This window comes from Brevibacillus sp. HB1.3, from assembly GCF_013186635.1.
GTDB classification, from domain to species: Bacteria; Bacillota; Bacilli; order Brevibacillales; family Brevibacillaceae; genus Brevibacillus; species Brevibacillus brevis_D.
On the sequence record NZ_JABMIT010000006.1, the window covers coordinates 1 to 230,686 of the forward strand.

210 protein-coding genes, 3 pseudogenes and 1 riboswitch (1 of these 214 cut by a window edge) are annotated in these 230,686 nt (G+C 48.7%); of the genes and pseudogenes, 61 read left to right on the forward strand and 152 right to left on the reverse strand.

Features of this window, described 5'->3' with window-relative positions; translation table 11 throughout:
* Window positions 1-389: 389 nt before the first annotated feature.
* Window positions 390-671, forward strand: coding sequence for a hypothetical protein (locus tag HPY31_RS15180; protein WP_015892359.1), 282 nt, complete (start codon window positions 390-392; stop codon window positions 669-671).
* Window positions 672-738: 67 nt separating this feature from the next.
* Here HPY31_RS15180 and HPY31_RS15185 read toward each other — a convergent pair whose 3' ends face one another.
* From HPY31_RS15185 to HPY31_RS15195, 3 genes are read right to left on the reverse strand one after another with little or no spacing between them, the layout of a single operon-like run.
* The gene (locus HPY31_RS15185; RefSeq protein WP_015892360.1) at window positions 739-1,515 is read right to left on the reverse strand and encodes a fumarylacetoacetate hydrolase family protein; all 777 of its coding nucleotides are present in this window, start codon (window positions 1,513-1,515) and stop codon (window positions 739-741) included.
* 42 nt (window positions 1,516-1,557) lie between these two features.
* On the reverse strand, window positions 1,558-2,757 hold the full coding sequence (gene thiI, locus HPY31_RS15190; RefSeq protein ID WP_016742145.1) for a tRNA uracil 4-sulfurtransferase ThiI: 1,200 nt from the start codon (window positions 2,755-2,757) through the stop codon (window positions 1,558-1,560).
* Window positions 2,758-2,782: 25 nt separating this feature from the next.
* Window positions 2,783-3,952 carry a cysteine desulfurase family protein gene (locus tag HPY31_RS15195; RefSeq protein ID WP_172141408.1) on the reverse strand — a complete coding sequence of 390 codons (1,170 nt, stop codon included), beginning with the start codon at window positions 3,950-3,952 and terminating at the stop codon, window positions 2,783-2,785.
* Window positions 3,953-4,228: 276 nt separating this feature from the next.
* Between HPY31_RS15195 and HPY31_RS15200 the strand changes: the two genes are divergently transcribed.
* Window positions 4,229-4,375 carry a hypothetical protein gene (locus tag HPY31_RS15200; RefSeq protein WP_015892363.1) on the forward strand — a complete coding sequence of 49 codons (147 nt, stop codon included), beginning with the start codon at window positions 4,229-4,231 and terminating at the stop codon, window positions 4,373-4,375.
* Between the two features lie 112 nt (window positions 4,376-4,487).
* Here HPY31_RS15200 and dapF read toward each other — a convergent pair whose 3' ends face one another.
* Window positions 4,488-5,348: a diaminopimelate epimerase gene (gene dapF / locus HPY31_RS15205; protein WP_172141409.1), complete on the reverse strand. Its 861-nt coding sequence runs from the start codon at window positions 5,346-5,348 to the stop codon at window positions 4,488-4,490.
* Window positions 5,349-5,490: 142 nt separating this feature from the next.
* On the opposite strand from dapF, the gene HPY31_RS15210 reads away from it, so the two are divergent.
* Window positions 5,491-6,021, forward strand: a complete 531-nt coding sequence (locus tag HPY31_RS15210) for a DUF84 family protein (RefSeq protein ID WP_216675660.1) — start codon at window positions 5,491-5,493, stop codon at window positions 6,019-6,021.
* Window positions 6,022-6,085: 64 nt separating this feature from the next.
* On the opposite strand, the gene HPY31_RS15215 is transcribed toward HPY31_RS15210, so the two are convergent.
* Window positions 6,086-6,667 carry a DUF456 domain-containing protein gene (locus HPY31_RS15215; RefSeq protein ID WP_172141411.1) on the reverse strand — a complete coding sequence of 194 codons (582 nt, stop codon included), beginning with the start codon at window positions 6,665-6,667 and terminating at the stop codon, window positions 6,086-6,088.
* A 97-nt stretch (window positions 6,668-6,764) separates the two neighbouring features.
* Here HPY31_RS15215 and HPY31_RS15220 point away from each other — a divergent pair, with 97 nt between their 5' ends.
* Entirely contained in the window at window positions 6,765-7,355 is a 591-nt protein-coding gene (locus HPY31_RS15220) for a 5' nucleotidase, NT5C type (protein WP_016742140.1), read from the forward strand.
* A gap of 58 nt (window positions 7,356-7,413) precedes the next feature.
* On the opposite strand, the gene HPY31_RS15225 is transcribed toward HPY31_RS15220, so the two are convergent.
* A complete protein-coding gene (locus tag HPY31_RS15225; RefSeq protein WP_016742139.1) occupies window positions 7,414-7,638 on the reverse strand; it encodes a DUF1540 domain-containing protein in 225 nt (74 codons plus the stop codon).
* A 52-nt stretch (window positions 7,639-7,690) separates the two neighbouring features.
* Between HPY31_RS15225 and HPY31_RS15230 the strand changes: the two genes are divergently transcribed.
* Complete coding sequence (locus HPY31_RS15230) at window positions 7,691-8,521, forward strand: SDR family NAD(P)-dependent oxidoreductase (RefSeq protein ID WP_253901819.1); 831 nt, start codon at window positions 7,691-7,693, stop codon at window positions 8,519-8,521.
* On the opposite strand, the gene HPY31_RS15235 is transcribed toward HPY31_RS15230, so the two are convergent.
* The 16 genes from HPY31_RS15235 to HPY31_RS15310 form a co-directional block, all read right to left on the reverse strand.
* A complete protein-coding gene (locus HPY31_RS15235; protein WP_172141412.1) occupies window positions 8,498-9,754 on the reverse strand; it encodes an MFS transporter in 1,257 nt (418 codons plus the stop codon). The genes HPY31_RS15230 and HPY31_RS15235 overlap by 24 nt on opposite strands.
* Window positions 9,755-9,895: 141 nt before the next feature.
* Complete coding sequence (locus HPY31_RS15240) at window positions 9,896-11,113, reverse strand: MFS transporter (RefSeq protein ID WP_172141413.1); 1,218 nt, start codon at window positions 11,111-11,113, stop codon at window positions 9,896-9,898.
* 123 nt (window positions 11,114-11,236) lie between these two features.
* A complete protein-coding gene (locus HPY31_RS15245) occupies window positions 11,237-12,676 on the reverse strand; it encodes a serine hydrolase domain-containing protein (protein WP_172141414.1) in 1,440 nt (479 codons plus the stop codon).
* A gap of 32 nt (window positions 12,677-12,708) precedes the next feature.
* A complete protein-coding gene (gene menC, locus HPY31_RS15250) occupies window positions 12,709-13,821 on the reverse strand; it encodes an o-succinylbenzoate synthase (RefSeq protein ID WP_064202199.1) in 1,113 nt (370 codons plus the stop codon).
* On the reverse strand, window positions 13,802-14,809 hold the full coding sequence (locus HPY31_RS15255; protein ID WP_172141415.1) for an ABC transporter ATP-binding protein: 1,008 nt from the start codon (window positions 14,807-14,809) through the stop codon (window positions 13,802-13,804). Before HPY31_RS15255 ends, menC begins: the two co-directional genes overlap by 20 nt.
* Window positions 14,806-15,795, reverse strand: a complete 990-nt coding sequence (locus HPY31_RS15260) for an ABC transporter ATP-binding protein (RefSeq protein WP_064202197.1) — start codon at window positions 15,793-15,795, stop codon at window positions 14,806-14,808. The genes HPY31_RS15255 and HPY31_RS15260 overlap by 4 nt, the downstream gene beginning before the upstream one ends.
* Before the next feature lie 23 nt (window positions 15,796-15,818).
* Entirely contained in the window at window positions 15,819-16,673 is an 855-nt protein-coding gene (locus tag HPY31_RS15265) for an ABC transporter permease (RefSeq protein WP_016742129.1), read from the reverse strand.
* Window positions 16,674-16,688: 15 nt separating this feature from the next.
* Window positions 16,689-17,609, reverse strand: coding sequence for an ABC transporter permease (locus HPY31_RS15270; RefSeq protein ID WP_172141417.1), 921 nt, complete (start codon window positions 17,607-17,609; stop codon window positions 16,689-16,691).
* Window positions 17,610-17,626: 17 nt separating this feature from the next.
* Window positions 17,627-19,225, reverse strand: coding sequence for an ABC transporter substrate-binding protein (locus HPY31_RS15275; RefSeq protein ID WP_172141418.1), 1,599 nt, complete (start codon window positions 19,223-19,225; stop codon window positions 17,627-17,629).
* Between the two features lie 24 nt (window positions 19,226-19,249).
* Complete coding sequence (locus HPY31_RS15280) at window positions 19,250-20,128, reverse strand: MurR/RpiR family transcriptional regulator (protein ID WP_015892381.1); 879 nt, start codon at window positions 20,126-20,128, stop codon at window positions 19,250-19,252.
* The gene (locus HPY31_RS15285; RefSeq protein WP_172141419.1) at window positions 20,129-21,622 is read right to left on the reverse strand and encodes a M81 family metallopeptidase; all 1,494 of its coding nucleotides are present in this window, start codon (window positions 21,620-21,622) and stop codon (window positions 20,129-20,131) included.
* A 203-nt stretch (window positions 21,623-21,825) separates the two neighbouring features.
* A complete protein-coding gene (gene codY, locus HPY31_RS15290) occupies window positions 21,826-22,602 on the reverse strand; it encodes a GTP-sensing pleiotropic transcriptional regulator CodY (protein WP_016742124.1) in 777 nt (258 codons plus the stop codon).
* A gap of 195 nt (window positions 22,603-22,797) precedes the next feature.
* The gene (locus HPY31_RS15295) at window positions 22,798-23,574 is read right to left on the reverse strand and encodes a sporulation protein (protein ID WP_172141420.1); all 777 of its coding nucleotides are present in this window, start codon (window positions 23,572-23,574) and stop codon (window positions 22,798-22,800) included.
* A gap of 52 nt (window positions 23,575-23,626) precedes the next feature.
* Complete coding sequence (locus HPY31_RS15300) at window positions 23,627-24,172, reverse strand: sporulation membrane protein YtrI (protein WP_172141421.1); 546 nt, start codon at window positions 24,170-24,172, stop codon at window positions 23,627-23,629.
* Window positions 24,169-24,480: a YtrH family sporulation protein gene (locus tag HPY31_RS15305; RefSeq protein ID WP_007720892.1), complete on the reverse strand. Its 312-nt coding sequence runs from the start codon at window positions 24,478-24,480 to the stop codon at window positions 24,169-24,171. Before HPY31_RS15305 ends, HPY31_RS15300 begins: the two co-directional genes overlap by 4 nt.
* 132 nt (window positions 24,481-24,612) lie before the next feature.
* Window positions 24,613-24,837: a hypothetical protein gene (locus HPY31_RS15310; RefSeq protein WP_015892387.1), complete on the reverse strand. Its 225-nt coding sequence runs from the start codon at window positions 24,835-24,837 to the stop codon at window positions 24,613-24,615.
* Between the two features lie 325 nt (window positions 24,838-25,162).
* Here HPY31_RS15310 and HPY31_RS15320 point away from each other — a divergent pair, with 325 nt between their 5' ends.
* Both HPY31_RS15320 and HPY31_RS15325 read left to right on the forward strand, forming a co-directional pair.
* On the forward strand, window positions 25,163-26,410 hold the full coding sequence (locus HPY31_RS15320; RefSeq protein WP_172141422.1) for an MFS transporter: 1,248 nt from the start codon (window positions 25,163-25,165) through the stop codon (window positions 26,408-26,410).
* A gap of 97 nt (window positions 26,411-26,507) precedes the next feature.
* Window positions 26,508-26,645 carry a hypothetical protein gene (locus tag HPY31_RS15325; protein WP_015892390.1) on the forward strand — a complete coding sequence of 46 codons (138 nt, stop codon included), beginning with the start codon at window positions 26,508-26,510 and terminating at the stop codon, window positions 26,643-26,645.
* Between the two features lie 71 nt (window positions 26,646-26,716).
* On the opposite strand, the gene HPY31_RS15330 is transcribed toward HPY31_RS15325, so the two are convergent.
* On the reverse strand, window positions 26,717-27,232 hold the full coding sequence (locus tag HPY31_RS15330; RefSeq protein WP_016742119.1) for a hypothetical protein: 516 nt from the start codon (window positions 27,230-27,232) through the stop codon (window positions 26,717-26,719).
* A 39-nt stretch (window positions 27,233-27,271) separates the two neighbouring features.
* A complete protein-coding gene (locus tag HPY31_RS15335) occupies window positions 27,272-28,351 on the reverse strand; it encodes a M42 family metallopeptidase (RefSeq protein WP_172141423.1) in 1,080 nt (359 codons plus the stop codon).
* A 153-nt stretch (window positions 28,352-28,504) separates the two neighbouring features.
* Here HPY31_RS15335 and HPY31_RS15340 point away from each other — a divergent pair, with 153 nt between their 5' ends.
* Window positions 28,505-29,344, forward strand: a complete 840-nt coding sequence (locus HPY31_RS15340; RefSeq protein WP_172141424.1) for a GNAT family N-acetyltransferase — start codon at window positions 28,505-28,507, stop codon at window positions 29,342-29,344.
* 78 nt (window positions 29,345-29,422) lie between these two features.
* Entirely contained in the window at window positions 29,423-30,724 is a 1,302-nt protein-coding gene (locus HPY31_RS15345) for a BaiN/RdsA family NAD(P)/FAD-dependent oxidoreductase (RefSeq protein WP_172141425.1), read from the forward strand.
* Window positions 30,725-30,962: 238 nt separating this feature from the next.
* On the opposite strand, the gene HPY31_RS15350 is transcribed toward HPY31_RS15345, so the two are convergent.
* From HPY31_RS15350 to HPY31_RS15380, 7 genes are all read right to left on the reverse strand, one after another.
* A complete protein-coding gene (locus HPY31_RS15350) occupies window positions 30,963-31,163 on the reverse strand; it encodes a hypothetical protein (protein ID WP_016742115.1) in 201 nt (66 codons plus the stop codon).
* 5 nt (window positions 31,164-31,168) lie between these two features.
* Window positions 31,169-33,616, reverse strand: a complete 2,448-nt coding sequence (locus tag HPY31_RS15355) for a septation ring formation regulator EzrA (protein WP_172141426.1) — start codon at window positions 33,614-33,616, stop codon at window positions 31,169-31,171.
* A 47-nt stretch (window positions 33,617-33,663) separates the two neighbouring features.
* Window positions 33,664-34,266 carry a forespore capture DNA-binding protein RefZ gene (gene refZ, locus HPY31_RS15360; RefSeq protein WP_172141427.1) on the reverse strand — a complete coding sequence of 201 codons (603 nt, stop codon included), beginning with the start codon at window positions 34,264-34,266 and terminating at the stop codon, window positions 33,664-33,666.
* 256 nt (window positions 34,267-34,522) lie between these two features.
* A complete protein-coding gene (locus HPY31_RS15365) occupies window positions 34,523-35,431 on the reverse strand; it encodes a DUF6612 family protein (RefSeq protein ID WP_087346546.1) in 909 nt (302 codons plus the stop codon).
* Window positions 35,432-35,556: 125 nt separating this feature from the next.
* Window positions 35,557-36,555, reverse strand: a complete 999-nt coding sequence (locus HPY31_RS15370; RefSeq protein ID WP_172141428.1) for an MBL fold metallo-hydrolase — start codon at window positions 36,553-36,555, stop codon at window positions 35,557-35,559.
* Between the two features lie 66 nt (window positions 36,556-36,621).
* Window positions 36,622-38,862, reverse strand: a complete 2,241-nt coding sequence (locus HPY31_RS15375) for a sensor domain-containing diguanylate cyclase (protein WP_172141429.1) — start codon at window positions 38,860-38,862, stop codon at window positions 36,622-36,624.
* Window positions 38,863-38,900: 38 nt separating this feature from the next.
* Window positions 38,901-39,482, reverse strand: coding sequence for a histidine phosphatase family protein (locus tag HPY31_RS15380; RefSeq protein ID WP_172141430.1), 582 nt, complete (start codon window positions 39,480-39,482; stop codon window positions 38,901-38,903).
* A 229-nt stretch (window positions 39,483-39,711) separates the two neighbouring features.
* Here HPY31_RS15380 and HPY31_RS15385 point away from each other — a divergent pair, with 229 nt between their 5' ends.
* The 6 genes from HPY31_RS15385 to HPY31_RS15410 all read left to right on the forward strand — a co-directional run bounded on the left by HPY31_RS15385 (window position 39,712) and on the right by HPY31_RS15410 (window position 48,897).
* Window positions 39,712-42,000, forward strand: a complete 2,289-nt coding sequence (locus HPY31_RS15385) for a YcdB/YcdC domain-containing protein (RefSeq protein ID WP_172141431.1) — start codon at window positions 39,712-39,714, stop codon at window positions 41,998-42,000.
* A gap of 292 nt (window positions 42,001-42,292) precedes the next feature.
* Window positions 42,293-42,892 carry a 30S ribosomal protein S4 gene (gene rpsD / locus HPY31_RS15390; RefSeq protein ID WP_016742106.1) on the forward strand — a complete coding sequence of 200 codons (600 nt, stop codon included), beginning with the start codon at window positions 42,293-42,295 and terminating at the stop codon, window positions 42,890-42,892.
* A 327-nt stretch (window positions 42,893-43,219) separates the two neighbouring features.
* Window positions 43,220-46,360, forward strand: a complete 3,141-nt coding sequence (locus tag HPY31_RS15395) for a penicillin-binding protein 1A (protein WP_172141432.1) — start codon at window positions 43,220-43,222, stop codon at window positions 46,358-46,360.
* Window positions 46,361-46,431: 71 nt separating this feature from the next.
* A complete protein-coding gene (locus HPY31_RS15400; RefSeq protein WP_047071930.1) occupies window positions 46,432-47,064 on the forward strand; it encodes a hypothetical protein in 633 nt (210 codons plus the stop codon).
* A 34-nt stretch (window positions 47,065-47,098) separates the two neighbouring features.
* Window positions 47,099-47,743 carry a CBS and ACT domain-containing protein gene (locus HPY31_RS15405; RefSeq protein WP_172141433.1) on the forward strand — a complete coding sequence of 215 codons (645 nt, stop codon included), beginning with the start codon at window positions 47,099-47,101 and terminating at the stop codon, window positions 47,741-47,743.
* A complete protein-coding gene (locus HPY31_RS15410; RefSeq protein ID WP_172141434.1) occupies window positions 47,740-48,897 on the forward strand; it encodes an acetoin utilization protein AcuC in 1,158 nt (385 codons plus the stop codon). The genes HPY31_RS15405 and HPY31_RS15410 overlap by 4 nt, the downstream gene beginning before the upstream one ends.
* Before the next feature lie 77 nt (window positions 48,898-48,974).
* On the opposite strand, the gene HPY31_RS15415 is transcribed toward HPY31_RS15410, so the two are convergent.
* The 4 genes from HPY31_RS15415 to HPY31_RS15430 all read right to left on the reverse strand — a co-directional run bounded on the left by HPY31_RS15415 (window position 48,975) and on the right by HPY31_RS15430 (window position 52,612).
* Complete coding sequence (locus HPY31_RS15415; protein ID WP_172141435.1) at window positions 48,975-49,907, reverse strand: 5'-methylthioadenosine/adenosylhomocysteine nucleosidase; 933 nt, start codon at window positions 49,905-49,907, stop codon at window positions 48,975-48,977.
* Window positions 49,908-49,951: 44 nt separating this feature from the next.
* Window positions 49,952-50,962: a catabolite control protein A gene (ccpA, locus tag HPY31_RS15420; protein ID WP_015892411.1), complete on the reverse strand. Its 1,011-nt coding sequence runs from the start codon at window positions 50,960-50,962 to the stop codon at window positions 49,952-49,954.
* 117 nt (window positions 50,963-51,079) lie between these two features.
* Entirely contained in the window at window positions 51,080-51,388 is a 309-nt protein-coding gene (locus HPY31_RS15425; RefSeq protein WP_016742100.1) for a metal-sensitive transcriptional regulator, read from the reverse strand.
* A gap of 126 nt (window positions 51,389-51,514) precedes the next feature.
* Window positions 51,515-52,612: a bifunctional 3-deoxy-7-phosphoheptulonate synthase/chorismate mutase gene (locus tag HPY31_RS15430; protein WP_172141436.1), complete on the reverse strand. Its 1,098-nt coding sequence runs from the start codon at window positions 52,610-52,612 to the stop codon at window positions 51,515-51,517.
* 314 nt (window positions 52,613-52,926) lie between these two features.
* On the opposite strand from HPY31_RS15430, the gene HPY31_RS15435 reads away from it, so the two are divergent.
* Complete coding sequence (locus HPY31_RS15435) at window positions 52,927-55,083, forward strand: cell division protein FtsA (protein WP_172141437.1); 2,157 nt, start codon at window positions 52,927-52,929, stop codon at window positions 55,081-55,083.
* Between the two features lie 72 nt (window positions 55,084-55,155).
* Here the strand turns inward: HPY31_RS15435 and ytxJ are convergent, their stop codons facing one another.
* The 3 genes from ytxJ to HPY31_RS15450 form a co-directional block, all read right to left on the reverse strand.
* Window positions 55,156-55,482 (reverse strand): bacillithiol system redox-active protein YtxJ, encoded by a 327-nt coding sequence (gene ytxJ, locus HPY31_RS15440; RefSeq protein ID WP_172141438.1) that lies wholly within the window; start codon window positions 55,480-55,482, stop codon window positions 55,156-55,158.
* 122 nt (window positions 55,483-55,604) lie between these two features.
* On the reverse strand, window positions 55,605-56,003 hold the full coding sequence (locus HPY31_RS15445; RefSeq protein ID WP_016742097.1) for a hypothetical protein: 399 nt from the start codon (window positions 56,001-56,003) through the stop codon (window positions 55,605-55,607).
* Between the two features lie 442 nt (window positions 56,004-56,445).
* Complete coding sequence (locus HPY31_RS15450; RefSeq protein ID WP_015892416.1) at window positions 56,446-56,679, reverse strand: hypothetical protein; 234 nt, start codon at window positions 56,677-56,679, stop codon at window positions 56,446-56,448.
* Between the two features lie 186 nt (window positions 56,680-56,865).
* On the opposite strand from HPY31_RS15450, the gene HPY31_RS15455 reads away from it, so the two are divergent.
* On the forward strand, window positions 56,866-56,958 hold the full coding sequence (locus tag HPY31_RS15455) for a YjcZ family sporulation protein (protein WP_017250455.1): 93 nt from the start codon (window positions 56,866-56,868) through the stop codon (window positions 56,956-56,958).
* Between the two features lie 173 nt (window positions 56,959-57,131).
* A complete protein-coding gene (locus HPY31_RS15460) occupies window positions 57,132-58,244 on the forward strand; it encodes an aminopeptidase (RefSeq protein ID WP_172141439.1) in 1,113 nt (370 codons plus the stop codon).
* Window positions 58,245-58,298: 54 nt separating this feature from the next.
* Here the strand turns inward: HPY31_RS15460 and HPY31_RS15465 are convergent, their stop codons facing one another.
* Window positions 58,299-58,832 carry a PadR family transcriptional regulator gene (locus HPY31_RS15465; RefSeq protein WP_047071910.1) on the reverse strand — a complete coding sequence of 178 codons (534 nt, stop codon included), beginning with the start codon at window positions 58,830-58,832 and terminating at the stop codon, window positions 58,299-58,301.
* Window positions 58,833-59,282: 450 nt separating this feature from the next.
* Here HPY31_RS15465 and HPY31_RS28845 point away from each other — a divergent pair.
* Window positions 59,283-59,534 (forward strand): annotated as a pseudogene (locus HPY31_RS28845) (S1C family serine protease); the annotation flags it as partial.
* Between the two features lie 16 nt (window positions 59,535-59,550).
* Here HPY31_RS28845 and HPY31_RS15475 read toward each other — a convergent pair.
* The gene (locus HPY31_RS15475) at window positions 59,551-60,645 is read right to left on the reverse strand and encodes a YheC/YheD family endospore coat-associated protein (protein ID WP_172141440.1); all 1,095 of its coding nucleotides are present in this window, start codon (window positions 60,643-60,645) and stop codon (window positions 59,551-59,553) included.
* Window positions 60,646-60,846: 201 nt separating this feature from the next.
* Here HPY31_RS15475 and HPY31_RS15480 point away from each other — a divergent pair, with 201 nt between their 5' ends.
* The 3 genes from HPY31_RS15480 to HPY31_RS15490 all read left to right on the forward strand — a co-directional run bounded on the left by HPY31_RS15480 (window position 60,847) and on the right by HPY31_RS15490 (window position 63,028).
* On the forward strand, window positions 60,847-61,167 hold the full coding sequence (locus HPY31_RS15480) for a winged helix-turn-helix transcriptional regulator (protein WP_172141441.1): 321 nt from the start codon (window positions 60,847-60,849) through the stop codon (window positions 61,165-61,167).
* 111 nt (window positions 61,168-61,278) lie between these two features.
* Window positions 61,279-62,727 (forward strand): recombinase family protein, encoded by a 1,449-nt coding sequence (locus HPY31_RS15485; RefSeq protein WP_172141442.1) that lies wholly within the window; start codon window positions 61,279-61,281, stop codon window positions 62,725-62,727.
* Window positions 62,728-62,749: 22 nt separating this feature from the next.
* Window positions 62,750-63,028: a S1C family serine protease gene (locus HPY31_RS15490; protein ID WP_015892423.1), complete on the forward strand. Its 279-nt coding sequence runs from the start codon at window positions 62,750-62,752 to the stop codon at window positions 63,026-63,028.
* Between the two features lie 31 nt (window positions 63,029-63,059).
* On the opposite strand, the gene HPY31_RS15495 is transcribed toward HPY31_RS15490, so the two are convergent.
* Window positions 63,060-63,206: a hypothetical protein gene (locus HPY31_RS15495; RefSeq protein WP_015892424.1), complete on the reverse strand. Its 147-nt coding sequence runs from the start codon at window positions 63,204-63,206 to the stop codon at window positions 63,060-63,062.
* A gap of 63 nt (window positions 63,207-63,269) precedes the next feature.
* A complete protein-coding gene (locus HPY31_RS15500) occupies window positions 63,270-63,551 on the reverse strand; it encodes a DUF2325 domain-containing protein (protein WP_015892425.1) in 282 nt (93 codons plus the stop codon).
* 330 nt (window positions 63,552-63,881) lie between these two features.
* On the opposite strand from HPY31_RS15500, the gene HPY31_RS15505 reads away from it, so the two are divergent.
* The 3 genes from HPY31_RS15505 (at window position 63,882) to HPY31_RS15515 (ending at window position 66,328) form a co-directional block, all read left to right on the forward strand.
* Window positions 63,882-64,481, forward strand: a complete 600-nt coding sequence (locus tag HPY31_RS15505; RefSeq protein WP_016742089.1) for an IMEF encapsulin system ferritin-like cargo protein — start codon at window positions 63,882-63,884, stop codon at window positions 64,479-64,481.
* 37 nt (window positions 64,482-64,518) lie between these two features.
* Window positions 64,519-65,367 (forward strand): family 1 encapsulin nanocompartment shell protein, encoded by an 849-nt coding sequence (locus HPY31_RS15510; protein WP_007721249.1) that lies wholly within the window; start codon window positions 64,519-64,521, stop codon window positions 65,365-65,367.
* A 142-nt stretch (window positions 65,368-65,509) separates the two neighbouring features.
* The gene (locus HPY31_RS15515) at window positions 65,510-66,328 is read left to right on the forward strand and encodes an alpha/beta fold hydrolase (RefSeq protein ID WP_172141443.1); all 819 of its coding nucleotides are present in this window, start codon (window positions 65,510-65,512) and stop codon (window positions 66,326-66,328) included.
* A gap of 54 nt (window positions 66,329-66,382) precedes the next feature.
* On the opposite strand, the gene HPY31_RS15520 is transcribed toward HPY31_RS15515, so the two are convergent.
* The 5 genes from HPY31_RS15520 to moaC form a co-directional block, all read right to left on the reverse strand.
* Complete coding sequence (locus HPY31_RS15520; protein ID WP_172141444.1) at window positions 66,383-67,591, reverse strand: aminotransferase-like domain-containing protein; 1,209 nt, start codon at window positions 67,589-67,591, stop codon at window positions 66,383-66,385.
* Between the two features lie 195 nt (window positions 67,592-67,786).
* Window positions 67,787-68,257 (reverse strand): hypothetical protein, encoded by a 471-nt coding sequence (locus HPY31_RS15525; RefSeq protein ID WP_016742085.1) that lies wholly within the window; start codon window positions 68,255-68,257, stop codon window positions 67,787-67,789.
* 154 nt (window positions 68,258-68,411) lie between these two features.
* Window positions 68,412-69,593 (reverse strand): pyridoxal phosphate-dependent aminotransferase, encoded by a 1,182-nt coding sequence (locus tag HPY31_RS15530; RefSeq protein ID WP_172141445.1) that lies wholly within the window; start codon window positions 69,591-69,593, stop codon window positions 68,412-68,414.
* A gap of 82 nt (window positions 69,594-69,675) precedes the next feature.
* A riboswitch (SAM riboswitch) is annotated at window positions 69,676-69,790 on the reverse strand.
* A 60-nt stretch (window positions 69,791-69,850) separates the two neighbouring features.
* A complete protein-coding gene (locus tag HPY31_RS15535; RefSeq protein ID WP_172141446.1) occupies window positions 69,851-71,107 on the reverse strand; it encodes an MFS transporter in 1,257 nt (418 codons plus the stop codon).
* A 3-nt stretch (window positions 71,108-71,110) separates the two neighbouring features.
* Window positions 71,111-71,593 (reverse strand): cyclic pyranopterin monophosphate synthase MoaC, encoded by a 483-nt coding sequence (moaC, locus tag HPY31_RS15540; RefSeq protein WP_172141447.1) that lies wholly within the window; start codon window positions 71,591-71,593, stop codon window positions 71,111-71,113.
* Between the two features lie 172 nt (window positions 71,594-71,765).
* Here moaC and HPY31_RS15545 point away from each other — a divergent pair, with 172 nt between their 5' ends.
* The 5 genes from HPY31_RS15545 to HPY31_RS15565 all read left to right on the forward strand — a co-directional run bounded on the left by HPY31_RS15545 (window position 71,766) and on the right by HPY31_RS15565 (window position 75,683).
* Window positions 71,766-72,305 (forward strand): methylated-DNA--[protein]-cysteine S-methyltransferase, encoded by a 540-nt coding sequence (locus HPY31_RS15545; RefSeq protein WP_172141448.1) that lies wholly within the window; start codon window positions 71,766-71,768, stop codon window positions 72,303-72,305.
* A complete protein-coding gene (locus HPY31_RS15550) occupies window positions 72,298-73,011 on the forward strand; it encodes a 2OG-Fe(II) oxygenase (protein WP_172141449.1) in 714 nt (237 codons plus the stop codon). Before HPY31_RS15545 ends, HPY31_RS15550 begins: the two co-directional genes overlap by 8 nt.
* 12 nt (window positions 73,012-73,023) lie before the next feature.
* Window positions 73,024-73,842, forward strand: a complete 819-nt coding sequence (locus tag HPY31_RS15555; RefSeq protein ID WP_172141450.1) for an SPL family radical SAM protein — start codon at window positions 73,024-73,026, stop codon at window positions 73,840-73,842.
* A 103-nt stretch (window positions 73,843-73,945) separates the two neighbouring features.
* Window positions 73,946-74,653, forward strand: coding sequence for a molybdenum cofactor biosynthesis protein (locus tag HPY31_RS15560; RefSeq protein WP_172141451.1), 708 nt, complete (start codon window positions 73,946-73,948; stop codon window positions 74,651-74,653).
* Between the two features lie 4 nt (window positions 74,654-74,657).
* The gene (locus HPY31_RS15565; protein WP_172141452.1) at window positions 74,658-75,683 is read left to right on the forward strand and encodes a ThiF family adenylyltransferase; all 1,026 of its coding nucleotides are present in this window, start codon (window positions 74,658-74,660) and stop codon (window positions 75,681-75,683) included.
* Window positions 75,684-75,746: 63 nt separating this feature from the next.
* Here the strand turns inward: HPY31_RS15565 and HPY31_RS15570 are convergent, their stop codons facing one another.
* The 3 genes from HPY31_RS15570 to HPY31_RS15580 are packed head-to-tail and all read right to left on the reverse strand — an operon-like array spanning window position 75,747 to window position 79,243.
* Window positions 75,747-76,811 (reverse strand): sensor histidine kinase, encoded by a 1,065-nt coding sequence (locus HPY31_RS15570; protein ID WP_172141453.1) that lies wholly within the window; start codon window positions 76,809-76,811, stop codon window positions 75,747-75,749.
* On the reverse strand, window positions 76,808-77,470 hold the full coding sequence (locus HPY31_RS15575) for a response regulator transcription factor (RefSeq protein WP_208759454.1): 663 nt from the start codon (window positions 77,468-77,470) through the stop codon (window positions 76,808-76,810). The genes HPY31_RS15570 and HPY31_RS15575 overlap by 4 nt, the downstream gene beginning before the upstream one ends.
* A 15-nt stretch (window positions 77,471-77,485) precedes the next feature.
* Window positions 77,486-79,243 carry an ABC transporter ATP-binding protein gene (locus HPY31_RS15580; RefSeq protein ID WP_172141454.1) on the reverse strand — a complete coding sequence of 586 codons (1,758 nt, stop codon included), beginning with the start codon at window positions 79,241-79,243 and terminating at the stop codon, window positions 77,486-77,488.
* 287 nt (window positions 79,244-79,530) lie between these two features.
* Between HPY31_RS15580 and acnA the strand changes: the two genes are divergently transcribed.
* The 4 genes from acnA (at window position 79,531) to HPY31_RS15600 (ending at window position 85,760) form a co-directional block, all read left to right on the forward strand.
* The gene (gene acnA, locus HPY31_RS15585; protein WP_015892441.1) at window positions 79,531-82,260 is read left to right on the forward strand and encodes an aconitate hydratase AcnA; all 2,730 of its coding nucleotides are present in this window, start codon (window positions 79,531-79,533) and stop codon (window positions 82,258-82,260) included.
* 176 nt (window positions 82,261-82,436) lie between these two features.
* On the forward strand, window positions 82,437-83,618 hold the full coding sequence (alr, locus tag HPY31_RS15590) for an alanine racemase (protein WP_172141455.1): 1,182 nt from the start codon (window positions 82,437-82,439) through the stop codon (window positions 83,616-83,618).
* A gap of 78 nt (window positions 83,619-83,696) precedes the next feature.
* Complete coding sequence (locus HPY31_RS15595) at window positions 83,697-85,289, forward strand: alkaline phosphatase family protein (protein ID WP_172141456.1); 1,593 nt, start codon at window positions 83,697-83,699, stop codon at window positions 85,287-85,289.
* Between the two features lie 147 nt (window positions 85,290-85,436).
* Window positions 85,437-85,760, forward strand: a complete 324-nt coding sequence (locus HPY31_RS15600; RefSeq protein ID WP_172141457.1) for a DUF3892 domain-containing protein — start codon at window positions 85,437-85,439, stop codon at window positions 85,758-85,760.
* Between the two features lie 56 nt (window positions 85,761-85,816).
* Here HPY31_RS15600 and uvrA read toward each other — a convergent pair.
* Window positions 85,817-86,512: pseudogene (gene uvrA, locus HPY31_RS15605) on the reverse strand (ABC-ATPase UvrA); the annotation flags it as partial.
* Window positions 86,513-86,762: 250 nt separating this feature from the next.
* Here uvrA and HPY31_RS15610 point away from each other — a divergent pair.
* Both HPY31_RS15610 and HPY31_RS15615 read left to right on the forward strand, forming a co-directional pair.
* Window positions 86,763-88,013, forward strand: coding sequence for a chymotrypsin family serine protease (locus tag HPY31_RS15610; RefSeq protein ID WP_172141458.1), 1,251 nt, complete (start codon window positions 86,763-86,765; stop codon window positions 88,011-88,013).
* A 69-nt stretch (window positions 88,014-88,082) separates the two neighbouring features.
* Entirely contained in the window at window positions 88,083-88,391 is a 309-nt protein-coding gene (locus HPY31_RS15615; protein ID WP_172141459.1) for a hypothetical protein, read from the forward strand.
* 76 nt (window positions 88,392-88,467) lie between these two features.
* On the opposite strand, the pseudogene HPY31_RS15620 reads toward HPY31_RS15615, so the two are convergent.
* From HPY31_RS15620 to HPY31_RS15730, 23 genes and pseudogenes are all read right to left on the reverse strand, one after another.
* Window positions 88,468-88,764, reverse strand: a pseudogene (locus HPY31_RS15620) (IS30 family transposase); the annotation flags it as partial.
* 28 nt (window positions 88,765-88,792) lie between these two features.
* On the reverse strand, window positions 88,793-89,296 hold the full coding sequence (locus HPY31_RS15625; RefSeq protein ID WP_172141460.1) for a DUF4188 domain-containing protein: 504 nt from the start codon (window positions 89,294-89,296) through the stop codon (window positions 88,793-88,795).
* A gap of 9 nt (window positions 89,297-89,305) precedes the next feature.
* On the reverse strand, window positions 89,306-89,938 hold the full coding sequence (locus HPY31_RS15630) for a TetR/AcrR family transcriptional regulator (protein ID WP_172141461.1): 633 nt from the start codon (window positions 89,936-89,938) through the stop codon (window positions 89,306-89,308).
* A 121-nt stretch (window positions 89,939-90,059) separates the two neighbouring features.
* Complete coding sequence (locus HPY31_RS15635; RefSeq protein WP_015892448.1) at window positions 90,060-90,806, reverse strand: IclR family transcriptional regulator; 747 nt, start codon at window positions 90,804-90,806, stop codon at window positions 90,060-90,062.
* A gap of 186 nt (window positions 90,807-90,992) precedes the next feature.
* Entirely contained in the window at window positions 90,993-91,817 is an 825-nt protein-coding gene (locus tag HPY31_RS15640) for an aldo/keto reductase (protein WP_172141462.1), read from the reverse strand.
* A gap of 78 nt (window positions 91,818-91,895) precedes the next feature.
* On the reverse strand, window positions 91,896-93,533 hold the full coding sequence (locus HPY31_RS15645) for a hypothetical protein (RefSeq protein ID WP_172141463.1): 1,638 nt from the start codon (window positions 93,531-93,533) through the stop codon (window positions 91,896-91,898).
* A 36-nt stretch (window positions 93,534-93,569) separates the two neighbouring features.
* Window positions 93,570-95,669 (reverse strand): phage tail protein, encoded by a 2,100-nt coding sequence (locus HPY31_RS15650; protein WP_216675669.1) that lies wholly within the window; start codon window positions 95,667-95,669, stop codon window positions 93,570-93,572.
* A gap of 32 nt (window positions 95,670-95,701) precedes the next feature.
* Entirely contained in the window at window positions 95,702-97,945 is a 2,244-nt protein-coding gene (locus tag HPY31_RS15655) for a putative baseplate assembly protein (protein ID WP_172141465.1), read from the reverse strand.
* 17 nt (window positions 97,946-97,962) lie between these two features.
* A complete protein-coding gene (locus tag HPY31_RS15660) occupies window positions 97,963-101,037 on the reverse strand; it encodes a putative baseplate assembly protein (protein ID WP_172141466.1) in 3,075 nt (1,024 codons plus the stop codon).
* Between the two features lie 47 nt (window positions 101,038-101,084).
* Window positions 101,085-101,486 carry a GPW/gp25 family protein gene (locus tag HPY31_RS15665; RefSeq protein ID WP_172141467.1) on the reverse strand — a complete coding sequence of 134 codons (402 nt, stop codon included), beginning with the start codon at window positions 101,484-101,486 and terminating at the stop codon, window positions 101,085-101,087.
* An 18-nt stretch (window positions 101,487-101,504) separates the two neighbouring features.
* A complete protein-coding gene (locus tag HPY31_RS15670) occupies window positions 101,505-102,230 on the reverse strand; it encodes a phage baseplate assembly protein V (RefSeq protein WP_172141468.1) in 726 nt (241 codons plus the stop codon).
* On the reverse strand, window positions 102,227-103,342 hold the full coding sequence (locus HPY31_RS15675) for a phage late control D family protein (RefSeq protein ID WP_087346445.1): 1,116 nt from the start codon (window positions 103,340-103,342) through the stop codon (window positions 102,227-102,229). The genes HPY31_RS15670 and HPY31_RS15675 overlap by 4 nt, the downstream gene beginning before the upstream one ends.
* A gap of 7 nt (window positions 103,343-103,349) precedes the next feature.
* Window positions 103,350-104,042, reverse strand: a complete 693-nt coding sequence (locus tag HPY31_RS15680) for a CIS tube protein (RefSeq protein WP_371811717.1) — start codon at window positions 104,040-104,042, stop codon at window positions 103,350-103,352.
* On the reverse strand, window positions 104,043-107,990 hold the full coding sequence (locus tag HPY31_RS15685) for a hypothetical protein (protein ID WP_172141469.1): 3,948 nt from the start codon (window positions 107,988-107,990) through the stop codon (window positions 104,043-104,045).
* Window positions 107,991-108,023: 33 nt separating this feature from the next.
* The gene (locus tag HPY31_RS15690) at window positions 108,024-108,488 is read right to left on the reverse strand and encodes a phage tail protein (protein WP_016742059.1); all 465 of its coding nucleotides are present in this window, start codon (window positions 108,486-108,488) and stop codon (window positions 108,024-108,026) included.
* Window positions 108,489-108,493: 5 nt separating this feature from the next.
* Window positions 108,494-108,685, reverse strand: a complete 192-nt coding sequence (locus HPY31_RS15695) for a DUF6760 family protein (RefSeq protein ID WP_007721336.1) — start codon at window positions 108,683-108,685, stop codon at window positions 108,494-108,496.
* Window positions 108,682-109,059, reverse strand: a complete 378-nt coding sequence (locus tag HPY31_RS15700) for a hypothetical protein (protein ID WP_007721338.1) — start codon at window positions 109,057-109,059, stop codon at window positions 108,682-108,684. The genes HPY31_RS15695 and HPY31_RS15700 overlap by 4 nt, the downstream gene beginning before the upstream one ends.
* An 88-nt stretch (window positions 109,060-109,147) precedes the next feature.
* The gene (locus tag HPY31_RS15705; RefSeq protein ID WP_007721341.1) at window positions 109,148-109,579 is read right to left on the reverse strand and encodes a phage tail protein; all 432 of its coding nucleotides are present in this window, start codon (window positions 109,577-109,579) and stop codon (window positions 109,148-109,150) included.
* A gap of 37 nt (window positions 109,580-109,616) precedes the next feature.
* On the reverse strand, window positions 109,617-111,377 hold the full coding sequence (locus tag HPY31_RS15710) for a phage tail sheath subtilisin-like domain-containing protein (RefSeq protein WP_172141675.1): 1,761 nt from the start codon (window positions 111,375-111,377) through the stop codon (window positions 109,617-109,619).
* Window positions 111,378-111,557: 180 nt separating this feature from the next.
* A complete protein-coding gene (locus HPY31_RS15715; protein ID WP_172141470.1) occupies window positions 111,558-112,364 on the reverse strand; it encodes a hypothetical protein in 807 nt (268 codons plus the stop codon).
* On the reverse strand, window positions 112,364-112,936 hold the full coding sequence (locus HPY31_RS15720; RefSeq protein WP_047071825.1) for a Pvc16 family protein: 573 nt from the start codon (window positions 112,934-112,936) through the stop codon (window positions 112,364-112,366). The genes HPY31_RS15715 and HPY31_RS15720 overlap by 1 nt, the downstream gene beginning before the upstream one ends.
* 112 nt (window positions 112,937-113,048) lie before the next feature.
* On the reverse strand, window positions 113,049-115,205 hold the full coding sequence (locus HPY31_RS15725; RefSeq protein WP_172141471.1) for an ATP-binding protein: 2,157 nt from the start codon (window positions 115,203-115,205) through the stop codon (window positions 113,049-113,051).
* An 18-nt stretch (window positions 115,206-115,223) separates the two neighbouring features.
* Window positions 115,224-117,980, reverse strand: coding sequence for an adenylate/guanylate cyclase domain-containing protein (locus tag HPY31_RS15730; protein WP_172141472.1), 2,757 nt, complete (start codon window positions 117,978-117,980; stop codon window positions 115,224-115,226).
* A 170-nt stretch (window positions 117,981-118,150) separates the two neighbouring features.
* On the opposite strand from HPY31_RS15730, the gene HPY31_RS15735 reads away from it, so the two are divergent.
* Genes HPY31_RS15735 through HPY31_RS15745 form a run of 3 tightly spaced genes read left to right on the forward strand, consistent with a single transcriptional unit; the run spans window position 118,151 to window position 121,603 of the window.
* Complete coding sequence (locus HPY31_RS15735; RefSeq protein ID WP_015892467.1) at window positions 118,151-118,537, forward strand: DUF4280 domain-containing protein; 387 nt, start codon at window positions 118,151-118,153, stop codon at window positions 118,535-118,537.
* Window positions 118,538-118,556: 19 nt separating this feature from the next.
* A complete protein-coding gene (locus HPY31_RS15740) occupies window positions 118,557-120,167 on the forward strand; it encodes an MORN repeat-containing protein (protein WP_172141473.1) in 1,611 nt (536 codons plus the stop codon).
* Between the two features lie 2 nt (window positions 120,168-120,169).
* Window positions 120,170-121,603 (forward strand): eCIS core domain-containing protein, encoded by a 1,434-nt coding sequence (locus HPY31_RS15745; RefSeq protein WP_172141474.1) that lies wholly within the window; start codon window positions 120,170-120,172, stop codon window positions 121,601-121,603.
* A 53-nt stretch (window positions 121,604-121,656) separates the two neighbouring features.
* On the opposite strand, the gene HPY31_RS15750 is transcribed toward HPY31_RS15745, so the two are convergent.
* The 9 genes from HPY31_RS15750 to dpaL all read right to left on the reverse strand — a co-directional run bounded on the left by HPY31_RS15750 (window position 121,657) and on the right by dpaL (window position 133,403).
* The gene (locus HPY31_RS15750) at window positions 121,657-122,295 is read right to left on the reverse strand and encodes a pyridoxamine 5'-phosphate oxidase family protein (RefSeq protein ID WP_172141475.1); all 639 of its coding nucleotides are present in this window, start codon (window positions 122,293-122,295) and stop codon (window positions 121,657-121,659) included.
* A 73-nt stretch (window positions 122,296-122,368) separates the two neighbouring features.
* On the reverse strand, window positions 122,369-123,709 hold the full coding sequence (locus HPY31_RS15755; protein WP_172141476.1) for a YjiH family protein: 1,341 nt from the start codon (window positions 123,707-123,709) through the stop codon (window positions 122,369-122,371).
* A gap of 72 nt (window positions 123,710-123,781) precedes the next feature.
* The gene (gene hutI / locus HPY31_RS15760; protein ID WP_172141477.1) at window positions 123,782-125,056 is read right to left on the reverse strand and encodes an imidazolonepropionase; all 1,275 of its coding nucleotides are present in this window, start codon (window positions 125,054-125,056) and stop codon (window positions 123,782-123,784) included.
* Between the two features lie 5 nt (window positions 125,057-125,061).
* Window positions 125,062-126,732: a urocanate hydratase gene (gene hutU, locus HPY31_RS15765; RefSeq protein WP_064202135.1), complete on the reverse strand. Its 1,671-nt coding sequence runs from the start codon at window positions 126,730-126,732 to the stop codon at window positions 125,062-125,064.
* A gap of 163 nt (window positions 126,733-126,895) precedes the next feature.
* Window positions 126,896-128,392 (reverse strand): helix-turn-helix domain-containing protein, encoded by a 1,497-nt coding sequence (locus HPY31_RS15770; protein WP_172141478.1) that lies wholly within the window; start codon window positions 128,390-128,392, stop codon window positions 126,896-126,898.
* 98 nt (window positions 128,393-128,490) lie between these two features.
* Window positions 128,491-129,048: a signal peptidase I gene (gene lepB, locus HPY31_RS15775; RefSeq protein WP_172141479.1), complete on the reverse strand. Its 558-nt coding sequence runs from the start codon at window positions 129,046-129,048 to the stop codon at window positions 128,491-128,493.
* A gap of 98 nt (window positions 129,049-129,146) precedes the next feature.
* On the reverse strand, window positions 129,147-130,928 hold the full coding sequence (locus HPY31_RS15780) for a sigma-54-dependent Fis family transcriptional regulator (RefSeq protein WP_172141480.1): 1,782 nt from the start codon (window positions 130,926-130,928) through the stop codon (window positions 129,147-129,149).
* Between the two features lie 74 nt (window positions 130,929-131,002).
* Complete coding sequence (locus HPY31_RS15785) at window positions 131,003-132,163, reverse strand: ArgE/DapE family deacylase (RefSeq protein WP_172141481.1); 1,161 nt, start codon at window positions 132,161-132,163, stop codon at window positions 131,003-131,005.
* Between the two features lie 4 nt (window positions 132,164-132,167).
* Window positions 132,168-133,403: a diaminopropionate ammonia-lyase gene (dpaL, locus tag HPY31_RS15790; protein ID WP_172141482.1), complete on the reverse strand. Its 1,236-nt coding sequence runs from the start codon at window positions 133,401-133,403 to the stop codon at window positions 132,168-132,170.
* Window positions 133,404-134,142: 739 nt separating this feature from the next.
* Here dpaL and HPY31_RS15795 point away from each other — a divergent pair.
* The 4 genes from HPY31_RS15795 to HPY31_RS15805 all read left to right on the forward strand — a co-directional run bounded on the left by HPY31_RS15795 (window position 134,143) and on the right by HPY31_RS15805 (window position 138,243).
* Window positions 134,143-135,363, forward strand: a complete 1,221-nt coding sequence (locus HPY31_RS15795) for a hypothetical protein (RefSeq protein ID WP_172141483.1) — start codon at window positions 134,143-134,145, stop codon at window positions 135,361-135,363.
* Window positions 135,364-135,529: 166 nt separating this feature from the next.
* Window positions 135,530-135,595, forward strand: coding sequence for a hypothetical protein (locus tag HPY31_RS29300; protein WP_474199203.1), 66 nt, complete (start codon window positions 135,530-135,532; stop codon window positions 135,593-135,595).
* Window positions 135,568-135,951 (forward strand): BlaI/MecI/CopY family transcriptional regulator, encoded by a 384-nt coding sequence (locus HPY31_RS15800; RefSeq protein WP_483297064.1) that lies wholly within the window; start codon window positions 135,568-135,570, stop codon window positions 135,949-135,951. Before HPY31_RS29300 ends, HPY31_RS15800 begins: the two co-directional genes overlap by 28 nt.
* A 45-nt stretch (window positions 135,952-135,996) precedes the next feature.
* Entirely contained in the window at window positions 135,997-138,243 is a 2,247-nt protein-coding gene (locus HPY31_RS15805; protein WP_172141485.1) for a M56 family metallopeptidase, read from the forward strand.
* Window positions 138,244-138,533: 290 nt separating this feature from the next.
* On the opposite strand, the gene HPY31_RS15810 is transcribed toward HPY31_RS15805, so the two are convergent.
* The 20 genes from HPY31_RS15810 to HPY31_RS15905 form a co-directional block, all read right to left on the reverse strand.
* Complete coding sequence (locus tag HPY31_RS15810) at window positions 138,534-138,947, reverse strand: VOC family protein (RefSeq protein ID WP_172141486.1); 414 nt, start codon at window positions 138,945-138,947, stop codon at window positions 138,534-138,536.
* A gap of 78 nt (window positions 138,948-139,025) precedes the next feature.
* On the reverse strand, window positions 139,026-139,925 hold the full coding sequence (locus tag HPY31_RS15815) for a sigma-70 family RNA polymerase sigma factor (RefSeq protein ID WP_253901821.1): 900 nt from the start codon (window positions 139,923-139,925) through the stop codon (window positions 139,026-139,028).
* Complete coding sequence (locus HPY31_RS15820) at window positions 139,912-140,769, reverse strand: putative RNA methyltransferase (protein WP_253901822.1); 858 nt, start codon at window positions 140,767-140,769, stop codon at window positions 139,912-139,914. Before HPY31_RS15820 ends, HPY31_RS15815 begins: the two co-directional genes overlap by 14 nt.
* Before the next feature lie 327 nt (window positions 140,770-141,096).
* Window positions 141,097-142,056, reverse strand: coding sequence for an ATP-grasp domain-containing protein (locus tag HPY31_RS15825; RefSeq protein ID WP_172141487.1), 960 nt, complete (start codon window positions 142,054-142,056; stop codon window positions 141,097-141,099).
* Window positions 142,057-143,328: a type III PLP-dependent enzyme domain-containing protein gene (locus tag HPY31_RS15830; protein WP_172141488.1), complete on the reverse strand. Its 1,272-nt coding sequence runs from the start codon at window positions 143,326-143,328 to the stop codon at window positions 142,057-142,059.
* Window positions 143,321-144,493, reverse strand: a complete 1,173-nt coding sequence (locus tag HPY31_RS15835; RefSeq protein WP_172141489.1) for a DegT/DnrJ/EryC1/StrS family aminotransferase — start codon at window positions 144,491-144,493, stop codon at window positions 143,321-143,323. Before HPY31_RS15835 ends, HPY31_RS15830 begins: the two co-directional genes overlap by 8 nt.
* Window positions 144,493-145,521 (reverse strand): GNAT family N-acetyltransferase, encoded by a 1,029-nt coding sequence (locus HPY31_RS15840; protein ID WP_172141490.1) that lies wholly within the window; start codon window positions 145,519-145,521, stop codon window positions 144,493-144,495. The genes HPY31_RS15835 and HPY31_RS15840 overlap by 1 nt, the downstream gene beginning before the upstream one ends.
* Window positions 145,490-146,137, reverse strand: a complete 648-nt coding sequence (locus HPY31_RS15845; protein ID WP_172141491.1) for a sugar transferase — start codon at window positions 146,135-146,137, stop codon at window positions 145,490-145,492. The genes HPY31_RS15840 and HPY31_RS15845 overlap by 32 nt, the downstream gene beginning before the upstream one ends.
* Window positions 146,121-147,131: a polysaccharide deacetylase family protein gene (locus tag HPY31_RS15850; RefSeq protein WP_172141492.1), complete on the reverse strand. Its 1,011-nt coding sequence runs from the start codon at window positions 147,129-147,131 to the stop codon at window positions 146,121-146,123. Before HPY31_RS15850 ends, HPY31_RS15845 begins: the two co-directional genes overlap by 17 nt.
* The gene (locus HPY31_RS15855) at window positions 147,098-148,333 is read right to left on the reverse strand and encodes a glycosyltransferase family 4 protein (RefSeq protein ID WP_371811719.1); all 1,236 of its coding nucleotides are present in this window, start codon (window positions 148,331-148,333) and stop codon (window positions 147,098-147,100) included. Before HPY31_RS15855 ends, HPY31_RS15850 begins: the two co-directional genes overlap by 34 nt.
* Window positions 148,293-149,495, reverse strand: coding sequence for an O-antigen ligase family protein (locus HPY31_RS15860; protein WP_172141494.1), 1,203 nt, complete (start codon window positions 149,493-149,495; stop codon window positions 148,293-148,295). The genes HPY31_RS15855 and HPY31_RS15860 overlap by 41 nt, the downstream gene beginning before the upstream one ends.
* On the reverse strand, window positions 149,496-150,212 hold the full coding sequence (locus tag HPY31_RS15865) for a phosphocholine cytidylyltransferase family protein (RefSeq protein ID WP_172141495.1): 717 nt from the start codon (window positions 150,210-150,212) through the stop codon (window positions 149,496-149,498).
* Window positions 150,157-150,984 (reverse strand): CDP-alcohol phosphatidyltransferase family protein, encoded by an 828-nt coding sequence (locus tag HPY31_RS15870; RefSeq protein ID WP_172141496.1) that lies wholly within the window; start codon window positions 150,982-150,984, stop codon window positions 150,157-150,159. The genes HPY31_RS15865 and HPY31_RS15870 overlap by 56 nt, the downstream gene beginning before the upstream one ends.
* A 15-nt stretch (window positions 150,985-150,999) precedes the next feature.
* Window positions 151,000-152,397, reverse strand: coding sequence for a flippase (locus HPY31_RS15875; protein ID WP_172141497.1), 1,398 nt, complete (start codon window positions 152,395-152,397; stop codon window positions 151,000-151,002).
* Between the two features lie 23 nt (window positions 152,398-152,420).
* Window positions 152,421-153,116, reverse strand: a complete 696-nt coding sequence (locus HPY31_RS15880) for a CpsD/CapB family tyrosine-protein kinase (protein ID WP_016743002.1) — start codon at window positions 153,114-153,116, stop codon at window positions 152,421-152,423.
* Window positions 153,091-153,843: a YveK family protein gene (locus HPY31_RS15885; RefSeq protein WP_172141498.1), complete on the reverse strand. Its 753-nt coding sequence runs from the start codon at window positions 153,841-153,843 to the stop codon at window positions 153,091-153,093. Before HPY31_RS15885 ends, HPY31_RS15880 begins: the two co-directional genes overlap by 26 nt.
* On the reverse strand, window positions 153,836-154,924 hold the full coding sequence (locus HPY31_RS15890; protein WP_172141499.1) for an LCP family glycopolymer transferase: 1,089 nt from the start codon (window positions 154,922-154,924) through the stop codon (window positions 153,836-153,838). The genes HPY31_RS15885 and HPY31_RS15890 overlap by 8 nt, the downstream gene beginning before the upstream one ends.
* Window positions 154,921-156,816, reverse strand: coding sequence for a polysaccharide biosynthesis protein (locus HPY31_RS15895; RefSeq protein WP_172141678.1), 1,896 nt, complete (start codon window positions 156,814-156,816; stop codon window positions 154,921-154,923). The genes HPY31_RS15890 and HPY31_RS15895 overlap by 4 nt, the downstream gene beginning before the upstream one ends.
* A 40-nt stretch (window positions 156,817-156,856) precedes the next feature.
* Window positions 156,857-158,137 (reverse strand): nucleotide sugar dehydrogenase, encoded by a 1,281-nt coding sequence (locus HPY31_RS15900; RefSeq protein WP_253901823.1) that lies wholly within the window; start codon window positions 158,135-158,137, stop codon window positions 156,857-156,859.
* Complete coding sequence (locus HPY31_RS15905; protein ID WP_172141501.1) at window positions 158,130-159,113, reverse strand: NAD-dependent epimerase; 984 nt, start codon at window positions 159,111-159,113, stop codon at window positions 158,130-158,132. Before HPY31_RS15905 ends, HPY31_RS15900 begins: the two co-directional genes overlap by 8 nt.
* A gap of 192 nt (window positions 159,114-159,305) precedes the next feature.
* On the opposite strand from HPY31_RS15905, the gene HPY31_RS15910 reads away from it, so the two are divergent.
* Window positions 159,306-160,844, forward strand: a complete 1,539-nt coding sequence (locus tag HPY31_RS15910) for a glycosyl hydrolase family 28-related protein (RefSeq protein ID WP_015892504.1) — start codon at window positions 159,306-159,308, stop codon at window positions 160,842-160,844.
* Between the two features lie 56 nt (window positions 160,845-160,900).
* On the opposite strand, the gene HPY31_RS15915 is transcribed toward HPY31_RS15910, so the two are convergent.
* Both HPY31_RS15915 and HPY31_RS15920 read right to left on the reverse strand, forming a co-directional pair.
* Complete coding sequence (locus HPY31_RS15915; RefSeq protein WP_172141679.1) at window positions 160,901-161,296, reverse strand: hypothetical protein; 396 nt, start codon at window positions 161,294-161,296, stop codon at window positions 160,901-160,903.
* Window positions 161,297-161,407: 111 nt separating this feature from the next.
* Window positions 161,408-164,341, reverse strand: a complete 2,934-nt coding sequence (locus tag HPY31_RS15920; RefSeq protein ID WP_172141502.1) for a DNA translocase FtsK — start codon at window positions 164,339-164,341, stop codon at window positions 161,408-161,410.
* Window positions 164,342-164,511: 170 nt separating this feature from the next.
* Here HPY31_RS15920 and HPY31_RS15925 point away from each other — a divergent pair, with 170 nt between their 5' ends.
* Window positions 164,512-165,786, forward strand: coding sequence for a hypothetical protein (locus HPY31_RS15925; RefSeq protein WP_035985535.1), 1,275 nt, complete (start codon window positions 164,512-164,514; stop codon window positions 165,784-165,786).
* Between the two features lie 64 nt (window positions 165,787-165,850).
* On the opposite strand, the gene cysC is transcribed toward HPY31_RS15925, so the two are convergent.
* The 11 genes from cysC to HPY31_RS15980 form a co-directional block, all read right to left on the reverse strand.
* Window positions 165,851-166,456 carry an adenylyl-sulfate kinase gene (cysC, locus tag HPY31_RS15930; protein ID WP_172141503.1) on the reverse strand — a complete coding sequence of 202 codons (606 nt, stop codon included), beginning with the start codon at window positions 166,454-166,456 and terminating at the stop codon, window positions 165,851-165,853.
* A 37-nt stretch (window positions 166,457-166,493) separates the two neighbouring features.
* Window positions 166,494-167,633 (reverse strand): sulfate adenylyltransferase, encoded by a 1,140-nt coding sequence (sat, locus tag HPY31_RS15935; protein ID WP_172141504.1) that lies wholly within the window; start codon window positions 167,631-167,633, stop codon window positions 166,494-166,496.
* Window positions 167,634-167,672: 39 nt separating this feature from the next.
* Window positions 167,673-168,389, reverse strand: coding sequence for a phosphoadenylyl-sulfate reductase (locus HPY31_RS15940; RefSeq protein WP_253901825.1), 717 nt, complete (start codon window positions 168,387-168,389; stop codon window positions 167,673-167,675).
* 19 nt (window positions 168,390-168,408) lie between these two features.
* Complete coding sequence (gene cobA, locus HPY31_RS15945; RefSeq protein ID WP_253901826.1) at window positions 168,409-169,863, reverse strand: uroporphyrinogen-III C-methyltransferase; 1,455 nt, start codon at window positions 169,861-169,863, stop codon at window positions 168,409-168,411.
* A gap of 119 nt (window positions 169,864-169,982) precedes the next feature.
* A complete protein-coding gene (locus tag HPY31_RS15950; RefSeq protein ID WP_172141505.1) occupies window positions 169,983-170,795 on the reverse strand; it encodes a sirohydrochlorin chelatase in 813 nt (270 codons plus the stop codon).
* A gap of 422 nt (window positions 170,796-171,217) precedes the next feature.
* Window positions 171,218-171,985: a potassium channel family protein gene (locus HPY31_RS15955; protein ID WP_172141506.1), complete on the reverse strand. Its 768-nt coding sequence runs from the start codon at window positions 171,983-171,985 to the stop codon at window positions 171,218-171,220.
* 146 nt (window positions 171,986-172,131) lie between these two features.
* A complete protein-coding gene (locus HPY31_RS15960; RefSeq protein WP_015892514.1) occupies window positions 172,132-172,569 on the reverse strand; it encodes a DUF350 domain-containing protein in 438 nt (145 codons plus the stop codon).
* A 21-nt stretch (window positions 172,570-172,590) separates the two neighbouring features.
* Window positions 172,591-173,832 (reverse strand): glutathionylspermidine synthase family protein, encoded by a 1,242-nt coding sequence (locus HPY31_RS15965; RefSeq protein WP_172141507.1) that lies wholly within the window; start codon window positions 173,830-173,832, stop codon window positions 172,591-172,593.
* Window positions 173,833-173,842: 10 nt separating this feature from the next.
* Window positions 173,843-174,097, reverse strand: coding sequence for a hypothetical protein (locus HPY31_RS15970; RefSeq protein WP_172141508.1), 255 nt, complete (start codon window positions 174,095-174,097; stop codon window positions 173,843-173,845).
* Between the two features lie 10 nt (window positions 174,098-174,107).
* On the reverse strand, window positions 174,108-174,554 hold the full coding sequence (locus tag HPY31_RS15975) for a hypothetical protein (RefSeq protein WP_172141509.1): 447 nt from the start codon (window positions 174,552-174,554) through the stop codon (window positions 174,108-174,110).
* A gap of 109 nt (window positions 174,555-174,663) precedes the next feature.
* Window positions 174,664-175,440 carry an inositol monophosphatase family protein gene (locus HPY31_RS15980; protein ID WP_172141510.1) on the reverse strand — a complete coding sequence of 259 codons (777 nt, stop codon included), beginning with the start codon at window positions 175,438-175,440 and terminating at the stop codon, window positions 174,664-174,666.
* Between the two features lie 99 nt (window positions 175,441-175,539).
* Here HPY31_RS15980 and HPY31_RS15985 point away from each other — a divergent pair, with 99 nt between their 5' ends.
* Window positions 175,540-175,917, forward strand: coding sequence for a hypothetical protein (locus HPY31_RS15985; RefSeq protein WP_016743021.1), 378 nt, complete (start codon window positions 175,540-175,542; stop codon window positions 175,915-175,917).
* Window positions 175,918-175,964: 47 nt separating this feature from the next.
* On the opposite strand, the gene HPY31_RS15990 is transcribed toward HPY31_RS15985, so the two are convergent.
* Complete coding sequence (locus HPY31_RS15990; RefSeq protein ID WP_016743022.1) at window positions 175,965-176,453, reverse strand: PaaI family thioesterase; 489 nt, start codon at window positions 176,451-176,453, stop codon at window positions 175,965-175,967.
* A 220-nt stretch (window positions 176,454-176,673) separates the two neighbouring features.
* On the opposite strand from HPY31_RS15990, the gene ilvD reads away from it, so the two are divergent.
* The 3 genes from ilvD (at window position 176,674) to HPY31_RS16005 (ending at window position 180,469) form a co-directional block, all read left to right on the forward strand.
* On the forward strand, window positions 176,674-178,350 hold the full coding sequence (gene ilvD, locus HPY31_RS15995; protein ID WP_142497819.1) for a dihydroxy-acid dehydratase: 1,677 nt from the start codon (window positions 176,674-176,676) through the stop codon (window positions 178,348-178,350).
* 136 nt (window positions 178,351-178,486) lie between these two features.
* The gene (locus tag HPY31_RS16000) at window positions 178,487-179,089 is read left to right on the forward strand and encodes an ArsR/SmtB family transcription factor (RefSeq protein ID WP_172141511.1); all 603 of its coding nucleotides are present in this window, start codon (window positions 178,487-178,489) and stop codon (window positions 179,087-179,089) included.
* Between the two features lie 120 nt (window positions 179,090-179,209).
* Window positions 179,210-180,469: an MFS transporter gene (locus tag HPY31_RS16005; protein WP_172141512.1), complete on the forward strand. Its 1,260-nt coding sequence runs from the start codon at window positions 179,210-179,212 to the stop codon at window positions 180,467-180,469.
* Window positions 180,470-180,574: 105 nt separating this feature from the next.
* On the opposite strand, the gene HPY31_RS16010 is transcribed toward HPY31_RS16005, so the two are convergent.
* Window positions 180,575-181,075: a C40 family peptidase gene (locus tag HPY31_RS16010; RefSeq protein ID WP_172141513.1), complete on the reverse strand. Its 501-nt coding sequence runs from the start codon at window positions 181,073-181,075 to the stop codon at window positions 180,575-180,577.
* A 450-nt stretch (window positions 181,076-181,525) separates the two neighbouring features.
* On the opposite strand from HPY31_RS16010, the gene trmB reads away from it, so the two are divergent.
* On the forward strand, window positions 181,526-182,170 hold the full coding sequence (trmB, locus tag HPY31_RS16015; protein ID WP_172141514.1) for a tRNA (guanosine(46)-N7)-methyltransferase TrmB: 645 nt from the start codon (window positions 181,526-181,528) through the stop codon (window positions 182,168-182,170).
* 362 nt (window positions 182,171-182,532) lie between these two features.
* Here the strand turns inward: trmB and HPY31_RS16020 are convergent, their stop codons facing one another.
* From HPY31_RS16020 to HPY31_RS16055, 8 genes are all read right to left on the reverse strand, one after another.
* The gene (locus tag HPY31_RS16020; RefSeq protein ID WP_172141515.1) at window positions 182,533-183,231 is read right to left on the reverse strand and encodes a response regulator; all 699 of its coding nucleotides are present in this window, start codon (window positions 183,229-183,231) and stop codon (window positions 182,533-182,535) included.
* Entirely contained in the window at window positions 183,209-184,840 is a 1,632-nt protein-coding gene (locus HPY31_RS16025; protein ID WP_483297063.1) for an ATP-binding protein, read from the reverse strand. The genes HPY31_RS16020 and HPY31_RS16025 overlap by 23 nt, the downstream gene beginning before the upstream one ends.
* 99 nt (window positions 184,841-184,939) lie before the next feature.
* On the reverse strand, window positions 184,940-186,247 hold the full coding sequence (locus HPY31_RS16030) for a CitMHS family transporter (RefSeq protein WP_172141681.1): 1,308 nt from the start codon (window positions 186,245-186,247) through the stop codon (window positions 184,940-184,942).
* 207 nt (window positions 186,248-186,454) lie between these two features.
* Entirely contained in the window at window positions 186,455-187,321 is an 867-nt protein-coding gene (locus HPY31_RS16035) for an ABC transporter permease subunit (RefSeq protein ID WP_172141517.1), read from the reverse strand.
* On the reverse strand, window positions 187,293-188,255 hold the full coding sequence (locus HPY31_RS16040) for an ABC transporter ATP-binding protein (RefSeq protein ID WP_172141518.1): 963 nt from the start codon (window positions 188,253-188,255) through the stop codon (window positions 187,293-187,295). Before HPY31_RS16040 ends, HPY31_RS16035 begins: the two co-directional genes overlap by 29 nt.
* A gap of 88 nt (window positions 188,256-188,343) precedes the next feature.
* The gene (locus HPY31_RS16045; RefSeq protein ID WP_172141519.1) at window positions 188,344-189,519 is read right to left on the reverse strand and encodes an anti-sigma factor family protein; all 1,176 of its coding nucleotides are present in this window, start codon (window positions 189,517-189,519) and stop codon (window positions 188,344-188,346) included.
* Window positions 189,516-190,064: an RNA polymerase sigma factor SigX gene (locus tag HPY31_RS16050; RefSeq protein ID WP_172141520.1), complete on the reverse strand. Its 549-nt coding sequence runs from the start codon at window positions 190,062-190,064 to the stop codon at window positions 189,516-189,518. The genes HPY31_RS16045 and HPY31_RS16050 overlap by 4 nt, the downstream gene beginning before the upstream one ends.
* Window positions 190,065-190,165: 101 nt before the next feature.
* Entirely contained in the window at window positions 190,166-190,876 is a 711-nt protein-coding gene (locus HPY31_RS16055) for an AAA family ATPase (protein ID WP_172141521.1), read from the reverse strand.
* Between the two features lie 96 nt (window positions 190,877-190,972).
* On the opposite strand from HPY31_RS16055, the gene HPY31_RS16060 reads away from it, so the two are divergent.
* A complete protein-coding gene (locus tag HPY31_RS16060) occupies window positions 190,973-192,397 on the forward strand; it encodes a L,D-transpeptidase family protein (RefSeq protein ID WP_172141522.1) in 1,425 nt (474 codons plus the stop codon).
* Window positions 192,398-192,542: 145 nt separating this feature from the next.
* On the opposite strand, the gene HPY31_RS16065 is transcribed toward HPY31_RS16060, so the two are convergent.
* From HPY31_RS16065 to tkt, 4 genes are all read right to left on the reverse strand, one after another.
* Window positions 192,543-195,860 (reverse strand): collagenase, encoded by a 3,318-nt coding sequence (locus HPY31_RS16065; protein WP_172141523.1) that lies wholly within the window; start codon window positions 195,858-195,860, stop codon window positions 192,543-192,545.
* A gap of 243 nt (window positions 195,861-196,103) precedes the next feature.
* Window positions 196,104-196,454 (reverse strand): hypothetical protein, encoded by a 351-nt coding sequence (locus tag HPY31_RS16070; protein ID WP_015892537.1) that lies wholly within the window; start codon window positions 196,452-196,454, stop codon window positions 196,104-196,106.
* Window positions 196,455-196,555: 101 nt separating this feature from the next.
* Window positions 196,556-199,078, reverse strand: coding sequence for a PBP1A family penicillin-binding protein (locus HPY31_RS16075; RefSeq protein WP_172141524.1), 2,523 nt, complete (start codon window positions 199,076-199,078; stop codon window positions 196,556-196,558).
* Between the two features lie 166 nt (window positions 199,079-199,244).
* Complete coding sequence (gene tkt, locus HPY31_RS16080; protein ID WP_172141525.1) at window positions 199,245-201,251, reverse strand: transketolase; 2,007 nt, start codon at window positions 201,249-201,251, stop codon at window positions 199,245-199,247.
* Window positions 201,252-201,380: 129 nt separating this feature from the next.
* Here tkt and HPY31_RS16085 point away from each other — a divergent pair, with 129 nt between their 5' ends.
* Together HPY31_RS16085 and HPY31_RS16090 are read left to right on the forward strand one after the other, a co-directional pair.
* The gene (locus HPY31_RS16085; RefSeq protein ID WP_235442425.1) at window positions 201,381-201,536 is read left to right on the forward strand and encodes a hypothetical protein; all 156 of its coding nucleotides are present in this window, start codon (window positions 201,381-201,383) and stop codon (window positions 201,534-201,536) included.
* Between the two features lie 16 nt (window positions 201,537-201,552).
* On the forward strand, window positions 201,553-202,008 hold the full coding sequence (locus tag HPY31_RS16090) for an NUDIX hydrolase (RefSeq protein ID WP_172141526.1): 456 nt from the start codon (window positions 201,553-201,555) through the stop codon (window positions 202,006-202,008).
* A gap of 66 nt (window positions 202,009-202,074) precedes the next feature.
* On the opposite strand, the gene HPY31_RS16095 is transcribed toward HPY31_RS16090, so the two are convergent.
* From HPY31_RS16095 to HPY31_RS16140, 10 genes are all read right to left on the reverse strand, one after another.
* Window positions 202,075-203,595, reverse strand: coding sequence for an FGGY family carbohydrate kinase (locus HPY31_RS16095; RefSeq protein WP_172141527.1), 1,521 nt, complete (start codon window positions 203,593-203,595; stop codon window positions 202,075-202,077).
* 24 nt (window positions 203,596-203,619) lie between these two features.
* Window positions 203,620-205,089, reverse strand: a complete 1,470-nt coding sequence (locus HPY31_RS16100) for an amino acid permease (protein ID WP_172141528.1) — start codon at window positions 205,087-205,089, stop codon at window positions 203,620-203,622.
* Between the two features lie 24 nt (window positions 205,090-205,113).
* Window positions 205,114-205,884, reverse strand: coding sequence for a DeoR/GlpR family DNA-binding transcription regulator (locus HPY31_RS16105; protein ID WP_172141529.1), 771 nt, complete (start codon window positions 205,882-205,884; stop codon window positions 205,114-205,116).
* Window positions 205,885-205,903: 19 nt separating this feature from the next.
* The gene (locus tag HPY31_RS16110; protein ID WP_172141530.1) at window positions 205,904-206,368 is read right to left on the reverse strand and encodes an SRPBCC family protein; all 465 of its coding nucleotides are present in this window, start codon (window positions 206,366-206,368) and stop codon (window positions 205,904-205,906) included.
* Between the two features lie 27 nt (window positions 206,369-206,395).
* Window positions 206,396-207,235: an NAD(P)/FAD-dependent oxidoreductase gene (locus HPY31_RS16115; RefSeq protein WP_172141531.1), complete on the reverse strand. Its 840-nt coding sequence runs from the start codon at window positions 207,233-207,235 to the stop codon at window positions 206,396-206,398.
* On the reverse strand, window positions 207,232-208,647 hold the full coding sequence (locus tag HPY31_RS16120) for an NAD(P)/FAD-dependent oxidoreductase (RefSeq protein WP_172141532.1): 1,416 nt from the start codon (window positions 208,645-208,647) through the stop codon (window positions 207,232-207,234). The genes HPY31_RS16115 and HPY31_RS16120 overlap by 4 nt, the downstream gene beginning before the upstream one ends.
* Before the next feature lie 162 nt (window positions 208,648-208,809).
* Window positions 208,810-210,852, reverse strand: coding sequence for a methyl-accepting chemotaxis protein (locus HPY31_RS16125; protein WP_172141533.1), 2,043 nt, complete (start codon window positions 210,850-210,852; stop codon window positions 208,810-208,812).
* A 213-nt stretch (window positions 210,853-211,065) separates the two neighbouring features.
* Window positions 211,066-211,653, reverse strand: coding sequence for a DedA family protein (locus HPY31_RS16130; protein ID WP_172141534.1), 588 nt, complete (start codon window positions 211,651-211,653; stop codon window positions 211,066-211,068).
* 189 nt (window positions 211,654-211,842) lie between these two features.
* Window positions 211,843-212,049: a YqgQ family protein gene (locus tag HPY31_RS16135; protein ID WP_015892550.1), complete on the reverse strand. Its 207-nt coding sequence runs from the start codon at window positions 212,047-212,049 to the stop codon at window positions 211,843-211,845.
* Window positions 212,046-212,444, reverse strand: a complete 399-nt coding sequence (locus tag HPY31_RS16140; RefSeq protein ID WP_016743052.1) for a hypothetical protein — start codon at window positions 212,442-212,444, stop codon at window positions 212,046-212,048. The genes HPY31_RS16135 and HPY31_RS16140 overlap by 4 nt, the downstream gene beginning before the upstream one ends.
* Window positions 212,445-212,466: 22 nt before the next feature.
* Between HPY31_RS16140 and HPY31_RS16145 the strand changes: the two genes are divergently transcribed.
* Window positions 212,467-213,804, forward strand: coding sequence for an MFS transporter (locus HPY31_RS16145; RefSeq protein WP_371811725.1), 1,338 nt, complete (start codon window positions 212,467-212,469; stop codon window positions 213,802-213,804).
* A 63-nt stretch (window positions 213,805-213,867) separates the two neighbouring features.
* Here the strand turns inward: HPY31_RS16145 and abc-f are convergent, their stop codons facing one another.
* The 5 genes from abc-f to HPY31_RS16170 form a co-directional block, all read right to left on the reverse strand.
* Window positions 213,868-215,793 carry a ribosomal protection-like ABC-F family protein gene (gene abc-f / locus HPY31_RS16150; protein ID WP_172141535.1) on the reverse strand — a complete coding sequence of 642 codons (1,926 nt, stop codon included), beginning with the start codon at window positions 215,791-215,793 and terminating at the stop codon, window positions 213,868-213,870.
* Between the two features lie 455 nt (window positions 215,794-216,248).
* Entirely contained in the window at window positions 216,249-217,046 is a 798-nt protein-coding gene (locus HPY31_RS16155) for a stalk domain-containing protein (RefSeq protein ID WP_172141536.1), read from the reverse strand.
* A gap of 99 nt (window positions 217,047-217,145) precedes the next feature.
* Window positions 217,146-218,084, reverse strand: coding sequence for an AEC family transporter (locus HPY31_RS16160; protein WP_172141537.1), 939 nt, complete (start codon window positions 218,082-218,084; stop codon window positions 217,146-217,148).
* A gap of 13 nt (window positions 218,085-218,097) precedes the next feature.
* Window positions 218,098-218,499 (reverse strand): hypothetical protein, encoded by a 402-nt coding sequence (locus HPY31_RS16165; RefSeq protein WP_172141538.1) that lies wholly within the window; start codon window positions 218,497-218,499, stop codon window positions 218,098-218,100.
* A gap of 77 nt (window positions 218,500-218,576) precedes the next feature.
* Window positions 218,577-218,861: a hypothetical protein gene (locus HPY31_RS16170; protein ID WP_172141407.1), complete on the reverse strand. Its 285-nt coding sequence runs from the start codon at window positions 218,859-218,861 to the stop codon at window positions 218,577-218,579.
* Window positions 218,862-219,307: 446 nt separating this feature from the next.
* On the opposite strand from HPY31_RS16170, the gene HPY31_RS16175 reads away from it, so the two are divergent.
* The 5 genes from HPY31_RS16175 (at window position 219,308) to HPY31_RS16195 (ending at window position 223,393) form a co-directional block, all read left to right on the forward strand.
* Window positions 219,308-220,135, forward strand: coding sequence for an amino acid ABC transporter substrate-binding protein (locus HPY31_RS16175; RefSeq protein ID WP_172141539.1), 828 nt, complete (start codon window positions 219,308-219,310; stop codon window positions 220,133-220,135).
* 80 nt (window positions 220,136-220,215) lie between these two features.
* Window positions 220,216-221,049: an amino acid ABC transporter substrate-binding protein gene (locus HPY31_RS16180; protein WP_172141540.1), complete on the forward strand. Its 834-nt coding sequence runs from the start codon at window positions 220,216-220,218 to the stop codon at window positions 221,047-221,049.
* On the forward strand, window positions 221,036-221,731 hold the full coding sequence (locus HPY31_RS16185) for an amino acid ABC transporter permease (protein ID WP_172141541.1): 696 nt from the start codon (window positions 221,036-221,038) through the stop codon (window positions 221,729-221,731). The genes HPY31_RS16180 and HPY31_RS16185 overlap by 14 nt, the downstream gene beginning before the upstream one ends.
* A 17-nt stretch (window positions 221,732-221,748) precedes the next feature.
* The gene (locus tag HPY31_RS16190; protein ID WP_172141542.1) at window positions 221,749-222,483 is read left to right on the forward strand and encodes an amino acid ABC transporter ATP-binding protein; all 735 of its coding nucleotides are present in this window, start codon (window positions 221,749-221,751) and stop codon (window positions 222,481-222,483) included.
* Window positions 222,484-223,018: 535 nt separating this feature from the next.
* Window positions 223,019-223,393, forward strand: coding sequence for a YybH family protein (locus HPY31_RS16195; RefSeq protein ID WP_172141543.1), 375 nt, complete (start codon window positions 223,019-223,021; stop codon window positions 223,391-223,393).
* 86 nt (window positions 223,394-223,479) lie between these two features.
* Here HPY31_RS16195 and HPY31_RS16200 read toward each other — a convergent pair whose 3' ends face one another.
* Together HPY31_RS16200 and HPY31_RS16205 are read right to left on the reverse strand one after the other, a co-directional pair.
* The gene (locus HPY31_RS16200) at window positions 223,480-224,250 is read right to left on the reverse strand and encodes an ANT(4')-I family aminoglycoside nucleotidyltransferase (RefSeq protein ID WP_172141544.1); all 771 of its coding nucleotides are present in this window, start codon (window positions 224,248-224,250) and stop codon (window positions 223,480-223,482) included.
* A 169-nt stretch (window positions 224,251-224,419) separates the two neighbouring features.
* Window positions 224,420-225,343, reverse strand: a complete 924-nt coding sequence (locus HPY31_RS16205) for a LysR family transcriptional regulator (RefSeq protein ID WP_172141683.1) — start codon at window positions 225,341-225,343, stop codon at window positions 224,420-224,422.
* Between the two features lie 145 nt (window positions 225,344-225,488).
* Between HPY31_RS16205 and HPY31_RS16210 the strand changes: the two genes are divergently transcribed.
* Window positions 225,489-225,971 (forward strand): DinB family protein, encoded by a 483-nt coding sequence (locus tag HPY31_RS16210; RefSeq protein ID WP_172141545.1) that lies wholly within the window; start codon window positions 225,489-225,491, stop codon window positions 225,969-225,971.
* A 42-nt stretch (window positions 225,972-226,013) separates the two neighbouring features.
* On the opposite strand, the gene HPY31_RS16215 is transcribed toward HPY31_RS16210, so the two are convergent.
* Together HPY31_RS16215 and HPY31_RS16220 are read right to left on the reverse strand one after the other, a co-directional pair.
* Window positions 226,014-226,565, reverse strand: coding sequence for a nitroreductase family protein (locus HPY31_RS16215; RefSeq protein WP_016743066.1), 552 nt, complete (start codon window positions 226,563-226,565; stop codon window positions 226,014-226,016).
* A 160-nt stretch (window positions 226,566-226,725) separates the two neighbouring features.
* Window positions 226,726-227,508 carry a SagB/ThcOx family dehydrogenase gene (locus HPY31_RS16220; RefSeq protein ID WP_064201094.1) on the reverse strand — a complete coding sequence of 261 codons (783 nt, stop codon included), beginning with the start codon at window positions 227,506-227,508 and terminating at the stop codon, window positions 226,726-226,728.
* 125 nt (window positions 227,509-227,633) lie between these two features.
* Here HPY31_RS16220 and HPY31_RS16225 point away from each other — a divergent pair, with 125 nt between their 5' ends.
* The gene (locus HPY31_RS16225) at window positions 227,634-228,515 is read left to right on the forward strand and encodes a LysR family transcriptional regulator (RefSeq protein WP_172141546.1); all 882 of its coding nucleotides are present in this window, start codon (window positions 227,634-227,636) and stop codon (window positions 228,513-228,515) included.
* A gap of 22 nt (window positions 228,516-228,537) precedes the next feature.
* Here HPY31_RS16225 and HPY31_RS16230 read toward each other — a convergent pair whose 3' ends face one another.
* From HPY31_RS16230 to HPY31_RS16240, 3 genes are all read right to left on the reverse strand, one after another.
* The gene (locus tag HPY31_RS16230) at window positions 228,538-229,317 is read right to left on the reverse strand and encodes a GNAT family N-acetyltransferase (protein WP_172141547.1); all 780 of its coding nucleotides are present in this window, start codon (window positions 229,315-229,317) and stop codon (window positions 228,538-228,540) included.
* A gap of 111 nt (window positions 229,318-229,428) precedes the next feature.
* Window positions 229,429-229,812 carry a hypothetical protein gene (locus HPY31_RS16235; protein WP_172141548.1) on the reverse strand — a complete coding sequence of 128 codons (384 nt, stop codon included), beginning with the start codon at window positions 229,810-229,812 and terminating at the stop codon, window positions 229,429-229,431.
* A gap of 40 nt (window positions 229,813-229,852) precedes the next feature.
* Window positions 229,853-230,686 carry the 3' portion of a BtrH N-terminal domain-containing protein gene (locus HPY31_RS16240; protein ID WP_172141549.1) on the reverse strand. The gene runs 147 nt beyond the window's last position, so 834 of the gene's 981 nt are visible here — the last part of the coding sequence; its start codon lies beyond the right edge, outside the window; it ends in the stop codon at window positions 229,853-229,855.

Below are 230,686 nucleotides of genomic sequence, written 5' to 3' on the forward strand. Positions count from 1 at the left end.
GGCAAATCATTTAATGATAGACTCATTAACGCTTTCGCTGTTCAGTTTTCAAAGAGCATTCAGTGCAATTCGTCCGAAGACGACTTTTCTATCTTATCACATCGCAACTGTTTTTGCAATAGGTTTTTTAAACCATTTCGCTTCATTCAGCAGCGACAAGATCTAATATAACAAAACCACCAGGTATAAGTCAAGTGTTTATCTCACTTTTTTATTGATGATTTTTTATTTGTATTGATTGTTTCGAGCAGAATTTAAATATAAATGAAACTAATCACGAAGTCAACAGGAAAAACGAATAGCGATTCTCTTTTTATTTCACACTATAAACGCTTGGCGCTTTAGCTGCGTACCCGTGAAGTATCAAACAAATAAACGGCGGTGTTACTATGGATCCAAAACCAACCTATGAAGAATATGAAAACGATCATTACAGTGAATTATCTACTGTAGAGTCACAACGCAATGAAATCCTTCAGGAAGAATTCCCTGAGGGGCCATTTGGAGCTGCCACGAACGAAGCTCGCTTAGGGAAAGCAACAGGCTGGGAGCCCGGACAGCATTCCACCACCACTCGATTCACTTATGAAACAAGGCTAATGCATCAAGACCTTCCTAGACAAGACCCATCCGCGCACCCCATTCATGATGATCCGAACGAAGAAGAATAAAATAAAAAACCAAGCCCCCACTTCAAACAAGCAGGGGGCTTGGTCGATCTTATCAAAGAATGTATGACTACTCCTCAGCCACTACATGAGTCGTTAAGGTTCCGATTCCTTCAATGGTTACCGAAATTTCATCACCTGGAACAAGCTCACCCACACCAGATGGCGTCCCGGTTAAAATAACATCGCCGGGGCGAAGCGTCATGACCGCAGATACAGCCTCGATCAACTGCGGAATCGAAAAAATCAATTGGTCTGTGCAAGCATCCTGACGCACTTCCCCGTTTACTCGTGTCACGATACGCAAATGATGATAATCCAGTTTGGCTGCAATAGCAGGTCCAAGCGGACAAAATGTATCAAAGCCTTTTGCCCGAGTCCATTGCCCATCGCTCATCTGCAGATCGCGCGCGGTCACATCAATCGCACAAGTGAATCCCAAAATATAATCGTCTGCATCCGCAGCCTGGATCTTCTTGGCCTCTTTCTTAATCACCACGGCGAGTTCACCTTCATAATGAAGGTTCTGCGTCAGCTTTGGATAGACGATAGGCTCACCAGGGCCAATGACAGTTGTTGACGGCTTTAAAAACATCAACGGTTCTTTTGGCAGGTCAATCCCCATCTCAGCCGCATGGTCCCGGTAATTCAATCCGATGCATACAACCTTGCTTGGATCACTTGGCGCCTTTAATGTGACCTCATCCAGAGGTAGTTCAAGGCCCGTCATGATCGGTTTTGCCGTATGGATTTTGTAAATGTCCCCTTCGATCACGCGTACTTTGTGATCCTCTTCCACCATCCAGCCATGCTTCACCTTACCATTGCGCTCATAACGGATTATCATGATTCCTTCTCCCCCGTGCCGCGAGTTTCTCTATACCTATAGTTAGAACAGGTCGGTTGTCGTTTCTTTTGGCTTCGTTGTAATCTCTTCGATTTCAGTCCGTGCTACAGCGTCCTCCACTAACGCTTCTACATCCAGCGCTTCCTCAAATTTTGCAGCGAGGCGAGGCTTCGGTCGCGTTACAGGATTTTTCGGTGTAAACACCGTGCAGCAGTCTTCATACGGCAAAATAGAGAGCTCGTACGTATCGATTTGACGAGAAATGTCCACGATATCTACCTTGTCCATCGCGACAAGTGGTCGAAGGATCGGAATCGAAATCACCTTGTTGATCGTGTCCATGCTTTCCAAGGTTTGCGATGCAACTTGACCGAGGCTTTCTCCTGTTGCGAGTGCCTTGGCATTGGTATTTTCCGCAACACGCTCCGAAATGCGCATCATGAAGCGACGCATGATGGTGATCAAATAGTCTTCTGGACATTTTTCACGAATGGCGGTCTGAATCTCGGTAAACGGTACGACGTGGAGACGGACAGTTCCTCCCCATTTCGTCAGCTTATGAGCCAAGTCACGTACTTTTTGCAAAGCGCGCTCGCTCGTAAACGGATAGCTGTGGAAGTGGATCGCTTCAAGCGTCACACCACGCTTCAGCATCATCCAACCCGCTACAGGACTGTCGATACCCCCAGATAGAAGCAGCAGTACTTTTCCGCTCACCCCAACTGGCAAGCCACCTAGTCCCTTGATGGTTTCACAGCTAATGTAAGTACCTTCTGTACGAATTTCTACATTCACGATGGTATCTGGTTCGTGCAAGTCTACGCTGATAGCTGGCAGAGCACGCAGGATGTGCGTTGCCACCATTCGATTGACTTCCATCGATTGAATCGGATAGCGTTTATCCGCACGACGGGAAACCACACGGAACGTACGTGGCTGTGGATTCAATTGACGAACCAACTCCAGCGCTTTTTCCTTGATCGTTTCAATATCAGGATCTACCTGGATCGTCGGACTAAAGGAAGAAATCCCAAAAACGCGCTTCAAACGCTCCATAACCGCGTAAGCATCCTCGCCGTGCAGCTCCACATACATCCGGCCATAATTGCGTCGAACTTTTACTTTAAAAAACGAACGCAGTACGTTTCTCACGCTTTTTACAAGGGCCTCTTCGAATTGATCGCGGTTTTTCCCTTTAAGCGCCAACTCACCATAACGAATTAAAATAACATCGTAGTTCATGATTATCTCCTTTTAGTTGTCCACACTATTTTCTATGAGCGGGGGCAGGTTGTTGTTTGATATAAGTCCGAAGCACACTGACGCATTCCTCTAACGCCTTCAAAAACTGCTGAATGTCGTCCGCTGTATTTTCCCGGCCCAGACTGATCCGCAGAGATGACAACGCGCAATCCCGCTCGATGCCAATCGCAGTCAGAACTCTGCTCGGCTCATTGACTTTGGATGAACAGGCCGACTTGGTGGATATCAAAAAGCCTTTTTCCTCCAAAGCATGCAACAGAACTTCTGCTTTTACTCCTGGTACTGACAAGTTCATAATATGAGGAGCCGTATTCGATTCCGGGGTATTCACGACGCAACCTTCCATCGTTGCAATCCCCTCACGAAGCTGTTGATTCAATTTTTGCAGCCTGATCATCTCGACGCTGCCCAGTTCTTCTAGAATCCGGATTGCTTTTGCCATACCAGCGATGGCTGGGAGGTTTTCCGTTCCTGAGCGAACTCCCCCTTCTTGACCGCCACCCATCATCAACGGGTGAATAATCAAGCCTTCCCGTTTATACAAAATGCCAACTCCTCTGGGCCCGTAAAACTTGTGCGCAGAGACGCTCAGCAAATCGATCCCTGAATCCTTGATGCGCAAAGGAACTTTCCCAATTCCTTGGACAGCATCGACGTGAAACAGGACTTTCGGGAATTGCTTCAACCATTGTCCGATTTCTAGGATCGGTTGAACGGTTCCCAGCTCGTTGTTCACATGCATAACCGAAACGAGAATTGTATCTGGACGCATTGCTTTCTGAACAGCTTCTACCGATACGCGGCCTTCACGATCTACCGGCAGATATGTCACCGAAAATCCAAGACCTTCCAACTGTTTGCAAACATCGTAAACGGCCGGATGCTCTACCTGCGTTGTAATAATATGTTTTCCTCTGTTCTGATATTGAAAGGCTACGCCCTTGATCGCCGTATTATTGCTCTCCGTACCACCTGAAGTAAAAATAACTTCACTTTCTTTACAGCCCAAGTACTGAGCGGCAACCTTTCGCGCCTGCTTCAGTACATTTTCCGCCTCTACTCCTTTTTGATGCAAGGAAGACGGGTTTCCATAGTAGCTTTCCATCGCGCGTCTAACGGTTTCAATCACTTGAGGATGAGGCCGGGTAGTCGCACTGTTGTCTAAATAAATCACCAGTACACACCTTCCTAAGGGCAAGATGCCCGAATACTACGCTTCATCATAACATGACTTTTCGTAAAGAACATACAAAGTATTACACTTCTCGACCTTATTTTTCCCCGAGTGCCTTGCTCTCAAAAGGCCAAATCAGACAGTCTGAACAACCGTTCACAGACTATTCACGGATAAAGCGCTTACATCCAAATATAAGCTATTTACAATGGTTTGGCCTTTCGTTAGAATAGTCAATAAATTTAGATAAAAAACAACAACAAGGAGAGAACCACCATGACAGCACAAGCTATGCAAGAAGAAATCAAGAAGATGGAAGCCGAATTGAAAAGACTGCAAGCGGAACTGGCGAAGATGAACAAAAATATCCCTCAGTACGACCGCACGGATGTCGCATACCTAAATGAGGTGTACAACGCGTGACGCTCATTCGAATTCGATAGCGTGGTGACGGCATAAAGGTTTCGCCGTGACCACGCTATTTTTTGTGAAAAAACCGCTCCTGTCAGTTCGACGGAACGGTTTTGGCTTGCTTCTATTTAAACGGAATCTCCCCTACATACTCGCCAGAAAAAACTTCAGTAGCCGGACCCGTCATATAGACGCGATTATCCGCTTCCTTCCATTCAATAAAGAGATCGCCTCCTGCCAGGTGGACCGTCACTTTTCTTCCTGTCTTTCCACTCAAGTGGGCAGCTACTGCAGCAGCGCAAGCTCCCGTCCCACAGGCTAGCGTTACACCTGATCCCCTCTCCCATACACGGAAAAGAATTTCCTCGTGATTCAATATTTGGATAAATTCGACGTTGGTTCGCTCAGGAAACCACTCGTGATACTCGATCATTGGCCCGTAGTGACGAACATCTTCTTCCTTCACTTCATCCACGAAAAGGATGGCATGAGGATTCCCCATGGAAACAGCCGTCATCGTGAACGCCGTTCCACCGACTTCGATCCCCTCTTCCCGCACTTGCTCTTCTGGAATGCCTGTCATCGGAATTGCTGCTCGCTCAAAACGAGGCTCTCCCATATCGATTGTTACTTGATCGACCTTACCATCTGCTCCTAGCGATACGACAGGAGTGACGGTCCCTCCCAATGTCTCCACGGTAAACGTTGTTTGCTCTGTCAAACCGTGATCGTATACGTACTTACTCACACAGCGCAAGCCGTTTCCGCAATTTTTTGCTTCGCTGCCATCATTGTTAAAGACCCGCATGCGAAAATCTGCTCGCTCAGATGGCATAATGAGGATCAGTCCATCACCGCCGATCCCAAAATTCCGATCACTCACTCTTCGTGCCAATTCGGGTAAATCTACACGTGATAAGTCTTCCTCAAAACAGTTGACGTAAACGTAATCATTCCCCAAGCCATGCAGCTTTGTAAATTTCATCGTCCACTCCTCTTTCTCTTTCGTATGCTAGGTCTGACTCTTTTCTATGCCTTTTATCTTATCACACCCCAGAGAATCGCGGTCGAATCAAAAGGTGGTATACTACCACTAGCATCGATGATGGGAAGAGGTGGAACAAGCATTGGATTATCATATTTTCCGCTATGCACTCGGAACGAAAAATGAAGCGAAACGTCTCGCTGTACAAAAAGCAACCGGAACGGAACCTTTCTGCATATCTGTCCCCTCTGGCGTAGCGGCTCAGCCGATGAGTGAAGAAGAAACAATTACAGGAGCGATCAATCGAGCAAAAGCTGCACGTAGTCAAGCCCCGGAAGCAGACATCGGGCTAGGCTTGGAAGGCGGACTTATGTACGATGAGCGGTTTACCAAACAATGGTATTTGATTTCCATCTGCGCAGCCTGGAATGGAAGTGAGCTATTTATTGGAAAGGGATTGGCTTTTCCTATCCCGAATCAAGCTGTTCACCGAATCCAACAGGAACAAATTGAACTCAGTACCATCATTGATGAATGGGGGAAAACCGTCGGCAGTAATCATCGCGGCGGCGCCTATTCCCTTTTAACGGATAATCGCGTACGTCGTTCCGATGTGTTTTGTGACGCCATGATCGCAGCCATTACGCCTTTTGTTTCCTCTTTGTACAAATAGCTGTGGCCCACATAAAAAACCCTCTCCAGCTAAACGAACCGGAGAGGGTTTTGGTTTGATGCTTTTAGCGAGCCGTATAATACGGGTAGATGACTAATGCGCCCAAAATGGCAACAGCACCTACGATCATCGCCCAGACTCCCAGCGTCTTTGAGTTGCGTCGATACGCCAGATAGCCAAGCACCATACCAATTGGAGCCACCAAGTACGGCATGAAAAACAAGGACAGGATCGATAAGCCCAAGCCAGTCATCCCGATACCGCTGGCCCGATTTTCCCGGTTTCCCTCGTCTGTGTCGATCTCACTGGCAGCACGACTCGTCGGAAACGGCTCGGCGATTTCCGCCGCCGCCTCGATGTCGTCATCTCTGACTTTGGCAACCGGTGAACGGTTCTCTTTTGTCAAAACAACGCCATCTAAACGCTCCGAAAAGTCTTTTCGCTCCTCATCCAGCTCGCCTGTATAGCGCTCTGTCAAGGAGTGAGGGTCATAGTGAACCCTGCGCCTCGACCGATCTTCCTCTTCGTCAAAGACGGCCTGTGTCCAGGTATTCGCTGCAAACTCCCTGTCGTGCTGATCAACCGTCTCGGAAAAACCGGTGTCTTCCTTCCGCTTCGCATCATTACGTTCGTGTCGATCCAACATAGCATGCTCAGCCCCTTTTTTGGTAAAGGATTAATTAAGTGAAGGAAGTAGCCTTATTGTCTGCCTACGTTGTACAATTTAAACGGGAGGCGAGAGAATGAAACCAGACAAAATCCTAACCATTGGCATTGATATTGACGGTACAGTCACATCACCCAGCAGTATTGTTCCGTTGATGAATGAGAGCTTTGGAAGAGATTTACGATATGAAGATTGTGTGGAATACAATTTAGCCAACGTGTATCAAATCACGGACGCAGAGTTTGAAATGTGGCTGGATCAAAATGGGGAGCGCCTCTATGATGGTGCGCCTGTTCACGGAATAGCCGATCAGGTTTTGCGCGATTGGTTTACCTCCCACAAGCTGGTTTATATAAGTGCTCGTGAGGATCGTCACCGCGATGTGACGTTGCAATGGTTTGCTCGCTACAATATCCCTCATCATGAAGTGGATTTGATTGGGAGCCACGACAAGCTGTCAGCTGCCCGCAAGTGGGGCGTGGACCTATTTTTGGAGGATCGTCTGGAGAACGCTTTGCAATTGTCAGAGGCGCTGCAAATTCCCGTGTTCTTGTTTGACACTCCGTATAACCAAGCTGCCTTACCTCCGCTCGTCCATCGAGTCACTTCTTGGGAAGAGGTTGCCCAAAAAGTCAATGAGCTTTTTCCAGCTAAGACAAGCGTATAGGTTGAATAGCAAAAAGACGTATCACCTTAAAGGGATACGTCCTTTTTGCGCCGAAGCGTTATTTCTTTTCGGATGTCTTCGGCTTGAACGTCAGACAACAGGTCTCAGACGATGTCTTAGCCTTATCCTGATGCTGCGTGTTTTGACCGTACTCACCTGCGAATTCTTCTTTCAGGTTTACGGTGGCGTGTGCGTCAATTTCTACCATGATCTCTTCGGCGCTGCAAAGATTGCCCTGCGCCCAGTACTCACAGTTTGCTACAGAACATTTTACTGCTGGCATGTGCATTCACCCCCTAGAGGCTAGCCTTCACAACAACTCAGGGGCTTATACTTTGCCATTCACAGTGGAAATCAATACTCTACACAAGAAAGAAGTGGATGACATGTCGATTACCCGTATTGTCGTCATCACCGGAGCTTCTGGTGGCCTTGGTCTAGCTTTGACACGACTTCATTTAGAAAAAGGAGACCGTGTCATTGCCACTAGCCGGAAAACGATTACCCAGGAACTCGTTTCCTTACAAAAAGATTATCCGGATCGACTCCATCATTACCCATTAGACGTCAGTAGCAACGAAGACATTCGACAGTTCGCTGCATGGGTGCACATCCGCTTCGAACGTTGCGATTTTCTTTACAACAATGCCGGGATGGCCGTCTTTGAATCACTCATCGAAATGCGCGTGGAGGAGCTGGAAGAAACACTGCGAACGAATATTTCCGGTGTTCTCTACACCACCCGTGCCTTTTTGCCGATGATGCTTCAGCAAAAGCAAGGGCATATTATCACGGTTGCCTCACTTGCCGGACAGGTCGCTACAGCCAAAGCTGCGGTATACGCTGCCAGCAAAGCAGCCGTCATCCGTTTTAGTGAAGGATTGCGTCATGAGCTGCAAGGCACTGGAATTGCTGTGACGTGTGCGATGCCAGGCCCGATTGACACACCCTTTTTAGATAAAGCAGACAAAACAGGTAGCTATCGCAGCAAAGTAAGTCGGTATTTATTGACACCAGAACAAACGGCAAAAGCCATTTATCGAGCGGCGGAAGCAAAACGTCCGGAGGTTGCCATGCCATTTCGTCTACATGCGCTCTCCCGTATCTACTTTTTATTACCTCAGTGGCTAAAACACCTCGTCTCACCTCTCCTCAATCGGAAGTGATGAGGAATCCTCCAAGTTTTTCAATGCCCCGAATGCAAGAAGACCGAAAATGATACATACGGCTGCTCCGGCTCCAATGATCCCTTGAACGCCCAGGAAGGGTATGAGGACGCCAGAGACAGCCGCTCCCACCGGCATTCCCGTCCCCGTAATCGTTCGAACGCTGGTTAATACCCGCCCCAAGAGAGCATCGGGCACCTGTTTTTGCAGGTAGCTTCTGTACATGATGTTATAGGGAGCAAAGCAAAAGCCCGCCACAACCATCGAAGCCATTGCAATCTCCAACCGAGAGAATAAAGCGATTGGCAATGTGGTCAATCCCCACGCCACGATAATCCCTGCTAGCGTCGATCCCAACGGAAGTTTCCACGTAACCGTCGAGAAAAAAAGAGAGCCTAGTAATGCCCCGATTGCCAAAGCAGACCAAAGCATCCCTAACGCAACAGATCCTCCTGCCAAATCCTGATTCGCATACAGGGGTAATGCAATTTCAATGGGGCCATACGACATGTTAAACAAAAACGTAAAGAAAACAAGAATGATCAATTGCTTGCGTCCAAATAGGTAACGATACCCTGTTCGCATGTCACTCAAGAGAGAACGAAAGAACACTCCCATTTGACCTTTTACAATCGCTGTAGGATTCGCACTTTTCGTAAGCTCACGAGGCAGGCGGGAGAAGCAGAAGGCACATACAAAAAAGCTGGCCGCATCAATCAATAGAACATAAGCTTCCCCAATCAACCCGATTAAAACTCCCGCGAGCGCCGGTCCAAACATATACACAATTTGCCATTGCGTTTCCATCACGCCATTCGCTTTGACCAATTGATTTTTGTCCGAGACGATTCTCGGCAACAAAGTCTGCGCCCCCGCTGTGCTCAGCGGAGAAAGGATTCCTGCAATCACAATCAGCAGGTATATCACAAATAGTGGAACCTGATCGACCTGCAATAATGCGACCAACGCTATAAAAATAAGTCCTCGCGCGACATTGTCCAACATGATGAGCTTGCGTCGATCAAATCGATCCAGCAATACTCCCGCTACTAAGCCGGCAAAAACAGCAGGGAGCATATACGCAAGAACGACCCCACCCATCGCAGCAGGTGAGCCTGTTTTCTTCATGACAAACCACGTCAAGCCCATCCAGCCAAACTGATCCCCTAGACTAGACAAGAACATCCCCAGCCAATACCAGCGAAATGAACGCTGTTGCCATAATTCCTTCATGCTGCATCTTCCTTTTTCTCTATATTTCCATTCATTGTATAGTCAGATTCATACTTTTTCAATAATTATATTTATTAAATCTAAAAGTTGCGTTTTGTACAATAAAGAACCTCTGCTCCAAATAAGCAGAGGAATCTCTCCCTACATCATTACTGTACGACTGCGATCTTTTTGTAGCTTACGACGGCTCCAAAGCCACAGGAGTCCTGCTGCAACCCCAAAGAAGCCAAGCCACACGGAAACAGCGGCACTACCGACCTGCTCCGCACTGAATCCGAGAATCAAGCAGCTCGCAGAAAAGCTTCCCATGGTCGCCATTTCCCGTATGGAAAAAACGCGAGCCAGATAAGCAAGATCAGACAGTCTTTGCAGCTTCGTCACAGACAATATCGATGAACTAAACTGAGCCGTTGCTGCAAAGAGGATGGCGATTGCCAGCCCAAGTAGTGGTTTTACATGAAACACGGCGATAATCGAGCATCCCATCGCTACGAGTGCCCATCCTTGGACACGCCACGTTGCTTTCTCGCTCAGGCTGTCAGACAACTTATTCACGGCAATCCCAGCAATCACCCCTCCGAGTCCCAACGGAATATCGAGGAGTCCGAATACATACAAGCCCTCTCCCCGCTCCGTAAGAACATAGTACATCAGCATAATGTAATAGGCGCCACATACCCGTTCCGCCATCTGATAGCCGATTACACTGGCAATTTCCCGATGCTTGCCAATATAACGGAAGCCCTCTTTTAGCCTTTCCATAAAAGGTACAGCCGCTTTCGAATCAACAGAATTGGCGATATGCGGGAGTGGTAGCAAGATGAACAGCGACAACAAATAACAGGCGGCATCGAGCAAAAAGTTGTAACGGTAGGAGAACAAGTAAACCAGAACTGCTGCCACACCCTGACAAACAATAATGAGAAACGAGGTCGTCCCCTGCAAAAGAGAATTGGCAGCTAACCTGTCCTTTTCCTCTACGGATTGTACGATCGCGACTTGCATGGCTGGTTGAAAAAAAGCACTGCAAATATTGACCAGGATCAATAACAAAAAAGCCACCCATAAGTAGGTCGCAGATGTGATGAAGAAAAACAAGCTGACGAGAATGCCGCGAAGCAGATTGACGACAATCATGACCCGCCGTTTATCCCAACTCTCCACCAGTGTCCCCGCGAAAAAGCTGGCAAATACATAAGGGAGCATACGAAACACAGTCCCTGCCGCAAAGGAAAGACCCGATCCACTTAAATCATGTAAAAGTCCAACGACCGCAATAAATGTAAATTCATTTCCGATGATGTGTACAACGTGGGCCGTATACAAACGGCGAAAGACGGGATGTTGTAAGATCGCCACAGGAATGCACCCTCTCACCGTTTTCAATATTGTAGCATTTGTCGAAAAATAACGCCTCTCTTATTAAATAGAAAGAACGCGCACCACGCAAGCATGAGCGCTTGCAGGTACGCGTTTTGCTATTTATACGGTTTGTTCTTTTTCGGCAAGGACCTTTATCAGCTGACGAGCGCCAAAGCCCATCCGGGTAACTACCCCTTCCTCATTGCGGACGAAGTGGATAAACATATCCGTTTCTCCCCGCTTCATGACGAAGCTGTCTTCTCCTACTGAACGAAGTGGAAAATTCGCTCCATTACTCTTGGCTATCAGCTCGTTCTCTTCGATTTCTACTGATACCGTAGCCCCTTCGGACGAGTGGTACTCCCCTGTAAAAGCAGCAAGTGCATCTACAGAGATTTCATAATCCGGATATTGGAACGGCACTGTATTTGGTGAGCGTCCATTGGTTGCGTTTAAAATGCCATGCATCAAATCGGCCATTGGCCCGCCATCTGTGTTCATCAGTACGGCCCCTGTTAGGCCCCGCTCCGGTAAAACAAAAATTTGTGCCGCAACACCCTTGATCGCTCCACCATGCTCGATCAGTGTTCCATCATGGCAAGTGGCTACAAAAAATCCATAGCCGTACGCCTGAAACGGCGAAATCGAGACATGAGGCGTCGTCAAGTCTTGCACACTCTCGGGTGAGAGCAAACGATTCTCGCCCACCAATCCACCCGTTCTAAATATTTCCGTATAGCGCAATAGATCGTGAATGGTCGATTTCAGAAAACCAGCCGCACGCATCGATGGTGAATCCCACCATGAAGGGGAACGGTATACCTCACCGCCATCCTTTGGGCTTTTTCGCGTGAATAGCGTAGCGACCTCAGCTTCCTCAGGCAAATCTTCGATGAGAAAGGCACTGTTCTTCATCCCGGCAGGCTCCAAAATATGATCCTGCACAAACTGCTCGTAAGCGATCCCGCTCACTCGTTCAATAATCAGTCCGAGCATGGCATAACTGTCGTTGGAGTAGCTAAATTCCGTTCCAGGCGCACCTAAAAACTCGTAATTTAGCTTGCTAATATAGGCCATGAACTCTTCTTTTGTATTGATCTCTTCCACTTTCTCGAGATGATCAAAAGCAAGACCGGAGCTAGAGGACAGGTCATCCCCTCCCTCCACAATGCTTCTTTTCATTGCACCCGCTAATGTATCCAAAGGAGGAAAACCTGCGGTATGTGTCATCAGATGCTGGATCGTGATCTCCCGGGTATAAGCTTCATTAGGTGTGCGGAGCTCAGGGAGATACTTGATGACCGGATCATGAACGGATAGCTTTCCTGCGTCTTGAAGCTGCATGATGGCCACACATGTAAAGGACTTGGTCACAGAACCGATGCCAAACACCGTATCAGGGGTTAATGCTTTTGCATCTTCTGTGTCGTCTGCCAAACCGAAGCCATGGAAATACCTTAGCACTCCTTGCTCTGCCAATCCAACTGCTGTTCCTGTTACTTTTGCCTCTGCAAGCAGCTTTTGCGCGTATTCCTCAAACGACTGTACCCAATCCGCCATGTTCCTTCTCCCCTTTTTCGTTAAGCTTTGGTTTAAGGCCGGAAGTTTTCCGTGCGAATCACATAGTTGCCGATCGCCTTTTGGTTCAGGGTATAACCGATGCCCGGGCTATCTGGAACTGCCAATTGACCGGGAGCCATCAGCTCTACACCATTCTCTACGATGTCTTCCTCCCAGTAACGGCTGGAGGCGGCTGTATCACCTGGGATCGTAAAATTCGGCAAAGAAGTAATCGCAATGTTGTGTGCGCGGCCAACACCCGACTCAATCATGCCTCCGCACCAAACCGGAATGTCGTGTGCCTGACACAAGTCGTGAATGCGCTTGGACTCTGTTAATCCACCGACCCTCCCTACCTTGATATTAATAATGCCGCAGCTGCCTAGCTCTATCGCTTTTCTGGCATCATCCACATTGTGAATACTTTCATCGAGGCAGATCGGTGTGGACAGCTCCCTTTGCAGCTTGGCATGATCAATAATGTCGTCATGGGCGAGTGGCTGTTCGATCATCATCAGCCCATATTGATCCAGCTCCTTCATCACATCCAAATGCTCCATTGTGTAAGCGGAGTTCGCATCTGCCATCAACGGGACACCTTCGCCAAAGCGTTCGCGGATCGCTCGAATCACCTCGACGTCAAAGCCTGGCTTGATCTTTACCTTGATCTTCTTGTAGCCCTCACTGAGATGGCGCTCTACTTTTGCCAAAACTTGATCAACAGTCGGTTCAATACCGATGCTGATCCCTACATCGATGACAGCTTTCTCGCCTCCTAATGCTTTGGCGAGAGAGATTCCTTTCTGCTTGCTGTATAGATCCCAGATTGCGCCTTCTAAAGCCGCCTTCGCCATGTTGTTGCGGCGAATCGGGGCAAACAACCGATCCACATCCTCAGGTGTCTCGATCTCACTCGAAAACAGCTTCGGTATCATAAACTTTTCCATCATGTGCCATGCTGTCCCTGTCGTTTCTTCACTATAATAAGGAGCCGACATCGCCACACTTTCCGCGTGCCCTACCTCTCCCTCTCCATATACACTGACCAAGATGAGCTCCTTGATGGTCGTATATCCAAAGCTCGTTTCAAAACGGAAACGAAGTGGCATGTGTAGTTGCTGCAATTCAATTCGTTCGATTTTCAATGTACTTCATCCCTTCTATTCCATATAAATGACATGCGACATAATGTTGCGGCGAAGCTAATGTAGCGACAGGACGCACTGTACGGCAAATTTCCGTAGCATAGGAGCACCTGGTATGGAACGCACACCCAACGGGAACATTCGCCGGAGAGGGAACATCCCCGGAAAGAACGATTCGCTCCTTTTTCCGAAACGGATTGGCTTTGGGAACCGCTGACATGAGCGCTTCTGTATACGGGTGTAACGGGCGCAAAAACAAATCCTTTTTGCTGGCGATTTCGACAATTCGTCCAAGATACATCACCGCAATTCTGTCGCTGATGTGGCGAACGACACCTAGATCGTGCGAAATAAACAAATAGCTCAAGCCTAGACGCTGCTGCAAATCCTGCAAAAGATTCACGATCTGCGCCTGAATAGACACGTCAAGTGCTGAAACCGGCTCATCTGCCACGATTAATGAAGGTTGCACCGCCAATGCGCGAGCGATCCCGATCCGCTGCCGCTGCCCTCCGCTAAACTCATGGGGAAAGCGTGTGGCGTATTGAGCGTTTAGTCCCACCATTTGAAGCAGTTCTTTTACTTGATCGCGTCTTTCTTTCGCCGACATCTGCGGATCTCTGACGCCTAACGCTTCCTCCAAAGCCCCTTGCACGGTCATCCGTGGATTTAATGATGCATACGGGTCCTGAAACACGATTTGCATTCGCTTGCGGAGTGGACGAAAACGTGCAGCCGACATCTCCGAAATGTTTTGTCCTTCAAATTCAATCGTTCCACTCGTCGGCTCAATGAGTCGCATGATGCTGCGACCAGTCGTTGACTTGCCACAACCGCTCTCTCCTACCAGCCCAAGCGTTTCTCCTTTTTTCAACTGGAAGGAAACCCCATCGACTGCCTTAATCACTTCGTCGCGATTGCGAAATAATCCTTTGCTAATAGGAAAATACGTCTTTAAATCGTTTACTGATAACAAGATATCCCTCATACCGCCATCTCCTTGTTCTCGTACAGCCAGCATCGAACAGCCTGTGTTCCTGTGCCCGTTGCCATCAGCGGCGGTTTTTCTTTGTGACATCGCTCCTCGGCCTGTGAGCAGCGGAAGCGGAATGCACACCCTTGTGTCACTTCCCCCAGTAGCGGGACACTGCCTTCAATCGGATCGAGGCGAAGCTTCTCCTCCTCATCCAGATCGGGTATGCAGCGTAAAAGTCCAATCGTATACGGATGCTTTGGATGCGAAAACAGACTGGCAACGTCAGCTTCCTCTACGATCTCCCCGTAGTACATCACAAGTACACGATCAGCCATTTCAGCCACGACACCCAGGTCATGCGTAATGAGTAGCAGAGAGGTATGATCGTTCTCCTTCAAATCGTTCATCAGTTCCAAAATTTGCGCTTGAATGGTCACATCCAGTGCGGTCGTCGGCTCGTCTGCGATTAATAAATCCGGGTTGCAAGCCATCGCCATCGCAATCATGACACGCTGCTTCATCCCACCTGATAGCTGATGGGGATAGTCCCGCATGATGTCTTCTGCCCTCGGCACACCCACTTTTTTGAGCATCTCAATCGCTTTTGCTTGTCGTTCTTTTTTCGATAAATCGGTATGGAGTTGATACACTTCTTCTAACTGTCGGCCAATCGTATGGACCGGATTGAGCGACGTCATCGGCTCCTGAAAAATCATTGCGATATCTTTTCCGCGAATGTTGCGAAGTTCACCAGTACTCAACTGGTTCAATAGGATATCACGAAATCGAATGCTTCCCTCCATCTGTGCGTTCGCCCGGGACAAGAGTCCCATAATCGCCAAGGACGTCACGCTTTTTCCACAGCCAGACTCGCCTACCAACGCTACCGTCTCCCCTTTTTTCAGTTGAAAAGAAATGCCTTGTAGCGCTGGCAGCTCGCCCTTATCCGTCTTAAACTGCAAGCGTAAATCTTTTACTTCCAAAAGTACCTCTTTCACCAGCTCGTGCCCCCCTTCATCCATTACCTCGTTTTCGGGTCGAATGCATCCCGTAATCCGTCACCTAACAGATTGAAGCCAAGGACAACCAGCATGATGGCCAATCCAGGAAAAATGGACATCCACCAGGCTTGACTCAAGAATGCTTTGCCGACAAAAACCATGGCTCCCCACTCAGGCATCGGCGGTTGCGCACCCAGCCCGAGAAAGCTCAAGGCCGCTGCCGCCAAAATACTCACACCGAATTGAATAGTGGAAAGCACAATGATTGGGGAGAGAATATTGGGTAAAACATGTTTCAGCAAAATCTGCCAGTCCCTGATCCCCAGAGCGCGAACAGCCTCAATGTACTCTTTTTCCCTTATGGATAAGACCGCAGAGCGAACGACCCGCACATAGGACGGAATAACGGCAATGACTACCGCGATCATGGCATTCGTTAATCCAGGACCCAAGACCGCAATGACAGCGATCGCCAGAAGCAGTGCAGGAAGTGACATGAGAATATCCATGCCCTGCATGATAAACAGATCCACACGACGATAATAGCCAGCGATAATACCGAGCGTTACACCTATCAAGGTAGAAAGTACAACCGTTATCAAACCCATCAGCAAGGAAATTCGCCCCCCGTGCAACAGACGGGAAAAAATATCTCTGCCGAAATCATCCGTTCCAAGAAGATGAGTCAGACTTGGAGCGCTTAATCGGCTGTTAAAGTTCATTTGTTCGACAGGATGAGGGGCAACGACTGGAGCAAGAAGCGATCCCAGTGTAAAGACGATCAGGATGACTACACCCGCCATTGCTGTCTTATTGCGTTTCAGCCGTTTGCCCATCCCTCCCCAATACGACTCCGGACGATTACTGTTCACCATTCATCGGCTCCTTCCTTAGTCGAAATGGATTCGCGGATCAATCCGGCTGTAAATGAGATCCACGATCAAATTGGTTAAGGCAAAAATCAACGCCATGAAAAACACCATGCCTTGTATGGTCGGCATATCCCGTTTACTGATCGCCTCAATCGCCAGGCTGCCGATCCCTTGCAGAGAAAACACCGTTTCCACCACAACAGCTCCAGCCATGAGCGCACCGAACTGCAAGCCTAACATCGTGACAACAGGAATAATGGCATTCGGCAGGCCGTGGCTCAAAATGACTCGGAAAAGCGCCGCCCCCTTGGCCTCGGCTGTCCGCATGTAATCCTGCTTGATCACTTCCAGCATGCTGGAGCGGGTCATGCGGGCGATCATCCCCGCTTCCGCCATCCCCAAGGTGATCGCTGGCAGCAGCAAGGAGTGAATCCCCTCATAGCCGGAAATCGGAAACAAAGCCAGCTTGTAAGCAAAAATCCAGATGAGAAACAAGGCAATCCAGAAGCCGGGTGCCGAAATACCGAGTAATGAGGTAAGCACCACAAGCCGATCGATGATGGTGTTTTGCTTGACGGCAGCAATCGTGCCTAAAAAAATGCCGAATATTGCGGCAATGATTACACTAAGGATGGCAAGCTGCATGGTGATCGGGAAACGGTTCATGATCTGATCCCATACCTTTTCACCAGTGAATAACGATGTTCCCAAATCGCCAGTTAACAGGTTTCCGACAAACCGCATGTATTGCTGCCACAGTGGTTGATCAAGACCAAGCTTCGCTCTCATTTGACTGATGGCCTCTGGTGTTGCAAACTGTCCGAGTATTTGTGTTGCGGGATCGCCCGGAATGAGATGTACCATCAAGAAGATCAGGACGGATACGCCAAGCAGTGTACCCACCAGGGAAAGTAATCTTTTTATTACATATCGGCGCATGCCTTCACCTCCGCTGTCTATTTTTCAAGCGTGACATCATGCAACGTAATGTTTTGCGTGTACGGATTGACCGTAAAGCCTTTGACACCACGTGTCGCTATCACCGTCTCGCTCACCCATAACGGAACCCACGGCATGTCATTCACCAAAATCTCCTGTGCATCTTCGTAAATCTTGAGACGCGCCTGCTCATTCATTTCCAAACGTCCTTTGTTCAGTAAAACATCCAATTCAGGGCTGTTGTAATGAGTACGGCTTGTTGAATTGCTCTTTTCAAAGATGAGGTACAAGATATCCGCATCAAACCAGCCGTAGTACATCAAAGCCATATCATACGATTTTTTCGAAATGCGCTCTTTGATGGTTGTCATTTCTTGCACGCTAATTTTCATATCAATCCCTGCTTCTTTCAGCTGGCTCTGCAATATCTGCACCGCTCGCTGAAATGCTGGCTCTTGAGAGACGAGCATTTCTACCGACAACGGTTTTCCGTCCTTATCTACGATGCCATCCCCATTACTGTCCGTCCAGCCTGCTTCCGCTAGCAACTGCTTGGCTTTGCCTAAATCTCTCGTATATAACTGCTTCGCCTTGCTTTCAATCGCTTCACTGTAGCCATAAATCGTGGGTGCCAAAGGACCATAGACCGGCTTGCCGAAGCCGTTCAACGCTACCTGAACAAGTGGATCGCGATCTACGGAGAGGGCTACTGCTTTGCGCAGACGGACATCTGAAAACAACGGGTGCTTATTGTTTAATGCGATGTATTTGTTTCCAATGTCCATCACTTTCTCAATCTTGACTCCGGGCAGTGTCTCAAGCTCCGCAACCGAGTTCGGCGGCGCATCATACAACACATGGACCGTACCCTTTTTGAATTCCATCAGGCGCGTATCGTCGTCTTTCATAAACCGGAACATCATGCTGTCGAATTGCAGAGGACCTTTGTTGGCAGCGTACTCTGGTCCCCAGTTATAATCGGGATTTTTCTTGTAGGTAAGCGAAGCCCCCCGCTCTCGTTTGTCATAGATGATTGGCCCCGTTGCAGATGGGTTATCTGCGAAGCCATCCCCTAATTCTTTTGCCTTTTTGGCGTCAAGAGGCGAGACTAATCCACCGACAATGACGTTTACAAACGGGGCAAACGGTTGGCTAAAATGCACCTTGAGCGTATGTTCGTCTGTTGCTTCCACTTTTTCAATCGGACCTGCAAGCCCCTTCACAGGCGATATGGTGAGCAAACGGTCAAAGGAATCTTTTACCGATGCTGCCGTCATTGGATCGCCAGAGTGATAGCGGACATCTTTGCGGAGGATAAATGTCCAAACCTTGCCGTCCTGCGAAATTTCGTACTTCTCTGCCAAACGCGGATGAAGTTTGCCTGTTGCGTCACGGGTTAACAGAGGCTCGTATATTAGACTGTTTTCCATGCTCAGCCAGCTCGTTTTGTGCATATCAAGCGAGTCTGGGTCCGTCAAGGAAGCGATGACTAATGTGTTCCCTTTGGCCGACGTGTCATTCCCCGCTTGATTGGTCGGCTGTGAGGAACAGCCTGCAATCAACGCCGTTGCCACAAATACACTCAAGGCCCCTTGCTTCCACCTGTGAATCTTCATGTCCATCCCCCTTATCAATTGCCGCTACACTTCTGTCCCTTCCGCAAACGGGTATATTTGTCGACTTGTCTCTTCGTATTCTTTCAGTCTTTGTTGTACCTGTTCTCCATCAGCCTGAACCACACCACTGATCAAAATATTCAGCATGGAAAAGATCGCCGTCATTCCTTTTAAGGCAGTAGGAGCAGGTGCGCTGACTTTTAAAATTTGATCAGCTACTGGCCCAATCGGAGATAGCTCATCGTCTGTAATCCCGATGATTTTGGCGCCTCTCTCTTTGGCTGCTTTTGCAAACAGGATCGTTTCACTCGTATAGCGGGGGAAGGAGAGTGCGATCACGAGCCAATCTTGATTGATCTGGGTCAACAAATAGTTGACGTCATCAACTGGCCCATTGTACAGATGCGCGTTTCCTCTGACGACATTCAGTGTAAAGGCGAGCCAGTGGGCTGGAGCATAGGAGCTGCGAAACCCTACAACAAGAATATGTTTGGCTGCCATAATACTTGAAACCGCTTGCAAAAGATGGTTCTTTTGCAATTCCCCTAACGTTTGCCGAATATACGCAACATCCTGCTCCATGTTATAAGAAATCAGGTCTTGTTTTCCCTTCATCTCCACTGCCGCTGTACGAAAACTGTGGATGGCATCAGCTTTTGGGACTTTTTCCAATAAGGAGCTGCGAATCTCACTTTGCAGTTCGCTGTACCCGGAGTAGGCGAGAGCGTAAGATAGTCGGATGATTGTCGTTTCGCTTGTGCCGCTCAATGCCCCGACAACTTTGGCTGGTTGCAGTGCAACGGTCTTCGGCTCGGCGAGAATGTATTTGGCTGCGAGTTTTTGTTGGTTGGTCAATTCCGGATAATGCTTGCGGATGCGCTCCTGTACGGATTCCATGATCATCTACTTCCTTGTCAATTGATGTAGGTTCCACTCTGTGGCTGGGTCTAACGGATAAATCGGGCGAATGGCGCGCTCGTATTTGAAGAAGCGGAAGTTGAGCGTCGTCAATCCCGGCGAATCGACGGTAATGACGCGTGCGCTGATCGGTTCGAAGGATGCTCGGAAATGTGTGCTTGATTTCAAGGCCACGATCTTGTACTTGGTCACGTCCATTCCGTGCAACAGAAAAATTTGTTCATCCAGCACTTGCGATTTCACGGAACAAACCAGGACGTCAACCCCGTCGATTTGCAAGCGAACGGACTTGCCAAAATTCTCATGTCCCCCTTGCCCCATCGGCGTCGTCGCAATGAATTTTCCATCTGTCAGAGCTTTGACGTAGGCTGTTACTTCAAGGGGTTCTCCATGCAGGTAGTCTGTCTTTCCACCCAGTGATAGCTGTACCGTAGCGCCTACTCCAGCCTGATGGGCAATCTGGACCACTTCGGGATCGTAAATAAAACCAAAGCATGCATTTGTCAGTTTGGCTTCCAGCATCGCCCGCAGCAAATGCGTGCCGTCTCCGGGTGTGCCTCCGCCTGGATTATCCGAGGTCTCATTGATTACGATGGGCATGCCTTCCGTTTCCAGTGCCATCGCAATTCCCTCGGCAGGACTCGGCATGTTCAGCTCGAATTCATCCCGCTTTTCCCAAATCAGACAGGCGACATCCTCGCTCACTTTTTTTGCGAGCTCCTGATCGTTATTCGTCACGCTCAAAACGGAGACGCCCAGTTCAGGAATGTCCGTGTACGGAAAACCGTGGAAGAATGCACAGTCAATGACCCCTTCTTCCTTTTCCCACGCCCAGCAGGCTTCGTTTATTTCGCGTGCCGGGGAATGATGAGTAGCCGATGTCGGAATCAAAAGCGGCAGTCGAGTCAAATGCATGGTCGGCTTAATCCCTTCCGTAACCATCTTGTGCGCTAGATCGATTGCTTCTATTCCGCGCTCATAGCAATCCACATGCGGGTAAAGGTGAACACCCAGGAGCGCATCGGCCTCATCCACCATTTTTTGTGTCATGTTTGCATGGAGGTCGAGCGTAACAATTAAGGGAATGTCATAACCGACCAGCTGACGCACGGATGCCAGAATGTCGCCCTCCAGATCATCTATTCCTTCTACAACCCCCGCTCCGTGAAGCCCCAGACAAATGGCATCTGCACCTTCTGTTGCAGCAATCGTGTCAAGAAGCTCCTTTTTAATCCGGTCATACGCTTCTCGCAAAATCGTCCCCGCTGGATACGTAAAGGTGAGAAAGGTCGGCAAAAGCTCGATGCCCAGCTCTTCGGCGCGATCCACCATCCCTCCTGGAAAGTTGCGTACGCCCCGATTGCGATTCACAATCGTTTCATGATAATCCCACTCATAGCTTTGGAACATCTCAAGCGTCGTGGGCACATTGGAAAACGTGTTCGTCTCATGCGCAATCCCACCAATAATCACCTTCATTCTTAGACCCTCCATTCAATTTTGAAGTATGAACTTTATTTTTTGATTTTTTTGAAGTTTCAACCTTTGTGGACATTATAAAGGGAAGAAAATCATTTGTTCAATCGCTAAATTATGAACGTTTTATCGCTTCTGCTATACTTGTTGATTCATAAACAAAAGCCCTCCCGTACAGGGAGAGCTTTTTTCGTAGCTCGTGCAATTTATGAAGTTTTCCATTTCGCCAATTCAGATGGGAATTTGTCATTCAGCACTTTGATATAGGTACCCTTCATTCCTAACGAACGGGATTCCAGCACACCTGCGCTTGCCAGCTTGCGAAGAGCGTTCACGATGACAGAACGTGTCAGACCTGCTTGATCTGCCAGCTGGCTAGCTACTAGCAAGCCTTCGCGTGCATCCAATTGCTCCATAATTTTTTCAATCGCGATTTGTTCACTGTAGGACAACGAAGAGAGTGCGATTTTGGCAAAGGTTTTGTCACGCACTTCATTTTCAATTTGTTCTGTGCGCTGCCGAACGATTTTCATACCGATCACGGTAGCACCGATCTCGCCCAAAATCAGATCCTCTGTTTCAAACTGACCGTAAGCACGCAGCAGGACGAGTGTGCCAAGACGGCTTCCCCCTGCATTGATAGGAACAATCGTCGTCATCATTTGCGGGAAGATCGAATTCAACTCTTTTGGAACCAGGCTGTACGGGCTGGTAACCGGCTCGTTGGCCAAGGTTTGTGAAACTTCTAGCAGCTTCTGATGTACACCTTCCTGTAACTGCGTGGATGAACGACCTTCTTCTTGCAGGGAAATCTCCTGATTCATTCCACTTCCCAGGATCGAGCCATCTGCAGTAATGATGTAAACATTTGCAGAAATCACTTCAGATAATAGTCTTGCGAGATCTTGGAAGCCTACTCCGCTGCCACCCATTGTTTTTTGAAGCATCACATTAATTTTTCTCGTTTTTTCTAACAAATTCATAATAATATCCTCCTCTGGATTCTTCATGCTCACAGTATTGTCAGAAAAATCCAGCCCTATACATGCAAATCGAAAAATTAAAAAGAAAGTTATGTAAGGAATTTAGGTAGGTAGAAAAGCGAGAAAACCTCCATAAAGAAAAAAGGCTGACAGAGTGGTTCATTTCACCCCGTCAGGCCTTTTTGGTATCATTCTCTAGCGAAGCTGCTTCTTAATGAGCGCTTCAATCGCTTCGGCAATGACATGTGTATGTCTGTTCATGTCTGCATTCGTTAAGCGGAAACGGACATAGCGTTCATCAAGGTTAAACGCTTCTTCAAGTGCCCCCATAAAGCCGCGCGCACGTTTGTCCAGTTCCAATAAAACTTCCAATTCCCCATCGCGAAGGAAGAAGACTACTTCGAGCTCCTCCAATCGACTGCGGTATGGCCCTGTTGGACGGAATTCAAATTCCTGTACAAACGGATGTTTGCGACCAAGGTGGCGATTGTATTCGCAGTCTACCTTGTACAGCTGGAATCCGATCTGTTGAACAGCATCCAACACTTTGGACATTAACGGATGTGGGCGAACCTCGATAAAATCGGAATCCCCTGGGTCAATCGCATTTTTAATATCTAGGCCTGTCCGCAAGTAAACGGGTTGACGCCCCATTGTCAATGGCGTCTCATAAGGCAATTGAAAAGCGAATGGCAGAACGGCTTCCTCTTTTGGTTTCAATTGTACCCGCTCAGACAGACGATATTTGACAAGGGTGCATTCTTCCTTCGTCTTAGAATCATTGACTTCTCTTTCATAGTGTGTGACGACATACATGTAGATTTCGTCGATATCCTGGGCGACATCTCCTCCCTTGATATGGACCTCACCTCTGACCATATCTCCGGGAATGAGTGAATCCTGCTCAAGACGCGCATCTACTTGCGCAGAGCCAATACCTACACTAGCCAATAATTTTTTGAACATGGACATGTGTTCGCCTCTCCTTTATACCGACCCAGACATGATCTGGCTATCAGATATTCTATATTGAAATATACGGTGGAAGAAATAGAAAGTTTCGCGCAATCTTTTGCCAAACATCATCCGGTATAACGTCCGCTGTCACAAACACATGCAACGTTCTACTAATCACAACTGTTTTGATTCGTACCTCCACTGTCGTTCGATCAGACAAAATATATTCGCGGCGCCGCAGCATTTCATGCAAGACCTGGTGAACCTCCGCAACTTGCTCAACCTTCTTCCCTTTTAACGAAGCGAGATCCTTTTCCACGCGGTCAACTACTTGTACCACAATGGTGGCATGAAGCGGCTGCTTCTGATCTGCAGTGAGTACAGAGGCGCGTACGTCTTCGATGACAGTCTCTTGCTTTTTGCGATAGACCCGCTGATTTTGCTTCAGCTCCAGATTTTCCTCGTACAGTTTTTTGTTTTGCAGCTCCAAGCTTTTTTTGATCAGCATCATCTGCTCCATTTCACGTCCGTATGTAAATAAAATCACGGTTCCGCCCAACACGCACCCCATGAGCAAAAGAGCGAGGTAACGCTTCCAAAGAATCACTCTCATGAGCGCACCTGTACCAGCCAATGCACACAAATCGTTCCGATATGGGCGCCTAAGAAGGCGACGACGATCATCACGAGCTGTTTAAAGACAGGTGTTAAATTTCCCATCAGTATTTTTTCGATCTGCAAGAACGAATCAAACGTTCCGCCCAATGCCCCAACCAATCCCCATATTTTGAGCTGGTCAGCCAATTGGGCCATCGATAACAGCGGAGGCTTTTCTGTGAGAAAAGCGCCCACCCCACCTGAGAGAGCGCCGCCGACCACAATGCCATAAGCCACGAAAAACGTCAAAATGACTTGTGCCATGTTGTGCTTCATCCTTTCTTCGAACAAGCAGCATATGCTTATCCCTACGCTCGTCATCCTGGTTTTATAACAGAACTCGCCAGCGTTTCAAATAAAAAGCGGCATGCTAGATTGGGCAGCATGCCGGGTCGATCAGCGTTGGTTCCTTCTCCATTTCTTCAGTTTCTTTTCAATGCGCGGCGAGTTCATGATCATGAGATCCGTAAACAGGTTAACCATTTTCGGATTGCGCAGCATCTGGTTAAAAACCTCTGGATTTTGCTTGAACCATTGCTCATTGGCACGAATCCATTTCTTGAAAGCATCGTTTGTTTTGTAATAGTGATTCAATTGCCGAACCGGTCGATATCCACTCATCTTAATCTATCCCTTCGTCAAAAAATATAACGAGGAGAAAAACGATCACGATGATCCAGATGATCACTTCGAAACCTTCCTCGTTGAAGAAACCAAATCCTCTCACGTCAGATCCCCCCTTCATCCTGCCGCGCTCCTCGCACCATTCCATACGCCCATGGTACCTTTCCCTATAGGTATATGTGGTTCCACGCTTGTTGGATTGGACATTTGCCTGCCTTCCTATTGATTTTGTGTGCTGGCCTACTTTGTTGTGAAAAACGACGCATAGGGACACTCCTTTTCCACTCATACTAGAGAGGAATGAATCAAAGAGGAGACGAACATGACAGCCTCTACTGGATCTCTGTTACGCAACAAGCCTTACTTGCTGTTACTGCTAGTCGTCTTTTTCATGCACATGGCCTCTTACCTGGTCATTCCCGTCTTCCCCGTCTTTTTGCAAAAGGTACGGGTACTTTCACTCTCTCAAGTCGGCATCATTTTGGCAGCGGGAAGCATCACATACCAAATCGGAAGCTTAGCGGGCGGCTTGATGTCAGATCGTTGGGGCAAACGCACCATTCTAGCCTTGGGGGCATTCCTTCAAGGATGTGCCATGGCAGGCTATCACTTCAGCCATTCCTATGGTTTCTTCTTGTTATTCTCCTCAGTCAACGGCTTGGGTCTTGGTCTGCTCGCTCCTACCATTAAAGCCATGATCGCGGATGAAGTGGAGGAGGGCCAAAGAACGGCTGCCTTCTCATGGAGAGGGATACTCGCTCACAGCGGGATTATTGTCGCGGGCTTGATCATTACATGGATGACTGCGGGTGGGAAACAGCCGTTTCTCGTAGCTGCCTTTGTGTACGGGGCACTTGCTGTTTTTTCTCGCTTCATCCTTCCCGATGATCGCTGTGTAGGAACTGACTGTAAGCAAACGCCGCTCAAGGAGTATCGTCACATCTTGACTCATCGCAGCTTTCTGCTTTTTTCCGCGATCTCGCTCTTAATCTGGGCGATCTACGCTCAATTCGCCATGATCCTGCCGCTGCGGGGAGAGCATGTCCTGCATTCCGCTACGATGATTGGCCTCATTTGGACAATCAACTCACTCAGTGTCGTCGTCTTGCAAGGGCTGATCTCACGTTTTGTACTACAGCGCATCAATCCGTACTTGTCTGTCACAATGGGAACGATCTTGTTGGGTGCAGGGCTAACGCTCATGGGATGGGCAAACCACTTCCTCACACTGTCCGGGGCTGCGATTCTATTCATTTTGGGTGAGATGCTGTTTATGCCCATGTTGGACAGTCTCGTCACTCATTTCGCAAAAGAAGAATGGCTGGGGGCGTACTTTGGCTTTTCCAATTTCGTATCTGGTCTTGGGACGGCTCTTGGGACAGGATTGGGTGGAGCAATGGTTGAAAAGCTAGGGGGAGTCGGCAGCATCTATCCGTGGATTGGCTACGGAGTGATTACACTGTTTTTGGCGGCGATTCTTGGTCTGTTTGCCCTATACGCCATCCCTCGCCACAAAAATGCTGTACTTGACTCCCCCACAAAAACTCGCAAAGAGGAAGGGGCAACATGAACGCAGAAAAACACGCACAGCAACCACAAGAAAAGCAGATGGAAGTGCTTAGGCGAGTACGCCTTGGCAGCCATGACTCTGAGAAAGGGGTAGTTACATGACTAAGCAAAACAAGAATTCCTCACTACAGCAAAATCAACCAGACGAACGCAATCGCCAGCCCAAAAACGTTCAAAACGATGCGCCGGGCTATGGAGACAAAAAACTGGAGGGACCAAATCGTCCTTCCACCTAACCCTTAGGCAATCAATATAAAAAGTCATTTTGCGCCTTCATGCAAGGGCAAAATGACTTTTTTCATTTCCTTTACGAAATCGGTACGAGCTTGTACGGCAAGGAGAATTCTTCCAATCCGTCCAAAAATACTTGACGAGACTTTTCATCAGGCGCAATCAGTTGGAGATAGCGTGTGAAATAAAACACGATGCGATCTTCTTTGCCCTCTTGTAAGCGATAGTGTGACAGCTGTGCGATGTCCGTCAGGTTGTAGAAGTATTCATAGTGCTCCTGTGTAAAAGGCGCATGAAAGATCCGGCTGACTACTACACCATTGCTCAGATTTTCCCGCATGTTCTCTTTTGTTGCCCCGAGAAAACGAAGCAGTTCACCGGCACGCTTCGCCCCAACCTTTTCCACCAGGATGCTGTCGTTGTACTCCACTTCCAGATCGGTCAATTTGTTGGAAACGGCTGCAAGCATCGCCATCAACACCTTGCGCACTGCCAGATTCTCCGTAGCAAATTGATTGTCAAACACATTAAATTCAAACGATGTCGCTTCGCCCTGACGCCGTGTATACAATATGATCGCGTTCAAAAGCATTCCTCCGCTTTCTACTCACTCAACGATATTCCCTACCATTTATCTAGGCAAAATAGCTTCCCACGTCGCACGGTCCAGCTTGCGAATGACACTGAACAAGAGACGCTTGGCTGCCTCGTAATCCTCGCGGTCAATGATCGACGCATGGCTGTGAATGTAACGGGAAGGAATTCCAATAACGGCAGACGGCACTCCCTTGCCATGGTACTGAACAACACCTGCATCCGTCCCGCCTTTTGCCACATAAATCTGGTACGGAATGTTCTCCTCTTCGCACGTGGAGATAAGAAGCTCACGCAATCCTACCGGCATGACGTACATCGGATCGTAGATGCGCATCAACAGTCCACCGCCGAGCTTGCCGCCATCATCTTTTACACCTGGTATGTCTGTGGCTGGACTCGCATCCAATGCCAGGAACAAATCCGGATCAATGGACGCAGCGGCAGTTTTCGCACCACGCTGTCCGGACAATTCTTCCTGTACAGTAGCCCCGACGTAGACGACATTCGGATGATCAGGCTTTTCATGCAGCTCTTTTGCGAGCTCCACTGCCAAACTGCAACCATAGCGATTATCCCATGCTTTCGCCATGATGCGGCGCGGATTGGCCATGACCTGCAACGGGCAAACCGGTACGATTTGCTGGCCAGCCCGTATCCCTACCTTTTCTGCTTCCTCACGCGAATCCACGCCGATATCAATGTACATGTTGCGCACATCCATCGGGCGATTACGCTGATCGTCGCTCAAGACATGCGGTGGAATCGAGCTGATTACGCCTTCGACTGGTCCATTGTCCGTCATAATTTGTACACGTTGCGCGAGCAGAACCTGCCCCCACCAGCCTCCCAACGTCTGAAATGAAATAAATCCTTTATCAGAAATTCGGGTGACCATGAAGCCGACTTCGTCCATGTGACCCGCTACCATAATTTTCGGACCGTTCTCGTCACCACGCATAACACCAAAAATACTGCCCAAATTGTCGTACATGAGTTCACTCGTATAGCTGCTTATGTATTCCCGCATAATCTCGCGTACCGGACCTTCGAAGCCAGGCGCTCCTGGTGCCTGCGTCAAACGGTTCCACAGTTCAACTTGAAATTTATTTTCCATCGCCAAAAATCCTCCTCGACCCAAGTTTCTTGCCTGTTACCCTTCTCTATTATCCGCGAGAGAGAATGCAGACGCAACTATTCCCAAGCAGGAATGCAAGAGCTTGTCCCGAATGAAGAAAAATACACGAATGGATTGAGGAGGAAAAGGCAAATGGCAATCACGTTACGAAAGTTGTCCGAATTCAGTGAGATTGAACAATTAGAAGAAATGGAGGGGAAAATATGGGACCCTTCTAGTGCTATTCCCCACCATATGACACTCACCATGCAAAAGTTTGGCGGTTTGTTTTTAGGGGCATTCGATGAGGAGAAAATGATCGGCTTCTTGTACAGCTTCCCGGGCTTCACTAATGGAGAACCCCATCTTTGTTCGCACATGCTCGGCTTTTTGCCAGAGTATCGCAAGCAAGGGCTGGGCGTACAAATGAAATGGCTGCAAAAAGAAGAAGCGGCGGCGGCGGGCTATTCCAAAATCACATGGACCTACGATCCGCTTGAGACTGTAAACGGTGTTCTAAACATCGCCAAGCTGGGAGGTATTGTGCGAACGTATTTGCCAAACTGCTACGGACAGCTTGATGACGACTTCAATCGAGGACTGCCGACAGACCGTTTCCTCGTGGAATGGTTGATCGGAAGCGATCGTGTGGAATCGCGCCAGGCAGGGAACAATTCTACTCCCTCTCTTGAACATGCACCAGACCTGTTGCGTCTGGAAATCAAGGATGGCATTCCACATCCTCTCGAAATCGATTTGTCACGCGAAGAGCCTATTGTGCTACTGCCTGTCCCTGCCTTCTTCCAGGATGTTAAACGAGCGGATATGACCGTCGCTTCCATGTGGCGAGAGATGACGCGCGAATTGTTCACGGCCTATTTTGCCAAAGGATATGTCGTAACGAATATCCTCCGTGATCAATCCACTGTTCGTTACGTCTTAGAAAAGCAGCCGTTGACTGATATTTTAAGTGCCTCGTCCTCCCTATCCTAGCTAGATTGGCGCACCGGGTGGGTAGGTTGTGGTAAAATGGTGGTTGCCCAACCCTATACAACAAAGGACGAGAATGAAATGAATCGATCACAATACAAGTATGACGTTATCATCATAGGCGGCGGCCCCTCTGGGCTGATGTCTGCTATTGCTGCTTCTGGCCAGGGAGCAAGAGTTTGTCTCGTGGAAAAAGGATCAAAGCTCGGACGCAAGCTCATCATATCTGGCGGAGGTCGTTGCAATGTAACCAATGCCAAGGAACAAGATGAATTAATCAAACAAATGCCGGGAAATGGCCGCTTCATGTACAGTGCTCTCACCCAATTCGGCAACCGAGAGATTATCCAGTTTTTTGAGGAGCTGGGTGTCGCCTTAAAAGAAGAGGATCGGGGCCGTATGTTTCCCGTCACAGATAAAGCAGTGACAGTCGCCCAAGCGTTGATTGATTTGTTGAAGCAAAGAGGTGTCAGCATTCATTTAAACGCCGCTGTAAAGGAAGTTCTCTACTCGGAAGGCAGAGTCGGTGGCATCATGCTCCAGTCTGGCGAGAAAATTACCGCGCCTTGTGTGATTATTGCCGTCGGGGGTTGTTCTGTACCACAGACAGGCTCTACAGGCGATGGCTATGCATGGGCAAAAGCAGCCGGGCATACGATTACAGAGCTGTATCCTACTGAAGTACCGCTTACAGCCAATGACTCTTTTATTCGCGATAAATCGATCCAGGGTCTGTCGCTGCGTGACATCACGATGACGTTGTATGCGCCCAATGGGAAAAAGATCAATACACAGGAAGGCGATATGATCTTCACTCATTTCGGAATATCAGGTCCCGCCTCCCTGCGCATGGGACATTATGTCTCTGTGTCGCAACGAAAATACGGAGCGGTTCCTCTATCTCTGACAATCGATCTCATGCCTGACAAAACGGCCGAGGAAATCACGGCGGAAAGCTGGCAGCTGATTGAGGAGCAGCCAAAAAAGGCAGTAAAAAATGCAATCAAAGGCTTCCTCCCCGAACGGATTATCCCACTCTTGCTTTCCTTGGCAGGAATTTCGGATGAAACGACCTACAGCCATATAAAAAAACAAGAGTGGAGCAAGTTCACGAACTTGATCAAAGCTTTTCCACTCACCGTTACAGGGACGCTCTCTCTTGAGGAAGCGTTCATTACAGGAGGCGGTGTGAGTGTAAAAGAGATCGATCCACGCTCGATGAGATCCAAGCTCATGGATGGGTTGTATTTCGCTGGAGAGGTGATGGACGTCCACGCCCATACCGGTGGCTACAACATCACGATCGCCTTTTCGTCTGGCCATTCTGCGGGTACGCATAGTGCGCAGGAAGCATTTGAATTTTTTTACGAGAATGACGTTTAGATGATCAGGGAATGGGGAAACTATGAATCAGGTTCTCTTTTCATGAAAAGAGAAATCAGCACATTACTCCCCCCTAGTTGTAATGTGCTGGTTTAACAGACCTTACTCCCTTTATCTTCCTAGATGGGGCATCGCCTGCGTGAGCGATGCTTCTTTTTTTTGCCCAACAAAAAGCACCTGCTACCAAAGACGGTACATCCATCTTTTCATAGCAGGTGCTTTATCATTGATGATCGGTTTATCCAACAAGGCGGAACAAATACGCAAATCCAGCGAGCAAAAAGCCTAGACCCAACAGAAAAAACGTGTTGGCACGCTGCTTAACGCGCCTTTCGTCTCCCTGAAAATGAGCGTTCATCCGCGATTGCCAGCGTTTTGTCTGCGGCTGTACCATGACGAGAATCCCAACTGCCAGTAAGAAGAGAGGAAAGACCATCATCTGGCTCAACCCTTTTTCTTACGACGGAGAAGCCAACCGTTGTCATCTTCGGCTGGTGCGCCTTCGATTACCAGCCGTGCCTCCTCGGCAAGCTGATAGGCTTCTGCAAAAGCTAGTTGTCGAAATGATATCTCTGCCTTCGTCAACAACTCATTGACCTGACGATTTTGACGGCGATAACGGTTTGTATACTGAATGGCACCCTCTGCCATCTGGCAAGTTGTGATAATGCGTTCTGCCATCCGCTCTGTTTCGCCGACCAAATCACTCGCATCCTGGACCAGCATGGCGACCTCTTCCAGATCATAGCGGTACTGTTCCATGATCGTTTGCACGCGGCCCAACGTTAGCACGACTTCTTCAAACATGTATTTTAATTGATCCGGAATGCCCGGCAAGTAGCTACGCTTGATTTGCTGACGAAGGCGGACTAATGTGTTAGAAATACGTTCTAGTTCATCCAGCGCATCGTCTTCCGTTTCGATAACCAAATACGCTTGCTCTTCTTCTTCCGGAATCATCTCTTCCTGTTCAGGCTGATTCTTCGGCATGACCAACTCGTACTCTTCTTCTTCGTACACAGGTTCCTCAGCTTTGACTGCTAGAGCCGGCTTTTGTGCTTTTTTGTTGAAAAGCTGGGGAATTGCTTGCAACAACACGGAACGTTCAGCTTCACTCAGCTCTGAGGACTTTCCTCGCACCGCTCGCTCTTCTTCCACGTTCGGCTGCTGGACAAGAGTCGGCTTCACAGGATTTTCTTCGCTGGCAGAATGCTCGATCTCGCTAGCTAAAGTCGGCTCCGGAGTACGAAGCTCAGGCTCCACAGGCGCGGATGTCGCAGCTACTTGCTTCGGCGAATCATCCTGTTCCACCTCTCCTACTCTCTTTTCTTCCTGCACAAATTCTGTTTCATCTCTACCTTGATTCATTTCTGCTTGCGGTTCCAATTCAACTTCTGCATACACCGTCGCTGCAGCTTCATCACGTGCAAGAACGCCATCTTCTATTGCTTGATACGTCGCATCAATGAGCACTTCGAACGCTTTGACATGGGTCAACACCATTTCCAGGCTGCCCTCCTCCAAAGCGCTCTTCGCGGACATGACCAATTGCTTCGCCTGCAAGAGGGCATTGTCCAAGGAATCCTGTTTTAAATCAAAGCCGTCACGAACGGCCTGCTCAATTCCTTCTTCCAGATGCTTGAATTCTTCTGGCAATTCTTTTTTCACGCGTTGCACAAGCTTTGGAATAAGCTCCATTGCTTGTCCTACCTGCTCCAATACTTGCTGAGCTTTTTGTGTGGTTTCGTAGGCGGCAATGTCGTCCCCTGCTGCCCGCGCAGTTTTCACGAGTTTTCGCATCGTTTCTACTTCATCCAGCGATGCTTTCAATTCATGGAAAGACAATCCGTACTCCAGACGCAAATCGGACAAACGTCGTTCCATCTGCTCCACTTGCTTTCCGATCTCAGGAACAACAACCTTATTTTCTTGCTTGGTAACTGCCACTTTGGATGTGTCTGTTTTTAGCTCATCCAGCTCATCCTCAATTTTTGTAATGGCCTCTCTCGCCTCATTCAACATGCCAAGTGCCAACGTAAAACGGAAACGATCACAAGCCTCTTCCGCATCGAGAATCATCATTTCCACATCAGGGATGCGAATGCGCAACAGATTTTCTTTTTTGTCTGCCAAGTGGTGGTAACGTACTTCTGTCATGCCGCTGGAACGGCGAAGCGGTTTTTCCACCTCGATGACATTGATCTTCTCAACGAGCTCTTCCTTCCAATCCTCTACATCATCTACTTGGGCAAAAATAGCACGGCGTCTGATCATCGCGTAAATCAAGCCGATCGATAACCCGGCAAATACCGCCCCAACCAGATAAATCCACCACGGAATACCTCCGAGTGAACTACTGCTTTCGCTCTCAGGCGCCTTACTAGCGTCGGTCACGTTCGGTATTGCTGTTGCTTGCTTGCTTTCAATGCGGCTTAGCTCCCTGTTTACTTCCGCGATTACCGTTTGTATACCGGTCAAATACTGCTTTTGTGTGCGAAATGCATCATAAAAAGACGCGATCTTTTCATGCAGTAATGTCATCGTTGCACCTTTTTCCTGCAAAGAAGGACCGGCATAAATCCCCAGCTGCTCGGTGTTCATGTCAAGTACGATCATGAGTGCATCATCGGCCAAATTGTAATTGTCAAACAGCTTTTGCGCGTACATATCTGGAGAGTCAGCTTCTGGTGCGGTGCTTTCCACTATCACGACTTTGTAGCTGCCCGGTAGTCCGTTCAATGAATTGGCAAAGGCGGTTCTGTCTTCTTTTTTCAAATAGTTGTCAGCGTCCTGAACAACTTCATCTTTTTTATCTGGAAACGGTGTTGCATAAGCCGGATTCGTATATAACAACATGCCTGCCAAACAGAGCATGAATAGTTTTCGTTTCACTTGTCATACATCCCCTTACTAGAATCATTCATTGGGAGAGGCCACGCCTAAGCAGGCAGCAAAGAACCTCGCAGATAACACATAATCGAGGTTTGCAGCCATTGGACGAACTCCTCGGAAGATGGCTCCAGATCATAGACCTGGCGAACCATTTGTGGTTGCAAAAATGGATATATCATCTGACTCGTCATAGCCAGTACTGTACGATCAATAGAGACGGGCAAAAACTCACCCGAGACGACACCGCCCTCGATCACACTTGAGAGCCCGTGCTTCCATCGGCTCATATATAGCGTCATCACTTCACGAGCAAGCATGGATTCTACGCTCAGCTCACGGTGAATCAACCGCGTGATAGGCGCATGCTCACATTGAAATTGCAAATATAGCTGCACAACTTGTTCCAATCGTTGATAGGCAGGGATGTTTTCCTGCTCGTTTTCCAGTTCTTCCAAAAGGCGAAACAACGTCTCAAAGTAAGAAGCAATCAGCGTCTCCAGGACTCCTTGCTTCCCTTCAAAGTGATAGGAAATCAGCGCGGAATTTACTTGAGCAACAGAGGCAATTTGTCTTACGGAGGTTCCTTTGTAGCCATGAACATCAAAAAGCTTCGCTGCTGCGGATAAAATACGCATTTTCGTCTGATCCATCAGGCATCTTTCCCATTGTACAGATTATTCGACGAAAAAAGATAGTCTTGTTGTAAGTTCGACAATGTTTTCCATGATTCCTTCTCATCATGCTGATTCCATCGAAAAATACCGCTACCGCATAGATTTTCTTCCACATAAGAAGTACGTAAAAAGCATCCAGGACGTTACCTCATTTACTCAATTTTCCCTGACAAAAAAAAGACGCTCCTGTCTTTTTTGCAAGAGGAACGTCTCACTTGATTACTCTTACTCCCTATTTGCTTTTTTCCTCTGGAACTGTGATGGGGGCTACTGTTCCGTATTGCTGCAAATACGTTTCTACTTGCGTATGCTCTTTTACACGCTGATCGTTCAAATCGTACGCAGATCGAATGGACATCGTCATGTTCGTGGGGAGCATCGTTTTTTTGTTGTAGTGAATCGTGTACTCTGCCTCCACTTCCATCTGGTTCACGAGCTCATTTACGTCCACCTTTTTTTTGGACTGAATCGTGGGTCCAGAATGATGGGCAGGCGCCCCTCTCCAATTTCCTTCTGAGAGTGACATCGCTAGCTTTAGCTTCGGTATGTAGGGTTTCTCTCGCCCGGCTATCGATTGGACTTTTGCTCCCGACTTTGTTTGTTCTTGCATTTGAGCAACAAGCCAGCTTTTTAGTTTGGCAGAATCCAATACAACTCCAAGCGCTTCAAAATCGTCCTTTGGATTCTCATCAGGCAGCATCCGGACGTTTCGTTTCATATCGTCGATTTGCTGAAACGAAGCGACGGGGTTCCAGTTGTTCATTTCTTGATGCAGGGCCGGGCTGTCCCCTGCGACATGGTTCCAGCCTTCGTTTTGTCCATCCTTGGTATACAGCTTGTCTCCATGGCTGAGCAAGGATAAGTCGTCCACTCTGTTTTCCTCTGGTACAGAGAGCTTCACGTTCATGTAAACAGCCTCTCCGTCTTTTCTGCCCGAAAAGTTAACCATGTTCGCATTGGCACTGTTTGCCGTCAGCAGCTTGGTTTGCCCGTAGAACGCATACGATTTCTGCGCATCGAACTTGTCCCGAACCTGCTCAAACGTTGTATTCGCATCCTGCTTCACACGCATTTGATTACAGCCACCTACAACAACAGTACACACTAGAGCCATCACGCAAATGGGCCAATACTTCTGCATAGATGCTACCCTCCCTCGGCTACCCTGGTAGCCTTATGTAGGGGCCCAGGGTAATAGTCCCTTTTAGCGTTTCCGGGGAGGAATAGGCTTATTCTACTTGCAAGCCTCTCTTGCATAATCAGGTTTTACAGGTGGTAATACAAGACTCGATCCTGCTCTCTCACTTCAATCTGATGGAGAATCATCAACAAATCAATATGTCCCAATGTCTCGGATAACGTCAATGGCAATTCTTTTTGGTACAAGCCTGGAAATAAGAGAGCATTCAGTTCAAAAGCTGTCTTTTCGCCATCTGCAAGAAGCCTGCGGAGCGTGTCTGTTCTCTCCCAGTTCTTTTGCAACCGAGCGAGTATGAGCTCTCGATGGTTGTAAACCGGTTCACCGTGTCCACTCAAGACTTGTTTGATCTCCATGTCCGCACACATTTGCAGCGCTGTGCGGTATTGAATCAAAGTCAGTGGTCTTGTACTCGTGCGATTCCGGGGTGGCTCAATAAACGCATTGGATGAAATTCGCTTGATGATATGGTCTCCACCAATCATGACTTGATCCTTTGCCCGATACAATGACAGATGGCTTTGGCTGTGTCCCGGCGTGTACAGTACCTGCCAGTCCTCCAAGTATGGTATTTTTTGCTCATGCTTAAGATGAAAATCAATCTGGCTTGGCGCAGAAAACGTCTTCATCAGCTTGTGGAATTTCGAGATAATGACCATCTTTTTTTCTGGTACACCGCTCTGGATGTACAGCTCTTCGAAAAACTGATCATGAAAAGTCATAAACTGCTCATCCTGCTGTACATACGGCGTTGCCTGCGGATGGGCAAATGTCTTCGCTCCCGATAACTCCCGCACTTTTTCTAACTGCCCGCAATGATCCACATGATGATGCGTCAGTATGACTTGCTCGATATCCTGCACGCTCACCTCAATTGATTCTAAGCCGTTTGTTAAGGCCGCCCACGCATCATCTGTCGATGGACCCACATCAACTAAGGTCAAGCGCTCCCCTTTTAGCAAGTAAACGTTTACTGCCCCTACATCAAAAGGTGTAGGTATCTCCAGACAATAAATATCAGGTGCTACCAGCGTCGCGATCCTTTGCTTGCCATCGTTCATTGTCATTTTTTATCTACCTCTCAAGTTAATTGCCTTTTTTTCCGAAAAGAGAAAAGAGCCATTGTTTTGGCTCTAGGCGAGAACAACTTGATTTCTACCAGAATTTTTGGCTTCATACAGAGCAATATCTGCTTGATGGAACAACGCTTCTACACTCAGGTTTACATCCATCTCTCTGCTCCATTTCGCTAGTCCACACGAGATCGTGACCTGTGGAGACGTCTCCTGCTCGACGCATTCCCGTATGCGCTCTGCGACAGAATGCGCGGTGTTTTTGTCCACACGAGGCAAATAAACAGCGAGTTCCTCTCCGCCCCATCTTGCTGCGATATCACTGTCTCGAATGCTATGTCGAATCAGATTGGAGACCTGAATCAGCACCTCGTCCCCTACCTGATGGCCAAATGTATCATTCACGGTTTTAAAATAATCAATATCAATCAAGATCAACGAGCCATAGTTGTCTTTTTGTAAGGATCCTCTTACTCGTTCATTCAAATGTCTTCTCGTGTACAGACCTGTCAAATTATCCGTAATGACCATACGCTCCATTTCATTATGCAGGACGGCGTTGGTCATTGCCAAGCTCGCGTGCTGACCAAATATTTCGAGGAGTTTGTAGTCGTCAAAACTAAAAAAATGATAACGGGAATCTGCGACTAACAGGACTCCACTAATCTCACCCTCGACAACGAGCGGAACCCCCATGAAGGAACAGCACGAAAAGAGCGAAAAAGGGAGCGGTCCTGCCCCTGGCTGAGCCAGCAACAATGCCTGCTTGTTTTGCAAGATTTGCTGAAATGGCTTTTCTTTCGAATCGATAACCTTGCCATTGAACGCTGGTATGGAGGAAGAGAGCACATGGAAGCAATCTTCTCCCGGGGATTTTCGCAAAATGGCACAAAACTCCGCATCAAAGGTAGCCCGCATCATCGTCGTAACAAAATCGAGAATTTCCTTTAAATCAAGACTTCTGTTCAACTGGCGTGCCATCTCATTAATCAAACGCAATTCTCGAATTAAATTGCGCGATTGCTGATAGAGCTGTGCGTTTTCAAACGCAGTGCCAGCCGTATCCGCCAAGATCGAGATGTAGTTCTTTTCATGCTGATTCAAGGTAATTCGTTGATCGGACGTCACTTGCAAAACCCCGTAGATGCCTTGCTTGCCCAAGAGTGGCGCTGCGATCACCGTCACCTGCTGCTCCCCTTCTCCCACTTCTTCGGCAATGAGACGCCCTTCTAAATAGGCCTTGGTACTGGTAGACGGCTCTACTTCTTGAAAAGAAAGCTGTTTGACCGGGGTGGTTGCATTGGGTTCAACCGTCAGGAAAAGCTCTGCCGACAAGTACGGATAAAGGCTGGGAATGCTCGTCACGATTTCATGCAAGACATCGTTCACATCAATCGATGCCTGAATTTTTGACATCAACTGATACAATAAGTCTTTTTTGCTCGCTTCACGACGCAGGTCGTCCGACATGATCGAACGCCAAAGCGCACAGCTTGCCTTCGCGCCTATTTCCTGCAAAAAAGCCACATCCCGTTCGTCGTACACGCAATCCGTCTCTTCGGGTGGCAGATGCAAAAACAATGCGTAGAGCGGAGTTTGATTCAAGGAGACTGGAACGACGACAAGCCTGTGGTCATCTAAAATGGAAGGCATGATTTGCGTCGTACCGAATCTCGAAACCAGTTGGGCGATGTGGGTTTGTCCACCTTCGACCTCCTGCGTTGTTACGCTCTCCTGCGGAATCAACGTGGCGTTGTCCGCGAGCTTCACGGCGGAACAATAGCCTTTTTGGATAATGTCACTAATCTGACTCGTCAAGCTTTGCAGCAGCTCTTTGGTCGTATCATGCAACGTCAAATCCATGACAATCTGGCTTGTTACGTGTTGAATATAAGCATCATATCCCATGCGAATCAACGGCTCTAACCCGCGCATGTAGGATGGCAAATCGAAATGAATTTGGTCTTGGGGCACTAACATGCCTATGACAGCTCGAACCCTTCCATCTTCTTCACACAAAGGAAAGGCTCCACACACATTGTTCGTTTCACTGCTCGTTTTGACTACGATCTCTTTGGAGGAAAGTGCCTCTCCAATAAAATCAAAGACTTTGCCTATCGATACATCGTGTTGCAGGGTAAGCCCTTGAGAATTCCGGGATGGACCAACCTGCATTTCCATGAAGTTGATTACACGGCCCCCGGAATCTGTCAAGAAAAGGATGCCTGGGCGCTTTTCCGGCCAAGATTGTAAGATAAAATGGGCCGTGTAGGAAAAGACTGTCTCTAACTTCCCCAACATTTTACTTGACACGAGAAACTCCCTCTCTCAGCATTTTCTCAAGCTTTCAAATGGTCTGTATCATTAACGGTTAGAAGTTCCCACCTGCGATCTACATACCGAAATATGGTAATACCGGTATTATCGATCCGCGTAATCCCCGTTCCTTGTTCTCCTACCGTCACATAATGCAAGAAGCTATTAATGAGACCGCCATGCGAGACAACGACAATCGCCTCACCTGGATGGCTCCCTGCTATTTCTGTCATGGCAGCAACAGCTCGACGCTGCATGTCTTCGAATGTCTCAATTCCACAGGAGGCTTCATCCTGATTCTCAAATCGCTCACGTATTTCTTCATAGGTGAGCCCCTCCCACTCCCCATAGCAGCGCTCCCGCAAGGTTGTCCGCGTAGAAACAGAGGATTGGAAGTTACCAGCAATCTTGGCAGCCGTATCGCGCGCGCGACTAAGATCACTCGAATAAAAAGCGTGAATCTTCTCGCCTCGCAACCTGTCTGCTACTTGCTCGGCTTGGCGTACCCCGAGCTCGTTCAACGCGATGTCACTGTGGCCTTGTATACGACGAATCTGATTCCACTCCGTCTCTCCATGACGAATGAGATACATGATGGTTTCCAAAACGATTTATCTCCTTACCGTTCAGTATTCTTTGGATAGTATTTCTTATTATATAAGATGCATGTTCACAATTCTAGATTGATAAAAAAACATTTGGTACAAAATTCCTATATTTCATTCCTTTCTGCAAATACCCAGGACTATTTTTCGTGGGTTTGAACTGAAACGAACCTTCACTTCCCCTCGTCAGAGGTGATAAGAAGAATATGACATCGTTGGAGGGGTTCCTATGAAACCGTGGATCATTCGGTCTAGCTCATTTGTTCTATCTGCCAGTCTGTTGCTGCCTGTCACACAAGCGCATGCACAATCACCTCATGTGAGTACCAGTAAAATGGCGACTACTGTTTCAAAAGCAGACTCCGTGGCACAAGCCAAAGCAAAACTCTCCAAGGAAGCGGCCTTGACACTCGCTACAAAAATAGTGCCTACCGCCGGGATGACGGTTCAAAATGTATCATTCCGTTCAGCGGATAGCTGGCGCTCATTTCCAGAATGGTCGTTTAGTTGGGTGAAGAAAGATCCAGAAAACGGCAAAGTCCTTCTATCTTATAGCGTCAGTATCCACGCCAATACAGGTGAGCTGACTTCCTATTCGCGTCATGAGCAGGAAGCATCCTCGCTTCCCTATGCAAAGCGAATTTCCTATTCGGAGGCACAGGAGCAGGCGAAGCGCTTTTTGGAGAAAAACAATGCAGGAAAAGCAGCGGAAACAAGACTGTATACGCGCGACATGCCAGAGCCAAAAACTCCGCTAGACTCGGCAGTCTACTATAATTTCCGCTTTATTCGTGACGTGGACGGCATTCTCTTTCCCGACAACGGCGCGGAAATCACTGTAGATGCTTCCGGCAAAGTGACCAACTATTCCCTGTCCTGGAACGACGTGACTTTCGAGGATGCGGATACGAAAATCTCAGAAGAAGAAGCCGAGAAACTGTTTAAAGAACAAGCGAATCCAAAACCAGTTTACCTGCTGCCGTGGGAGCAGATGGAGACACAAAATAACAAGCCATCTCTCGGGTATATGAATCCCTTCACCTTCTACATTGATGCGGAGACTGGCAAAGCATTGACACAATCGTTGACCCCATATCAACCAACGAAAGATCCTGAGCCTGTAAGCAGCAAAGTCCTTCCTGCACGCCGCAGCGGACAACCACTCTCCCAAGAGGAAGCTGTACAATGGGCATCGAAAGCGTTGAAGCTATCCAACTACGAGCTTCGTTCTGCCAATTACAATGAAAAAGACTACCGTGGCAATCGTCCTGTCTGGGATCTCGAATTCGGCGAAAAAGGCAACAGCGAAGAAGGATTTGCGTATGTTTCTGTGGATGCTGTAACCGGGGACATCTACCGATTGAACAAAGACTTCCGCAGCCATAGAGAAAAAACAAACGCTTCTAAAAAACCAGACATGGAAAAATTCAAGGCAAAAGCAATGGAAACGATACGCGAATTGGCGCCAACCATGGCCCACCAGCTTTACTGGACAGAGCGTTTTGAAGAGGAAATCCAAAACCAACCCGTTGATTCCGAGCGGACGCAGATCCGATTTGAGCGTTTTATCAATGGAATAGCAGCAGCTAGCGGCTCTGCCTTCTTCACGTTTGACACAGAAACGGGGGAGCTAATGAGTTACAGTACTGAATTGGGCAGCGAGACATACCCGACACAAGTTCCCAAGCACCTGCCTGCTGCCGAAGCGAGCGAGAAGTGGTGGACCGAGACAAAAGCGGAGGCAGTATACGCCCTCATCCCTCTTACTCCTGAGGATGCCAAACGCGTAAAAGAGCAGCCATCCTACACACCGAAACGAACCGCCAAGATCGTTTATCGGGCGACAATGACGCCATTTGAGCAGCCGTATTACCTGGACGCTGTAACAGGCGAGTGGAGCTCCAGCGCTACTGGTAAAACACTTGTGCTGCATCGTCCCGCTCCTGCCGATTTGAAGGGGCATCCAGCAGAGAAGGAACTCTCGCTGATGTATGAGTACGACGCACTAACACTTGAAAACGGTAATATTATGCCGCAAAAACCGATCACACGTGGTGAAATGATTGAGATGCTCATGATCAGTCTCAACCAAGGCAGACACTATCCACAGTACTCTTTGGAACGAAAGGCCACCTACAGCGATGTGGCAAATGGTTCACGCTTCTTCTCAGCCGTAGAAGGTGCTGTTGATCGCGGACTTCTCGATAAAAATGCTTCCAAGCTGAACCCAAATGAGACGATTACGCGCGAAGAGCTCGCTGATATGATTGTTCGTGCACTCGGTTACAAAAAACTGACGGACTTCCCTGGCATGTTCCAGTCCGAGCTCTCAGACATTGCCACTTCCAAGTACCGCGGTTCAATCGTTATCGCGACTACCCTCGGTATTGTGCCGACCGATAAGCAGAAATTCCAGCCGCAAAGTCTCGTCCCTCGAGCCGATGCAGCCATTACCTTTACCCGTTTCCTCGAAAAACGGGATACGCAAGACGGTCCGGTTACTTTGTTGCGAAAATAAAACCCAAAAAGCGCCATCCATCCCACTTCTTGCGGCGGATGGCGCGCTTCTTTTCCCTTGACTTTACTGTATCGCGCCTAGTATTATTGAATGTATGTGTACAGGGTAGCATTGATTGTAGGTAAAAACGGAAGGATGTACCCTCTTAGTTCCCTCCCTTTACAGACTGCGGCTGACCATCTGTGAGGAGCACGATGCGGAAACGCTACCGTCCGAAGTTCGTGTAGATAAAGTAGGAACTAACCTGCCGGAAGTAAACACCTGCGAATCCATATTAAAGGAGAATGAAAACATGTCACGTTACACAGGACCTCGCCACAAACTGGCTCGCCGTCTGGGTATTTCCCTCGATGGTACAGGAAAAGACATCAAACGCAACTTCCCTCCAGGTCAACACGGTCACAACAACCGTCGTAAACTGAGCGAGTACGGAATCCAGTTGCAAGAAAAGCAAAAACTGCGCCACATGTTTGGCCTTAACGAAAAACAATTCCGCCGCACTTTCGACAATGCTAGCAAAATGGCTGGCGTAGTGGGCGAAAACTTCATGAAATTGCTGGAATCCCGCCTGGACAACCTGGTATACCGTATGGGCTTTGCTCCAACTCGCCCAGCTGCTCGTCAGTTGGTAAACCATGGTCACTTCCTGGTAAACGGCAAAAAAGTAAACATCCCATCCTACCGCGTACAACCGGGTGATGTAATCTCCATTCGTGAAAAGTCCCGTGGTCTGCAACTGATCAAGGACGCTCTGGAAAGCCGCACTTTCCTGCCGAACTACGTTACATTCAACGATGCTGCTGCTGAAGGTACCTTCACTCGTCTGCCAGACCGTGAAGAAATGCCAGCTGAAATCAACGAAGTTCTGATCGTTGAGTTCTACAGCCGTTAATCGTCTGAGGATAAAAAGAAAAAGAGTAGTGCCGCTTGTCGGCCTGCTCTTTTTTTATGTATTTGCTTGCCACGCTTTCGCCCGCGAATAATTTCGCAGGATAAGATTGTCATTCCACAAAGCTCCTTATGTTCATTTGTCTCCTCCTCTGAAATCTATTTTCTGATCCCACTCTGCAAGCTTAACAATGTCTGTAAAACGCAATCAATCACATGTCGTTGACAGCATTCAACGATTTTTGACACATTTTGCTATCTCCTACGCATTTTCTATCCTCTAGGTTCCTCGTATGGTATAATCAGGGGGTATGCTAGGGGGTCGTAGATTATGTCGAATAACCACACATCTTCCTCTGAACCGACGAAGAAAAAGCGACGCAGAAGCCGCGGTAAAACGTTCTGGATCATCTTCCAAATCGTCTTCGTGCTAGGGCTAATGGGTGCTGCAGTCGCGGGAGGAATCGTGACAGGTTATGTTGCCGCACTCGTGAAGGACGAGCCTGTGCGCAGCAAGGAGGAACTGGAGAATAAAATCTTCACCAACTATCTGACTGGATTCGCCTACTACAACGACGGCTCTCTGATCGGCCAATTGCGGGCGGAAGAAGGCGATCGACGTTTAGTGAAGAAAGCAGACGTTTCTCCCTATTTAATGAATGCCATCATCGCAACGGAAGACAAAACCTACTATCACCACTCCGGAGTTTCGCTTCAATCTACCATGCGCGGAGCCATTCAGGAAATTACCAACCAGCCTGTCGTAACAGGTGGTAGTACGATTACACAGCAGCTTGTAAAAAATACAATCCTTTCTGCTGAAGTTAGCCACACCCGTAAGGCACGTGAAATCTTTACCGCGATTCGAATCGAGCGGATGTTTTCCAAAGATCAGATTCTGGAAGCCTACATGAATGAAATTTACTTTGGAAAAAACGCCAACGGATCAAACGTATACGGTGTTCAGGCTGCCGCGAAAGGGATTTTTGGCAAAGATGTAAAAGAGCTCGGGCTTGCTGAGGGCTCCTATCTTGCGGGTATGATTCAAAACCCAGGTGCCTACTCTCCATTCCGTGCAGAAAGCTATCAGCGCGGGAAGGAACGCCAAAAAATGGTGCTGGATCGCATGCTGGAAAATGGCTACATCACACAAACTCAATACGATGGAGCTATCGCCGGTGATTTGAAGGCACAGCTAGCAAAGCCGACGCAGCAAGCTTATCGAGAAGTACCTTTCTTGATGATGGAAATTGAAGATCGTGCCGCACGTCAACTTGTGGATGCAGACCTCTTGGAAAAAGGACGCGACAAATCAACCATCGGCCGCAACGAATACCGACAGCTGGTTGAAGAGAAACGTCGCGACATACTGCGAAAAGGGTACAAGATACATACCACGATCGACAAGAGCGTATATGACATCATGCAGGCTGTTGCAACCGACCCGAAAAACTTCGGTAAGAATCGTACCTATACGATTCGTCGCTCTAACGGCAAAACAGAAAAAATCGAAAATGCTCTGGAAGAAGTCGGCGCAATGCTGATTCACAACAAAACAGGAGCCATCCTCGGCATGATCGGGGGACGGGACTTCACGGTGGAACAGACAAACCACGCCACTGTACCTCGTCAGCCAGGTTCTGCCATGAAGCCACTTGCCGCTTATGCTCCTGCTTTTGAACTGGGATTGCTCCAGCCAGCGTCTCCAATCGATGACGCTCCGGTGCTACTCGCTGACGGCCAGAACGGTTACCATTTACCAAAGAACTGGAACAACAAATGGCAAGGGATGATGAGTGCCCGCGAAGCGTTGCGGATGTCCTGGAACATTCCGGCGATCAAGACGTATTTGAAAGTTGGCATTCCAACGGCTCTCGAATACGTAAAGAAAATGGGAATTACTACATTGGTAGATGCAGACAACTATGCAGCAACTGGTGTAATTGGCGGTCTTACCTACGGAACAACTGTTGAGGAAATTACAAACGCCTATGGGACATTCGCAAATCATGGTTCTTTCGTGGATGCCTATCTGATTGACCGAATTGAAGATAGCACCGGAAAAGTAATTTACCGCCATGAGACTAAACCAGTGCAAGTGTACAGCGAGCAAACAGCATACTTGATCACTGATATGATGCGTTCCGTTGTCAATAACGGTACAGGTACACACATCCGTAAATACGTGCCGCGCAAAGTCGATGTGGCAGGTAAAACCGGAACAACGAACAACAGCAACGACCTCTATTTCGTCGGTTACACGCCAGAGCTGTCCATGGGGGTATGGGTTGGCTTTGACGAGCCATATCCAATGCCAGACGCAGACAAATATGTTCCGATGGTCGTATGGGGTAAGGTCATGAAGGACGTCATAGCAAAGCATCCGAACCTTTCACCTCCTGACTCCAGCTTTAAAAAGCCGGCGGGAATTGTCAGCGCGACTGTTGACTCGAAATCAGGTCTTTTGCCAAGTGAGCTATCAAAAGAAGCTGGCCATTTGATCACTGATATATTCAACAGCAAGTTCGTTCCGAAGAAGGTGGACGATACCCACCAAAAAGCACGCGTTATTACGTATAATGGCGAACGATATTTGGCGAAGGAAGGAACACCTGAGGATTTTGTTACCGAAGGCGTCTTCTATCGCTCACCTGATCCACTTCCTACCAAGGAGCAAATTCAAGCGAAAAACAGTAGGGTCTCCACCCAACCACCAGATTGGGAGCAGCGCCTTCCTGACAAAGAAGATCCTCGCACAGAGGCAGGAGGAGCGCCATCTTCGCCAAGTGGAGTAACAGCTACAGGCTCAGGCAAGCAAATCACGCTTTCCTGGCAATCAGCCAAAGAAGCTGACTTGGTCGGTTATCGCATCTACCGCGCTGATATGCAGAACGGCTTTGTCAAAGTAGCGACTGTGAAAGATCCATCGGAATTGACTTTTGCCGATACGACTGCCAATCATCGGGATTTAGGCTATTATGTCACTTCTGTAGATATCGCTGGCCATGAATCCCAGCCTTCCGCAATCGCTTCTGTCGGTTCAACGCAGACATGGCAATTGCCTGATCCAAATCAGGGTGCGGAAACAGGCATCCCGAATCCGATGGACAATAACGGGAATGGCCAAACAGATCCAGGCGGAACTGCGACGGACCCAACAGATGGATCAGGAGGCACGAATACAAACACAGATTCTGCTTCACCACCTGCTGCTCCGAAATCCTTGTCTATCAAAAATACGCCTAACGGTTGGCAGCTAAAGTGGAAAGGAAGCAGCTCGTCTGAGCAGATGTACAACGTGTATTTTAGCCCAGACTCAGCAAGCGGCTATTTGCTACTCGGTACAGTCTCTAGTACAAGCTTTACTCACGCAGCAGAAGTACCGAATGGCAGCAACTATTACATTACCGCAGTCAACAGTTACGGAGAATCGCCACATTCTAACATCGTAACTGCCAACACCTCAGAATAAACTGGAATGACAACTGACAGAGATGGTTAGACGCCATCTCTGTTTTTCTACAATCGTAAGGGGGGGAACTGATGGAGCACGTCAAACGCTATCATTCATTGAGCCTAATGGTGAACAACAAGGAGCTGCTCGTCGAAGGACCGATTACAGGAAGTTATCTGGCCTCATTACGTTTTGATGAGGGATTGAAAGCTTTTCGTATCCCTGAACAACAGCATGAAGCTCTCATCGAAATCGCTGATTTGCCAGAAGGGCGCATTATCATTGCACGCGAAGGAGACCTTGTCCTCGGCTACGTGACCTTTCTACACCCCGATCCACTGGAGCGGTGGTCACAAGCGCAACTGCCCGATTTGCTGGAGCTGGGCGCGATTGAAATCAGTCATAAAGTGAGAGCGGGTGGCGTAGGCAAAAAGCTGCTGGAAGTCGCCTTCCTGGATGACGCCATGGAAGACTACGTCATTATTACAACGGAGTATTATTGGCATTGGGACCTGAAAGGAACAGGACTCGATGTATGGCAATACAGAAAGGTCATGGAAAAGGTCATGGGCAGCGCAGGCCTGAGCTGGATGGCGACTGACGACCCGGAAATATGCTCACATCCCGCCAACTGTCTCATGGCCAAAATCGGCAAGCGTGTACCCCCAGAAACAGTCGTTGCTTTTGATGCTATGCGGTTTCAAAATCGTTTTCTTTACTAGTTTGGATGCCTTTTGATTCCAGGAGGTCACTCTTATGCGTATTGAAGAGATTATGCGAAAAAAAATGGTTACGATCCAGCCATCCACTACAATCGGAGAAGCGCTTCTTCTCCTCCGTGCAAACAGAATCAGGCATTTACCTGTCATTGAAAACGACTCACTCGTAGGCATTGTCTCAGACCGTGATCTGCGAGACGCTCTCCCCTCTCGTCTGCTGACACATGACGATGACGACACCGTCCTGCACAAGCCTGTAGCCAATATCATGAATCAACAAGTCATCACTGCCCACCCACTGGATTTCATCGAAGACGCAGCCCTCCAACTATACGAGCACAAAATCGGCTCCCTACCCATCGTCGAAGGAAATCGACTCGTAGGATTGATTACGGAATCGGATCTTTTCTCTAGCCTGATTGAACTGTTCGGCGTTAACAAACCTAGCTCCCATATCGAAGTAGAAGTAGACGACCGCGTCGGCATGCTGGCAGAAGTCAGTCAAGTCTTTCGCGATGCACAAGTAAATGTCACGAGCGTCGTAGTCTTTCCCGGGAAAAAGCCCGCGAAAAAGAACCTTGTTTTTCGGGTACAGACCATTGATCCGCGTATCGTGACGCAATTGCTCCTTGAAAAAGGCTTTTCCGTAATCGGCCCTACGGAAGGAGGGATACCCCAGTGAGCCGAAATGCTCGTCTGATCTACTCTCCAGACTACACGCAATATTATTTTCATGATGATCATCCGTTCAACCAGCGTCGTCTGCTCCTCACACACGATCTGATGAGCAGTTACGGAATACTGAAAGATGCAGACATCCTGGCACCCCGACCAGCAACAGATGAAGAACTCGCCCTGGTGCATGACCCACGCTATATCCAATTTGTTCGCGATCAGGGCCATAGTGAACACGAGCTTCCACAGGCAGCCAGTTATGGCTTGGGAACAGAGGACGTTCCCTGTTTTTCGAACATGCATGAAGCGTCCTCGCTGATCGTCGGAGGTACGTTACATGCAGTGGACGCGGTTATGAGTGGACAGGCCGAACACGCCTTCAATCCCGCCGGCGGACTGCACCATGCCTTTCGTGGACGTGCCTCTGGCTTTTGTATTTACAATGATTGCTCCGTCGCGATCGCTTATTTGCGAAAAAACTGGAATGCGCGCGTGCTGTATATCGACACAGATGCCCATCATGGAGATGGGGTACAGTGGGCGTTTTACGATGACCCTCATGTACTGACTGTATCTATTCACGAAACAGGAAAGTATCTCTTCCCTGGAACAGGCAATTTGTCTGAGCGTGGGGATGGAAGCGGATATGGTTATTCTGTCAACGTTCCGCTCGATGCCTTTACGGAAGACGATTCTTTTCTGGAAGTATATGACGAGCTGGTGTCAAGGCTAGCGGCTGGCTTCAAGCCTGATGTCATCCTGACCCAAAATGGTTGTGACGCTCATGCGTACGACCCCCTCACCCATTTGTCTTGCTCGATGAAAATTTATCAAGCGATTCCTCGTCTTGCTCACCGTCTCGCTCATGAATATTGTGACGGTCGCTGGATTGCAGTAGGCGGCGGGGGCTACGATATTTGGCGGGTGGTGCCGCGGGCGTGGACACTGGTATGGAGTGAGATGAGCGACCAGCCTCTTACGGACGGTTCTCTTCCCGAAGCCTGGCTCAAGCGCTGGCAACCTGAGACGGATTTACCCTTGCCACCTCGGCTTTTTGACGAACCATTCCCAACAATCCCACGACGAGCAGAGATCACGGAAAAAAATCGGCTTACGTTAGAACGTGCGATGCTGCACGCACCTACTGGATCAGAGAAGTAAGAAAACCTCTACTGAAAAAAAGCGTGCTGCCCTCGTACCTTTGGGTACTGGTCAGCACGCTTTTTCTATTCCTAACCCTATTTCACTAGCTCTTCCAGCTCAGACGGTGCAAAGCCTTTTACCGCTTTGTCGCCTACGACTGTTACAGGCACACCCATGAAGCCAAAGCGCTCTACTTCCTCTTGATAGGCACGACTCGTCATGACATCGCGCACTTCAAAGGAAACACCTTTTGCTGTCAACCAATTCTTAACCATGTCACAATCCACACAGTTTTTCGTCGAGTAGACAATCACTCCCGCAGCTGTCGCTGCTTGTGTAGCTGTCAGCATGTTACGGACAATCGCGTAGGAGCGCTGGGAAGCCAGCTTGGTAAATTCCACGAAGTTTACATGCGCGGAGCCGTCTGCTTTATCCGACATCGAGCGAACTACGACAAACGGCACGCCATTCATCGCACAGACTTGTCCTACAGATGCCCCTTCCATTTCGGTGCAGTGTGCTGCAAATTGCTCATACAGCCATTGAACCTTTTCCCGACTGGCAACAAACTGGTCGCCAGACAGGATACGCCCGCTCACTACTTGAACTCCAGCTTCCAGCTCCTTGCCCGCATCGATCGCTTGCTGCATCAGCCCAGCATCCGCTTGCCAGGTCCATTGCTCTGTAAACGGAATTTGTCCTGGCTCAAAACCAAGTGGTGTCACATCGATATCATGTTGAATGCAATCCGTCGAAACCACAATGTCACCAATATTTAATTCAGGGTGAACGGCTCCTGCCACACCTGTGAAAATGACACGTTCCACTTGGAAGGAATCAATGAGGATTTGTGTCGTCACGGCAGCATTCACCTTGCCGACACCTGATTTGCACAGCACGACATCCTTGCCTTCCATTTTACCTGTGTAATAGGTAATGCCTGCTTTGGTGGCAGTAGTCGTCTCTTGCATCGCTTCCAAGTAAAGCGCGATTTCTTCATCCATCGCGCCGATAATTCCGTAACGCATTTCCCATCCCCCTCTTGCTGTCAATTGCCAACGTTCCGTTTCGATCAAGCTTGCTCGGGTTTTGTGCTCTCCCGATACTCAATTCGATGCGGAAGCAGCACGACATGTTCTTCGACATTTTCGTTATTCATGTACTTGGTCAACAGGCGCATCGCCACCGCACCAATATCATACATGGGCTGTACGACAGAAGTCAGTCGCGGACGTACCATTTCAACCAGGCGAATATTATCGTGACCAATGACTTCGATATCACCTGGCACGTTCAAGCCAGAGTCTTGAATGGCGTGGATCGCGCCAATAGCCATCTCGTCATTCGCTGCGAAAATCGCCGTCGGCGGATTTTTAAGGGCTAGGAACCCTTTTGTAGTGGACAAGCCCGATTCATAAAAATAGTTGCCTGTGGCAATCAGCTCTTCATCCAGCTCGATACCCGCATCCTTCAACGCCTTTTTATAGCCTTCATAGCGCATTAACCCTGCCAATGGATCGTTTGCAGGACCCGCGATCATCGCAATGCGCTTGTGCCCACGTGCAACCAATGCCTCCGTTGCATCATAGGCGGCTTGGAAATGGTCAATGCTAACCGACGGGAGTACGTTGTCTGCATCGCGAGTCGCAGCGAGTACAGTCGGTACAGACGTGCTTGTTAATGCCTGCAAATGATCTTCTTTGATTTCTGCCCCCAGGAACAGAAGCCCGTCCACTTGCTTTTCGAGCAAAGTATTAATGAGCTGCAATTCCTTTTCCATCCGTTGGTCAGAGTTACACAGAATGATATTGTATTTGTACATGGTAGCGATATCTTCAATCCCCCGCGCTAATTCGGAGAAAAACAAACTGGAGATATCCGGGATGATGACACCAACTGTTGTCGTTTTTTTGCTGGCGAGTCCACGAGCAACCGCATTTGGTCGATATCCCAAGCGCTCAATCGCAGCCAATACCTTTTTTCGGGTCAAAGGCTTTACGTTGGGATTCCCGTTGACTACGCGGGAAACTGTCGCCATCGACACCCCCGCTTCTCTTGCTACGTCGTATATAGTAACCGGCATCATGCACCCTCACTTTTCCCTATTTTTTGGTTTTCATAAGCGTTTTCATAAATATATGCACCTATGATACGACAAGCCGTATGCCGTTGCAATCGTTTTTGACGGCTTGTGCACCCGTTACTTCATGAGTTTGTTCATCGTTTTCAATAGCTCATCAATCACTTCATGATCGCCTTGCTGAATGCGATCCATCACACAGCTTTTCATATGTCCTTCGAGGAGCATTTTCCCAACCGCATTCAGTGCAGACTGCACAGCTGCAATTTGATTGAGAATGTCGTCGCAGTAGACATCCTTTTCTACCATTCCACGAATTCCTCGAACTTGTCCCTCTACCCGATTCAGACGGGAGATGAGATTAGCCTTGATTTTATCCGGCCTTTCCGTGGACCGATCCGTCGAGCAGCATTGATGGTTGTCTTCCATATGGCCTATCCTCCTTCACCAATATCAGCACGTAATTCTAGCTTACTTGGTCGCCAATGGTTCGTCAAATAAGAAAGGTCCTCCCGCGCGCAGGAAGGACCCTCAAAACATACCCGAAAGGTATTCTTATACTCTCGTTGCCACATTCTCGTCTTTGTACAGGCCAGAAGCAAGCAGTTCATCAACGAACTCGTTGAACTGTGGAATGTTCAACTGTTGCTTCGCATCAGACAGTGCCACATCTGGATCTGGGTGAACCTCTACCATGATTCCGTCAGAACCGACTGCGAAACCTGCTTTCGCGCAAGGCAAGAGCAGATCACGACGACCTGTAGAGTGCGTCACGTCTACAAACACTGGCAAGTGCGTCTCTTGCTTGAGGAGTGGTACAGCAGAAATATCGAGCGTATTGCGTGTCGCTTTTTCATACGTGCGAATTCCACGCTCGCACAGCATGACTTGTGAGTTCCCCTCGGACAGGATGTACTCTGCCGCGTAGATGAACTCTTCAATCGTAGCAGAGAGGCCACGCTTCAAGAGGATCGGCTTGTTCACACGACCTGCCGCCTTCAGCAGCTCGAAGTTTTGCATATTGCGAGCACCGATTTGGATAACATCGATGTATTTTGTCGCCATCTCTAGATCTGCTGGCGTCACGATTTCACTGATCGTTACGAGGTTGAATTCATCCCCGATGCGTTTGAGAATTTGCAAGCCTTCTTCACCCAGACCTTGGAAGTCGTATGGCGAGGTACGAGGCTTGTACGCACCGCCGCGCAATGTGCGCAGTCCGCGTTTTACGTGGTTTTCTGCTACGGCTCTTACTTGCTCGTAGCTTTCCACGGAGCAAGGACCTGCGATCAGAATCGGATTTTTTCCTCCGAACTCTACGCCTTTTACCGTGATAACTGTATCCTCTGCCTTTTTCTTACGGCTAACGAGGAGTACTTTTTTCTTATCGTCGTCTTGCAGATCTAAGGAAACTTGGAATATTTGTTTGAACAAATGACGAATAGCATTGTCATTGAAAGGACCTTTATTGTTTTCCACGAGCAGATTGAGCATTTGGCGCTCACGTTCTGGGTCAAAACGGTTGCTGCCCTGTTTTTCTTTTTCTTTGCCGAGCTCTTGAACCAAGGTAGCTCGTTTGTTGATCAATTCAAGAATTTGCAGGTTGATCTCGTCTATCTGCTTGCGCATGGTTTCGATTTGATCGTGTGCCATCTCTCTCCACTCTCCTCTTTTTATATGGGGATTTATCGATAAATTAGGGTAATTATAATCGATTCAAAGACCCTTGTCAGCAGTTTAGCGCCAAAAAGCGCGAAAGTAAATTTTTTCTGTTTTTTTATCTTTTCCAATTATTCGTCAAAACGAAGAAGATTCCTTGATTCGACAGGATTCTTTCCCTTTCAAATCGAATAGTTTTGGATATATGTTCTAGCTAAATGCGATTGTTCCTTTCCGATACAGTCCAAAATTACCGATAAGTATTGTAAAGACTTCATGAACAACCTCTTACAAGGAGTGACCTACTTTTGTCTGACATCACAGCCCCTGAGCTTATTTTTTCATTAGATATAGGAACGCGCAGCGTCGTCGGCCTGATCGTGGAAACGACCGGCGAGCAATACCGCGTATTGGACTGCGCTATTCGAGAGCACGATGAACGCTCCATGCTCGATGGGCAAATTCACGATATTGTCGCCGTAGCTAAGGTGATTCAACAAATAAAAGAAGAGCTGGAGGGGAAATACGGCAAGCTGCATCAGGTAGCCGTCGCTGCTGCCGGTCGGTCATTGCGAACCCGCCGCGTGCGTGTGGATATGCCCTTAGCCAGACATGCCTTCATCTCGCGTGAAGATGTTGTCGCTTTGGAGTTTTCCGCTGTACAGGAGGCCCAAGCCGCATTAGCCCAGGAGCTAAAGGACCAAGACGTCACCCGCTACTATTGCGTGGGTTACAGCGTCGTTCATTACCATCTGGATGGAGAGTTGATCGGGAGCCTGATTGATCAGCGGGGTGACGTAGCAAGCGCAGATGTGATCGCCACTTTCCTTCCACGCGTGGTTGTCGACTCGCTGATCGCTGCTCTGAAACGATGCGATCTGGAAATGCAGGCATTGACGCTTGAGCCAATTGCGGCCATTAATGTCCTGATTCCTGTGACGATGCGCCGACTGAATATTGCTTTGGTGGACATTGGAGCAGGTACTTCTGACGTAGCGCTTACTGAGGAAGGGGCCATTACCGCTTACGGCATGGTTCCTATTGCAGGCGATGAAATCACGGATGCGCTCATGAACGCCTTTCTCATGGATTTTCCGATGGCAGAAGAAGTAAAGCGTCTCTTATCCACTGAGGAGTCCGTCACCTTCACCGACATTCTCGGAATGGAGCATACGATGAGCGCTGCCGAGGTAACCAGTGCGATTGAAACAGATATTCAACAACTCGCTGATAAAATTGCCTTCAAAATATTGGAACTCAACGGAAAAGCTCCGCAAGCGGTCATGCTGATCGGCGGAGGCAGCCTCACCCCTGGGCTTACTGGAAAAGTCGCTCAGGTCTTGAATATTCCTGCCGCCCGTGTTGCCGTTAGAGGCGGCGATGCGATTAAACAATACGTCGGAGACAATCCTGCGCTCAGTGGACCTGAGTTTGTAACGCCAGTCGGCATTGCTGTTGCTGCTCGACGTCATCCATTGCGCTATGTAACGGTTACAGTCAATGACACGCCTGTGCGCATATTCGACTTGCGAAAAATGACGTTGGGTGATGCGCTCATTGCATCCGGACTGGATATCCGCCGTCTGTATGGTCGCCCCGGATTGGCGATGACCGTCACCGTAAACGGACGGATGAAAATGATTCCAGGTGGTCATGGTACAGCGCCGGTGATTCAGCGCAACGGGGAGGGCGTCAGTCTCGACGCGCCAATCAATGACGGGGACCAAATCACCGTAGTCGCTGGTACAAATGGCGAGGATGCACGCGTGTTTGCCAAAGATTTATTCGATGAGCTGGACACGCTTGAAGTGATCTGCAATGATCGTCCCTACTCGCTCGGTCCAGTCGTACATGTTAATGGAGCGACTGCTACTCTCGATACGTTGATCACAGATCGTGCCGAGGTGGACATCCGCCTCCCACGCACTGTCTATGAAGTACTGGAGCTCGCCGAACTGAAAACGTCAGCGGAATCAGGCTTGCGCTTTTCTGTGAACGGACAAGATTATTCGATTCCGTCCCGTGTCGAGGTGATCGAGCTGAACGGAAGACCAGTAGCCTTGACAGATATCGTCCGGCAAGGTGATGTCCTCGTCTATCGACTGGATGAAATCCCCGCCCCTTCTATACAAGATGTCATCCCCTTGGAAGAATGGGTACAGGAGACAATGATTGTCCACTTCAATGGTGAACGGGTCGTATTGCCTGTCGCACAGGTCACGATTACGGTAGACGGAAAAGCGGCGAATGCCTCTGATCCTGTGAGCGAAGGTGCCGACATCACAGTAAAGTCCTCACCAGCGTCAACACCTGTATTTAGCGACGTCTTCCGTTTCGTCGATGTTTCCTTGGAAAAGCCCGACCGTGAGAGTATCTCTGGATTTGTGATGCTCGTCAACGGCGAACAAGCCAACTTCCAGACAGAATTGAAAAGTGGAGACAAGCTGGAGCTATTCTGGGAATAGTTTCTCCATTGCTCTTTTTTTCCATGCAAAAAGCCGGTTTCACCTCGCTTGTCGGGTGTCCCGGCTTTTTGATTACACGTTGAGCGCCTGGCCAATCGCGTCCTTTGTAATTTTCCAGTGAGACGTGTGCCACTTTACTTCTCCGTCTTCCAGCAAAAAGATTTGCGGAGATTCGTGCTTGATGGAAAAACGATCCGCAACGGCGTTGGAGACAGGGCGATCCTCCCGTACCAGAATGACTGCAGATTCCACTTGATTGTCCTGCAAATACGCTTGAAACTCTTCATAGGCAGACGTACTGATCGGGCAGATCGTGCTATGCTTAAACAAAAGCTTTTTCCCATTTTTCGCTACGAACTCATCCAGTTCTTCTATGGAGTGAAGCTGTTTCTGTGACATGTTCATCTCTCCTTATCTTATGTGCCTACCAGTATACATAAGTCCAAGCAGCAAAGTCTACATTTGCGGTGCCGTAGAGAAATGAAAAAAGAGATACCTATCTTCTAGGCATCTCTTTTTCCTCACACCATGATTTTCGTTAGACGTTCGCGTAGCTCCAGCATCCATTTTTCATCGCCAAGGGACTGCGCCAACAAAAACAGATCCAATAGCTCGTTGACTTTTTCACCAAGTAGTTCTCTTACGGTCGAATTCACCTTCTCATTAGCAATCAATACCAATAAGTTGGATAACTCTGACACTTCTTCGAATTCGATTGCCTGACGCTGCGGATGTTGGCCCAGTTCCTCCATGAGTGACTTCAAATCATCCTTAATCACATCTACCACTTGGGAATGGTCACAGTCTTCGTCTACGCAGACTTGTACAGGTACATTCATGATTTTAACTCGTTTCCGGTACACGACGTTGCGCAGCTCGATCTCCATTTCGTTCCCACAGCGGGTACATCTCTTTTGCACGGTGTTCACCCCTACCTATCTATATGTATGTCTCTCATACTATTCGAGGGTCCTCCTTTCAATCCTGCTAGAGAGCAGGTGGTACTTGGTGGATATAGAGCCAGATATAAACTAGAATCAACATAGTGGAGGAGAAGAAAAAGCACAGTTCTCTTCGACTCTGACACGCCCGCAAGGAGGATTGACTGTCCGTCTCCACTTCAAAAAGGGGACCGTCGATCCAAAACCACCTTACGGGCGGATGTTTCTCAGGGAAGAAGTGTTCGACAACCGGGTCCCCTTTTTGAAGTTCCGACTGGGTAGGCGTTGTCGAGGTCTACGAGCCCTGTGCTTTTTCTTCTCACCAGCTTTGTTGGCATATCGGTAGCTTACGAAAACTTGAAAGAAAAAAGACAATGCCAGCAAGCAGCATCGTCTTTCTTTTAACGATCAACCTTCAATCTTATGCGTAGATCGCGTTTACTTTTTCACAATGCGGACAAACAGCGACTTTCCCCGCTTTTCCGTCTTCATCTTCTACACGGTAGCCAGTAATTTGCTCGGAGAAACAGAAGAGACATTCTGTATTGAAGTCCATATCGTACTGCGCTTTCCACACAATGGATTTAAAGTCTTCTCCAACATTAATCGTAATTTGGACCAGATCATGCTGTAGGCTCGATAATGATCTTTGCATCACATAAACATCCTTTCATACTTGCAAAGTCTTTTGGTATCCTCTAGCTTTTCCTGCTTTTCAGAATAATAAACATCGAATTTCTCAAAAATGGGCGGATGCCCGGTTCGGTCCTATGCGATCACCCATATGTTGTAGATGTAAGCACAAGAGGCTTAACACACATATGAGGAGGATGTTTATTCGATGAGCGGCATCTTTAATGGAGAATTCGACGGCTTCACTCTGGTTTTGATTCTTTTCATCCTGCTGGTTATTATCGGGTGCAGCTGCGACTAATCTTTCTTCCCCGAAGATATAGCCATATTCAGCAGGCCGTTGCATATACATGAAGTACCGAATCCTTCAAGTGCGTTTCCTCCGCAAGCTACCCTCGACAGTGGGTAGCTTTTTTCTGTTTGAGTTGTGTACAATGGACAAGAATGATATGGAAAGTGAGGGATCCCCTTCCTATGAAAGATCCACGAATTGAAAAACTAGCTGACGTCCTCGTCAATTACTCAGTGACTGTCAAGCCTGGTGAAAACGTTTTAATTTACTCTATTGGCAACGTTACCGATCTGACAAAAGCCGTTATTGCCAAGGTATACGAAGCTGGAGGAAATCCGTTTGTCCAATTGATCGACCAATCCGTTCAGCGTGAGCTCTTGATGGGTGCCAACGAAACACAATTGGGTATCATGCGTGAAGCAGATGTGGCTTTCATGAAACAAATGGATTGCTACATTGGCATCCGCGGCGGCGACAACATTAGTGAGCTCTCTGATGTACCTGGAGACAAAATGCAGCTGCATTCCAAGCTGTTAGCGCGTCCTGTACTGGACATTCGCGTACCGCATACCAAATGGGTCGTGCTTCGCTATCCAAATGCATCCATGGCTCAGTTGGCTAATATGAGCACTGCTGCTTTCGAAGATTTCTATTTCAAAGTGTGCACGCTTGATTACGGCAAAATGGATAAAGCCATGGACAGCTTGGTCGAGCTGATGGAGAAAACCGACAAGGTACGTATCGTAGGGCCAGGCACAGATCTGACCTTCTCCATCAAAGATATTCCAGCAATCAAATGTGCTGGTGAAGCTAACATCCCTGACGGGGAAGTATTCACTGCCCCTGTCCGCGATTCCGTCAACGGTACGATCGCGTACAACACGCCATCTCCTTACCAAGGCTTTACATACGACAATATCAAGCTGACCTTCAAGGATGGCAAAATCGTCGAAGCAACTGCTAACGATACAGAGAAGATCAATGAAATCTTTGATACGGATGAAGGTGCCCGATTTGTAGGGGAGTTTGCGATTGGTGTGAATCCGTACATCCAAAACCCGATGAAAGACATCCTCTTCGACGAAAAAATCGACGGAAGCTTCCACTTCACGCCAGGACAGGCCTATGATGAAGCATTTAACGGAAACAAATCCTCCATTCACTGGGACTTGGTTATGATTCAACGTCCTGATTGGGGCGGTGGAGAAATCTGGTTTGACGATCGCCTGATCCGCAAAGACGGACGTTTTGTTGTACCAGAGCTCGAATGCCTCAATCCAGAAAATCTGAAATAAATAAAATAAGCGAAGGGCTCATTGTTCACAAGACATGAGCCCTTCGCTTTATTGCTAAACGGAATAAGCTGGTTGTTTCAACAAGGAAGTCATTTTTTGTTCCATAAAGGAAATCGTTGACTCCAGATGATGAATGGTATACTCCCAGCAAAAGCGTTGATATTCGTCAAAATTTACTTCCAGCTTTTTATAAGAGGCCTTACTTTGTTGGAGCAATTGACGTTGCGTATCTAAGCAGCCCTCTAGCAAATCCTTTTGTTCGTCGATCGTGCGGCTCTTGCCGAAGAAAATCTTAACCAGCATGTCTGAACGCAAGACTGGCGGCAAGATAGGCGTCTGGATTTCTTGACGGAACGATTGTTTTCCAGCTTCTGTGATTCGGTACAAAATCTTGTTCGGCTTGCCAGACTGAATGATTTCTTGCTTCGTTACGAAGCCTTCCTCCTCCAGTTTGCGCAATGCTGGATAAATAGCACCAAAGCTAGCGTCATAAAAGAATCCAATACTGTTTGTAAACGCTTGCTTAATATCGTAGCCACTCATTTCCCCATAGCTCAAGAAACCCAGTATGATCGTTTTAACATCCATCTCTTCGCATCCTCCGTTACCGTTCTTTTTCTCTCTCTAGCGGCTAGGACTTAGCCTTTATGTTCGAAATATTCTTTAACTACATGTTATTATAAATGCATTTAAATAATTATACCAATGCTATTTCTTTATCATATCAATCAAAATTAATGATATAACCATACACTCGACTAGAAATTGGGCGTCCCTTCCCTCTCCCCTCCCCATAAGATGATACATACCTATCTGCTGTAGGGGGAGAGATCGGTGAAAAGTAAAAAATGGTCCCAATATACGCGGGTAAAGTACCCTGTGAGCAGCAGCAGTCTGCACCCATTCAATTTCTTCGTTCCCATTGTCGAGCGAGTTCAAGAGGGAGTAGTCTCCATCGTAACCGAGGATGCTCCCCATTCCAAAGACGTGGATTCGTTAATTCGCAGCCTCATTGATCATGAAGATAATTCTCCACCCATGGAACGAAGCTTTGGCTCCGGATTTCTTTTTCATCCGAAAGGGTATATCTTGACGAGCGAGCATGTCATCGGCAAATCCAAAAACATTTTCGTGAAGCTATATAACGGTAGAGTGTTTGAAGCCAAACGCATTATAGCTGATCGAGTCCGGGATTACGCCGTCATCAAAATTGATGCAGACTGCAAGCTATACCCGCTGCCACTAGGCAACTCCTCTCATACAAAAGTAGGAGAATGGGTCATTAGCGTCGGTTCTCCATCTGTATTCAAAGAGACAAAAAACGAGCCTGGTTCCGGGCCAAATACAGCGCAAATTGAACAGGACGGGCTATCGCCTTTTTGTATAGGGCCATGTCACCCATTTGGCGAAAAACCTCTCTCCCCGGCTTGGGGTTCACTTCGATTAACCACGCACGTCCGTCCACATCTACCCCAATGTCCAGCCCGAATTCCATCATACGACCGAAATAGTCCTCTAGCGTGTTTGCTACATCAAAAGCAAGTTGATAACATTCCTGTTTGATCAGCTCTCCACGCTCCTCGCCAAATCGCCTGGACATTAACCATTCAAAAGGAATCGCTTTGCCTCCTCCATGCAAATTGGAAGTAGCACTGCCCTTCTCCCCCATGCGTATTGCACACCCTGTCACCGTCCACTCCCCACGCTCGTCCTTTTGGATCAATAACCGTACATCGACGACATGCTTGCGTAGCAGTCCCAGGTCCAAGCCTTGCTGCACCAGGAAATTGCCATCACGAATGCGCTGCTCCTCTACCCACGTTTTGACCCATTTTTCCACACCTTCCACCGTATCAATTCGAGCTACATGATGCTTATGCTTTTTGTCACGTCCAGAGAGGCTATAATCCTTGCCGCTGCTCTTCACTCTGAGAATGCTTCTTCCTCCGGTGCCATTGCCTGGTTTGACATAGACGAGCCCATGGCGTGCGAGCATGTTTCGGACCTTGCCTTTTTCGTAAACATGCGTCTCCGGAATCCAGCGTTTGACGCGGTCATCAGAAGCGAGCAGATTCGTCACTCTCCATTTTTTACTGAACGGACTGTTTGCAAAGAAAAACAGATCGCTATTTCGCAGCCGGATATACTCCTTTACCCTGCGTCGGTACCGATCAATGACAACTTCTGGCCAAGGAAACGATTTACTCATCCAGCCCCCGTTCGGTTTGGGGATGAAGCCTTTGATCTTTCTGGCGGACACATTGACGTCCTGATGCGAAAACAGGTAGATTTCTGCGCCCAGCTTTTGCCCTGTTTGAACCAGCTTTCGCAAATAGGCTGGTTCCTCAAAGCGTAACCCCTCCCGCCAGGTTAAAATACCGATTACCCGTTTTGGAAGCATCGCAACACCCTCTTCGCTTCTTTTCTTTCGCGATTAGTGTATGTGTGGACTCCTAATAGGGAAACATTTGTCCATGAAAACGGGCTTGACCACTCAGGCATTGATAAAGTGTCATTCCAGTTTTTCGTTACTTACTTTTTTCAAGCTAATCTGTTAGAATAAAGGGCAACAATAATGCTGCTAGATAGAGGTGACGCCGATATGAGTCAAGATTTTTCTGGCGAACACATGTGTCCAAAATATGAATGCGCAATGAACGTCCTTGGAAAACGCTGGACCGGCCTGATTATTCATGTGTTGCTACGCGGGACTGTACGATTCAAAGATATCCGGGAAATGGTTCCTCATATGAGCGATAAAATGCTCTCGGAAAGACTGAAGGAGCTGGAAGAGTTCGAGATTTTGGAGCGCAAAGTGTACCCAGAGATCCCAGTTCGCATTGAATACGAATTGACCGATAAAGGAAAAGATCTGCGTCCTGTCATTGATTCCATTCACGAATGGGGCCAAAAATGGATGTAGCATAACCCCACTTGTCCAAGACGGATAAGCGGGGTTTTTTATTGTGGTCAGGCATAAGCTCCTCCCTTTTGCTGTACACTCTAGCAACCCAAGGTGAAGGGAGGACGGGGAATGCGAACGGCCGTCTATATACGTGTCAGTACAGAGGATCAGGCACGTGAAGGATTTTCGATCCCCGCTCAAAGGGAAAAGCTGCTCTCGTATGTTCACTCCCAAGGCTGGGAAGTCCAAGCAATCTACGCAGATGAAGGCGTCAGCGCCAAAGATACGAAGCGCCCCGCACTCGGTCAGCTCCTGCAGGATATCCGAATGGGTGAAATCGATGTCGTCCTCGTCTATCGACTCGATCGGCTTACTCGCTCTGTCCTTGATCTGTATCAGCTCCTCCAGGAGTTTGATCGACATGCGGTACATTTTAAAAGCTGCACCGAGGTATACGATACGACTACGGCAATCGGGCGACTATTTATAACCTTAGTGGCTGCCCTCGCCCAATGGGAAAGGGAAAACTTAGCAGAGCGGGTCAAGCTGGGGATGAGCCAAATGGCAAGAGAACGAAAACGACCAGGAGGACCTCCACCATTTGGATACAATCTGGTGCAAGGAACGCTGGTCGTGAATCAAAGGGAAGCAGCTGGCGTACGCAGCATGTTCGAGCGCTATGATCGAGGCGAATCTCCGCGCCAAATCGCTGAATGGGCAAATCATTCCGGATTGCGCGGGAAAAATGGCGCTTCCTGGAGTGCAAGTGCCGTGCTTCGTCTGTTAAAAAATCCAGTCTATCATGGCGCCTTGCGTTGGAATTACACCGACGCCGATCAACAACGCAATGCCCCCGAGGAATGGATAATCGAAGAGGCAACTCACCCGGCCATCATCGATCAATCCTGTTTCTCCCGAGTGCAAGAGCGGATGAGTGCTCGCGGAACAAGCCACCCCCGCGTTCTCAGCTCTCGCTACCTCTTTTCCGGATTGCTATACTGCTCTCGTTGCGGCTCCTCAATGCGCGGGAAAACAACCACCATCACAGGAAAAGGGGAAAAACGCTACACGCACCGCTACTACTTATGTAAAAACAAGCTGGCTGGTACGTGTGATGCTCCAGCCATACGTGAGGATCGCTTGGAAAAAGCCATTGTGCACGAGCTAATGCAGCATACACCAGAGTCAATCGCTGCGTTGCAGGAAGTCGTTCAGACTTTGTTTCAGACGAATTCCTGTTCCGCGAAAGAAACCGGGCAAGAGCTGGAAATTCGGAGGCAACGCTGGGAACAAGCTTATGAAGAGGGGTTCCTTTCGTTAGCTGACTTACGAGAGAAAATCAATACATTGGAGCGGGCTGCTAAAGAACGAGAACGCACTTACTCTGTTTTTTCAAGTGTAGAGCGGTTTGATCTAGATGCTCTTTCCAATTGGAACCTTATTTGGTCGTATGCAAATGAAAAAGAACGGCGCTTACTCGTGTGCATGCTCATCCAACGTGTTGACGTGGAAGCAACAGACGCTGCCTCTGGTCAAAAAAATCGAGAGGTGTGCCTGCGTCTGTTGTCTTTCCACTAAAACTTCCTCTGATTTTGTTTGTATGCTTACAGGTGGTTCCCCACTTGGTTTGGAAAATTCTGTGACAGCGGGAATCATTAGTGCTAAAAACCGCCGATTACAGGTTGCGAAACGAATGTACGAAGAAATTTTTCAGACGGATGCTGCGATTAACCCAGGAAATAGCGGAGGTCCACTCATTAATTTGAATGGGGAAGTCGTTGGTCTCAATGCATTCATCATTCAATCCAGCCAATGCTTAGGCTTCGCTATCGGGATTGACGCCCTCAAAATGCAACTGGAGCAGTACGTATTCAAGTGAGAAGCACACGCTTCAAACAAAAAAACCCCGTCTAGGAGGACGGGGAATGCTTCTCTAATGCAATAAGATATACATTTGGACCTTCTGTGTTGATTTGTTCTTCTGCCTGTTTTAATTGTTGCAGCTGAGCGGCCGTAAGCTGTGCGATAGGCAGTTCACCCAAACGATTCTGTTCCATGCGACATTCCTCCGTTGGTGTCAGACTCACGATCGTAGTCTGCCCGATCTGGAGGGTATGTATTTACGCAGTGAGGTCAAAAGCTTTGGCAATCGCAGAACACGAACGCTTGCAGAAAACGATGGGCAGCTCGCGATCTTTGGCTTGGCTTTTCACAGTTTTGGCCAAGTTGTGATTGACGAAATCAGTCAACACCAAAATCATGTGGATACCAGCTGGAATTTTCACCCCGGTTTGCGAGCTTTTCCGTCCAGTTACGTGATGAATATCCTTGAAGCCTTGCCCTTGCAGTAATTCGATAATATTACCCAGGCGATCTCCGCCTATTACTAAAATCGATGACATAACTTGTTACCTCCTTAAATTTAGGTGAATGTAAGATTTATGTTTTCTTCTCTGAATACTAATTGATAATGAATATCACTCTTATTGATAAATATTATCATTCCCATTTGTCTTTGACAATACTCTCCATGATAACTTTTTTGTCAAAAAACAAAACTAGAGACTAAGCCTGTAGGCAAAACCACGGCGCTCTAGTGTTCCCGCGCTCTTTTCCAAATTACACCGCATCATATCCTTCGCAGTCATAAGAAAATGTACATAGGTGTTGCCCGGGTGTTTTTTCCAACGGTATAATGAAAAAATAGATTGTGAATGAGGAGGTGGCGTAGGGTGCAAGAAATTACACAGCTGCACGCCATTTTTGATCGCACCAGAGGTTACATCAACAGCTTCATGGGCGTTATCCAGCCGATTATCGATGCGGCAACGGACGAGCACACTCGTCTTTATTACCATCACATTTTGGAAGAAGAAGAACAGCGCATGGGTCGCTTGCAGGAATTGGTTCCCTACCTGGAGAAGCTGTCAGCAGGAAAAAGCCTGGATCAGCTAAGTGATCGGGACCTCTCGCAAATGCTGTCCGATGTGAATCTGGAACGTTTTGGACTGCACAATTTCCGCGAGCATCTGGAGCTCTCTTTGTATGAATTCAAGGATGACGAAACACGTCAGCTCCTGGATGGCATGCGTGAAAAGACGCATACAGACTATTTGACAGTCAAAGAGATCATGGCGAACATGAGCCAACGATTCTCTGATGCGGCTCATCCTGATCTCACTGATCACGATGAGGGGCACGACATTCACCAAGTAGATCATTTGAAAGCCTCTGCTTCCGCTCCTCACGGTGTTGCTTCCGTGATCAAGCATTCCGCCCCTGCCGTTTCCGGTAAAAAAGGACTGACAGTTGGCAGCTTGAAAGGAATGTAAAGAATCGGAAATCCTGAAATGACATGGAGGTTACACTATGGACAAGCTTCGTAAATACCCAGACTCTCCCTTGACGACGGAAGAATGGAATCAACTGGACGCAACTGTCGTTGACATGGCTCGCCGTCAGCTGGTAGGACGTCGTTTTATCGATATTTATGGACCATTGGGTGAAGGTATCCAAACCATTACCAACGATGTATATGAGGAATCCCGTTTTGGTGGTCTCTCCCTGCGCGGAGAATCACTGGAAATGACACAGCCTAGCCGCCGTGTCAGCATGACGATTCCGATCCTGTACAAGGATTTCATGCTCTACTGGCGCGACGTTGCCCAAGCACGCACACTGGGCATGCCTTTGGACATGAGCGCGGCTGCCAACGCAGCTGCTGGTGGTGCACTGATGGAAGACGATCTGATCTTCAACGGTGCTGCGGAATTCGACCTTCCTGGTCTGATGAACGTAAAAGGACGCCTCACTCATCTAAAGAGCGATTGGATGGAATCTGGCAATGCGTTTGCCGACATCGTGGAAGCACGCAACAAGCTGTTGAAAATGGGCCATAGCGGTCCGTATGCACTGGTTGTTTCTCCTGAGCTCTACTCTCTCTTGCATCGCGTGCACAAAGGCACTAACGTGCTTGAGATCGAGCACGTTCGCAATCTCGTTACAGATGGTGTCTTCCAATCCCCTACCATTAAAGGCCGTTCCGGCGTATTGGTAGCAACTGGCCGCCACAATCTCGACCTGGCGATTGCAGAAGACTTCGACTCCGCATTCCTCGGAGACGAACAAATGAACAGCCTGTTCCGTGTCTATGAGTGTGTTGTATTGCGCATCAAGCGCCCAAGCGCCATTTGCACCTTGGAAGAAACAGAAGAATAGAAAGCCCTTTGACACACCCAGTGACGATTCTTGTCGTGGGTGTGTTTTTTCATGCTTGAAATATGTAACAGATCACTTATAATAAGAACGTACGTTCCAAACTTTCCAAACAGTCTGACATAAATGTCGTGGGGGGTTTTTTATGAGATGCGAGGTTAATGGCGTCAACCTTTATTATGAAGAGATCGGAAGCGGTTTTCCTGTCGTGATGATTCACGGCTTTTCACTTGATCACCGCTGCATGACTGGTTGTCTGGAACCGATTTTTGAGAAACGGCCGGGGTATCGACGACTTTACATAGACCTTCCAGGAATGGGACAAACGGAAAAATACGAACATATCCACACCACGGACGATATTCTGGAGGTTGTACTCGCGTTCATCGATCAACTCATTCCAGGTGAACCCTTTTTCATTGCAGGTGAATCATACGGCGGATATCTCACACGAGCAGTTATTGAGAAGCGCCGCGAGCAAGTAAAGGGTGCCCTTTTCATCTGCCCAAATGTCATTCCTGACAAAGAAAAACGCACACTGCCGGATAAACCCGTCCTAGTAGAGGAGCCTTCCCTCTGGGAGCAGTTGAGTGAGACGGAACGAGTGGAGTTTGAGTCGATGGCGGTAGTCGCTACCGATTATACGTGGAATCGCTATAAAAAAGAGATTATCGACGGCTACATGCTTTCTGACCCTGCTTTTCTTATGAAAATTAGACAAGCCTATGGCGTCTCCTTCCCATTAGATACGGCCCCCTTCCCCCATCCGAGTCTATTTATTGTGGGGAAACAAGACCAGTCTGTCGGTTATCGCGATATTTGGGATATCATCGAAGCCTATCCCCGCTCTTCTTTTGCCGCTCTCGATTGTGCCGGTCACAATTTGCAGATCGAGCAGCCGCACCTGTTTACAGAGCTTGTAAATGAATGGCTGGATCGGGCACAAAGAGAGCTATCCCAGTAAACATGCATAAAAAAGACAACCAGCCCCTTGAGAATGGTTGTCTTTTTACTTCCATTAAACATTTGTCACCAATGATTCGCTGTAGGCGTGGAATGCCTTGCCCAATCGTGAAATCGCAAGCTCCGTGTCTTCCCGGTTCAACAGCGTATAGTTCAAGCGCATCGTATTGAGATGCGGCTCGGCTGCATAAAATGGCTTCCCTGGCACGAATGCCACGCCTTCCTTTACGGATTGGGCCAGCAGCTTCTCTGCATCGAAGTGCTCAGGCAGATTCACCCAGAGGAACATCCCGCCTCTTGGTTTTTCCCACTGTACGCCCTCCCAGTTTTGCGCAACCAAGAGCTCATGCATCCATTCCATGCGCGCCTTGTAGGACTCGCGGATTTTCTCAATGTGACGCTCCAGATCAAAGCGGGACAACAGCTCATACAGGGCGTACTGGTCGATTGTGCTCGACTGCAAATCAACTGCTTGCTTCGCCTTCACCATCATTTGAATTACGCGTGTATCTCCAATGGCCCATCCGGTACGCAAGCCTGGTGCGACAATCTTGGAGAAGGTACTGGTGTACACCACACAGCAATCGGTTGGATGCTCATCCAGTGAGAAAATGGAACGGTACGGAGCTTCCCCATCGAATTGGATCTCTCCATATGGATCGTCTTCCAGGATGAGGATGTTTTGCGCCTTGCATTGACGAAGCAAGCCGAGACGGCGCTCGAGGCTCCATACCTTTCCTGTCGGATTGGCAAAGGTAGGAATGACGTATACCATTTTCGGGCGATACTGGGCAATTTTTTTCGCCAGATCGTCCAAATCCATCCCGTTGGCATCACCGTCTACCGGAATCGCTTTGATTCCCCGGAATTGGAACAATTGAACCGCTGCCAAATAAGTAGGGTTTTCGACGAGAACGACATCGCCTTCGTCTAAATATACACGGCACAACAAGTCAACTGCTTGCTGAGAGCCCGTAGTGATGATCATATTATCTGCACCGACGTTCATCTGCTTTTGCTTCATGCGGGATGCAATCCACTCACGAAGCGGCAGGTATCCATCAGTCAATCCGTACTGAAGAGCTTTTGCTCCTTTTTCAAATGCGCGGTTAAACGCCTCGCGCATCTCTGCGATAGGAAAAGAATCCTCTGCTGGCAGTCCACCTGCGAGCGAGAGCACTTGATTGCCTTGGGTCAGCTTCAAGATTTCCCGGACTGCCGAGGAGGATAGTGCTTCGACAGATTTTGAAAATGAGTACTCCATGTTCCGTTCCCCCTTGATTTTGCTTATCCTTGTTTTATCACTGTCAACAGCGTAAGTCCAATCTTTGCTAGCTATGAGCAGATAGGTTTTGACTATGTCGAGCGGTTGTTCAACCATTAGTCTTCACACACTGCATGCAAAAAACCCCTCTTCGAATGAAACGAAAAGGGGTCCATATGTATGGGCTATATTTTCCTAAGCAATACGGAACACACGTGGTTTCTCTGTTTGTGGAAGGAAAGAGAGGTCGACATGATTGGACGCTTCTTCCATACCGATATCGCTTGCCAACAGCAATGCCTCTTCCTGGAAGGTCGGCGTACAGCTGCCTTCATTCAGTTCACAGAGTCGCTTCAATCGTTTCAGTCTCTCTGCTGACTTCTCTACTCTCATGCATTCGTTCGTCAGCTCACATACGTTGACGTGACGAGCATCAGCGATCATGCTGATATCGTTCACATGGACAATCAGCCTTTTGCCTTCTTCCGTAACAAATCCGATCGAGCAAAAATGCGCACCTGACATTTCCAAACGAGTGAGAACAGCATTGGCGTAAACTTCTCCCGTCCGCAAGCGAATCTGGCCTGCTTCAATGGCTCCGCCGATTTTTCGCTCGTTGGCGATCACCGTATACATATCCGTGTAACCGTTAATCTGATAGCGCATGGTACCCTCCCGCTCTCGCTGAGACTAATTATCATTAACAACAATGACATCGTATAATGAAAATCATTATCTGTCAATAATGAGAATGATTTTTATTCTAGAAGAAAAAAGCCACACTCCATCTATACGGTAGTGTGGCCAATTTGCCTCGCTTTTATTTTGTTTTCGTAAATAACCCTAACCGCTCAATCCGCTGGACCGCTTCCGCGAGACGCTCTTCATTGGATAACAAAGCCGCTCTCACATAACCCTCACCTGTCGGGCCAAAACCATTTCCTGGCGCTACGACGACATGCGCTTTTTCCAAAAGCAGGTCAGAGAACTCCACAGATGTGAAGCCGTTTGGAACAGGAAGCCAAGCAAAAAACGAACCTTGAGATGGCGGAGCCTGCCAGCCAATCCGATGCAGATTGGAGTACAGGGCATTGCGGCGGCTTTCGTAGACAGCGACGAGATCGCGGACGCACTGCTGCGAATCCGTCATCGCTTTGGCTGCCGCCATCTGTACTGCACCGAACAGACTGACGAAGTAATGGTCCTGAATGAGGTTAATCAGACGAACCAGCTCGCGATTACCTACCATGGCACCTACACGCCAGCCTGCCATGTTGTACGTTTTGGACAAGGTATAAAATTCTACGCCCACTTCTTTTGCACCCGGAACCTGCATGAAGCTGACTGGCTTTTTCCCGTCATAGCTGATTGCTCCGTAGGCGAAGTCGTGGCAGACGACGATTTCATGTTTTCGGGCAAAACGAATGGTTTCCTCATAAAACTCAAGTGGTGCGTTGACTGCTGTCGGATTGTTCGGATAGTTGAGAAACATCAGTTTCGCTCGATCCAAATCGGCTTGGGATAGCTGGCTGTAGTCTGGCAAGAAGTCATTTTCCGCCTTCAACGGCATCATAACCATCCGTCCGTCTACGACTGCAACCCCCGACCAATAATCCGGATAGCCTGGGTCTGGAACCAGTGCAACATCGCCTGCGCTCATGAGTACTTGGCAAATCTCTACGAGTCCGGTTTTACTGCCGAACAAAATCGCTACTTCTTCCTCCGGATCGAGGTCCACATCAAATTCTTGCTTATACCAATGAGCTACTGCCTGCTTCAGTTCCACGCGTCCCTGAAAAGGCGGATATTTGTGATGGAGTGGTTGTGCCGCTTGCGCCTGTAATTCTTCAATAATGTGCGGCGGTGTTGGCAAATCAGGATTGCCCTGCCCCAGGTTAATGACGTCATGGCCTTGCGCAATGACCTTGTTTACTTTTGCCACCAGGGTCGCAAAAAATTGGGTAGGGAGTCGATCAATCATATCGGCGGGTTGAATGCGCATCTTTCTTCCATTCCTTTCTTGGGCCAATACAGTAAAACCCCCTTTTTCCATACAGAAAAAGGGGGAGATCAGCTTGGTCACGTCCTTATCTGTCAGGAAAAAATCCTGCTGGAATTGGCACAGCATCTGTCCATCACATGGAACAGATCCGCTGCCGGGCTTCATAGGGCCAGTCCCTCCACCTCTCTGAATAAGTCAAACACACGGAATATACTGTTTTTTCGTCTATACCATACTACTTGAGCACGCAAATCGTGTCAAGATGCTTGATTCTGTACCGGCACGTGATGCCTTCTTTTGTGAAAAGAGGTGTGGAAGGCAAAGAATGCGACAGACAACAGACACAATCCTGCCATCACAAGCAATAGTCCCTGCGCGTGAATCGATTGGAAGATGAAGGCCCCGAGTAGTGGCCCGAGCATCCGCCCAGCTGATCCAGTCCCTGCAATCAGCCCTTGAATAAAGCCTTCTCGTCCCGCTGGCGTAAACTGTGCAGCTACTGCCGGCACCGCTGGCCACACGAGCATTTCGCCCAGCGTCATGATGAACATCCCCGCCACAAAACCTGCATAAACGGTTGACTGAGACAAAATCAACATCGACAAGGCAAAAATATAAGCGCCCAAGAGCATTTGTGATTTTAGCGTACGGGCAAAGCGTCGAATGACCCACGCAATCAATGGCTGACCAAACAGGATCAAGCCGCCGTTCAGCGTCCACAACAGACTGTATTGACGGAGGGAAATGCCCAAGGATTGCATATAGGTCGACAGCACCGTTGTCCATTGTACATAGACAATCCAGCTAATTAATAGCCCCCCGCATAATAGCAGCAAGGCCCCCCATACCACCTTTGGCTCTTGCTGTGGTTGTCGCAGCACATCCTCAGTTGCTTGCTCAGGCATGCTTTGTCCAGCCGTCGAGTTTTGGCGTTGTTGTTCCACCATTTTTAACTGACGCGGCAAAATGAGTAGGAACATGGCGAGGACGATTACTTGTGAGATGGCATTGCCGAAAAACGTCCAGGCAAATGACACACTGGCTAAAAAGCCGCCCAACGCAGAACCGGCAGCTACCCCCACATTGAGAGTGACATAAATCAGATTGATTCCTTTACGTCCTCCGTCCGGCCACAAAACGACGGCCAATGCATTCATCACAGGAGAAAGTAATCCATAAAACAATCCATTCAACAGAAGCAACACAACATAAATCGTAAAATCCTGCGTAGCACCTAATCCGAGCGAAATCAGGATAACACCGATGGAACCGACAATGATGGTGCGCATTTTGCCCCAGCGGTCAAACAGCATCCCGCCGACAATACTTCCGATCAAGAATGCGCCTTGATTTAAAAGCAACAAGAAGCCGGCTACAGTCAGCGGCTTTCCGAGATGGTTATGAATATAAATCGTGACCAGCGGCCAAATACATGCCATTCCGGTAGAAAAAATGACGGCAGCAATCGCCAATAAACGAATGCTGCTCGGATAAGATTCCCACTTTTGCCTCATGGCTTACTTCTCTCCCCGATGGAAATCGCCGCTTTTTCCGCCTGTTTTGGATTGCAGACTGGTCGGACCGATAATCATTTCTTTATCCATGGCTTTGCACATGTCATACACCGTCAAAGCCGCTACGCTTACAGCGGTCAAAGCCTCCATCTCGACGCCTGTTTTCCCTGTCGTCTTCACGGTTCCTGTAATCGCAAGCGTCGTTTCGTCTACAAAAGCAAACTGTATGTCGATGCCAGTCAATGGCAGCGGATGACACATCGGGATGATTTCCCACGTTTTTTTGGCAGCCATGACACCTGCTACCTGCGCAACTGCGAGTACATCGCCCTTTTCGATTCGACCTTCGCGGATTCGGGCGAGGGTTTCGGGTTTCATGATGATTTGGCTCTCAGCTACAGCCACCCGTTTTGTGACGTCCTTTTCGGACACGTCTACCATCCGCGCTCGATTTTGTTCATTAAAATGTGTTAATTGATCAGTCATACGAGTATCGTTCCTCCTCTATCTCCTCCTACCTTACTCCCGCCGCTGGATAAAAGCAATGGGAATGTAGAAGGCGTAGTTTCGTTATCTTGCTCATCCACTCCTAAAAATGTACGAAGAACAGATGCTGGAGGTATACTGTGCGTACACAGCTCAAAGGAGGCGCATGGATATGGAAACGAAGAGTGATCAAACGGTACGTTGGTCAATGCTAAGACATGGCGATTGGACCATTTATTTAGCTGCAACGGCTGCCGGGCTTTGTTATGTCGGCTCGGTCAACCAGCCTTTTGCTGAATTGGAAGCGTGGGTTGAAAAGCATCGCCCACACAATGCACTGGTGCAAGACGATCCATGGCTAAAGCCTTTTGCAACAGAACTAATGGAGTATTTGCAGGGGACGCGCGAGCATTTTTCCATGGATTGCGACCTGTCTGGAACGCCTTTTCAGCTCGCTGTCTGGGAGGCACTTCGCCAAATCCCGTACGGTCAAACCGCATCGTACACCGACATTGCAAACATCATTGAAAAGCCTGCTGCTGTTCGTGCCGTCGGTGCCGCAATCGGTGCCAATCCGGTTCTCATTACAATCCCCTGCCACCGCGTCGTCGGTAAAAACGGTTCACTGACTGGCTATCGCGGAGGACTGCCCATGAAGACAACTCTGCTCGATCTGGAGAAAAAGGCAAATCGGGGTGTGAAGCATGGCTAGTTCACTGACTGAGAAGATCGCTGCGCTTGACTGGCAATCCATGCAACAGGAGCTGGATGAACAAGGGTATGCTGCTTTTCCTTCCTTAATAAGCGCGGATGCGTGCGAAGAATTAATCGCTACATTTGAACAAGATAACCTTTTTCGCAATACGATCCAGATGGCGCGGTACCGTTTCGGTGAAGGAGAGTATCGCTATTATCAGGCTCCCCTTCCCCCGCTTTTGCAGGAGCTTCGCGAAGGCTTTTATCCGATGCTTGCGCAGACTGCAAATCGGTGGCTGGAAATGCTTGGTCGCGAAGCTATTTATCCTGCTACTCTCCCTGAATTTTTGGCCCACTGTCACGATCAGGGTCAGCTGCGCCCTACTCCATTGATTTTGAAATACGAGACAGGTGGCTATAATTGCTTGCATCAGGATATGTACGGAGAGGTGTTCTTCCCGTTTCAAGTGGTTTTTGCCTTGAATCAAAAGGAGAAGGACTACAGGGGCGGAGAATTTCTATTGATGGAGCAACGGCCGCGCGCGCAGAGCCGGGGACATGTGATAACCTTGGACCAAGGCGCTGGTCTGATTTTCCCGACATCCTACCGTCCTATGCAGGGAACGCGAGGCTACTATAAAAATACGCTACGCCACGGTGTCAGCACGATTACCTCCGGAAAGCGCTACAGCCTCGGAATTATTTTTCATGATGCAAAGTGAGGAACGCCCCATATGAAAAGCATCCTTTCCTATAAAGTGCCGAAAACCCTCCTTAATAAAGGAAGCGGATTTCTTGCGGATTACACCCATTCGCTCAATCCGTATACAGGCTGTTCTTTCGCCTGCTCCTATTGCTATGTTCGGCAAATGCCTGTCTCTTTGTTTCGCAACGAGCAATGGGGCACATGGGTAGATATCAAACAGCAAGCTGCCGATGTATTGGGCAAGGAGCTTTTGCGGGCTAAGAAAAAAGGAAAGGTGACCATCTTCATGTCTTCGAGTACAGACCCATACCAGCCCATCGAACAAACGGAAAAGGTAACGAGGTCTTTACTCGAAGTCATGGTAGAGAATCCACCCGATTTTTTGCTGGTGCAGACGAGAAGTCCCTTGGTTTGGCGGGATGCCGATTTGTTGCTCCTGCTAGGTGATCGCGTCCGCGTCAGCATGACCGTCGAGACCGATTTGGAGGAGATTCGCAGGCACTTTAGCCCACAAGCTCCCCCTATTCAAGCGCGACTCAAAACACTCCAGCGCTTGGCGGAAGCAGGCATCCCTACCCAAGCCACGATTGCCCCTGTTTTACCGAGCAGTGAGTCATTCCCGGAGATTTTGCGTCCCCTGGTCACCCGTGTCTGTGTCGACGATTTTTATATGGGAGATGGCAGCGGTGGTAAACGAACGAAAAGAAACGGCATTCCCGCTCTCTATGAACAGCTTGGACTGGAACAATGGTACGATCCTTCCGCCTATCGGATCGTCTATGATCGGCTATTACATGTTTTTCCCCCGGATCAGATTTATTTGAGTCAGGAAGGCTTCGCCCCTTAGCATCAACCCTTGATTGTAACACCCCATTCATTGGCAACTTTGATCGGTTTATGATATCGTCTAGCCTAGAGAGTAGTATCATCCAGGGAAATGAGGAATTGTCTTGACCATTACGATCTTGTTATTTGCTGGGCTCGCCGAACGTGCGAATGCCCGGGAAGTACAGTTGACCTTATTTGAAGGCGCGACCGTTAGCGATCTTCTGCAAGCAGTGGAAAAAGAATATCCTGCGCTCTCTGCGCTTTTGGGCAGTTGTTTTGTCTCCATCAACCATGAATATGCAGCGAAAAATCAGGTCATTTCAGCCGACGACGAGATTGCCCTCTTACCTCCAGTAAGCGGCGGAGAAGAAGACCCGCGCTTTGCCATTACCGAGGAGCCTATTTCTGCGGACAAGCTCGTTCGTTTGGTGAGCAACCCGCATGCTGGCGCGATCCTTACTTTTGTCGGAACTGTTCGGGAATTTACCCATGGTCAGCGCACCGTGTATTTGTCCTATGAAGCATATGCGCCTATGGCGGTTGAAAAAATGAAGCAGGTCGCAGCAGAGATCGAGGAACGCTGGCCGGGAGCACAAGTCGCGATGCACCATCGTATCGGTCATTTGACTGTGGAAGAGATTGCGGTTGTTTGTGCCGTTGCAACAGCACATCGCAATGAATCGTTTGAAGCAGGCCGTTATGCCATCGAACGACTCAAGCAGATTGTTCCGATTTGGAAAAAAGAAATGTGGGAAGATGGAAGCGAGTGGAAGGGACATCAACAAGGACCATGGAATCCGCTTGCGATGCCAGAAGGAAAGGTGGAGTAACGCCTTGGATACTCGCTATTCCCGTCAAATATTGTTTCATCCGATTGGGCGCAGTGGACAAGAAAAACTCGGTCAAAGCCGTGTAGCCATTGTCGGCATGGGAGCGCTCGGAACGGTTCTCTCCAATCATATGGTCCGTGCTGGAGTAGGTTTTGTCCGCATTATTGACCGCGACTTCGTCGAGCCGAGCAACCTACAGCGTCAAATGCTTTACGACGAATCCGATGCAGCCGAGCATTTGCCAAAGGCAATCGCCGCTCACGCCAAGCTGACGAAGATCAACTCCGCCGTTACCATCGAACCGATCGTCGCAGACCTCACCGCTTACAATGCGGAGGAATTGCTGGCAGATGTCGATCTCGTTTTGGATGCGACAGATAATTTTCAGGTGAGATACCTCGTGAACGATGTTTGCGTTAAACATCGTATCCCGTGGGTGTACGGTGGCGCTGTGAGTGCGACTGGAACCTTTACCGCGATTCGTCCGGGAATCACGCCTTGCTTGCGCTGTCTTTTCCCTGAAGCGCCAAACCCGGGTGAGATGCCTACCTGTGACACGGCTGGCGTCATCGGACCGATCATTCACATCGTCGCCTCCTATCAGGCAACGGAAGCATTCAAGCTGTTAGTAGGCGCAATAGATGAACTCAATCCCAATTTGGAGCACTTTGAGATTTGGCATAACCGCCATCAGCAAATCAAGGTGGTCAATGCCCGCCGAGACGACTGTCCGACATGTGGGCAGAAGCAATTTTCGTTTTTGCAGCCGGATACCCAAGATGGACAAGCCGTTTCGCTTTGCGGTCGAGACACCGTACAAATCTCACCCGCCGCTGCGATGACACTTGATCTGCATGCATTAGCTGATAGACTTTCCCCTTTGGGACAAGTCGAACAAAACAAGTTTTTGCTGCGTTTCCGTGTTGATACGTACACGCTCGTTATTTTCCCAGATGGTCGTGTCCTCGTGCAAGGCACAGATGACGTCACCCTTGCACGTTCGCTTCATGCCAAGTATATCGGCGCGTAACTCGTTTATCCGAAATAAAAATAAGCTGTCCCAGACCGTCACTCGGACGAAGGGGCAGCTTTTTTATGCCGTTTGAACAAAGGTAATCGTAAACGTGGTACCTTTTCCTTCTTCACTTTCAACGACGATCGTAGCATGATGCAAATCGATTATTTTTTTCACGATTGCCAGCCCCAGGCCGCTGCCCGAATTGGCTCTGTTTCGCGATAGGTCCGCCTTGAAAAATCTTTCGAAAATGCGCTCCTGATTTTCCTTGGATATCCCGATTCCCGTGTCGGTTATTTTCACGAGCACTTCACCGTTTACCGTCTTCAGCTTTACGCTGATTTTCCCGCCTGCTTCCGTGAATTTGATGCTGTTGCCAAGTAAGTTGGTCCAGACTTGACTCAGCATATCTTCGTCGGCGACGATTTCGACTTTTTCCAGGTCTATGTCCATTTCAATCTCTTTCGCCATCCATTGCGGCTCACTGGCGAGGATGAGTGCACGTAGCTGCGTGTCCAACCGATACCGCTTCCGTTCTAAATCATGCTGGATGCCCTCTAGCGCAGTGAGCTTAAGCAGGTTGTCGCTGATCTTGGACAGCCGCTTGCTTTCCGACTCGATAATCTCCAGGTAACGAATGCGCTCTTCTGGACGAAGTCTTTCATTATGCAGGGCGCGAGCAAACCCGCTGATGGACGTCAAAGGCGATTGAATTTCGTGGGAAACATTGGAGATGAACTCCTGCCGCAGCTTCTCCATTTCATTTAATTGTTCCGCCACATGGTTAATACCGTCCACCAGCTCCCCCCATTCATTTGCTAGCTTGATATCGAGATTTACCCGAAAATCCCCCATGGCAATTCGTCTGAGCGCATCAATCAATGGTTGAAACCTGCCCCGATGCCTTGACATGGTGAAGAAAGAAATAATTATCCCTACCCCAATAAACAATAGGCAGTTCAAAACAGAATGGATCAACACTTTTACAAGATCATTGGGATGATAGCCCATATAGCTATAAAAGAGAGTCGTAATCCCGTATGCACCTAGCCCGCACAAGGCAAAAACAGCACATATGCCCACAACTCCTACGATTTTTTTCAGCAAAATATAGGAATGTTCGTCTTGTCGCCTCTTTTTCATACGACAATCTCCAATCGATAACCAAGTCCCCGGACCGTCCGGATCAAAAAGCCGTACATCGCTTCCGGAAAACGCTCCCGCAATCGGTTGATATGCACGTCTACCGTCCGCTCATTTCCTTCAAAATCATAGCCCCATATTTGTTCGATCAGCTGCTCGCGGGAAATGGTCTGCCCGGGATAGCTGGCCAGTTTGAACAACAGCTCGAACTCCTTTAGTGGAATCGTCCATGTCTTCGTTCCACTGGCAACTGCAAACGTTTTACGATCTAGTAGGAGATTTCCTGCTTGAACCTGATGCGAAGCGGCAATCCGGTAGCGCTTGAGCAGCGCTTTTACCCGGACGACCAGCTCCTGCGGATCAAACGGCTTCACCAAATAATCGTCTGTCCCTAGCTCAAAGCCTTTGATTTTTTGCGAGGTCTCTCCCTTGGCAGTCAGCATGAGCAAAGGAAAATCATAATGCTCGCGAAGCTTTCGACACAGCTCCCAGCCGTCCATGTTCGGCATCATGATGTCAAGAATCACCAGTTGGGCGGCAACCGACTCCAGTTTGTCCAGTGCCTCCTGTCCGTCAACGGCTTCCACTATCGTAAAGCCTTCATTGCGCAAGAAGACGCTGACGAGCTCGCGAATATGCGGATCGTCGTCGACTACCATAATCGTGGTCACATTCTACACCCTCTCTTTTACGAGCAATTGCTGACTAGCCAATTCCCGGTACATCTCATGGGTTTGATAAAGCTCTTCATGTGTACCCATACCTGTGATTTTTCCCTTTTCCAAAAAGATGATTTGGTCTGCTTCCACCACAGTCGACAAGCGATGGGCAATCACGAGAGTGGTACGTCCCTTCATCAAATTTTGCAACGCCTTCTGGACAATCATCTCGGAATTACTGTCCAAACTAGAGGTAGCTTCATCCAGCATCAAGATTTGCGGGTCGCGAAGCAGTGCACGGGCAATACCGATTCGTTGGCGCTGTCCACCCGATAGCTTCATTCCTCGCTCCCCTACTTCTGTCTCATAGCCATTCGGCAATTCCTCAATAAATTGATCCGCATAAGCCATCTTTGCCGCTTCCTTTAGCTCCTCGTCGCTAATCGTCCGTGAAATCCCGTAGCAAATATTTTCTCGGATGGTTCCTGCGATCAATGGACTTTCCTGAGACACGTAGCCGATTTGACTTCTCCATGACTTCAAGGAAAAATCCGTGACGGGATCATTGCCCAGCCTGATTTCTCCACTGATTGGCTGGTAATACCTTTCAACCAAGGAAAACAACGTCGTCTTGCCGCTGCCGCTCGGTCCGACAATCGCATTTACTTTTCCGGCCCCAATCGTAAAGCTGACATCATCGAGAATCTTTTCCCCGTTCTCATACGCGAAGCTCACATGGCTCAAATGGATGGGCAGTCCTGCGTTTTCAAGCGTCCGTCCTGTGAGAAGATCTTCTTCTTCGGCGTCGAGAGTCGCAATGATTCTTTCGGTTGCCCCCATGGCTTTTTGTAACGATGTGAAAAACTGTGTGAATTGCCCCAGTGGGATGACGATTTGCACCAGATACAAAATAAACGCAACCAGTTCACCCGCTGTCAATGCTCCCATGGACACGCGCATGCCACCATAGCCGATTACAACCACGAGTAGCACCATCAGAATAAAGGACATTAGCGGTCCAATGACGGCTTGGACTTTTCCTTCTCTTAATCCAAATCGGAACAAATTCCCGATTGCCTTTGTCCCCATTCCCAGTTCGTGGGTTTCGGCATTCGAAGATTTGACGAGCCGCATCTCTTGGAGCACTTGATTCATAATGGTTGTAAAGCTGGCAGTCTCATTTTGCAGACCTTTCGAAATTTTGTACATCTGACTGCCAAGCGGCATGAGAATCCCGATGCACAGCGGCACAGCAACGAGCATGGTTAACGTCATTTGCCAATCGAGGTAGAGCAAGGTCACCACAGAACCAACAATTGTGATCAATCCTGTGAAAAAGCTCGAGAGGTGCTCCGTAATCAGGCTTTTCACAACGCCGGTATCGTTGGTCATTCGACTGATCGTATCACCTGTCCGGTTGTTATCATAATAAGAGATCGGCAGGACGAGCAATTTTTTCCATAGTCGTTCACGGAGTGAGGCCACCACACTCTCGCCGACATGATTTAATAAGTAGATGGATAACCCGCCTGCAATGGCTTGTGCGACAAAGGCAACGATCAATAGAATGATTTGTGGTGTGGTGATGGTAGACAGGGAAAAACCGTCCACCAAATCCTTCGTAAACAGTGGAATCACTAAGCTCACCAGTGTGGTGGCGATGCTCATGAACAACGCGACACCGATTTTTAGCTTGGATGGCTTTGTTCCCCTTATTAATCGAAAAAAAGGCCGCCAGTTTCCCCATTTCGCTACGCTATTGGTTTGTTCCATTCGTTCATTTCTCCCCTTTTTCCTCCTCATTTTCACTTACAAGTGATAAGATACTGCATGAATGTAAACGAAATATAAACGGGATAATATTGAAGTGCGTGCAATTATCTTCTTTCTAATAAGAAGACGTTTCTGATCCAATTTTCTTTACCTGTGATTTTTGTATATAAATGATGAATTTGGGGTAGAAGCCGGGAAACAAATCGTATATAATAGGTTCGTAATGAAGAAACGAAACAACGTTTCACCAGATGAAACTCCAAGATATTATAGGGAGGTTGTATACATTGGCTAACAAAGATGCTTACAAAGTAAAGTCATCCCTGCAAGTAGGCGACAAGTCTTTTGCTTACTATCGCCTGCAAGGGTTGGAAGAACAAGGATTGGGCGATGTTTCCAAACTGCCGTTCTCCATTAAAGTTCTGCTCGAGGCTGCTGTACGTCAGTTCGACGGCCGTGCGATCACCAAAGAACACGTACAACAATTGGCGACCTGGACAAAAGGCCGCGACGAAAACCAAGAAGTTCCTCTCATGCCAGCTCGTATCGTTCTGCAAGACTTCACCGGTGTACCGGCTGTAGTTGACTTGGCAGCGATGCGCATCGCGATGAAGCGCGCTGGTGGAGATCCAAAACGAATCAACCCATTGGTTCCAGTTGACCTCGTTATCGACCACTCCGTCATGGTTGACGATTTCGGTAACGCGTCCGCTCTGGACAACAACATGAAATTGGAATTCGAACGCAACCAAGAGCGCTACCGCTTCCTGCGTTGGGCACAAACTGCGTTTGACAACTTCCGTGCGGTTCCTCCAGCTACTGGTATCGTTCACCAAGTAAACTTGGAGTACCTCGCAACTGTAATCGCTACTCGTGAAGTAGATGGCGAATTGGTTGCTTTCCCTGACTCTCTCGTAGGTACTGACTCCCACACCACTATGATCAACGGTCTTGGTGTTCTTGGATGGGGTGTTGGTGGTATCGAGGCAGAAGCAGGAATGCTCGGCCAACCTCTGTATTTCGTAACGCCAGAAGTAGTTGGTTTCAAACTGACTGGCACACTGAATGCTGGTGCAACTGCAACTGACCTCGCTCTGACTGTTACGCAAATGCTGCGTAAAAAAGGCGTAGTAGGTAAATTCGTGGAGTTCTACGGACCAGGCCTGTCCAACATCTCGCTGGCTGACCGCGCTACCGTAGCAAACATGGCACCTGAGTACGGCGCTACAATGGGCTTCTTCCCAGTAGATGCTGAAACACTCAACTACATGCGTCAAACCGGTCGTGAAGAAGACCTCATCTCCTTGGTTGAAACTTACACCAAAGCACAAGGCCTCTTCCGTACTGACGAGACTGTTGACCCAGTATTCTCCGAAACATTGGAACTGGATCTGTCCACAGTCGTACCTAGCTTGGCTGGTCCAAAACGTCCTCAAGACCGCGTAGAACTGACTGCTATGAAGGAATCCTTCAATAACAGCCTCCGTACGCCGATCGAAAAAGGCGGATTTGGTCTCTCTGAAGAGAAAATCGCAGCTAGCGCACCAGTTGCTTATCCAAACGGTGAAAAAGCTACGCTGAAAACGGGTGCGGTTGTAATCGCAGCGATCACTTCCTGTACCAATACATCAAATCCTAGCGTAATGCTGGGTGCTGGTATCCTGGCGAAAAAAGCTGTGGAAAAAGGCCTGAAAAAGCCTGCTTTCGTAAAAAGCTCCCTGGCTCCAGGTTCCCGCGTAGTTACACAATACCTGACTGACGCTGGTCTGATCGACTCCTTGGATGCTATCGGATTCAACGTAGTAGGTTATGGTTGCACCACTTGCATCGGTAACTCCGGTCCATTGCCAGAGGAAACCAGCAAAGCTATTGCAGACGAAGATCTGACAGTTGCAGCGGTACTCTCCGGTAACCGTAACTTCGAAGGTCGTATCCATGCACAGGTAAAAGCGAACTACCTCGCTTCTCCTCCATTGGTTATCGCCTATGCACTGGCAGGTACTGTAGATATTGACCTGACTACAGAGCCAATCGGCACTGGCAAAGACGGTCAACCTGTATTCTTGAAAGACATCTGGCCATCTCCACAAGAGATCGCAGCTGCAATGGACAAAGCGATGAATCCTGCTCTGTTCCGCGCTGAGTACGGCCAAGTGTTCACGCAAAACGAAGCTTGGAACAAAATCGACGTTCCAACTGGCGACCTGTACGAGTGGGATGAAAAATCCACGTACATCCAAGAGCCGCCATTCTTCCAAAACCTGGCTGGAGAAATCGCTAAGATCGCAGACATCAAAGCAGCGAACACCATCGCACTCTTCGGTGATTCTGTGACAACTGACCATATCTCCCCAGCGGGTAACATCTCGCCAACTAGCCCAGCAGGTCTGTACCTGCAAGCAAACGGCGTAGAGCGCAAAGACTTCAACTCCTACGGTGCTCGTCGTGGTAGCCACGATGTAATGATGCGCGGTACATTTGCAAACATCCGTATCCGCAACCAAGTAGCTCCTGGAACTGAGGGCGGCGTAACCAAATACTTGCCAACTGACGAAGTAATGTCCATCTACGATGCTTCCATGAAGTATCAGGCAGACGGTACTCCACTCGTTGTACTGGCTGGTAAAGAGTACGGTACTGGTTCTTCCCGTGACTGGGCAGCAAAAGGTACATTCCTCTTGGGTATCAAAGCAGTTATCGCTGAGAGCTTCGAGCGTATCCACCGTGCTAACCTGGTTGGTATGGGCGTTCTACCTCTGCAATTTGCTGGTGACCAAAGCTGGAAGTCCCTCGGCATCGACGGTACTGAGTCCTTCAACATTGTGGGTCTCTCCGATGATGTTCAACCTGGTCAACGCGTAAAAGTAGAAGCAACGAAGAAAGACGGCAGCACTTTCGAATTCGAAGTAATCGTGCGCCTCGATTCCATGGTAGACGTAGACTACTACCGCAATGGTGGTATCCTGCAAACGGTTCTGCGTCAATTGCTGGATGAAGGCAAACCAGTAAACGCGTAAGCAAACGAATAACAAATAAGTTCGTATCAGCACCCACCCAACAAAAAGAGCAGACTCCGAGTATTCGGCAGTCTGCTCTTTTTACGTTTCCTCCCTGATAGGCCACGCTTAAGTGGAAGATGCGATGAATACGCATGAAAGAGGGATTGTTTCCCAGAAAAAGGGAGGGATTCGTGATGAATCAGTTGTTTCGCGAAACCTGGATTGAGGTAAATCTCGATGCCATCAAGAAAAACATTCAGGCGATACGCCGGCATATTCCTAAACAGACGAAAATCATGGCGGTTGTAAAAGCGAATGCCTATGGCCATGGCTCTGTCGGAGTAGCACGCCATGCCCTTGAGTACGGGGCTACTTCCCTCGCTGTCGCCATTCTGGAAGAAGGCATCGTCTTGCGAAGGGCGGGAATTGTAGCCCCTATCCTCGTGCTGGGATTCACGCCCCTTTCACGTGTCAAGGAAGCGATTGCCTGGAATATTGAGCTGTCTGCCTTCCAGGCCGATTGGATCAAAAAAGCCGATAAAATAATCAAATCAACAGCTTTCACTAATCGTCTAAACATCCATATTAACATCGATACAGGTATGGGACGTTTGGGCGTACGGACAAAATCTGCGTTGCTTTCAGTCGTGAAGGCATTAACCTCCAGCTCTTCGCTTACATGGACCGGAATCTTCACCCATTTTTCCACTGCGGATGAACCGGATCACACATTGACCAAAGCGCAGCACGAGTTGTTTGTTCAGTATCTTCGTTATCTGAAGGAACGTGGCTTCGAGCTTCCAACCGTCCACATGTGCAACACCGCTGCTACCATTGCTTTTCCCGAATACAGCGACGATATGATCCGCCTCGGAATCGGCATGTATGGGCTATACCCATCCGCTTATATCCGCCAACTCAATCGCGTCAAGCTCGTTCCGGCTCTCAGCTTGAAATCGCGCTTCTCCTATGTGAAGACAATGCAGACGCCACCGTTTACCATTAGTTATGGCGCAACCTACATAGCAAAACCCGGAGAGGTCATCGGGACGGTTCCAATCGGTTATGCCGATGGGTATTCACGCGCGCTCTCTAACCGGGGATTTGTTCTGTATCGAGGCAGAAGGTTGCCGATCGCAGGGCGAGTGACAATGGATCAGATGATGGTCAGCTTGGGAGATGGCAGTGGAAAGCAAGGCGATGAAGTCGTGATTTACGGCAAGCAAGGAAACCGCGAGATTCCTGTCGATGAGATTGCCGAAATGCTCGGAACGATCAATTATGAAGTCGTTGCCACCCTCAGTAATCGCATCCCTCGTTTATTTTTGGAAAAAGGGGTAGTTGTAGAGATCTCTCATTTGTTGCCGGAAGGGTAAATGAGGCAGGCTTGAGAATAATTTTTCCCCGAAAACGAAAAATAGAGAAAACCAAATTCGCAAAAAAGGAATGGAAACATGAAGCCCCGATTCACATACGCCATCCTTCTCCTGTTGGCGCTGAGTCTGACTGTGATCAGCTGCAAGCCAGACTCAGCTTCCCAAATCCGTCAGCATAGCCTTAAGGCTCAACCCTCTGCTGAGAAAAACGAATCACAAAAGCCTGTCCTGCTCATTCTCATTGATTCGTTAATGGACAAACCACTGCAAGAAGCAATCCGGCAAGGTCGCGCTCCAGCTTTGGGTTATTTGCTTGCAAACGGGCGCTATTACCCGCAAGTTGTGAGCTCATTTCCCACTATGTCGGTGGCGATCGACAGCACCCTTCTTACAGGAACGTATGCCAATCAGCATCATGTACCGGGATTATCCTGGTTCAGCAACAAGGAAAAGCGAATGATTTATTACGGGTATGGTCCCAAAGAAGGACTAAAGATCGATCAGCCGCAAGTGCTGCTAGATATCCTTCATCAATTAAACCTGGTCCAGCTCAACCCGCATACGAAAACCATCCATGAAGAATTAGCAGAAAAAGGAAAGGATAGCGCTTCCATCAATGCGATTCTATGGCGAGGTAAAACGCCGCACACCTTACAAATCCCCCGTCTCATTGATTTCGGCACACGTTTGCCGAGCGCGATAAATGTGACCGGACCCAAACTGATGTCGTATGCGGCATTTGCCCAGCTAAATCCGAATCAAAAGAGTGAAAAACGCATTTGGCGAAAATACGGGATGAATGATGAGTTTTCCGCGCATGAGGCTGCCTATCTCATCGCCAACAAGAAGCTTCCCCCTCTTACCATCACCTACTTGCCCGAGAATGATATGGAAGTACATAAGAAGGGACCCGCTACGATCGAAGGGATTGAAAAAGCGGATAAAGCGCTTCAGAACGTACTCGATGCATTTGGCTCGTGGGACAAGGCAATTAAAGAAGCGCGGTGGATCGTCATGGGAGACAGTGGACAGACCCCTGTTCTGGATGATCGCAAGACCGCTACCATTGACTTGCGCAGCATATTGACCGACTATCGTATAGCCAAAATCAGTCAGCCTGTCACCCATACTGACCAAGTCGTGATTTCGCCCAATGAACGGATGGCCTATATTTATGCCTTGGACTCGCGTATTCCGTTATCCGATATCGTAATTCGTTTGCAGCGTGAACCGAAGCTGGACATCATTGCGCGTAAGGAAAACCAAAAGATTATCGTATCAGCAGGTAAGATCAACCGACAGTTTTCCTACCAACCAAACGGTCCCTTTACCGATCCATATGGTCAAACATGGACCTTCAGCGGTGATCCGCGTCTGCTCGATTTGACCATTACCAAGAACCAGATCACGTATGGGAAATATCCGGACGCTTTGGCGAGGCTCTACGGCGCGATGAATTCGCATGAAGGCAGATATGTGGTCGTTACTGTTCAGCCTGGGCATGAGCTCATCACCGAAAGCTCTCCCACTCATATCGGCGGAGCGGCACACGGTTCCTTGCACGAGGTAGACTCACTCGTTCCCCTTCTGGTAACCGGGACAACGATGGGGCCCAAAACTTTGCGTATCGTTGACTTGAAAGACTGGCTGCTACGCCTGACAACCGAGTGAGGCAGATTTTAGAGAAAGGGCGGGTTTCGGAGCGGATAGCAGCGACCTTACTTCCTCTAAATGCACAGCGAGCATAGTCCCCGAAAACCAAAACGAATACATGTTCTCCCCCATTTTAGGCACCCTATTGATGAGGAGGGATGATACATGGATCAACGAAACTTTGAACAAATTTATGAATCGTACAAAAATGCCGGAGAACAACAGGCGGTCCAGGAAAATGAAGATAACAGTCCGCTGACGAATACCGGAAAAGAGCAAATCGTGGCCGTCAGGAAAAACGAAGATGGAGACTTGATCGCCTTTAAAACGGACACTGGCCGAGAGCTCGACTATATCACCGCACTCAACGATGCAAAGGCTGGCAAGCTGGCTCATGTAGACGTGTTTCACAAGTATGGGAGAGACATTCTACGGAGTGAGCCAGACGGCATCAAGGAAAACAATTTGGATAATTTGCCTGACTTTTGATGAAAAAAGGCCGCCCGCATGATCTGGGCGACCTTTTTTCATCGACGTGCATTGGATTAGTAGATAAACTTTCCGGTAATCGATTCTTTTGTAGCTGCCACCTCTTTTGGTGTGCCGCTCGCAACTACAGTCCCTCCGGAAGCTCCTCCTCCTGGTCCCATATCAATAACCCAGTCTGACGCAGCGATCAGTTCTGTGTTGTGCTCGACCATAATCACGGTATTTCCGGCGTCGACCAATTTACTCAAGAGTACATACAGCTTTTCGACATCAATCGGATGCAGACCTGTCGATGGCTCATCCAGTAGATACAGCGTATGGCCTGTTGAAGATGCACTCAGCTCCCTAGCCAGCTTCAAGCGTTGTCCTTCTTCACCGGACAAGGTCGTCACGGACTGCCCCCATTGCAAGTAGCCGAGTCCTACCTCACACAGTAGGGTCAGCAATTGCTTCATCTTTTTTGGCTCGCTGATCAAGGAGAGACACTTCTCAATACTTAGCATCAAAATATCCGAAATGGTGTAGCCTTGGTACGTTACTTCCAAGACCTCCGTACGAAATATTTTTCCGCGACAATCCGGGCAGACGACCTGCAAGTTGGATAGAAAATGCATGTCCACTTCCACTCAGCCCAGCCCCTCGCAGTGCTCACATCTTCCTTCGAGCGTATTGAATGAAAAGTACTTGGCATCCAAACCACGCTTTTTGGCTGCTGGCAAGGCATCGCATTTTTTACGCAAGGGTGTATACAAGCACTTCATACGTTTATCAATGCTCATGTTTGTGCAATTCCATACTTACTCCTCTTTAAGAGTCCTAAATGGTATGGTAAATTGTTGGTCAAAGTATTTGGTCAGAAACTCTTTATGTTTGAACTTTACAAGAAACAAAATTAATAAAAAAGGAAGTAGTCTTACGCACCGGAATATACATTATATATAATGTTTTACAATATATGTTATATTAAGTGTATTGTAAAAAACACTTATGGAGGCTTATAATATGAAGCTGAAAAATGTTGTACTGAATTTAATCGTGGTTGGTGCAATATCTATGCTGCCACTTTCTAGTGCGATCATTGCTGAAGGGAAAGAGAAGGAGAATAAAGTACGGTATGTTACTCCTATTGACGAAGATGTTTTCTGGGATAGGATGGAGACTCAGAAACGCATACCTGACCTAATCAAGTATTTAGAAAAAGAGTTTAATGATAACTACGCGGGTTTATATGTTGATCAAGAAAACGGAGGGGTAGTTCATATTGGCTTCCATTCTATACCTCAAAAAGAAGAGTTGAAAAAAGCTGAAGATATATTGGAGAAAGATGTAGAGGTCAAATATGACGAAGTAAAGTATTCCGTGGAAGACTTAGATAAAGTTGTTGAAGAGATTTCGTTAAGTATTGATAAATCCGAGGAAAACATAGCAAACATCTCCTCTAGTTTTAAAGATCAGTCTGTAATCGTAGGTTATACTGAAGATGAAAGTGAAGCAAAAGATAGTATAGAAAAAGCCTTAAGCAAAAACTCAATTAGAAAAATGGATCTAGAAGAGTCAATAATTAAATTTGAACAAACAGAAAAAATTGAGCCTAAGATAGATAGGGCACAAATAAAGGTTAGACCTGTTCCGGGTGCAGCTCAAATGAACTTTGCAGGAAGTGGTTTTTGCACGAATGGCTTCTCAGCAAAAGATTCAAAGAGTTCAACTTACTATTTAGTTTCGGCAGGACACTGCGCTGAGAGTACAGGACAGCAGGTTTTCCAAAGTTACGATAAAGACAATTTAATCGGCACAGTTGACACCAAAATATTTCACTGGGGTAGCTCAGTAGATGTATCCTTGGTTAAGGTCAAATCTGGTTTGACTACTCACAACATCTTAACTTCATCTGGAAATAAATATGATGCTGCAGGATACCAAATCATTGGTGAACAAATCAGCGATTGGGAAGGCATGGGAGTATGTACATCATTAGGACAATCTGATACTCAAATGTGTGGATTTGTACAAGGAACAAATGAAAGTGTATATGCATTTGGCGGTCATTTAAAAAACCAGAAAAAGGTTGGGCTTAAGGTTGTAAATGGAGACAGCGGATCACCAGTTGGAGCACCTGATTCTAAAAACACAAAAAAGTTATATTTGTATGGAATCGTTTCTGCTGCTAAATCAAATGAAAGCGTTGCATATTTAACTTATATTGGTAACATAAAAGCAGAAACAGGTATCAAAACAATAACGGGCAAATAGTTCTGAAATACTGCCACACGCCCATGTATGAGTCGCTTGTGGGCGTGTGGTAGTAAGGAGGTAAATCCTATGAAGAAAATAATAGAATACCTGATGATATACTTAATATCTGGGGCTTTTTTGTTTTTCGGAAAAGTATTGGTTTATATGCTAGGTGATGAACATGCATTTGGAGATTCTGCGCCATATTATTTTAGCTATTTCATATATTACATTGTTGCGCTCTATATCATTTATCTTGGTGTCAAAAGGTTGCGGTTAAATAATGCAAGTAAGACAAATAAAGCACTGGATATTTCAATTTTTATTATCTATGCTACTTTAGTATATTTGATTGCAAATTCATTTATCTCAAAATACGTTGTCTACTTTGTGTAGACAGAAACGCTTTTAATATATGACGGTTTGTCAAGCCAAGTGCAACAGAGCGTCCATGAATGATTCGTGAGCCATCACAAGCAAACTCTTTCCCGCGATCAACCGTGGCTGTTTGAAACGTACCTTTGGGAAACGAATGAGCGACCACTTCAAATGCTTTCTCGAAAGAAACTGAGGTGCGATCTGACATCTTAACTGCAAGGTAGAGGCGGGTCTTACGCTCAGCGAACGTAGCGACGTACATTTTACTTTTCCCCCGACTGGAAACAACCGTATCTAGGTCCCAGTGACCAAAGCTTTGGCGTTTTCTCTCTTCTTTTGGACGCTGCTGAATAGACTTGCCAATGATGAATCTGCCACGAGTTTCGATAGGACCCCGACTTCCACATCCATATTGCCTTTTATTGTATAGGAGTAGGAACTGCTGGCTCGTTCTCACCGCCCAAACGTCGGCGTGCCGTCTCCCTTTTTCCTACAGCCGGTAGATGCTCACCCGCCTTGGCCAATCCCCAGACAGGCATATTTCCGTATAGGCATTCATATTTTCCTGCATCGACCAAGTACGTCTCGTGAAAGATCCCAACCGTTCCATCCGTTCCTACCGCTTGATTGAACTTCCTCCACGCACTCAAATGATTGTGGTTTTTTCTCGCGTAATTTTCCAGATGCTCATAGGACCGCCAGTACTGGATCAGGGTGATTTCACGCAAATTAAAATGCGAAGTGTGCCCCAATAGTCCGAGCTCCGGGTGCTGATACAACTCTCGCATCATGCCTCCCATCGCATTGGCTACTGGCACCCACTTGTGAACCGCAAGCATACGATTGATTCGCATCCCGATGATAAATACGACGAAGGATCCTTCCATTTGTGCTGTAAAACGCCCTGGAACTACTTTTGCCATCCGACTCCCCTACCTTATCAATGATTTGAGATGCAGTTCGTAACAAGCCATATAATCAGACACATGAAACAAATGTGCCGTTAGATAGGCTCCGTAAAACATCGAGAATAGCAAAATAACGGCTTCCTCCTCCGACAGGTGAAGGGCAAGCTGACCATCCTCGGCTGCTTCTTGCACGCACTTTCGGAACAGTTGATGCAGATCAGTAGCTCTAATGGCTTCTCTCTCCTCATGTGCGGGGAAGCGCAAATGCAATTCGGCATCAGATAAAATCGGTACACACGGGTGCATTTTTTGCTCGGCTAAAAAGCTGATAAGGCTAAGCATGATCCCAGGCTGCTTCACACCATCGCTTGTAACCTTGGCAAAAATATGCCGCACCGCTTCCCAGCCTCTCTTGCCAGTACTCTGCAGCTCAATGAAACACTCAGCTTGCCAAATGCTCATGTAATAAACCAAGAGCTCTTCCTTTTGCGGGAAAAATTTAAAGAATGTGACCTTCGACACCTCTGCTCGTTCGCAAATGTCATCCACCAGTACATTTCGGAAGCTCCCGCCGCCTATAAGCTCTAAGGCAGCGTCCAGAAGGGCGAATTTGGTTTTGGCTTTCTTTTTCTCACGTAGGGATAATGCTTCTGCCATCTTGGACTCCTTTTTTCTTATTTCTATTTTCGTTTATCATAGTACATAAATTAACTTAAGTAAAGTTTTTTATTTGAGTAACAAAAACCAGCACCTCCGTGGCGGTGTGCTGGCTTCTTCGTTATTTCATCATTTTTCCCATTCGGTAGGCTGCTTCCATGATATAAGGTGCATATTGGCTCATTTTTTCAGGAGTCAGGCGGTTAGATGGACCAGACGCTGCAATAGACGCTACCAATTGTCCGTTGCGGTTGAATATCGGGACGGCTACGGCTGCTGTCCCCAGCTCCCGTTCCTCCACGCTAGTCGCGAAGCCTTGCTTCCTGATTTGATCCAATTGCTCAATGAAAGACTCCTTGTTCACAAAGTCAGGCCAATTCGGATCGCTGATCACTTCCTGCAAAATGAAAGGTTCTGCGTAAGCAACGAGTACCTTGCTCGATGCTCCCACCGCGAGTGGCATACGCGCTCCAATTGGCGCCACCCTGCGAATCGGCTGCTTGCTTTGGACTGCCTGTACGCGTATCCGCTCGTTTCCATCCCGCACATACAGACTGATCGTTTCCTCCACCAAATCCCGCAATCGCTCCATCTCCGGCAGCAGCAATGTCGCTGGATCATCGTTTTGCGACAAATTGGCGGATAACTCCCAAACTCGAAACCCAAGTCGATACTTCTCCGTCTGGACATCTCGTATCAGAAACCCTTTGTTCTCCAGCGTTGCCAGCAAACGATGCACGGTACTTTTATGCAAGGAGAGTCGACTCGCTATCTCGCTCAGGCCCAAATCCGTCGCGTCTGTAAAACAGAGCAGGATATCCAAAGCCCGATCGACTGCTCGAACGTTTGCTTTTTGTTCTTCTTCCATAAGTGTTTGACACCTGCTTCCTACTTTGTTCCGATCGTTTCATCTGATGAAACGAATATGCTACTTTTCAGTATACGAAAAAATAAAGCATAGTAAAGAGCGAATCCGATTGTCAGCTTACAGAATGGAAAGAAAAAAGGGCAGCCGACCTGTTACGGCTTCCCTTTTTTCTGTTATTTTTTCCCTTTAAAAATCAAAATGATCGGGGTCTGGCCCAAAACGCTTGTTGTCATTTAGGGCAGTGATTTTTTCTACATCCTCTGTACTGAGGGTGAAATCAAAAACATCCGCGTTCTGACGAATCCGCTCTGGTGTGATCGACTTCGGAATGGTCACCACTTGATTTTCCAAATCCCAGCGAAGCACAATTTGCGCAGGAGACTTGCCATATTTCTGTCCCAATTCTACCAAGAGAGGATGATCGAGATTTCCTTGCATCAATGGGCTCCATGCTTCTAGTTGAATGTGGTGCTCTCTGCAATACGCATGCAACTCTTTTTGGGTAAGCAAGGGATGATACTCGACTTGGTTGACAACCGGAATAATCTCGCTATGTTGGCGCAAATCCTCGAGGTGGTGGCTATGAAAATTACTGACGCCAATCGCACGTACATATCCATCGCGGTATAGCTTTTCCAAGGCTCTCCATGTATCTACATACTTGCCTTTTACGGGCCAGTGAATCAGGTATAAATCCAGCGTATCGGTACCCAACTTTTTCATACTTTCATCAAAAGCCTTCAGCGTTGACTCGTAGCCTTGATCCGCATTCCACACCTTGGTCGTGATGAACAATTGATCGCGATCAATCCCGGCTTGACGGATTCCTTCGCCTACGCCGGCTTCGTTGCCGTAGATAGCTGCCGTGTCAATACTGCGATAACCCGCCTCAATCGCGGAGCGGACGGCCAATGTTTCGTTTCCGTCTTTTGCCTTCCAGACACCCAGACCCAGCCAGGGCATCTTCACCCCGTTGTTCAAAACGGAATGATCTGTGATAGGTGTTGCCATTGGATCTCCTCCCGTCTAACGCTGATATGTACTTACATTAAGAAAGTGTAGCATAAATACAAAATGAAGCAAACCTTGCTACTCTTGCGAATCTTGAAACGCCACTTCCTCTGTCCCCTCTGCCAGCGGTTTGATCGCCCACCACCTGATCCTCGCCCGATCTGTCTGAACAGGTCCCTTCACCTGTACGCCAATCCGAAACGTTCCTTTCTGCGGATAAACGATGACCCCTACGGCAAAATGCGCTGCATCTGTCGCATACTCCGAATCATCAAAAACACCGGTATGCCCGTACATCACTTGCTCATGCTGGGAAAGCAACTCATCGATCACATCTGCATGAAAATCCTCGATTCCTGCACTGACATACACATTCCCTTTTCCGAGAGAATGCTTGAGCTCCTCAGAAAAATAACGATTGCCGATCTTGACTCCAAACGGCCAGTTGGAGGAGTATGGATCAATCGGTATTTCTACCACGCCCGTTGCTACGTATTCATTTGCCTTTCCTGGTCGGGGCAGACCCAGCTCAAACTGGTAGACAGACGCCAGATTATCGTAGCTCACATCGAACTGCGGCTTATCACCTGCCGCGATTTCTTTCACTCGCGTGGTCACCCGAATGGAATCCGCATGGGAGCCTTGCTCGACTGGCCTTCCCTTCTGTCCACGCAACGCAAGCTTTTGCAAAAGCGCTGGCGTATACACGTACTCCCCAAACGGAACAGGAACAACCTTCTCAATCACATAGGTCGCATTCATTTGCAGCAAGCATACTTTTGCCAAATATAGAAAAGGCTGTTCGTTCGCCTGTGTCACATGATCCAGCTTGCGATTGTAGTAATCGGATACGAGCCGCTCTACCAGATCGTCTGGCGTGATTTCGATTTTCCCTACAGAAACGAGATCGGTATACACCAAGCGATCGCCGAGTTGAACCTCTGCCTTGCCACCCAGCACCGCCAGTTCTACCGTACCGCGATCCCAGCCAGCCTTGATCGGAATGGAGACGACGTAATCGGTCTCTTTCCCGTCAACAGGCTCTAAGAAGGATACGCTACCGTCACTGCTTTCCATGACCGTCAGCCCAGGTGCATCCAGCTTGTATTCGAATTGCACGCGTGACGTTTGTACCGTCTTCTCAATGTGCAGCTGCAAGGAAAATACTTCACCCGGATTGACGTATCGCGGAGTTGCCTGCCAAATGCGCACCTGTGGATCTGCATAGAGCAGCACTCTTTGCTCTACCAGTTGTACCCCCTCGATGGATGCAGGATGTGGTGCCTCTTCTTTGATAAAAAGCCGATATCCTTCCGCGACCCGATTGTATTCAGCCATTTCCTGCTCGACGGTTTCGGAGACGGAGAAGACCTGTTCTTTCCCTTTTTCATCATAGGCCAAGCAGACGTACACATTTTTTGCGTAATCGTTGTTGCTAAAGCCTTCCATCATGGACAGCTTCAGCTTCACCGGTTCAGGAAGCACGATTTCCCTCCCGAGATAATCGAGAGCGACTCCAGCCTCGACGGAAATCTGCTTTTCGTCCACAGCGATCACCTGCAAACCGCATACCACTCCACCCCCGTGAAGCAGCCGATTGGTGAGTCGACGCTTGTCATTGAAATAGCGCTGTTCTGATTCGAAATCTCGGACGGTTAACAGCTTCCCTTTGAAATACACATTCCGTTCATGTGGAAAATAACGCAGATTCTTCATCTCGAACACCTCACTTTGCGTATAAATCTCGGCTTCTTACTCCAGCTCTGCATCCAGCCCAATCCTCGTGTCATAATCGATTCGTTTGCTGCGGTCCTTCCCACTTAGCACCGTGTTGTATGGTATAGACAAATTTTGATCAAGCGTAAGGAACGACGGCTCCGTCAAATAAGAATTAATCCCCACGTAGCTATGGAGGTCGGCGTAGATGCCCGGGCGCAGAACGATGAGCTTTGCCTCTGTAAAAGCAGGCTTTTGATCTTCCAAAATCTTTTGCAAAACCGACTGCTCCCGCTCTGTTGTCGCGCATTCCTGCGAAACGATCAGACAAAATTGATACGGATGATCCATGTACAAGGAGGAGATTAGCTCGTGCAGCTCCGGGATCGCCTTCATGTCCCTAATTTGGAAATACTCCACGATCATCGGGCGTTCCCCGGTATACAGCTGAACCATCTTTTCCAATCCCGCACGGGTGCCCCGCTCAGCGTATAGCTCCGGTGCGCGACGAATCAGCTCTCGTCGCTGTGCTTCTGTCCAATGCTCATCCCTGCCCATCCCCAACCAAGAAGCCAGCCAAGGGACGAACTCTCCCGGTGTCGTATCAGGATCGAACAAACGTGAGATGGTATCAATCTGTTCCTCCAGCTCCAAGTAAAACGTCCCGAAAAGGGAGAGGAAGCGCTCCAAAAAATCAGCACTGGCAGGCTCACTTTGATAAGTCGCTGGCAGATAACGCAAAAATGTGTCGCGCGGCGAGTAAATCCGTATTTGCCTGAGTAACGGGGAATGGCGGTCCGTTCCGAGCCATTCGATTTTGAGCCATAAATAGCGGCCTTTTGCGGAAGGAAACAGCGCATCTGAAGCGTTGATTACCGGCTCTGACCATAGATTGGCTGTCCTTTGCAGCTTGGTTCTCCAGTCCATGTCGGGTGCCAGCAAAACGTCATCCAGATTGCGGACGGCTCCATCAATCACATGCTCTTTTCGATCAGAAGAAAACGTCGAGATGAGTAACTGTGTTTCTTCCGGTATGTCTGCTTCCAGCGTGAATTTATGCCACACCGTTTCAAATTCTGTGCTATCCAATGCACGAGAGAAGTAGATGCCCATCGGTATTCCCGTGGCATCCAAATTGGACGTTCGGGAGACGAGTCTCATCATCGTCAGAACATTTTTCTGCGCGTCCCAAACATACAGCCGTTGCTGGTTATCAAAAACGAGCTTGTCTGCTCGGCCGTGGTAGTTGGTCAATGGCGCAAGTGCTTCTCCCGTTGGTTGAAAACGTAAAATGAATCGGGTATGATCGTGAGCCGAATCGATGGAACGCCGATCACCCACATAGAGAATGGGGCCTGGACCCACTGCAAATCCCGCGGGCTTGGTGCCTGACGGGATCGCCAGGGTGCACACATCGGAGCCTTCCGAAGAGAACCGAAACACTTGATTCGTCTGTGCCCAAAAGAGATAGGCCTTGCCAGCTTCGGCAACAGACAGGCGAAACAGCCTTCTTCGCCTGATCTCACGGAGTGTAGCTGTCTCTTTTACTCTCAATTCCTCATGCGCGTAAGTAGCGTCTATTTTGCCTGCCCGATTTAGCCGAAGGACGACGACTTGTGTACCCGCCGCGATTTCCTTCCGTTCGTTGTCTTGATCTACGAGCACAGGTGTCGTGATGTAAAGACGTCCTTCTTCATCCAGCGCTGCATCCAAAGGAAAAAGCCGCTGTTCCTCCCCCTCCTCCCAGCTCCAAATGCACTGGCCGTTGGCTATGGAATACGCACCGACTTTTCGCCTTGCTTCGGGGTCGAGGATATACACGTATTCATCGTCAGCGACGAGAAACGAGTCTTTGGAAAACAACCCCCGTCCAGCGCGAAACACAGTCTCCTTGAAGTTGTTGCCGTCATCATAATGCGTGATATGTCCGCTTTCATCCAACCAAAGCAATGAACCAACGCGTGCCATGGCAAAATCCAAGAGTCGAGAGTGATGTGTCGTCCCAGCCTGATGCACATGATCGATCACATACTCGGGCGATTTGTTCAGCGCGATCCCCTCGTTGGAGACGTGAAGGTTATACCAGATCCCCCGCTGCCAATCGGATGGATTGTTCAGGGAAAAGAAACGATTCATTGTATCCACGCCCACTCCTCCGTTTGTCCCGTCTATCTTTCTCTATCCAAAACGAGCTCTAAAACATGCTCTCCTGAGTACACCAGCCCCTGGCGCGGAATCTGAATATCGCCCCCTTCATCCCTGACGATGCCTGTGCCCTCTGCGGAAACCCACAAATCCGTCACGTACAGCACACCCTCGATCTGGTTTAACACCTCGTAGAGATCACTTTTATAAACAGGCCGACCAAATTCCCATCCCTTTCCTTGGTGAGTCGAAGGATTGTGTAGATCCAAAGGTGTCAAATATCGCTGCAATGCCTGTAGCACCATCTGCTTTTTGTCTACAAGCGCAGACTCCACCACGATTGTCGCAAAAACGGTCACTTTGATATAGGCTGGAGCAGCCACATGGACTTCTGTCGTCAGCAGCCTTCTCTGTTCCAATTGGTGGCGAACAGTCCGCAGGAAGCCTTCACTTGGCAGTGGTGTCGGCTGATCGCTAAAAGGGACGATGACGACAGTCGTTTGAGCGGCTGCGTTTTGCTCGGAAGCTCCCATTTCTCCTACTTTATACAGAGGGATTGCCTTCGCGCGGGCTACTCGCAATCCGGGTGTCGAGAGAGCGAGGGCCTCATAATCTTCTGCTGTAACGGCCCGCTGCGGTTTTTTCCCTTCCATTCTCATCCGGCGCTTGGCTTGATCAATCGTTTCGCGCTCGCTTCCCCCACTGGCTGGTCGTGGATTCGTCACCTGCGTGGTGGTTCGCTGCCGGGCGAGTGGAAGGAATCGGGAAATTTGGCCTCCTTGCACATTCCCCTTCGCCCCTTGTCCTGTCTGACACGATAGGATCCGAATACTCGCCATGCCTTCCAGTCTTTCGGGAATGGCTCCGTGCTCATTGTTACCAAACACAATTTCTGTCCCGTCCGCATCAGTCAGCATAAAATGGCGATCCTGTGGCCCTGATCGGTCAAAATCAGTGACCAGCGTCCAGTCTTCCCAGACGGGAAACGGACTGCTTTCGACCAGACGCGCCGCCTGAATAACAAACGTTTCTGGCAAGATCGATTGGACGTTCAACCGAAACACTTGATGTGGCAATCCACTGCTTTCTCCGATGGACCGTTGCCCTGCAAAGTCAATCCGATAAGCGATGACTCGAATATTTCTGCGACCTTCAGGCATTGCACCTCCAAATCCAATCATCGTGGTGCCCTGTGCTGGGTCACGCGAAACGCGAAACGAAAATACGCCTGTATCGCCTTGGTCTGGTTCATCTTGATCCCATCCACTTTGCCAATGTTGTCCCTTTTTGCATTGAACCTCCACAGTGCCTTCATACGATAGCGAACTGGAAAGGACGATCGTCTGATCTGCTTGCCCCGTTCCATCGAACTCCCACACTTGACTGAAGGTTTCGCGTTGGATGACACTCACGGAATTCAACTCGATTTTTTCCATGCGAGGAGCCAATTCGAATCGACCTGCACGCAATGTCGCACAGAGCCAGAATCGAGGTCGATCATTGGCGGGGTAAAGCATGAGCGGCTTCATTGTCCCTTCCAGCTCGATCAGGACACGTCCCGAAAAGGAGAGATTCATCGTTTCATCCGAGACTAGTGGTAACGGACTCCATCCCGGTTCTTGCGTGCGCTCGTTCTGTCCATAGTACTCCCACTCGAGACTAGCCGAAGGAACGAAAAGCGCCGTGGGCGTAAGCGGGGCGATTGGGACAGGATAGTCCTCAAACAGGCGCAATCCAATCGAGACTGCCTTCCCTATTGGCAGCGGCCGATCAAAGCCTAAGTAAATCTTGTTCCCTATCTTTGGTTCCTGGCCGAATGCGTAGTAGGAAACACCAGTATGCGCATTGGATGAACTCACATCCGCTGTCCCGCTTTCTGTATGAACCAGAACACGCTCCAGATTGGCTGGTACCAGAACAAGCGAATGTTCCGTCTCGAAAGGAAGATTCCCCGCGAACAATCTCGTTTTCTCCGGAAGGATCGCTTCTTCTGACACGTCGAAAAACGTTACATCCGTCGTCGCACATGACTGGTTCTTTGGGTGTACACCCATGAGCTGCAAAAATTTGCGTTCGTTCTTTTCCGTGATCTGGTTGAGATAATATTGCTGCATTTCCATCAACCACGCGAACATCTCCAAAAGCGTAATGCCAGGATCGTGATGACGGTGATCACCCCACTCTGGCTGCAGCTTGGGGATCGCGTTTTTTGCTTGTTCGACGATCTCCTCAAAGTAGCGATCATCCAGATTCTTGGATGGAAGCATAGCGTACACTTCCTTTTTCAATGTTTGGGTGGGTAGGCAGCCTGTCCTTCGTGAACGCGAACGCTGATTCGATGTGCTCCCTCTGTGACGATCCCATGTATGATCGATTCGTATTCAGAAGCGAGCATTTCCTTTCGTTGCCCATTTTCCGTTCGAAATACAGCCAAGGTCAGATGATCTACAAAGCGGACGCCCTTTACGGATTTCAACAGGGCAAACAAGAGCGAAGGGTGCACACGCTGGCCTATTTCCCAGCCCCCACCGTGCAAATTTCCCGATATCGGGTCAAGGAATCGCGAGAGCTTGCCGAGTGTCTCCAGCTCCACCTCCACGATTTCCTCCAAAGACCCCACTGCCAGCTCTGCTGTCACCGCAATTTCCAGGTAAATAGGCTCCCTGACATGAATCCGTTCAGGAGAGGCTATCGTCGCTGCCGCATGTGTCAGCAAGTAGTTCGTGACAGAACGCCGAAGCTCCAAAAATGGTGTGCCAAAGCATCCCGCTGCGGGCAATACGATCACAGTGACATGCCCCGCTTCTTTTTGCAGGCGGCTGTTCCGATTGGGCAAACACTTCACTTTGACGATCCCCGGATGCGCTTCACGGACGAGCCATTCGAAATCTTCTGCCGTCACCGCTCGATAGCGATGCTTGATTGTCTGTGGACCGCGCTGCAAAGCTTCCGTCAGCAATTCCCGATTACTTCCTCCACTCGCAGGCACCGGATTGCTGACAGCTTGGACAAACGGAATCGATTGTTCCAGTTGATTCAACTGCCCGGCTGGAAGATTTCCTGCTGTTCCCCCTCCGACCTTATACGTCACCCTCACGGAACCGAGTCCGGTTTGAGGAAGCTCCCTACCGTGTCGGCCATCGCCAAACAAAATTTTTCCGCTAGCACTCTCCAAACAGTAATGGCGATCATCCGGGCCTGAATCGTGCAGATGCTCTACTCGCTGCCACAGAACCCAGCATTTTTGCTCGTTCCCTTCAGAATCGTAGAGAATGTCCACCCGATTTTCTGGATGCTCCAGCCAGCTCTTACGTTCACTCGGCAAAAAGAAGCCTGTTTCATCTACCCATACCTCTTCGTCCATGACGGGATATCGAATCAGTCTGTACTCGGCTTGTGGGCCCTCTGCTATCCGCTCTGCCATTTCATTGCGAATCGTCTCCTGTTGAATGGCTCGTATCGTATTCGGATAAAAGCCGGTTAGCACGGGGTGTCGTGTATCCGAAGCGACTCCTCCCAGACGATTGTCTACGTTGACGGCACGAATCCAATAACGCTCCCGTTCAAACATTTTGCTTTTTTCCATATCAAAAGGACCAGCGAAACGCACGGTACCACTTTCCGTAAAACCAGCGGTCTGATCAATGGTTTGCAGCTTGGCCCAAGTCGTTGCTCCTGCTTCTCCCCGCTTGTACTCCCATTGCATTACCGGAGCAGCCCCTGGGGATTCTTCTATTGGTAGAAAAGAAAAGTAGAAAGAGAGCTGTCCTTGCAATGGCGGCTGCTCAAATCCAAAGTAGACGGCAGGATGCAGGCATTCGGATGGCAAAAACGGCTGGAAGCTAGCCTGATGATTGCTTGTACAGACAAGTTGCTGCCAATCCAAGTTGTTCTGTGTGAGAATCGCTTCCGGCTCATGCAGGGACTCTCGGTACGAGTAGGTCAGGCGCATGTCTTCCAGCCGCGGGGCCATGTATACAGGATTCGGACCATATAAGCCCTCCACCTGAAGAATTCTGACACGAATCCAATAACCAAACTGGGATTGCACAGTTGTCGGCTGCAAATCATCTGGACACGTAAAGGCAACCACAATCTCCTCATCCGAATCGGTGCCGGCAAACAGCTTCTCACGGTCGTCTCCTGACAGAAGCACCATCCATCCGCTGCCATTCCAGTACTCCCATACCACCTTGCTAACCGTGACGGGTGTCGTCGCAGGAGGGGCAAAGGAAGATTCCTTCATGATCCATTTCCATTTCGGTTCCGGTTGTGATAGATGCGTTGCAGGATAAGGAACTGTCTTCATCCGAAAACGCAGGGCAACCGTACTTCCCGGCTTCGTCAACGCCTCTTCACAGGACAAAAAAAACATGCCATAAGGTGCGAGCTGCTCGCCAAACGCAAGGCAACCACTCCCAGAAACCTCCACATCATTGGAGAAAAGCATGTCGGGTACAAGGCCCTCAGGATCATCTGTCGGCAAATAATCCGTTTTCATCTGGATTTTGGTCAGAGAGGTGCTCCCGCCATTTTTCATCCACTCATGAATCATGCCTGACTTCACTCTACAGCGGAGCCAACGGTTTTCGATTCCTTGCACGTGACTAGACTCCCATTTTTTCCGCTGCGTTTTTTCCAAGCGCAGCCGATTTTGATCCGCCTCGATCTTGTCGAACAAAACCCATTCGCCCTCTGACAGATACGTCCACTCGACCAGCTCTGGATTTGCTAGCTTCTCTGTCAGCAAGGATTCCAGGTAGCGTTCCTGATTAGAAACCATCGTAAGCTGGATCGAAGCACGATCTCCTAGACAAAACAAGTCCTCATGTCCCAAATACCAGCAATGCTCCTGGTGATTAGGCAAAGCCTTGCAGTCAAAGAGAGGGAGCGGTGCATTTGTTCCAAGCCAACTCGTTGCATCTGTTAAAAAGTCTCGACTGCCATTGGAAAACAACAGGTCTGTTGGGAGAGAGGGGGTAGCCAGCATAGGCTGATCGGTTTCAAAAACCACTTCATCGCCAAGGGCAGACTTCCCCGAAACTTTTGTGCCCGCTGGAATCCACACTGGCTTTTGCACGCCCGTACTCAATTCAAATGCCAAAAAGGTTTCTGCCGGTCTTGCCTGAGCCATCCCGACACCAAGCATATTGAGAAAAGCGATAAAATTCCGCTCCGGGACTTGATTCAAACGCTCACGATTATTCATCAGCATGTCTGCGAAAAGGAAAAATAAAGCCGTACCTGCATCAGGATCTTCTGGTGTAAAGCGCCACTCCGGTGTGTAGAAGGGCACCATTTCGCGCATTTTTCGGATAACTGCCTGCATATCCCGCGGATCGACCAAAGGTGGCTTCACATTACCCACCTCCCTTCCTTTTTTTTCACGCGACTGTGATTCTTGCGCTATCCATGTGGACCGAGACGGTGAACTGGATACAACAGCTGATGCCCTTTGTTTGTCGCACGTACCGTATAACTGATCGTAACGTTCACCGTTTCGGAATGAGTCTTGTCGACCTTGGCCTCCACCTGCACATCCCGCACACGCGGTTCCCAGATCATGATCGCTTCTGCGATGTCCGACTGGAGCAAAGCCAGGCTCGTTCCGTCCGTGCCATCAAACATGAACCCTTGCAATCCGCTCCCGAATTTCGGTCGCATCACACGCTCACCCTTTGCTGTGGAAAGAATGATGCGAATCGCTTCTGCAATGTCATCCTCGTAGTCGGACAAACGAATACGGCCTGTAGCCTGATCCACCTGAATAGGGAACTTCCATCCTTTTTCACCGAATGGCTGCTGCATGGAATCCCCCCCTACGAATTAATTCAATTTGATCACCGAACCGTTGATGGCAACAATGCCATCAGATTTGATGTTCAGGGACGCTCCTGCTTTAATCGACATGGCACCCTGCGCCTCCAGATTTAGCTGGGTGGACTTGATTGTTAGTGATGTGTCTGACTGAATGGTCACTTGCCCTTTTGCATTCAACGTAATCGTACTTGAGCCGCTCTTCACCGTAACTTCATTGGCGCTGCCGCCTTTGATGGAGATTTGGTTGTTTCCGCTGCTCTCCGTCAGCACAATACTCTCATCCTTGTCCGACAGCTCCACCTGTTGTCCTATTTTCGTGGCAATCGTGATCTTCCCGTCATTCGGATCATCGCCAAAAATCACTTCATGGCCTGCTCGAGTCGTGATTTTTCGGATGTTGTTTTTCTCCGCCATTTCCGGGCCTTTGTTTTCCTTATTCCATAACATCCCGATCACAAATGGCTCGCGTACATCTCCCCAGTGAAAAGCGACCAGCACCTCGTCGCCTACCTCCGGAATAAACAGGCTGCCGCGATCTTTTCCTGCAAAAAGCGTGGCAATTCGCACCCAATCTGTCTCCCGCTCGTTATCCACCAGTGGCAGCTTCAGCTTTACACGCGAGAGCTTTTCCGGGTCTTCGTTGTTCGTCACAATGCCGACAATGACACCGTGGATCCTTGCCCGTTCTTCTTCTGTGATTTCATCCTGGTAGAACCAATGATCAAAGCTCATATCGTATTTCCCTTCACTTGAAACGTTGTGACATAGCCAGATGCCACATCGATGGTGTGTGTGACAGATGTGATGTAATAAGGTTGACTCAGCTTTTTCCCCATGCCCTCTAGTGTGATATAACGGCCAGCACGGATTTCTGGCAGACCAATGGCCTCACAGTTGCCGTCGAGAAGGTTCATGGCGAGTTGATTCAGGCGTGCCTTGGCGACTGCTTTTATCTCCTCAGGTGAGTCCAGCTTTTTCGTAGACTCGTATTTATCAAAATAATCACCGATTGCTCGCAGCAGATCAGCGCTTGTCTTCGAATTCGTCCCGAGCTTCCCGATATCTGCGCTCGTTGCTTTCGCTTCCTGAAGCACCGTTGTTTTGTCCTTGTCTACCCATCGCACCGTATAGGAGGAGGCTTGAGAAGCAATGTTGACATCGACGGAAAAGCTGCGCAACGAAACTCCCCAAATCAAGGTAAGGACCGGCGTCATGTTGCTCAGTGGCTTACGGAAATACAAGTTCTTCCCGACGATAAAAAAGTCGTAATTACAAATTTTCGCAAGACGATTGATAAACTGAAAGTCAGTCTCTGACACCGTCTTGGTAATGGTCTCGATTGTCTGAACCGTATCATCCACATGCGTCGACAAGCCGTATTTTTGTCCCAACTCTTTCACGACATCGCTGTATTTCTTTTTATTCCAGGCGGTAGACTTGTTATCGACCATAAGCAGGAACGATTTGTCCATCCCTTTTACCGTTATGGTAGGCGTCTCCTCGCATGAAAACGAAACGGCTGTAATATGTCCGTAAAAGAGGCTGGATAGCTCGGTTCCATAGCCTAGCTGAATTTCAATTTCATTTCCAGGAACCAAATAGTCATCTACCCAGCGGAACTCCCACGCTGCCGTATCAAAAGCATTCGTTACCGAAAACGAGAACGTATCTGCTTTACCTTCCAGGCTAGAGTTAATCGTTGCTTTCGTAATGGCGACACCTACCTGGCTGATGAGCTTTTTCCCTCCAACGAGTATTTCCAAGGCTGGGGAATGAAAGTTGTTGTACGTTTGGCGCAGGTCATCAAAGGAATGGCGGTCTGTCGTCAATTTCAATTCGCTCATGCCTTCGTCACCTCACTAGTGGCACATGTAGGGTAGTAGCCGGTTTTAGAAGTCTGGGATTGTCGATCTGATTGGCGTTCGCAATGTTACGCCATTTCGACGCATCATTGTACGAGCGATACGCCATCAAGTGCAGCTGGTCTCCTTGGTTGACCGTTTGTTGTGCGACCTTTTCTCTTGCGGCCCCGATATCGTCCGCGGACTTTTTCACGCTCGTGCCTTTAAAGGTGACGCCTAACGTAGCTCGTACCGGTGTCCCTTGATCGAGAAACATCGTAAACCGCTGCGAAACCTTCTCGACAACACCGGTGAATTGAAAGCTGTCCCAGACGAATTTGCATAGGGGCGGCGTACTGATTTTCTTTTCTACGGCCATCAGTCCCAGCACTTGATTCGTGAATGCACGCACATCTACCCCAGCTTCGTAGGTATCAAAAAACAAGTCGACTGATAATGTCTCGATATCACCGCTCGTGAACATCCCGACTGGTACCGATTGCCCCAATATTTTTTGCCAAGAGTAGTTATTGGAAGCATCGACCTTGTATTCCGAAGGGTTAAAGAGAACGGAAATACTCTCTTTGAAGTCACCTTGCCCGTTGCGATCCACTAAAATTTTGGCCTTTTTCTCCTGACCCATCATTGGCTTTTGCCTCTCTTTATCGAAGAAATAGTCGTCTGTGAGTACGGCAAATCCCACTTATAGACCTCGTCGCTGCCGCTCTTGCGTGAGGCGCTTGTCCAGCTCCTTCATCATTTTATCCATCAATCGATCCACCTCTTGTGGGGATAACGGCGTCTGATTGGCAGTCCTCTCTTGCACCTGTAGATCGACTTGTCGCTGGAATGGAAGTGTTGTCGCCTGCTGCACTGCGGTTTCTTGAGGAGGGATGCTTTTGCGCAAATACTCCATGGACGGTGGCGACTGAACGGTAGCAACAGGGCTTGTGTGGCTGTCTTCTTTGCGTAACGCTCGGCGATGAATATGCGTTGCGTTTTCGGACAGGGAACGCTGCTCGGATTCTCCAGGTGTTCTTTGCGCTTGTTGCATTCGTTTCAGGAGTGAAGACTGCATCGTCATTGCTGTTGACTGTAGATTGAATATCTCTGGTCTTTGCAGCGACATGAGCCTAGCATCTCGAACCACGATCTCCTGTGTCTTATCACTCGTTAACCGATTGATCGTCTGTCTCTTCTGGTTGACCATCAGAGTCTGATCATGGTTGATTTGTTGGAAAAGTCTGCGGCGACTAAGTTGTCTGGCATGCAGTCTGTCCAAGACAAAATCAATCGATGTTTCTCTCGAGAATGGAGCCGAGCTGATTGGATGATGGTGAGATAATGGCTCCAAGCTGTTAAATCGATCTTTTTGTTGTAGTGGTTTTCTTGCACGACTGCTTCCACTCTCATGCATGAAACTGTCGGGCGCCAACTTGCTTTGATGCACAGGGATATGGGGTAATCCCCACTGTTTCTGAACAACCATTTGTGCATCGTGACGATTCAAAACAGTCAAGAATGAATGATGGTTCTGTACATATGCTTCTGTCCGGAAATCAGTCTGGATTGCTTTTCTGATTTGCTCCATGACTTGAAGATAAGGATGGACACGTAGGGCAAGGAAGCTTGTCCACAAGCTGGCTGTTTGCTGAAAGAAGCGAGAGTGACTGATTTCACGAGATTGACGGCTTTCTCGTAATGGATTGCTTTCGCCCATGCGAGACCTTGACTGATCATTCGATTGCTTTTCACTAATTGGTAGAGCTTTCCCACTTGTGCTTGAGGTGCCTAGCTTTGCAAACCCACTTGTTGATGCGAGCTTTACAAACTCGCTCATCGCTGCAAGCTTTGCACTTTTTTGCAAGAGGATCGTAAGTCCTAGTTCCGCACTCCATCCAGCAGCTATCCGTCGCAATGAGTTCCTGTCAAAGACGTCCTCTCTTATAAAAAACGGCTTCGCAGGCGTGTTGTACAATCGCTGATCATCTGCTCCTCCGGGTCCAATCCACTCTGTGGCACGAAGCATTGCAGGACCAAAGCGGTTCAACCTGAGGAAAAGTGCCTCCTGATCATGACGACGAGTATGCACGAGTGATCGGCTTGTGCTCCGCTGGTTATTTAAGAAGATGGTGTGCCGTATTGGACGATGCTCATGCTCGTTTACCATTGAGATCGTCGCTTTTCGTCCCGGTAGACTAAACTTTTCTTGATTCTTGGCGAAAGAGAAGGCGACATCTGTCTGCTTGTCCTTCCCAACCTGAACCGCCAGTAGCTGACGTACCATCTCGTATGACATCTGAAAAAGGTGCTTATTTTGCAGAAAATGAATAGCTGGCTGGAAAAATGGTTGGGAGATGCCTTCAGGTGTACTTGCAGCAGGATACAGAGATTGCTTCCCTGGCTCATATAAAAGGTTCCTTGGCGCATGAGATCTAGCAATATGGAGCTCCCTTGTTCTGAGCTGTTTTGCCGCCATCTGTTGAAGATGCACCCACTCCATCACAGACTTCCCGTTTGACTTGTGGTGGGTAGTACTGACGATACGATTCTGTAACGTTTGCCAGCGTTGGCGATTTGTATGGAAGATAGGCGCGAAGCGATTCACACGGAAGACAGGCACGAAGCGCTCCCATACAAACTGTGCAGTACTTGCTATACCAGCTGGCTCACGCTCAATTTCGTTATGAGTTGCAAGATTTTCCTTCATCAACGGCAGGTTCAACCATCCTCGTTTTTCAAAGAAAACAGGATCGATGCCAGACCAGAAGCTCTCAATCCAATAAGCAGTAATCGACTTCCTGACAATTGACTGCGAGAGAAGCGGAACTGTTTGGGAGCTATCGGTGATACGGGCTGGTTGCAATGGGAACGGTAGCCCCTGCATGGTGTGTAAAAGGTGTAAGGACAAACCCGTCCGCCATTCTTGCTGAAGCATGTCAGGCTGCCGATACGAAGTAGGGAACATGGCAGAGATGGTGCTCGTTTTGCCAAAATGAGTTTGCTCATGGCTTGATTCCAAGCGAATGGACTGCTCCCTAGCAATCTCGTTCAACCTGGATTCCTGTGATATTAGCTGTTGAAGCAACTCGTATGTCCGCTGATTCCTTTGATTCCTTGTCGCCATCGTTTCGAAAGGAAGCTGTTGCAACGTGTGTAATGTAATGCTAGGCGGTTTCTGCTCACCCCGAGACACCAACATGGTTGCTAGTTGCTCTTGGCCAAGGACAATCTGGCGCAACCCATGCAACAAAGTGCTCGACTGTTCTTCCCACCTGCTCCGTAGCTGTTTCAACCTCTGTCGAGAACCGAGCACGGTTAGCCCACGTTCACTTTCTGCCTTTGGAAACCGTTGAACCAAATGGAACAGCTGTTTAAACCGACCAGCATCCGCTCGATGAAGCATACGAGGCAATAAAAACGAGAACATCCTCGAAAACTCATGGCTCTGAAGTATCCTCTGTTCTAGCATCCACTCGCTTTTTGCTTGCGGATTCTGACGGCTTCTCGGGAAAACAATCGGCTGTAGAACACGTAGACGTGGATGCGCGATCATCGTCCTTGGTAACGATGTTTCTCGACTATGCTGCCAGTACAGACTCAGGTTTTTCCACCTGCGACCCCAAAGTTCAGTCTGCTGGGAAGCTACAGACCAAAATGCATTTTTACTTTCACGAACGATTCGTCTCGTGATATTTCTGCCATCAATTCCGGCTTGCACTGTCCACACCGAGCGATCCAAGAAAGAACTCGCAGCCCGTCCTTCTGCTCTTTTTAGCAAATGAGGAAAAGACCACGTCCCCATCTCTGGTTCCATTCTTTTGCGGATCAACTGCAAAAAGTAGCGGGCTCCAGATTGTTCGAATCGGACTTCGCCAAAACGCATTGCTCTATGACGTGGAATCGAAATCGCATCTACACTTGTTGCTGTCTCAAGCGGTATCCGTTCACGTTCATATTGCAAACTCCTGAGTTCACCAGAATCACCCTTACGTGCTGTGTGTACCCATAATTCCGGCGACACATAGCGAGTCTCAGGCGTCCAAAAACTTTCGCGTACGGTTTCCTTGCTGTCTGAAACCATTGCTTTCAAAAGAGGCAAGGCAAATTCGGCCGAGTGTATCTGCTCTTTAAACCGCCCAAGCGGAAGCCATTTCTCAAGTGAGCTTCCTCGCTGAACCGCAGATTGAACATAGCTAGACCAGCGATATCTATCTCTTCCGTTTGAGACAACCGTTATCTGCGGCAGGTAAACCTTCTCGATTATTTTGGACGACTCCCACTTCCGAAAAAGCTCCTGTATCAAAGTAGTGTGTTGTGCTTTTCGTCCTGATCCAGATGCTTGCGTTATCACCACGCGCTCTTTTGCCCCTGATAAGCCAGCCTGTCCGTTCGGCAACCTTTCTCGATTCAATCCGAGGTAGGAGTCCACTTGTACTTGCATGCGCACATGAATGAAGGTCTGATGAAAGTAGTTTTCCTGCTCTCCGATACTCGGCGAAAAATCACGATGGATCAAAGCGAGGTAGCCGGGATCGCGACCTTCCGCGTGCCGATACTTCTGCATGATGCTCTGTGCAAAGCCTTGACTGGATGCCCTTGGCTGCAGTGATGGACGACGCGAAAGTGGGAGCGCCTTGATCGTTATCATCGTTTCTTTTGCTCCTTGCAGACGGGATAAGGCTTAAAAATACGACTTTAAGCCGTGGTGCACGATTTCCAATGTCTCAACGGCTACTTCACCATGCGTGGCCCGAAACTCGGGTCCAACCCACTTGACCGGATAAGCCCCTTCAAACGCCCAAGCCCCCACATCATTTCCGTTTGCGTCCATAAGAATGATTGCCCCTTGCTTGCGCTTGCGCTTTTCTGGCGGGCCAAAGTGGAAGTCCTCATACCATCGCCACAGCTCATTTGATCTCACAAACCCTCGTTTGAAGACGAGATTGGGAAACTTGCTGCGTTTCGGCAGCTTGTGGACGAAATGGTTTACCCCGCCCTCTTGATACTCCTCCAGCTCTGTTTCGACGGCCAATCCGGACACTTCACTAAATCCTGCGACCCAGATGCCATCCATCTCCAATCCAAACGGAAGAAAGTCCACACGAAATCGGAGGTTGGTGTAATACGGATTCTCATTGGCGAACACCAGAATCACCTCCGCTTGAACACATCAAAAACATTTTCGGGTTCGTCATTTTGCTTGCGATTGATAGCGGATATCTCTTCACACCAGCGCCGCCGTTCCTTGTGTTCCATCGACATGATCTCGTCGTGAGGCCAGTGAAAATAGTAGGCGATGAAGGCGGCTTCTTCATAGATTTTGTCGACGGGATACCCACTCATACTCCCTCCAGCGCCCCTGAAAAAGCCATATCTACCTGAAATTCATGCTCGCATTTCGGACAAGATGTCTTGAACATCGAGCTGTCCAATTCATTAATTTGTCTGTACAGGTTTTGCAGGTACGCGAGATCCGCCGTAAACAGCCGCTCCACCACTCTTGTGTCAATTCCCCGTACATCTCCCAGCTTGGTAATCACTCTCGTCAGCAAAATAATCGTCAAGTAGCCGGGATTTTGCTGGACACGCGGATCACGCATCGGCAAAATCTCGTCGGCAGCCGTCGCCAAGCGCATGACGCCCCGCTTGTGCAGGTTTCCTTCTTCATCCACATAGCCGCGCGGGAGCTCAAATTCGTATTCCGTTTTAAATGCCATGGTGTCATCCTCCTCATCACCCGAGGCCAGCAAGAGTGACAAAGAAAAACCTCTTTTCCTTGCCACTCTTTGGCTTTCGGATCTTCTCTTATTTCGTGCGTGTCATTCCTTCATGGGCGATTTCCAACTGCTCAATTGCTACCTCTGAGGACGTACCGTTAAAATCAGGGGCCGTGTATTTGGTCGGCCATGCTTCGATGACCTTCCATGTAGCGACATCATCTCCGGCTTCGTTAATGGCAATGATCGTTACGGTTTTGCGTGCGACCTTGCCCTGGATGGTGTCCTGCATCCAGTTGTACAAATCCATCGAATCTGTTACGCCCCATTTCAGCGTGATGTTCCCGTACTTCGCCAAGCCGGGGAGCTTGCGCGGTGTAATCACCTCATTGCCTTCACGATACTCGACTACGTCCACAGACGCATCAAAGCCCGACACCTCACTAAATCCTGCCTGCTGAATACCGTCCATCTCTACCCGATACCGAAACTTGCGGTATGGATCCTTGCGATCTGCCATACTGTACCCCTTTCTTCACACTGTTTTTCCTCGTGAATTATTGCTGATCAGATGTTTTTTGCGTAATACGGAAGATGACGAACTCAGCTGGTTTGACAGGAGCTACACCAATCACGCAGATCAATCTGCCATTGTCGATATCATCCTGTGTCATCGTGCTTCTGCCGATTTGAATGTAAAAGGCTTCCTGCGGGCTTGAGCCCATCAATGCGCCATCTCGCCAAACTCGCGTCAGGAAAGAATCGATCGTGCGTTGGACCCGGGCCCACAACCGCTCGTCATTTGGCTCAAATACCACCCAGTTTGTCCCGTTTTTGATCGATTCTTCGAGGAAAATGAACAGACGGCGCACGTTTATGTACTTCCATAGCCCGTTGGATGACATCGTCCGCGCACCCCAGACGCGAATTCCTTGACCGGTAAACGCACGAATCAGGTTGACTCCCTTCGGATTCAAAATATCCTGCTCGCCCGTATTGTACTGGCAATCCAGTCCTGTGCAGCCGCGTACGACCTCGTTTGCCGGGGCCTTATGGACGCCGCGGGTGTTGTCCGAGCGCGCGTAAATGCCAGCCATGGAGCCTGATGGCGGAATGTAGATGTTACGCTTGTCCAGCGGATCGAACACTTGCAGCCAAGGGTTGTAGATGGCAGCGTATTGCGTATCGAAAATATTGCGATGCGTCAACACATCGCTTACTTTTTTCTTGTCGCGTGGGATATCGAGGATGGCAAAGCGGCTTTTCAGGTTTTCACAATGAGCCACAAGCGCGAGCTGCACATTCGGGTCTGTTACGCCAGGAATGGCCATAATGCTCACTTCGTCATTATCAATGAAGGCTTGGATTCCGGTACGTTTTCCCGGTCCATGATCCTCCCCCATGTATTCGCCCGCCGACAGATTGGCGACAGAACCGTCGCTGCCCCCTGCCAATGAGATTTGATACAGACCGAATTCCGTCTTTCCACCCTCAGATTGAGTTTCTTCCGCCATCCCTGAAATGACGGTAAAAGGCGGTATGACCTCTGAGCTCGCAGGGGCGGCACCCGCTTCGACCTCTACGATATTGCTTTTGGCCAGAAGCTTGCTGACATGATTGGCAGCAGAGATATTGAGCGAGCATTTGTCGAACTCTTCGGCCTCATCGTTGTAGAAGACTTGCACCGTGAATTCACATGTGGACAAAATTTTGACCGGTAGCAGATTGTTATCGATGACATCACCTGTAAGCACGGCTGACAGCTCGATCACATTGTCTTGGGATGAAACTACTTCGCTGTACTGCTTGGTCTCACCGTCATAGAAAGAAACGACATCACCCGGTTGAAAGCCTGCACTGTTTTTCACGCGGTATTTAGGGGCCTCACCAAGCTGCTCGTAAATCTGTGTTTTTGCCTTGCTCGACGGAATCAAATGAACGCGGATTTGATTTCCCCATGCACCCGGGTTTTTGGCCGTAATCCGAAGGACTGCCCCTTCGCTGTTGCCTTCATTGGAAGCCGGCTTCGCATCTGCTGGCGCTACCCGCATCACATAACAACGGGAGCCTCCATTCAGAAAGAAGTGATCCACCGCATAAGCGAGATAGCGGTATTCGCCAAACGCATTTTCAGACAAATAGGAACCGAACAACTTGCGGAAATCATTGACACCTGTAATCAGCTCAGGCAATCCTGCAACGGGTCCTTTTTGGGCCAGCCCGATAAAACCGGCCGTGCTCGTACTCGCTCCCTCCATGGGAACGGGGCCACTATCAAATTCCTCGACATACACCCCTGGTGATAAGTACTCTGGCATCGTAACCTGATTGGAGAGTTCCGCATGTATCAAAAGCAGAACCCTGCAATCAGTCCCTCCCTCCGATTATTTTCATCACTTGCTTTATCACTTACAAAAAAGCCATTTGATACGTGAGTCTTGCTCTATAATCAGGCAGCAGGATGTCATGGACCGACGCCAAACAACTGCCGGATCACCCTATTTGGGTCTGTTCATTTGGATGATACCTATGGATTGGGTCGTACTGGCTTGAATGGAAAGCTCGGCAAAACCAGCGGCTTCTTCCCGCCACACTTCAATTTTCATACGCGCATGAGTTTTTTCTAGAAATAACGGAAGGGCAACTACGAATTCTCCTCTGTCGTCGCAGTTCGTTTCGAGCAGTGGGAGTAAGACAGTGCCTCTTGGGTAGGCAAGAGAAAGAGGTTCGGTCAAGGGATAAACTCGATCTTTTGGGGGACTTGCAAAACGAATGATCGTCCCTTTGCATGTGGATGTTTCGAGAAGAAAAGCGTCAGCCAAATCGACTTGACCCTTTTTACTGGTTACGATTAGCTCCGTGGCCTCTTTGGCAGCGTCCTCGGCCAATTTCACCGGGGCATCTCGCTCATATGAGATGACAGCCTGCACACAGGCACCACCAGCTGGAGAACCATCCTCCAAGCAAGCTCTCCCTCGAACAAGGGAGTCTCCTGCCCGAAATGGATAGGCTGGACTCGGATGCAAGTAAATGATTCGTTCGGAGTAAGAGGCGCTCCCGGTGATCACGGAGAAAGTCACGGAGCGATCCATATACTCCCGGCTGCTTATATTGAGCGTGTATATCCCATCAGGCAAGTCAGAAAAAATATACCATCCGTCCCCTTTGCATACAGGCACTTGTCGATGATTCGCCAAGCGAACAGACAAGCTCGAGCGAAAAGGGGCTCCTCTTGTATACATGTCCACCAGACGGACGGCATACGAGAAAACGGAACGAATGCGCACCTGGAAATGCTGATCCATTAACCATGACCTTCCCCTCGTATGCGAATATCCCGTTCCAGTACGCGCTTCGTTGAACGAACTCGGGTGGAATCGATATGAACCGGCCCTACCGAGTAGCCGATGGATAGCTTGTACGGAACATGTGGAAAGAGTTGGATGAGTTTATCAACGGGAGGCTGCTCCACGACGACACGAAGCTCTGTATCCATGTTTGCAAGGGAGCCTTGAAGCTGATCGCCACGCAAAATGGCGTTGTCGTAGAGAACCTGCATGGCACGCCCGAGGATGCGGTGCTCGTCCAGCATGCGGGTATGCTGTTCTGCTGGGGAATGGGCAGTCAATATGTAGGATAGATTGACCGTCATTGGGGGATAACGCAACTGATCAGTACCTTCACTGATCATCATGTGCTGCCTCTCCTGACTTTCCCGGATTTCGTATAAAAACAAGGCTAACGCCAAATCTCCTGGCTGAGCAGGCGAGCTTAGACCAATCAACTCCGGTTGGCTAATCGGCTCAGGCGTCATCTCTTTTCGCAAAAGAGCGAGTAGCGTCTCTCCTACTTCGGCAATGGCGGTGTACTGGCTAATACCCGTTCACCTCGACATTATTTGACAGAATACCCTTATCATAACATCCAAATTAATGGTTTTACATGAATTTTTATCTAATTTTGTAAAATTACACACTTTCTTCGACAGGCTACCTGTTGGCATACTCCCCCAAATCCTCTTTCAATAGCAGCTTACCCGTCTTTTTTAACTCCTGCTTCGCAGCCCCAATCAAATGACGCATGGAAACGGGGATGCCCTCCGAGGCAGCCAAGAAAGAGGCAGCGAGAACCACATTTTTGATCCCGCCCCCCGCAATATGCAGCTTGGAAGCGAGAAACTCAAAATCGATGTCAGCATCTAGCGGTGTATCTGCCGGGAACATGCTGCGCCATATTTCTTCGCGATAGTGCGGTTCGGGAAAAGGAAACTTCACCACGTAGTTGATTCTGCGCATGAAGGCCTCGTCAAAATTTTGCAGGAGATTCGTCGCCAAAATGGAGACCCCCTCGTACTCCTCCATCTTTTGCAGCAAGTAGGCCGTTTCCACATTTGCGTATTTATCATGCGAATCTTTCACTTCTGAGCGCTTGCCAAAAAGGGCATCGGCTTCGTCAAAGAAGAGGATGGCATTGCCGATTCTCGCTTCCGAGAAGATGTGATGGAGGTTTTTTTCCGTCTCCCCAATGTACTTGCTGATCACCTGCGACAAGTCAATTTTAAAAAGCTCCAGACCCAGTTCCTTTGCCACGACTTCCGCGGACATCGTCTTGCCCGTACCCGGAGGACCTGCAAACAACATGCTGACGCCCGTGCCATAAGAGAGCTTTCTCCCAAAGCCCCACTCTCCCAAAACAACATTGCGATAGGTCACCTGATTGCAGGCGTTCCGCAACAAAGTCAGTTGCTCCTCAGGCAAAATCAGATCTTCCCAGCTGTATTTGGGTCTCAAGCGTGTGGCGTGCTTTTCTAGCGCATGTCTCATTTGCAGAAAGCAAGCTTCGTGGAGATGTGTTTTCGTAATGATCCCGTCTTTCGTCTGCATCGCCATCTCGTTTGCTCTTTGAAGCGCCTGGTTGATTTGCCCGGCATTTAGTTTGAATTTCCCTGCTAAAACGCCTACGTCAATCTCTTGAGAAAAGGTCATGCCTACACTGCCTGTCTCCCATAATCGCCTCCTTTCCGTTTCATCTGGACTTGGCACCTCCATATCCAGCCAAATCCGCTTCCCCAAAGCATTTTCTGGCTTCCATTGACTTTTCGCCACAATGGCAATGGGGCCTGAAAAGCTTTCGAGTTCATCCATCACCAGCTGCTTGCGTCCGACTGTTTGTACCTCTTCTGTCAGAAAAACCTCGAACTGATGCAAGCACAGCACACCCCGACGCAGCTGCACCTCCCGCAATACCTGCAGTAATCTGCGTGAAAAAGCTTCCTCCCGGATCAAGCGCTCTGCATCGACGAACAGCACTGGTCGCCTGACGCGATGAAACAGCTGCTTCACCCGATGCCTTTTACCAACGCCTGTCGGACCATGCAAATGCAAGAGAAGCCGCTCCGAATCTGCTCCTGCCGCTTCCCACAATGTGTCAAAGCGCTCCTGCAACTGAAACGCGCTCTCTCCTACCAACGGTTCCAGCCCTTCCTCCGGCAAGCTCCAGAATAGCCAAGGCGGCAGACTGGCATCACCTCCATCCTTCGTCGTCAAAAAGTGCAGCAGTCGTTCATCCAGCTTTAACGGCCGAGAAAGCCATGAGCCGCTGCCAGCCATGTCCCCCTCGCTAAAAAGCAGCAGTCGTCCCAGCTTGCTTTTTTGCGCAAACGCTGTCCAGACTTCTATCCTCTCGGTCGCTGTTCGGCAAAATAGCTGCATCGCCAATTCGGGAGTAGGTGACTTGCACGTAATATCATCGAGGAGGTAGCCAAACAGCTTTTCATACTTCCGATCCAGCTCGACTGACAGACAAAGAAATAAACAACCCAGCTCGAAGCGATTGAGTGAAAAAGCGTCTGCCACTGCCAAAATCGGTATGCTCCCCGCTTCTTGCATGTGCAGGGCATGAAGTCGTTCCTCGCATGCTGCCAACCGCTCTGCGAAGGCTTCCCATAGCTGCGTCGCTGGCGGAGCTGCTTCGAGCAATTGGACGACTTCTTCCTCTGTGACAATCACCCCCCTCATTTGATCCAGCGGATAATCTTCCCCCTGCTGTGCTCGCACGGCCAGCAAGCGCATCAGATGAATATCCAGCCATTGAAGCATCTCTTCGTAATAGTTCCACTGGTTGTGATTCGGTTCGAGATTCGTCATTTTGCTTTTTCACCGCTCCTACGATATTTTCAACTCGCCAGACCAATCTTGTTCGGCCCCTTTTTGCGCGTATTCGTCACATAAGTAGAAATACTGTCGCGCCGCCTGATCCCAGCGATTTTGCTTGATGACGGACAGAAAAGCGGATCGCGCATCGTGAAATCTCCCATTCTGATACATCACAATCGCTTGCTCAAACAATTCCTTCGTCTCATCCTTGTGCGCACGAATCTGGTCAGCGTCGCCCTCGTATACGTCGTACAAATGCATCGGCTGAGCCTCTCCCTCGATATGCACCCAGCCTAAATCACGATATCGATACGACGTACTCGCTCCCATCTCGGCAAACAGTGAATCGGACATTAGGATGCTGGCCCCGAGCGTTTCCGCCATCTTTTCCATTTTCTCCACCACGCGGACATGATCCGATATAATCGCAGCCTCCAGACGCGTCGCCTCGCCAATAATCCCCAGCATCAGCGGACCGTGATGCAGCGCAACCCGCAATTCAATCGGATCGTATCCTTTTTCCCCCCGTTGCTCGTTATAGTCTGCTAACGTACGTCGCATCTGTACCGCCGCATCCAACGCGTCTTTTGCCTCTCTTGGATAAACAGCAAGCACCCCGGGATCGAGATATTCGGTAATCATCCCTTGATTCTCGTTTACAATCGGAGCAAACCGCTTGAGAAACGCATTGATGACGCGGAAGGTCGTCTCTGGTCGCAGACGATGGGAGATGGCATGAAACGATTGCAGACTCATCCGCATAACGGCCATTTCCCGCTCCACCTGATCACCCAGCTCCACGTCGAGTATGCTTTCCTTCCCGAGAAAATGGATAAATTGCTGCGGCACAAAACGATTGTTCGCCTCGCTCATCCTCGTGATATTCGAAATGTACTGACGAATGCGCTTGGCCATTTGGTTGAAGCTTTCTGCCAGCTTTTGAATTTCATCCATAGAGCGAACCCTGGCCACCACACTGTAGTCGCCTTTTCCCATATGGGAGACGTTCGTTTGCAGATTGCGGATGTTTCGATATGTCAGCCACGAGAAAAGGAAGAATAGACTCGCACAAATCGACCAGACCAGCGCAGCGCCACGGCCTAGCTCACGGGTCATTTCGTTGTGCTGGATGCGGACCCCGTTCATTTCCCTGCCTAGCTCCAACACACCGGATAGCTTGCCTGAGGAGTTGTATATCGGGGCCATCGCGTACATCCAGTAGCCTGTCCGATCCTGAGCTTTTCCCGAGACGATCTCCCGTTTCATGACCACACTGCGGAACTCGTCATCAATGGACACATTCTCAAACACTTCTGCACTGTCATTGTCATCCATCATGAGAAACAATTCGCCATCTGTGTATTTGTAAATCGTTTTATACAGCCCCCTGTTCACATTCACATCATCGGGGACCTCCAGTTTTTTCAGGTTGGCCTGTACAGCTTGATAGTCCGCATTCATGTAATCAATCGCTCCATTGATTCCATCCAGCTTGTCCCCTTCAATCAGCGTGGAAATAACATAGGCTTGGAGACGAAGATCGGTTTGATTTTCCTGCTCCATAAACGAGAAGGTCAGCTTCGTTCCCTCCAGTTGAAGGAATACAGGGACAACAATGAGTGGGGCGATCACAATCGTTTGCTTGATAATCAACGGAATCCGGAAGAGGCGAAACAACAGAAACTGAATGACACAAAACAAGAGAATTGCCACACCCAATCCTATCCACCAGGTCCATTCCTTCAAGCGGTCTTTTTCGGATACAGACGGGGACGTGAGCTTGGTCATCACATTTCCTTGTTGATCCAGGAAGGCGAGTTGACTATCTGTGGCGACTACGATGTCATACTTAGGGGTTACAGCAAACGCCGTTAGGGCACTGCTATCGCTCGAGTTGATCTGCTCGAATGTTTTGGAAGGCACCATCAAGGCGATTTCATCTGGATGTGCGGGATCGAAGCGTTCAATGACATTTTGATCAGAATTGTAGAAAAGAAGACGACCTGCTGGACCCACTTTGACATGATCGGGGACGGTACGATTCGTTTCTGAGCGCTCGGAGTGAATGTAGAGCGGACCTTTCACTTGAGCTTCTCCGCTTCCTTGGAGAACATCGACCTGAAAAAACTCTCCACGCTTGGTAGTGACATAGGTATGACGCGGGTCTACTCCTGTGATTTCATTAACGTATACTTCATTAGGCAATTGGATTTGATAGAGTTGTGTGGGGGATGAATCAGAGGGTACAAATTGATAGGCAATCACTTCAGGATGTTGATAAACATAAAAATAAAGACGATCTTTCGCGACTTGCAGGGAGCGTATCTTGCCAATTCGCTTGTACGAGCTGTTCGCTCCATAGGAATCTTCATACACGACTTGTTCGATTTCTCCATCTGGCGACATTCGCACGATTCTCTCGGATACAGTCCGCAAGCCAAAGCTATCGAGCTTTGTGATCAGCACGTACGCATATCCTTCTTCGTCGATGGCTACCTCTGTGAAATTTTCCAAGCCCTCTTCTGGATTTTGCTCCAGGACTTGCTGGTACCGTAGCGTCCGATCGGGGTACAAGCTAGTCAGCTTTTGGTGTCCATCCGTTATGAGGACGACATCCTTTTGACTATTGGCCGCGATGCTGTTGATCCCTTGAAACGGTTCGTCCTGCTTTCCGCTCCTATCCATGTTCCAAGCGAGCAGCAAGCCGATCCCAACAAATACAATCAGCAGTCCGGTCAACCAGGAATACTTCTTGTTATTTCCCATCGTTTGCGGTTCTCCCATCTCTCGAAAACGTATTTTCGAAAATGATACCAAGCAACATTATACTAAAAATTACAAATTTCGCTATACATCTTCTCTATTTGACATTTATACTACTATACAGATTGATTTTCAATATCTTACCAGATGACTTATGAAAAGGAGTTGGCTTCATGGGACAACTCGTCTGCGGAGGAGCCATGCTACAGTGCAGCTTTGGTGCTGCTCCCAGTTCACTCATGGTGCTCCCGGTGAATCGCGTCACAACCAGTATGCCGATCGCAAACATTATGGACAATAAACCGATGGTAAATGTCCTTCCATTCGGGATGTGCAATACGATGTCCAACCCTCAGGTCGCAGCAGCCACAGCGGCGAAGCTGGGCGTTTTCACTCCGGTCCCCTGTGTTCCTGTCACAGCCGCCCCTTGGGTTCCTGGCTCCCCTACTGTTCTCGTGGCCAACATGCCTGCCCTCAATCAAACCTCCAAGCTCATGTGCAGCTGGGGTGGCGTCATTTCGATCACGAACCCCGGACAAGCGACGATTCAGGTTCCCTGACAAGTAGGGAGGTTACGATATGGACAAACAACTCCAAAAGCTAACGGAACAAACGATTGTCGACCCGCTCACCCATCCGCTCAAAAAATGGGGGCAGGATTGGATAAAAAAAGGAGCCGCCCTCCCCAAGCAAGTCCTCGATTGGATCAAGAACGGCATTGCCGGACTATTCACCCAAAAAGAAACTTCACTCAACGATTACGTGCATATCGGCCGTTTTTACATTGCCAAACGCTTTTTCATTTTGACAGGACTATTCCTCCTTGTCCTGGCCTACTTTCTTTTCATCAACCCTCCCGATGCTCTTAACCGCTTTTTGCAACGTCCCATCGTCATTCATTTAAAAACTCCCAATCAACAGATTTCCGACACGGGTCTGGCGATCATTTACAACCCGGAAGGCACGATGATCTATTCTGGCCAGCTCGTGGATGGTCTGTATGACGGAAAAGGCGAGCTCTATGACGACAATGGGAAGCTTCTATACAGCGGAGAATTTAAAAGCGGCACTCCGCAAGGCTTCGGCAAAGGATACCGGCAAGGCGTTCTCGTCTATCAAGGCGGGTTTGAAAATGGGGTATACGCTGGTCAAGGAGCGTTGTACAACGACAACCAGCAGGTTGTTTTTCAGGGAGATTTTAAAAATGGGAAGCTGGATGGAGTCGGTCAGGAATTGTACATAAATGGCGCAATCAAATACGAAGGCGCTTTTAAAAACGGGGTGTACAACGGAGCTGGCAGACTTTTCACGAAGGATGGAAAGCTGCTCTACGACGGAATGTTTGACAATGGATTCTACGGCGGCGAAGGAACTGATTACTACGAAAACGGGCTCGTGCAGTATAAAGGGCAATTTGTGGACGGCAGATACAATGGGGCCGGGAGTCTTTTTGATCGGGATGGCAAGCTCATGTATGAAGGTCATTTTCGAAACGGGCACTTCAATGGAGCCGGATCCAAATTCTCCACCAATGGCAGCATCGTCTATCAAGGTGATTTTTTGCTGGGTGTGTATCACGGACAGGGCAAGCTGAAAGAAGCAGGTGGCGTAACGCTGTATAAAGGCGGCTTTGCCGAAGGGCATTATCACGGAACGGGAGAGCTTCGTTCTGCTGAAGACGCTCTGTTGTATCAAGGGCAATTTCGGGCAGGTGCCTACGATGGCATCGGGGTACTCTACGACAAGGAAGGCTTGCCGTTGTACAAGGGGTACTTCCGCGAAGGGCGCATTGATTTGCCTGGATTCATTGGCATCTCTAGGAGCAAGCTGGAGGAAATCATGGGCAAGCCCGACGATGACACACCGATGGATACCACCTTATCGCCGCAAAAACTTGCGTATCGTGAAATGAACATGGCTTTTACACTTGAACCAGCACCCGGACACCCTAGCAAGCAGATTGTCACTGCTGTCCACGTCTATCACCCACAGGTTATCTCGATCGTCAAAGAAGATCGGAACGAGCTCGACAGCAAAGCGGCCATTTTGCCTAAGACATCCTCCACGTACGCTAACCGTACTGGCGCTATCACGAGCTATTTGGTCGACCCGTTTCTGTATCTCTATTTCTATCAAGCACAGCAAAAAGAACCCGTACAATTGGACGTGACAAAAGTAGAGGGGGTGTAATCATGCGACGCTATGAAACTAGCAAGCTGTCTATGGACGCGACCCATGAAAAACCGGGTGCACCTGTTTCCAGGCCCATGCTCCAAATGAATCAGGTCCAAAGAAAGGCGAGTCACTCTTCCCACATCCTTTCTCTGCAAAAGACTCTTGGCAATCAGGCTGTGCAGCGCATGTTAGCGAAGACTCCCTTGCAAAAATCGGAGAATCTCTCTTCTAGCAGCGGTCGCTCCCTCCCTGATTCCGTCCAAGCAAAAATGGAGAATGCTTTTCACACTGATTTTTCAGATGTACAGATTCATCCAGAATCGTCTGTCGCCTCCCAAATCGGGGCGGTTGCCTTTGCCCAAGGGAATAACATTCACTTTGCCCCGGGGACGTATCAGCCAGAGACGCAAAGCGGTCAGCAGCTACTCGGTCATGAGCTGACACACGTGGTTCAACAACGACAAGGACGGGTAAAAGCGAACGTTCCTGATTCCAGCTTGCCGATCAATGATGATCCGGCTCTCGAAGCGGAAGCTGATCGCTATGGGTCACTGGCGGCCACAGGCACCATGACGGATGCTACCGGTGCGGAGGATGCTAGTTCTGTATCATCCCCCATTATACAGGGCACTTGGGATGAAGCTTTAAAAGATGCACGAAGAATGTGGGGTAAGCATGTGGATAAAACCAATGACTTGCATGACGGCACAGTCAGTGAACTTTTTGATAATGTTGACTACTTAACCTTCAATGACAAAGTGCGCTTCAGCTATAGTCTGCATTCCAAAATTTCCGATATTTTTTCAGTTACAGGCGGGAACTATACAGAACTTGAAGAGGCACAGCGCCTTTTGGGAGAGGAAATCACGCCTTTTTTCGGTCAGGATAAGGACAATGATCCTGACATCGATTACAGCTATTGGGAGGAGCAAGAAAACGACAACGATGAGAGAGTCCACATGATGGACGAAGACGAGGAGAATTCAAATGTTTTACACGTGGAAAAACGCGTTGCGATGGAGATCAAGACGATCAGCTCCCATGATGATTTACAAATTAACGCACGTATTCACGAGGCGATCGGTCAATTGGATAAACGACGCGATACCGGTCAATATGATGAATACGTCATCGTCATTCAAAAGTATCATCCAGAAAATCCTTGGCCGTACACCAAAATGGAAAACCGAGCGGCTGCCGAACTAGGCGATCTCAAGCAAAGGGCTATTCAAAGATTGGGGAGCATGACCAATCTGCCCAACTATAACATCAAGGTTATATTTCGCGGCATCACCAAAGGTACACCCACCGGCGGAACAGGTGGCGTAAATCCTGCATTCATTATCCCGGAACACATCCGCTATTCGACTATGCAATCGTATTCGTTGGCGTGTTACTACTGGGGTGAAATCGGGGCAGGGTGGCTGGTAGACGATCCTGTTCGCGAATAACATGATAAAACGACAGCCACGCTAAATAAATGGCTGTCGTTTCACTTTTGACATTAGTACAATCGATTCGTATAGCTGTCTTGCAAGCCCTCTGCCACTTCTTTTGCCGTCACACCCGGAAGCTTCACATGATCCGCCAGCATTTGTGCGACATTAGGAGTCGTCCCCTCTGCTGGCCATGACTCCGGCTTCCATAGACCAGAGCGCATAAATGCCTTCGCACAGTGGACGAAGCACTCCTCTACCTTGACTCCGATTCCGAGCGTTGGCGCCTTCCCGTTTACCTCCATCTTCGCCAGTATTTCTTCATCGCGAATAATGCATGCCTTGCCATTCACGCGGAACGTCTCTTCCAGCGTAGGAATCAAAAAGATCAGCCCAATATGCGGGTTGACCAAAATATTCGTAATAGAGTCCATCCGCTTGTTTCCTGGGCGCTCGGGGATGACCAGATGGTGATCATCGATGACATGCACAAAGCCAGGCGCATCTCCACGTGGCGAAGCATCGCAATGGCCATCTTTGTCTGCTGTAGCAATGATGAGAAATGGCGCTTGGGCAATGTAATTGCGGCTATGGTCATCCAGCTGGGGTATCGCCTTGTTCTGTACGAGACGACTTGGCTCTCCGACCATTTCGCGCAGCTGCTGCTCTGACGTAATAACATCACGGAAAATTCCGAATCCTGACATGACTAGCCCCTCTTTCCTCTGCTTGTTCGAACCTGCCACCATCATACCATAATTGTCCGTTCGCTTTTTATCATTATGGCAGAAGCAGGAAAGCTAGCGGAGTAACAAACAGCAGTGTTAGGATCGTACGCTCTCCCCAAATCACCAGAAGCTTTGGAATACTAATCGGAATCTCGGTAGACAAAATGCAAGGAATCGTCGCGGAAAAGAACAGGATAGAAGAAACCGAAACAACGGCAATGACAAACTTGGTGACCAGAGGCGCTTTTACCACAAGTAGTGCGGGTAAAAACATTTCGGCAATTTCGATCGCTGACGCCTTTGCCGCCAGCATCGGCTCTGGAATTTGCAAGAGCCATGTTAGTGGATAGAACAAGTAGCCCAGCCAGTCAAACAAAGGGGTAAATTCGGCCAGCACCAACCCGAGCAAACCGACCGACATGATGGACGGAAGAATACTCATGGTCATGATGAAGCCATCCCGCAAGTTCTCCCAAATGTTCCGTGTAAGCGGCAGTGCTTTTCCCGCTGCATCCATTGCTTCCGTCCACGCCTGGCGCAGCCGTTTTTCCTTGATTACTTTTTCAGGATCGCCGTTGTCTTGGTAATACGCATCGCTCATGTTGGACAGCGGCCAAAGACGCACAGTCACTGCGGTTACGAGAAACGTCACCACGAGCGACACCCAGAAGTAAAGATTCCAGTAATTCATCAAATCCAATGTTTTCGCAATCACGATCATAAATGTCGCAGAAACGGTGGAAAAGCCGGTTGCAATAATGGCTGCTTCTTTTATCGTATATTTGCCTTCTTTGAATACCCGGTTCGTGATCAAAAGACCGATCGAATAGCTTCCCACAAAGGATGCCACCGCATCTACTGCAGAGCGGCCCGGTGTTTTCCAAATCGGACGCATGATCGGTTGTACCAGAACCCCAATAAACTCCAATAGGCCGTAGCCAACCAGCAGAGCCAAGAACACGGAGCCGATCGGAACCACCATGCCTACGGGAATCACCAGCTTTTCGAAGAGAAATGGCCCCATATTCTTGTCCAGCAGCCATGCAGGACCCGCCTGAAAATAAATCAACAGAGCGATAGGCACACCCAGTACTTTTAGCGCAGAAAAGATAAGGTTTACTTTGCTCTGCTTCCAACTCCCCGTCACAAACGGATAAATGGCCCCAAGCACAATCACAAGCAAAGCGTACACGGGTATTGCACCCGGCATGAATTGCCGAACCCATGTCACGATGTGATCGAGCATAATTGAGCTTGTGTCATTAACGGTAACAGGAATAAAAAAGACGAAGATACCAATGAGGCTACAAACAAAAAACTTCCAAGCATGTGTGGTGGATACGGCTTGCTGACTAGGATTCGGCGCCAGATTGCTGTTCGACATATTGCCCATACATGTCCCCCCATTTCAAAGACAAGCCGGTCTCCTCCACTTCTATCCGTTTTTCTTTTGCTCTCTTTCGTATTACGCCAGTCTGCCCTCGGCAACGACAATCGTTCCGTTTTTGACGACCGTGTTTACGTGGTTGATTCCATACCGATATTGCAAGGTCATGAAATCAGGAACATCAAAAATCGTGACATCCGCTTTTTTCCCCACCTCAAGGCTGCCGACCTCATGCGCGCTGCGGATTGCATGAGCAGCATTGATGGTAGCTGCTGTCAGCACCTCGGCTGGCGTCATCCCCATTTTTAGGCAACCCAGATTCATGATGAGTGGGACCGAAACTGTTGGAGACGAGCCCGGATTGCAATCCGTAGAAATCGCGACAGCCACGCCACGATCGATCATTTTCCGGCCATTTGCTGACTCTGCCATCAGGAAAAACGCCGTACCAGGCAGTAACACAGCGATGACACCCGCTTCTGCCATCTGTTCAATCCCCTTGTCCGAGGCACGAAGCAAATGATCAGCAGATACCGCTCCAACCGAAGCTGCCAGCTCTGCTCCTTCGTACGGTTCGATTTCGTCCGCATGAATCTTTGGCAATAGCCCATGACGGACCCCTGCTTCGAGAATGCGTCGGGATTGCTCCGGGGTGAACACACCTCTTTCGCAAAATACATCGTTAAAAACAGCCAGCTTGCGTCGAGCGACCTCCGGGATCATTTCCTCGATGACCAAGTCTACAAACGCATCCGGATTTTCCTTGTATTCACGTGGCACAGCATGTGCACCCATAAAGGTACTCACGAGGTCGATGGGATGTGCTTCGTTCAACTGCTTGGCGACCTCCAGCTGCTTCAGCTCATCCTCCAATGTCAGGCCATAGCCGCTTTTCGCCTCGACGGTTGTGACCCCATGCAACAGAAACTGGTCAAGACGCTGCTTGCTCTGGGCAAACAGCTCTTCATGGGTAGCTGTTCGGGTCGCTGCAGTAGTCGAGTGAATCCCGCCGCCATTATTCATAATCTCCATATAGGTCGCTCCATGTAGCCGCATGTTAAACTCGTTTTGCCGACTACCCGCGTGCACCAGATGTGTATGCGGATCGATCAGCCCTGGCGTGACCAGCTTGCCCGAAGCATCGATGATTTGCGCCTCATGCGCACGGTCTCGATAGTGAAGTGCCAGCTCTTCATCTGTTCCCACTCGCTGAATAACGCCGTCTTCCAGCCAGATGCTTCCGTCCTCGATGATCGACAATTCGTTCATTTGCGCTCCTACTACCGGGGAAGAGGAGCCGCCAGCCAGCGTGGCAAGCTGACTGGCGTGGCGAATCCATACAGGTTTTGTCATGGCTTTTACTCCTTCATCATCGGAATGTTAACGCCTTTTTCCTTGGCTGTTTGAATCGCGAGATCGTAGCCTGCATCCACATGTCGGACGATGCCCATGCCTGGATCGGTCGTGAGGACACGCTCCAGACGACGTGCTGCTTCTGGAGTACCATCTGCCACGATGACCATTCCTGCGTGGAGAGAGTATCCCATGCCAACACCGCCTCCATGGTGCACAGATACCCAACTCGCTCCGCCTACCGCATTGATCATGGCATTGAGAATCGGCCAGTCTGCAACCGCGTCGCTGCCGTCCTTCATCGCTTCCGTCTCTCGGTTTGGCGAAGCGACAGAACCGGAGTCCAGATGGTCACGCCCAATGACGATAGGGGCCGACAGCTCACCGCGTGCCACCATTTCATTAATGATTTGACCAAAACGCGCACGCTCTCCATAACCTAACCAGCAAATACGGGAAGGCAGTCCCTGGAACTGAATGCGCTCCTGTGCCATGCGAATCCAGTTGCACAGATGCGTGTTGTAGGAAAACTCGCGCAGGATGACTTCGTCTGTCTTGTAAATATCCTCAGGATCGCCAGACAGTGCTACCCAACGGAACGGCCCCTTGCCCTCGCAAAACTGCGGACGGATATAGGCTGGCACAAACCCTGGGAAACGGAACGCATCCTCCACACCCTCGTTTTTTGCCACCTGCCTGATGTTGTTGCCATAGTCGAAAGTGACGGCTCCTTTTTCCTGCATGGCGAGCATCGCGCGGACGTGCTCAGCGATGCTTGCTTTTGCGCGAGATTCGTACGCTTTCGGATCGCGTGTACGCAGCTCGGCTGCTTCCTCCAGTGACATGCCGATGGGAATGTAGCCATTGAGTGGATCATGCGAGGAGGTCTGGTCCGTCAGCACATCCGGGATAAAGTCGCGAGCCAGCATGGCATTCAGCACTTCGGGAGCATTCCCCAACAAACCGATGGAAATGCCTTTTTTGTCGCGTTTCGCTTCTTCCGCCAAACGGATCGCTTCATCCAGACTAGCTGTCATTACATCCAGGTATTTCGTGTCCAGTCTGCGTTGGATACGGGTCGGGTCCACCTCGATATTGATACTCACACCGCCATTGAGCGATACGGCCAACGGTTGCGCACCACCCATGCCGCCCAAGCCTGCTGTGACGGTAATCGTTCCAGTCAGCGTGCCTTCAAAATGCTGGCGTGCCAGCTCTGCAAACGTCTCATACGTTCCTTGTACGATGCCCTGGCTGCCAATGTAAATCCAGCTTCCCGCTGTCATTTGTCCGTACATCATCAAACCCTTTTTGTCCAGCTCGTGGAAATGCTCCCAATTCGCCCAGGCAGGCACCAGGTTCGAGTTTGCCAGCAGCACACGCGGTGCATCGGTATGCGATTTGAATACAGCAACTGGCTTCCCGGACTGGATGAGGAGTGTTTCATCGCTCTCTAACGTTTGCAATGTTTTGACAATCGCATCGAAGCATTCCCAGTTCCGTGCCGCTTTGCCAATTCCACCGTATACGACCAGATCCTCTGTACGCTCCGCTACATCGGGATTGAGGTTATTCAAAAGCATGCGCAGCGCAGCTTCCTGCACCCATCCTTTTGTATGTAATTGGGTACCTGAAAAGGCTTGGATCAATTGTTCAACGGATTGTGTCGTCGTCATCATTTCCACCTGCTTTTCTAAAAGGATGTACTTCTTAGCTCCATTGTAAAAAAGCACGGAAAGACAAAAAAGGCACCGCGCTTTCGATTTGGTGCCTCTAATTTCGATTCACTTGCAACCGCATTCATGGTTTGACGAAAAAATCTGTCTTTTCTTTCGATTTCTATCTTTTCTTCTGATTTCGTAACAAACGTGGGGTTGTCCCTGTCTTTTCCTTAAAAATTTTACTGAAATAATTCGCGTTAATGAATCCACATCGCTCTGCCACCTCTTGGACAGACAAGGATGTTTCGAGAAGCAATCGACGCGCTTCTTTTACCCGCAACGAAGTGAGAATCTGGCGAAAAGAGCTTCCTTGCTTTTGCGCGAGTAGCGTACTGAAATAGGAAGGGCTCCGGTCGATATAGCGTGCAACTTCCTCCAGGCGCAGTGCCGGATCAGTATAACGTCCTTCTATATAGCGAATCGCCTGTTCCACGACATCCACACGAGATTCGTCGATGGGATGGTGAGCGGCATCAAGAAGCTGATTGATGAACAGTAGCAGTTCCACTACGATCCGATACAAGATCGGCGAGTACAGAATCGTTTCGAAAGCCCGGTGATACTCTTCTTCCAATGGTGCGGAGTCAAGACCTCGTGATATCATGTACCGTCTGACTTGGGCCAAAATACTCGTCAGCCGAATACGCAGCAATCCCGGCTCTGGATAAGGCTCTTCCTTGTAAAAGAAGTGTGTATACAGCCACTGCTTCAACTCTTCCCGATTACCTTCATCCAGCATTTCTACCCACGTGCGCTGTTCGGCGGGCGTCAAAAATGGGTCTATCATCGTCCAATTTACGGGATTGTCCATAACCGTCACTTGCCGATATCCTTTGAAAAAGCGCACTTGCAGGGCTTGGCTCGCCTCCGCATAATTTTCGTTCAAGCTCTGCTCATGGTTACTTGCGTCATACATGACCAAAAAGAGTGGCGCATCATTGTTTGCTTCCCAGTCCATCAGCAAACGCTTGCCCATTTGATGGAGCGTAGAAGGCGAGACTGCTGTCTCCATTGGAAAAACCCCCACAATGCTCTCCCCTAATGGCAAAAGATCGGGTTTGTCGCGAAACGGATATTCTTCAAAAAAGCGCAGCAGCTCAGGATGCCGCTTCGGGTCCTCCAATTGAGCCAGCATGAGCGAATAGGACTTGGCTTGTACATGCCCGGGGAAAAACAGGTCAAGATACGAGACATCCCTGTCATTGTCCGCTCCTGTTCCCTTCTCTTCGTTCACTCCCTTCCGATCCAAGCGCTCCTGGCAGCATCTCGTCAGGATTCTCCTGATGTATTCCGGTGTCTGTGGCTTTAACCATAGATCCCGTGCAAAAAGTCCAATCCCCTGCATCGCGCGCTCAAATGTCGCCTCTGATGTGGTCACCACAACAGTCGGACGATATTGATCCACCAAAAGCTTCAGTCGGTCCCACTGGCCGCGCCCGATCATGTCCAGTTCAATACAGAGCACTTCCGGTGTATGCGCTTCCATCATTTCAAAAACGTCTTCCATGGTCCCGGCACTATGCACCTTGTCATACGGAATGGCATAGCTGTTGACGAGCCATCCGATCCCGATTCGTTCGTTCGGGTCTCGATCCGCTATCAAAATGCTGGGCATAAGCTGGCCTCCTTTTTAGAGCGATCAGAAAAGTGAGACATCTTTTCCTATGAAACAAAGGTTGCCCATAAATGGACAACCTTTTCTCCTTCACGTTCTTACTTCTTAAGAGGATTTTCGATCATGGTTCCCATCACATGATCCAGCGGGATAAAGCCAATATCGCGGGAATCTGTGCTGTGATTTCGGTTATCTCCCATGACAAAAATATGATCGGCTGGAACCGTAATCTTTCCGTCTGCTACATATTCCATCGTTTCTTTGATATATGGTTCGTTCATTGCCTCACCGTTTCGATACACCTTGTTGTCTTTGAACTCCAGTACGTCGCCTGGTCTTCCAATAACACGCTTGACATACATCGTGTGATCATCAGCTTGACCTGTGACCAGCGACACCAAGGGATGCCCCATGATATCGTCCATCAATGTACGGTTTCGTTCTACCCGGCTGTCGATCACGACAATATCGCCATAATCTGGCAAATAAGAAAACGTGTGTGATAGTTTAGACACATATATACGCTGTTCGTCTTGTAAGGTAGGGTCCATGGAATGCCCATCAACCTTGAACGGTTGGAATACAAAAATTCCGAGGACAAGAGCGAAAACGACAGCAAAGGTTATCGATCGAATCCATCCTAATACTTCTCTCATTTCTTTTGGCACTCCTTCCTTTTACCATTCTACTTCCGGTATCGAAACCATCATACCACATTATCCGCTCAATCCCAAAAAATCGGCCAGAAGTGGGATCAGGTAATACCGTACTCGCGCAGCTTCCGAAACAACGTTGCCCGGCTTATGCCTAATAGCGCAGCTGCTTCTTCTTTTCTTCCGTTTCTATCACGAATTTGTTGCATCGCGGTATCGATTGCCGCTCGTTCCAATTCTTTCAGCAGGAGTCCTTGCTTTTGCCAGTCAAATGGCCCCTGACTTTCTTCTACGGAATGTGGGGAAGATTCACGTAGCATTCCCCTTCGAATGGGCAAGCTCGCAGGCTGAACCCAAAAGGTTGTCTCCATATTGACCGCATATTCGATGACATTTTCCAGCTCTCGGACGTTTCCTCTCCAGTCGTGATGGAACAGGATGTCTTGCGTCTCCTTGGAAAAGCCGTGCAACCTCTTCCCCACCTGATTCGCTTGCGCCAAAAGGATATCGTTTGCCAAAGGCAGGATATCCTCTCTTCGTTCTCGTAGCGAGGGCAGGTGGATGGGAATCACATGCAACCGATAGTACAGGTCCAGCCGAAACAGCCCCGCGTCTACCCGCTTCTGCAAATCCAGATGGGTCGCTGCAATGATCCTTGCCGCTAAGCGTATGGGCTTGCCGTTCCCTCCTATTCGGTACAGTTCTTTTTCTTGCAAGACACGCAGCAGCTTGCTCTGTAAATGCATAGACATATCCCCGATTTCATCGAGGAACAGCGTGCCTTTCCCTGCGACCTCAAACAAACCCGGTTTTCCACCTTTTCGTGCTCCTGTAAATGAGCCTTCCTCGTAACCGAACAACTCGCTTTCCATCAAATGCTCAGGGATTGCGGCGCAATTAATCGAAAGGAACGGCTCGTCTCGGCGCGGGCTTGCCTGATGAATAGCTTTGGCAAAGAGCTCCTTCCCCGTTCCACTTTCACCTTGGAGCAGGACAGTCGAATCACTGTCCGCCACACGTCTTGCCACTTCCTTTGCCTGTACAATCGCAGGACTGTTACCACCAATCATCCGAAAAGGATCGGGCTCCGAATATCCACTCACCTGCCTTGCGATTTGCACGACTTCCTGCACATCATCAAGCGTAATCACCCATTCTTTGACCGTTCCGGCCAGTAGAATGGGCTTGATGGCAAACAAAAATGTCTTGTCTTTCTGCCCGACAGACAAAACGACCTGCTTTGGCGCTGACTGCGCGGTATCTGCAAGGCGGATGGCATCAATCCATTCTGCCGTTTGACTGTCGTCATGATCGAGCTGCAAATATTGACGGGCACGCTGGTTCGCCTGAATAATCCGATTGTCTTGATCGACGAGAAAGACGGCTTTGTCCATTTCATCCATGACGACACGCAGCTTTTCTACCGTATGCAACTGCTCGACGTACAAGTAGTGCTCTTTTAGCTTAATGGCGATCAGCTCGGCCATTTTTTGCAAATAGGTCAATATCGCATCCACATCTGCAAACAACCGCTCACGCTGCTCCTCATCGAAAGCGAGCAGGCCGATCACTCCAATATTTTCATTGTCTAATTGTATCGGGCAGCAAATCTCTCCCGTCTCCGTACAATTTCCATAATGCATACAGGGGCGACACCGCTCATCCTGCCCCGGATTCATGATCACAACAGGATGTCCGGCGAGCAACGACTCCCGGTATATATGATCCTCTCCTGCCATCGTCCGCAAAACACCAGCCTCATTCTTCCCCGTCCCTGCGATCCGCAAAAACTGACTGTCCGCAATCTCTACCTCTACGCGCAGAACGGATGCAACAGCCGAAGCAATCTGTTGCACACTTTCTTGTATATCTCGCAAGGGCATCTGGCTTCCCCTCCCGTCAATCTCTTGCCTCCATTATAACGTATCACAGGGGAAGCCAGCCCTCTATGCCGTTTTTACTGGCAAAAATCGCAAATCGTCTCCACCAAGATGGCACTCATGTCTACCAAGCTATCCACCTCTACATATTCGACTGCTGCATGCAAACCGGCTCCCACTGGTCCAAACAAAACAGTAGGGATTCCCGCTTCCTGCAACAATGCTGCATCCGTCCATCCCGAGAATCCGCATACTTCGGGAGTTTTACCCATCACGCTTTTACACGCTGCCTGAAGGGCTAAATAAACGGGTTCATCCAGCCCGACCTCAAATGGCTCTCGCAAAAATGACAGCTCGGCGCTTGCTTGAAACGTCTCATCTTCAGCGCGCAGCTTCTTTAGTACTGCTTCGATTTCATTGGCCACGTCTGCCTCTGTCTCGCCTGGTAGCGTCCTTCTCTCCCAATCGATGCGGCAATAGTCTGGGTAGGTCGACAGCTCCGTTCCACCCTGAATGAGTGAAGCATGAACAGATGCCGCACCGAGTATCGGATGAACTGGACCTTGAGCCAGCCTGTCTGAAAGACGCTCCAGCTCTTGCAGGACCCTGCCCGCCCGAACGATTGCATCAATCCCTTCTGCTGGACGACTTCCGTGAGCTGCCTTGCCCAGCACCTCGCATTTGACCCAGGCAAAACCTCTGTGTACGACGCCAATCGCTAGATCGGAAGGCTCACAGCATATCGCCGCATCTGCTTTGTACGCCTTTACCAGCTCCTCCGTGCCGATGCTTTTATATTCCTCGTCAGCGACAAAAGCCAAAATGACATCTCCTGCCAACGGAACCTTTGCTTGTGCGATCGCCTCTACTGCGGCAATCATGGCCCCCAGACTTCCCTTCATGTCCTGACTACCTCTGCCGAAAATTTTGTTGTCTACAAGTGTAGGCTCAAACGGCGGAATATCCATACGCTTGGCACTTACGGTGTCCATATGTCCGTTGAGCATCAAGGATTTGCCACCGCCTGTTCCACGCAAAATCCCGACGACATTGACCGCTGTATCGTTAATCGGCGTGACATGAACCTCCAGCCCTGCCGACTGTAAACGATCTCGAATAAAAGCAGCAATCTCCTTTTCGCCCGGCCCATCCTCATCGAGGTATGGATTTACGGAGTCGATACGGATTAAGTTCTGCACCAATGAAATCAGTTCGTCTCGATTGATCGTCACGTTCATTTTGTCATCTCCCCTCTTCCCGGCATGCGCCTTCCCAGATGATGCGTTTGTATATATCCTGATCCGTGTCCCCTTCCGTACTAAAGCACAGAACAACGGAATTTTCATGTAAGCCAAGCTGCTCACGCTGTTGATGATACATTGGCTTGCTCATCAAGGCAGCGAGTAGCCCTACGCCGACGGCACCACTTTCCCCGCTCACAATAGAAGGGTCGCCTCCAGTCGGTGCCGCAAGTATACGCATGCCGTTTGCCGCCACGTAATCGGCACAACTGACGAAGAAGTCTGCATGCTCCTGCAAGATTTCCCATGCTAGCGGATTCGGCTCGCCACATGCCAGACCTGCCATGATGGTTCCTAGCTCTCCTGTAGCTGCATGGGGTTGTCCGTCGTTCTCTTCCGCTGAGAGGACCATGCAATTGGCGCTATGCGGCTCGACGATCACGGTTGTTAGGTTTTTGTTTGCTTGTGCCGCTACGAAATGTCCCAAGACTGCGGCAGCCATGGAACCGACACCTGCCTGCAAGAATAGATGCGTCGGCTGTTTGGCGTCCGTGGTGGCTGAGAGTTGTTCCATCGCCTCTGCTGCCATCGTCGTATAGCCCTGCATGATCCACGTGGGAATTGTGGTGTAGCCTTCCCATGCCGTATCTTGAATCACTTGCCAACCATGTTCCTTGGCCATTTGTTCTGAGAGACGCACTGCTTCATCGTAGTTTCCATTGATGACGTGAGCTTGTGCGCCGGCCTCGCGTATCGCATCTACCCGTTGTTGGGCGGAGCCTTTGGGCAAGTATACAACGGCATGCTGTCCGAGCGCCTTGGCAGCCCATGCAACGGCCCTTCCGTGATTGCCATCTGTCGCCGTGACGAAAGTGACTTCTCCGATTCGCTCTTTCACTTCTTGGGAGCACAGTGCTTCAAAGGTCATCTCTGCTGTCGATTTCCCTAGTTTCTCGCACAAGAAACGCGCCATCGCGTAAGAAGCTCCCAGAACCTTGAAGGCATTGAGGCCGAATCGTTTGGACTCATCTTTTACAAGTATCTGTCCTACTCCCAGCTCACGTGCTAACGCAGGCAATGTAACGAGTGGAGTTGGCTCGTAGTTTGCGAGGGATTGATGAAAGGCTTTGGCAAAACGGGATTCTATTGTGGTTAAATAAGCAGGAATGCGAGCACTCTTGCTATTTTTTCTCTTATTTTTTACGACGTAGATGGGTGGTTGATTCCGTTTATTCATTTGATGTGTACCTCCTCGGTTGGTTTCATCCTATTTGATAGAGCAAGGATCGTGCCAACGGTATGAGGCCGTGGATGGCTTATTGTTTTGGTGATGATCGTATCAAAATGAGATTTTGTTGTATCAATTTGATACTCAGAGTCTTGATTTGATACTTGTTATTCCAGCTGCTGTGGTGGGAGGAAACAGGAGAAAACGCTCCAGCTTCTTGGGTCACCAGCTAAGGGGATTGACTGCACGGCTCCATGGAAAAAGCGAAACCGCGTCCAAAGTAGAGGTTCAGGGATGCTTCTCAGAGGTGGACGCTTAAAGGCGTGTTTCGCCTTTTCCATTGCGCCTCGGTGGGTGCCCCAAAGATCTTCGCTTATTTCTCCTGTTTCCTTGCGAGCTGTTCGGTTTTCAAGATTGAAAATCATTGAACAGCAACGTCAGAGAAGAATATTTCCAGTCTTAGCGACTTTCGAAGTCCAACCCAGCTTCGCAGTGATTTACGGGCAAAAGAAATGCAACGTGCCCAAACGACGCAGCCGCTACCACTTTTGCATTTCCCCGCAAATCGCTGCGGAGCGGACAGTCTACACTTCCTAGCAGGACGTAGCCCGGAGCGTAGACTGGAAATATTCTTCTCTCCACCGCAGCAACTGAAACTTTCTATGCTATATTTTTAGTAAGCCCAAAGGTATTGATATTAGTGATACATAGTGGATAAGTCAGGAGTTAAGAAGGAAGGATGAGTTAAATGCCAATTCATAAGCAAGTTCGTTCTCCTGCTGGTTCTATCATAGAGGATGGTCGTTATCCTATCGACCTGACTGGCCCTCACAGCCACACACTTGTTCTCAAGCCCGGCGTAGGCAGCCTCTCCATTGGACCGTCACAAGCGGGTAATAAAACAGACCTACACGTCGATCCTTATACGCCCATCAATTGGCACGTATTCGATTCTTTCGCCACGCCAGCTGGCTCGCCTTGGCCTCGAGTTCTATACTACGCAGGTAGCGACACGAGCTTCTTCGAGTGGGCCAAAGAACGCCCTATTGAAGAAATGGCATGGTTTCCGATCCTGCTGAAAGACATAGACGTCGACGCCAGCCAATCCAAATTGCACGGCTTGCATATCGAACTGGACCAGTTTGAAAGCCGTTTGCATCTGAAGCTCCCGAAACGCCAGGTCTCTGAATATTTCCGTCTGAGTGTAGCTGGTGATCTATCGCGTTTCTCCGTCGATGGCTACATGCCATCCTCTCTGACATTGAAGCCGCACACCAGTCGCCGCAAGAATCATGAGCCCTTTTTGCTTCCCGATCTGGGCGCACTACACCAGGTCACGAGCCTGACGCTTCGAAACGAACCGCTTGCTCAGCCTATCTCGCTTGCGTGTCTAGAGAAATTTCAAAATCTTACATCACTGAGTTTGTGGGGAAATTTCTGCGATTTGGAGTTGCTAGCTGGTCAGGCCCAGTTAACGAATTTGGAGCTGCGCTTTATGCCTGATCTGGGTGATTTACCGCCATTAAATGTGTGGCCGTTGCTTGACAGATTTATCGCCTATAACGTGGAAGAGATTACGGGTAAGCGACTGAGGCAGCAAATGAAAGCGCGAGCTAAGACCCGTCCGTGGACTGACTACGCTTCCGTGAGCCAATTACGGAAGCCCGAATGGTGGACGACCGAGTTTGGCCGCCCATTTTCGTCCTGGCCGAAACGTCTGGCCAAGCTGGCTAATGAAGCCTATGACGTTGCACAAGCGGCCTTGGCCCAAGCCCGCAGCCTTACTGATGCCGAGGCAGCCATTACCGCCTTCACCGTGCGCTTCAACACCATCAAAGGTATCGAAACCACTGAACGAGAAGACCTGGGTGAAGCTGTATGGCAACTAAGCCAGTCTGACCACCAAATTGGCCAGCCTATTACGGAGGAAATGGCTCAAAGCTGGTTCGACGCAGCACGCGATTACTAAAGGCCATCCTTTGCGGGATGGCCTTTTTTGCGTTCGCTGCTCTCGTGTGATCACTATCTGGTCTACATCCGGCGACATGGTTAAAAATGGAAATTCCTCTTGACACACTCCATTTACGTTTGTAATATTAACCCAACAGATTATATTTACATCTGTAAATCAAAACATGAATGAGGAGGTGAGTACATGCCCAATATCCCAAAAATTTCGGAAGCAGAGTGGGAAATCATGAAAATCATTTGGAAGAACAACCCTATAAACGCTGAAAATATCGCACTCCTCTTACCTGATGAAATCGAGTGGACCGATCAAACCGTTCGTACCTTCATCAACAGACTTTTAAAGAAAAAGGTGATCGGTTTTGAAAAAGCGGGAAGGGGCTATAAGTATTTTCCATTGATTTCCGAAAAAGAATGCATCCGGGCAGAGAGCCAGTCGTTTTTGAAAAGAGTCTTTAGTGGGGCGGCAGACATGATGATGACCAATTTTTTAGAAGACGTCAAACTGTCCCAGAAGGACATCGAGCATCTCCAAAAGATTCTGAATGAAAAGCAGAGAGACATAGGCAGCAAAGGCGATGACAGATGAGAAGAATGACAAAGCAGCAGATCTTACTGTAAAGAGGTAGAAGGCATGGATATGCTATGTGAAATTTTTTTATGGGTTTTTGATGCCACTATTGGAGCTAGCCTCGTCGCTTTCATGGTGATAGCCATCAAGAAAATCTTTCATCACCGAATAAGCGCCCGGCTTCACCACGCGCTTTGGCTGATTGTGTTAATACGGCTTCTGTTCCCTTTTCTCCCTAACAGTTCGGTAAGCATCTTCAATATCTGGCAACTAGGTGTAGACAGCATAAAAAATGCTGTTTCCCCCCACTCCCCTATTGCGAATGACGCGTCACAAAAAGAGAGAGAGCAAAACAGCAAACAAATAAACTCACCTCAAAATGATAAGACAAAACAGCCAGAAAATCAAAAACTTCTGGATCCCTCCATATCCCACCCAATCAAGATCGATCCAGACCCTGTCGAGGACACTCACACCCTTGGCGTAAAAATAGCAGCCATCGTCTGGCTAATCGGATGTATTTCCCTGCTTGGATTTATGTGTGCTTACCTGTTGCGGACCAGAAGCAGAATGAGCAGCCTCAAAATCGTGACCAACCCACAAGTCATTTCCATCATGGATGATTGCCGAAAAAGATTTGGCATCACAAAACCAATCCCTATCTATTCAGGAAGCTATAGAAAAAGCCCACATATCGCCGGGCTGATCCATCCATGGATTTACTTTCCCGAAGAGATATGTAAGGAATCGAACGCCTCTGCGCTTACCCACGTCTTCTCCCACGAGCTTGCCCACTACAAAAGAAAAGACATCGCGTGGAACCTACTGGGTCTACTTGCTCTGGCCATTCACTGGATGAACCCTTTTATTTGGATGTGTGTCAAACAGATGAAGGCCGACCGGGAGCTTGCGTGTGACGCTTATGTGTTGAACGTTCTGGGTGAGGCTGAGTCTGTGCCCTACGGGATGACGATTATTCAATTTTTGCAGCGTTTTTCTACCAACCGCCAGCAGCTTCACTTGCTCCCCTTTACCGAAGCAAATAACAAGAATCAAATGATAAGGAGAATTCAAATGATAAAAAGCTTTAAAGCAGGATCTTACAAGCTCTCGGTTGCTGCCGTTTTGTGCGTAGCTTTGATGAGTTCGGTGACCCTTACGAATGCCGCAGTGAAGGTAGAGAGTACCGTCAAGCCAGTCACTTCCGATCAGGCTAATACAGAGCAAGAGGCTAGACTTTTGTTTGATTCGGATGAGCGAACTTACGACCGTTTTTCAAAAGGAATACAGACAACTGGTTTTGCCTTTAAAGTTCCTGATGTGCTTGCTATGGACTATGAGTTTAGAGGAATGTATATCGATCAGAAAAAGTTGCGTACCAATAAAGAAACTCACGTTTATATTGAATTTCTCCAAAAAGGTCCTTCATCAAAAGATGTGCGTTTTTCTGCAAGTAGCGGACTAAATGGACTAGAGGCTGCTTACAAAATAATCGTGGATGAACAAACAAAGGGATATGGGGAACAAAAAATAGAGAAGCAAAATTTGAATGTCCAAGGGCTAGATGTAATGAAAGTGACTTTTATTGGCGAAGATAACGACATTAACTACGTTTACTATCTATGGCAAGAGAATGGAATACAGTATAGCCTTAGTAGTTTCGCTAGCGATCCTCAAGAAAACATTGTGAAAATGATCTCGAATGTGAAATACCCGGATCAAGCGATGAAAGAACGCTATATAGGCTATTACGGTTACGTCATGGGCTTATATGATACGGAAGATGTACAGCACGGCTCAAAAGCAATAGGGTTTACTCCTAAATTTCCTTTGGAGCTGCCGGGACAGTTCAAAGGTACAGCAGCAGATATAAGCTCAAAAATAAATTTCAGCATGCCGGCAAATGAGGAAGATTATAAGACCCTGTTCCTTGGGATTAACTACGATGTTGCTGAGAAAAACAAAAGATTGAAGGGGGAAAATAGAATCTCGTTTGATCAAATCAAAGACACGAAAATATACGAAGATATGAAAAAGAATGGGAATGTAGCATTTTATTACGCTATGGACGAAGCGTACAAAGTTAAGGTAAACATGCTAAAAATCGCTGGAAATGAAGTGTTCAAAACGGAGAAATACAAGCGTTACGGAGAGTCGAGCAAAGCAGAGGATCCAACTCTCATCTCCTATTTCTGGAGAGAAAATGACGTTTGTTTCAAAGTCACGTTTACGGACGAAGTATCCAATGAGGAAGAGATTGTTTCCTACCTGATGAGCCAAAAAGCGGTAGACTTTAAGAATTTGAAGTAGTAAAACGGGTCAATCAAAAACGCGAAAGGAGTTAGCAATGAGCAGCCCCTTCCGCGTTTTTTTGCACGCTTAAGAGCGTGTGTCGCTTTTACCATAGAGCCTCGGTGACTGGTCTTAGCCGCGTCAGAGAAGAATATTTCCAGTCCTAGCGACTTTCGAAGTCCAACCCAGCTTCGCAGTGATTTGTGGGCAAAAGAAATGCAACGTGCCCAAACAACGGAGCGGCTGCACCGTTGATAAGAAAACCACCTGCATAACTTTCACAGGTGGGTTTATCGAATCGGGTATCTCTATGCGTTTCTCTCTTCATCCTCAGCAGAAGGCCAGCCACCCCATAGGTGGTTCAAGTGCCCATCTGGATCACGAAATCGAAAGCTGTAGCCTCCGCCTCGTTTGTATGTCATTTCACTTACTTCGATTCCTTTACTTTTCAGCTCCTCATAAACCTCATGGATTTGGTCTACCTGCAAGGAGATGATTGGCTGGGCTTTTCCTGCCATATCGGTAAAGTCCAAACGGGGAACTTCTGGACAACGAATAAGCCCGAGACCTACTCCGCCTACGTTCAACCACGCTTCATTGTCTCCAGGTGTAAATTCAAAGGTAAACGGAATGCCGAGCACATCGCGATACCACTTTATGGATACCTCCAAGTTTTTGACGGGCAGCTGTACAACCGCAAAATTACGCACATGAATACTCATTTGTATACGCTCCTTTATTTCAAATATGTACTTTCACCCTGATAAACGAAAGAAAAGAACAAAAAGAAACGGGCACTTCTACCATTTCTGAAAAAAATGCAGCAAATGTCCATCCGGGTCACGAACAGCAAAGAAAAGGCGATCGCCTGCTATCGAAACCTTTTCCACACTCATGCCCTGTTCGGCGAGACGCAGGTACGTTTGACAAATCGCATAGGCATCCCCCGCACGAAAAGCAGCCAAAAATTGCTCAAACCCTTCTTTTGATACAAATCCGGACGAATCACGACGTCCAGCTTTGTCGATTTTCTTTTTGTTGGACGGGCTTTCATCCTGTCTGGATTGCTCTGCCAACACGAACAAGCGCTGACGTGCCCTCTTCACTCCTTCCTTCACTGCCCCTACGGTCGTGTGCAGCAATGTGGCTGTTTCCTGCGCCGTAAATGAAAAAATGTCCATCATGAGAATCAGCACCATTTGTCTGGCATTTAGACGATCAGCCAGTTGCTCGAACACCTCTCTTTGCACAAACGCATCGGATACGCTGGACTGGTGCAAATAGATTGCTTCATCAAAAAGGGTGGGATGCTCATTCGCCCTTCCCTTCCTGCAATGATCGATCCAAGCATTCGTAGCAATTTGCCTCAAAAATGCCTTGGTTAGTTCTCTGTCTGGGGCCTTCTGCAAGGAACGATACACCTTGGTCAATGTTTCTTGGAGGAGATCCTCCGCATCCCAGTCGTTTTTTGTAAGGGACAAGCAATGCTTTTGGATATCCGCTAGAAAAGGTTTTACGCGCAAAAAAGAAGCCTTATCCTGATCAGCCCCCATACGATCCCCCCGATATTTTTCCGAGTATTCATACTTATTTTCAAAAAAAGAAAGAACGCTGTCAACAAAGACCATGTAAAAATAGGAAAGCGACCGTCCAGAACGAATTTTCCCGCTCAGGACAGTCGCTGTTTTATTTCCTGCCAATCAACACAACCAAGTCTATCGTCATGTCCATTCCTGCCAAGTTTGACACACGTTCTAACTGCTCAGGTGTCGCCCCCCATGCCAACGGCGTCATCTGGAGCAGGGAAGCTAGACCCTTTTCATCCAGTCGGAACGGATACTGAACCCGTTCCTTACCGATTAGCTGGAAGCTGGTTTTGAAGTGGTCGATCGTACGATGATTTTCATATTGTGTTTTGGGTGTCTCTTGATACAAGACTTCCCGTAGCTCTCGCAAGTAGTTCGCCTCTGGTATGACTTTGATCATCCGTCCTTCATCAGCCAGAAGTCTATGAAACTCATCCGAATTGGATGGAGATAACAGATTGAGAATGTAAGGAAACTGTCTATCCACAAACGGTGCATTCGTCAAATCACCGACGCACCAAACTACTTCTGAATCATTCTTCGCCGCAAGCATCACTCCCTCTTTAGCGAGATCGACACCCACTCCGATCATTGGGACTTCGCTTGCTTGCATCACTCTCTGCCGAACCTGCGTCAAATGATAGCCTTCGCCGCATCCTGCATCCAGCATGTACATCTGGCTTTCCTCAGGTTCTGTCGTTTGCAGGATGACTTCGCTCAACACGTCATACAAGGGATCAAAAAAACCTTGCTCCATGATCGCCCTTCTTGCCAAAAACAATTGCTTGTCATACTTTGTTTTGTAGGTTCGCGTAGCCAAGTGAACGTAGCCGTGCTTGGATAAATCAAAGCAATGATGATTGTTGCATACCAAGCTGGTTGCAGGTACATTGCGCATAGCTGCTTGGCAAATTGGACAACGAAAAATCCCCACATGCTGGGAGATAGCTGTAGACATCAAAAAAGCACCCCATTCATTCGTATTTCGGTGAATGAAAAAAGGCACAGTCAAATAAACCCCAAGCATTTTCACAAAAATGCGGGATTACGTTGATCTGTACCTCACATTACCGTAAACGAATGAACTGGATGATCATGGTGTGTAACACTCCTGCTTTTTGATAAAGTAGGCATCGCGATAGACGCCCAAGTACGATTGTAGCACATTTCAGCAATAGACAGGCACTTCCATTACGGGAATGGAAGTCTCAGGGGGGCAGGTACGCAGTCTATGTTTTGTTTTTGCTTCCTCCCCATGCCCCGTTCCTGAAAAATACTTTTGCGTTCACTCCAACAGCATGACCTCATCGTATTTCATCAGAATGCTTCCTTCCTTGTACTCCCCCACTTTTGGCACATTCACCAGACCCTTTATGTTTTGAAGAAGCGCACGAACGATGTTCACTCCACTTTCGTGAGCATGCGGATATCCGCCACCAAAACGGGGATTGATCTCCGACACAACGTACTGATCTCCGACCAAAAAACAATCGATGTCAATGGGCCCACGCGGCTCTAGGACACGGATGAGTTCCTTCGCAAGTGATAGCAGACGCTGATCTTTTACCGCGAGGGAGCGATCCGTCTCCCCTGCCCGCATTCGCAGTTTTTTGCGGGTGAAAAGTGTCACCAGCTCCCCCGAGATCAGATCCACATAGCCATCCACTCCGTACTCCTCTGCCTGTAGGAACGGTTGAATGACGACATCCTCCATTTTTTCCATGAGCACGGACCACTCTTGGTCATTCTCCACATGTGTGATGCCCAAACTGGCACTTCCATACCGCGGCTTGACGATCAATGGATACGTAATCTGCCCAGCAAAAAGCGCTGCTTGTACCTCGGACATTTTGGTAAAGGTGGGAATAGCGGGAATCTGATGCGCGGACAAAAAATCATACGTTGCCCTCTTATCCAAGCACATCTGGATGACATCCCGGCTGGACACGATCACCTCGATGCCCTGCATGTAGAAACGATCAGCATGCGCTGCCAACAACGTCAGCTCAGGATCTATTAAAGAGAGGATTGCCTTGATTTCATATCGTTGGCAAATATGCAGCAGGGCATCGAGATAACCAGGATCATCGATACGCGGCACCTGCTCGTGATGATGTGCAGCGTACAGGGCCGGGGCCGTCGGATCGCAGTCCACTGCTATGATTTTGCCAGTGTCCCCCCATTCGCGTGCAAAATAGTGAAGCAGCTTAACTCGTCTGCCTACACTGGTCACAAGTACGTTCATTCAGTTCACTACCTCCTGCTTGTCAACGTGAAAACGATAAACCGATTCGGGAATGAATTGTTGAAGAGTCTCTTTTCCCCTAACCATGAACGCTTCATTTCCATCGATGGCAAGAACAGGCGGCCTCTCCCGAATAAATGGTGGATTAAAGACGAGCGTATAAGCTCCCACATGCCCGAAGACAAAATAATCCCCGATATCAGGCAAAGGCCCCGTGTAGCCTTGAAGCAAATAATCTTTTTCCATGCACGTATACCCGACAACATGATAGGTTGCTTCGGGAACTGGCTTGCGGTTGCACACAAGTCGAGCTGGCAAGAGGTGAGAATGCATCGTCGGCTTGACATTGTGAATGCTTCCATCCACGAGAACAAATCGCTCGCCTCTGTTTTCTTTTACATCGATGACTCGGCAAACGAAATCAACGGCATCTGCCACAAGGGAAATACCCGGCTCGAGAATCAGCAGTGGTGCATGATCCAGCTCTGCCAGCTCCTCCTTCACAACTGATGTAATCGCTTCGGCGTACTCCTCAAAGGTTGGAGCAGCCGTCATCCCAAATGAGGTCGGGAGCTCGCCATAAAATCCGCCTCCTATATCGATAAAAGCAAGCCGCTCTCCCAAATGCTGTTTCCCCAAACGGCATAGATGGCGCGTAATTTGGCGATACACGCCAACACTGCGATTGGTGGAAAAGTGTCCATGCAATCCGACTACATGCACATTCGGGGCGACAGCCAATTGGCTCAGGGCTTTTTCCAAATTACCGTTTTCGACGCAAAAACCAAATCGGCTGACCTCGTACCCATTTTGCAGAGGACTCACTCCACCCCTGGCCAAATCCACATTGATCCGCAGCCCAATCCGAAACGTCTGCTCAGGATACTGCATGGCGCAGGCCACCACCCACGGGATTTCCGAAAAAGAATCCAGATTGATCAGGCTCCCCTGTTCCAAGGCAAAGTGAATGTCGTCTTCCGTTTTGAGCGGGCCGTTAAATATGATGGACGCAGGATCGACGCCGAGCTTCCGTGCCAATTCGTACTCCAATCGAGAGACGACTTCCGCATGCGCCCCTAACTGATGCAGCTTTTGGCACAAAAACGGCAAGTAATTCGTCTTATACGAATACGCGACGATTACATGCTCATAGCGCCGAGTAAACGCCCGTTGGAAGCGACGATAGTTGTCAGAGAGCTTCTCTGTGTCCAATACGTAAAAAGAAGACGAGCAGAGACTACGCCATTTTTCTAGCTGCTCATAACTATACATGGCGCACCCCCTGTTTCTGATTCAGGAGGCAGCTCGTGATCACACCGATGACTCGCTCCTGCTGTTCGGCGGTTAAGCTGGAACCAGACGGCAAGCAAACCCCTTGCGCAAATAGCCGATCTGATAGACTCTCATCAGGTTGGTGTGGATAGTATTGGCACTGTTCAAACAACGGTTGAAGATGCATCGGCTTCCACACGGGGCGGGCTTCTATATTTTGTTTGCCCAGTTCATCGATCAGTTGTGCAGCAGAGAGGGTTGTGTCTGCTGGATTCAGTGTCATCACCGTCAGCCATCGTGTGGCTCGCCCTGTCGCCGGCTCGGGCATGAACGAAATACCTGGCAATTGCCCGAGGGCTTGTTCATAACGCTTGAAAATCCCTCGCCTTGCCTCGATTCGCTCCTCCAAAACGCGCAGTTGCCCTCGGCCAATTGCAGCCAGTACGTTGCTCAACCGATAGTTGTAGCCCAGCTCTTCATGCTGGTAATGCTTGGCTGGCTCCTTCGCTTGCGTCGACCAGAAGCGAGCCTTTTCAATCGCCTCAACGTCATCGGAGACGAGCATTCCCCCACCTGAAGTCGTCATGATTTTATTGCCATTAAATGAAAAGGTCCCAACATGGCCAAAGGCGCCGCTCATTCTCCCTTTGTATACAGCCCCTAACGATTCGGCTGCATCTTCCACCACACGAACCCCATACTGCTCACAAAGCGCCATCAACGGCCCCATATCAGCGCTCTGTCCATATAAATTGACGATGACGACTGCCTTAGGCAACTTGTCCGCTGCTGCCGCTTCTCGCAGGGCACGCTCTAATGCCAGCGGAGACATATTCCAAGACCCTGCCTCGGAATCAATGAATACAGGAGTCGCTCCCTGGTACAAAATCGGATTGGCACTGGCGACGAAGGTGAGACTGGAGCAAAACACCGTATCACCCGGAGCGACGTCCGCTAGCCGAAGCCCGAGATGGATAGCAGCCGTACCAGAGGACACAGCCAGCGCAGCTTTTACGCCCACATACTGGGCAATCTCTCGCTCAAAAGCATCGACGTGTTCCCCCAATGGTGCAATCCAATTGGAGGCAAAGGCGTCTGCCACCAGCTCCCGTTCATCCTCCCCCATATGTGGCGGTGATAAAAAAATCCGCTGCTGCGCACTCATTACGACGTCCCCCCAATGCGATAGGCAGGAAAAAAATCTTGCTCGCCAGCCTGATCGACCTGTAGTTTTTGGCACAAAGCCAGATACACTTCCTCATCGTGAACTTTTTTGCCCATCCAGTATGGAAAATGATTGCCGTTTGCAAACGAGGACTTGAAACGGAACAAGCCATCTCCATCCAGATTTCCTCCTCCAAGGAGAAGTAGCTGTGCCCCATCCTGCTTTGCCTGCTGGATCATGGCGTCGAAGAGGAGGTGGTTGACCCCAAGCGCCATGTCTTCCGTATGGGATGCCCCCAGCTGATAATGGGCGAATTGATTCCCACTGAGCAAAAGCACTCCCGCCACGGGGCGATCCTCATGCATGGCGAGCAGAAGCCGCGGCTTGCACAGCGCTGTTTTTTTCATGAGTCCCCCAAAAAATTCAGGAGCATAGTAGTAGTGCGCCGCGGCATGGTTACGGTCCATCGTCTCCCGATGCAGCTGGATAAAAGAATGCAACCGATCGGTTCCGCTCAATGTAACCCGGACGTCGTTTGCCGCGGCCTTCCTCATATTTCTTCCGACGTTTTGTGTATAGTTGGCGCGTATGAAGGCAAGGGAGGGGCGCAAATCGACCGCCGTTACCATCCTCACCAGATCCAGTCGCATTTGATCCGCGAACAGCTCCGCATTCCCCAGCAATGGATGAAAGCGAACTGTTTCTGTCAGATAGTTTTTGTACCGACAGTAGACGTGGAATTGCTCCTGGAACAATCGGGCAGCCGTCTGTCCTCCCACGACAAATGGCCCTCCGTATCCAATCGAAACCAAATCGGCATAGCCGGGAATCCACCCATCCAGACGTCTGACCAAATAGGGATAGAAAACCTCGTTCTCCCCACTCTTGAAAAAAACAGCTTCTGGCGTGCCCTGCTCCATTTTGGCGTATAGCTGCACAAATTCTTTCGTGTAGGACACGTCTAACTTTAAAAACCGTCGCAAATATTCGGTCCAATCATCCTGCTCCGACAGTACGATCAGGCTCACATGCTCCCCTCCCAGCGCGCTCTGTGTTTTCACTCCCTCTGAAGTCTTCTACCGTGACGCTGCCCTGCTGATTTATGCCTGTCGATTGAAAAACACGCTTGATCGTCAGACCGATAATCCGCATATCCAGAAAAAAGCTGCTATTTTCTACATACCAGACGTCCAGCTCGAACTTTTGCTCCCAGTCAATTGCATTTCTCCCATTGACCTGCGCCCAGCCTGTAATCCCCGGCTTTACATCGTGTCGCTTCAACTGCCGGGGCGTGTACAGCGGCAGGTACTCCATCAGCAGCGGTCTCGGCCCTACGAGACTCATTTCACCACGGAGCACATTCCATAATTGCGGCAGTTCATCCAAGCTATACTTTCGCAAAAGCGTTCCGAATGAACCCAATCTCTGCTCATCAGAGAGAAGCACCCCACTCTCATCACGCTCATTGGTCATCGTGCGAAATTTGTAAATGAAAAACGATTTTCCGTGCAAACCTGGTCGCTCTTGTACAAACAAAACCGGAGACCCAAGCTTCCAGCGAATGAGCAGACTCACCAGCAAGATCAGTGGGGACAGTATGACGAGCATCAGGAAGGATACGCAACGATCAAACAAAGACTTCATGCCGCACCTCCTGATGATTCCACTTCTCTGCCGCTTCCTCCATACTGAGGCTCTGCATGCCGTACCTCTCGCGTAACATGGAGTAATGCTGGAGGATTTCCTCCAAAAAGGAGAGATTCTCTTCCATGTGGCTCCCAAAGTTCTCCGGATGCCACCATAGATGGTACAAGCGATTGTGCTCTGCCGTGTGTGTCAGGTCGCATTTAATTCTTTTCATGCGCCATTTTTCCAACCGCTGTAGTCGAGGATGATAAGGACGCAAAAACCGGCTGGATGGAACATCGATCATTCCATCTGGACTACGCTGCAATGAAACATAGTTGTTATGGCCGGAGAGATTCACATACGCATCCATCAGCCGCATGGCTCTTTTGAACAATGTCTCTTCGGCAGCCCCTCTTGTGTGGTACATCCAAGACTGCTCGTTGCCGCGATAGGAACGGAATCCCTTTTTCTTGCACAAAGATAAATAAGCGGACTGCACCTGATTTCGCGGAAAAACGATGCTGGATGGGGCGTACCCTTTTTTGCGAGTTAATCTATGAAAAGAATCAAGGTCAGCAGCAAATGCTTCGGGAGTCTGTCCCGGCTCTAGACAATAGTAGTGGGAAAGGGTGTGGCTTCCGATGAATTGATGCGGGTAAGAGGATATCAGCTTGATTAAGGAAGGAGCAAAATGATACGGATCGACTTGCTCATGCTCTCCAATCACATTTGTCTCCATATAGGGATAGGGTGACAGCTTTTCATCGGAATACGCCGGGAGATGCCGTGGGACGACACTTGCCAACTCCTTGCGCGACTCGCAAAACAAAAAACCGACAGTAGCCCAGGTGACGTGCATTTCATACTTGGCAAACAGCTCCAAAAGTGCGGGGATCACTCGACGAACGCCTAACAAATTTTGCTCATAGGATGGAATGGTTCTCTTGTCTCGGACGCCCCAGTAAAGTTCAAAGTCTAGGGAAATGACGAATGCTCCCGTCTTGTCCAATCTTCTCCGCTGCCTCCTTTCTCCTGCTCTTCTTCTCGCAGCTGACCAGTCAGTTGGGCAAATAACGCCGCCTGCTTCGCAAGGACTGTCCGCTCATCGAAGTGCTCAAGCGCGATGCTGCGGCTATTCTGTCCGAATGCTTCTCTGAGTCTCGAATCCACTACGAGCTTTTTTAAGGCTACATACAAAGGACTTACTTGTTTTGGTTCTACTAAAAATCCGTTCACACCATCCCTGACTTCTTCCCGACATCCACGGATATTCGTGGCGACGATCGGTTTTGCCATCGCCATCGCCTCAATGATGGATCGAGGCAGCCCCTCGCGATGAGAGGGAAGAACAAAAATATCACTTGTGGCCATCAGCTCCGGGATGTCTGTGCGGAACCCAGCCAAAATGATTTGCGGATGCTGTCGGCAAAGCTCTACGAAGTTTTGCCCCCGCTGATCGCGTTCACTGGAAGACACGTCCCCCACCAACAAGAGGCGCAGACGCGGAAATTCGCCCGCCAGCTTGCGAAAGGCTTCCAACAGCTCAAAAATCCCTTTTTCCGAGACCATACGTCCCACATAGGTAATCACCACATGATCATCCCGCAGCCCCAGCGAGGACTTGATAGACTGGACCTTTTCTCTCGCAACGAGTCGCGGGTGAAAGCGTTCTGTGAGATCAACACCGTTGCCAATGTGCAGAATCCGCTCCGTCTGGGAGGAGAAGCCATCCTGCACGCTCAACTCGTAATCCTCTCGACTCTGAAGTAAAAGATAGTCGGTCATATGCCTGGCAAACCATTTTTCCAGCGTGTAGTACATCTGATACGTACTTTTGCTCATTCCCTCATGAAAGAAGTAGCCATGCGCTGTGTAAATGACATGCGGCACTCCTGCCAGCCTTGCTGCCACGCGCCCGAGAACGGCAGCAATCGGCGTATGGACATGCACGACATCATACTTCTCCCGTTTCATCAGCCGATACAAGGCTCCAATTGTGCCCAAATTGGAAATCGGGTCGATCTTTCGCTTAATGGGGATACTTCGAAGCGTCAATCCCTTTGCTGTTAGCACATCAAAGCGTCCTGTATCCGAACACGCGGTATGCACCTTGTAGCCTTCATCCATCAGCTTTTCAATCAGGGGAAACAGCAAGCTTTCTACAGAGCGGTCAATTGCGCATACTTGCAAGATTTTTTTCAAGCAGATCACCGCCATTTTTGGTCTGACGCGTATTGATTTCGGCTGTCACGAAATACAGCGCGAGCATGATCCAGAAAAACGTTTCGCGAATTCCGTTATGCGTGAGTCCGTACAAAACTTGGAAGACAAGCGGATACCAAGCAACCAATCGATGCCCACGGACCGCCCCATAAATCATGAGAATAAACAACACCGTGCCTATTACGCCGTAGGAAAAGAACAGATTGGCTAAGGTAGAATGGAGTTCCAACGAAATGCTACTGTTAAATCGCTCGTACATCCCTTCCCCCGCTCCGAACAAAATGTACTGCGGATGGTTGGCAATCCGGTCATAACCCCGCGCTGCCAAATTGTCATCCGAATCTTCGCCGAGGGTTACCATTCGTTCTTCGATCTGCGTGTAAATAGATGCATCGCTCAGCACGTTTTCGTTGGTGTACAAATAGATGAAGAAGACAGTGAAGGACGAAACGAGCACGCAAAGCAGATTTATCCAAAACAAGCCCGTACGTTCTTTGATGGAGAGGAGCAAAAAAACGAGGTACATCCCTACGGCACTAATGATCGCTGCTTTCGACAGGGAGGCTGCAATGATGCTAAACGCCGTGCCGATCGAAATAAAGAGAGGAATGGTCTTCACAGACACAAAGCGAGCACACAGCAGGCATATTCCCATGCACAAGAGCCCAAAATAGCCGAGCTGGTTCGGATTGTTAAAGAACAACGATTGCCTGAACTCTCCGCTATCCGGTGACAGACCTGACACGAGAAGGAATGCCTGAACGAGCAAGGAAGTGGATGTAGCCAGGAAGATCCATTTGACGTACTCTTGTGGGTTGCGCCTGAACAAAATAATCAGGGCAAGCATTACGGCTCCGTTGTACATGTACCACTTGGTCGAGCTGAATACATCCATTTCTCCGCCCAGTGCAATCGCCCATATGCCATTCACCATCATGATGTCGTACAAAAACAGAAGGGTAAGGAAGAGAAACAATCCGAGTCTGCGATTGACCCGCCCCAGGCGAAACAAGAAGCTGTAGGCGATCAAAATCAGCATAAGAAAATCGGCGATTTGCGGATTGCCACTTGGGAAGACGTAGAAGGGCTTAAGCACCACATAAAGCAATAGAAGGATCTTGTCCGGGGAGAGCTTTTCCTTGATCATCATTTACCTGTGTGCCAGATGATTAGTGAATTGCAGGATTCGCCGATAATCCTCCCACGTGTCAACCTCTGCCCAAAACAATCCCGGTGGTATTTGTGCGACATACACATTCTTTTCGCCCAAAAAAGAATAGAGGACATTTTCCCACCATAAATCATACTGCTTCTCCTGAATTAACCTTTGTAATCGACGCAAAAATATCGGCAGAAAGCTCTCTTGAAGTTTGGCAATTCCAACGTATTCGCCAGTTGTCTCTTCCAGAGAGAGCCCCTTTCCGTGGCGAAGCAGCAGTCCGTTTTCATAACCAAATTTATAATCTCCCTCATAGCGACGGACTGGATCAGCAAGCATGACGGGACATGTGGTCTCTTGCACCACGACCTCCAGCACCTTTGATTCAAAATAAACGTCGGCGTTCAACAGCAAGCAATCGCTCCCTTGCAAAAAATCGCGGGCGAACCAGAGGGACACGATGCTATTCGTCCGATCATAAAAAGGATTGTGATAAAAACGAATAGGTTCATCTCTGAGCAGTTTGAAAATCACGTTGGCTTGATAGCCCACCACCATCGCGATCTCTTCAATTCCGTTGCGCCTTAGCTCCGTTATCGTGTTTTCAATGAGCGTTTGGTTCCCGATATCCACTGTACACTTGGGAATACCGTCAATTTGCTCGTTGATTCGTGACCCGAGACCTGCCGCCATGAGCAGTGCCTTCATCCGACTCCCCTCCTTCTTTCAGAGATGGCATGACGTATTTGATGTTCAGCTTCAGCTTGTACATCGATCTGGCCAGTCCGACGAACAGGTGGTAGAAGGTCCATAGGAGCAAAAATCGCATCTGCCCACTGATTGCCCACAGAAACGCGGTAACGAACACGCCTAACTGATAGCCCGTTTGGGTAAGAAAAAGGAAGACAAAAGCATCGATCCATTTGCTGCGCTTTCTCATAGAGACTGTTTCGTGAGAGATTTTCCCTTGGCTAAAGACGAGATCGGAACCATTGGTCGCCAAAATCTCGGCAAAAATCGAGAGCAAAATCAAATAGAGTAGCCACGGATCCAACATCGCGTGATGATCCGTGATTCCGTAAATCACACCGAATGACACTAGGTAGAGTGCATAGTTGAGCCCGATGTCCAGCCATTCTCCACCCTTGCTCTTCTGGTTGCGCATGCGGGCTACTTCCCCGTCGACGCAATCCGCCAAGTAGCACAACTGACAGAAGAAGCAGCCGAGCAGAAAGGATACCGCCGTTCCGTACATAAATGCCGCAGCGCTAAGGAGTCCGGCGACAATCCCTCCCATTGTAATCGCGTTGGGTGATATTTGTGTTTTTCGGGTCAGCAATAAGCTCACATAGATGGAGATGCGACGAATGAAGTAGTACGACCAAAATTCTTCCCTGCTCCACGGCTTCTGCACCTGCACACGGCAATGGCGTGTCTCTTCACTATCCCAAAACATAGACGGATACAGCTCATCCTTCACGGTAAGCCACCTTCTTCATGACCTCGTCTCCTGGAGCGAGACGGAATATTTTTCGGACAAAAACGGGATGTACCATGTACGAAAGCCAAAATATTTGGATGCCCAATACGAAGCACAAAGATCTCGACAGATCAGGCTGATTGAAGTAGCAATGGCCGCCCCGATAATTCCATACAGCGGAATGAGACAAGCGTTTCCGATTATGTTTAGTGCAGCTGAACAAACAAGAATATTGCGGGCCGTTTTTTGATGCCCGGTCATTGTCAATAAAGGGATAACACTGCCTGTGCAAAAATTGACAAACTGCCCCATGCACAAAATCACAAGGACGAGACTCTCACTCGCAAACTCTTCGCCAAAGAAAGTGAGCAACGGAACGGCGCATATCGCCACCAGGAGATTGAGAGGAGCAGAGGTGAAGAAAATGAGCCGATTGGCAAACGCAATCATCTTTTTCAAGCCATCCATATCATTACGTGCGTACAGCTCAGAAAACTTGGGAGAGAGGATCGTATTGATGGAAATCAGCGCAAAGCCCGTCACCATTGCCAGACGAATGACCACACTGTATACTCCGACAGTTTTGGCATCCGTAAAAATACCCAGCATGATCATATCTGTCCACGTCATGATCAATTCCATCGACGCACTCAGATACATCGGGAGTGCGACTGCAATAATTTCCCTCAACCCAACACCAGGCTCTCCCGCAGTCAGCTGTACACTGTTACGGAATCCTCGGCTTGTCGCATACCACTGCCCCATCCCATAGACAGCATTCAAGAAAACAGCAGCTGCGAGCAGTTGAATCAGAAGCATCGTACTGGGTTCGAAAAAAGGAATGGCGATAAAGAGAAACGCCAAGTGCAGAAAACGCATACCGACAATATCGACAGTGATCGAGATGACAACCCGATGTAGCGCCCGAAATGCAGATGCATACAGCCTTGCGAGCGACACAAACGGAAGCATCCACGCGACAACTCGCAATGCCTCTGCTGGCAGCTCACCTGCAAACACGTAGGCAGACACCTGCTCTGAGAACACATACAAAAGCACCCCAAGCACAATCGAAATCAACGTCGCCCACAGCACTACTTTGTTGAATACTTCGGAAATCTGATAAAGCGAGCCTTTCGCGCGAAACTCCGAGAGAAAACGGATGATAGCTGTATCCGTCCCCAAAACGGCCAGCACCATTCCGATGTTCATCAGGGTGAGCGTCAGCGAATAGATGCCCAGGCTCTCGGCTCCATACTCTCTGGCAATGTAGAACTGCAAGAGATAGAGCAGTACGAAGCCAAGGAGCCGAAACAAAAACGTGAAGGCCGAGCCGCGAATCACTTCGTGAACATCGCGATCTTTATTGAGACGGCCCCATTGTCGTTGCCAAGCTAATTTGAGGGCATGCATGCCTACAAACGCCCCGCTTTCTGCTATGCGTTGTACCCATATCCGTAGTAGCCTTCTCTCTTCCCTACCTTTTTGTTGTTGAGAACAACACCGAGCAGATTGGCTCCTGCTGCTTTTAACTGCTCTACCGCCTTGATAGCAGAATCCCGCTTCGTCTTGCTAGCATCCACCACCATGACACAGCCGTCCATTTCCCTCGCCAGCACCATTGCGTCGCTTACGATTAATGGCGGGCTGTCGACAATGACAAAATCATAGCTGTGGCGCAGATAGTCCATCAATTCCAAGAGCCTTGGCGTCCCGAGCATTTCCGCTGGATTATGCGGGATTGGCCCTGCCGTAATGATCGACAGCTCTGACACCCCAGACGGTTGGATGATATCGGGAATCTGGCACATATCCGAAAAGTAAGAACTAATCCCGTACAGATTGGGCATATCAAAAGTGAAATGTACCCGCGGATTGCGCAAGTCAAAATCAAGAAGCACCGTTTTCTTGTGATCCTTTGCCATCATCAAGGACAGGTTGGCAGCCGTGATCGTTTTTCCCTCAGAAGCCCCTGGACTGGTGACTAAAATCGTTTGCATCAGCTTGTCGCCCATGGAAAACTGAATGTTTAAGCGAAGGGTACGGTAGCCTTCTACCAGCGGAGACAGCGGCTCCCAATGGGCGATCAGCTTTTGATAACGATCATCAGGCTTCTGCCTTCTCATACTCATTCCTCACTTCCTCCACCTTGGGCTGGCGAAATGCCTTCCGCGTTTTTTTGTCAATCACCGCAATCGTTGCCAGTACAGGTAAGCCTAAATACTCCTCCACTTCTTTTTCCGAATGAAGTCGGGTATCCATCTGCACGAGTAAGAAGACGACGACCATGGATGTTGCCAACCCGAGGACAAAAGCGATCACCGAATTGAGGATCGGCTTTGGACTCACGGGAATGGCCGCCGGATTATTTCGGGCTTCCGCCAAAATATGCACGTTGTTCATGCTGAGCATTTTGACGACTTCTTCCTGAAAGGTCTTCGCGATTGTATTGGCAATGAGCACAGCTCTGCCCTGATCCGGGTCTTCTACCGTAATGGAAATGACCTGTGAGTCCTTGACTGGCTCTACCTTTGTTTGAAGCAGCAGCTCCTCCATCGTAGAACCCGCCCCGATCACTTCGAGCACTCGCTCCATCACCCGCGGACTTTCAATAATGACGCGATAGGTCTCAATCAATTTCAGATTGGAATCAATTTCTGCGACGGATAGCATGCTCTCTACGGTTGAATCCAGCGAGCGATTCACTAATATTTCCGTCTTCGCCTGATAAATCGGTGTCAGCAAATAGAAGCTCACGAGCGCTGTTCCGATGGTGCATAAAGAGGTAATCAAAAGGATCAACTTCCATCGCTTCAACAACATCAGGAGTATTTCACGAAGATTAAGCTCCTCATTCATCCTGCTTCCCCCTTTGCCCCGCTATGCTGTCACTTCCTTCTTTCGGCAGTTGTACGGGAGGTTCGATTTGTTTTTGAAAAGTTGAAAGACTCTCGGTCAACCTCTCGCGCTCTTGCGGGCTGACGATATAATAGTAGATTCCATTGATCATTTGACCCTTTCCTTCCAAACGAATCGTCTCGACGGAGGTAACTGCCGTACTGTAGCTTAGGGCAAGCTGTTTCATCACATCAAAGGTCATGTTCGTTTTCACGTATTTCCCCATCGTCGTAAGGACATCATTCAATCGAGTAGGCGATGCAAGGGTTACGCCTTTGTCCAGCAATGCCTTGATGATTTCCTGCTGTCTTTCGTTGCGCCCGAGGTCGCCTCTCGGATCTTCATAGCGCATGCGAGCGTAGACCAAGGCTTGCTTCCCGTCTAGCTGGATGGGACCGACCGGAAAGGTGTAATCGGCATAAGTAAAGGCAAGCTTGTTGTTGACTTCCACTCCGCCCAGCGCATCGATCACACCTGCGAACCCTTCCATATTCGCGGTCACCACGTAATCAACGGGTAATTGAAGAAACTGCTCGACGGTGTCTACTGCCTGCTGCACGCCGCCGAATGCATACGCGTGATTGATCTTATCCTGGGTACCTTTGTGCGCGATAACGGTTCGTGTATCACGCGGTATACTGATGAGCAGCGCAGATTTCGTTTTCGGGTTGACGGAGAGTACGAGGATGACATCTGAGCGCCCCTTGTCATTCTCTCGTTCATCAACGCCAAGAAGCAGCAGGGTGATCGGTTCTTTGGGCAAGATAGCGGAGTTCTCCACTTCAACCGCAGGCGGTGTCGTTGCTTCTCGGGAATTCATGGTCGGTGTTTGTCTCACAGATGCTGGTTCAGTCGCTACAGGTATCTCGACAGTTTTCTGCGTGCGAACAGGGAGGTACATTTTGCTGGCTGTTTCTTTTAACGACAGATAGACGTACACACCATAACCACTCAGGCTGATGAGACAAATCAATCCTCCCCATGCTAGCAGCCGCTTCCACTTGATTGTGGCGATCTTTTTCTTCCATTTGCTGACGCTCATCCGATCGCCACTGGATAAGGGGCTGGCGTAGACTCTTCCTTCACGTAAGAAGTGGATTGATAGCCTGGCACGATCCCTTGCAAAATCTCGATGATGGATTGTTTATCCTCCATCGTCGCTCCCTTGTCTGCAATTTGCTCCAACCGGGCGATCCCTGCCAAGAGCTCATTCCAGGAAAAATCGAGCGGCTTCCCAATGAAGATGCGATTATGGCAAGTAGATGACAAGCCTTCTTCCGCCGTCAAAATTTCTTCGTACAGCTTCTCACCCGAACGAATTCCCGTGAATACGATCGGAATATCCTTCCCAGGCTCCAAGCCTGCCAAGCGAATCAGGTCGAGGGCCATATCGACAATCTTGACGGGTTTCCCCATATCGAGAATGAATATTTCCCCTCCCTGAGCGAGTGCTCCCGCCTGGATAACAAGCTGGGCAGCCTCAGGAATGGTCATAAAGAATCTCTCCATATCTGGATGCGTAATGGTAATCGGTCCACCTGCCCGTATTTGATTGAGAAACACAGGAACGACACTCCCCCTGCTCCCCAGGACATTTCCAAAGCGAACAGCCGCAAACCGGGTAAGTCCGAAATGGTTATAACCCTGGATCAATAGCTCAGCGATCCTTTTCGTTGCCCCCATCACACTGGTTGGATTCACTGCCTTGTCCGTCGAGATCAGGATGAAATGAGAGACGCTGGTTTCCAGCGCGCATTCCGCCACGTTTTTCGTACCCAGAATATTATTTTTTAATGCCTCACACGGGTTGCTCTCCATTAACGGCACATGCTTGTGGGCTGCCGCATGAAAAACAACGGCGGGACGATATTCATGCATAATCGAAGCAATTCTTTGTCTGTCACGAATATCTGCAATCAAGCTGACGGTCTCCTGCTCAGGAAACAAACGCGAGAGCTCCAGGCCCATTTCAAAAATACCGTTCTCTTCGTTCCCCAAGAGAAGAAGTTTCCTTGGGCCAAATCTAGCTATTTGTCTGCAAAGCTCAGACCCAATCGAGCCGCCCGCTCCTGTCACAAGTACGACTTGCTGCCGCAAGTACCCCGTAATCTCTTCCAGATTGACTTGAACAGGCTCTCTTCCCAATAAATCCTCCAACGCTACATCCCGTATCATGTTCATCGTGATTTTTCCGCTGATGATGTCTGCTACATGCGGCAAAATTTTGACGCTGGCTCTCGTCGTTTTGCAAATATCGAAAATCTCCTTAATCGTCTGTCGGGAAGCAGATGGCATGGCAATCACAATGTCCGAAATGGAAAGTCGTTGAACGACACGGGCAACATCAGCCCGATTCCCTACAACGGGCAGGCCGTACACACGCAGATTTTGTTTACTGGGCTCATCATCGATAAAAGCCACTGGACGCAGCTCCGACAAAGGCGAGGTTTTCATCTCTCTGGCTACGAGCACCCCTGCACTACCTGCCCCGATAATTAATGTGCGCCTGCGATCCTGCGTTCTTTTCTCCCGCCCTTCATACCACCACTTCCATACAAACCGAGAGCCTGTGATCCCGAGCAAAACAAAGGCTAGTGTCATGAGAAAGAGTGAGGTGGGAAATCGGACGGACCAACCAAGCAGGTACGTCATTTTTAGTACCAGATAGAGAGCCAAAACGGAAAAGCTCGTGGCAAAAATGATCGAGACCAGTTCGCGAACACTGACATAGCGAAAAACAGGTCGATAGAGCTGAGCAAAGTGCATGCCTGTCACGACGAACAGTACGTGGCCAATCATCAAATACATAGGTTGATAGTCGCTTATCTCCGTGAAAGAAAAATCAAATCGAACCAGGCAGGCCAACCAGACAGCCAAGCTGATAATTCCTGCGTCCGATAAGCTTAACCAGAATCTTCTCTTCCGGTAGCTCATATTCATCCGCTCCAGGTGATCGTTATTCAAACAATGGTCCTCATAAACGCCACAGGCTAATTTCTGCCGGGCATGTTTCGCGATTGAGCACGCTTTTCACATCTGCGATAACACCTTGCCCCTGATACAAGAGCCCTGCAAGCTCCTCCCATCCCAGGTGCAGATATCGCTCATGAGGGACAGCCAATACGATTCCGTGGGCAGGCTGCAGGTCTTCCCACTCTCGCAATTGAATACCGTATTCCTCTCTCGTCCGCTCTGGACAAGCCAATTCATCTGTCACTTGGACCTCTACTCCGAACTCCTTTAGTTCCTGAATAATGTCGATGACCCGACTATTGCGGATGTCCGACACGTTTTCTTTAAAGGTGATGCCCATAATCGTAATCCGCGAGCCTTGAATCGCAATATTTTGCCAGATCATTTGTTTCACGAGTGAGGTCGCGACGAACTTGCCCATTCCATCATTGATCCGTCGTCCAGCCAGTATGACCTGAGGGTGATAACCAACACTCTCCGCTTTGTATGTCAAATAGTACGGATCGACGCCAATACAATGACCACCGACGAGTCCCGGAGAGAACGGAAGGAAATTCCACTTGGTCCGAGCGGCTTGGAGCACATCTGCCGTAGAAATGCCCAAGCGGTCAAAAATAATCGAGAGCTCATTGATCAAGGCGATATTGATGTCGCGTTGCGTGTTCTCAATCACTTTGGCTGCCTCAGCCACCTGAATCGAGGGCGCTTTGTGAATACCCGCCTCTACAATCAACCCGTACATCTCGGCAATCGTTTCACACGTCTGGCGATCTTGCCCTGAAACGACCTTGACGATCTGAGACAATCTCCGTTCCCGATCCCCCGGATTAATTCGTTCTGGTGAGTAGCCGACGAAAAAATCAATTCCCGCCAGCTTTCCTGACGCTTGTTCTAATACAGGAATACAAATTTCTTCTGTTGCCCCTGGATACACGGTCGATTCATAGACAACGATGGTCCCTGAAGTCAGATATTGCCCAACACTTTCAGACGCGAGAATGAGTGCCTGCATATCGGGCCGTTTCGCAGAATCGACAGGTGTGGGTACCGTTATGATGATAAAATCACACGTTGCGAGACTTGCGGGGTCATCTGTATACGTGATGTTGGCTCGCATCAGCTCATCTGTAGACATCTCTCCGGTTTCATCCATTCCGCTTTCCAGACTGCGTATGCGTCTTTCGTCAATGTCAAAACCCACTACTGGAAGCACTTGGCCAAAAGCAATCGCGACAGGCAGTCCTACATATCCAAGACCTACTACTCCCACTTTTTTACGCATGAGCGACACCATAATAGCTGACGTACCAGTCTACAAAGCGGGATATCCCCACATCGACTGGTGTTTTTGGGCGAAAGCCCGTCGCCTCGTACAGAGCTTCTACTGACGCATAGGTAGCAGGAACATCCCCCGGCTGGATGGGCAAATAGTCGCGAACAGCCTTTTTCCCCAGCTTCTCTTCCAAGATCGAGAGAAACGTAAGTAAATCGATCGGCTGGTGATTCCCGATGTTGAAGACCTCATGCGGCGCCTTATCCCCCTCCCTTTGGGGGATTCGATTCATCAGTCGCAGCATCCCTTCGACGATATCGTCCACATACGTAAAGTCCCTTGTCATGTTGCCGTAGTTGAAGATACGGACAGGCTCTCCCGACAAAATCGCCTTGGTAAACGTATAGAGCGCCATATCGGGTCGGCCCCACGGCCCATATACCGTAAAGAAGCGCAGTCCCGTCGCAGGCAAGCCGTATAAATGACTATAGGTATAGGCCATCAGTTCATTGGCTTTTTTCGTTGCTGCGTACAAGCTGACCGGCTCATCTACGGGATCGTACTCCGCAAAGGGTAGCTTTGTATTCCCTCCGTAGACGGAGCTAGAGGATGCGTAGAGCAAATGCTTGACCCTCGACCGTCGGCATCCTTCTAAAATGTTTAGAAACCCGGTGATATTGGAAGTCGTATAGGCATGAGGATTTTCCAGACTGTACCTGACGCCCGCCTGAGCGGCCAAGTGAATGACAATCTCCGGATTCATTTCACGGAACAACTCGTCCATCTTGCTCTGATCTGCAATATCCGCTTTGACAAAATGAAATAATGGATACGCTTGGAGGATTTCCAGTCGGTTGTTCTTCAAGACCGGGTCGTAATACTCATTGCAATTATCTACCCCCCACACCGTCTGTCCTTGTTCCAAAAGCCGTTGTGCTACATGAAAACCGATAAATCCAGCTGCACCTGTCACCAAAATCGACATACTATCCACCTCTTTGCTTATTCATACGGAGGTTCTAGGACAAATATGCCAGTCGTTCCCCAAAGTTTATGGAACACATTTTTACGGAGCCCATGCCCTTTTTACTAAATGGTTGTCAACATTTGAGAAATGGTTGAATGAAATGAAAAGAAGACAATCTTGTCTACCCATTTTTTGGAGGGGAATGCTTTTATGTGGATTGATGTAAAAACGTACGGAGCAAAGGGGGATGGAGTGACCGACGATACCCAAGCAATCCAGACTGCATTGACTGCTGCTCTGAACCTGCAAATTCCATTATTTTTCCCTGCTGGCACCTATATCATTGAGCCAAACAGACTGGAGGTCATCCTAGGAGCAGGAAAAAGCCTAGTGATGCAGGGAATCGGTCCTTTTTCCGTAATAAAAAGGAAAGCGAATTCAACTGCCGCAGATTGGCGCTGGCTGTTCTCGATTACGTCCGCGGGTGGGGATGCTGATTCTTTTGTGGTCGCCAACCTGAAGATCGATTCCAATGCGAGAGCAAACCCGCTACCACCCGACCCTTACGATTACGAGCATAGCACCGATTTCTACATTCGTGGTGGCGGTCCTAGCAGCTATATTAATTACGTAGCACTACAACAAGTATGGTGTACGGATGGAGTCGCTGACCATTTTTACTTTGCCGGGGAAAAAAACTGCTATGTTCGCACTGTGCAAATTACCGATTTTTACAGCGACAACCGCAAGCGTACACGCTCAGATATTACGGTGACGGGAGGCCTAGAGCGGCTGAATGCAGCAAATGTAGCATGTGATCGTTTTGAGGTCGAGCTCAATCAAGGGTACGATGGAGCCACACCCATGTTCGTAAACCTGACCAATATCTCTTGCCGTCAACAGCTCGACTTGGAAGGAGATTTGTCCTCCCCAATGGTCGTGCAAGGTAGTCATCTTGTTTCGCTCGCTAGCTTCAGTCTCACTGGCATGACAGGCTGTATCAGCTCCTCGGTATTTTATACGGCACCTGAACAGAAAAATCGGGTGAACTTTATGAAAAACATGACGTTCAGCAATTGTCGCTGGGTATTGCATACGACCACACAAGGAAGTACCAAGACGGTTGGTACTGGTCTCACCGTGGATTATTCAGATGTAGGGCTTGTATTTGATGGCTGTAGCTTCGAGGCCAATGATACAGCGACTTCCATCGGCGGCTATGCCTTGAGCTTGGAGCCATGGGAAGTGCTCGCCGAGAGACAAGTTACTGTGAGAAACTGTTCGTTTGACCCTCGACTGACCCAAAACATTTCATTGAACCGCTGCGGGAATGTCTCCCTCATAAACAACCGTTACTCCGGGTCCGATCACGCCATCATGCTCTACGGCACCGGAACATACCCATTGGTAGTCACCGTGGATGGTGGCGACTTCAGCCAGGTTACTGGAAAAATGTTTTATCACAAGTCATCGGATAAAATAACCCTCTCCATGAAAAACCTCCCTGTTCCTGTTTCCCTCACTAGCGGCTACAAATCCGAAAACTCTTCCTTTACCCCAATTGTTTCCATAAATGAACGTGTTGTGTATGTCGCAACAGCCCCCAGCGCTTCCGTCAAATACGGCGGTATCAAAGGCGATACTCTGCGCTTGATCACTCCTGTAAACAATCAACCCTGTGAATGGATTGCGACTACGACAAATAAGACTGCATGCACCTGGTTAGTGACCAAAACGGCCAAAAGCTAAAGGAAATGAAAAACATCCATCTGGCCCTTCGTTGTGGGATAGATGGATGTTTGTTGTTAGGCAATACGCTCCAAATCCGGATTGTATCGTTTCACATAGGTATAAATTTCTTCCCCAACCAATTGCGTTCTCACTAGCCCATCTGCCTGCTCACTCAAATGCTGGGTGAGTTGATTGGTTCCATTTTCGATGCGTCTTTTGGCAGCCTCAGGCAGTGTCAATACATGCGGTACGAGCAATTGCAGGTACCAAACGCCCTTGTCTTCCTCAGAGACATCGATCTCCAGTTCCATGTCCGGACTGTCGAAATCGTACAGCTGGTTAAAGAGCGACTCCCTTTTTTCCAGCGTCAATACGGTAATGTCGATTTTCTCCACGCTCAAATAATACTCTTCATTGAACAAGACAATTTTGTCGTCAATTTCCTGATACTTTTTCGCCAGCGGATTCATCGTCATCGTTCCTTTCCATCTCACATCTATCTTATAGCATACTACCTTACTGAATATTTAGGCAACTCGTCCGTATAGAAAGGGCCTTGCTCCATGCAAGACCCTCATTTTTTACAGGAGTGTCGATCCCTCCACTACGGCTTGTGCGTCCTCCTTGGAAATAAGGACAGCGCGAGCCTTACCGCCGCTTTGTCCTGCGACGTACCCATCTGCCTCCATCATTTCGATGAGACGGGCAGCCCGGTTATATCCGACACGGAAACGGCGTTGCAATCCAGATGCAGAAGCTTGACCCTGGTCGGCTACGAACACAAGGGCTTCCAGATACAACGGATCATCTCCGCTGTCAAACGATGCAACCTGCTGCTCCAAATCTTCTTTGCTGAAAATGTACGCAGGCTTTCTTTGCTTTTTGATCATGTGCGTGATTCGCTCGATCTCGTCATCCGAGACAAAGTTCCCTTGCAAACGAACTGGAGTCGTGCCGCTCTCAAGAAACAGCATGTCCCCTCTACCCAATAGTCGTTCTGCCCCAGACTGATCGAGAATCGTACGCGAATCAACTTGGGAGAACACAGCGAAAGCAAGACGAGTCGGTACGTTTGCCTTGATGTTTCCGGTAATGACATCCACGGATGGGCGCTGTGTGGCCAAAAGCAAATGAATGCCGCAAGCACGTGCCTTCTGAGCGATCCGGATAATGCAATCCTCCACATCCTGCGGCGAAACCATCATTAGGTCAGCCAACTCATCGATGACGATCACGATATAAGGAAGCTGATCATCTGTCGTCTGATTGTAGCGGTCAATATCGCGAACACCCGCATCTACGAACAACGCATAGCGCTTCTCCATTTCTTCCACAGCCCACTTGAGAGATGCCGTTGCCTGCTTGGCCTCTGTCACGACAGGCGTAACCAGATGCGGCAAATGATTATAAGGGGCGAGCTCTACCATTTTCGGGTCGATCAAGAGCAATCGCACCTGCTCAGGAGTCGCCTTGTACAGCAGACTGACAATGATCGAGTTGATGCAGACACTTTTCCCCGAGCCTGTCGAGCCGGCAATCAAACCGTGCGGCATCTTTTTAATATCCGCAATAATCGGCTCGCCACCGATGTCCATCCCAAGTGCGACTGCCAGCGGAGAGGAATGCTCCTGAAACTTGTCTGAACTGATAATCTTCTCGATTAATACAGGTTGGCTGGACATATTCGGGACTTCGATTCCGATGGCATTGCGTCCTGGAATCGGTGCCTCGATCCGAATATCTTTGGCAGCCAAATTCAGCTTGATATCGTCAACCAATCCCGTAATCTTGTTCACTTTTACGCCCGGAGCCGGTTGCAACTCAAAGCGTGTCACGGATGGGCCTTTGACAATCCCTACTACTTGAGCACTGACATTGAAATTCACGAGCGTCTCTTCCAATAATAGCTTTTGAATTTGCGTATGCTCATCGTCGTCATCACTGACCGGTGGGCTTGGATTCAGCAGCCCCAAATCCGGCAAGGCGTATGGCGGCTGTGCGAGCTCTGTTCCTTGATCCGCTTCATTGGACGAGTCTTTTACCGGAGCTGACGCAGGCTGCATCGACTTGGATGCCTGAGACAGGTTCATGGACTGTGTAGCAGATGAAGCAGGGACTGATACGGTTTCAGGTTCGGTTTCAGGTTCGGTTTCTACAACTGGTTCTTCAATCGGTTCTTCAATCGGTTCTTCAATCAGTTCTTCAATCGGTTCCACAACGGATTCCACAATTGGTTGAGCAATCGATTCAGGCTCACTTGGTTCTGCTGGTTCTGCGTGCTGTGGCGTATCTTCGGAACCTGAATCAACTTCTGCTGAACTGAGCTCCTGTGGTGAATCTATTTCTGCTCTCTCTAGCAAACAGCTGATAGATGATGCATAGGCAGGCTCTTCGACGTCATCGCCATCATTCTCGCTCTCCACCTGCACAACCTCACTAGGTGTAGGAATCATTCCATGCTCGGCTTCCTCATCGGCTAGTCGCTCTTCCATCGTTTGAGACTCCGATACCTCTTCTTCGGCATCCACGCTCGCCATTGGTTCTGCGAGTTCGCTCACTTCTATTTGTGGCTCTTTATCCTCATGCACTTCAGCGACCGTCTCTTCGGCTTTTGGCTCCGTATCCACCAGCGTTTTTTCTTCTATTTCTTCTACTACCGTCTCTTCCACTAGTACGGAAGCAGCAACCTCTCGTTCTGAATCAAGAGCTTCTGCCACGACAGTCTTTGCAACAGTATTTTCTCCTTCGATATGTACAGACTCATTCGCAACAACAACATGCTGCGGTTCATTTTGCTCAAAGGAAGCAGACTCTTGCTCCTCCGGAAAATATCGCTCGCTTATCTCTTGTTCCCACTGCTTCACCTGCTGCAAATGCTCTTCTTGCTCCAGACGCGGATAAATGATTCCCGCAGTCGTATGAATCCGATGCTCTGCCTCACGCGTCGCCGGGGTTATTTTCCCATAAACAGGAGAAACGATTTCAGACGGCTGGTAGGCCCGCTTTTCTTCTGTAGAAAAAACGGGTCTCGTTACTTTTTCCGCTTCTTTTTGCGGCGCACGGTTTGGACGCTGCGGTATCTCGATGTTGTTTTTAACAAGCTCAGGCTTCTTTTTCTCAAAAACGGGCTCTGTCTTTGTTTCCATCACGCGATCATTTGCTGGCCGCACCGTTTCACGCTTGGGCTCGAATCGCTCACGAGGTGCCTGCTGGCGACTGCGATCATTCGATTCGGCAGGATTCTCGCTACGCTTGCGCTTCTTCTCCAAATAGTCATCCGGGACAACTGGAAAACGAAATTGACGCTCTCTTCTTTGACGCACATTGTCTTCTATATCTCGAGTGTCTACCCGTTCTTTCGGGTATATGCTTTTTGTTCTCGCTTGAGGCTGAGGCTGACGGGGAACGGGATTATCTACTTGGTTACCATTACCTGCTGGACGGCCTTCTTCCTCTATCTCTTCTTCTTTTTCTCCCTGAAAAAAGTTCATCAGCTTTTGAAGCCACGACCACATGTTGCAACGCCCTTTCTTCACTAACCATCTTTTCCCCTTCATTTTACCATGAAAGTGGGGCAGAATTAGCTGGATTGTGATTTTTTTCCGTTTTTGCGAAACCTTTTCTCTATTTGTGCGTAGAACAAAGGGGGAATAAAAAAATAATATACATAGGGGAGGAACACATCATGTGGAAAAAAGGTAGCGCCCTTCTGGTAGCAGGTACAGTATTGCTAACCGGTTGTGCAGGCGAGGCATCCCTGGTGCGTGATTCTATCGTAGCGACAATTGACAAGCCAAACTATGATTTTGAAGGCTCCTTGAAGCTTACAGGCGACGTTGAGAAATTGCCTGAAGCATTCGGAGAACCGGCTGACAAAGAGGGGAAAGCGTTGTTGTCTGCTTTGAAAGCAGGCGTAACAGTCAAAGGCTCCCAGCTGGATATGGACACTGTGAAGTTTGAAGTAGAAGTAAAAGACGACAAGCTCCTGCGCGACAACAAGCTCTGGACAGGTGACAAAAAAGCATCCGTAGAAACAATCGTTGACGAAGATAAAGTCTACGTGAAATCTCCACTGGACAGCAAGTACTTGGTACTCGATTCGAACGTATCCAATCCTTTCATGGCTGAGTTTGGCGGCTCCGATGCTGCTAACGCTGCGAAGCTGAAAGAATACCAAGACAAAATGAACGACCTTACTTTCAACTTTGTGAAAAAGTATGTAAGTAAATATGGCTACACATTGGCAGACGCAAAAAACCATGGCAAACAATCCGTTACATTGCCAAACGGTGATAAAGTAGAAGCAACTCATGTAACTGTAAAAATCGACGCAAAAGAATTGGTAAAAATGTTCTTCTTCACAGCTAACGATGCAGTAGCTAGCAAAGAAGTAAAAGATTTTGCGATCGATATGATGGTACTGACCACTTCCATGACAGAAGATCTGTATCCGGAAATGGGCAAGAAAACCACAGAAGCTGAAAAGCGTGCAAATGCAGAAGCAATGGTAAACGAAGGCATGGCTGAAGCGAAAAAATGGCTGGATGAAACAGGTAAAGCATACACACCTGAAAAAATCGTAGAAGAAATGAAAAAAGAAGGCTTCCACAAGCTCGCTTGGAACCTCGACTTCTACATCGACAGCAACAAAATGCCTGTAAAACAAACAAGCGATCTGAGCGTAACTTTCCAAGCGCCAGAAATGAAGCAACCTGTAACAATCGGTCTGTCTGCTGATCAATATGCATACAACTTCGGAAAAGCAACCAAGTTCAGTGCGCCAGCAAAAGATGCTAGCCTGACTGTAGAACAGCTGGTGAAAGATGAAAAAGCAATCAACAGCTTTAGCGACAAAGGCTTTGTTCGTCCAATCGCTGAAAACATGGTTGATCAACAAAAATGGATGGAAGAATGGGCTGAGGATCTGGAAGCTGAAGAAGCAGCGACCACTACGAAGTAATATTTTTCCTCACGAAGAAAGCACGGCGCCTCTCGCGTCGTGCTTTTTTTACCTATCCATAGAACTAGAGAATCTTGTGCTCTTCCAGGTATGTAAGGACAATCTGGACAGATTCTTCAATCGTCTGCTTGTCGCTCTCAATGACCAACTCCGCTTGAAGAGGCTCTTCATACGGTGCTGATATCCCCGTAAACTGACCAATCTCTCCACTTCTCGCTTTTCGGTACAGTCCCTTCACATCCCGGCGCTCACACTCATCCAATGAACACTTTACATATACCTCGATGAATTCTCCCTCCTCTACCAGATTACGCGCAAGCTCCCGGTCTTCCCGATACGGAGAGATAAACGCGGTCAAGGTAATCACGCCTGCGTCCACGAATAGCTTCGCGACCTCTCCAATTCGGCGAATATTTTCTTGTCTGTCCTCTGCCCTAAACCCCAATCCGCGGTTTAAGCCGTGGCGTATATTGTCACCATCCAGCACGTAACTGGCTAGCCCTCTTTGATGCAGTTCGTGCTCGACTGCATTGGCCAACGACGATTTGCCAGCACCAGACAGCCCCGTAAACCATAAGACACAGCTTTTGTGGCCTGCACGCTTCTGACGGTCTTGTTTGGTTACTGTCGTCTGATGCCATACGATATTCGTGGTGCCCTCTCTACTCATCCTCTCTCCTCCCTATCAACCGCTTTCTTCTCGCCGATTAAACGGACACAGGTCGCAGCCCTTCGATCAATACCCGCGCAACCTCAGGACGGCTGAATTCAGGTGGCGGAGCCTCTCCGCGCGACAGCATTTCCCTCACCTTCGTCCCGGACAGCGCGACATGATGCTCGCTATCATGCGGACACGTTTTGGTAGAGGCCATGTTTCCGCAGGTCTTGCAATAAAAGCTGTTCTCGAAAAATAATGGCGTAATCCCTAGCTCCTCCGGCTGGAATTGGCGGAAAATATGCTGGGCATCGTACGTCCCGTAGTAGTTGCCAACACCAGCGTGGTCCCGACCTACAATAAAATGTGTGCAGCCGTAATTTTTCCTCACCAAAGCATGAAAAATCGCTTCCCGTGGTCCCGCATAACGCATGGCAGCCGGGAAAACAGCCAACTCTACCCGGGTAGCCGGATAGTATTTTTCCAGCAATACCTGATAGCTGTTCATCCGCACATCAGCAGGGATGTCATCTGCCTTCGTTTCCCCCACAAGAGGATTCAAAAACAGACCATCGACGGTTTCGAGAGCTGACTTCTGGATGTATTCATGCGCACGGTGGACTGGGTTTCGTGTTTGAAAGCCGACAATCGTTTTCCAGCCCTTCTCGGCAAATCTTTCTCTCGTTTGTGCCGGATCGAAGTGATAGCTAGCAAAACGCCCTTTTTCGGTGCGCTTTACCAGCGTAATCGGGCCAGCCAAATAAACAGCAGGACGCTCCAGCAGCTTTTTCACCCCAGGATGATTCGTATCGTCGGTGCCATAGACGAGCCGGGCTTCTCTCTCTTTGTCAGGTGAATAAATATCCGTGATCTCAAGAATGCCGTAGACCGAGCCTTGATGGCTCAACCGCACCTTGTCTTTGATCTGCAAGGCTCCCGCGACAGTGGTCGAGACCGGAAGTGTAATTGGAATGCTCCAAACGGTACCATCTGCCAGCCTCATCTGCTCAACGACGGATATATAATCCTCCCGATTCAAAAATCCGGTAAGCGGACTGTAGCCCCCAATCCCGATTAACTCCAGATCTGCGAGTGCAAATGCATCTATCTCCACCTCATGCGTAGTCACCGACAGGTCTGCCTGTGGATCAAAACGGTTTACCAGCTCTCCCCCGTGAGGTTTCCCACTCATACAAAAGCCCCTCCTATCCTTGGTTTGTTCTTCCTTTCGCTACCTTGCGAGATGCAGTCCGCATTCCGTTTTCCCTGCTTGCGCCCAGCGCCCTGCCCTCGAATCCTCGCCCTCTTTTACAGGGCGTGTACAAGGAGCGCAGCCGATGCTCGGATAGCTCTGGTCGTGAAGGAGATTGTACGGCAATTCAAATGCTCGGATGTATTGCCACACTTCTTCCGACTTCCAATGAATGAGCGGGCAAATCTTTAGTGACTGGAATTTTTCATCGCGGTTGATAAACGCGACATTCGCTCTCGTGTCAGACTGCTCTCTACGTAGTCCTGACATCCATGCAACCGCTCCGGTCAGCACATTTTCCATCGGCTGTACCTTGCGGATATGGCAGCACATATCCGGCTGCCTACTCCACAATTCTTCGCCATGGAGGTCTGCCTGCTGTGCCAGGGTGATGTCCGGCTGCTTGACCGTTATCCTCAGTGCGGGATACCTCGCTCTCACCTGCTCAATCAAGCTGTACGTCTCGAAAAAGTGGAGATTGGTATCCAAAAAAGTGACCTTGGCATCCTTTTTCACACCACTGATCATATCGAGCAGCACCATGGCCTCGGCCCCAAAGCTACACGAATAAATCAAATCATCTGAAAACGTTTTGTAGGCCCATTTGATGACGTCTATGGTGTCGCCCTTTGCGAGACGAATATTGATGGAAGCGAGTTGTTCCTCTGTCGCTGACGCATAATTCAGTTGGCTCATATGCCCCCTCCTTGATCATTCAGCGTGCGATCTCCTTCAGCTCGTTTATATGGATCGCGTGATCTTCATGACTGCTCACGGATTGCCAGCCCATTTCCCTCGCTGCAACTGCTGTTTCCTTTCCGACACATATGATCGGTGTCTTTGACCAGGCATCGCCAGCGAATTGCGCCAGCGCTGACAGCGTATAGACATCATCCGTCGCTAGCCAGTCAAATGACCATCCCTCCTTTTTCGCACCGAGGTCCTTCCCATCCCATACGAGTGTGCCCGCTTGGATCACGTGAATCGCCTTGCCGTGGTCCAGCGTGATTTTTTGCGGCTTCCGCTCCCCTGCGTAAAGCACCTGCTCTTCTTTTTCCAAGGCAAGCAGGTCGGGGAGTGCCAGCAGAGATGTATTTTCATCCAGCATCAAGTCTGGATAAATCCCCTGTTTCTCGAAAGCCTCAGAAGCCCGTTGTCCACAAACAGCCAGCTTGCTCGTCAAGCGCCGTACATCATAACGCTGTTTTCGCAAGGCAGAAGTAAAAAAGGATACTTGCTGCTCATCCTCGAAGACGAGCCAACGATAAGTGGCAAGCTCCGTCAAAGGTGTGTCAAACGCGCACTGCTCGATCAAAGGAATCGACATGACTTCGGCGCCCAACTGTTCCAAGGCAATCACGAGCTCGCTATTTCCTTCATCACTTGCTCTTCTTGCCACGGCTACTCGTTGACCGAACAAGGGACGTGTTTCGTACCAGTTCAGCGATTCCCTTAGACGGACGACCTCACCCACGATAATGATGGCAGGTGCGGCAAAACGAGCCTGCTCGACTTCCTTATCTATCGTCCCAAGCTTGCCGATCAACGTCTCCTGTTCACGCACCGTCCCCCAGCGCACGAGAGCAACGGGCGTATGGGCGTCCTTTCCATGCGCAAGAAGGCGCTCCCTGATACGAGGCAAGTTTTTCACACCCATGTAGATGACCAACGTTTCCATCGAGGCGAGGGCTGCCCAGTCCGGCTCCTTTCCTGCATTTTTTTCACACAGGTGACCGGTGACAAAAGCGACGGAAGAGTTGTAGTTACGATGCGTCAGCGGAATACCTGCGTAGAGCGGAGCCGCCATCCCGGAAGTAATCCCTGGGACGATCTCAAACGGAATAGAATAGTCGCGGCACATCTGCGCTTCCTCTCCTACCCGTCCGAACATGCTCGGATCGCCGCCTTTCAGACGAACGACGTATTTCCCTTTTTGGGCTACCCGGATGAGCAGAAGGTTGATCTCTTCTTGCGGCACTGTATGGTGATCGGCCTCTTTCCCGCAATAGATGAGGGTGGCTCCCTTTTTTGCGTACGAGAGAAGCTGTGGGCTTGCTAGACGATCGTACACAATCACATCCGCAAGACGAAGCGACTCCATGCCGCGAATCGTCAGCAGCTTTGGGTCACCAGGCCCTGCTCCGACAAAAACGACTCTGCCTGTGTTCATTGCGAATCCGTCCTCCTTGCTGCATTGTTCCTTCACAGGAAGAGTCTTGGCTGTTTTAAGCAAACGTAGAGGTTTCCACTACGAACCCGAATCCTTGGTCCGAGCGGCTTCTTTTCCAATCAGCAGCCCACTTCCACTGCTTTTTCTCTGCCATGCTCGTACATGCTCCTTTGTGTAAAGATGTCCGTTACCAATGCCATTCGAATCGATTGGTTCATCCAGTCCGCAATTAGTGGATGGGGCAAGTACGCACTGCCCTCATAGCGATAAGCCAAGCCTGCGAGCCGTTTCGGGATTGCTTGTCGTGTGAAGTAGCCCTGGCTGACGAACAAAGGAAGCACGAGGACATCCCCTTTTTGTGCCAGTGAACAGGCTTGTTCGTACAGTGTATCGGGTCTCAGTGTCGCATATCCGGCAGCGGCAAATTGGTAGCGGTTTTGCAAGCGGAATGTCAGGCGCAAGAGCAGCTTTTCCCAGCGCTCATGACATCCAGGCAAGTCACTGCCGTGCCCGACGAGCAACAAAGCCTCCTGACTAGGCAAGCGTGATAGACCTGCTATTCGCTCTGCTACGATCTGCTCGACGTTTCCGTGATCCTCCAATGGCGGACACCAGAGAATTCTTGCCTGAACCGGAACGCGAATCAGGTCTGTCTCTCCTGTAGGCCATGGGTCTAGTCCAAGCATCGCCCGGATTTCCCCTACGTGATTGCTTCCTGCCGTGGCGAATAGGGGAACGACGACAATTGTTGTGGCTCCTGATGCTTCCAGACGATTCACTTCATCGCTGATGCTTCGTCCTTCCACTCCTCCCAAGTAAGCTACCCGAATTGGCAAATCAGTGCGGCACTGCCCTACGGCTGATTCCACCAACGCCAACCAGTCAGGATCGGGTGAACCGTGAGCAATTACCAAAACCGCTGTTTTCGCCATCGGATAACCCCTTTATCCAACCTTTATTTTGTAATTCATATATGTTTACTCGGAATTATAATTGGGATGGATTGCCTCGTCAATAACAAAATCATATTTCACTTGAACATACTGTTTGGGACGTTGCTATAGGTGAGGGAAGAAGTTCATTTCCAGGCTGCGCTTCGGCCTACGCCCTGCTAGGGGGATTGACTGTCCGCTTCGGAATAAATGGCGGGAGCGCTTCAAACGTAGACGTTTCAGAGAGGTATTCCATAAGTGAAGCTTAAATTCCCCGCCATTTATTCCTACGCTTAGTCGGGCTCCAGAGGCGCTTGGACTGGAAATGAACTTCTTCCTACGCAGCTTTTGTAAACATTATGAAAGTGATTCAAAATGGAGAAGAAAAAAGCTGTCAGGCCTAATGCATGACAGCTCTCCGCTTATTCCTCACTCTTTTTCCTCGTTCGACGATACAGCAAATCCATACTTTCTTTGAGCGTCTCATACTCTCGCTCGGTCAAGTTTTCGATCTGTCGGATATTTGTGATCGTCTGCTTTTTGATCTCTTCGGTCAAGCGATCTTTCTCATCTGGGCTTTTGCTTTCATGTGTCTCTGTCCAATGCGTAGCAAAGTTTGCCGTCAAGGCTCCCAGCATTCCGATCCCCGTGATCATCAAGATCGCGGCCATAATCCTTCCACCTGAGGTCACAGGCGAAATATCACCGTAGCCGACTGTCGTAGTTGTCACAATCGACCACCACAACGCATCAGGGAAGCTTTTGATATTCTCGTTTACACCGTATTCCAGCAAATAAATCGCAGTCGAGCTCCACAGCATGATAATCGTGACGACACCAAATACTTGACGCATCGGACCTGAACGAATGATTCCCAACAAAAACGGCGAAGCGCGCACGATACGCACCAGCCGAAGCACGCGCATAATTCTGGCTAAATACAAATAAGAGTCCAATGGAATCATTGCAATCAGATCGAACCAGTTGGCCAAAACGAATTTCCGCTTGTCTTTTGCCTTCCATAACCTGACCAAATACTCGACAATCAGCATGATAATCAGCCAAGTGTCTACCTTGTCCATCAGTTCATCCGTCAAGAGAGGATGATTAGAGAAGTCTGCGAACAACAGAATCGCATACGTAATCACTAGCATAATGATAAAAATCTCATACATGACGCGCCAGAACAAAAAGACTCCTCCCTGTGCTCATAAGTGCCTATCAAAATATGATCGCTTTCGCATCGAAAAAGAGGCGGAAACCTGAAGCGGGAGGAGCCAAATGTAGAGAACCTACATGAGCACCAGACTTCGAAGGTGAACGCCTCTTTCCATGCTTAGTAACTGATCAGCGCAGCCATCAACAAGCCCGCGGCAATACTCAACCGCGAAGCGAAAATACCGACGGATACGTTTCCGTTCGGAATTTCAGACACGACTTTAAATGGTGTGATCCATTCGAACAAATAAAAAACGATGACTTGAAATACCATTCCTACAATACCCCAAATGACCAAATCCCACAAGTTAACCGAGTGGTATACAGCCGAAGCGAGGACGATTGCCAAACCGATGATTTTCCCTCCCAAATCGTGCGAGGCTGCTTTTGCCGCTGCCATTTTCTTCGGATCATCAGTCTGTGCTCCCTGCTTGATCAGATCAAACTCCTTGTAAGGAGTCGTAATCGTAAACACAAAAATCCCTACAGCCAATATGGGAATGGTCACTGCCAAATACGCTAAAAAGTTTACTACGTAATCCAATTGTCCCAACATGTACGTTGTCCTCTCCTTTCACTACTTGTCTATGCCGACCGGCAAATAATAGGATAGGTTGTTTGTTATCGGTCCCCCGACACGAGCTACAATAGCCGATGCCTCTGTACCGATCCAAAAGGACCCCCAGAGCAGCCGTCCAGCATATGCTCCCTTCATCGTCTGAACCGTTATCTCTGGAAGCTCTACCCGTTTCTGATAAATCATCGGCTGCTCCCAGTAAAACTCTTCCTGATCCTTCTCTTGCAGCGTACCATCTGATGCAAACAGCATGACACCGCCACCTTCCCGCCCAAAAATCGGCTTCGTGACGTAGTCCTCCCTGCCTGCAAACCGATTTTCAAAATAAGTCGGCAGCATGTAAGCTTCGATGATCGCGTGCTCTTCTTCGGTGAAAAACTCATTGGCCTCATGCAAGTTCCAGATGAGCGCCTGCAAAGCCTTCGTCTGAATGAGAAACGCAGAAGGAGGATTAATAATGGCCAGCTTTTTGCGGGCAATCAGCGAAAGCACATGCTCACCAGTCGGATACCCATCTTCATCCTGTTCTACCGCCAGTTTTTCCAAAGCATGCAGGCGGTACAGCACATCGACTGGCAATAGCTCCTCATTCTCCTTTACATAGAGACGATCTTGCCAAACACGCAAATGCTCCAAAGCGGCAAACCGCGCAGACAGACCTGATTGGTCCAGTAAGTACAACGTCGTTCCCTTGTCTTCCTCATGCCAGTCGAGCGAGCTAAACCAGATAGAATCTGTATCATAGCCTTGTGCCCGATAGGCGTCGAGCACCTTGCTGAATGCTGAACGCAACTGCCGCTCCATCCGTTCATTCGGGTCCTCACGCAAGAAATGGCGACAAGCACGGCCGTTCACATAAAAAGCCTCGACGATTCCGGTAGGGGTATCGCTGTTGCACTCGAGCATCTTCAATCCTTCTGTCGTCTGGGCAAAATCAAAGCGTCCAATCACAGTCGGCACAGTCTGGGAAACGACGATCCTGACTGCCTGCAATGCCTGCTTTGGCACTCCTAATTCTAATAACAGGGAGTCCTCTGCACGCTGCAATACGGGAACGACCTTGGTAAAGATTTGCCCAAGCCGCTCGGTTGCCATCGCGATTTCTTCTCGAAAAGCGGGAGAGATCAAGTGGATATCATATAGCGCATACTCCTCGCCATACATCCAATCCCAGGTAAATACGCCCTCTTCCCGCATCGGGCCGTACAGCGCCTCACGTTCTCGTTGGTTATGGGCTTCCATTTCCCTCACCTCACCCGGAGCTGGAATAGCCCGAGCTGCCGATACCGCCCTTGGAGCTGCTCGTGCTTATCCCACTCGATACTCCAGATTTGCTCTTGTAAGACCTGTAAGTAGAGCTCGAACCCCCACTACTGCTATCGTCACAATAGCCGTCATTGTCGTTATCGTAGCAATCATCATAGTCGTCCTCGGAAGAACAACCGCTGACCGCAAGTGCAGCTGCGACGAACAGACCGACTACTTTCTTCGATTTCGTTTGTGCCATTTTCTTCCTCCTACACTGGCTTCGCGTAGTAAACATAAACCTGCCGATCTTCATCCACCTCGGCCGATGTCTTCTCCCATTCGCGTCCATTCACATACAAGTAGTCACTTTGCAAATGCAAGAGCGCATCGTCATCGTCCTTGAAATAAAACGTGTCTACGAGCGGATAAACGCTTGCATTTTCTTGATATTCACGCATTTCGATCTGGATGCTGCCCCAGCGTGCAGACACAGCCTCCGCATAATCGACAGCTTGCTCTTCTGTTGAGCGCTTGACGTAAATGACATACGTGCCGTTTTCGATTGCACAGGACGTCTTTTCATAAACGACATGCCCTTTCACCAAATAATCGCAAGCGAAACGCAAGGAGACCTCATCTTTGTCCACGTTGTCATAGTAAAACTGAACAGGGTATCCCCTCGCCTCATCCAGCAGTCGATATTCCAATCGTGCCATTTTTCTCACCTCTTTTACCTATCCCAGAATAACAAATCATTCGCAACTTTTTTATACGTGAGCCGAAACATTTGGTTGCACGACATAAGTCCTGCTTCTTTTGTTCCCGTTACTGTCGAATCATACCGCGAATGGTTTCATGCAAATGTCCGTTGCTCGCCACGAATGAAGGAGTGTGATCCTGTTGGAATGGTTCATGCTGATACGGCTTTCCAGACCAGTCCGTAATCGTTGCACCCGCCTCTTGGGCGATCACAATTCCGGCAGCCACATCCATAATATTGGAGCGTTGCATCACGATATAATCGAGCCATCCGTTTGCCAGCAAGCACCAATCCAGTGCAGGCGCAATATTTCGCATGAGACGCTTGGTCTGGAATACAAACGGTTCCGTAAAAGCCATCTCTTCTTCCTTCGTTACCGTGTTGCGTCCACGGATGTATGTCCCGACTGCACGTGTGAGGTCTTGGCGGTTGTTGACGCTCAATCGTTTTCCGTTCAAATAGGCTCCTTTTCCTTTTTCCGCCCAAAACATTTGACCTGCTACCGGATTGTAGACAACGCCCAGCACCAGCTCGCCCTTGTGCTGCAACGCAATCGAGATCGAGAAATACGGATAGCCGATAAAATAGTTATTCGTTCCATCTAAAGGGTCGATAATCCACAAATACTCTTCCTCACGGGAAACCATTCCAGCCTCTTCAGAAAAAATAGTATGTGTCGGGAAGTGGCGATGCAGTACCTCAATGATGCGCTGTTCACTGCCTTTATCCTCTGGCAGCTTCACGTCGTTATGCAATTCCTCATCGGGCACGAGCTGTTCGAGAAAACGTTCCTTCAAAAACGCACCCGCGACACTTGCTGCTTCTTTTGCAATTTCGATCATGACATTTCGCTCCTTTATAACGTTTGGAACAACCTTTCACTTGCACTTGTATAGGAAAGATTACTATCATAGAGAGATACCCGAAGGAGGGGGATAAACATGAACACCGACTTCATTCGGCTGAAAAATATGGAAGGTGAACTCAAATTCACCCAAATGAACAATAGCTACGGCTTCTCTGTCACCACAAAGGAGCTCGTTTTTTTCAAGCCACACACGACCTACCATTTGTTTTTGCAGGATATCATCAGCATGGTCCCGATGAAGCTGGACACAAGCCCAGTCACGTTTCGGCATCGGAGTGAGACAGTTCACGCCTCGTTTGGTTCCGATTACTACAAGCTGACGGCCAAGTGGGCGCGGATAGTTTCGCGATCCGGCATCGCCGAAAAAGAAGACATGGAGTTTATCGTGCCGCTTTCCACCAAAATGCTCACCTATATCTCGGAATACAGCGGTCTCGTTGTCATTAAATAACGCCGTCACCCCTCGCTCCCACCTTTTTGATGGGAAGCGAGGTTTTTTTATTTTCGTCCATTTCTGGTGAGAACAATGAACGTTCCTGTTCCGTGGGCGACCCGCCTATCCCGATCATCGTAAACACTGCCCTCCATGACGACCAATGTGTGTCCGCGATGCAAAAAGCTCGCTTCAGCGCGCAGTCGCTCCCCTTTTCCCGGAAGCAAATAATTGAGCTTTAGCTCTGTCGTCACTGCATACTGATCGGGTGGCAAGGACCGATTGATCAAGGAGCCCATCGCTGAATCAATCAAGGTCGCAAGAATTCCTCCATGAACAACTCCCCCTGAATTGTGCATAAAAGGGGTCGTTGGCAATTCAAAGCGATAAGACTGTCTTTCTTCGTCTATGAACTCTCCTTTTAATCCGAGAAACCCAGAGATAAAGGCGCTATTCCGTTCCCGCTTTTGATGAATGGCAGCAACAGCCAGCTCGAGAATGCGACGCTCCTCTTCATTCCCGTCTGACCAGATGTTTTTTAACTCATCTAACATTTTGTTCACTCCAAACGAAATAGAGTCGATTCTTCTATTTTATCCCAAACAAGCTGATTTCGCTATGATTCCTAAACGTAGCCCATCGAGAGCAGCTGTCCGAACTAGCCTGGGCTGAGCGAATGTTCAGACTTTTACGGTTGTTTCTGTAATTAAAAATTGATAAGATAGTTCAAAACATAAGACAGGCATGATCCGTATTGGAAGGGAGTTTTTCAAATTGGCCAGACAACGAAGTGATATGATCAAAAAAGGATTCGACCGCGCACCACACCGCAGCTTGCTTCGTGCAGCAGGTGTAAAGGATGAGGATTTCGATAAACCGTTTATCGCTATTTGCAACTCGTACATCGACATTATTCCAGGTCACGTGCACTTGCAGGAGTTTGGAAAACTGGTCAAGGAAGCCGTTCGCGCTGCTGGCATGGTTCCATTCGAATTCAATACGATTGGTGTTGACGACGGAATCGCTATGGGACATATCGGGATGCGCTACTCCCTCCCGAGCCGCGAGATCATCGCAGATAGCTTGGAAACCGTTGTCGCTGCTCACTGGTTTGATGGCATGATCTGTATTCCAAACTGTGACAAGATCACGCCTGGGATGATCATGGGTGCGCTTCGTGTCAACATTCCAACCGTATTTGTAACCGGTGGTCCTATGAAAGCCGGAAAAACGAGTGATGGCCGCTCCATCTCGCTTTCCTCCGTATTCGAGGGTGTCGGCGCTCACCAAGCAGGCTTGATCAACGACCAGCAACTCGAAGAGCTGGAGCAATATGGATGCCCGACTTGCGGTTCCTGTTCCGGTATGTTTACAGCGAATTCGATGAACTGTCTGCTCGAAGCCATCGGATTGGCTCTGCCAGGCAACGGTACCGTACTCGCTGTCTCTCCTGAACGTCGCGAGCTGGTACAATCATCTGCTGAAAAACTGAAAAATCTGATTGAACGCGACATTAAGCCACGCGACATCGTGACACTCGAGGCAATCGACGATGCATTCGCTCTCGACATGGCGATGGGCGGGTCAACCAATACCGTTCTCCATACACTGGCTATCGCACAAGAAGCAGGTATCGAATACCCAATCGAGCGCATCAACGAAGTAGCAAAGCGCATTCCACATATTTGCAAGCTGGCTCCTTCCTCCGACTATCATATCGAGGATTGCCACGAGGCAGGCGGCGTATCTGCGGTTCTGAAAGAAATCGCGAAAAAAGCAGGCGCGATCCATCCAGACCGTATCACAGTCACGGGCAAAACCCTTGGTGAAAACATTGCTGACGCTGAAATCAAAAACGATCAAGTCATTCGTCGCCTCGACAACCCGTACAGCGCTTCTGGCGGTCTCGCTGTTCTGTTCGGTAACCTGGCGGAACAAGGCTCGATTATCAAAACAGGCGGTGTCGATCCTTCTATTAAAAAGCACGAAGGTCCAGCCATCTGCTTCGACTCCCAAGAGGAAGCTCTGGCAGGAATCGCTGCTGGCAAAATCAAATCTGGTCATGTTGTCGTCATCCGCTATGAGGGTCCTAAAGGCGGACCAGGCATGCCAGAAATGCTGGCTCCTACCTCACAAATCGTGGGTATGGGCCTCGGTAAAGAAGTCGCGCTCGTTACAGACGGACGCTTCTCCGGTGCTTCTCGCGGAATCAGTATCGGTCACGTGTCTCCAGAAGCCGCAGAAGGCGGTCCAATTGCCTTCGTACAGGACGGAGATATCATCTCGATTGACCTCGAGGAGCGCACGATGCAATTGCTCGTGGATGAAGCCGAGCTGGCTCGCCGCAAAGAAGGCTGGAAAGAATTCGAGCCGAAGGTAAAAACAGGCTATCTGGCTCGTTACTCCAAGCTAGTAACGAATGCGAGCATGGGTGGTATTTTGAAAATCTAGTATTGCTAGTAAAGGCAAAGCCCTTCCTTTGTGAATCACCGTCACGCAGGAAGGGTTTTTGTATTGACTTTTCCATCTATTCCCTCTTACAATCAAGTTAATAAATTTTAACTGGTTAAAAGGATTGTGATGCATATTGGAGCAAAAGTCGATTTTTATCATCGAAAACTACGATCAGCTAAAAGTGATCAGTGACCCGTTACGCACGAAAATGCTGATGCATCTGGTGGAAAAGCCGCACACGGGGCAACAGCTTTCCCAGCTTTTTGGACTGTCTCGTGCGAAGATCCTGTACCACCTGCGTGAGTTGGAGAAGCATGGCATCATCCAGTTGGTTAAAAAGGAAGAGAAGGGCGGCAACATTCTCAAATACTATCAGGCGGTGGCAAGAGGCTTCATACCCGCTGATCATCTGCTCACGTATACGGAGTCGAAGGAGGCTACCAGACAATCCTATGTCGAAGTATTGCAACGGGCGAAAACAAGAGCGCTCAGTGCTCCTGAAGAAGCCTTTGCACTGACATCAACGGAAGTCGAGAACTGGCCGCGCATCTCCCTACAGTCTGAAGTCAGAGTCAGTGAGCAAGCGTTTGTGTCCTTTTTGCAAAAATACCGGAGCCTACTCCACGAATTGCAGCAAAGCTCCCTGGATGACCCATCTTCGAAGCAGGATTACTACCTGATGATTACGGGATTTCAAATTGATGAACCGTTATTTAAAAAGGATGCACAGGAGTAACAAAGGAACCTGTAATACGATGAGTCCACATGTGTATGAAAAACCTATTCGAGTAGGTTTTTCTTTCGGACACACGGTTAATATTTCTTAACCGGTTAATAATAAGGAGAGTGGATTTCCATGGAAGCTGTCCCCAAGCAATCTAGCCTTCCCTCAGCGGATACATCCCGCTTGTTTACGAAACCTTTTACCCTTCTTTGGCTGTCCAGCCTTTGTTCCGGGCTCAGTATCTCACTCTTTCTTTTCTCGCAAACCTGGTATATCATCCAGGTTTTATCTCAAGAGGCCTCATTAGGCCTCGTATTTATGGCGGCAACCATTCCCAGGATCGTCTTCATGCTGATAGGCGGAACGCTCGCTGATCGGATGAGCAAAAAGAGAATCCTGTCAATCACAAGCATGTTGAAAGCATTTTTGATAATGTTGCTTGCAGGAATCATCTGGTGGGGGTATTCCTCGCTGGCGCTATTTATTTGGTTCGCTCTCTTCTTCGGTACCATTGATGCCTTTTATTGGCCAGCTCAAAATTCGTTCATACCTTCAATCGTACCCTCTTCCTCCCTTTTGCGAGCGAATTCTGTACTACAAACGACAAACCAAACCTCACAACTGCTCGGTCCTGTTCTTGCCGGTTTTGTAATTGAGTGGGGAAGTTACCCCCTTTTATACGGCTGTGTTGGCTTGCTTCTTCTGGTTGCAAGTGTATCTGCATGGTGCATGCCGAAACAGGAACCAGCTGTTCTTTCCAAGCCACAGCAAAGGCTCAAGGAATCTATACAGGAAAGCTTCTGTTATGTCAAACAATCGGATTTCCTTCCTTTGCTATTGACCTCCATCATCTGCCTGAACGTATTTTTGATGGGCCCCTTATATATTGGCTTGCCGATTTTTGTAGATCAGGTGTTAGCTGGTTCTACCCTACAGTACAGCTTTTTGGAAGGGGCACTCGCTTTTGGCATGCTTGCCGGGGCAATCATGCTCGCACTCACGACACTGGGTCAAAACAGGTTGCAGATCGCCTTTCTTTTCATGATGATGCAAGCGCTTGTCTTCTTTGCTTTTAGTCTCACTCAACAGTTCTGGCTCAGCTTGCTTATTCTATTTACGCTCGGCGTCACGTTTTCTCTCATTAATATTCCGATTCTCTCTTTTGTTCAGGAAAAGGTGCCACAAGCCTCGTTGGGGAAAGTCATGAGTTTGGTCTCGCTCTCCTCTTTAGGCTTGCAACCGATTTCCCAGGCGATGACTAGTCTTTTGATCGCATGCGGACTTACGGCCAAGGAAGTGATGCTGCTTGCCTCCATCCCCCTCTTTCTTGCTTCCTGTTTCATTTATTGGCGGCAAAAGTATGCTTGGTCTGCAAAGAGGGATGATCTGTAATAGATCATCCCTCTTCCCTATCGTATTTACAAAACTTGCTTATTCGCTCATCGCAACTTTACCGCGTGCGAGACGTATTAGTAAGTAGAGAGCCAGACGGGTAGATTACAAGACTCGCCGTGCCGAAACGAAGCGCTTCTCCCAGGACGTGCCCTTAAAGGTCGAATACGTCACTCCTGGTTTTCCATATGTATGAAGGAGTTTGTTGTTACCTGCATAGATCGCCACGTGTGTGATCCGTTTGGACGTCGTCGTTTTACTCGCCTTGAAGAACACCAGGTCTCCTTTTTTCAGGTTCGACTTGGACACACTCGTTCCTACCTTGGCTTGATCGCGAGAAGTGCGTGGCAAGGTCTTGCCGACTGCGACTTTAAATACGCGCTTTGTAAAGGAAGAGCAATCAAAAACGGCTGTGGTATTGCTGCTCGCACCGAATTTATAAGGAGTACCCATATACTTTCTTCCCGTGGCAATGACTTTGTCCGCCTTGGATTGCGTCCATGCCGCCTCCGCTACATTTTTCTCTCCTGGCAACGGAGCGACAATCGCTGTGACTCCCAATGCTACTCCCATTACGATTCCTATGAGGGCTTTATGTAATTTCATGCTGTTCATCCTCCCTTTTCTTTTGAAAAAGATCCCTGTTCAACAGGGGACCATTTTATGCAAAGTTTGGCTGACCTCTCACTTGTTCTCTACTTTACCAAAGCCCACACACTATGAAATTACCAAAAACTTGCCAAAAATGATTTTTTCAACTGGACACGATTACCGCTTGACGCCTTCGCGCTTGATTTAACAGGCATTCCTCAAATTTTCAGTCTATTTTCTTGCCAGAATGTCCCTCCCGAATTAGCAAAATTTATCCAGCCCTCCTATGTTAAAATCCGTGCTATATGCGACTTTCGTCCTAGTGCCTTTTACAAAAAACCCCTATTCCCACCTTTTTTCACGTAATCTGCCTCTGGAATCTCGCTTCTCTTTCTTCTCTCTCTACTTGCAACTAGCAGGGAGTCATCGTAAAGTAGATAGGAGTTCGTTTTGAAGGAGGCACATATGCGACTGCGTAACATTCCAGGTGCCGAAGCGGCCCTGAGAGAATATCCGACGTTCGTAGACAATCCCCTTTCCTATAAAGGGAATTGGAAGGAACGCTTCGGGAATAACAATCCGATTCACATGGAGATCGGCTGTGGAAAAGGACGTTTCATTAATACATTGGCCGAGCGTCACCCTGACATCAATTTCATTGCGGTTGAACTGAAGGCGGAGGTCGTTCTGCGTGCTGTTCAGCGTACGGAGTACAAAGCTATTCCGAATCTGGCTTTTGTTCAGTACGACGCTTCCAAGTTGACCGAGTTGTTTGCCGATCATGAAATTTCTCGCATCTATCTGAACTTTAGTGATCCGTGGCCAAAAACCCGTCATGCGAAACGCCGTCTCACTTACAAAAGCTTCTTGAACACGTATCGTCAGGTGCTTGTGGCAGACGGTGAGCTTCATATGAAGACAGACAATGAGAACCTTTTTGAGTTTTCACTCAACCAATTTGCTGCGGAGCGCTTCCAGATGCGCAATATCACCTTTGACCTGCACCAGTCCAAGCTGGCGGCGGATAATGTGATGACGGAGTACGAGGAGCGCTTTTCGTCTCGTGGGCAGCGTATTTATCGGGTGGAAGCGAGCTGTGTGATTAAGTAGAACCGGGTTTGAGTCAACATGGGGGAGGAGAAGAAAAAACACAGTTCTCTTCGACTCTGACACGCCCGCTAGGGGGATTTCACTGGCCGTCTCCACTTCCAAAAGGGGACCGTCGATCCAAAGCCACCCTACGGGCGGAAGTTTCTCAAGGAAGAAGTGTTCGACAAGCGTGGTCCCCTTTTGGAAGTTCCGACTGAGTAGGCGTTGTCAAGGTCTGCGAGCCCTGCGCTTTTTCTTCTCACCAGCTTTTGTTGGTTCATCGGAACTTTCTAAATGCTTGTGAAAAATCATAATTACCAAAAAAAGACCCTCCACGTTCTCAAGTAAGCTTTGGAACTTACTTGATTGCGCGGAGGGTTTTTTTATTCTTTTTGTCGCCCGACGCTTTTGTACACGCGCTCTGGACGTCCGACGACTCCGTACGAAAGGTCTGCGATGGCGTCTCCTTTGGCTACTAAATATTCGAGGTATCGCCTTGCTGTTGAACGGCTGATGCCTGTTTCTTTGCTGACCAAATCCGTTGTGGCCTCATGCGTCTGCATGAGAAAACCAGAGATCTTGTCCAGCGTAATTTGATCAATTCCTTTGACTGCCTTTGTCTCGGGTGTCTTCTTTTGGCCTGTCCGGGCAATGAGTTCATCGATTTGGGTTTGACTGATCTGATCGGTGTCTTTTTTCCAATCACTGACCTTTTGCCTGAACTCCTGATAATTCCGTAACGTTTGTTGCAGGCGTGCAAAGATAAGCGGCTTGGTAATAAAATCGAATACGCCGTAGCGGATCGCCTCTACAACCGCATTCACTTCTTTGGCAGCTGTCAGCATGATGACATCCGTTGTAGGGAACTGCTCCTTTATGATCGACAAAAAATCGAGGCCGTCCATATCTGGAAAATATATGTCGAGTAACACGAGATCGGGCTGTAAAATTTCCATTTGGTCTTTGGCCTCTTGTCCATTCGTGGCAATGCCAATCACCTCGTACCCTTCCACTTTTTCCACGAAGCGTCGGTTTACCTCTGCGATTCTCAGGTCGTCCTCAATAATGAGTACCCGTATCATCTAGTACGGCCTCCTTCCGTTCTGCCGTGTGTGCATCCTTTGGGATCGTCACAGTAAAAATGGTTCCACCTACCGGATTACCTGTATGCGTAATATTGCCGTGTACATGAATAACAGCTTGTTTGACTAAGTGCAGTCCGTAGCCATGATTTGGCTGTTGTTTGGTAGAGAAGCCCAACTCAAAGATTCGTTCAGCATTTTCTTCGGAGATGCCTGGCCCTCTATCCTCTACCTCTATGAGCAGGACCTCTTCCATATTGAGCAAAAAGATCGTGATTTCTGGTGCAAATGCACCCGGAGCTTTTACAGCGTCCATCGCATTATCTATCAAATTGCCAAGAATGACAATCAGCTGTGAGCGATCAATCGAGGCAGGAATGTCACGGAAGTTGCTTTCTGGATCAATTTTCAATTCTACTTTGCGTTCGTTGGCTTGATTTAGCTTCCCGAGCAACAAGCCCCCTATCAGTGGGTCGGGGACTTCTTGCATAATAAACGTCGTATTGTGGACATGTACATTCAACTCAGAAGAGATCGTTTCAATGGCTTCCTGATACGATTCGAGCTGGATGAGTCCTGATATGAGATGCAGTTTGTTGGAATACTCGTGCGTCTGGGAACGAAGCACTTCCGCATACTCCTTCACTCGTGACAGCTCCTGTGTGACCTCGAACAGCTCGGACCGATTACGAAAGCTCGCTACCGCTCCCAAAACATGACGCTCCTTATCCATAATCGGGACCCGGTTCACCACTAATACGTGCTCGTCCACTTTCGTTTCGCGGTCAAATTCGGCTTTCCCTGTCTCAATCACCTCATGAAGGCCCAACGACCGAACCAGTTCGTCCTGTTTGTCCATGATCCTGTCATTATCCTTCGCTTGCCCCAGCATATGGAGAGCGGTCTGATTCGCGAGTGTGATCGCCCCATCCTTATTGACTGCCACAATGCCTTCGCGAATCGATTCCAGCACGGCTTGATTTTCCTGATACAACCGCCCGATTTGTTCAGGCTCCAAACCAAATATGGCTTTCTTTACATTTTGTGAAAGAATGAGCGTAGCCACCACACCCAAGAGCAAGGTGACGATGCCAATGACGAAGATTCGATTGCGATACGATTCGATCGTTTCATTTATATTCTCAAACAAGAAGCCGACCGAAACGACTCCCATCACCTTTCCTTCCTCATCATAGATCGGTGTCTTTCCTCTGAGTCCAGGGCCAAGCGAACCGACTGTCTCAGAGATGATAGATTGCCCTTCAAATACTGCCTCATTGTCGCCTCCCACCATCTTTTTGCCAATCTGCTCTGGATCAGGATGAGAATAGCGAATGCTTTGCAAATTTCCTACTGTGATAAAAGCCGCATTCGTGTCCACGCGTATTTTTTCCACGATTGGATTGATAATCTTGGCGGGATCTTCTGTTTCAAATGCCTGTTTGATCTCGGACATCTGCGCGACGGTCTTGGCGGTATGCAGTGCGCGCGTCCCGATCTCATGCTCCAATACGCCCGCCAGCATCTGCTCAAACATTGTACCGAGTATGACCGTCACACCAAAAAGGAGCGAACAAATAATCAACATCAGCTTGCTGTGAAAACGCACAACGTTCCCTCCTCTTCTTCTCATTGTATCTCATTTCGCTCGATGACGAAAAAGAGGCCATGAGCAGGCCTCTTTTTCCTTTCTTCCTTCTATCATTAACTAAAATGAGATGACTCCGGTAAGAAGAGCAAGCGCAATCATCACGATCGATGTTCCAAACGCCCATTTCAGGATGAACTTTTGAGTTTCTGCATAATCGACCCCAACCATTCCGATCAACAGGTACTGTGCTGCAAACAACGGGCTGAGTACATGCAACGGTTGACCCAGGATGGAAGCGCGACCAATTTCCGCCGGATCGATTCCGTAAGCGGCTGCTGCATTTGCCAGGATGGGAACGATCCCGAAGTAATACGCATCGTTCGACATGAAATACGTGAATGGCATGCTTGTCAGCGCTACGAGTAGAGGCATATGGGAACCAAGTGAATCCGGAATCCAGGAAACGAGTGTGCTCGCCATCGCATCGATCATTTTCGTTTCAGTCAGGATGCCGGTAAAGATACCCGCAGCGAAAACCATGGACACAGTAGCCAGTGCGTTAGCGGCGTGGGCGGCAATTCGCTCTTTCTGATCTTGCATTTTCGGATAATTTACAAACAGGGCAATGGCAAAAGCGAGCATGAACAGCGTCGGCAGTGGCAAAAAGCTCGTAATCAGGCCGACCATCAGAGCTGCGGTCAACAACAGATTGAACCAGATCAAACGCGGACGTTTCAGTGCAGCGGTCTCATCCGTCGCCGCCACCTCTTGTCCTGCAAGCGATTTCAAATCTTCATCTGGTATCTCAATAATCCCCAGACGCTTACGCTCTTGTTTGCCCAGAATACAGGCTACGATCATCACCCACGCAATTCCGCCAATCATCATAGGAATCACAGGGACAAAAATCTCGGAAACATCCATATGGAGTACACTCATGACACGTGCTGTCGGTCCACCCCAAGGCGTCATGTTCATGACACCGAGTGAGAGCATCGCCATGGCTGCCAAAATCATCGGTCTGATTCCCAGCTTGCGATACAAAGGTAGCATCGCGGTGACGGTAATCATATAAGTCGTGGTTCCATCTCCATCCAGTGCGACCAAGGTAGCGAGAATCGCTGTACCTACAATCACCTTCAGTGGGTCACCCTTCACCATTTTTACGATTTTTTTAATTAATGGATCAAACAGACCTGCATCCATCATGACTCCAAAGTACAGAATGGCAAACAACAGCATGATTCCCGTAGGCGCAATTTTCTTGATGCCCGCAAGCATCATGTCGCCAATTTCTGTACCGAATCCGCTAATCAACGCAAATACAACAGGAACGACAATCAAAGCAACCAATGCCGAAAGCCGTCTCGACATAATCAAGTACATGAAAACGGCTACCATGAGAAATCCAAGTAATGCCAGTATACGCTAGTTCCCCCTTGCAAGAATGCGCTTTCATATCGTGCTGTCATTATAGCAATGTTCGTAAAAATCCGAATAGAATATGCGCATAAACTGTTTTAACCGCATTTCCTCTATTAACTTCATAAAAATCATGAAATGCGCACGGTGATCGCCGTGCAAGGGCGAAAAGAAAAAGAACGGCACGAATCAGCCGTTCTTTCTTGTATTTTATACATCTCGCTTTTGAAACACCCGGATGGACAACCCCAGTGCCACGATGCCATAGAGAATGGTGTAGATGAGCATGGCAGTACTCGGCGGAGAAGTCGTACCGAAAATTCCTTGTGAAGCAAAGGACAACGGATCGTCCGCTGTGTCAAATAGCGAGAGCGTCGTTTGCCTGAATAACGAATCGGTTGGAAAAACCAGACTGGAAATAATCCCGATGTTCGTGAGTGAGCTGTTGCTAAAGGCAACACCAAGCTGCTCGATAAAGCCACCGATGAAGCTGATCCCGTACAGAATGATCAGGATAATACCGCCTGTTACTGTTGTAGTCACACTGCTCAAGAGCATGGCTACACAGACAAGAATGATCGGCATACTTACGAAGAAAGCTGCTGCTTTCAGGATTTGGGCTCCACTTACCTGAACAGCTAACGCACCGCCACCCACCCATTGGTTAATCGCCAAAAGTCCAGCGAACATCAGGAGTGCGTAAAGCCCCAACATACTTGCCAACCCGAAAAATTTCCCCAATACATATTTGTAGCGAGGAAGGGCGCGGGCCAGCCACGTGTCGATTTGGTGGCTCTCAATTTCAGATGCAATACTCCCGACACTGCTCAAAATCGCCAGGAGTGCTGTAATAACGGAGCCAAAGTACAAGCCCATTCCCAAGAGCTGCGTGGAAAAGAAGTTTTTTTGTAGCAAAGCTTCTGGACCTGCGCCCCCGAATGAGTCCTTCATTTCCTTGACGGCATAGCCTGTGGCAAGTCCAAACAGCAGCAAGAAGGCCAGTGACATGATCAACGTAATCGTGAAAATACGCTTGGAGATCATTTCTCTATACGTGATTTTGATGATCGGCCACATGTCGTTCTTCCTCCTTTCTCTGCACCCAATACAGGAATACCTCTTCCAGTGATTGCTGCTTGCGCACGACTTCATGTACCCCAGCCCCGGATGCGATCAACTGTTGCAACAGAGCGGGTACCCGATTGTCCTGATCCAGCGTCATTAACCATGTATCACGGTCTTCCTCTTGTCTAACGAGACGACTCTCTGTGACGAAAGAAGGAAGCTCGTTATGAAAGCCAGCGCTATCCTTGTCCACAGTCAATTCAATTTGTGGCTGGACGCTGCTCAGCTTGCGCCAGTCGCCATGTACAACCAGCTCACTGCGATGAATAATCCCAACGTAGTTGCACACACTCTCCATTTCACTCAGGAGATGACTGTTGAGAAAAACCGTCTTTCCCTGGTCACGCAGCCTTGCGATCAGCTCGCGTACTTCTTTTCGCCCGATTGGGTCCAGCGCGGAGGTCGGCTCATCGAGAAAGATCAGCTCTGGATCGGATAAGAGGGCGCAGGCAATCCCAATACGCTGCTGCATGCCTTTGGAAAAGCCCCGGATGCGTTCACGCTCGCGTCCAGCCATTCCGACCAGCTCAACGACATTTTTTATGACTGTTTTGCTCTCGCGATGTGTTAATCCACACAACTCGGCATGATGCTCTAAAAGCTGTTGACCTGTCAACCAATCCGGATAGCGAAACAGCTCTGGCAAGTACCCTACCTTTTTTCGCGATTCTACACTACCAATCGGCTCACCCAGCATAACCGCTTTGCCATTCGTTGGGTGCAGTAACCCGAGCATCGTCCTGACAAAAGTACTTTTACCCGCTCCATTTTGCCCGAGGAAACCAAATACGGAGCCGCGCGGTACTTGTAGCGTAATATTTTTGCAGCCGGCCTTGCCGTTATATTGCTTGGTCAAGTCCCAAGTCTCAATCACATAATCTGACATCGCTTACCTCACTTTCTCCATGAAAAACGGGACAAAGCAGAGCCCCCTTTTCAGGAAAACTCTGCCAATGCCCGACTTTTTTCTTTACTTATTTCAGTTGATTGGCAAAATCCAACAGCCCATCCACGTTCTTTTCGCTGCCTTCCAGCATGTGAATGTGTCCATCCTGCTGCCACATCAGATGCACATTGTATTTACCTGTGATCAGCATTCCCTTTTGACCGTTCACTTTTACTTCCTTCATCTTACTCTCGCCGTCTGCCATGTATGGTACAGGGAGGGTATGTTGCCAGTCTTCGATGCTAATCATCTGCTTTTTCACTTGATCAGGAATGAACGGCAGGGCCAAGATTGTCTCGCGAAGCTGTGCCAGATCGACTCCCTCAGGAGCAGTTAGCTCAGGTGCGTCCATGACAGAGTAGCCATAGCTTTCTTTTCCTGCGGTCATCCAAACCTTCTGCATCTGTGGGATCTTCAAGGAGAAGCGTTTACCACTCAGCTTTTCATCAAAGCGCGCCTCTACCTGCAATTGCGCCAATAGCTTGTTTGCACGATCGGCATCGATCTCCATGTGCATAGTAAAAGGTGATTGGATCTCTACACTATCCACCGTGACGTCCTGCGGCAGCTGTGGCAGCTTCACGCCAGCCTTTTCAGCGGATTCCTTGTTGTTGTAATAGTGGCTTCTTTGCTCAAGTTTCTCTTGATCGTTTTTATCCATCCAGATTTTCCCAATCCCAGGCAATTCCGTCTCGCCCCAATTGCCGCTAGCGATCCATTGTTCGACCTCTCGTAGATCCTCTTGCGTCACTTTGACAAACTCTACTTTATCCATGCGGAAAATGGACAGAAAATCGTTCGCTGCTGCTTGTACTTGGGGGAAAGACAGGGACACAGCCAGTACTGCTGCTGCCGAAGCACCTGTTACCCATCTTTTTGTTTGCTTGTTCATCTGATTCCAGCTCCTTCTGATTGTTGCTCGATTGGTTATCATTTGTCGCTCTTGTGTATCGGTGTCAGTCGTTTTCTCGATGGATTGCGAAAATCGCTGCCACGCTGCTTCCGTATTGACCTTCCCACCGTTTGTCTCGGAAAAAGCATGCTCCATCTTCTCACGAGTCCAGCTATCCAACGCAGACAGTTCGTTTAGCTGTGTGCGGCAGGTTTCACAGTACTCCAGATGAAGCAGGAATTGCTTACTTTCTTTTGAGCTGCATTCCCCATCCAAGAACGCCTGGATAAAGCCTGTCTCGGCGCATTTCATTCCTCTTCCCCCCTCATCCGGCCATATATGGTACGAAATTTACTTTTCGCTCTCGCAAGGAGTGTTCCCACTGAGCTGATCTGCGTGCCAGTCGCTTTCGCCAACTCCGCATAAGGAAATCCGGAATATTTCATGACCAGCAAGGTTCGTTCCCCCTCGTCTAGCTCCTCTAGCACATCGCGGACGATACTCTGGGACTCTTTTGCAAGCCACATCTCTTCTGAAGAAGGGCTGACGTGTTCTTGCTCGGATGTACTTCGCTCTTGTCTTGCGTACCTACGTTTTTCTGAACGAAGATAATTGTACGCTGCGAAGAGCGCGGACTTGGACAGCCATGCCGGGATATGTTCGATCACCGTGCGATCGGTATGGTAAAAGGAGAGAAATACATCCTGTGCAATGTCTTCTGCCGTTTGTTGATCTTTCACAATCCGCATGATCTGTCGAACTACAAACGGATAATAAGTCGTAAACAATTCTTGAAAGGAATCTGTATGATCCTCTGCTCGAGCATGGTTCATCACCAGGTTTGCTTGCACCTCCACTGGATTCCTCCTTCCCGCGTGCGCCATTAACGAATGCCTCTACTGCTTCGTTCATCTAATAGAAACCGCCAAAGCGAGTTTTGTGACAGGAAGAATGAAATTTATTTTTCATCTAAAAATAGATCGGGCTTCTCCAGGAAACGGCGCGTCAATTGATAGTGCTCCGTATCGCGATAATTCACCTCTTGTACCGGCGATTCGTCAAAATTAAGGATAGTCGCTCCGGGATAGCCCAATAGAATCGGCGAGTGCGACGCAATGATAAATTGTGCTCCTTCTTCCACCAAATCACGCATCATGTACAAAAAAGCGATTTGACGCTTCGGTGAAAGAGCAGCCTCGGGCTCATCCAGCAGGTAGATTCCCCTGCCGTTGAAGCGATTGGCAAACAACGAGAAAAAAGATTCTCCGTGCGACTGCTCATGCAACGAGCGTCCGCCGTAATGTTGATAGCTTTTCGGGCCCATCTCATCGATATGGCTGGCAAACTGATAGAAGCTCTCCGCTCGTAGGAAAAAGCCATTCGTTATTTTAGGCAGCCAGGAAAGGCGTATGTAGTCACCCAGAATCGCCTCCGAGCGATGCACCTCATAAAAGTTGTGCCGCGATCCTCCAGCCGTGTGAAAACCGCATTGATAGGCGATTGATTCCAATAAGGTCGATTTACCCGAGCCATTCTCTCCTACAAAAAAAGTGACACTGCTCGCAAGCTCAATCTCTTCCAGCTTGCGCAAGGAAGGCAAGTGAAATGGATATTCTTTCGTGTTGGGGAATTTTTCTCGCAACAGCTTGATCGTTCGTAAGTAAACCATTTTTGACCTCCACTCTCATTATTTTCCCGACTCCCGCCGATACATCCTAATAAGGGCGCCTTTTTAAACGCTCATTTATTTGGGGGAGAAGCATCCGTGGACAAGGTTTCCTTTCTTCAGGAAAAAAGTACATTTCATATGAAATATCCGGATCAGAGCGACCTCGCCTTTTACCGGTGGTATACGACTCAGTATCCGAACGAAGCCATCGGGTGGTTTCACCTTGGCAAAGAACGAGAAGCACAAGGAAACTCGGAACAAGCTCTCGAAGCGTATAGACGTGGCCTGGTATCCAAGCAAGGCCCGTATGACAACGAGACGCGTGACGCTTATCACAGACTGCTGCGTGAGCGACAGCGCAGCTCCTTGGGCAGTCGAATGCGTTTACTCTTGGCTTCCCTTTTGTTTCTCTATTTTCAATTCGCTTTTTCGCCTGGACCGTTGAGAGATGCGTCATCCGAGACAACGCCACAGGCTGCCAAACAGCCCGTACCGACACCTGGGCAAACACAGCCACATGTAGAGGTCATTGCAGTCCCTCCTACACTCAGTGCCCGTGAGCTGTCTGAACAGGTCCGGCGGTATGTAGAGTCCCGGCGTCCAGCTCTAACGCAGCCTTTTACGGTGTTGGTTGTCCCAGAGGTACCTGGTTCGCCGTTGTTCCGTCCCTTGCTGTTTTATCAGCCGCGCGAAGTCCGAGGCATCCTGCGTTATAATCCGACAAGTCGAACTGTTCTCAGTGAAAAATGGTGGGATAAACCTGTGCAATTGGAACGAGAACCGACACTTGCTTCAGTAAAGGCAGAGCTCACGGATGAGCAGCTAACCCTCCAGCATGTACTGATCTTGCGAAACGCCTTGTATCGCTACTATCAGCAAACGGGTACGTTGCCTGCCCAGCTGTCTGATCTGGCTGGCGCTTATCCAGGCAATTATTTGCCGCAAATTCCAGTACCGCCAAAGAAACTTTTGTTAAAAAGCTATCCGTATCATCCCAAAGCCTTCTTGCCAGAGTCCGCATGGGACAGCTTGCGCAATGTACTGCCGCTTCCCGGCTATCCGGAGCCAGTCGCGCCTTTCGAACCGTTACAGCTTCAATTGACTACATCGACCCATACCTTGAAGCTCATCAGCGGTTCTCATCTCGTACGCAGCTATCCCGTCGCTATAGGCAAAAACGGCTCTACACCCGAAGGCTACTATACCATTCAACAAAAAATCAATCAGCCTCGCGGACATGACAATATTTATGGTACGAGGGGCATGGTCTTTCAGGAGAACGGATATGCCCTCCACGGGACAAACCATCCCGAGAGCATCGGCTCATCCGTTTCACTCGGCTGTGTTCGCTTGTACAATGCTGCTGTCGAGGAATTGTACAGCTTTGTTTCACTGGGGACAGAATTCATGATCTCCAATGCCCCGTCCCCTGCCCAGCCTTGGAGCAACCCTGTTCCATTCGTTCTCCCGGCTGGTCCTGAGGAAGAGACGCCACAAGTCATTTACAATTGGCTCCATTGATTCTTTAAGCCACGTAAAGAAAAGACGTGCGGAACGTCACAACGTTACGCACTGATTTTTACCAGACGCTTATCAAACGAAAAAAAGCCCTTCTATCCTTTTAAAAAAGGGGGTAGAAAGGGCTTTTCTTCCTATGAATAGGGGATTACTCTGCGTTCACGATAGCTTTGTAGGGAATCTTCGTGTTGTTAGTGTTGTAGACTAACAAGTAGTATTTCCCTGGTTTTGCCTCAAATTCTCCAGTCAGTTTCTTACCTGTGGTTTTGGGGTAGGCGAAATACGTTTCGAGATCATCTTCATGGAACACCACCCAGTTTAAGCCTTCGTCCTTCTCGCTACTTACCGTAACTTGAACGACCCCTTCCTCTTCAACCTGAATCATGTACGTGTCCTTGTCATCTGTACGATCGGTTTGACCATTTATCTCTTCGCCCAACTGTAGTGTATTAGCGTCATCGAATGAATTGTTCGGCTCCGTTTCGCTTGGTTCTGAATTTTCTTCTGGCCATTCCGCGGTTACTTTGTATGGAATGGTTTCACCGTTAAAGTTGTACACGGACAAATAATAGGTACCCGGAGTTGCTTCAAACTCACCAGAGAGCGTTTTTCCTGAGGTTTTGGGGTAGGCGAAATAATGATTCAGATCATCCTCGTGGAAAACGACCCAGTTCAAACCAGTATCATGCTCACTCGTTACGTTGATTTTCACCGTTCCGTTGCCCAATACCTTCAAGGCAAAAATGTCCTTGTCGTCCTGTTTACTTGTTTGACCACTCAGCTCCACATTGCTTTTCAACGGATTTGCCTCTGAAAAGCTGTTGTTTGGCTCCTGTTCCTTTTCCCCAATTTCTCCGCCCTGCTCCTCGATCGTGATCGTCATCGATTTCGCAGTAACCGCTCCTTTGTCATCCGTTACTCGCAGTTTCACGGTATATTCTCCCTGATTTTCGTAGACATGCGTAGGATTGGCATCACTACTGCTTGTGCCATCTCCAAATTCCCACAGATAGGATACGATGCTCCCATCCGGATCGGAGCTTCCGTTACTACTGAATGCAACCTCCTCGTTTACAGCTGCTTTTGACGGTCCGTTCATGACAATAACAGGTGGCTTGTTCTCACCATCTCCTTGTTCTGGAAGTACTCCGTGGAACGTGACATCATACTCAAACTGATTGGACGCATTTACTCTATAGTTGGTAAAGTAGGCGGTTACGGTTTTGTAGCCGTTCCACGGGTGGGAAGTAAGTGTAGTTAGAAACTCGTCTGTCATGCGACTCATCGTTTCCCAGTCTTGCTTCTCCCCTTGTGCCTGCGTACCCGTGTACGTCCCGGTTAACGTAAAGGTTTGGAAAAACTCTGAATCATGCCTGTTTGTAGACACATTTTGCAATCCAACAACATCCGCAATTTCTTGGTAGATTTCTGCACTTGCTTTGGGGGCTGGTGTGACCAGATAATCATCAGACACCAGCGGCACGGTCAGATCAGGATAGCTGTCCACCAACGATTCCATTGTTCGGTGGTAATCCCGATTTAGCTCTGAATCATTGCTGAGCGTACGGATGAACTGGTCATAACCATCCACGTTATTGGCCTCTATGTAATCCATGATATCATCGAGCTTGTTCCAGTCCTCTTTCATCATGTGATACTGCAAGGCGTATGAATACGTATAAAAATCCCACGTGCCGTAGCGTGCGTGCAAAGTTTGAGAGGCTGTATACCAATTATTTTGTCCAAAGCGAATCAGATTGTTGACCATGGATTTTCGAGGCAGAACACCTGTTGTTCGCGTGGAGCCTGCAAACAGTTCCGCTCCTCCTTCTTCAAACCACGACAGTCTCTCGTCTCTGTAAATCGGTCCTTCATTCCACAAGCCAGGTATGGCATAGCGCCCTTGCAAATAGTGCGTGAATTCATGGCGGAATAATTCTTCCAGTGTGTACGTGCTCTGCTGCGGTGTTCGTTCGTAGGTGAAGAAAGTTCCTTTTCCCTCGATATACATGCCCCCGTTGTTCGTCTCATAGCCATACAGGGGGTTGTTTATCTTGTACTCTGAAGGACTATTGTAAAGGACCATGGTTAAAATATCGTCGGGGTTCCCTTCCTCCATCGGTTCATCTCGCCCTACCATCCGATGAAACTGCGCTTTTACCTCTTTTGCCGCCCAGTATAACCGTTTGACTTTTTCTTCTGTGACATCCCCTCCTGTTTTCATGACGATGCTTCCGTCATCAAATGTGTATTCTTTGGGCAAATACTTTTCCATGGCATCCTCACGAATCTTGTTGAACTGGATGTCCCTTCCCTTAGCGTTTTTTCCGCCATAGACCGTCTGGATCAGCTTCGCTACCTGCATATACTGAAGTCCCACATACGGATAAAGCTCTAATGCTTCTGTGAGGACCTCGTTGCCCTTATTCGGATTGGAATGGTATTCTCCCAAATGCGCACTATGATAAAACCCATTGTCGAGGACCCATTCCTTCGCTTCATCCGTATCGCCATGCATCGCGAGTTTTCCCAACTCGTTCAGATACGTATCGATTTTGCCGTAAAACTCCTGTTTCTTGGTTGGTTCATCCACTTTCCACATCAGAATAAAGCTAACCTGGCTCATGATGCGGAATACAGCATCTCCCGCACTCCGCTGCGTAATGAAAGTATCCATTTGTTCTTCGTATTGTCGGATGATCGGTGCCGCTTCCTCCACAAGGGAAGCGCTTACAAATGTGTTTCCGATAAGTCCACCAAATGCACCTACCACCTCATTTTGAGCATCTGTCCCTAATTTGAAATTCGGATTGTCTGCAATGGCTTGTAGAGCAGGGAACACTTTTTCATGCTCGCTTCTCTGATTGAGATAGGATAATTCGTGATGGTAGTAGCCGAGGTAATACCCAGAGCGAAGAACCTCTACCAAGGTGTCTATTCCTTTGGAATCGCTGCTGGAGTATTGTGTGCCTCTGACTTGCAATGCGTCAATGATGGCCTGAACGCGCTGCCGATCATTGTAAAAGGCGTACGAATCGGGAGTAAAATCGAATAATTCAGGAATCTGCTCCCAGCTGACCGTCACCAGTACATTGACTAATTCGTCATAACTGAGCTTGTTCAAATCGGACATCGCGTACTTTTCTGCATTTGCCTTTATGCTCCGCTGCTGTTCGTTCGAAGACTCTTGCTCCTCTACACGCCAGGTCGGCTCCACTGGATGGGGATATTCCCCTGCTTTATCACTGGACTGATGCTGAAACGAGGTGACTGGGTCCAGCTTTCCCTCTACATATTTCCCAGAAGGCGGAACGTTTTGATGTGCATCCCTTCCGATCGCACTCGCGTAATCCTTGACTGCCAAGGCTTGGGCAGGAGTACCAACTGTCCCCAACAGAAAGGATGTTGAGAGAAGAACACCAGCCATCATGCGGCTTGTGTGTACCGTGTGGCGCTTTTTCTTCATGAATGAGCAAACCTCCTTTGAATGGTAACGGAATGAAATAAATGACACGCTGTTAGAAATTTGCAATTATGATGCCAATGCATATAACAGAAAAGAAGAGCAAGGGTGTATACATTTTTTTACAAAAAATCATAAACATGTATGTTATATTAGACACTATTCCTTTCAAAAGTGAGCCTTGCTTCGCGCACGCAAAAAAGCACGTTCCCGCAATGGGAACGCGCCATGTTTTTACGATCACATTTATTTTTCTTCTTCCAATTCCCTCATCGATTCTTCTTGTTCTTCTTCTGGGTTCCAATAATCGAGCACTTTTCCTTGCAGAACCTTGCCTTGAATGAATTCTACCTGCTGCTCACTGAAATCCTCTGTCCACTCAATACCCAATTGTTCAGCTAGACGTACGACGGTCAACAGTTCTGACCAAGCCACGTAACGTTTGTACCAGAAGAACTGTGGCTGCTCGTTCATGTATGGGTAAAGATCATCGAAATCGGTGTGTTTACAGTCAAGTGCTCGCTCAAAATTCACCTTGGTTTGGCGTAACTGTTCTTTGAAAAATGTGGGTAGATCCCTTTGTGCGTAGCTAGACATGGACTGTCCCCCCTGTCTCCCGATTTAATGGTATTGTACCACGCGAAAGAAGCTGTGCAAATAGTCGAATCGGTTTTGAATCGTTCTTGCTGGGCTAATCTTTAGCCGTTTGAAGCATCTGGGGACTGGTTCTGCCCATCCTCTTGTGGAGGTGGCGGTAATTGAATTTCATTGGAAGAACCATTTGTCTGACCAGGCACTGGATTCATGATGTCCGGTGGAACCTCACCTGTTCCCTGATTTGGCGGTTGGCTACCGCCTCCATTATTAGTATGCTCACCAGTTTCTCCGGTACCTTGGTCAGGTGGAATTTCCCCGTTGCCATTTCCCGTGCCATCCGGATTTTGTCCCTGATTGCTGCCTTCCTCGTTATGACCTGGATCTTGATTTAACATATTCTCCAGCTTCTTGGAATCGATTGGGACTGTTTTGGAAGGTGTGCCTTCCTCGCCTTGTGCATTTCGTGGAACGACTTGATACTGATACTGTCTCGGACTATCCAACACATCTACATAAGAGGTATCCTTCATACCCGCAGAGATGAGTTTCTTTTCGCCGCTCTCGCTAATGCGGTAAAGATCGTACGTATCGCCGTCAGAGCCACCAATCCAGCTAAGCACGACCATCAATTTATTCGTATTTGTGTCCAATGTCATGTCTGCAGCCAATTGGATTTCTGATTCAACTTCTTCTTGCTTATGCTGTACGGCGCCTGCTGGTCGAACGAAGTCCGATGACGGCACACCTTTTAAAGCAGTTCCCATCACTTTAGAGAACATTTGCGCCGTCATGCTACTTCCTTGGTGCATCAAATGCTGTTTGTCCTCCGGATCGAAGCCCATCCAAACAGCACCGACATATTCCGGAGTATAGCCCACAAACCAAGCATCCTTGTTTGCTTTGCTGTCGCCTGCTATCGATTGGGTCGTACCGGTTTTACCTGCAACATGGCGGCCAGAGATACGCGCTGCCTTCCCTGTCCCTTCCTGAACCGCTTTCTCCAGCATGGTGTGAATCTCCCAAGCTGCTTCCGGCTTCAGTGCCTCCGATTGTTTTGGCTGGTATTCACGGACGACACCCTCATCCTTATTCTCGACCTTGCTGATCGAGTGCGCCTCGGACACTACCCCTGCATTCGCAAAAGGTGTATAGGCCTGAGCCATTTGCTTCGGGGATATACCTTGATTCAATCCCCCGAGAGCAATCGCCAGGTTTCGGTCATTCGGCGTCAGCTCTATGCCGACTTTCTTGAGGTATGCCAAGCTTTCTGATACCCCAATTTCATTTAACAGCCAAACAGGCGGGATATTTGCAGAGTCGATCATCGCCCGGCTCATACTTACTGTTTCCGTGTAGCGATTATTGTAGTTGCGCGGCTCATAGCCATTAAAGCTCTGCCTTTTGTTGCTCAGTTGCGAATTCGCGTTCCATCTGTTGATATCTTTATTGACTGCTGGAGCGAATACGGCAATCGGTTTAAAGCTGGAGCCCGGCTGACGCTTCATGTCTGTCGCATAGTTGAAGCCTTTTGGCGCATAGTTGCGTCCGCCCATCATCCCGGCAATTCCGCCTGTTTTCGCGTCGATGACAATCATCGATGATTCTACACCACGCTTAGCGCCGTCTTTCGGGAAGTTTTTGGCATTGGCATATTCCTCTACCATGGCATCCTGCACTTTCGGATCAAAGGTCGTGTAAATGTCCCAGCCTCCGCGGTACAGTTCTTCTTCCGTTACTCCGAACTCTGCTTCGGACTCTTTTAACATCGTATCAAAAAACGCGCGATAGCCTTTTTTCAAGCTTCCACCGGCCACTTCATGCGGTTTGGTCGGCAACGCCTCTGCTTGAGCTGCATCCTTTTGTTCATTAGTAATAATGCCTTGCTCATACATCAGACGTATAACGGTGTCTCGACGTAGCTTCGCTTTTTCCGGATTGTTAAATGGTGAATAGGTGCTCGGTGCTTTTGGAATCGCCGCCAGCATCGCTGCTTCTGCAACGGTAAATTTATCGCTACTTACCGACTTGCCGAAGTAATACTGGGCAGCATCCTCTACCCCAAATTCCCCTTCGCCCAAATAAACGCGGTTCAAGTACATCTCTAAAATTTGATCCTTGGAGTACTTACGCTCCAAGCCAATCGCAATGCTCATTTCTTTTGTTTTGCGCCAGAATGTTTGATCTAGGGTGAGAAAGACGTTTCTTGCCAACTGTTGGGTAATCGTACTTCCCCCTTCAGCCAGCGATCCTTTTTTGATGTCATTGACTATGGCGCCACCGATCCGAACCATATCCACGCCCTTATGTTCATAAAAGCGCTTATCCTCTACAGCGAGGAACGCATCGATGAGGGTCTTTGGCATTTCGTTAATCGGTTTGTATTCACGGTTCTTCTGACGAATCAGACTAATTATCTCTTTCCCGTTTTTGTCGTAAATGACAGTTGGTTCTGCTTTTAAGTCCTGTAGCTTTTGTACGTTTTGCTCAATCATCCGGTCTCCCGCATACAACAGGGCGAAGTAGCCCCCAATCACACTAAGGACAAGGAAAATTGCAAACGATACGGCAATCATCAGCAAGTTGTTCTTTTTCTTCTTGACTTTCTTCTTGGCCTTTGCTGCCATTATTTACCTCCTGGTATTCTCTCTCTCCCCCACATCTTATATAGACGGTCCCATTTCAAAAAAGTTTCTGTTTTGGGTTGTAGTCTATCATTCCATACAAAATTCCGTTTGTCACTGGAAAAGCCTATCTCCTGAAACAGAAGATAGGCTTTTTCCTAAAGGTTTACTATTTCAGCAGTTTTTCTGCTTCAGCTACAACATTTTCTACCGTGAAGCCGTATTCCTTCATAATACGCTCACCTGGTGCAGATGCGCCAAACTGATTGATTGCGATGACCGTACCGTTATCGCCAGCATAACGCTCCCAGCCCATTGGAGAACCCATTTCTACTGCCACACGCGCTTTTACAGACGGTGGAATCACAGCGTCGCGATACTCTTTTGGCTGACGCTCGAACAGGTTCCAGCTCGGCATGGAAACAACGCGTGTTTCAATACCTTTCGCAAGCAATTGCTCACGCGCCTGCATCACGAGGGATACTTCAGATCCTGTTGCGAGCAGGATGAGCTGCGGATTACCGCTTGGAGCGTCTGCGAGAACATACGCACCTTTGCTCACGCCTTCTGCCGCTTTCTCAATGGTTTCAGGCAGAACTGGCAGGTTTTGACGAGTCAGTACCAGAACGACTGGCTCATCTGTACGGGATACAGCATATTTCCAAGCCTCGTTCGTCTCCACTGCATCAGACGGACGAAGAATGGTCAAGCCTGGCATTGCACGCAAGGAAGCGAGCTGTTCAATTGGCTCATGCGTCGGTCCGTCTTCACCAACTGCGATCGAGTCATGCGTAAATACGTAGACAACTGGCTGCTTCATCAGTGCAGAGAGGCGAATCGCCGGACGCACGTAGTCGGAGAACACGAAGAATGTACCCCCGTATACTTTTACGCCACCGTGGAGAGCCATACCGTTGAGGGCTGCACCCATCGCGAATTCGCGAACACCAAACCAAATGTTACGGCCATCGTAAGAACCTGGCAGGAAGTTGCCCGCTTCTTTAATCACCGTGTTGTTGGAATGTGCCAAGTCAGCAGAGCCGCCCAGGAAGAACGGAACGCTGTTTGCCAATGCATTGATTGCATTACCGGAAGCAACGCGTGTCGCCAGCTTTGCGCCAGCTTCATACGTCGGCATATGGTTGTCCCAACCAGCAGGCAGATGACCTTCTTCTGCAGTCGTAAATTGCAGCGCCAGTTCCGGATACGCTTTTGCGTAAGCAGCAAACAGGTCGCGCCAAGCAGCTTCTGCTTTTTCGCCAGCATCAGCCAAGCCTGCAAAGAAATCGGTCACTTCTTGTGGTACGTGGAACTCACTTTCATGGTGCCACTCGTAGTTTGCTTTTGTCAGCTTCACTTCGTCTTTTCCAAGGGGAGCCCCATGAGAAGAGCTGGAGCCGCCTTTGTTCGGGCTACCGTATCCAATAACAGTTTTTACTTCGATCAAGGTAGGACGGTCCAAATCTTTTTTCGCTTCTGCGATAGCCGCATCAATCGCAGCCAGATCATTGCCGTCTTCTACGCGAATGTATTGCCAACCATACGCTTGATAGCGACCCGCAACGTTTTCAGAGAAGGAACGGGAAAGCTCGCCATCCAGAGAGATATCGTTCGAATCATAGAGCACGATCATTTTGCCCAGTTTCAGGTGAGCAGCCAGGGAAGAAGCCTCGCTGGATACACCCTCCATCAGGTCACCGTCACCGCAAATTACGTATGTGTAATGGTCAACGATGTCAAAATTGTCGCGGTTGTAAACAGCTGCCATGTGCTTTTCAGCCATCGCCATACCGACAGCCATCGCGATCCCTTGTCCCAAAGGACCCGTTGTCGCGTCAACACCCGCCGTATGTCCAAATTCAGGGTGACCAGGCGTTTTGCTGCCCCATTGACGGAAATTATGTAGGTCTTCCAGTGAAACATCGTATTTCATCAGATGCAACATCGAGTATAATAGCATAGAGCCATGTCCTGCTGAGAGGACAAAACGGTCACGGTCAATCCATTTTGGATTGCTCGGATTTACTTTCATAAAGCGGCTCCACAGTACATGTGCCATAGGGGCTGCACCCATCGGCATTCCCGGGTGACCGGAATTCGCCTTCTCGATGGCATCAATCGCCAGCGTGCGGATGGTATTAATGGATAGCTGATCAACAGACGTATGCTGAGTCATCTCGCAAAATCCTCCCTGCGTTTTCTAGAAATTACTACCGAGAATCAGGTAAAAACACACTGTGCCATTATAGCATAGTTCCCATTCATAATCATGTTCGCTTTGCATGAATTAAGGAGGTCTTTTTCAATGAATTCGCTGTATCTAACTATCGGAATCGTTTTAGGGGTTGCTGGAATTGGCATGCTGCTCTTCGCGATGACCAGCTCTCCTATTTTGAAAAAAAACAGACTGGAGCGCCGGAGACAGGCTGCCGAGAATCATCGTCCGGAAGAGTATCATTAAATAGAGGAGAATTCGCATGCAGAAAGAGCGCTTCGCAATGCAGGTAGCCGTTCACCTTTTCCTGGTAAAAAATTCGCAAGTCTTGTTATTACGCCGCTACAATACCGGCTACGAAGACGGCAATTACAGTGTTCCCGCCGGACATCTCGATGGAAATGAAGAAGTGAAGACAGCCGCGATCCGCGAGGCCAAAGAAGAATGCGGGATTGACATTGATCCAGCGAGCCTGGAGATGGTAGGCGTCATGCATCGTCGCTCTACAGATGAACGCATTGACTTTTTTGTTGCGACCACCGAATGGCGCGGAGAAATTATCAATGCCGAGCCGAATAAATGCGATGAGCTCGTATGGGTGGACATGGATAAATTACCCCCGAACGTCATTCCTTATGTGAGACAAGCTCTCTTGAACTTTAGACGTAAAGAGTGGTTTGACAGCTTTGGCTGGGAGCCTGCCATTCGAGTGGAATAAATCATAAAAAGCAACCCATCCGCCAGACGCCTTGTGCTCGCTTTGGCAGTTGGTTGCTTTTTTACGTTACCCCTCGCTTACTTGTAACAAAAGGTGAACCGCCTTGTTCCAGCGAGCACGCAATCTTTTCCTCACCGATTCATCAAGTGTCGGCTCATAGCGACGCCCTACCTTCATTCGCGCTTCCAAGTCTTTCACCGACCACCAGCCACATTCTTCCCCGAGCAGAAACGCAATGCCCATCGCTGTTGTTTCATGGATCTGGGGCACCTCAACCGGAACACCCAGCAGATCTGCCTGAAACTGCATCAAATATGGATTTTGCGTCAAACCGCCATCTACGCGCAAGACCGAAATTTTTTGTCCGACCGCCTGCTCCATTGTGACAAACACATCCGCTACACGGTGAGCGATCCCTTCCAGAATCGCTTTTGCCATCAGCGGTCGATCCGTATGCTGGGAGAGTCCGAGAAACACCCCTCTGGCCTCCGAGTTCCAGTACGGCGTGCCGATCCCATTCAATGCCGGGATAAATAAAAGATTGGTTGGGGCTTCCCCCTTGTGCAGTTGTTCATACCACTGCTCCGACCACCGTTGCAGCTCTTCTATATCCTGATACAGTCCAAGCTGCTCCTTGCCCCATTCGACAGCAGACCCCGCCGCATAAATCGCGCCATCAAGCGCATAAGTCTGTTGTGCCCCGCGTTTCCAGACAAGCGTCGTCAAGAGTCCGCTCTCATTCGTAGCAGGCGGCTCGTTTCCGACGTTCATGTAAGCAAAGCAACCCGTGCCATACGTGCATTTGGACATCCCCGGCTCTATGCAAAGATGACCGTAAAGGGCGGCTGGTTGATCCACCTGACTGACGAGAATCGGTGCTTCAATGCCACAAAATTGATCCGGATTCGTACGACCAAAAGAGCCAACGGTTGAACGAATCTGCGGCAGCCAGTCTTCCTCTATTTCCAAATACCGCAATATTTCCTCATCCCAATTCCCCTGCCGATGGGCGAACAACAGCGTTCGGGCAGCAGTCGAAGCATCGGTTACATACGAGGCGCCTCCTGTCATCTGCCAGATCAGCCAAGAGTCCAGCGTGCTGCAAAAGGCCTGCCGCTGTCGAATCTTTTCTCGCACCAGAGGCACTTCCTCCATCATCCATCTGATTTTGGTCGCAGAAAAATACGGGTCAATCAAAAGTCCGGTTTTCTCGGCTACCTTCTGTGCCCACTCGCCATCCGCTTTCCAACGCTCGGCGATTTGATCGGAGCGGCGGCAAGACCAGACGACAGCCGGGTATAGCGGCTTCCCGCTGACCGAATCCCAAAAGAGGACCGTTTCCCCCTGATTAGCCATACCTACCGCTTCCACCTGCTCAGGTTCGATACGTCCCCTGAGCATCACGTCGGCCACTCCCATCAAGACCTTTTCCCAGATTTCCTCCGGATTATGCTCCACCCATCCGGACTGTGGGTAAGATTGCGTATGCTTCTGATAGCTTTCAGCGACAACTCGTCCTTGGCGGTTGACCAACAACACCTTGGTCCCAGTTGTTCCCTGGTCGATTGACAGCAAATACTTCTCCATACAGCAGACTCCTTTTTTCTTTTTCTAGGCGGAATGATCTTCTTTCTCTTCTCCGAATCCGAATGTTCTGTCTTTTATACCGATACGCCCCTCCCTAATCCCTTTGCGAAACAGCAGATGATACAAAATCACGCCAACTGCCAGCAAGGTAGCTGCTACGATCGCTACGCTATGGAAGTTTTCCGGAATAGTCAAAATGCCAATTTCAAAGATCAGCCATGCAATCGCTAGGAAGGTGAGCGGTGTGCGCCATTTTCCCAGGTCAAAGTACTTCGATTTGGGCAGTTCCTTGCGTTTCCATGCATAAGCCGCAATCGTTGTCAGATAGAGAAGGGCAGGCAGAACTGAGGTGGCCCCTACCAGAAGGGTCAAGGAATCTGCGAATAGCACCGCGAGAATGCCTAGCACGAAAACGAGTAAAACGGCGTTTGTTGGTACGGAGGTCTGAGGTGATACCTTCTTGAAGATGGAAGAAGCGAAGAATACATTGTCGCGTGACAACGCATAGATGAGGCGGGAAGCGGAAGCCATGATGATCAAGCCGCACGCGAAGATGGAAATGAGGCAAAGCACCAGAAAAAAGCTGGATACAGCAGAGCCAAGACTTGCTTGCAATATGTACGGGATCGGATTCGCTGCACCAAGCACAGTGGGCAAATCCGTAATGGCAACAGAAATGACGATCAACAGTAAGAAACCGATCACACCACTTAGTAATACGGATAAAATCATCGCACGAGGAACCGTTTTCTTCGCATTGATCGTCTCCTCAGAGAGATTCGCAGCAGCCTCGAAACCTACCAATGTAAACGAACCCATCAGAGCAGCCATGATAAAAGCGCCTAGGTACGAACCGTCTGATTGAGTGGCAGCGGTACCGATATCGGTCAGCATACTCCAATTTGCCCCGTTGTACATCACAACTGCCCCCAGCACCACAACGATCCCAACCATACCGATCACTTCTGTGTACACGGCGATATCGTTAATGCGAGTTGCCAGCTTCACTCCATAAATGTTTAATAAAGCTTGCACGACTAGGGTACCAATCACGATCCAGACCAGCGTCTTTGCGCCTGTATCCCAGCCAAACATCCCGGCAATGATGGGCGCCAGCGCATAGTCGACGGTTGGAACCACGATAACGAGAAAGCAAAAGGCAATCCAGCCAGCAAACCAACCCAGCCCTGGGTTAGCAAGACGTGTCACCCATTGATAGGAATAACCGCTCAATGGAATTCTTCCCGCCAGCTCTGCAAAAATAATCGCCACTAACAAATGCCCAATGGTTACAATCGGCCAGGTCCAAATACCAGCCGGCCCAGCCGTACTCAGCACAAATCCATAATTGCTAAAAATGCCTGTTGTAATGGAAATGAAAGAAAACGCGACGGCAAACGAACTGAACAGTTTTAATGTCCGTCTCAATTCCTGCTTATAATGATACGTTTGCATATCTTGCGAATCATTTGCTTGTACCGATTGCTTCACCATGGACTGCCTCCCTCACCATTTGCTTTACACGGATGTCTTAGCAACGATGACTTGCAATCCTTCCTGAGCCAGTCGCCCAGCAAGAGATTGGGGTAGTTCCTCATCTGTAATGACTACGTCGATGTCGGATAGCTCTGCCACTCTCATAAAAGCGGTTACATTTATTTTGGAATGATCAATCAGGGCATATGTTTCTTTGGCGTTTGTAAGCATCAGCTGCCTGATGTCTGACTCACCTACATGGTAATCAGTAAAACCAGTTTCGGCTGCCAATCCCCCCACACCAATAAATGCTTTGTCTACAAACAACCCCTCGAGGCTTTTCCTGGCAATCGGACCGGACATGGCCAAATCCCCTGCCCGCAATTCACCTCCACTCATGATCACCTTTGCATCCGGGTGATGGGATAGTTCCAATGCCACCAGTAGCGCATTGGTTATCACCGTAATTCCCTTTTTATAGTAAAGGTGTTTGGCGAACAATTGTGTCGTCGTGCCTAGATCAATATAGATCGCGTCGCCGTCCTCCACCAAAGAGGCGGCGGTGACTGCAATCGCCTCTTTCTCCGCCAGGTTTAATCCACTCCGCTTGGCATAAGGAGGCTCCACGTTGGTTTTATTCAGAATAGCGCCACCATGCACCTTCTTGAGTAGTCCCTGCTGCTCCATTTCATACAAATCACGCCTGATTGTTTCGCGGGTCACCATTAGTCGGCTGCATAGCTCTGCAATACGAACGGATTGATTTTCTTGTAGCATTTGCAGGATCAGCTGCTGTCTCTCTTCTTGTAGCATGGATGATCACCATCTTCTCTTAATTGTAAATCTCCTGACTAGACTGAAACAAGGTTTGGACGTTCGTTGCAAATTCTTCTGCCTTTTTCTTCACAGTCCCCTTCATTAGTATATCTCCTAATGATGCCAATCGTCCTGTCATTTGCAAATCCATCTCGTATTGAACCTGTGTAGTTCCCGGCTGTTCCTCTTTTAACTGAAGGTGCAATTGATTGCGGAATAATCCTGCCAACGCTACTGGTTGTCCGGTCATCTCTACTTGTAGCGCTTCTCCTTCTACCGCTTCTTTCAATTCTCCGGTGACACGGAATGGAATCGTCATGAACTGTATTTTCACTTCCATGTTCGCTTCATAACGGGTTGGGCTGCTCATTTTCACTTCTTTGCAGCCTGGTACGCAGCCTGACAGCTTTTCTACATCCATAAAGACCGACCATACATCCGCTTTGCTTGCCTGAATCGTAAACGAGTCGGATAGCTTCATCGTAATCTCTCCCTTCTGATGATCGCTTTAAAAGAGGTGCTTGGCTGTTTCTTTTGCCAATTCCATCGAATTGGTGTGATCATCGTCGCCAAGGCAAGTACAGCTCCCCACTGCATAAATATCTGGCAGATTTGTTTTCCCCGTGGCATCTACAATAATCGCATCGTGATGATCTCGCTCGATTGGCGTTCCTTTCAAGAAAAACGTGCAGGGCACCCGACCCTTTGCAAAAATGAGCGTATCGCACGCCACTTCGTTTCTCTCATCCGTCATCCGATTCCGCAGCTGCACTCCTTCTACTCGGGACAATCCCTTGATAGAGGTAAGCTCCCAATCTGACTCCGCATATTTGACCAGATTGCTCGTCTCTTTTTCCAGAAGGGTCGCTGTACTGCGTGAGATTCTACCATTCTCGATCAACACAATCTTGTGGCCTGGCTGATATCCTCGCTCTACCAGCTGCATCGCCATCATCGGCGTCATGATTCCTGCTGGACGTGTCCCCGGGATTTTATGCGCCTCACGCGGTTTTTCCAGTGAGCCTGAGGCGATCAGTACCTTTTTTGCCTCAATTGAATAGGTGCCCATCGGTGACTGGACGTACAACTGGTGCAGTTGACCGTTTGCCCCTGGGAAAAAACCGACGACCGTTGATTGTTCGTGAATCTCGTAGGGAAGCGACGCGATTTTTTCCAGCAGCTCCCGTTCTAGTGCAAACTCCTCGGAGCTCCAATACGGTAAGGTGAAGCCACCTTTTCTCTTCTGGTAATCGATCATCAGAACAGAGCTGATTCCTCCTTCCCACGCTGAAACGGCTGCCGTCAATCCCGAGATTCCTGCTCCAATGATCACCAATTCATACTTCATGCCTGCTTCTCTCCTTGTACTACAGCTAGATAAGAGTTTTTTACTCCTTTTAAAGGCTGCTTCCCAGTCTGTTCAGGATAGGTCTCGGCCATAACATCGATGATTTTGGGAATACAGCAGTTTCCTTGGCACTCTCCTAAGGTGGCGCCCGTCCGCCGCTTCACGCCATCAATGGTCTGCGGGTTGAGTGGACGCTTCAAGGATTGGACGATTTCACTCCGGGTAATCGAACGGCACAGACAAATGATTTCTCCTGTATCCTGTTCCTCTGAAAAAAGATCGGGAAGGGTGTGCTGTGCCTGTTCGTTTGCTTGTAGCTCAAGTCCGGCTTTCTGAAGTGTTTCCGCTACCAGCTCTGCTATGCCAGGGGAAGCAGAGAGTCCGGTGGAACGAATCCCGGCAGCATGAATCATGCGTGGCTGCACAACGGATGGACGGATGACAAAATCTCCTTCGCTGCAAACTGCCCTGACCCCGGCAAACTGACGAATCGTGGAAAACTGCCGCGTGTCAGGAACGAGTTTCTCACAGCCTGCCAGCACCGATTCCATCCCGGCCTGTGAGGTGGAACGATCCCATTTGTCCTCCTGATCCTCCGCCGTTGGCCCAAGCAGAAAACCGCCGAACACGACTGGCGAGACCAACACGCCCTTGGAAGTTTTCGTAGGAACCGGCAAGATGATCGAGGAGATGGATATCGCCTCTTCGGTCAGGATAAACTGGCCTTTGCGCGGTGAAATCGAGAAGCTCTCCTCTCCCACCATCCGGGCAATTTCATCGGACCATAATCCGGCAGCATTCACCGCATAACGGGTCGTGACCGTTTCCCCATTTTCCAGCGTAAGGCACAAGTCCTCTCCATCCGGTACAGTCTCGATGTGGGAGACGCCTTGGCCAAGCACAACCTCCGCACCGTTTAATACTGCTATCTCTCCGAAGGCTCTGGTAGCCCAGAATGGATCGCAGATAGCTTCACCTGGTACTGCCAATCCACCTGTTACCTTGGTTGTCACGGCGGGATTCATCTCCAGAATCTCCTCAGCTGACATCCAGTGAACATCTACGTCATTTGCCTTTGCCTGGTGAACATAGGTGGTTTCGATGATCTGCTTTTCTTCTTCGTTTGTCGCCACCATTACGGCGCCACATGGAATGAAGGGGATTCTCAGATTCTCAACCAACATCGGCCATAAGCGGCGGGAGCGGCGAAGGCACTCTGCCTCAACTGTGCCTGGCTTAGCATCAAACCCGGTATGAACAATCCCACTGTTCGCCTTGCTTGTCCCTTCACAAACGTCAGGCTGCTTCTCGATTAAAAGCAGTTTCAGTTGATAAAACGAGAGGGCTCGTAATATGGCTGTACCGACTACTCCACCACCAATCACCACAACATCATACTTATGGTTTTGCATTCTGTTCCACCAGCCTCGGATTTTTGTTTGCAAAATATTGCTTTTGTTTGCTTTGTCACGAATTCATTATATTCTGACTTGTATTTTTCTGTCAACAAAGCGAACTGCTCCCATCGCATGACAGCAGCAGTTCATCATTTTGCATTTTTTTGCAAACAGGGTTTAGAGTGTGAAACGGTTGATCATTTGCTGTAATTCCTTTGCCATCTGGTTTAGCTGCTCGGCGGATGTAGAGAGCTGGTCCATCGAGATGCGCTGCTCTTCCGTTGAAGCAGCCACACCCGATGCACTTGCGGCAGATTCCTTTGCAATCAAGGACAACTGCAAAATGGATGCCGTCACCTGTTCCGTTGCCGCTGACATTTGCTCGGCAACGGAGGAAATCTCCTGAATCTGATCGGCTACATCCTGGGTAGAATCCATGATCCGGCGGAATGCTTCCCCTGTCTCATAGGCTATCTGGATGCCGGTTTCTACTTCGCGTGTTCCTTCATCCATGGCTTGTACCGCCGAGGTCGTTTCTCGTTGGATTTCGGTAATCAGGTTGGCAATTTGGTTCGCGGAATCGTTGGACTGCTCTGCCAGCTTGCGCACCTCATCTGCTACCACTGCGAAACCCCTTCCCTGTTCACCTGCACGCGCAGCTTCAATCGCTGCATTGAGCGCCAACAGGTTCGTCTGGGATGCAATGCTTGCGATGACTTCCACGATCTGTGAAATTTCTGCTGAGCGGCTATCCAACGAACGAACGACATCAGCAGAATGGCTTACGGATCGGTTGATGGAGTCCATCTGTCCTGACACCTTTTCTATGGATTGGTTGCCCGCCACCGCTTCGTTTGCCATATGTTTCGAAGATTCGGCCATCGTGGATGAGGCTTCGGCAATCCGCTGAATACCGATGGCCATCTCTTCCATCGCACGCGCACTTTCTTCGGCACTATGCTGTTGATTCTCTGTGCCGGTTGCGACCTCTTGGAACGACGACGCCACCTGACCAAAGGCAAGTCGTGCTTCATGAGACTTCTTTGCGGAAGTTTCCGAAACAGTTCCGACTTGACCGGTATAACCACTAATATTTTTCATCATTCCGTGCAAATCCGCAATGAATGCATTCACTGCTGTCGCCACGTCGCCAATCTCATCCTTGCGCCGGATTGGGATCGTCTGGGTTAAATCCTTTTTTTCCACCAGGTTGACGATGCTTGCTTTCAGCTGTAGCAAAGGGCGTGCTACCTGTCGATTGATGAACCAGTACAGAAGCACGAGGAAAATGCTGATCGAGACACCAAAAATAATCAGGCTGATGTAAAAGTATTGGGTAACCGGCCCGTTAATCTCTGCTGCGGGCATGACAGTCGCTAGCGTCATTCCTGTTTCCCCGATAGGAGCGAAGGTGACGAATTGCGTTTGACCAGCGATGGTTGCTTGCGTCATACCCGCTGCGGTTGCTTCTGTGATTTGATTGGCAATGTCCCGCAGTCCCATTTCAGATTCGTCCGTCATTTTCACCTGCAAGTTCTTTTGGGCATCGCGATGGGATACGTAAATGCCCGACTTGGAAACGATAAAACCGTAGCCTGTTTCGCCAACCTTCAGATTTTCGATGCTTTTGTTAAGCTCCGTAAGCCCAATATCCAATGTCGTCGTACCGCTGATTTTTCCTCCCACCTTAATGGGCGCAATTGCTGTCACCATAGGAACTTTGGAGATCGGGTCGGCATACGGCTCCGTCCATACATATGGCTTGTCCACCATCCCCGCCTTGTACCAATCCTGCGCGAGATAATCATAGCTGCCATCGCTATAAGCCGGATCGAGCTCTACTTTGTCGTTATTGCGGATGGCGTACCTGCCGTACAGCTTTTGCGTGCTGTCGAAGCTGTATGGCTCCATCCAAAATCCACCGCCCACAATCAAAGACTCAGACGCTACGACATCGACCAGCGTCCCTTCCATTTGCTTGATCGTTTCCTTGGAGCCATGCGAGACAGAATAAGTGAGTGTTTCTGAGAGCTTGCCTGTCTTGTCCAGCATCCCATTCAGATATGCCGCCTCTTTGGCTACCTGCATTTGTAGCTTTGCTTCTACTTCATTCGAGATAATTTGCTCAAACTGGAGAAAACCAAACACTAGCTGAAGAATAAAAATACCAATCGTGATAGCAGCCAAAATGGTTACCAGCACATTTTTTATGCTCCTCATGCAACAAAAGCCTCCCATCATACAAATTTTTAAAAATGGAAATTCATGACGCGACGACATTTGGTAATTTACCCCATTGTTACCAAATGTAAACTTCTTCTTTACAAACTTTTAAAAGTATCAGAACAGAACGATAATAAATCCGCATAAAAAAAGCGCCTGCCATCCGAAAAGCTCGTGGATAGTAGACGCCGCGCTAACAATTCATATCGGTTACGAAACAGGTGGTTGCTTATTCGTTCGAGGTCCTTTCATTCCACCAAGACGCTGTAACTGGCGAATCATGAGGAACGAAAACCCTGCAAAACAAACAATCGTCAATGTAATTTTGCTATATTGATAAACACCCGCAATCATGATATCCAGTTGATCATAGAACAAGTAGCCTGCCACATAGTAATGCAAGGTCCAAACGATACTGCTCGGCAAAAAGAATAGAAGGAACTGCCGAAACGACATTCGGCTGGCACCGGCGAGGATAGGCACGATATGACGAATAATCGGAAGAAAGATACCAAAAGCAAGCAGCCAGCCCATTGACCCGCGCAATGCCGACAGTCTATCAGCACACAAGCCCAGCCTCCGGGTCATCCAGCCAAATGCCTTCGCTCCCAGCAAGTATCCCACGCAAGAAACGATGAAAAAAACGGGGTATATGAAGGCAAATGCTGTAAAAAAGTCCGCTCCTGTATTGGCAACCTCTGCCCCCATAGTCATGACCGTAATCTCATCAGGAATGAATTTTCCCAGCATGCCTGTAACCATCTCCCAGAATAGCTCGTAATACCCTGTAAACTCCACCTGTGCCGCCTCCTTTCTCTCTGCACTCTATCCTAACGGGTAAACCTTTCAAAAGAAGACAGAAATCCTTAAGAAAAGGATAAGTATTTCTGAAGAATTTCTTACAAAATAAAATTCGGGATGCCCAAACAAAAAAACGTGTTCACCAACTACCGCTTATACACGGCTTGGCAAACACGTTCTTACGCTCTATTCTCTTCCTTCAGCCTTACGCTTGCTGCGCAACGCTGACATGGCTTCAATGAACTCTTCCTTGTCAATGACATTCAGCTCATATAGCTCCCGAATTTCATCTTCTATCAACAGCAAATCCCCTTCAGGATCACCTGTATAAATAACCAATCCGAAACGGTGCAGAAACGCCTTCAAATCGAATTCATTCGGGTTTATTTTCAATGAGCTCCCTCCAGATCGATTTCCATCCTTGCGAGGACGGCATCGTAATCAAACTCGACAGCAAAGCCGGTAATGACGATGATCTTCGCGTGTGGATACGCTTCTTGCCACGCCTCCTCCTCTTCCGGTTTCAATCCGACGATATACAAAGGGTCCGCGGATAGCTGTGGGTGTTCTTGACACAAGCGTAAAAACTCTTTGCATCTCTCCTGTTCGACAGCCGCATTCAGAACGAGGACAGCTCGCTCAACTTCTCCGGACTCTCTTTGTTTAGCCAGCAACTCAAACGTTTTGACCGAAGGCACAATGGCATTGATCTCAGGAAAACGATCGAGCACTTCATCCAGCCAATCATCTTCATGCCAGGCCAGGTAGTATAGCATCGCAGTAGACATGTAACAAACACCTCATGGATATATACTTGACAATATAGGTAGCCATTCTTGTTTCTTTTCTATTATAGCACGTCTCGCTATAACTGCCCACGCTGCTGGCTTGACTTCGCCATTTCCTTCACGTAAGGTGGAAAAAGCAAACAATTCGCTTGAACAGATTTTTGTGCGAAAAGAGGTAGACGTAGTGAATAAGAAGCACCTTGCCCTCTTGTTCTTTATTGCTTTTTTCATCATGCTCGGTTTTGGCATCATTATCCCCATTCTTCCCTTTTTCGCGGAAAAATTGGGTGCGACTTCGTTACAAATTGGCGTACTTTTTGCCAGCTACAATATTATGCAGCTGGTGTTTGCACCGATTTGGGGAGCCCTTTCAGATAGAATCGGGCGAAAGCCACTCCTATCATTTGGGCTGTTCGGCTTTTCTATCACCTTTATCCTGTTTGGACTCGCTGACAGTTATACAGAAATGCTCCTGTATCGCATTTTGGGTGGAATCGTCTCGGCTGCCGCATTGCCAACCGTAACCGCAATGGTAGCGGATCTCTTCCCTTCAGAAGAACGGGCAAAAGGGATGGGAGTCGTTGGCGCCGGGATTGGACTTAGCTTTGTCTTCGGTCCGGTCATTGGTGGACTGCTCAGCAAATTCGGCTTTGCCGTTCCCTTCTACGCTTCGGGTATCGTGGCGTTGCTTACGTTTTTCCTGATCCTGTTTTCCTTGCCAGAGAGCTTGCCGAAAGAAAAACGGGCGAATCTGCAAAAAGAACAGCGGCAAAATCCGCTTGTCTCCTTGTTCGGTTCCATGTCCTTGCTGTACGGTATTTTGTTCACCGTTTCCTTTGCTTTTTCCGGGCTGGAAACGACTTTTGCCCTGTACATAAGTGATTTGTACGGGTTTACCTCCATAGATCTCGGCTACATGTTTCTCGTCATGGGCTTGATCGCTGCCGCTGTACAGGGCGGGCTGATCGGAAGAATGGTCAAGCAGCTAGGGGAAGCAAGTGTCCTCGTCATAGGGATGATTCTTTACGGCATTGGCTTTTTCGCCATTCCGTTGTCGGGTAACTTCTGGGTGCTTGCGCTGATCCTCTCCTTATTCGGAGCGGGACAAGGCATGATCAGAGCGACAGCCACCGCAATGATCACCCAGCGAACCACCCAAGGCCAAGGCGTAACAAGTGGAGCAATCAGCTCGATGGATAGCCTAGGACGGATTTTGGGTCCATTAGCTGGTGGAGCGGTTTACCAAGTCTCCCACGGCGGTCCGTTCTTCCTCGGAGGGGTCTTAATGGTGTTGCTTCTCCTGTGGTTCGTAAGCAGCTATCGCCGCCTGCCAGAACCAAGCACACAAGCGCAATCGTAAGTCATACAAAAAGAAGCACCGCCAGCATCAACACTTTGCTGACGGTGCTATTTTTATGGCTGCCTACTGTTCCTGTAGCTCCATCCAAACTGAAAAGGTTACCTCTATCTCCTGCTGTACCTGATCAATCGACTGTTGCCAAGCCACTAACTGCTCGTAATCGGCCCCTTCACTTTGGAGCAAGGCCGTCAGTTCGCCTTTTCTTCCTTCTAATGCGGCTATTTTTTGTTCAAGCTCTGCTAGTTTATAAGGATTCGGACGTTTAGCTGTCGCATTCGTCACGACCGTCTCTTGGACTTGTTTGACTGCTGACTGCTTTCGCTCTATCTCTTCTGGCTTACCCGCACGAGCAGCCATCCTCTGTTTTTGCTTTTCCCTTGCTTCTTCATAGGAACCCACATCGTGAACCAGTCGCTTATTTTCTACCCAAAACACACCATCTGCCATCTTTTGCAGAAAATAGCGATCATGCGAGATGATAAACAACGACCCGTGGAAATCCGCCAAGGCTTCCTCCAATGTTTCTCGCGCTTCAATATCCAGATGGTTGGTCGGTTCGTCCAGAATGAGCAGGTTGATTTCCTGATGCATCATTTGGGCCAAGCGCAGTCGCATCCGCTCTCCGCCACTCAACTGCCCGATCCGCTTGAAAACTTGTTCGCCGTAAAACATAAACCGCGCCAGCAAATGTCGTGCTTCCGGTTCCGTCACGCTGGCTACCTCGCGGAAAACGTCAATCAGACGTTGGTTTTGGTCCCCTTCCAAAGCTTGCTGAGACAGGTAACCAACCTTTACGCTGCTGCCAATTTTGAGCGTACCTGCGTCTGGCTCAATTTCTCCCAGCAGCATGCGAATCAACGTGGATTTACCGCAGCCATTCGGTCCAAGCAGTGCTTTTCGCTCCCCGTAGCGCAATAAAAAGCTAGCGTCTGTAAACAACTGTTTTCCGCCAAATGTTTTCTGTACCCCCGTCGCTTTTAGCACATCCTGTCCGCTTCGGTCGGTTTTCATAAACTGCAAGCCCATGCGATCTGCTTCCATCTTCGGTCGCTCGATACGTTCAATCCGCGCCAGCGCTTTTTCCATACTTTTTGCCCTTCGGTGAAAGGCTTCGTTCGGCGGATTGGAGCGATTGCCCCATTCCTTGAGCCGCTTGATTGTCTCTTTCATTTTCTTGATTTGTTTCTGCTGTTCCTGATAGGCAGCAAACTGGCGCAGCAAGCGCTCCTCACGCTCCGTGGCGAACGCACTGTAATTGCCGATATAAAATTCAGCTTCCCCTCCGTCCACATGATAGACAGACGTGACGACCGCATCCAAAAAATAACGGTCATGGGAGATGATTAGGATCGTGCCTTGATAATTTTTTAAAAACTCTTCTAGCCACTCCATTGACTCCACATCCAAATGGTTGGTCGGCTCATCCAGGAGCAGAACATCGCTTTGTTGGCAGAGTAGCTTTGCAAGGCCAGCCTTCGTCTTTTCCCCGCCACTGAGCTGGGCAAAAGGTGTCGCTAACAGCTCCGAACTAACTCCCAATCCCTGTGTCACCTGGGTCATTTTCGTCTCCCACTGATAGCCATCCCGTTGTTCAAATTCATCTTGCAGCTTTTGATACCGTAGCATGAGGCGGTTTAGCTCTTGTTCATTTTCGTAAAGCAACCCCATCTGTTGCTCGAGCTCGCGCATCTGCTCCTGCAGCTTGATGACATCCGCAAAAGCACTGGCTACGACATCCTCCCCCGTCCACTCTGCCGGATACTTCGGCGTTTGCGGCAGGTACGCCCATATCGTTCCTTTTGCCCGAAAGAGCTCCCCAGAATCAGGACTTTCGATACCTGCCAACAGCTTGAACAACGTGGTTTTGCCTGCTCCATTCGGTCCGACGATCCCGACGCGTTCTCCTGCTTTGATTTCCAATGTGATATCTTGTAAAACCGGATCAGCTCCGTACGATTTCTGCAATTGCTGTGTCGCGACAATAATCATGATTGTTTCCTCCTTGAAATGTTGGTAACGGTTCAAAATAATGGATTTCCTGGTGGCCCCGGCACAATTTTGAGACCACACCGCACGTACGAGTGGACGCAAAAAAGCCGCAGGCCATTACCTGCGGCATCGTGAAAGGGACCGACCTTACGTCAGTTACCCATTATAGACAAGAACAAACCGCCCCTGATCGATGCATGGTACGCCTATGGAAACTCCGTTTAGTTGTATGCGCAAAAAAGGACAGACTGGTCCCGTTGAATGTAAAATCATGCGTCATACTGGAAGTTTCTACCACAAACCATGCTTGAAGAGTTCCGGACACGTACACACACCTCCATTTCTCAAGGGATAGGAAATCACAACCATATCTTACATCAGGAGTCAGACAAAAACAAGAGGGCCTGCTATGTGCTCGTCGTTAGCAGGCCCTCTGCGTCGTTTGTTCGATTTTTTTATCGGCTTCCGTTGCCCTCTGTGGGGAACAGCGGCTTCTTCGTCTCTGCATCTAGAAAGGAAATCGTCGTGTAAGGTGGCAGCTTCACTTTTGCCGCCAAATACGGATAGGAAATCACTTGCGGATACATTCTACCCGGATCAGGCTGCGTTTGTTTGACATACACAAAAAGCTGCTCCAAGCTCTGCTCGACTTTGGTTACTTGAAGTCCGTAGCCAGGATTCGGTGAGGATCCGCGTGCGATCACATAAAGATCTCCCTGCTTGTGAATGCCTTGCTGTTCTTTTACCGAATCAATAAATGTACGTTCCTGTTCTGTCAGCTTATCGGCATCGACAAGCGTAAAGGCACTCTCTTCCCCAGCAATCACAATTTCCACCGCCTTTTTCTCGGCATTCCACGTGATTTGATGTCCGGCCTGCTCTGCCATCCATCTCAACGGCACATACACTTGCTTGTCACGCACGATTGCACCCTGCCCATCTAACAGCCACTTGCCATTTAACGCTACTTTTCCTGTAACCAGTTGGAAAGTCAGCGTCCCTTTTGCCAGCTTCATTTCTCCATTCGTTGCATCTTGTTTCCAAGTGCCTCCTAAAATCCGGCTCGCATCCTCCGCAGTTACATAGGTACGCTGCTGGACGAGAATCGGTGCTTTTGCCAAGGAAGATTGCTCTCCGTTTACCAGTATCGCATTTGTCGTTGTTTGTGGTGTGCTAGTCACTGCCGCCTGCACAGGATAAGCCGTCAACACTTGCAGTGTCAGGGCAACAGCCAAAATCGATTTGCCTTTCATAGTTGTTCCTCCATCCCTCATCATCATTTTCGTCATTCTTTACTTGTTAGACATAGGTTACCTCTGATTCGTTTCACTATGACTGAGATTGGCGAGAGATTAGTGCAAAAGCCAATTTCCCATGACCAGAACAACCGGGATGGACAAGAGCGCCAGCAAGGTGGAACAAACCGTCGTCATGGCACCCATCTCCTCATCCGCCGCATAACGCCCGAACAAAATCGAGGCCAATGTCAGGGTGGGCATTGCTACTTGCACAAGGGAAACGCTGACGATCTCGCTGTCGAATGAAAAAACGGACAACAGAAACGCTGTCATCAGCGGAAAAACAACGAGTTTAAACGTGAGTGGCATGCTCAAAAGCTTTAAGGATACCTGCGGTTTGTTGCGCAAAAACATAGGCAAGAGCATACCAATATACATCATAGCTAACGGAGAGGCGAGCTTGGACAGCGTTCCAAACAGCTGCTTCACAGGCTCAGGCGGCACAAACCCGATGATGGCAGAGCCGAGTCCAAATACAATCGCGATCATCGGAATGTTGATGAGTGTCTTGAGCCCTTTCAAGGAAAAGCTTCCTTTTTCCTGGAGCATCATTACCCCTACTGTCCATAGCACAACATCCACACCTGCGTCGAAAATCGCTGCCAAGAGTGCCCCTTTTGGCCCAAATAATGCCGCACAAAGCGGTAAACCGATGAAGCCTGTATTCCCCAAGCCAGACAAGAGCGCGATCTCCCGACGTTTTTTCACAGGAAGCGGAAGAGCACGAGCACCTAACCAGCCGATGAAAATACCCAAGCAGTTCAGGATAATAGAAATGAAGAATATTGCAAAAATTTGGTATAAAATTTGTTGATCAATCGTTGTCTGAAAGATCCCGTCTAAAATAATGCACGGCATGGCTACGTTAATAATAATCGTGATGACGAGTTGGCGGGAGTCCGCAGTCAAGGGTTGTCGGTAGCCGATTAAGCTACCGATCCCAATGATGACGGCCATGATGAGGATGGACTGCTGCAACGTTTGTAGTTCCATGCTGCCCTCCTGCCTACATTTCTACCGGAAGCCATTCGAGTTTTGTCGGCTCCCCTTTTTCACATGTTCTGAGTAGATCCCCACACAAGGGAACAACCTGCTCAAGCGGAACACACCAGGAAAGGGGAAAGGCAACCTCACTACCCTCGATAACGAGCGTGGACATCACCGCCGATTGCTTGTCTGCTGCAAGGACAAAGTGCTGCTCAGCCGGCTCGTGTTCTTTCCATTGCACTAAAACTTTGCCGTTGTTCCCGCCTGCTACGACCAAATCCACATGGTCTCCATACGCTGCGTGAACCAACGTTCGGGTTACTCCATCCAATTGAGCGATTTCCTTCAGCACTTCATGCCAAGCTACATGCTTTTGCTCCATGCCACTTCCATCTGTATACATACGCCAGTCGTTTAACATGTTGATTGACTCCTTTTGTCGGTGCGCTCTCCTATGAAGAACAAGCACGTCATTGCTTGTAGGCCTTTCAATTCGTACTAATTGTACGCTTCTTGACGGGGAACCTCAACCACTACTTCTGCGCCGAGTTTTTGTCTCATAACACATAGCCACTGCATGAATGGAGAATCCTTAAAAGAGATAGCCGGTATATCGTTACTGTAGTGATGGGGAGGAAACAGGAGAAAACGCTCAGCTTCTTGTTCCACCCGCTGTGGGTTTGACTGCCCGACTCCATGCAAAAAGCGAAACCGCGTCCAAAGTGGTCCTTTCAGGATGTATTTCAGAGGTGGACGCTTAAAGGCGTGTTTCGCTTTTTGCATTCCGTCTCGGTCGGTGTACCAAAGATCTTCGCTGTTTTCTCCTGTTTCCTCTACGAGCTTTCAATGCTTACTCCGTCTTTAAAGCTTTGAAAGAATGAAGAAATATCATCAGTTACGACAGAGAAGAATATTTCCAGACGTAGCGACTTGTGGAGTCCTACCGAGCGGAGAAGGGATTCGCGGGCAAAAGAAACGCAACCGTGCCCACGCGACGTAGCGGCTACCACTTTTGCGTTTCCCCGCGAATCCCTTCGGAGCGGACAGTCTCAGCCCTCAGCAGGACGGAGCCTGAAGCCTAGACTGGAAATATTCTTCTCTTCACCGCAGCCGCATAAATCCCAATTCAAAGTAATCAAATAGGATTTAACAATTTAAAGATTGACAAAGGCATGAACGACCACTACTATGAATCCATGAAATCCGATTAACATAAAGGGGATTACAACATGAAAAAAGTCATTCTTTCTACCTTACTCTCTTGTCTGCTACTGGGAATGGTTGGCTGCAGCACTTCCGGTTCTCCTTCTCAGCCGAATAATACGACTCCGCCTGCTGATCAAGCAGCTTCGCAAAATTTGCTAGAAAAAGTGAAAGCCGAGAAGAAACTCGTCATTGGTACGGAAGGTACATACTCTCCATTTACGTACCATGATAAGTCGGGCACATTGACTGGCTATGATGTGGAAGTAATCACGGAGGTTGCCAAGCGACTCGGTGTAGAGCCTGTGTTCCAGGAAACCCAGTGGGATGCCATGTTTGCGGGACTCGACTCCAAGCGCTTTGACGTCATTGCCAATCAGGTAGGAATCCGTCCTGATCGTCAGGAAAAATACGATTTCTCCAAGCCATATACGATTTCCCGTGCGGTTTTGGTCACGCACAAGGACAATAACACCGTCAAAGACTTCAAGGATATTAAAGGGTTAAAAGCCGGACAATCCATGACCAGCAACTACGCTGACCTCGCCCGCTCCCATGAGGCAGAAATCGTCGGTGTAGACAACTTCAATCAGGCGATTGATCTGATCGCGCAAAAACGCGTGGACGTAGTGCTCAACGATAATTTGTCCGTGCTTGATTTCCTGAAGCAAAAGCCGGATACGCCAATCAAAATCGTGGCGAAAAATACAGAAGGACAACCAACCGCTTTCATGTTCCGCAAAGGTAGCACGGAATTGATTGATGCCGTTAACAAGGTGCTCGATGAGATGCAGCAGGATGGTAGCCTTTCCAAAATTTCCGTTAAATGGTTCGGCGAAGATATCACGAAGTAATACTTACTCATTGACAAAATTGTCTGTCCCTTTTAGTATGTTCCTATTCAAATTCACATCGGTTTAGTGGGGGTTACTTTATGAAAAAACTATTATTTTCCCTTCTCGCTTCCACTCTGTTAGTCGCATTGGCAGGTTGCGGGTCGTCTTCAACAGGACAATCACCGCAAAATAGTGCCGCTCCTGCCCCAACAGAAGAGAAAAAAGAACAAAACTTGTTGGAAAAAGTAAAAGCTGACGGTAAAATGCTGATCGGAACCGAGGGCACATACGCCCCGTTTACGTTCCACGATCAGTCTGGCAAGCTGACAGGCTATGATGTGGAGGTCGTGACAGAGGTAGCGAAGCGCATCGGCGTCGAACCTGTGTTTCAAGAAACACAATGGGATGCCATGTTCGCTGGACTTGACTCCAAGCGCTTTGATGTCGTAGCGAATCAGGTAGGCATTCGCCCTGATCGTCAGGAAAAATACGATTTCTCCAATCCATATACCGTTTCCACAGCAGTCCTTGTCACCCATAAAGATAACACGACCGTAAAAGGCTTTGTGGATATTAAAGGTCTGAAGGCAGCGCAAACATTGACGAGCAACCTCACAGATATCGCGAAGAAAAACGGAGCGGAAATCGTCGGTGTGGAAGGCTTTAACCAAGCGATTGACCTGCTTGTTTCCAAGCGTGTAGATGTTACGATCAACGATGGGATTTCCCTGTTGGACTTCATGAAGCAAAAGCCTGATGTTCCGATCAAAATTATCGCAAAAGATCCGAACGTAGCGAAAAACGGCTTCCTCTTCCGCAAGGGCAGCACAGAGCTGGTTGATGCATTCAACAAAGCACTGGATGACATGACGAAAGATGGTACCCTCGCAAAAATATCAGAGAAATGGTTTGGTGCAGATGTCTCTAAATAGCTTCTTTGAAAACCCAGAACGCCTGAACCGATGGATCGATATCGCGCAAAGCTCCTTTCTTCCTCTGTTGAAAGGAGCCTTGCTCTATTCTTTAACAATCGCCATCGCTGCCTTTTTCATTGGTCTGATCCTTGCCGTTCTCACTGCGCTGGCACGACTATCCGGCATTAAGCCGCTGATTGGCATCGCCCGCTTTTATGTATCGATCATTCGCGGTACCCCATTATTGGTCCAATTGTTCATCATTTTTTATGGCTTGCCGAGCGTCGGCTTGATGATCGATCCGATACCATCAGCAATCATCGGCTTCTCTCTCAGCGTCGGTGCCTACTCTTCCGAAGTAGTACGTGCCGCGATCTTGTCGATTCAAAAAGGGCAATGGGAAGCAGCCTACTCTCTGGGAATGACCTACTGGCAAGCACTTCGCAGGGTCGTGCTCCCTCAGGCAACTCGCGTCTCCATTCCTCCTTTGTCCAACTCGTTTATCAGTTTGGTCAAGGATACTTCGCTGGCTTCGGTCGTTCTCGTACCGGAGATGTTTCGCAAAGCCCAAGAAGTCGTCGCTGCGACATATGAGCCGTTGCTCGTCTATGCGGAAGCGGCCCTTATCTACTGGGTGATTTGCTTCGTACTCTCCATTATCCAGGATCGCATCGAAAACAAGCTGGACCGTTATGTCTAAAAAGCAGGTGAAAACGAATGATTACGATTACGGATGTGCATAAACAATTCAACACCTTACATGTGCTCAAAGGCATTTCCCTCTCAGTGGAAAAAGGAAAGGTAGTCGTTATCATCGGTCCTTCTGGCTCTGGGAAAACAACCTTGCTTCGTTGCCTGAATGCACTTGAGGTTCCGACCAGCGGCAGCGTCCAGATCGGGGACGTCAAGCTGGACTTTTCCAAAAAAGTAGAGAGAACAAGTATTCCGAAGCTGCGAAAGCAAACCGGGATGGTGTTTCAAAACTACAATCTGTTCCCGCACATGACAGCCCTTGAAAATGTGATGGAGGGGCCCGTCACTGTCAAAAAAGAAGACAAAGAAAAAGCTCGTGCGAAAGCCGCTGCTCTCCTGAAAAAGGTTGGTCTCGGAGACAAGCTGGACCATTTTCCTGCACAGTTGTCTGGCGGACAGCAGCAGCGCGTAGGGATTGCTCGGGCACTGGCGATGGACCCGCAAGTCATGCTATTTGACGAGCCTACTTCCGCTCTCGACCCGGAGCTCGTTGGCGAAGTGTTGAAGGTGATGAAGGAGCTTGCCCAGGAAGGAATGACAATGATCGTCGTCACGCACGAGATGGGGTTCGCCCGCGAAGTTGCCGACGAGGTGATTTTCATGGACCAAGGCGTCATCGTGGAGCGAGATACCCCTTCCCATTTGTTCGCAAAGCCGCGTGAGGAACGCACACGTCAGTTTTTGCAGCATTTGAAGTAGTAACCAGAAAAAAGACTCTGTCTCTCGTATAAGAGCACAGAGTCTTTTCTTTGCAATCGTACCTTAATCATCAAAGAAGCAAATCACTAGAAAAATAATAATGAGAATCCAAATGAACCCGCCACCAAAAAAGCCGAAACCATCGCGATTACAACCCATGATCTTCTCTCCCCCTCTCATTGAGATCAGATGGAAGCACCGATCTGCTGGCAAGGATCAGTACTGCATTCAGCTTATGACAGTCGCATCTCCCCTGTATGGATGCCTGTCTATCCTAGCGATCAAAAAGAAAAAAAACGGGTGCTTGCCCCTCGGCATTTAGACAAAACCTAAAAATTAACAAATGCTTCATGTTCTCTCTACTCTTCCTTAACATCAGACAACTATCATGAATGTGTCAGACCCTACGATGGACATTACGTCCTCCATTTCCGCCCGAATAGCCCCCTTCTACATCGGGCGGGCTTTTTTTCTTTGCCGCAAACCTATAAAATATGGATAAATAGACCATTTTCAGCGGAGAGAGGGATCATTTGTGGAAGGGTTTAAACAGGCGTTAGCGCAATATATAGATGCTACTAATACACATGACTTTGCCAATGTAGAGAAAGTGCTTCATCCGAATGCCATTTACTGGTTTTCCGACAAGACTTGTACATCCATGAGTGAGATCCGCGCTTACTTTGAAAATGCATGGCATCTGATCAAGGATGAAGTCTATGCGGCTACAGATGTCCAGTGGATTGCTGTCGATCAAAGATCCGCTAGCTGTGTATATACGTATCAATATGAAGGCTATTACAACGGGGAATTCGTCAAGGGAAGTGGCAGAGCCACGAATATTTTCACGAAAACGGAGACAGATGAATGGAAGCTCATTCATGAGCATTTGAGCGGCAAAGTTGAGTAAGCAAAAAAGAAAAGCCTCGCTAGGAAGCAAGGCTTTCTTGGAAAGTTGAGACCTCTACGTTACAAGGGGTCTCATTTTTTTACCCATTAAAAAGGGATTCGCTCTGAATGAATTACATAGTGATGCTGCGCTGCCCACTCTTGGAGACCATCCCAGAATGCTTCGCAAGCGCTAACGATTTTTGCTGGATCGGTCAGATCCCCCGCCATTACCAATCTGGCTACCTGATCGAATCCAGCCGGGCGATGAGGCAATTCCAGCGCTTCTGGCAAAACCTTAGCACCTGTCGAGTAAAGCTTTCGGTTATGCAGCCCGATCAACATCGCACCGTATTGGGCAAATTGCATGGCCAAATAGGGCAGATAGGTATGTGGGCCGTCTAGATGTACGTTTCGCAACTTGCCAATAAACTCGTACATTTCCCCTACGAGAATACCGTTGATATTCTCTGTGAACTCTTCCTGCGACGGTGATTCTGCTGCTTTTTTGAGCGTTTCAAAAAAGCCCTTCGGATCGTACAGACTCAGCGGAGAAAAGAATGGGCCATGTGTCAGCGGCCAGTCATCTTCGACAGTAGCGGCAGTGTTCAGCAAAACATCTGCACTGCACACATTCACTTCCGCCTTCCAAGGTCCCGCTGACCATTCGTAGCTAAATTCTATTTCTTCCCCTGTTTCTTCTAGTACACAAAACATCTCGATATCTGAATAAGGGCCGTCTGTCCCACGAGAAATAGAACCATACACCCCAATGGCCAGAATCTTTTCTTTGTACACGTCATGCAATCTCGCAGCAATTTCTTGGCAGGTTTGAAATCGTTCACTTCGAGAAATTTTTACAGGTCCATTCATGTTCATTTACGTACATCTCCCTTGATATTTTTTGAGGTGAGCTGACACAAATACATGAATGGAGGACCTCGGGATTAACGGGGGACTTTTTTTGGATGCATGTGAACTTCCTCCCATCGACCAGATCGTACAGTTTGTCATGATATGCATTTATTTTACCAAGGAAAGGAAAATCTTACGAGTGATGATTATGGATGGCGGAAGCCTGGGCGTTGTCGATGGCCGATTGAATATACGCTTGTAGCGTATCGATGAAGGTACGAGCGGCGAACCCCATATATTTATCCTTGCGATAAACCAAACAGATGTCTTGGCTGGGTGTCGGATGCAAGAGATTGATGATCGCAATCTCGTCGTCGTTTACGTTTTGCAACAATAAGCTCGGCAGGATACAGCCCCCGATCCCCTTTTTTACAAGACTCAATTGAGACTGGAGTGTAGTTGTTTCGATATGAGGCTGCAAACGAAAGCCTTCCTGTATGCAATAGCGATTGATGAGCTGTCTTGCTTGATGATCCGGCGGAAACATCACCATTTTTACCTCTTGAAGCTGCCCAAACTTGATTGCCTTTTCCTTGGCGAGTGGATGGGCGCGATGAACGGCAAGCGCGAACTCTTCGTGAAATAGCGGAATGACAGTGATTCTCTCATCCGGCTCAGGTAACACCGTCACGCCCAAATCAATCTCGCCGGATGTGATTTGCTCCACGATTCTTGTAGACTCTATGACGGATAAGGATGTTTTCGGATACAAGCGGTGGAATTCTACAAGAAGAGCATCAAACAACAAGTCGGCATCGCCAGGCAGGACACCGATCGTGAGCGTGCCCCCTTCGTTGTTTTTCATGGCTGCAATTGCTTCACGTGCGTAGTCGATATGGGAAAAAACATGCCGACTCTGCTCCAGCAATACCTTTCCTGCTTCTGTCAGCGTGATTCGCTTGCCCAAGCGGTCAAACAGCGGGACACCCAGCTCGTTCTCTAAAAACTTGATTTGCTGGCTGAGATTGGACTGAGAGGTACATAACTTTTCTGAGGCCCGGGAAAAATGCATTTCCTCACATATTGCCATAAAATACTCCAATTGCCTGAGCTCCATTGCTTCACCCCTTGCGCCCATGATCATTTTTACTAATCATTCTAATCGGAAAAGCATGATTGTTGCGTTTTCCCCTACGACGTACACTTTAGATGACGGTAAGAGCGCTGTCAATCATAGGAAAATGATAGGGAGGTTTTGTCTCATGTCTCAAAGCATGATCACTTCTGCCACATCCGTTCGTCAAATTGGTCTGCAGCAGATTCCCATGATTCCTGAGGAGCTTTTGGATGTTCAATCCCCTGCTTTTTCAAATACACTTCGCTGGAATATCGGGCATATCGTCTTTTGTTTTCAGCATTTCCTTTCCATTGGCTTGCCTTACCAATCTGACCTGCCCGCTTCTTACGCTACGCTTTTTCAGACGGGAACGAAGCCTTCTGACTGGACGACTGCACCTCCCTCGAAAGATGAACTGATTCACTACTTGTCCGTACAACTAGATCTGCTGGCCTCCGTTACCCCTGAGCAGCTAGAAGCAGCTTTGCCTGCCTCCATTACAATGGGTCCCTTCCAGTTTACGACGGTAGGAGAGGTCTTTAACTTTGCCGTCATGCACGAGTCCATCCATCTAGGAATCATTTCCACCATGGTAAAAGTCATCGCACAGGAAGCAGCAGCAAAGTAGTTACAAAAAAACGAGACCCTCGAATGGTCTCGTTTTTTTCGTTTATTCGAACCGAGTGAACTTTTCTTCGGCAGGTGTGCGTGTGCGAGCTGCTGGTACATTTTCCTGATCGAAAAAACCGAGGTGCAGGAAGCCAACGATTTTCTCTCCTGGCGCAACACCCAAGATGGCGTGTGCCTTCGGGTCCCAGTTGTGCGCGTTTGTTTTCCAGACGACGCCTAGTCCACGCTCCCATGCAAGCAACTGGAAGTTTTGAATGAGAGCAGCCGTCGCACTGAAATCTTCTTCCCATTGTTTTTGGCGCGGATCTTCTTTCATGATAACAACCAAATAAGCTGCTGGCTCGTTGTACATGTCTCTGCGCGCCTGATGGGCTTCTGGCGGATAGCAGGTGATCAACTTCTCGACAAACGCTTCTTTTTTCTCTGAAGATACAAACATAAATCTCCATGGCTCACGCATACAATGGTTCGGCGCGTACACTGCGTCATTCAACAGCTCCAGAACAAGTTCTTCGGGCACAGTATCTGGCTTATAGTCTTTTTTTATAGAGCGGCGCTCTCGAATAATTTTGGCAATGGACACAAAGGTCACCCTCTTCTCTTGACTTCCAAACTTTGATAATGGTTATCACTCTTATTTAGAACATATGTTATCGTGTACACTCGGCAAAATCAAGTAAGAAGTAAACGAAACTGCACACCATCATGAATGAAAAAAGGATGCGGCTGTTTATGCCCATCCTTTTTCGTGCTTATTCCGGTCGTCGGTCCGTCAACCAATGCCCGCCTGCGATTTTGCCCACTGATGCCATCAACACAGACAGATGGGACGTGCCGTCAATGCCTAAATATTCGTTCATGTCATGATCCATCCAGTGACCAATCGTCGTTACCCCAAGCCCCAATCCGTTTGCTACCAAATGCAGATTTTGCGATACGTGCCCGGAATCCCACCAAATATAGCGGTACGCACGCTCTTTGTATTTGTCTTTCGTGCGATCTACCATCGCTGTCCAAACGAAATTGACAGCAGCCCGTCTCGTCACCTCTTGTTCTTCCGTGAACAGATAGGCAATCTCGGACGTGTCTTCTCTCTTCAGTCCTTCCAAGCACCAATTCTGTACATCCAGGTGATACAGGCCCTTCTCGAGTCCCTCCACGTTGTTGATCATCAGGTACGTCTCAATCGGATATAGGGCCCCGGCAGACGGCGTCGTGCGTAATTGATAGTCTCCCATATCATCTGTGATACCCTGTGTCCCCCACAGCAAGAGATTCAATTCGTTAAGCGTCATAGGCTGCTTCAAGAAATTACGCTTGGATCTTCGATTGGCGAGGACCTCCCACAAATCGACGGATGCTGGAAACTGCGGCTTGCCCAATTCTATGCGTGCAAATACCTCTTCATAGCGTAAATACGTCGCTGGTCTTTTTGAAAAATCGTAACGAGAGGCCCAGCCTTTTTCCAGCTCGCCCACCCGGTAAGAGGTCGCCTCGATAAATTCATTTGCAATTCGTTGCCATTCGGGATGCATCTATGTTCCTCCTCGTATGTGCTTGGTGGTGATGTCTTTTACTATACGAAGCTCTTTTCCATTAGTAAAACAATGATTTATAATATTTTTCATAAGATAAAACTAATGAAAGGGAACAAGGAGACATGACGCTTACCCAACTGCAAGTGTTTGTCGCCGCAGCAAAAGCTGGTAGCTTCACGCGGGCAGCAGAAGAAATTGGCTTTACGCAATCCGCCGTCTCGCAGATGATTCAGTCCCTGGAAAAAGAGCTAGGTGTCAGCCTTTTTCAGCGCAGTCGCAGCGGGATTACTCCGACGAGCATCGGAGAACGAATGCTTTCGCACGCTCGCGATATTTTGAACATCACATCCTGCATGACGGAGGAAGCAAACGTGGCCCGCGGGATTTCGTCCGGTACCTTGCGTATTGCCTCGATCCCCAGCGTCGCCTCCCGCTTTTTGCCTGGACTTTTGGGCAGCTTTCGCAAGCGGTTTCCGGCCGTGGACATCCTGCTTTTGGAAGGCGACAGTGATGAAATTAGCAATTGGCTGCACAGCTCGGTTGTCGACATTGCTTTTACCGTTATGCCTGATAAGGAAATGCAAACGTTGCCGCTCTTGCAAGACGAAATGATGGCCATTTTGCCAGATACCCATCCGTTGAAAGATAGTCAGACCCTTCGTTTTTCCGAAATTGCGGAACGCTGCTTTATCATGCCAAAGGATGGCTGCATCCGAAAAATGCTGCAAGAGAATCACATCACCCCAACGGTTACGTTTGAAGTGCGTGAGGTGTATACGATTTTGACCATGGTGCAGGAGTATATCGGCGTCACCATCATGCCTGAGCTGTACATGCCACCTGTCATCCCCAAAGTCGTCGCGATCCCCCTGTCGCCCCCGATTACAAGGGAAGTAGTGCTCGCGGTGCGCAACTGGCAGTCGATCTCCCCACTCACGGCAGAGTTCGCCGTTCACAGCCAGCAATATGTAAAAGGCATGGATTTCACGTCAACGAGCAAGTAGTCACACGAACTAAAGCCCTCGCCTATTGGGATGGGCGGGGCTTTTGATGTGCGAGAAGCTCTGTCAGCCATTTTTCAAATTTATTGGCACTCATGATTTCATGGGTAATAAATTCCCCCTGATAAAACAGGCCAAAGGTCGTCCATATGACAGGCGCGTTCTGTGCTGCTTCCCTCGTTGTCAGCTTGTACGCATGAAAGGGAACACTTTTCGCTTCCGCTACTTTTCTCAGCTCTTCCAAAACACCAACAGCAAATGGACACTGCGCTGTGTAATAAATGGTGACGCCTTTCTCCGTTGAAGAAGTCGTTCCTGTTTTCTTAAAGGACGGCATAGCGGCTTGTTCATTCCATTTCCATGCCACTAATTGAAAATACGGTTCTGCTTGGTCTGCCAGCTCAAACCCCATATGCTCAAAAAAACGCCTCTCACTCAAATACGGGTACTTGTTCTTCCCTACGATATGAACGATTCCGTCCATACCACGTTTGATGGCATCTTCCTTGCAATGATGCAACAATTGTTTCGCATGCCCGTTCTCTTTATATCTGCCAGACACCCACAAACAGTTAATGTACATATAATTGGGCGCTTCAATTGGAACCCATGCCATTTCCGCAGGCAAGTACTCAATAAACACTTTTGCTCGCTCATCCAAGCGATAAAAAACCAACCCTTCATCCATTCGCTCTGTCAGCCACTTCTTCTTCTCGGCTACTGAATGTTCGTATTGTTTTGCACCTAATGCACAGCATATGTGCTCCGTTTCTATATTCTTTTTCGTGATTTCTATATACCCCATTGTTTACCGCCTCCACCTTTCCTCTGCTTTTATCTATGATCGCGGACGAGAATTTTAGATAAAAGTGGTTGGTTTCTGGTAGCTGAGTAGTCATCTATATTTTACCACTTCTTAAAGCTCTATTTCACCTGCTTGATCTTGCTCTAGATGAACGAGTGGAACAGGAGAGTAAATAAACGTATCCCCGTCGTTTTCAAGCTTGTACATGATACAAAACAAAGCTGATCCTCGATGATCGCCACTCGGTATGGAGAAAATCATGGCTGGACAGCGCAGCTCAGCAGAATGGACGCTTGCACACAGATCTTTATAAGTCACAGCAGCAAGGTTATCGATATCAACGAGATGCTGTTGACAATCCCCAATAACTTTCCTGTAATACTCTATATTCTGATGATACTTATTCGCAAAGCTCTGCTTATACTCCTCAATGCTAAGAAAGCAACACTCCCAATCCAAAGGTGGGATACTTAACACATAGCGATAGAACTTCAACTTTCTGATTCCTCCTCCGTTACAAGTAAGTGTAAGACTATCACAACAATAGCTCCATGGCTGCGCGTTCTTTATCCGCAATCTCGAGCAACAGCTTAGACACATGCACGAGCTCTTGGTGCTCACCTGTTCTTCCTGCATGGTCGATTGAAGCAGAGACGCTAACCCACATTGGAGCGATCTCTGTAAACATACAGTGGGCTTGTTCGATCCTCGGATCCTCCAGTCGATCAGCACATTCTCTCAAATAATCCCTATACAAATTCCGAAATAAAGCGCCGCCGGTTCCCGCCCGCTCCATTAGCGTCGCGGTAAGACATAAATCATGTTCGAAATGATTGCTGCGAGAAGGCCACTTCAAGATTTCATTGCTCATTTTCACAATGCCTCTATTGCCAATATTCTGAATCGGAGGGTTCAGATAGTCATGCGCATTCATGGTCAAGGATTCGCGTATAGCAGGAACAAGCGGGAGCAATGCGTCGTTTAGCTCGATCGTAAAGGAACGATTCCGGGAGCTCATGGGTCCCTTTGCATTTCTGGCAGCGGCCAAGCTTGTCAAACTCGTCTTCACAAGTCCACCCTGTTGTCTGGTGTCCGCCAAGTAGGCGTATTCGTCATCTATACCGTAAAGTACCGCATAGTGACCGGCGAAGTGCACTTTGTTCGTAAAATAATCCAAGTAATAGGAATCTAATTTAAGCCCAACCGGAATGCCGTGTTCGATGCTGCTTCGGACGTTCTGCCACGCCTTATTGACGGACGAGGTTTCTTGATATTTGACGTTCAAGCCGAGTCGTTCGGCGAGATTAGCGGTCAGTTTATCCGGTTTTACCCTTCCTCCGATGAAAGGGAAGTCCATTCCCTTCGAATC

What these genes read in the sequence shown, in the direction of transcription:
- HPY31_RS15475 (WP_172141440.1), bottom strand. Translation starts at nt 60,645, where the DNA reads ATGCTTCCAAAACGGGTAATCGGTATTTTAACCTGGCGGGAGGGGTTA.
- hutU (WP_064202135.1), bottom strand. Translation starts at nt 126,732, where the DNA reads ATGACGACGACACAATCCGTTGAACAATTGATCCAAGCCTTTTCAGGT.
- HPY31_RS15235 (WP_172141412.1), bottom strand. Translation starts at nt 9,754, where the DNA reads ATGAAGGAATTATGGCAACAGCGTTCATTTCGCTGGTATTGGCTGGGG.
- HPY31_RS15215 (WP_172141411.1), bottom strand. Translation starts at nt 6,667, where the DNA reads ATGTTGGATCGACACGAACGTAATGATGCGAAGCGGAAGGAAGACACC.
- HPY31_RS15295 (WP_172141420.1), bottom strand. Translation starts at nt 23,574, where the DNA reads ATGTCCATGTTCAAAAAATTATTGGCTAGTGTAGGTATTGGCTCTGCG.
- HPY31_RS16055 (WP_172141521.1), bottom strand. Translation starts at nt 190,876, where the DNA reads ATGGTTTACTTACGAACGATCAAGCTGTTGCGAGAAAAATTCCCCAAC.
- HPY31_RS15320 (WP_172141422.1), top strand. Translation starts at nt 25,163, where the DNA reads ATGACAGCCTCTACTGGATCTCTGTTACGCAACAAGCCTTACTTGCTG.
- HPY31_RS16075 (WP_172141524.1), bottom strand. Translation starts at nt 199,078, where the DNA reads ATGGCAGCAAAGGCCAAGAAGAAAGTCAAGAAGAAAAAGAACAACTTG.
- HPY31_RS15535 (WP_172141446.1), bottom strand. Translation starts at nt 71,107, where the DNA reads ATGAGGCAAAAGTGGGAATCTTATCCGAGCAGCATTCGTTTATTGGCG.
- HPY31_RS16115 (WP_172141531.1), bottom strand. Translation starts at nt 207,235, where the DNA reads ATGAAGTATGAATTGGTGATCATTGGAGCAGGAATCTCGGGATTGACG.
- HPY31_RS15635 (WP_015892448.1), bottom strand. Translation starts at nt 90,806, where the DNA reads ATGGAAGAAGAACAAAAAGCAAACGTTCGAGCAGTCGATCGGGCTTTG.
- HPY31_RS15495 (WP_015892424.1), bottom strand. Translation starts at nt 63,206, where the DNA reads ATGGAACAGAATCGTTTGGGTGAACTGCCTATCGCACAGCTTACGGCC.
- HPY31_RS15885 (WP_172141498.1), bottom strand. Translation starts at nt 153,843, where the DNA reads ATGAATGAGGAGCTTAATCTTCGTGAAATACTCCTGATGTTGTTGAAG.
- HPY31_RS15900 (WP_253901823.1), bottom strand. Translation starts at nt 158,137, where the DNA reads ATGCGTAAAAAAGTGGGAGTAGTAGGTCTTGGATATGTAGGACTGCCT.
- HPY31_RS15910 (WP_015892504.1), top strand. Translation starts at nt 159,306, where the DNA reads ATGTGGATTGATGTAAAAACGTACGGAGCAAAGGGGGATGGAGTGACC.
- HPY31_RS15980 (WP_172141510.1), bottom strand. Translation starts at nt 175,440, where the DNA reads ATGATCGAAATTGCAAAAGAAGCAGCAAGTGTCGCGGGTGCGTTTTTG.
- HPY31_RS15630 (WP_172141461.1), bottom strand. Translation starts at nt 89,938, where the DNA reads ATGGCAGAAGCATTATCCCTACGTGAGAAAAAGAAAGCCAAAACCAAA.
- HPY31_RS16120 (WP_172141532.1), bottom strand. Translation starts at nt 208,647, where the DNA reads ATGCAAAACCATAAGTATGATGTTGTGGTGATTGGTGGTGGAGTAGTC.
- HPY31_RS15740 (WP_172141473.1), top strand. Translation starts at nt 118,557, where the DNA reads ATGGACAAACAACTCCAAAAGCTAACGGAACAAACGATTGTCGACCCG.
- HPY31_RS15895 (WP_172141678.1), bottom strand. Translation starts at nt 156,816, where the DNA reads ATGAGCTACCGGAAGAGAAGATTCTGGTTAAGCTTATCGGACGCAGGA.
- HPY31_RS15375 (WP_172141429.1), bottom strand. Translation starts at nt 38,862, where the DNA reads ATGTTGGGGAAGTTAGAGACAGTCTTTTCCTACACGGCCCATTTTATC.
- HPY31_RS15860 (WP_172141494.1), bottom strand. Translation starts at nt 149,495, where the DNA reads ATGATGATCAAGGAAAAGCTCTCCCCGGACAAGATCCTTCTATTGCTT.
- HPY31_RS16005 (WP_172141512.1), top strand. Translation starts at nt 179,210, where the DNA reads ATGGAAGCTGTCCCCAAGCAATCTAGCCTTCCCTCAGCGGATACATCC.
- HPY31_RS15890 (WP_172141499.1), bottom strand. Translation starts at nt 154,924, where the DNA reads ATGAGCGTCAGCAAATGGAAGAAAAAGATCGCCACAATCAAGTGGAAG.
- HPY31_RS15650 (WP_216675669.1), bottom strand. Translation starts at nt 95,669, where the DNA reads ATGAATCGTTTCTTTTCCCTGAACAATCCATCCGATTGGCAGCGGGGG.
- HPY31_RS16170 (WP_172141407.1), bottom strand. Translation starts at nt 218,861, where the DNA reads ATGCAAAAAGCGAAACACGCCTTTAAGCGTCCACCTCTGAAATACATC.
- HPY31_RS15460 (WP_172141439.1), top strand. Translation starts at nt 57,132, where the DNA reads ATGAAAGATCCACGAATTGAAAAACTAGCTGACGTCCTCGTCAATTAC.
- HPY31_RS16110 (WP_172141530.1), bottom strand. Translation starts at nt 206,368, where the DNA reads ATGAAGCTATCCGACTCGTTTACGATTCAGGCAAGCAAAGCGGATGTA.
- HPY31_RS15965 (WP_172141507.1), bottom strand. Translation starts at nt 173,832, where the DNA reads ATGGAAGCCCATAACCAACGAGAACGTGAGGCGCTGTACGGCCCGATG.
- HPY31_RS16045 (WP_172141519.1), bottom strand. Translation starts at nt 189,519, where the DNA reads ATGAAATGCGCCGAGACAGGCTTTATCCAGGCGTTCTTGGATGGGGAA.
- HPY31_RS15655 (WP_172141465.1), bottom strand. Translation starts at nt 97,945, where the DNA reads ATGCTTCCATCCAAGAATCTGGATGATCGCTACTTTGAGGAGATCGTC.
- HPY31_RS15415 (WP_172141435.1), bottom strand. Translation starts at nt 49,907, where the DNA reads ATGCGTTACGGAATTATCGGCGCGATGGATGAAGAAATCGCGCTTTAC.
- HPY31_RS15845 (WP_172141491.1), bottom strand. Translation starts at nt 146,137, where the DNA reads ATGAAGTCTTTGTTTGATCGTTGCGTATCCTTCCTGATGCTCGTCATA.
- HPY31_RS15400 (WP_047071930.1), top strand. Translation starts at nt 46,432, where the DNA reads ATGGAGCACGTCAAACGCTATCATTCATTGAGCCTAATGGTGAACAAC.
- ccpA (WP_015892411.1), bottom strand. Translation starts at nt 50,962, where the DNA reads ATGCCGGTTACTATATACGACGTAGCAAGAGAAGCGGGGGTGTCGATG.
- HPY31_RS15370 (WP_172141428.1), bottom strand. Translation starts at nt 36,555, where the DNA reads ATGACAATGAACGATGGCAAGCAAAGGATCGCGACGCTGGTAGCACCT.
- dpaL (WP_172141482.1), bottom strand. Translation starts at nt 133,403, where the DNA reads ATGAATAAACGGAATCAACCACCCATCTACGTCGTAAAAAATAAGAGA.
- HPY31_RS15580 (WP_172141454.1), bottom strand. Translation starts at nt 79,243, where the DNA reads ATGGAACAAACCAATAGCGTAGCGAAATGGGGAAACTGGCGGCCTTTT.
- cobA (WP_253901826.1), bottom strand. Translation starts at nt 169,863, where the DNA reads ATGAACACAGGCAGAGTCGTTTTTGTCGGAGCAGGGCCTGGTGACCCA.
- moaC (WP_172141447.1), bottom strand. Translation starts at nt 71,593, where the DNA reads ATGACTGATCAATTAACACATTTTAATGAACAAAATCGAGCGCGGATG.
- HPY31_RS15675 (WP_087346445.1), bottom strand. Translation starts at nt 103,342, where the DNA reads ATGAGCGAATTGAAATTGACGACAGACCGCCATTCCTTTGATGACCTG.
- thiI (WP_016742145.1), bottom strand. Translation starts at nt 2,757, where the DNA reads ATGAACTACGATGTTATTTTAATTCGTTATGGTGAGTTGGCGCTTAAA.
- HPY31_RS16085 (WP_235442425.1), top strand. Translation starts at nt 201,381, where the DNA reads ATGAATTCGCTGTATCTAACTATCGGAATCGTTTTAGGGGTTGCTGGA.
- hutI (WP_172141477.1), bottom strand. Translation starts at nt 125,056, where the DNA reads ATGACAAAACCTGTATGGATTCGCCACGCCAGTCAGCTTGCCACGCTG.
- HPY31_RS16165 (WP_172141538.1), bottom strand. Translation starts at nt 218,499, where the DNA reads ATGTTAAACGACTGGCGTATGTATACAGATGGAAGTGGCATGGAGCAA.
- dapF (WP_172141409.1), bottom strand. Translation starts at nt 5,348, where the DNA reads ATGAAATTTACAAAGCTGCATGGCTTGGGGAATGATTACGTTTACGTC.
- HPY31_RS15385 (WP_172141431.1), top strand. Translation starts at nt 39,712, where the DNA reads ATGAAACCGTGGATCATTCGGTCTAGCTCATTTGTTCTATCTGCCAGT.
- HPY31_RS16230 (WP_172141547.1), bottom strand. Translation starts at nt 229,317, where the DNA reads ATGGGGTATATAGAAATCACGAAAAAGAATATAGAAACGGAGCACATA.
- HPY31_RS15525 (WP_016742085.1), bottom strand. Translation starts at nt 68,257, where the DNA reads ATGCGCTATCAGATTAACGGTTACACGGATATGTATACGGTGATCGCC.
- HPY31_RS15615 (WP_172141459.1), top strand. Translation starts at nt 88,083, where the DNA reads ATGAAGAAAATAATAGAATACCTGATGATATACTTAATATCTGGGGCT.
- HPY31_RS16160 (WP_172141537.1), bottom strand. Translation starts at nt 218,084, where the DNA reads ATGGAACTACAAACGTTGCAGCAGTCCATCCTCATCATGGCCGTCATC.
- HPY31_RS15515 (WP_172141443.1), top strand. Translation starts at nt 65,510, where the DNA reads ATGAGATGCGAGGTTAATGGCGTCAACCTTTATTATGAAGAGATCGGA.
- HPY31_RS15465 (WP_047071910.1), bottom strand. Translation starts at nt 58,832, where the DNA reads ATGGATGTTAAAACGATCATACTGGGTTTCTTGAGCTATGGGGAAATG.
- HPY31_RS15345 (WP_172141425.1), top strand. Translation starts at nt 29,423, where the DNA reads ATGAATCGATCACAATACAAGTATGACGTTATCATCATAGGCGGCGGC.
- HPY31_RS15225 (WP_016742139.1), bottom strand. Translation starts at nt 7,638, where the DNA reads ATGCCAGCAGTAAAATGTTCTGTAGCAAACTGTGAGTACTGGGCGCAG.
- HPY31_RS15735 (WP_015892467.1), top strand. Translation starts at nt 118,151, where the DNA reads ATGGGACAACTCGTCTGCGGAGGAGCCATGCTACAGTGCAGCTTTGGT.
- HPY31_RS16200 (WP_172141544.1), bottom strand. Translation starts at nt 224,250, where the DNA reads ATGAACATGAATGGACCTGTAAAAATTTCTCGAAGTGAACGATTTCAA.
- HPY31_RS15550 (WP_172141449.1), top strand. Translation starts at nt 72,298, where the DNA reads ATGGCTAGTTCACTGACTGAGAAGATCGCTGCGCTTGACTGGCAATCC.
- HPY31_RS15270 (WP_172141417.1), bottom strand. Translation starts at nt 17,609, where the DNA reads ATGCGCCGATATGTAATAAAAAGATTACTTTCCCTGGTGGGTACACTG.
- HPY31_RS15180 (WP_015892359.1), top strand. Translation starts at nt 390, where the DNA reads ATGGATCCAAAACCAACCTATGAAGAATATGAAAACGATCATTACAGT.
- HPY31_RS15480 (WP_172141441.1), top strand. Translation starts at nt 60,847, where the DNA reads ATGAGTCAAGATTTTTCTGGCGAACACATGTGTCCAAAATATGAATGC.
- HPY31_RS15825 (WP_172141487.1), bottom strand. Translation starts at nt 142,056, where the DNA reads ATGAACGTACTTGTGACCAGTGTAGGCAGACGAGTTAAGCTGCTTCAC.
- HPY31_RS15670 (WP_172141468.1), bottom strand. Translation starts at nt 102,230, where the DNA reads ATGAGCTTTGATCATTGGTTCTACCAGGATGAAATCACAGAAGAAGAA.
- HPY31_RS15265 (WP_016742129.1), bottom strand. Translation starts at nt 16,673, where the DNA reads ATGGTGAACAGTAATCGTCCGGAGTCGTATTGGGGAGGGATGGGCAAA.
- HPY31_RS15695 (WP_007721336.1), bottom strand. Translation starts at nt 108,685, where the DNA reads ATGAGTGGGTATCCCGTCGACAAAATCTATGAAGAAGCCGCCTTCATC.
- HPY31_RS15305 (WP_007720892.1), bottom strand. Translation starts at nt 24,480, where the DNA reads ATGGCACAAGTCATTTTGACGTTTTTCGTGGCTTATGGCATTGTGGTC.
- HPY31_RS16100 (WP_172141528.1), bottom strand. Translation starts at nt 205,089, where the DNA reads ATGGTGAAGCAATCGGTACAAGCAAATGATTCGCAAGATATGCAAACG.
- HPY31_RS15485 (WP_172141442.1), top strand. Translation starts at nt 61,279, where the DNA reads ATGCGAACGGCCGTCTATATACGTGTCAGTACAGAGGATCAGGCACGT.
- HPY31_RS16180 (WP_172141540.1), top strand. Translation starts at nt 220,216, where the DNA reads ATGAAAAAACTATTATTTTCCCTTCTCGCTTCCACTCTGTTAGTCGCA.
- cysC (WP_172141503.1), bottom strand. Translation starts at nt 166,456, where the DNA reads ATGAGTAGAGAGGGCACCACGAATATCGTATGGCATCAGACGACAGTA.
- HPY31_RS15990 (WP_016743022.1), bottom strand. Translation starts at nt 176,453, where the DNA reads ATGTTAGATGAGTTAAAAAACATCTGGTCAGACGGGAATGAAGAGGAG.
- HPY31_RS15950 (WP_172141505.1), bottom strand. Translation starts at nt 170,795, where the DNA reads ATGGCGAAAACAGCGGTTTTGGTAATTGCTCACGGTTCACCCGATCCT.
- HPY31_RS15425 (WP_016742100.1), bottom strand. Translation starts at nt 51,388, where the DNA reads ATGGAAGACAACCATCAATGCTGCTCGACGGATCGGTCCACGGAAAGG.
- HPY31_RS15830 (WP_172141488.1), bottom strand. Translation starts at nt 143,328, where the DNA reads ATGTATAGTTATGAGCAGCTAGAAAAATGGCGTAGTCTCTGCTCGTCT.
- HPY31_RS15795 (WP_172141483.1), top strand. Translation starts at nt 134,143, where the DNA reads ATGCCAATTCATAAGCAAGTTCGTTCTCCTGCTGGTTCTATCATAGAG.
- HPY31_RS15365 (WP_087346546.1), bottom strand. Translation starts at nt 35,431, where the DNA reads ATGCAGAAGTATTGGCCCATTTGCGTGATGGCTCTAGTGTGTACTGTT.
- HPY31_RS15810 (WP_172141486.1), bottom strand. Translation starts at nt 138,947, where the DNA reads ATGAGTATTCATGTGCGTAATTTTGCGGTTGTACAGCTGCCCGTCAAA.
- HPY31_RS16155 (WP_172141536.1), bottom strand. Translation starts at nt 217,046, where the DNA reads ATGAAAGGCAAATCGATTTTGGCTGTTGCCCTGACACTGCAAGTGTTG.
- HPY31_RS16010 (WP_172141513.1), bottom strand. Translation starts at nt 181,075, where the DNA reads ATGAAATTACATAAAGCCCTCATAGGAATCGTAATGGGAGTAGCATTG.
- HPY31_RS15520 (WP_172141444.1), bottom strand. Translation starts at nt 67,591, where the DNA reads ATGGAGTACTCATTTTCAAAATCTGTCGAAGCACTATCCTCCTCGGCA.
- HPY31_RS15610 (WP_172141458.1), top strand. Translation starts at nt 86,763, where the DNA reads ATGAAGCTGAAAAATGTTGTACTGAATTTAATCGTGGTTGGTGCAATA.
- HPY31_RS15185 (WP_015892360.1), bottom strand. Translation starts at nt 1,515, where the DNA reads ATGATAATCCGTTATGAGCGCAATGGTAAGGTGAAGCATGGCTGGATG.
- HPY31_RS15340 (WP_172141424.1), top strand. Translation starts at nt 28,505, where the DNA reads ATGGCAATCACGTTACGAAAGTTGTCCGAATTCAGTGAGATTGAACAA.
- HPY31_RS15430 (WP_172141436.1), bottom strand. Translation starts at nt 52,612, where the DNA reads ATGGCACACGATCAAATCGAAACCATGCGCAAGCAGATAGACGAGATC.
- HPY31_RS16140 (WP_016743052.1), bottom strand. Translation starts at nt 212,444, where the DNA reads ATGTCTACTGCGATGCTATACTACCTGGCCTGGCATGAAGATGATTGG.
- sat (WP_172141504.1), bottom strand. Translation starts at nt 167,633, where the DNA reads ATGAGTGGGAAACCTCACGGGGGAGAGCTGGTAAACCGTTTTGATCCA.
- HPY31_RS16035 (WP_172141517.1), bottom strand. Translation starts at nt 187,321, where the DNA reads ATGTGGCCGATCATCAAAATCACGTATAGAGAAATGATCTCCAAGCGT.
- HPY31_RS15285 (WP_172141419.1), bottom strand. Translation starts at nt 21,622, where the DNA reads ATGAAGGTGATTATTGGTGGGATTGCGCATGAGACGAACACGTTTTCC.
- HPY31_RS15300 (WP_172141421.1), bottom strand. Translation starts at nt 24,172, where the DNA reads ATGAGAGTGATTCTTTGGAAGCGTTACCTCGCTCTTTTGCTCATGGGG.
- HPY31_RS16185 (WP_172141541.1), top strand. Translation starts at nt 221,036, where the DNA reads ATGTCTCTAAATAGCTTCTTTGAAAACCCAGAACGCCTGAACCGATGG.
- HPY31_RS15570 (WP_172141453.1), bottom strand. Translation starts at nt 76,811, where the DNA reads ATGAAAAAGAGGCGACAAGACGAACATTCCTATATTTTGCTGAAAAAA.
- HPY31_RS15575 (WP_208759454.1), bottom strand. Translation starts at nt 77,470, where the DNA reads ATGGTAGTCGACGACGATCCGCATATTCGCGAGCTCGTCAGCGTCTTC.
- HPY31_RS15940 (WP_253901825.1), bottom strand. Translation starts at nt 168,389, where the DNA reads ATGAGCCAACTGAATTATGCGTCAGCGACAGAGGAACAACTCGCTTCC.
- HPY31_RS15785 (WP_172141481.1), bottom strand. Translation starts at nt 132,163, where the DNA reads ATGAACGTGACGATCAATCGAGACGAACTGATTTCATTGGTGCAGAAC.
- HPY31_RS15975 (WP_172141509.1), bottom strand. Translation starts at nt 174,554, where the DNA reads ATGGCACGATTGGAATATCGACTGCTGGATGAGGCGAGGGGATACCCT.
- HPY31_RS15725 (WP_172141471.1), bottom strand. Translation starts at nt 115,205, where the DNA reads ATGACGAATCTCGAACCGAATCACAACCAGTGGAACTATTACGAAGAG.
- HPY31_RS15925 (WP_035985535.1), top strand. Translation starts at nt 164,512, where the DNA reads ATGTGGAAAAAAGGTAGCGCCCTTCTGGTAGCAGGTACAGTATTGCTA.
- HPY31_RS15665 (WP_172141467.1), bottom strand. Translation starts at nt 101,486, where the DNA reads ATGCAGCAGCCATTCGGTGAAAAAGGATGGAAGTTCCCTATTCAGGTG.
- HPY31_RS15875 (WP_172141497.1), bottom strand. Translation starts at nt 152,397, where the DNA reads ATGCATGCCCTCAAATTAGCTTGGCAACGACAATGGGGCCGTCTCAAT.
- HPY31_RS15405 (WP_172141433.1), top strand. Translation starts at nt 47,099, where the DNA reads ATGCGTATTGAAGAGATTATGCGAAAAAAAATGGTTACGATCCAGCCA.
- HPY31_RS15625 (WP_172141460.1), bottom strand. Translation starts at nt 89,296, where the DNA reads ATGGCAAAAGTAGTTCCAGGGCGTTTTACAGCACAAATGGAAGGATCC.
- HPY31_RS15200 (WP_015892363.1), top strand. Translation starts at nt 4,229, where the DNA reads ATGACAGCACAAGCTATGCAAGAAGAAATCAAGAAGATGGAAGCCGAA.
- tkt (WP_172141525.1), bottom strand. Translation starts at nt 201,251, where the DNA reads ATGACTCAGCATACGTCTGTTGATCAGCTATCCATTAATACCATCCGC.
- HPY31_RS15700 (WP_007721338.1), bottom strand. Translation starts at nt 109,059, where the DNA reads ATGGCATTTAAAACGGAATACGAATTTGAGCTCCCGCGCGGCTATGTG.
- lepB (WP_172141479.1), bottom strand. Translation starts at nt 129,048, where the DNA reads ATGAGAGAAGTATTAGGATGGATTCGATCGATAACCTTTGCTGTCGTT.
- HPY31_RS15220 (WP_016742140.1), top strand. Translation starts at nt 6,765, where the DNA reads ATGAAACCAGACAAAATCCTAACCATTGGCATTGATATTGACGGTACA.
- HPY31_RS16125 (WP_172141533.1), bottom strand. Translation starts at nt 210,852, where the DNA reads ATGAGGAGCATAAAAAATGTGCTGGTAACCATTTTGGCTGCTATCACG.
- HPY31_RS16105 (WP_172141529.1), bottom strand. Translation starts at nt 205,884, where the DNA reads ATGCTACAAGAAGAGAGACAGCAGCTGATCCTGCAAATGCTACAAGAA.
- HPY31_RS15330 (WP_016742119.1), bottom strand. Translation starts at nt 27,232, where the DNA reads ATGCTTTTGAACGCGATCATATTGTATACACGGCGTCAGGGCGAAGCG.
- HPY31_RS15245 (WP_172141414.1), bottom strand. Translation starts at nt 12,676, where the DNA reads ATGGCGGATTGGGTACAGTCGTTTGAGGAATACGCGCAAAAGCTGCTT.
- HPY31_RS15275 (WP_172141418.1), bottom strand. Translation starts at nt 19,225, where the DNA reads ATGAAGATTCACAGGTGGAAGCAAGGGGCCTTGAGTGTATTTGTGGCA.
- HPY31_RS15920 (WP_172141502.1), bottom strand. Translation starts at nt 164,341, where the DNA reads ATGTGGTCGTGGCTTCAAAAGCTGATGAACTTTTTTCAGGGAGAAAAA.
- HPY31_RS16065 (WP_172141523.1), bottom strand. Translation starts at nt 195,860, where the DNA reads ATGAAGAAAAAGCGCCACACGGTACACACAAGCCGCATGATGGCTGGT.
- HPY31_RS15805 (WP_172141485.1), top strand. Translation starts at nt 135,997, where the DNA reads ATGGATATGCTATGTGAAATTTTTTTATGGGTTTTTGATGCCACTATT.
- HPY31_RS15710 (WP_172141675.1), bottom strand. Translation starts at nt 111,377, where the DNA reads ATGCCAGAGTACTTATCACCAGGGGTGTATGTCGAGGAATTTGATAGT.
- HPY31_RS15985 (WP_016743021.1), top strand. Translation starts at nt 175,540, where the DNA reads ATGAACACCGACTTCATTCGGCTGAAAAATATGGAAGGTGAACTCAAA.
- HPY31_RS15530 (WP_172141445.1), bottom strand. Translation starts at nt 69,593, where the DNA reads ATGCGCATTCAACCCGCCGATATGATTGATCGACTCCCTACCCAATTT.
- HPY31_RS15335 (WP_172141423.1), bottom strand. Translation starts at nt 28,351, where the DNA reads ATGGAAAATAAATTTCAAGTTGAACTGTGGAACCGTTTGACGCAGGCA.
- HPY31_RS15915 (WP_172141679.1), bottom strand. Translation starts at nt 161,296, where the DNA reads ATGAATCCGCTGGCGAAAAAGTATCAGGAAATTGACGACAAAATTGTC.
- HPY31_RS15835 (WP_172141489.1), bottom strand. Translation starts at nt 144,493, where the DNA reads ATGAGTGCGCAGCAGCGGATTTTTTTATCACCGCCACATATGGGGGAG.
- HPY31_RS15820 (WP_253901822.1), bottom strand. Translation starts at nt 140,769, where the DNA reads ATGTCTACAGCTATCTCCCAGCATGTGGGGATTTTTCGTTGTCCAATT.
- HPY31_RS15685 (WP_172141469.1), bottom strand. Translation starts at nt 107,990, where the DNA reads ATGATAACGATCAAGGCGCTCCCACTTTCGCGTCGTCCATCACTGCAG.
- HPY31_RS16090 (WP_172141526.1), top strand. Translation starts at nt 201,553, where the DNA reads ATGCAGAAAGAGCGCTTCGCAATGCAGGTAGCCGTTCACCTTTTCCTG.
- HPY31_RS16095 (WP_172141527.1), bottom strand. Translation starts at nt 203,595, where the DNA reads ATGGAGAAGTATTTGCTGTCAATCGACCAGGGAACAACTGGGACCAAG.
- HPY31_RS15395 (WP_172141432.1), top strand. Translation starts at nt 43,220, where the DNA reads ATGTCGAATAACCACACATCTTCCTCTGAACCGACGAAGAAAAAGCGA.
- HPY31_RS15780 (WP_172141480.1), bottom strand. Translation starts at nt 130,928, where the DNA reads ATGCCCTTGCGAGATATACAAGAAAGTGTGCAACAGATTGCTTCGGCT.
- HPY31_RS15310 (WP_015892387.1), bottom strand. Translation starts at nt 24,837, where the DNA reads ATGAGTGGATATCGACCGGTTCGGCAATTGAATCACTATTACAAAACA.
- HPY31_RS15510 (WP_007721249.1), top strand. Translation starts at nt 64,519, where the DNA reads ATGGACAAGCTTCGTAAATACCCAGACTCTCCCTTGACGACGGAAGAA.
- HPY31_RS15280 (WP_015892381.1), bottom strand. Translation starts at nt 20,128, where the DNA reads ATGATCATGGAATCCGTACAGGAGCGCATCCGCAAGCATTATCCGGAA.
- HPY31_RS15500 (WP_015892425.1), bottom strand. Translation starts at nt 63,551, where the DNA reads ATGTCATCGATTTTAGTAATAGGCGGAGATCGCCTGGGTAATATTATC.
- alr (WP_172141455.1), top strand. Translation starts at nt 82,437, where the DNA reads ATGAATCAGTTGTTTCGCGAAACCTGGATTGAGGTAAATCTCGATGCC.
- HPY31_RS15595 (WP_172141456.1), top strand. Translation starts at nt 83,697, where the DNA reads ATGAAGCCCCGATTCACATACGCCATCCTTCTCCTGTTGGCGCTGAGT.
- HPY31_RS16205 (WP_172141683.1), bottom strand. Translation starts at nt 225,343, where the DNA reads ATGGAGCTCAGGCAATTGGAGTATTTTATGGCAATATGTGAGGAAATG.
- HPY31_RS16210 (WP_172141545.1), top strand. Translation starts at nt 225,489, where the DNA reads ATGTCTCAAAGCATGATCACTTCTGCCACATCCGTTCGTCAAATTGGT.
- HPY31_RS15745 (WP_172141474.1), top strand. Translation starts at nt 120,170, where the DNA reads ATGCGACGCTATGAAACTAGCAAGCTGTCTATGGACGCGACCCATGAA.
- HPY31_RS15490 (WP_015892423.1), top strand. Translation starts at nt 62,750, where the DNA reads ATGCTTACAGGTGGTTCCCCACTTGGTTTGGAAAATTCTGTGACAGCG.
- HPY31_RS15750 (WP_172141475.1), bottom strand. Translation starts at nt 122,295, where the DNA reads ATGTCAGGATTCGGAATTTTCCGTGATGTTATTACGTCAGAGCAGCAG.
- HPY31_RS16020 (WP_172141515.1), bottom strand. Translation starts at nt 183,231, where the DNA reads ATGATACGGGTACTCATTATTGAGGACGACCTGAGAATCGCAGAGGTA.
- HPY31_RS15970 (WP_172141508.1), bottom strand. Translation starts at nt 174,097, where the DNA reads ATGGCACAAACGAAATCGAAGAAAGTAGTCGGTCTGTTCGTCGCAGCT.
- HPY31_RS16070 (WP_015892537.1), bottom strand. Translation starts at nt 196,454, where the DNA reads ATGTCTAGCTACGCACAAAGGGATCTACCCACATTTTTCAAAGAACAG.
- HPY31_RS15730 (WP_172141472.1), bottom strand. Translation starts at nt 117,980, where the DNA reads ATGGGAAATAACAAGAAGTATTCCTGGTTGACCGGACTGCTGATTGTA.
- HPY31_RS15905 (WP_172141501.1), bottom strand. Translation starts at nt 159,113, where the DNA reads ATGTCGATTTTGGTGACAGGTGCAGCTGGATTTATCGGTTTTCATGTA.
- HPY31_RS15350 (WP_016742115.1), bottom strand. Translation starts at nt 31,163, where the DNA reads ATGATGGTCTTTCCTCTCTTCTTACTGGCAGTTGGGATTCTCGTCATG.
- HPY31_RS15865 (WP_172141495.1), bottom strand. Translation starts at nt 150,212, where the DNA reads ATGAAGGCACTGCTCATGGCGGCAGGTCTCGGGTCACGAATCAACGAG.
- HPY31_RS15960 (WP_015892514.1), bottom strand. Translation starts at nt 172,569, where the DNA reads ATGTTGGGACAATTGGATTACGTAGTAAACTTTTTAGCGTATTTGGCA.
- HPY31_RS16190 (WP_172141542.1), top strand. Translation starts at nt 221,749, where the DNA reads ATGATTACGATTACGGATGTGCATAAACAATTCAACACCTTACATGTG.
- ytxJ (WP_172141438.1), bottom strand. Translation starts at nt 55,482, where the DNA reads ATGTCACAGAAACAGCTTCACTCCATAGAAGAACTGGATGAGTTCGTA.
- trmB (WP_172141514.1), top strand. Translation starts at nt 181,526, where the DNA reads ATGCGACTGCGTAACATTCCAGGTGCCGAAGCGGCCCTGAGAGAATAT.
- HPY31_RS16225 (WP_172141546.1), top strand. Translation starts at nt 227,634, where the DNA reads ATGACGCTTACCCAACTGCAAGTGTTTGTCGCCGCAGCAAAAGCTGGT.
- HPY31_RS15880 (WP_016743002.1), bottom strand. Translation starts at nt 153,116, where the DNA reads ATGAGTATGAGAAGGCAGAAGCCTGATGATCGTTATCAAAAGCTGATC.
- HPY31_RS15450 (WP_015892416.1), bottom strand. Translation starts at nt 56,679, where the DNA reads ATGCAAAGATCATTATCGAGCCTACAGCATGATCTGGTCCAAATTACG.
- HPY31_RS15645 (WP_172141463.1), bottom strand. Translation starts at nt 93,533, where the DNA reads ATGAAGAATCTGCGTTATTTTCCACATGAACGGAATGTGTATTTCAAA.
- HPY31_RS15545 (WP_172141448.1), top strand. Translation starts at nt 71,766, where the DNA reads ATGGAAACGAAGAGTGATCAAACGGTACGTTGGTCAATGCTAAGACAT.
- HPY31_RS15555 (WP_172141450.1), top strand. Translation starts at nt 73,024, where the DNA reads ATGAAAAGCATCCTTTCCTATAAAGTGCCGAAAACCCTCCTTAATAAA.
- HPY31_RS15455 (WP_017250455.1), top strand. Translation starts at nt 56,866, where the DNA reads ATGAGCGGCATCTTTAATGGAGAATTCGACGGCTTCACTCTGGTTTTG.
- HPY31_RS15715 (WP_172141470.1), bottom strand. Translation starts at nt 112,364, where the DNA reads ATGGATCAGCATTTCCAGGTGCGCATTCGTTCCGTTTTCTCGTATGCC.
- HPY31_RS16040 (WP_172141518.1), bottom strand. Translation starts at nt 188,255, where the DNA reads ATGTCAGATTATGTGATTGAGACTTGGGACTTGACCAAGCAATATAAC.
- codY (WP_016742124.1), bottom strand. Translation starts at nt 22,602, where the DNA reads ATGAATTTGTTAGAAAAAACGAGAAAAATTAATGTGATGCTTCAAAAA.
- refZ (WP_172141427.1), bottom strand. Translation starts at nt 34,266, where the DNA reads ATGGATCAGACGAAAATGCGTATTTTATCCGCAGCAGCGAAGCTTTTT.
- rpsD (WP_016742106.1), top strand. Translation starts at nt 42,293, where the DNA reads ATGTCACGTTACACAGGACCTCGCCACAAACTGGCTCGCCGTCTGGGT.
- HPY31_RS15255 (WP_172141415.1), bottom strand. Translation starts at nt 14,809, where the DNA reads ATGAGGGATATCTTGTTATCAGTAAACGATTTAAAGACGTATTTTCCT.
- HPY31_RS16175 (WP_172141539.1), top strand. Translation starts at nt 219,308, where the DNA reads ATGAAAAAAGTCATTCTTTCTACCTTACTCTCTTGTCTGCTACTGGGA.
- abc-f (WP_172141535.1), bottom strand. Translation starts at nt 215,793, where the DNA reads ATGATTATTGTCGCGACACAGCAATTGCAGAAATCGTACGGAGCTGAT.
- HPY31_RS16220 (WP_064201094.1), bottom strand. Translation starts at nt 227,508, where the DNA reads ATGCATCCCGAATGGCAACGAATTGCAAATGAATTTATCGAGGCGACC.
- HPY31_RS15755 (WP_172141476.1), bottom strand. Translation starts at nt 123,709, where the DNA reads ATGGGCAATATGTCGAACAGCAATCTGGCGCCGAATCCTAGTCAGCAA.
- HPY31_RS15600 (WP_172141457.1), top strand. Translation starts at nt 85,437, where the DNA reads ATGGATCAACGAAACTTTGAACAAATTTATGAATCGTACAAAAATGCC.
- HPY31_RS15705 (WP_007721341.1), bottom strand. Translation starts at nt 109,579, where the DNA reads ATGGCAGATCGCAAGGATCCATACCGCAAGTTTCGGTATCGGGTAGAG.
- HPY31_RS15325 (WP_015892390.1), top strand. Translation starts at nt 26,508, where the DNA reads ATGACTAAGCAAAACAAGAATTCCTCACTACAGCAAAATCAACCAGAC.
- HPY31_RS15640 (WP_172141462.1), bottom strand. Translation starts at nt 91,817, where the DNA reads ATGGCAACACCTATCACAGATCATTCCGTTTTGAACAACGGGGTGAAG.
- HPY31_RS15770 (WP_172141478.1), bottom strand. Translation starts at nt 128,392, where the DNA reads ATGCCCAGCATTTTGATAGCGGATCGAGACCCGAACGAACGAATCGGG.